Here is a 230,686-nt window from a genome sequence, read left to right as displayed (position 1 = left end):
GACTTCTCGGGGTGGAACTGCGTGGCCCACAGGGCACCGTTCTCGACGGCCGCCACGAACGGCTTGCCGTGCGTGGTCCAGGTGACGAGCGGGGCGCGCATGGCCGGGTTCGCGGTCTCCATGGACCAGTCGTGCACGGCGTAGGAGTGCACGAAGTAGAACCGGGCGTCAGGATCGACGTCCTTGAACAGTTCCGTGCCGGCCGGGGCCTCGACCGTGTTCCACCCCATGTGCGGGACGATCTCGGCCTGGAGCGGCTCGACCGAGCCGGGCCACTCGTCGAGGCCCTCGGTCTCGACACCGTGCTCGATGCCGCGCGCGAACAGGATCTGCATGCCGACGCAGATACCCATGACCGGGCGGCCGCCGGAGAGGCGCCGGTCGATGATCCAGTCGCCGCGGGCCTCCTTGAGGCCCTGCATGCACGCGGCGAAGGCGCCGACGCCCGGGACGAGCAGTCCGTCGGCGTTCATGGCCTTGTCGAAGTCACGCGTTATCTCGACCTCGGCGCCGGTGCGGGCGAGGGCGCGCTCGGCGGACCGGACGTTCCCGAAGCCGTAGTCGAAGACGACCACGCGTTTTGCCGGGGTACTCAATTCCACACCTCCAGCCGGAGGACGCCCGCCACGAGACACATCGCGGCACCGATGGAAAGCAGCGTGATGAGGCTCTTGGGCATCTGCTGCTTGACGAAGGAGTAGATGCCGCCGAGAAGGAAGAGCCCGACCAAGATCAGGACAGTGGAGAGACCGTTCATGGCTTTACTGCACCCTTCCGTTCGCTTCTCCGCCCGCGCGGCGCAGAGGTGCGGCTTTCGCGGTCGTCTGCGGACCGGTGGCCGCGCGTGCGTCGCTCACAGTGCGCCCTTCGTCGACGGAAGGATGCCGGCCGCGCGCGGGTCACGCTCCGAGGCGTAACGCAGCGCCCGTGCCAGGGCCTTGAACTGGCACTCCACGATGTGGTGCGCGTTGCGCCCGTACGGCACGTGGACGTGCAGGGCGATCTGCGCCTGGGCGACGAAGGACTCGAGGATGTGCCGGGTCATCGTCGTGTCGTACTCGCCGATCATCGGCGCCATCTTCTCGGGCTCGGTGTGCACGAGGTACGGGCGGCCGGAGAGGTCGACCGTGACCTGGGCGAGCGACTCGTCCAGCGGGACCGTGCAGTTGCCGAAGCGGTAGATGCCCACCTTGTCGCCGAGCGCCTGCTTGAAGGCGGCGCCGAGCGCGAGGGCGGTGTCCTCGATGGTGTGGTGCGAGTCGATGTGCAGGTCGCCGTCGGTCTTCACGGTCAGGTCGAACAGACCGTGGCGGCCGAGCTGGTCGAGCATGTGGTCGTAGAAGCCGACGCCGGTCTTGATGTCGGTCTTCCCGGTGCCGTCGAGGTCGATCTCGACGAGGACCGAGGTCTCCTTGGTCGTCCGTTCCACGCGTCCTAGGCGGCTCATGCGCTCTGCTCCTTCTTCAGTTCACGTACCGCGTCGAGGAACGCGTCGTTCTCTTCGGGGGTGCCCGCGGTGACCCGCAGCCAGCCCGGTACTCCGTTGTCCCGGACCAGGACGCCCCGGTCGAGGATCTTCTGCCAGACCTTGTGCGCGTCCTCGAAGCGCCCGAACTGCACGAAGTTCGCGTCGGACTCGGTGACCTCGTAGCCCATGGACCGCAGCTCGGCGACCAGCCGGTCCCGCTCCGCCTTCAGCTGCTCGACGTACTTCAGCAGCGTGTCGGTGTGCTCCAGGGCCGCCAGCGCGGTCGCCTGCGCGACGGCCGACAGGTGGTACGGCAGCCGTACGAGCTGGACCGCGTCCACGACCGCCGGGTGCGCGGCGAGATAGCCGAGGCGCAGACCCGCCGCGCCGAACGCCTTCGACATCGTGCGCGAGACGACGAGATTCGGCCGTCCTTCGAGCAGCGGCAGCAGCGAGTCGCCGTGGCTGAACTCGATGTACGCCTCGTCCACGACCACCATCGACGGCTTGGCCGCCTGCGCGGCCTCGTACAGCGCGAGGACCGTCTCGCGCGGGACCGCGTTGCCCGTGGGGTTGTTGGGGGTCGTGATGAAGACGACGTCCGGCCGGTTCTCGGCGATGGCCTTCTCGGCGGCGGCGAGGTCGATCGTGAAGTCCTCGTTCCGCGGGCCCGAGATCCAGCCCGTGCCGGTGCCGCGCGCGATGAGCGCGTGCATCGAGTACGACGGCTCGAAGCCGATCGCCGTGCGGCCCGGTCCGCCGAAGGTCTGCAGCAGCTGCTGGATGACCTCGTTGGAGCCGTTGGCGGCCCAGACGTTGGCGAGGCCCACCTCGTGGCCGGAGGTGTCCGTCAGGTACTTGGCGAGCTGCGTGCGCAGCTCGACGGCGTCCCGGTCCGGGTAGCGGTTGAGGTCCCGGGCCGCCTCGCGCACCCGCTCGGTGATCCGCTCGACCAGCGGCTCGGGCAGCGGGTACGGGTTCTCGTTGGTGTTCAGCCGTACGGGGACGTCCAGCTGGGGCGCGCCGTAGGGGGACTTGCCGCGCAGCTCGTCGCGTACGGGGAGATCGTCGATGCCGGTCACTTGCTCAGTCACTTGCTCTCAGGGACCTTCCATCCGAACCTCGCCTTGACCGCCGCGCCGTGCGCGGGCAGGTCCTCCGCCTCCGCCAGCGTCACCACGTGATGCGCGACCTCGGCCAGCGCGTCCTTCGTGTAGTCGACGATGTGGATGCCGCGCAGGAAGGACTGGACGGACAGGCCCGAGGAGTGGCAGGCGCAGCCGCCGGTGGGCAGGACGTGGTTGGAGCCGGCCGCATAGTCGCCCAGCGAGACCGGCGCCCAGGGGCCGATGAAGATCGCGCCCGCGTTCCTCACCCGGTCGGCGACGGCGGTCGCGTCGGCCGTCTGGATCTCCAGGTGCTCGGCGCCGTAGGCATCGACCACCCGCAGGCCCTCGTCGACGCCGTCGACGAGCACGATCGCGGACTGCTTGCCCTCGAGGGCCGGGACGATCCGGTCGTCGATGTGCTTGGTGGCCGCGACCTGCGGCTCCAGCTCCTTCTCCACCGCGTCCGCCAGTTCGACGGAGTCGGTGACGAGGACGGCGGCCGCGAGCGGGTCGTGCTCGGCCTGGCTGATCAGGTCGGCGGCGACGTGCACCGGGTCGGCCGTGGAGTCCGCGAGGATCGCGATCTCGGTCGGGCCGGCCTCGGCGTCGATGCCGATCTTGCCGGTGTAGTAGCGCTTGGCGGCGGCGACCCAGATGTTGCCGGGGCCGGTGACCATGTTGACGGGCGGGCAGGACTCGGTGCCGTGCGCGAACATCGCGACGGCGGTGGCGCCGCCGGCCGCGTACACCTCGTCGACGCCGAGCAGCGCGCACGCGGCGAGGATCGTCGGGTGCGGCAGGCCGCCGAAGTCGGCCTGCGCCGGGGAGGCGAGCGCGATCGACTCGACGCCGGCCTCCTGCGCCGGTACGACGTTCATGACCACGGAGGACGGGTAGACCGACCGGCCGCCGGGGGCGTAGAGCCCCACCCGCTCGACCGGCACCCACTTCTCGGTCACCGAGCCGCCGGGCACGACCTGCGTGGTGTGCGTCGTACGGCGCTGCTCGCGGTGGACGAGCCGGGCGCGGCGGATGGACTCCTCCAGGGCCGCGCGTACCGCCGGGTCGAGCTGCTCCAGCGCGTCGCTGATCGCCTGGGCCGGGACCCGTACGGATTCCAGACGTACACCGTCGAATTTCTCGGCGAAGTCGATCAGCGCCGCGTCGCCACGATGATGCACGGCCTCGCAGATCGGACGCACCTTCTCGAGGGCGGCCTGAACGTCGAAGTCGGCTCGGGGCAGCAGGTCGCGCAGGGCGGGACCCTCGGGGAGGGCGTCGCCGCGCAGATCGATTCGGGAGATCACATGGCCAATTCTCTCAGACCCGCACTGGCGCCCGGACGTCTGTATCAGTGTCTGATACGCAGTGTCCGCGTCCCCTGATGCAGATGATCCGCGGTCGGCGACCACGTACGGCGGTATCCGGTGGCCACAGCCTCCCCGCGCGCCACACGAAATCGCCACTCCGTGCGTTCAGCAGGTCACTCAGCGGGCATGACCGGTTGTACGAACCCACGAGTAGGTGTGGCGTGGGGCATACGGGGAGGAAGAAGAGACGTGGTCGACACCGCGGGCACGGGCGAGCCGCCCGAGGGGCTGACAGAGGTCGAGAGCGGGATGTGGCAGGCGTTCCGCAGCGGTACGGCGTACGACCTCAGCAGCGGCGACCGGGCGGTGGACGATCCGCACGGCGGGCACTCATGGGGCCCGGAGCGCAGTGTGCGGGCGCGCATCGTGTGCTGGCTGCTGCTCGACGGGCCGCCCGCGCTGGCCGGCCGGGTCTCCGCGCTGAAGCTCGTCGGGGTGCGGATCACGGACCTCCTCGATCTCGCGGGCGGCACGGTCGTCCCGTACGTCGAGCTGAAGGCGTGCCGGTTCGAGAAGGAGATCCTGCTGCCGGAGGCCCGGTTCACCACGGTCCGGCTGGTCGACTGCTCGATTCCCCGGCTGGAGGCGGCCCGCGTGCACACGGAGGGCGATCTGCATCTGCCGCGGTGCCGGTTCCTGGGCGGGATACGGCTCACGGACGCCCACATCGGCACGGACCTGCTGCTCAACCAGGCGGTCGTGCACCAGGACAGGCGCGGGCGCTCGATCATGGCGGACGGGCTGGCCGTGGGCCAGGACCTGCAGGCCGAGATGTTGCAGGCGCACGGCGAGGTGAGCCTGCGCGGCGCGAAGGTCGGCGTCTCGCTGAGCCTGCGCGGCAGCCGTCTGGCCAACCCCGAGGGCCGCCGGGCGCTGAACGCCCCCCAGCTGACCGTGGAGCGCACGCTCTACCTGACCCCGGCGGGTCTCGGCAATCCGGTGCTGACCAGCGGCACGACGCCGGCACGCGGCACCCGGGTCCAGCACTTCGAATGCCTGGGCGGGATCCGGCTGGACGACGGGCGGTTCGGCGACGCCGTCGACCTGGAGCAGGCGCAGTTCGTCATGGAGGACGACCAGGAGCTGTCGCTGCGCCGCATACAGACGCCCGAGCTGCGCTTCCTCGGCCGGCGGCCGGAGCGCGGGCGGGTGGTGCTGTCGGGGGCGCGGATCGTCAACCTCGTGGACATGGCGGCGAGTTGGCCCGGCCCCGGCGGCCTCGCGATGGGCGGCTTCGCGTACGAGAACCTGGTGCCGCGCCGCAGCTTCCCGCTCGCCCGCAGGCTGGACTGGGTGGCCGCGGCCACCCCCGAGTACAGCCCTGAGCCGTACGAGCGGCTGGCGGCCGTGCTGCGCAACAGCGGTGAGGACGCCGACGCCCGGGAGGTGCTGCTCGCCAAGCAGCGCCGCCGCCGCGAGACGCTGCCGCTCGCGGGGAAGCTGTGGGGATACGTGCAGGACTGGGCGGTCGCCTACGGGTACCGCCCGGGCCGGGCCGCCGTGTGGATGACCGTGCTGTGGGCGGTGAGCGCCGTGGCGTTCTCGCACGCCGACCACCCGCCCCTCAAGGGCGGCGGGGAGCATCCCGATTGGAACGCCTCGCTGTTCGCGCTGGATCTGCTGCTGCCCGTCATCGACCTCGGCCAGGACGGCTACTGGCGACTGCACGGCGTCTGGCAGTGGGCCGCGGCCGGGCTGATCCTCGCGGGCTGGATCCTGGCGACGACCGTGGCGGCGGGAGCGACGCGACTGCTGCGCAGAAGCTGAACCTTTACCTGGCACACAGGCAACCATGGTCCCCTGTCAGCCGTCTTTTCACCGCAACCATCAATCGAGAAACCCCGACGGCGAGCGACCAGGTCCGCGAGAGCGGGGCGCGCTCAGGCGCAAAGGAGGGTGTGCCCGCCATGGCCCTGCTGAGTGCCCTGCTCCGCGCCGCCCGGATGGCCCGGCACACCCCGCGTCTCGCCGCCGGTCTGCCCCCGGACGACGAGGTGCTCCTCGACGCGCCCGACGACCGCCTCGCGCCCGCCCTCGTCGCCGCGGGGCGGGGCGAGTACGACCTGGCCGCCAAGGTCCTCGCCGCCACCCGCGAGTCCGCCGAGTGGGAGAACCGCGACCGGTACGTGATGCGTCTCGCGGGCTTCACGCAGTCCCGCCCGGAGTGGTTCGCGTACTGGCAGTTCGCCGCCCCGCACGACCCGGACGCCCTGCTGGTGAAGGCGCAGCTGGCCGTCGTCCGCGGCTGGGAGTCCCCGGCCCGCGCCGAGCTGCTGCGCGAGGTGAGCCCGCTGATCGCGGCGGCCGCGGACGGCGACCCCCGCGACCCGGTGCCCTGGCGCATCGCCCTGGACCACGCCCGCGGCACCAACGCGCCGCACACCGTCTTCGAGGAGCTGTGGGCCGAGGCGGTGCGCCGCTCGCCGCACCACTACGGCTGCCATGTGGCGGCCCTCAAGTACCTGTCTGCCGCCTGGTACGGCTCGCACCGCGAGTGCTTCGACTTCGCCGAGCGGGCCGCCCAGGACGCGCTGCCCGGCTCTCTGGTGCAGGCGCTTCCGGTGCGCGCCGCCTTCGCGTATCTGACGAGTGATCCGGCCGGCGGGCCGGCCGGTTTCGCCGGGCTCGTGCCGCGCGAGCGACTCGACGCGGCCGCCGACCTCGCGATCGCCCTGTCGTACGAGTACACGGCCGCCGACCCGTGGCCGGCGGAGGTCCGCAACCTCCTCATCTACGTCCTCGTCCGCCTCGAGCGCTGGGCCGACGCCCTGGAGCAGCTGCGGCTGACCGGGCCGTACGCGACCTCGTTCCCCTGGGACCGGGTCTCGGACGATCCGCTGGGCCAGTTCCTGGAGCTGCGCGACGGCGTCCGCATAGAGGTCGCCTCGGCCACGCCGCTGCGGGCCCGCCGGACGCCCGAGGAGACCGGCCGCCACTGACCTGCGGAGACCATCAGCCTTCGGCGGCCATTAGTCTTTAACGTCGTGACCACCGTCCGGCTCCCGCTCTTCCCATTGAACTCGGTGCTGTTCCCGGGGCTCGTCCTGCCCCTGAACATCTTCGAGGAGCGCTATCGCGCCATGATGCGCGAGCTGCTCAAGACACCCGAAGGCGAACCGCGCAGGTTCGCCGTCGTCGCGATCCGCGACGGCCACGAGGTGGCACCCAGCGCGCCCGGCCTGCCCGACCAGACAGCCCTGCCGGAGCGCGGCCCGGCCGCGGGCTTCGGCGACGACCCGGTGAAGGCGTTCCACGGCGTGGGCTGTATCGCGGACGCGGCGACCATACGGGAGCGCGAGGACGGCACCTTCGAGGTGCTGGCGACCGGCACCACCCGGGTCCGGCTGCGCTCCGTCGACGCCTCCGGGGCGTTTCTGACCGCGGAACTCGAAGAGCTGCCGGAGGAGCCGGGCGACGAGGCCGGCGCCCTGGCCGACGGAGTCCTGCGCGCCTTCCGCACGTACCAGAAGCGGCTGGCCGGGGCGCGCGAGCGGACGCTGTCGACGGGCGCGGAGCTGCCGGACGAGCCGTCGGTCGTCTCCTACCTGGTGGCCGCGGCCACGATGCTGGACACCCCGACGAAGCAGCGGCTGCTGCAGGCACCGGACACGTCGTCGCGGCTGCGTGACGAGTTGAAGCTGCTGCGCGCCGAGACGGCGATCATCCGTCATCTGCCGTCGCTGCCCGCGACCGAGCTGACCCGGGCGCCGACCAGCCTCAACTGACCGACGACACAGATCCCGACTGCCGCAGGGGAGAAGCGAGAAGCCGGATGGCGAAGAAGTCGAAGAAGCAGAACCAGTCCGGGGGCACTCCTGCGACCGTGGCCCTCACCGCCGCGGGCACGTCGTTCACGGTGCATGCCTACGAGCACGACCCGGCGCACCCCTCGTACGGCGAGGAGGCGGCCGAGGCCATGGGGGTGTCGCCGGACCGGGTGTTCAAGACGCTCGTCGCCGACGTCGACGGCGAACTCACGGTCGCCGTCGTGCCGGTCTCCGGATCGCTCGACCTCAAGGCGCTGGCGTCGGCGGTGTCCGGCAAGCGCGCGGCGATGGCCGACCCCGCCGCCGCGGAGCGCACCACCGGCTATGTGCTCGGCGGCATCTCACCCCTCGGCCAGCGCAAGAAGCTGCGTACCGTACTCGACGCGTCCGCGGAGAAGCACGAGACGATCTGCGTCTCGGCGGGCCGCCGAGGCCTGGAGATCGAACTGGCCCCGGCCGACCTGACGACGTTGACGGACGCGGTGGTGGCTCCGATCGGCCGGACGTAAACCGGGCAGGCAGTGCCGCCTCACGCCGGCGGCTGACCCCCGTACGGCCCGGGATACGGCTCGGGGTCGCGCGGCCCGAACAGGGCCGTGAGCCCGAGATGCACGGCCATGGCCGCAACAGGCCAGGCGAGCAGGGCGCCCGTGGCATTCAGCTTCAGCGGCGCGTCGAACGTGACGCCCTTCCCGACCGCCTTGGCATGCGCCACCACGTCCTGAGTCGGCCCGAGCCACACACCGAGCCGCCAGGCCAGCACCGACCCGAGCAGCCCACCCAAAGCGAGGCCGACGACCAGCGGGACGCCGCCACGCCTGCGTATCAGGAAGGCGACGAGCCCGCTGACCGCGCCGAAGGCGAGGGCCAGAAGGGTGAACGTGCCGTCGACGCCGATGGCCTGTTCGCCCTCGGTGTCCTTCAGATACACGGCGCTGGCGTCCGCGACCAGCGGGACGCGCGGTGCCAGCCAGAGCCACAGCAGTCCCAGCAGGACACCGCAGACCGCCACCGCGACCGTGATCACGGCGGCCTGCCGCACTTCGGTCTTCATGCCGGGGCCGTCCTCGTCGTATGCGTACGAGACAGGAGGCACCGCACCGCCTCCGGCAGGCGGGGACTGCCAGGCGTTGTGCGCGGGCGGTTGATGCGGCGGTGGTGTCAGCGGTGCGGTCACCCTGACATCGTGCCAGTCCGCGGCGCGGGACGCGTCACCGGACGGCTGCCCGGCGGTAGGCCATGGTGGCCACGGTCAGTGACACGACGCCGACGGCGGCGCACACGGCGAGGTCGAGGAGCACGGCCGCCCAGTCCGGGTGGGTGCCGAAGGTACGTGCGAAGGCCTCCACGCCGTAGGTGGAGGGCAGCAGGTCACGCGCGTACTGCACGACGGACGGCAGCCGGTCCGGCGGCAGCACGCCGAGCAGCAGCGCCGCGGACATGCCCAGCTGGCCGAGCAGAGTGGCGAGCTCGGGCCGCGGGGCGAGCAGGCCCAGGGCGGCGCCGAGCCCGGCGAGGGCGGCGCCCGCGAGCGGGATCACCGCGACCAGCACCCACAGGTGCGCGAGCGGCAGCTGGAAGAGCGTGCAGCCCACGACGGCCGTGACGATCGTGCCGGGCACGGTGAAGGAGGCGTACGCGGCCGCGGCGCCGAGCACGACGGCGGCGGGCGGCACCGGCAGCGTGGCGTAGTGGTCGAGCCCGCCGTCCGCCCTGAGCTGCCCGAAGTACTGGGCGAGCAGGTTCAGCGCGACGAAGGCGACGACCAGGACGGACGACCCGGCCACGACGGCCCGCGCCTCTCCCCCGCCGTCGACGACACCCCGCATCAGGATCATGATCCCGATGGACTGGAACGTGGCGACGAACAGCAGCGGGATCCGGGCCACCCGCGCCCGGGAGAGCTGCGCCTTGTATACGGCCGAGAGCGAGGGGAGCAGGCGGGCGCGGGGGGCGAGCACGGCGGCACCGTGGACGGCCTCGCCGCCGCCTGTGCCACCACCGCCCGCGTGGACGGGGGCCTCCATGGGCACGGCACTCATCGCACACCACTCCTCACGACTTCACCAGGCCCTGCGCGCTGTTCTCGCTGCCTCCGAGGGCGAGGTAGACGTCCTCCAGGCTCGGTGTGGCGAGCGTGAAGTCGTCGAGGGCCGCGAAGGCGGCGCCGCCGGTGACCGCGGCGACCGCGGCACGGGCCTCGTCCGGGGCCAGGCGCAGCGCCCAGCGGCGGCCGGACTCGACGGCGGAGCCTCGCAGCGCGGCGACCTCCGGCACGTCGAGCGGCGCCTGCTCGCGCCACACGAGCTCCACCCGTACCTCCCCGGCGACCTTCTCCTTCAGCCCGACAGGGGTGTCGCAGGCGATGACGCGGCCGCGGTCGAGGACCGCGACCCGGTCGAGGACCGTTTCGGCCTCGATGACGTTGTGGGTGACGAGCACTACGGTCGCGCCATGCTCGGCACGGCGCCGGTCGACGGCGGTCCACACGGCGCGGCGTGCCACGGGGTCCATGCCGGTCGTCGGCTCGTCGAGAACGAGGAGGGGGCGCTCGCCGACGAGCGCGGCGGCGAAGCAGGCGAGGCGGCGCTGTCCTCCGGAGAGTTTCTTCAGCGGCCGGCCGGCGATCGGGCCGAGGCCGAGCTCGTCCAGTACGGCGTCCCGCTCCGCGCGCGCACGCCGGGCATCGAGTCCGCGCAGGCGCCCGGTGGTCTCGGCGGCGAGCGCCACGGTCAGCTCGTCCAGGGCGGTGGACTCCTGCCCGAGGTAGGCGAGGATCCGCGCCGCGCGCTCGGGATGCCGCACGATGTCGTGCCCGAGGATGCCGATGCTTCCGGCGTCGGGCCGCATCAGTCCGGTCAGCTGGCGTACGAGGGTGGACTTGCCGGCGCCGTTCGGCCCGAGCAGCCCGAAGATCTCACCGCGCCTGATCTCGAGGTCGACGCCGTCGGTGGCCCGCACCTCGGGCGTACCGGGCGCCCCTCGCCGCCCGCGCGTCGCGCGATACGTCTTCACCAGGCCGCGCACGGCGCACACGACATCGATGCCGTGTCCTGACGGTGCGGTGCGCGTATTCACGAAGGACGAGCCTACGTGGTCGAAGGCCCAGCGGTTGCGCCGGGGCCCGTCCCGCCGCCGCCTGTGCCCACCCCCGGGCAACCCCGTACCGGGGCACCCGGAGATCAGTCCCCGGCAGGGGCATGCTCCGCCGCGGTCCGCGCATCCACCTCCCGCCAGAACCCCGCCCGAATCGCATACCGATCATGCTCATCGATCTGGTCGTCCTTATGCGCGAGCAGCCCGAACCGCGCCGCGTACCGCAGCAGCTCCCCGTCGATGCGGTGCGGAATCCGCGGATACATGGTGGACAGCCGCTGCAGATGCCCCTGGTCCGGCAGCCGCTCCATCCAGCGGCGGGCGAAGACCTCCCCCACCTCGTACGGGTCGCCGCCCACCGTCGTGATGTCCTCCTCGCGGTCGGCCCACCCCTGCTCGGCGGTCGTGAGCTGGGCCAGCGTCGGCAGCGAGGCGGCCTCCGCGGGCTCGGCGATGCCGGTGCGGTCGACCCAGCCCTTGTCGGACGACCACCGCAGCGTCGCGCTCGCGGGATGCTGCGCCGCCTGCGTGCCAGGGCCGCGCAGGGCGGCCAGGTCCTTCGGCGTGGGAACCCCCTTGGCGGTCGCGGGGCCGCGTTCGCCCGTCCCGTTGCCCGTAGGGGCAACCGGCGGATGCTGCACACCGGACGGCTCGCCGTCAGGCCGCTCGGCCGCGGCGAGCGCGGACTCGGGCAGCGGCGCGGAGAGGATCGCGGCGATCTCGGGGCGCGGTGCGGGCGGCGTCGCGCAGATCCCGCCGAGCTCCTTGGCCCGTACGGCCTTGGTGATCCAGGCCCGGTCGAGGACGCGCCGCTCGTCGGCCTCGGCGACCAGGTCCTCGGACTGGTTGTAGTCGCTGCCCGCGGCCTGCACGGCCCACAGGTGCACGGCGACCCCGTGCTCCTTGGCCGCCATCATGCCGGGCAGCAGATCGCCGTCGCCGGTCACGAGCACCACATCGGAGCAGGCCCGGTTGCGCGCCAGTTCGGTGAGCTCGGCGTGCATCGCGGCGTCGACGCCCTTCTGCGCCCAGCGGCCGTCGCTGCGGGTCAGGGCGCCGAGCCGGACGGTCACCCGCGACATCACGCGCAGCCTGCGGTGCTCGGGTTGCGGTACGCGGTCGGGGGCTCCGTCGAACCAGTAGATGCGCAGCAGCGGCCGCTCCGTGTCCGACTCGGCGCGTTCGCGCAGCCCCTGGATGAGTGCGGCGTGATCGACGGTGATCCGGGACCGGGACGGTTCCCCGGCGAGGAGACTCGCAGCGGCCCCCAGCAGATATCCGGCGTCCACCAGGACGACGCAGCGGTCCACGCGATCCACCCTCTTTCCCTGGGCATTTCCTCGAGGTTTCCCTCAAGGGTCTTCGGAGGCCCGCAATTACCGACGTACCGACGAGTGCGGGTGTGCTTCGGGTTTCCTTCGAGTCTGCCCGACCATACGGGTGTTAACGGCCCGAACTCGATCTTCGGCGTGGCGTATCGACGGATTGGTTCGCCGCATCCCTTATCACGCACGGTAATTCTCTGAAATGCGCTGCTTGTCATCGTATGTGAATCTGGTCCCGGCCCTGGCCCCTAATCCCCACAGGAGGCATCACCATGGCCAAGAACAAGAACCGCAAGCAGGGTGCCCAGCAGGGTCGCGCTTCGCAGACCGAGCACGCGGCGCAGGAGGCGAAATCGGTCGCGACCGAAGCGCACTCGGAGATACCCCAGGGCAACCCTGCTGATGTTGCCCGTAAGCAGCAGCGTCGCTTCGGCCACAACTGACGCCTTTCCGTAAGGCTCGAGCGGCCGCAGGTACGCCACGAGGGGCGCACCCAAAGGCGGGTGCGCCCCTCTTGCTTGTCTCATTGCTCCTGCTGTCTCATCGCTCCGGCGCCGACGCGCCTCGGCTCAGCCGGCCAGGCAGGACGGGCCGAGCAGCACCTTCAAGTCGCCGAAGAGCGCGGGGTCCGGCTGGACCCGGTGCCGGTCGAGGCGCAGCACGGTCGTCTTACGGGCACCCTGGAGCTTGATCCGCACCTCGCTGTTGCCCTTGTGGTGGCTGAGGATCTCGCCGAGGCGGCTGACCATCGGCGGGGTCACGCGCGTGGTCGGAATGGTGATGACCACCGGGGCGTTGGCGCCCGCGTTGGACAGGTCGGGGACCATCAGCTCCATCGCGACCAGCCGCGGCACGTCCTCTCGCTTGTCGAGCCGGCCCTTGACGAACACCACCGCGTCCTCGACGAGTTGGGTCGACACCAGCTGGTACGTGGCCGGGAAGAACATGCACTCGATGGAGCCCGCCAGGTCCTCCACGGTCGCGATCGCCCACGCGTTGCCCTGCTTGGTCATCTTGCGCTGCAGGCCGGAGATGATGCCGCCGATGGTGACCACGGCACCGTCCGCGTGCTCGCCGCCGGTGAGCTGGGCGATGGCCGCGTCGGTCTTGTCGGACAGGACGTGCTCGATGCCGAAGAGCGGGTGGTCGGAGACATAGAGGCCGAGCATCTCGCGCTCCTGGGCGAGCAGGTACGCCTTGTCCCACTCGTCCTCGGAGAAGGTGACGTCGAGGCCGAACCCCGGCTCGTCGCCGCCCTCGTCCATGCCGCCGAAGAGGTCGAACTGCCCCTCGGCCTCCTTGCGTTTGACCGCCACCACGTTGTCGATCATCGGCTCGTACTGCGCGGTGAGGCCCTTGCGGGTGTGCCCCATCGTGTCGAACGCGCCCGCCTTGATGAGCGATTCGGTGGTGCGCTTGTTGCAGACGACCGCCTCGACCTTGTCGAGGTAGTCGGGGAACGAGGCGTACTTCCCCTTGGCCTTGCGGCAGCGGATGATCGACTCGACCACGTTGGTGCCGACGTTGCGCACCGCGGAGAGGCCGAAGAGGATCACGTCGTCGCCCTGCGCGGCGAAGTTGTGCTCGGACTCGTTCACATCGGGCGGCAGCACCTTGATGCCCATGCGGCGGCACTCGTTGAGATAGACGGCCGACTTGTCCTTGTCGTCCTTGACGGAGGTCAGCAGCGCGGCCATGTACTCGGCCGGGTAGTTCGCCTTCAGGTACGCGGTCCAGTACGAGACCAGTCCGTACGCCGCGGAGTGCGCCTTGTTGAAGGCGTAGCCGGCGAAGGGGACCAGCACGTCCCACAGGGCCTGGATGGCCTCGTCGCTGTAGCCGTTCTTCTGGGCGCCGGCCTGGAAGATGGTGAAGTTCTTGGCCAGTTCGTCGGGCTTCTTCTTGCCCATCACGCGGCGCAGGATGTCGGCCTCGCCGAGCGAGTAGCCGGCGATGATCTGGGCGGCCTTCTGCACCTGCTCCTGGTAGACGATCAGGCCGTAGGTGACGGCCAGGACCTCCTCGAGGGGCTCCTCCAGCTCCTTGTGGATCGGGGTGATCTCCTGGAGCTTGTTCTTGCGCAGGGCATAGTTGGTGTGCGAGTCCATGCCCATCGGGCCCGGACGGTAGAGCGCGGAGACGGCGGAGATGTCCTCGAAGTTGTCGGGCTTCATCAGGCGCAGCAGCGAGCGCATGGGGCCGCCGTCGAACTGGAAGACGCCGAGGGTGTCGCCGCGCTGGAGCAGCTCGAACGTCGTCGGATCGTCGAGCGGAAGGCTCAGCAGATCGATGTCGATGTCCTTGTTGGACTTCACCATCTTGACGGCGTCGTCCATGATCGTGAGGTTCCGCAGGCCCAGGAAGTCCATCTTCAGCAGGCCCAGCGACTCACAGCTCGGGTAGTCCCACTGTGTGATCGTCACGCCGTCCGTGTGCCGCACCCACACGGGGACATGGTCGGTAATGGTCTCGCTGGACATGATCACGCCGGCCGCGTGCACACCCATCTGCCGGACCAGGCCCTCGACGCCCTTGGCGGTGTCGATGACCTTCTTCACATCCGGCTCGTTCTCGTACATCCCGCGGATCTCGCCCGCCTCGCTGTAGCGCGGGTGCGAGGGGTCGGTGATGCCGTTGAGGTCGATGCCCTTGCCGAGGACGTCGGCGGGCATCGCCTTGGTGAGACGGTCGCCCATGGCGTACGGGTAGCCCAGCACGCGTGCGGAGTCCTTGATCGCGTTCTTGGCCTTGATCTTGCCGTAGGTGCCGATCATGGCGACCTTGTCGGCGCCGTACTTCTCGGTCACATACCTGATGACTTCGACGCGCCGACGCTCGTCGAAGTCGATGTCGACGTCGGGCATGGAGACGCGCTCGGGGTTCAGGAACCGCTCGAAGATCAGGCCGTGCGGGATCGGGTCGAGGTCGGTGATGCCCATGGCGTAGGCGACGATCGAACCGGCCGCGGAACCTCGCCCGGGGCCGACGGCGATGCCCTGGTTCTTCGCCCACATGATGAAGTCGGCAACCACGAGGAAGTAGCCCGGGAACCCCATCTGGATGATGACGTCCATCTCGTACTCGACCTGCTTCTGGCGGTCCTCGGGGATGCCGCCGGGGAAGCGGCGCTCCATGCCGCGGCGGACCTCCTCCTTGAACCAGGTGACCTCGGTGTAGCCCTCGGGGATGTCGAACTTCGGCATGAGGTTCTTGGCCTCGAACATGCCGGTGGTGTCGATCTGTTCGGCCACCAGGAGCGTGTTGCGGCAGCCCTCCTGCCAGGCGTCCGAGGAGTCGATGGCGTACATCTCGTCCGTGGACTTCAGGTAGTAGCCGGTGCCGTCGAACTTGAAGCGGTCCGGGTCCGAGAGGTTCTTGCCGGTCTGGATGCACAGCAGGGCGTCGTGGGCGCCCGCCTCGTGCGCGTACGTGTAGTGCGAGTCGTTGGTGACCAGCGGCGGGATGCCGAGCTTCTTGCCGATGTCCAGGAGGCCGTCGCGGACCCGGTGCTCGATGTCGATGCCGTGGTCCATCAGCTCCAGGAAGTAGCGGTCCTTGCCGAAGATGTCCTGGTAGTCGGCGGCCGCCTTCAGTGCCTCGTCGTACTGGCCGAGGCGCAGCCGGGTCTGCAGCTCACCGGAGGGGCAGCCGGTGGAGGCGATCAGGCCCTGGGACCACTGGGCGATGGTCTCCTTGTCCATCCGGGGCCACTTCTGCAGCCAGCCCTCGGCGTACGCGTCGGAGGAGAGGCGGAAGAGGTTGTGCAGGCCCGTCGCGTCGGCCGCCCAGATCGTCTTGTGCGTGTAGCCGCCGGAACCGGAGACGTCGTCCCGCTTCTGGTGCGGCTGGCCCCACTGGATCTTGCGCTTGTTGCGCCGCGACTCGGGGGCGACATATGCCTCGATCCCGATGATCGGGGTGACTCCGGCCTTCTTCGCGGAGTGGAAGAAGTCGTACGCTCCGTGGAGGTTGCCGTGGTCGGACATGGCGATGTGCGTCATGCCCATCTCGTTGCACGCGTTGAACATGTCCTTGAGCCGCGCCGCACCGTCCAGCAGCGAGTACTGGGTGTGCACGTGCAGGTGCGTGAACGGCGGCTTCGACACGGTCTGGCCTCCAGGGGCAAGGATCGACGACAGTCGGGGACAGCCTCGAAGTCTATGCCCGGGCACCGACAGGCGAGGGCACTCCACGGACCCCGGCGGCGCGCTCGCGCGGCGCGGGCGGAGTACCGAGCGCTCCCGGCGTGGCACGCGCGCGTACCACCTCCGGACACACACCGGCCACGCCCGCGTACCGCCGCAGTGACCAAAGGCCGGGCACTGACGCGTACTGTCGTCCGTTGGAAGGGGACGGAACGCCGTCCCAGACACCACGCACACCAGCCGTACCAGGAGGCACCCAGCGATGTCGGTCCCGCAGCCCAGCGCCGAGCAGCGCGGCGACGAGATCCTTGCCGTCTTCGAGACCGCCTTCGGCGAGCTGCTGGCCGCCGATCCCGCGGCGTTCCGCGTGAAGTTCCGGAAGATGGCGGCGTCCGCCTTCGCCTTCTACCGGGGCACGGCCGGCCTCTTCTACCACGACCTGGAGGCCGAGCGGCACGGCGGACCGTACCTGGACGACCGCACCGCGCGCGTGTGGATCCACGGCGATCTGCACGCGGAGAACTTCGGCACCTACATGGACTCCACGGGCCGCCTGATCTTCAACGTCAACGACTTCGACGAGGCCTATGTGGGCCCGTTCACCTGGGACCTCAAGCGCCTGGCCGCATCGCTGGCGCTGATCGGGTACGCGAAGGCGCTGAGCGACGAGCAGATCACCGAGCTGGTGCGGGTCTTCGCGGCGGCGTACCGCGAGCGCATCCGCGCTCTGGCGACCGGCGCCAAGAGCGACGAGGTGCCGCCGTTCACGCTGGACACCGCCGAGGGCCCGCTCCTCGACGCGCTGCGCGACGCCCGCTCTCTGACGCGGTTCGGGCTGCTCGACTCGATGACCGAGATCCGTGACTTCGAGCGCCGCTTCGCGCCGGGCGGCGGCTCCATCGAGCTGGACGCGGCCACCCGCTACAAGGTCCTCGCGGCCTTCGACGGCTACCTGGAGACGCTGCCGGAAACCTCGCTGGCCCGCCCCGACTCGTACCGCGTGAAGGACGTCGTCGGCCGCCGCGGCATCGGCATCGGCTCCGCGGGCCTGCCGTCGTACAACATCCTGCTCGAGGGCCACAGCGACGCCCTCGAGAACGACGTGGTGATCTACATCAAGCAGGCCCAGACCCCGGCCGTGTCCCGGCACATCACCGACGCGGCGATCCGGGACTACTTCCAGCACGAGGGCCACCGCACGGTGATCTCGCAGCGCGCCCTGCAGGCGCACGCCGACCCGTGGCTCGGCTGGACCGAGCTGGACGGCTCGGGGCAACTGGTCGCCGAGGTCTCGCCGTACGCGGTCGACCTGGACTGGGGTGACATCGACGACCCGGAGGAGATCGCCGCCGTGGTCGCCGACCTGGGCCGGGCCACCGCCACCATGCACTCGGCCGCCGACGACCAGTCCGGCGAGTCACTGGTCCCCTTCTCCACGGAGCGCGCCATCGACGCCGCGATCGCGGCCGACGAGGACGGCTTCGGCGAGCTGCTCGTGGAGTTCGCGCACAGCTACGGGGCACGCGCGCGTGCGGACCACCAGATCTTCGTGGACCTGTTCCGCAACGGGCGGATTCCGGGGCTGTAGCCGTCCCTGCAGTCGTCTCCGCAGTCGCCTCTGCAGCCGTCGGGATTCTCACAGGGACTCTTTAGGGGTCGCTTATCAGTTCCCATGGCACACTCCTCGGCGATACTGCATTCCATGGGGGCGACCCTGGCACCCAGCCCGAAAGAGAATTCGTGGGCATATCCGAGACAGCACCCAGAGCCGTGCGCGCGGCGGTCTTCACGACACTCGTCGTGATGCTCTCCGTCGCGTCGCACGTCCTGCTGTCCCGGACCCCTCTGCCGCTGGCCACCATCGCCGTCATCGCCGCCGCCGTCTTCGCCGTCGCCTATGCGCTCGCGGGCCGCGAGCGCGGGTACGGGCGGATCGCCGCGCTGCTGATCCCGCTGGAGCTGACCGCCGACACGGTGTTCACCGCGGGCCAGCATGTCTGCTACGGCATGGCAGGCGGCCCGGTCGCGGGCCCGCTGCGCTCGGTCGGCATCGACGTACTGTGCGGCGGCGGCGCTGTGGGCACCCCGCTGGCGCAGGTGGCGGGCGGGGACACCGGCCGGGCCGCGGCGCTGCTGGCGCACGCCGACCCGGCCACCGCGTGGCTGCTGCTCGGCGCCCACGTCGGCGTCGGTCTGCTCGCTGCCGCGTGGCTGCGGCGCGGCGAGCGGGCGCTCGCGCAGCTGCTGCGGGCGGTGGCGGCGTCGACGTTCCGGCCACTGCTGATCGCGGTCGCCGCCGTGACGGCGCGTCCGGCACCGGCGCGCCACCGGGCTCGGCCCGCGCGCCGGGTGCGTAGCGCACGCACGCGCCTGCTGGTGCACTCCGTGGGACGACGCGGACCGCCGCGCTCGCCTGCCTTCGCCTGACCAGAGCGGTCAAGAGCAGAGCGGCAGGTCCCCTCGGTCCCCGCGTACGACACGACGTACGCAGTCACGCCATCACGTCAGAACGTCATGAACACGGAGAAACACCCACCATGAGCAAGAGGAACAGCCAGCAGGCGAAGACGGCGGCCCGCGAGCGGCTGCGCGAGGAGCGCGAGCGGCAGGCCAAGAAGGCCAAGGTGAAGCGGCAGCTCATCGTCGCCGGCTCGGCCGTCGGCGTCCTCGCGATAGCCGCCGGCGCCGGCTACTTCATCGTGCAGGCCAACAAGCCCTCCTACTGGGAGGCCGCAAAGGACGACAAGCTGGTCAAGCCGGCGAACACGTCCGGCACGAACGGCACGACCGTGATCATCGGCAAGGACACGGCGACGAAGACCCTCAAGCTGTACGAGGACCCGCGCTGCCCCGTATGCGCCAGCTTCGAGCAGACCGTCGGCTCGACGGTGCGCAAGGACGTCGAGGACGGCAAGTACAAGATCCAGTACATAGGCGCCACGTTCCTCGACCGCAACCTCCAGGGCGAGGGCTCGAAGAACGCGCTCAGCGCGCTCGGCGCCGCCCTCAACGTGAGCCCGGAAGCCTTCCTGGACTACAAGAGCGCGCTCTACTCGGCGAAGTACCACCCCGAGGAGACCGAGGACAAGTTCAAGGACGACTCCTACCTGATCAAGGTCGCGAACACCGTGCCCGCCCTCAAGAACAACACGGCGTTCCAGAAGGACGTGAAGGACGGCACCTTCGACAAGTGGGCGCTGGACGAGTCGGAGCTGTTCGACAAGAACAAGGACGGGGTCACGGGAACGCCGGGCCTGGTGATGGACGGCAAGAAGCTCACGGGCTCCGACGGCCAGAACGCGCCGATGACCGTCGCCGACTTCAACACGGCGATCGACAACGCGCTCAAGGCCTGATCGGCCGGCCCTCTGCGGCCGGACCTCTGCGGCCGCACTCGGGCGGAAATCCGGTTGCCGGCCCGGTTGGTGAGCGAAATACGCCGTAAGCACGGCGGAAGAGCGGGCGAACTTTTCGAGTTCGCCCGCTCTGCGTTCGTACCGGTCAGTAATCTGATCGGCCGTGACCAGACGACTCAGCTCTCCGGATTCCCCCAACTCCCGCGCCCCGCGCCGCCGTACGGTCGTCAAGGCTGCGGCCGCCACGGCCGCGCTCGCCCCGTTCGTCGCGGCCCCTCAGGCCCAGGCCGCGGACGGTCCCGCGTTTCTGCACGGCGTGGCCTCCGGCGACCCGCTGCCCGACGGCGTCCTGCTGTGGACCCGGGTGACCCCCGTTCCCGAGGCCGTGCCCGGATCCGGCGAGGGCCCGGACACCGAGGTGAGCTGGGAGATAGCCGAGGACAAGGGGTTCACCACGGTGGTAGGCCGGGGCGCGACCATCGCGAAGGCCGGCTCCGACCACACAGTCAAGGCCGATGTAAGGGGCTTGCACCCTGCAAGCGTCTATTACTTCCGCTTCAGCGCGGGCGACGCCGTCTCCCCCGTGGGCCGTACGCGCACCGCACCCGCGTACGACGCCGACGCGTCCGGCGTCCGGTTCGGGGTGGTGTCCTGCGCCAACTGGGAGGCGGGCTGGTTCTCCGCGTACCGCCATCTCGCGGGCCGCGCCGACCTGGACGCGGTGCTGCATCTCGGCGACTACATCTACGAGTACAAGACGGGCGAGTACCCGGCGGCCGAGTACACCGTCCGCACGCACGAGCCGCAGCACGAGATCATCACGCTCGCCGACTACCGCACCCGGCACGGGAAGTACAAGACCGACCCCGATCTGCAGTCCCTGCACGCCGCGCACACCGTCATCGCGATCTGGGACGACCACGAGTTCGCCAACGACGCCTGGTCGGGCGGCGCCGAGAACCACACGCCGGACACCGAGGGCGACTGGGCCGTACGGCAGGCCGCCGCCAAGCAGGCGTACTTCGAGTGGATGCCGGTGCGCCCCTCCACGGCGGGCACCGTCTACCGCAGGCTCCGCTACGGCAAGCTGGCCGATCTCCATCTGCTCGACCTGCGCTCGTTCCGCTCCGAGCAGTCGACGATCGGCAACGGCGACGTGGACGACCCGGACCGTACGATCACCGGCCGCGCCCAGCTCGACTGGCTGAAGTCGGGCCTGGCGGCGTCGGACGCCTCCTGGAGGCTGGTCGGCACATCGGTGATGATCTCGCCCGTCGCCTTCGGCGCGCTGCCGGCCGATCTGCTCGGCCCGCTGGCGGAGCTGCTCGGCCTGCCCAAGGAGGGCCTCGCGATCAACGTCGACCAGTGGGACGGCTACACGGACGACCGCAGGGAGCTCATCGCGCATCTGCGGGACAACGGCATCACCAACACCGTCTTCCTGACCGGCGACATCCACATGGCATGGGCGAACGACCTGCCGGTGAAGGCGTCGACGTACCCCCTGTCCGCGTCCGCGGCCACGGAGTTCGTGGTGACCTCCGTGACCTCCGACAACCTCGACGACATCCTGCATGTCGCCCCGAACACGGTGTCGCTGGTAGCGGAGGCCGCGATCAAGGCGGCCAACCGCCATGTGAAGTGGCTGGACATGGACGCCCATGGCTACGGAGTCCTCGACGTCACCTCCGACCGCTCCCAGATGGACTACTACGTGATCTCCGACCGCACCGATCCCAAGGCGACCGCGTCCTGGGAGCGTTCGTACCGCACGCTCAGCGGTACGCAGAAGGTGGAGCGGGTCTACGCGCCGGTGTTCTGATCGCCGGGGCCGCTTCTGTCGACCTGCCGACCGATCAGATCCGGCCAAGACCACGTCTGTTAAGGACAGGTCACACCGCTACGGCGGGTGGTGCGCTCCGTGTTCCGAATGCGGACACACCACCCGCCCCGGTTACGCCGATCGTTACGCGCACATCTCAAACTACGGGACGAGGTCGGAGTTTTCTCCCCGTAGATCCGATTCGCCCGCCGAGCGATTGGGCCAGATCGATCCTCTGCGCTCCTGGCATGAGCACGTAATCTCCCCCGGACGGCGAGGAAGACCTCCTCGCCCGCGTCCGCGAGGAGTCAGTCACCATGCGTGCTCTTGCCCATATATCGCCGCGTCTGCGCAGGCGCTTCATCGGTACGGCAGTCATGGCCGGAACCCTGGCCCTGGCCCCGCTCTCCACCGCCACGGGGACGGCTGCCGCCGCCAAGGCGCCCTCCGCCGCCGAGAAGTGCGCCGCCGACACCCAGGCCACCGCCCGCAAAGCCAATACGCCGGAAGGCAAGCAGGCCGACGAGCCCAACGAGATCACCGCAGCCAAGGCCAAGGCCATGGACGCGGATCTGCAGCAGAGACTCGAGAAACTGCGCGCGGAGGGCAGTTTCTCCGCCGCAGCGGTCACCACGATCCCGGTGTACTTCCACGTCATCCACGACGGCACCACCGGCAAGCTCACCGCGACCGACATCAGCAGTCAGATCGACGTGCTGAACGCGGCGTACGGCGGACAGGGCACCGGAAACACCGACTCGAGCTTCCAGTTCACGCTGGCCGGCACCGACTACACCGACAACGCCGCCTGGTACAACGGCATCACACCCGGCTCCACCGCCGAGTCGGCCATGAAGTCCGCGCTCCGCGAGGGCGGCGCGAACGCGCTCAACTTCTACACGGCCAACCTGGGCGACGACCTGCTGGGCTGGGCCACCTTCCCGTCCTCGTACAAGTCGCAGCCGTCCGACGACGGTGTGGTCGTGCTCGACACCTCACTGCCCGGCGGCTCGGCCACCAACTACAACGAGGGCGACACCGCAACCCACGAGATCGGCCACTGGCTGGGGCTCTACCACACGTTCCAGGGCGGCTGTAACGGCAAGGGCGACTACGTGTCGGACACCCCTGCCGAGGCGAGCGCGGCCTTCCAGTGCCCGACCGGGCGCGACACCTGCGCCAAGGCGACGGGCGTCGACCCGATCCACAACTTCATGGACTACACCTACGACTCCTGCATGTACCAGTTCACCGCGGGCCAGGTGCAGCGGATGCAGGACAGCTGGGCGGCGTACCGCGCGGCGGGCTGACGAGGGCTGACGCGCGGGCGGGCGGCGCCGGAACCCGGTGACCCGGGGAACGGCTACAGGGTCTCCAGGAACCCCAGCGCCGTCCGCCACGTGGCCTCCGCGGCCTCCGCGTCGTAGTCCGGCAGGCCGGGGTCGGTGTAGAGGTGGCCGGCCCCGGCGTATCGGTAGACCTCGACATCGGCGCCGGTCCTGCGCATCTGCAGGTACCAGGCGCTCAGCCAGTCGTCCGGCTCGAACGGGTCGGGCTCGGCGACGTGCAGCTGGACGGGCAGCTCGTCCACGTGCGCGTTCTCGGCGATGTCGGACGTGCCGTGCAGAAGCAGCAGGCCGCGCGCCTTCTCGTCACCGAGGGCCAGCGTCTGGGCGAGCGCGGCGCCGAGCGAGAACCCCGCGTACACCAGGCCCCGCTCCGAGTAGGGCGCGGCGGCCAGCACGGCGCGCTTCAACAGCTCGTCCTTGCCGATCTCGTCCTTGAAGTCCCTGGCCTCCTCGACGTCGTCGAAGGTGCGGCCCTCGAACAGATCGGGCGTCCACACCTCGTGCCCGGCCTCGCGCAGCCGGTCCGCCGCCGCGCGCACCGCGGGCCGGAGCCCGTACGTCGAGTGAAACAGCATGATGTTCATGGGGCCCATGGTGCCAGCCCCCGCGGCATGTTCAGGGAGCGCCGGAACTGGTTACGTTCGAAGGCATGGAGAACGTACTGCGTCCCCTGATCGTCGTCGGTGGCTCGGTCGTGCTCACACTGCTCGTCGGATGGGCGGTGGACCGGCTGCTGCGCCGTGCCGACGACCGGCACAACGAGACCCCCCTGTGGGGGCTGCTGCGCCGCTGCCGCCTTCCGCTCCAGGTCGTGCTCTGCACGGGGCTGTTGCGGGGGTCGTACGAGCAGGCGGGCATCGCCGAGGACCACGCGGCGGCGATCGGCCGTGTCCTGTCCCTGGTGCTCATCGGCTCCACCGCCTGGCTGGTGATCCGTATCGCGGCGGCGGTGGTCGAGTCCTCGTACGCCCGGTACGCCGCGGCGCGCCGCGACCCCGCGCGGGTCCGCAGGGTGCGTACGCAGGTGACGCTCATCCAGAGAGTCGTCTCCGCCGTGGTCGGCGTGGTGGCGGCCGCCGCGATGCTGCTGACGTTCCCGGCGATGCGGACGGCGGGTGCCTCGCTGCTCGCCTCGGCGGGCATCCTCGGCATCGTCGCCGGTATCGCCGCACAGTCCACGCTGGGCAACCTCTTCGCGGGGCTGCAGATCGCGTTCGGCGACATGGTGCGGCTCGGGGACACGGTCGTCGTGGACGGCGAGTGGGGCACGGTCGACGAGATCACGCTGACGTTCCTGACCGTACGGACCTGGGACGAGCGGCGGATCACGATGCCGGTGTCGTACTTCACGAGCAAGCCGTTCGAGAACTGGTCGCGCGGCGGCGTCCAGATGACGGGCACCGTCTTCTTCCATCTGGACCACCGTGCTCCGGTGCACACGATGCGCGAGAAGCTCGGGGACATCGTGCGCGAATGCCCCGCGTGGGACGGCCGCGACTGGGGCCTGGCGGTGACGGAGACCACGCCCAGCACGATGGTGGTACGGGCGCTGGTCACGGCGAAGGACGCGGACGACGTCTGGACGGTGCGGGTGACGGTGCGCGAACAGCTCATCCGCTGGCTTGCGGAGGAACACCCGTACGCACTGCCACGCATCATCACCGCCCAGGCCTCAACTCCACCGGCGGTCCCACGCCAGGTACGCATGCCGGAGACCGCGCCCACGGACGGGGTGACACCGCGAACGGGGCGGGGGTGAGCGCCCTGGTTCAGTGCCCGTGCTCCGCACCCCCGTTGACCTGAACCACCTGCGCAGTGACATGCCCGGCGGAAACCGACGCGAGCCAGTGAAGCGTCGCGGCGACGTCCCCCGGCGTACCGGCCCGCCCCGTGGACGTCTCGGCGATCAACTGCTGCCGGCGCTCCTCGGTCATGCGGTCTCCGAAGAACTCGGTGTCCTCGATGTATCCGGGAGCCACGACGTTGACCGTGATCCCCCGTGGCCCGAGCCTGCGGGCCAGATCGAAGGCGTACGGATGGAGGGCGGCCTTGGACGCCGCGTAGGCGCCGGAGCCCGAGCCCCGGTACGCCGCGATGGAGCTGAGGAACAGCACCCGCCCGCCGGGCGATGCGAGCCGGTCGCTCAGCGCCTCGGTGAGCAGCGCGGCGGTGAGCGTGTTCAGCCGGAAGGCCACGGTCCAGGCGTGCGCGACGGCGGTCAGCGGATCGTCGGCCTCGGTCTCGGCCTCGGGCCCCGGTTCGAGCAGGCCGCTGCCGCCCGCGCTGTGGATCAGCACGTCGACGGTGCCGAGCTCTGCCGCCACGAACGCCGCGACCCCACGCACGTCTTCGACCTCGGCGAGGTCCGCGGCATACGTCAGCGCGCCCGGCACCCCGGCCTTCTCGAGCACCTCGGCGCGGCGCCCGAGCAGCAGCACCTGGTCCCCGTCCGACGCGAAGGCCTGCGCCGCCGCGAGCCCGATGCCCGTACCGCCACCGCTGATCACCACGTTCCGAGTCATGCGACGACGTTACCTCGCGGTTCCTGCTCGTCTCGCGCCCCGACGGGCCAAGTGGACACGCTTGTCAGAGAGTTCACACGGCTGCCGTCCCCGCGGGCGTCGTCTCATCTCAGACTGCGCACGTCCAGATGCCGCAGCACACGGTCGACGATCTCCGGGTCGGAACCCGGTTCGCTGCGCGCGGAGAGCACCTCGTGGCGTGCGGCGGAGAGCATCTCGCCCTGGATGCGCCGGATCTTCTTGATCCGCTCCACGCGGTGGGCCAGTGCCTCCCGCCGTTCCTCGTCCCCGATGTCGGGGCTGACCCTCAGTCCGATGTCGAGCGCGCGGCGCAGGAGCTGCTCGGTCACGTCCTCCGGCAGCTCCTCGACGTCCTGGATCTCCTTCAGCCGCTGCCGGGCCGCCTGGGAGGCGCGCACCGCGAGCTCCTTCTCAAGAGCCTTCTCGGATTCGGTGTCCGCCTGCACGCCGAGCTTCCTGACCAGCCAGGGCAGGCTGAGCCCCTGCAGGACGAGGGTCGCCATGATGACGCCGAACGCGATGAAGACGATCTCGCCGCGGTCCGGGAAGGGCGAACCGGCGTTCGTCTTCTCCGGAATGGCGAGGGCCAGCGCGACGGAGGCCACGCCCCGCATTCCGGCCCACCACATGACGACCGTCTCCCGCAGGCTGAGGGGGATGTCCTCGTCGTCGCGGCGGCGCGCGTGCAGCTGCGAGGTGAGCCAGGTCGCCGGCAGCAGCCACAGCAGTCGTACGAGGATCACGACGCCGACGATCGCCGCGGCCCAGCCGAGCATCTCGCCCCAGCGGCCGGACGCGGTGCCGATGGCGATGTGCAGCTCCAGCCCGACCAGGCCGAACGCCAGCCCGGTGACCAGGGTGTCGACGACGTTCCAGAAGGTGCGCCCGCTGAGGCGGGTCAGCACGTCGTCGGCGTCCAGTGCGTACTCGGCGAGGAACAGGGCCGTGGTGAGGACGGCGAGGACGCCGGAGCCATGCCACTCCTCGGCCAGGACGTAGGAGACGTAGGGCACCATCAGGGTCAGGCCGACCTGGAGCGTGGCGTCGCCGAGGAAGCCCAGGAGCTTGTTGGCCGCCCAGCCGAGCGCAAGGCCGACCGCGACGGCGACGACGGCGGACCGCACCAGCTCGAAGGCGGCGTGCGGCAGCGAGAACGAGCCGCTGACGGCGGCGCTGATGGCGACGTGGTAGAGCACGATGGCCGTCACGTCGTTGAACAGGCCCTCGCCCTCCAGGATCGACACCATGCGGCGCGGCAGGCCGAGCTGGCCTGCGACGGCGGTCGCCGCGACCGGGTCGGGCGGGGCGACGAGCGCGCCGAGGGCGACGGCGGCCGCGATGGGCAGCCCCGGCACGATGGTGTGGGCGACGGCGGCGACCGCCGCCGTGGTCACGAACACGAGGGCCACGGCCAGCAGGAAGATCGGTCGTTTGTTGGCGGCGAACTGCCGCCAGGAGGTGCGCTGCGCCGAGGCGTAGAGCAACGGCGGCAGCAGGGCGGGGAGGATCAGTTCCGGTGGGACGTTGACGTTCGGCAGCGGCAGAAGTGCCAAAACGATTCCGCCGAGTGTCATCAGTACGGGCGCGGGAAGCCCGATCCGGTCCGCCAACGGCACGCTCACCACGGCCCCGAGCAACAGCACGAACAGCAGGACCAACTGATCCACGGAACCGCTCCGACCGCTCTCGACGACGAGGGATCAAGCGTGCCATGCGATCATCGCCGGAACCGGGCTGCGCCACCGGGGGTATTTCAGCCCATCTGTATCCGTCCGTCCGGCGGTCCGTATCAGTCAGTCCGGCGATCCGTATCAGCCCGTCCGGCGGCCCGTATCAGCCCGTCCGGCGTTTGAGGACGAGCCCGAAGGGCGATCTCGGGGGTCCAGGGGGCGGAGCCCCCGGGGGGCGTGGGGGCTTGCCCCCACAAACAGGGCGGGTGGGTGGGCAAGAACCCCCGCCGGAGGCGGACCCCCACCGACGCCTAGAGAACCCTCCGCATCGCCCGATGCGGAATCCCCGCATCGGGAAACTCGGCCCCGTACGCCGCGTACCCCAACCGCTCGTAGAAGCCCAGCGCATGCGTCTGCGCATGCAGGTCCACGGCCGTCAGCCCGCGCTCCCGCGCCGCGTCCTCGATGGCGCGCACCAGGGCCACCCCGACACCGAGACCACGCGCGGCCTTGGACACCGCGAGCCGCCCGAGGGAGCCCACCGCCGGATCACCACCGGTCTTGGCGGCCGCCGCCTCGCCGTAAAGCAGGCGCCCCGTGCCGAGCGGAACCCCGTCGTCGCGCACGGCGAGCACATGCACGGCATCGGCGTCGTACGCGTCGTACTCGAGGTCCTGTGGGACACCCTGCTCGACGACGAAGACCTCCTTGCGCACCGCGAAGCACGCCTCGCGGTCGGCCGCGTCCTCGGCCACCCGCACCACGTACGACGGAAGGGACGGAAGGCTCATGCGTACGTCTCCGCCCGCACCTGGTCCAGCGCATGCTGCAGATCGTCCGGGTAGGCGCTCTCGAACTCGGCCCACTCGCCGCTGCCGGGGTGGTCGAAGCCGAGCCGCACCGCGTGCAGCCACTGCCGGGTCAGGCGGAGCCGCTTGGCGAGCGTCGGGTCGGCGCCGTACGTCAGGTCCCCGACGCACGGGTGGCGGTGCGCCGACATGTGCACGCGGATCTGGTGCGTGCGGCCGGTCTCCAGCTTGACGTCGAGCAGCGAGGCCGCGCGGAACGCCTCGATCAGGTCGTAGTGCGTGACGGACGGCTTGCCGTCGGCCGTCACGGCCCACTTGTAGTCGTGGGTGGGGTGGCGCCCGATGGGTGCGTCGATGGTGCCGCTCGTCGGGTCGGGGTGGCCCTGCACCAGCGTGTGGTAGCGCTTGTCGACCGTGCGCTCCTTGAACTGGCGCTTCAGCGACGTGTACGCGCGCTCCGACTTGGCGACGACCATCAGCCCGGACGTGCCCACGTCCAGCCGGTGCACGATGCCCTGGCGCTCGGCGGCGCCGGACGTCGAGATGCGGTACCCCGCGGCGGCGAGACCGCCGATCACCGTCGGGCCGCTCCAGCCGGGGCTCGGGTGCGCGGCCACGCCCACCGGCTTGACGATCACGACCACGTCATCGTCGTCGTGCACGATCTCCATGCCCTCGACGGGCTCCGCCACGACCTGCACCGGCGCGGGCGCCTGCGGCATCTCGACCTCGAGCCAGGCACCACCGCGCACCCGCTCGGACTTGCCGACCGCCGCACCGTCGACCAGCACCTTGCCTGCCGCCGCCAGCTCGGCGGCCTTCGTACGGGAGAAGCCGAACATGCGGGAGATGGCGGCGTCGACGCGCTCGCCCTCCAGGCCGTCGGGCACGGGCAGGGTACGGATCTCGGGAATCGTGCTCACCCGTCGAGTATGCCGGACGGGTCCGGCACCCCCGCACGCGAGCCCGGAACGCTCCAGGCCCGGAGCGGTCCGGGGGCTCGCGTCAGTCGGTGGCCCGGATCAGCGCTTCCGTGGCCCGGATCAGTCCTTGTGGACGGTTCCGTCGGGGTCGAGCCCGCGGAACGACAGCAGCACGATCAGGATGCCGCCGCACACGATCGCCGAGTCCGCGAGGTTGAACACCGCGAAACCCTTCGGCGCGATGAAGTCGACGACCGCGCCCTCGAAGACACCCGGCGAACGGAACAGCCGGTCGGTGAGGTTGCCGAGCGCACCGCCGAGCAGCAGGCCGAGCGCGATCGCCCACGGCAGGCTGTAGAGCTTGCGGGCGAGACGTGCGATCACGATGATCACGGCGGCCGCGATGACCGTGAAGATCACGGTGAAGGCCTCGCCGATCCCGAACGCGGCTCCCGCGTTCCGGACCGCCTCGAGCCTGAGCCAGTCGCCGACGATCTCCACCGGCTCGTGGTGCTCCAGCTTCGCTACCACGATCATCTTGCTGACGAGGTCGAGGACATAGGCGAAGGCGGCCACCGCGATGAGCACGAGCATCTTGCGCTTGCCCTTAGGCCGCTCCTCGGCGGACGGCACCGTGCTCTCCTCGGCACCGCCCTGCCGCTCCGGCACCGCACCGGCGGCCGATGACCGCGGCGCGGCCGCGGCCTCATCGCCGTCGGACGGCTCCGACGGCACGGCCCCTGCCGCCTCTGGGGTATCCGGCGTACCGATGATGCGCTCCGCCTCTGCCACGTGAGTCCCTCAACTAGGTGCCTGACTGAGGACGAGAGTACGACACCCGGGTGCGGCCTCACGTGCTCAGGAGCCGCTTGACCGTACGAAGACGGGAAGCGGCACGGGCGACCTGGCCGCTCGCTACCGCCGCTCCTGCTTCTGCTTGCACTCCACGCACAGCGTGGCGCGCGGAAACGCCTGCATACGGGCCTTGCCGATAGGGTTGCCGCAGTTCTCGCAGAGCCCGTACGTCCCGGCCTCGATGCGCTGCAGGGCGTGCTCGGTCTGGACAAGCATCTCGCGGGCGTTGGCGGCGAGCGCCATCTCGTGCTCGCGAGTGATGTTCTTCGCGCCGGTGTCGGCCTGGTCGTCGCCCGCGCCGTCCCCGGAATCACGCATCAGGCCGACGAGCGACGCCTCGGACGACTCGATCTCGTCACGCAGCCGCGTCGCCTCGCTGAGCAGCTCGCCACGGGCCTCCTCGACTTCTTCCGTGGTCCAGGGGTCCTCCCCGGGCCGTACCGGGAGCTCGCCCGGCTCCACGCCGCGCGCCTTGGGCACCGCGGTGGCCTGTGCCGCTTCCGTAGCCGTGTCCGGAGTCTTCTTCGCAACCACCGTCGTGACTCCCGTCGTCGTCGCGGCCTCAGCCGCGTCCTCGGCCGCGGACGCGGCCGTCCTCTTGGCCGTGCTCTTGCTCGCCGAGGCCTTTACGGGCCTGTGCTTACCTGCCGCCGCCGCACCTTCCGCAGCGGGCTCTTGAGCGACCTCTTGTACGGCTTGTACGGGCGCCTGGCCGACCGCGGCCTCATCGGCCACCGCCTTCTCGGCCGCCGGCTCCGCGTCCGCCGTCGTGACCGCGGCTTCCTCGACTGTTGCCTCCTCGGCCCGCGCCCTGTCGGACGGCCCCTTGTCGGAAGGCGCCTCTTTGGCCGGCGTCCTCTTCCTGCCCGGTGTCCTTCTGGCAGAAGCCTCCGCCGTGACCGTCTTCCTGGCCGCCGTCCTCGCCGGTACGACGGTCTTGGCCGACGCACGCTTGGCAGGAGCCTTCGTCGCGGGTGCCCTCTTGGCCGTGGTCTTCTTCGCCGCGCTCTTCTTCACTGTGGTCTTGGCGGTCGTGGCCTTAGTGGTCGTGACCTTCGTGGCCGTGGTCTTCTTCGCCGCGGATTTCTTGACCGCGGATTTCTTGGCCGTGGTCTTCTTGGCCGCGTCCTTCTTGGCCGCGGCGGTCCCGGTCGCGACCTGACGCACGGACACCTTCTTCGCCGGCGCCTTCACCACAGCCGCCTTCTTCGCAGGAGCCTTCTTCGCAGGGGCCCTCTTCGCCGCGGCCTTCTTCGCGGGCGCCTCCGCCGTCTTCCTTGCTGCCGTCTTCTTGGCCGCCGCCGTCTTGGCCGCCGCCGTCCTCTTGGCAACCGCCTTCTTGGCCGGCGCCTTCGCCGAGACCGCCGTCTTTGCCGCGCCCTTTTCTGCCGCCGCCTTCCTGGCCGCGGTCTCGCCCGCGACCGCCTTCTTGGCCGCTCCCCTTCCTGCCGCCGCCTTCCTGGCCGGTGTCTCCGCCACTGTCGCCTTCTTCGCGGCCGCCCTCTTCGTGGGCCCCTTCACTGCGGCCGCCTTCTTCGCAGGGGCCGCCTTGGCCGCCGCCCCCCTTTTCGCCGGCGCCTCCACAGCGACGGTCCCCGCAGCCGCCGTCTTCGCCGTGGCCGCCTTCTTGACCGTCTTCGCCGTGGCCGCCTTCTTGGCCGTCTTCGCCGCGGACGCCTTCTTGGCTGTCGTCCGCGCCGTCGTCGCCTTCGCAGGTGTGCCCTTCGCGGGCGCGCCCGTCGCCGACACCTTCCGGCCCCCGGCCTCCCCACCGGTTACGGCCGCCTTCCTGGCAGGCGCCTCCTTGACCTGCGCCTGCGTCTCTTCGCCGACCTCGAACTCCTGGGCTGTCCCGGCCTCCCCGGCCGTGGTCTTCACACCCATGGTGCTCATGGTCTTCCTGGCGACATCGAGCGCCGCACGGAAGATCCACATGCCGGCCGTGCTCTTCTTGCCGCTGACGTCCTTGGCCACCGCGCCGTCCGCACTACCAGTGGATCTGACGGACGCCGAGTGCTGTACGGCGGTCTTCCTCGCCACCATGGCCGCGGCCCCTTCACATATTGTGATCTTGCTCGCGAATCGTGCTGGGACGATAAATCGACTCTGGTCCCGCGGCAACGGGGCACGCCGCCCGATTCGCCCGCCCCGCGGGTCCGCGCGGCAAGCCTGCATGCGTTGTGCCCAGCTCGCCGCCAGGTATTCCGCCGAGCAGGTCGAGCCGGAATCCGCTGCCCCGCGGACGGCCGGGGATGGCCATTTGGCCCAGAGCCGCGCCCGCCTGGCCCCGCCCGCCGCCCCGGTCCCCTGGAAAACCGGTCTGCCCCGCCTCCGTGGGCGCCGTACACTGGGCGGAGCGAAAAGCGTGGATGGGGACGAGTAGCGACGTACGCAGCCATGAGCGACCCGGGGACGGTGCGAGCCCGGGGGCGAGCGCGACGTGAAGATCACCCCGGAGCCGCCGGAAGAACGCCGAAGCCTCGCGGCACGCGAGCGGACGCAAGTAGACCCGGCATCGCGACCCCAATGAGGGGGCTCATCGGCGCACACACAAGCGCCGAGGGGCCAAGGAGGGTGGTACCGCGGGAGCGCGACAAGGCTCTCGTCCCTCCGACGGAAGACAGCAGTCCGTTGGAGGAGCTCATTCGATGACGCCGCCCCAGTACCGCCCGGTACCCGCTCAGGTAGACCTGCCCGCCCTCGAGCATGCCGTTCTCGACTTCTGGCGCGAGCAGAAGATCTTCGCCAAGAGCCTGGAGCAGTCCGAGGGCCGCCCCGAGTGGGTGTTCTACGAGGGCCCGCCCACCGCCAACGGCATGCCCGGCGCCCACCACATCGAGGCCCGCGTCTTCAAGGACGTCTTCCCCCGCTTCCGCACCATGCGCGGCTACCACGTGGCCCGCAAGGCCGGCTGGGACTGCCATGGCCTCCCGGTCGAGCTGGCCGTCGAGAAGGAGCTCGGCTTCAGCGGCAAGCAGGACATCGAGGCGTACGGCATCGCCGAGTTCAACGCCAAGTGCCGCGAGTCCGTGACCCGCCACACCGACGCCTTCACCGAGCTCACCAACCGGATGGGCTACTGGGTCGACCTCGACGACGCGTACTGGACGATGGACCCCGAGTACGTGGAGTCCGTCTGGTGGTCGCTGAAGGAGATCTTCAACAAGGGCCTGCTGGTCCAGGACCACCGCGTCGCCCCCTGGTGCCCGCGCTGCGGCACGGGCCTGTCGGACCACGAGCTGGCACAGGGCTACGAGACGGTCGTGGACCCCTCGGTCTACGTCCGCTTCCCGCTCACCTCCGGCCCGCTGGCGGGCGAGGCCGCGCTGCTGGTCTGGACGACCACGCCCTGGACGCTCGTCTCGAACACCGCGGTCGCCGCACACCCCGAGGTGACGTACGTCGTCGCCACGAACGGCGAGGAGAAGCTCGTCGTCGCCGAGCCGCTCGTCGGCAAGGCGCTCGGCGAGGGCTGGGAGACCACCGGCCAGACCTTCACCGGCGCGGAGATGGAGCGCTGGACGTACCAGCGTCCGTTCGAGCTGGTGGAGTTCCCGGCTCCGGCCCACTTCGTGGTCAACGCCGAATACGTGACGACCGAGGACGGCACGGGTCTGGTCCACCAGTCCCCCGCCTTCGGTGAGGACGACCTCAAGGTCTGCCGCTCCTACGGCCTGCCCGTCGTCAACCCGGTCCGCCCCGACGGTACCTTCGAGGAGAGCGTCCCGCTGGTCGGCGGCGTCTTCTTCAAGAAGGCCGACGAGGCCCTCACCAAGGACCTGCACGAGCGCGGCCTGCTGCTCAAGCACGTCCCGTACGAGCACAGCTACCCGCACTGCTGGCGCTGCCACACGGCGCTCCTGTACTACGCGCAGCCGTCCTGGTACATCCGCACGACGGCCGTCAAGGACCGCCTGCTCGAGGAGAACGAGAAGACCAACTGGTTCCCGGACTCGGTCAAGCACGGCCGGTACGGCGACTGGCTGAACAACAACATCGACTGGGCGCTGTCCCGCAACCGCTACTGGGGCACCCCGCTGCCCATCTGGCGCTGTGAGGAGGGTCACCTCACCTGCGTCGGCTCGCGCGCGGAGCTCACCGAGCTGACCGGTACCGACCAGTCGGGCCTCGACCCGCACCGGCCGTACATCGACGAGGTCACGTTCCCCTGCCCGCAGGACGGCTGCGGCCTGACGGCGAACCGCGTCCCGGAGGTCATCGACGCCTGGTACGACTCGGGCTCGATGCCGTTCGCGCAGTGGGGCTACCCGTACAAGAACAAGGATCTCTTCGAGAGCCGCTACCCGGCGCAGTTCATCTCGGAGGCCATCGACCAGACGCGAGGGTGGTTCTACACCCTCATGGCGGTCGGCACGCTGGTCTTCGACAAGTCGTCGTACGAGAACGTGGTGTGCCTCGGCCACATCCTCGCCGAGGACGGCCGCAAGATGTCCAAGCACCTGGGCAACATCCTGCAGCCGATCCCGCTGATGGACCAGCACGGCGCGGACGCGGTCCGCTGGTTCATGGCGGCCGGCGGCTCCCCGTGGGCGGCGCGCCGTGTCGGCCACGGCACGATCCAGGAGGTCGTTCGCAAGACGCTCCTCACGTACTGGAACACGGTCGCCTTCCAGGCGCTCTACGCCCGTACGTCGAACTGGGCGCCGTCCGCGTCCGACCCGGCCCCGGCCGACCGCCCGCTCCTGGACCGCTGGCTGCTGTCCGAGCTGCACGCGCTCACCGACCAGGTCACGCAGGCACTCGAGGCGTACGACACGCAGCGCGCCGGCAAGCTGCTTTCGGCGTTCGTCGACGACCTGTCGAACTGGTACGTACGCCGGTCCCGGCGCCGCTTCTGGCAAGGCGACACGGCGGCGCTGCGCACCCTGCACGAGGTCGTCGAGACGGTCACGCGCCTGATGGCCCCGCTGACCCCGTTCATCACGGAGCGGGTGTGGCAGGACCTGGTCGCGCCGGTGACGCCGGGCGCGCCCGAGTCGGTGCACCTCTCCTCGTGGCCGGAGGCGGACCTGTCCGCGATCGACCCCGAGCTGTCGAAGCAGATGGTGCTGGTGCGACGCCTGGTGGAGCTGGGCCGGGCGACGCGTGCCGAGTCGGGTGTGAAGACCCGTCAGCCGCTGTCCCGCGCGCTGGTCGCGGCGGCGGGCTTCGAGGTGCTCTCGGACGAGCTGCGCGCCCAGATCGCCGAGGAGCTCAACGTCTCGGCGCTGGCCTCGCTCTCGGAGGTCGGGGGCTCGCTGGTCGACACCACGGCCAAGGCGAACTTCCGTGCGCTGGGCAAGCGCTTCGGCAAGGGCGTGCAGGCGGTCGCAAAGGCCGTCGCCGACGCCGACGCGGCGGCGCTGTCCCTGGCACTGCGCGAGGGAACGGCGTCGGTGGAGGTCGACGGCGAGACGGTGACGCTGGCCCCGGACGAGGTGATCATCACCGAGACGCCTCGCGAGGGCTGGTCGGTGGCCTCGGACGCCGGTGCCACGGTCGCCCTCGACCTGGAGATCACGGAGGAGCTGCGGCGGGCGGGTCTCGCGCGTGACGCGATCCGGCTGATCCAGGAGGCCCGCAAGAACAGCGGCCTGGACGTCGCGGACCGCATCGCCCTGCGCTGGACGGCCACGGAGCCGGCGGTCGCCACAGCCCTGTCCGAGCACGCCCCGCTCATCGCGGACGAGGTCCTCTCGACGGACTTCGCCCAGGGCGAGGCCGACGACAGCTACGGCGCCGCGTTCACGGACGAGCCGCTGTCCCTGACGTTCCGCCTCCGCAAGGCATAGGCCCCCGGCGGGCCACCGAAGGACCCGTTGCCCAAAGTATCTTGGGCAACGGGTCCTTCGGCGTTTTGTGCACGGGTACAGATGCGCGTCCGACCGCTGTCTGCTGTCGGCAGGCGTTCCGCAAGGCTGGGGGCACCTCCCAGCGGTAGCTGGGGGAGGGTGGGCACAGCCCCACGACGGCGGGCACGGGGACGATGTGCCTCCGCCGGGGCGACTTGGTTGACCTGCGTCGTTCCGGCGCCCGACAACGGGTGCCGTGCCCACCCTCCCCCATAGCCTGAACGGCATGGGGGCACCCCCATCGCCCCAGCGGCACGACTGCCCACGGCGGTACGGAGCGGCACGCGTGCCCACGGCGGTGGGAAACGACGGGGCGCCAGCCGACAGAAGCGCACGCCAAAGGGCCGGGCCCCCGGAAAATCCGGGGGCCCGGCCCTTGGAAGGCGTGCCGACGCCTACGGCGCGATCACGCGCCCGTCAGTTGTCGTCCTCGTCGATGAGGAACCCACGCATCGGCGAAGGAGCCTGCTGCATCGGCGACGGCCCCTGCGGCCGCACCGGCGCCATCGGCTGCGTCATCGCGGGCGACATCTGCTGCTGACCACCGTAGGAGGGGGCGGCCGGAGACGGGTTGCCACCCATCGTCTGGTTGCCGCCGTACGACGGGGCGCTCGCACCGGCCGGTGCCATGGACGGCGCGGGGGACGGCGGCAGAGAGGCCGTCGCCGGGGTCCGCGGCGGAGCCAGCGAGTCGTCCGCCTGGGTCTCGAGCTGACGCAGCTGCGACTCCAGGTAGGACTTCAGACGCGTGCGGTACTCCCGCTCGAAGCCGCGCAGGTCCTCGACCTTGCGCTCCAGCGTCGCGCGAGCGGACTCGAGGGAGCCCATCGCCACGCGGTGCTTCTCCTGGGCGTCCCGCTCAAGGGCGTCGGCCTTGGCGCGAGCGTCGCGCTCGAGGCCCTCGGCACGGCTGCGCGCCTCGCCGACGATCTTGTTGGCCTCGGAGCGGGCCTCCGCGATCGCCTGGTCGGCGGTCTGCTGCGCAAGAGACAGGACGCGCGCGGCGCTGTCGCCGCCGGGGCCCTGACCGGGGCCGGGCAGCTGGGGTCCGTGACCACCCATGGGACCGCCCATGGGGCCGCCCATCTGTCCCTGGCCCATCGGAGCCTGACCCAACTGACCCTGACCCATCGGGCCCTGACCCATCGGGCCCTGACCCATCGGGCCCTGACCCATCGGACCGGGACCCTGGGGACCAGGGCCATGGCCGGGACCTGCAGGCAGCTGAGGTGCGCCACCGGGCAGCTGGGGCGGTCCGCCCATCTGGTGCTGCTGCGGGGGCACCGGCTGCGGTCCGGATATGGCAGCGGGTACCGGGGCGCCGGGACGATCCTGCTGCTCGGGCGGTTTCCGCATGGCCTGCTGCTGGCTCTGGGCGGCGGCCCGCGTGGCCGCGGCCAGCTTGGCGCGCAGGTCCTCGTTCTCGCGGAGCAGGCGGGTCAGCTCGGCTTCGACCTCGTCGAGGAAGGCATCGACCTCGTCCTCGTCATAGCCTTCTCGGAGGCGGACGGTCGTGAACTGCTTGTTCCGCACGTCCTCGGGGGTCAACGGCATCTCTTCACCTCAACGTAGTCGTCGGCATTCGGCAAGACCGTATCGTTCACAGCCGGCTCACGATGGAGATCAGGATGTAGACGATGATCATCAGGACGAAGAAGGACAGGTCGAGCGCCACGCCCCCGAGACGCAGCGGCGGGATGAACCGCCGCAGAAGCTTCAGCGGTGGATCGGTGACAGTGTAGGTGGCCTCCAGAACGACCACCATCGCCTTGCCGGGTTGCCACGAGCGGGCGAACTGGAAGACGTAGTCCATGACCAACCGGAAAATCAGCACGATGAGGAAACACATCAGCGCGATGTAGAGCACATCCAAGACCACGCTCATGACCGTGCTTCCCTCTCCCCTGTTCCAAGCCTTGTGCCGGCCTACGTCTCAGCTCTGGTTGAAGAACCCGCCCTCTGCGATGCGGGCCTTGTCCTCCGCCGTGACATCGACGTTAGCAGGCGACAACAAGAACACCTTCTGTGTCACGCGCTCGATACTGCCATGAAGACCGAAGACCAGACCTGCGGCAAAGTCGACAAGTCGCTTCGCGTCCGTGTCGTCCATCTCCGTCAGATTCATGATCACCGGGGTGCCCTCACGGAAGTGTTCCCCGATGGTACGGGCCTCGTTATAGGTCCTCGGGTGCAGCGTGGTGATGCGGTAGGGCTCCCTCTCGGACACAACCTTGGGCATGATCACCGGCGCGTTCTTCTCCAGGCTCTGACGTTCAGGTGTGATGGATGACACGGGGGCAATTCTTGCTGGACGTCCGGTTTCTGCTGGAATCGCCAGCGGTTCCCGCTGTGCCGGAGGTTGTACTACTCGTACTGGTTCTTCCCTTTGGGGCTGGTGCGACTGATGCGACGGCTCGTGCCGCCGACGGTCGCGCTCGGGCTCCGGGTCCAGTTCGGGCTCGAAGTCGTCGTCAGGGTCGAAGCCCCGGCCGTCGTACCCATCGTCCTCCACGAGGCCGAGGTAGACCGCCATCTTGCGCATCGCGCCGGCCATGCTCTGAATCCTCCGCTCTGTGGTGGATCGGCGTGGTGGATCGGCTGACGCCAACCAAGTGCCCGCGATCCACGGGTCCGCCCCGCTATCAGCAGGAATGACCATATTTTCTGCTGTGGTCCGACTTCTTGGCGACGTTACCCGAGCCTGGGTCGGACTCCGAGTACCGCAGTGCCGACGCGCACATGTGTCGCCCCTGCAGCCACGGCCTGTTCGAGGTCCGCACTCATCCCTGCTGACACCATGTTCGCAGCAGGATGGTTCCGGCGCACGAGGGTTGCCAATTCCATCAGCCGGTCGAAGGCGGCGCGTTCGCGACCCGCGTACGGTCCGGTGAGCGGCGCGACGGTCATGAGCCCGTCGAGCCGGAGCCCGGGAGCGCTCGCGACGAGGTCGGCCAACTCTTCGATTCCGCCCGGCCCCACGCCCCCGCGTTCGCCCCGGCCGCTCTCGTCGGCGTCGAGTGCGACCTGAATGAGGCAGCCGACCTCGCGCTCCGCCCGCACGGCCTCCTTCGAAAGCGCCGAGACGAGTCGGGAACGGTCGACGGACTGCACAACATCGGCATAACCGACCACAGAACGGACCTTGTTGGTCTGCAACTGACCGACAAAGTGCCATGTAAGAGGCAGATCCGAGCAGGCGGCGGCCTTCGGTGCGGCGTCCTGGTCGCGGTTCTCCGCCACGTGCCGCACACCGAGTTCCGACAGGATCCGCACATCGCCGGCCGGATAGGTCTTGGTGACCGCGATCAGGGTCACTTCTTCTCGCTTGCGGCCCGCCGCCGCACAAGCAGCGGCGATACGCGCCTCGACTCTCTCGAGATTCGCAGCGAGTTGAGCTTTACGATCCGTCATGCCCTATCAGTCCAGCCAGACATAGCCCGCGAGCCGCCCGGTGGTGCGGTCGCGGCGGTACGAGAAGTGGTCGCCCGACTCGAGCGTGCACACCGGCGCCTGCTCCCGGTCGCGCACCCCGAGCCGCTCGAGCTGCGCATGCACACCGGCGGCCACGTCGACCGCGGGAGTGCCCCAACTCGTCTCGGCGTACGCCGCCGGTTCGACGGCCGCGACCTCGGCACGCATCGCGTCGGGCACTTCGTAGCAGCGCCCGCAGACCGTGGGGCCGGTACGGACGGTGATCCGGTGCGGCTCGGCGCCGAGCCTCACCATCGCCGCGACGGTGGCGGGGACGACCCCGGCCACCATGCCCGGGCGTCCGGCGTGAGCGGCGGCCGCGATTCCGGCGACCGGGTCGGCCAGCAGGACCGGGACGCAGTCCGCGGTGAGCACGGCGAGGGCGAGGCCCCGCCGGGCGGTGACGATCGCGTCGACCGATGCGACCGCCGGGTTCGCGGCGGTGCCCCACGGCCCGTCGACCACGGCGACGTCGGCCCCGTGCACCTGGTTCATCCACACCACACCAGCAGGATCGATGCCGAGCGACTTGGCCGCCAGTTCCCGGTTGGTGCGTACGGCCTCGGGGTCGTCTCCGACCGCTCCGCCGAGATTGAGCTCCTCGTACGGAACGGCGCTCACCCCGCCCCACCTGTCGGTGAAGGCGAAGTGGGCGCCGCCCACGATGTCGTGCTGTCCTATCACTTCAGCGTGTCCGGCCCGTCACTTCAGGAAGTCCGGTACGTCCAGCTCCTCGGCCGCACTGTCCGAGTACGTCCGGGACGGCGGCACCGGCGGCGGCAGCTCCGCGGTCGGGACCGGCTCGGGCTCGACGGGGGCGGCGTCCTCGCGGGGGGTGACGCTGCCGAGTCCGCCGAAGGCCGGGCGGGTCTCGGAGGGGCGGGCCGGCGCGGGCTCGTCGCGCTTGGCGGTGGAGGCGCCGAGGACGTTGTCCCGCTTGTTCGGGGGCTGGCCGCCGTCGAAGCCGGCGGCGATCACGGTCACCCGGACCTCGTCGCCGAGGGCGTCGTCGATCACCGCACCGAAGATGATGTTGGCCTCGGGGTGGGCGGCCTCGCTCACCAGCTGGGCGGCCTCGTTGATCTCGAAGAGGCCGAGGTCCGAGCCGCCGGAGATGGAGAGCAGCACGCCGCGGGCGCCGTCGATGGACGCCTCGAGCAGCGGCGAGGAGATGGCCATCTCGGCCGCGGCCACCGCGCGGTCGTCGCCGCGGGCCGAGCCGATGCCCATGAGCGCGGAACCGGCCTCGGACATCACGGACTTGACGTCGGCGAAGTCGAGGTTGATCAGGCCGGGCGTGGTGATGAGGTCGGTGATGCCCTGGACACCGGAGAGCAGGACCTGGTCCGCCGACTTGAAGGCGTCGAGGACGGAGACCTGGCGGTCCGAGATGGACAGCAGCCGGTCGTTGGGGATGACGATGAGGGTGTCGACCTCTTCGCGGAGCTCCGCGATGCCGTCCTCGGCCTGGTTGGCGCGGCGGCGGCCCTCGAAGGTGAACGGGCGCGTGACGACGCCGATGGTGAGGGCGCCGAGGGAGCGAGCGATGTTGGCCACGACGGGTGCGCCGCCGGTGCCGGTGCCGCCGCCTTCACCGGCCGTCACGAAGACCATGTCGGCCCCCTTGAGGACCTCCTCGATCTCCTCGCGGTGGTCCTCGGCGGCCTTGCGACCGACGGCCGGGTTGGCTCCGGCGCCGAGTCCGCGGGTGAGTTCACGGCCGACGTCGAGCTTGACGTCGGCGTCGCTCATCAACAGAGCTTGCGCGTCGGTGTTGATGGCAATGAACTCGACGCCCTTGAGACCGACCTCGATCATCCGGTTGATGGCATTGACACCACCGCCGCCGACACCGATGACTTTGATGACTGCGAGGTAGTTCTGCGGTGCTGCCACGTCGAAGGCCTCTCGCCTCGAGTTACGTGTCGTCGCCTCGCGGGTGCTGCTGCGATCCGACGACTGATGCCGAATGGGACGGTCCGAACGCCGACCCGAACCCTAAGCCTGAAGTTTAGGGTTACCAGTGTGTCTGTTTGCTGGACTCTTCCGAACAGGACACTAAGTCGACAAGTGGCGCACGTTCAACGAACACGCCGAACCTCCCGTTTTTCTTTTCACCCTATGTGATCACCCATAGCGATGAACAACCAGGGTGCTGGCCTGCGACGACGTCCGTCAACTCCCTGACGCCGCAGGTGCGGTGGGAACGCTGACATCGAAGTGCCGCGCGCCCGGGGCTGCTTTCATCAGGGCGGAGAGTGTGGCAGCCTTCGCGCGACCCCTCTCACTGCTGCCCCAGGCGACGGTACGATCGCCGCTCAACTCCAGCGAGATGGAGTCGTAGGTACGGACCTTGACGACGTGGGTGTCGCGGGCCACCGCCGCCGGCAGGTCACCGGCGACCCGTACCGCTTCCCGCACGAGACGGTCCGGTCCGAAGCGCTGTCTGCTCGCCGACTGATCCGCCGTCAATTCCAGCATCGGGATGCCCTTGGGGGCGCTGCCGACGGTAGCGAATCGGACGCCTTCGGCATCCACTTCGACGAACTTTTCACCCTTTTTGATAAGAATTACCGGCTTCCGCTCGGTCACTTTGAGCGCGATTCCGTGCGGCCAGGATCGGACCACATCAACCGAGTCAATTCGGGGCAATTTCTGGCGCAACCGAACCTCAATGGCATCGGTGTCGACGGAAATCAACGGCGAACCGACCGGAACACCGGCCGCCGCGCGCACCTCCCCGGGCGTCAGCACCTGCGTGCCCGAGGTCGTGACCTTCTCGACACGCAGCCACTGCGAGCCGTAGAGCACCCAGACAGCCGCCGCACCCAGCAGGGCGGCGACGGCGAGCAGCAGGATCAGGACGCGGAGGCGTCGTACCCGGAGCGGCGGCCGGCCGCCGGGCCCCGGCGGCCGGGGAGGGCCGGACGCCGACGGCTGCCGTTCACCGTGCTGCTCGGCGGTCGTCGCTCCGGCCACACTCCCCTGCCTTCTCTCACATACGCACGTGCCCTAGTGGCGCGAGGCGATCGCCTCGTACACCATGCCGACCAGCAGCTCGTCGGCGTCCCGGCGGCCGAACTCCGAAGCGGCGCGGGACATCTCGTACAACCGGTGCGGGTCCGCCAGCACCGGCAGGACGTTGCCCTGCACCCACTCGGGCGTGAGCTCGGCGTCGTCGACGAGGAGCCCGCCGCCCGCCTTGACCACCGGCTGGGCGTTCAGCCGCTGCTCTCCGTTGCCGATGGGCAGCGGTACGTATGCGGCCGGCAGTCCGACGGCGGACAGTTCGGCGACGGTCATCGCGCCCGCGCGGCAGAGCATCATGTCGGCCGCGGCGTACGCGAGGTCCATCCGGTCCACGTACGGTACCGGGATATACGGCGGCATTCCCGGCATGTTGTCGACGCGCGGCAGTTCGTTCTTGGGGCCGACCACGTGGAGGACCTGGATGCCGGACTGCTGGAGGAACGGGGCGACGCGCTGGACGACCTCGTTGAGGTGGCGGGCGCCCTGCGAGCCGCCGGAGACGAGCAGCGTCGGCAGGTTCGGGTCGAGCCCGAAGGCGGCACGGGCCTCGGGGCGGGCGTTGGCGCGGTCGAGCGTGGCGATGGAACGCCGCAGCGGGATGCCGACGTACCTGGCGCCGCGCAGCTTGCTGTCCGGGGTGGACACGGCGACCTGGGCCGCGTACCGCGAGCCGATCTTGTTGGCGAGGCCCGGGCGGGCGTTGGCCTCGTGCACCACGATCGGCACGCCGAGCCGCTTGGCCGCCAGATAGCCGGGCAGCGCCACATAGCCACCGAAGCCGACGACCGCGTCCGCCTTGGTGCGCTCCAGGATCTGCTCCGCCGCCTTGATCGTGCCGCGCAGCCGTCCCGGGACGGTGATCAGCTCGGGTGTGGGCTTGCGGGGCAGCGGGACGGCGGGGATCAGCGCGAGTTCGTAGCCCCGCTCCGGTACGAGACGGGTCTCGAGTCCGCGCTCCGTGCCGAGGGCCGTGATCCCCACGGTCGGGTCCTGCCTGCGCAGGGCGTCCGCGAGGGCGAGCGCGGGCTCGATGTGGCCGGCGGTCCCCCCACCGGCGAGTACGACATGCACCGAAATTCACCGCTCTCCGGACGGGCGCGCTGGGGCGCGCCGTCGCATCGTGTTCCATCTCCGAGGCCCCCGACCACTCTCGGAGCCTCTCACCGCAGCCCGCTTTCTACCAAAGACAGGTTGCCGCATCGCAAGCGCTGCCCGTGCAGCGGGTTCCTCGCGTGCGAAGGCGATCAGCAGCCCGACGGCGAACATGGTCGGCAGCAGGGCGGACCCACCGTAGGAGAACAGCGGGAGCGGGACTCCGGCGATCGGCAGCAGGCCGAGCACCGCACCGACGTTGACCACGGCCTGAACCGTGATCCAGGTGGTCACACCTCCCGCGGCGTACCTCACGAAGGGGTCCTCCGTGTATCCGGCCACGCGAATACCCGCATAGCCTAGAGCCGCGAAGAGTGCGATCACCGACAGCGTCCCTGCCAGACCGAGCTCCTCCCCGGTGACGGCGAAGATGAAGTCGGTGTGCGCTTCGGGCAGTTGACCCCATTTTTCCACACTCGCGCCGAGGCCGGAACCGAAGAGTCCGCCGGAGGCCAGGGCGTAGATGCCGTGGACGGCCTGCCAGCACTGGTCGCCGGGTCCCGGTTGGGTCGCGCCGATGCAGGCGAGCCGGGCCATACGGTTGGAGCTGGTCCAGATGAGGATCAGCCCGATCACGGCCGCGATGCCGAGGACTCCGGCGAAGAGCCGGGTCGGCGCCCCGGCCAGCCACAGCAGCCCGAAGAGGATCGCTGTGAGGATGATCGCCGTACCCATGTCGCCGCCCAGCATGATCAGCCCGAGCACCAGAAAGGCCACCGGAACCAGCGGCACCAGCATGTGCTTCCACTGGGTCAGCAGCCGCTTGTCCTGTTTGCGGGCCAGCAGGTCGGCCCCCCACAGCACGAGCGCCAGCTTGCCGAACTCGCTGGGCTGCAACTGGAAGGGCCCGCCCAGCGAGATCCAGTTCTGGTTGCCGTTGACCGCCATCCCTATCCCCGGAACCTGCACGAGGACCATCAGGAAGACCGAACCGGCCAGCATCGGATACGCCAGCGCGCGGTGCAGCTTGACCGGCATCCGCGCGGCGATCAGCATCAGCAGCCCGCCGATCGTGGCGGCCACGAACTGCTTCCGGAAGAAGTACGACGCGGGCAGCGACAACTGCAGCGCCTTGATCATCGACGCCGAGTAGACCATCACAAGCCCGAGCACGGTGATCAGCAGACTGCTGCCGAGGATCACGTAGTACGCGGTGAGCGGCCGATCCCAGGCCCGCCGGGCCTGAGTCTGAAGCCGCCGGAGGGGGGTCTCACGTGAGGGGCGCGGAGAGGCGGGGCGTACGGGGGCCCGACCGGAGCTACTGGACACCGGCAGCACCCCGACCGCTGTGGGAGAACGTCCCGCTGGGGGTCCCCCCAGACCCTTCAGGCACTGGGGGAGGGAAGGGCTGACACAGCGCCGTGCCACCGGCGGAAAGCCGCCGACGAAACACCAGCCACGCAGGCGTCATGCGTCCTCCCAATGGTCCGGCGCCCCCGTGGCGAACGCGGACCGACACCGCTCAGGGCGCCCCCGGCGCCATCGCGCGAACCGCCTCCGCGAACGCCTCACCACGCTTGTTGTAATTGGTGAACATATCCATCGACGCACAGGCCGGAGCCATCAGCACCGTGTCCCCCGGCGCGGCGAGCCGCGCCGCCTCCCGTACCGCCGCGGTCATCGCCCCAGTGTCCGTCCGGTCGAGGTCGACCACGGGCACCTCGGGCGCGTGTCGCGCGAGCGCCTCGCGGATCAGGGCGCGGTCCTTGCCGATCAGTACGGCACCCCGCAGCCGCTTCGCGGACTTGGCGACGAGTTCGTCGAAGGTCGCGCCCTTGGCGAGCCCGCCGGCGATCCACACGATCGACTCGTACGCGGCCAACGAGGCTTCCGCGGCATGGGTGTTGGTGGCCTTGGAGTCGTCGATGTAGGCGACGCCGTCCACGTCCGCGACGTGCGCGATACGGTGCGCGTCGGGCTTGAAGGCCCGCAGCCCGTCCCGTACGGCGGCCGGCTCGACGCCGAAGGCGCGCGCCAGGGCGGCGGCGGCCAGCGCGTTGGCGATGTTGTGCGGGGCCGGCGGGTTGACGTCGGAGACCTGGGCGAGCTCCTGAGCCTGCTTGTGCCGGTCCTCGACGAAGGCGCGGTCGATCAGGATGTCGTCCACGACGCCGAGTTGGGACGGGCCCGGCGTGCCGAGCGTGAAGCCGATCGCCCGGCAGCCCTCCTCGACGTCGGCCTCGCGCACCAGGTCCTCGGTGGCCTTGTCGGCGACGTTGTAGACGCAGGCGACGCGATTGCCCTCGTAGATACGGCCCTTGTCGGCGGCGTACGCCTCCATGGAGCCGTGCCAGTCGAGGTGGTCCGGGGCCAGGTTCAGCACGGCCGCGGAGTGGGCGCGCAGGGACGGCGCCCAGTGCAGCTGGTAGCTGGAGAGCTCGACCGCGAGTACGTCGTACTTCTCGTCGCCGAGCACGGCGTCCAGCAGGGAGACCCCGATGTTGCCGACGGCGGCCGTGCGCAGCCCCGCCGCCTCGAGGATCGAGGCGAGCATCTGGACGGTCGTGGTCTTGCCGTTGGTGCCGGTGACCGCGAGCCAGGGGGCCGCGTCGGGGCCGCGCAGGCGCCAGGCCAGCTCGACGTCGCCCCAGACGGGCACGCTCGCCTCGGCGGCCGCGGCGAACAGCGGCTTGTCCGGCTTCCAGCCGGGTGCCGTGACGACGAGTTCCGTGCCCTCCGGCAGGGTCGCGCCGTCACCGAGGCGGACTGTGATGCCCTCGGCCTCCAGTTCGGCCGCCTGCGCCCGGGAGCGCTCGTCGTCGCCGTCGTTGACGACGGTGACGACCGCGCCGAGGCCGCGCAGGGCCCTGGCCGCCGGGACGCCGGAGACGCCGAGCCCGGCGACGGTGACGTGCTTGCCCTGCCAGTCGGTCACTTGTCGGCCGCCCATCCCGCGTAGAAGATGCCCAGTCCGACGATCACGCAGATGCCCTGGATGATCCAGAAACGGACCACCACAAGGACCTCGGACCACCCCTTGAGCTCGAAGTGGTGCTGGAGCGGGGCCATCCGGAAGACGCGCTTGCCGGTCAGGCGGAACGAGCCTACCTGGATGACGACCGACATGGTGATCAGGACGAAGAGGCCGCCGAGGAGCGCGAGGAGCAGCTCGGTGCGGGAGCAGATCGCGAGGCCCGCGAGCGCGCCGCCGAGGGCCAGCGAACCGGTGTCGCCCATGAAGATCTTGGCGGGCGACGTGTTCCACCACAGGAAGCCGAGGCAGGCGCCCATCAGCGCGGATGAGACCACGGCGAGGTCGAGCGGATCTCGTACCTCGTAGCAGGCGGCCGGGTTGGTCAGGGTCACCGCGTTGGCGCAGGACTCCTGCCACTGCCACACGCCGATGAACGTGTACGCGCCGAAGACCAGCACGGAGGCGCCGGTGGCGAGGCCGTCGAGACCGTCGGTGAGGTTCACGCCGTTCGACATCGCGAGGATCATGAACAGCGCCCAGATCACGAACAGCACCGGGCCGATGGTCCAGCCGAAGTCCTGCACGAAGGAGAGCTTGGTGGAGGCCGGGGTGTTGCCGCGGGCGTCGGCGAACTGCAGGGCCAGCACGGCGAAGGCGATGCCGACGGTCAGCTGGCCGGCCATCTTCGCCTTGGCCCGCAGACCGAGCGAACGCCTCTTGACGATCTTGATGTAGTCGTCGAGGAAGCCGACCAGGCCCATGCCGCCCATCAGGCCGAGCACCAGCAGCCCGGAGAAGGTCGGCGGCTTGCCCGTGATCACCTTCGACAGGAAGTACGCGGCGATCGTCGCCAGGATGAAGGCGATGCCGCCCATGGTCGGCGTACCGCGCTTGCTGTGGTGCTCTTTCGGGCCGTCGTCGCGGATGTACTGCCCGTAGCCCTTGCGCGCGAGGAGCTTGATCAGCAGCGGCGTGCCGATCAGGGTCAGGAAGAGGCCAATGACTCCTGCGAACAGGATCTGCTTCATCATCGGGCGGCAACCTCACCCTCGGCGGCGGCCGTGTCCTGTTCGAGCAGCGCCATTGCAACCCGCTCCAGGCCCACCGACCTGGAGGCCTTCACGAGTACGACATCGCCCGGGCGCAGCTCGCTGCGCAGCAGGTCGACGGCCGCCTGTGCGTCGGACACGTGCACCGACTCCTCACCCCACGAACCCTCGTTGTATGCGCCCATCTGCAGCCAGGCGGCTTCCCTGCCACCGACCGCGACGAGCTTGCCCACGTTCAGCCGGACGGCGAGCCGTCCGACCGCGTCGTGTTCGGCGAGCGCCTCGTCACCGAGCTCGGCCATCTGGCCGAGCACCGCCCACGTGCGGCCCCCCTTGGCCCGTGCGGCCTCGCCCATCGCGGCGAGCGCCCGCAGGGCGGCCCGCATGGACTCGGGGTTGGCGTTGTAGGCGTCGTTGACGATGGTCACGCCGTCCGGGCGCTCCGTGACCTCCATGCGCCAGCGGGAGAGGGAGCCCGCCTCGGAGAGCGCGAGGGCGATCTCTTCCGCGGACATGCCCAGCTCATGGGCGACGGCGGCCGCGGCGAGCGCGTTCGACACGTGGTGCTCACCGTACAGGCGCATGGTCACGTCGCTGCACCCGGAGGGTGTGAGAAGCCTGAACGAGGGTTGTCCGGCCTCTGTGAGCCGGACGTTTTCGGCGCGTACGTCCGCGTCGTCCGACTCTCCGAAGAGGATCACTCGCGCTTTCGTACGCGAGGCCATCGCGCGTACGAGGTGGTCGTCGGCGTTGAGGACGGCCGCGCCGTCCTCCGGGAGGGACTCGACGAGCTCGCCCTTGGCCTCGGCGATCTGCTCGCGGCCGCCGAACTCGCCGATGTGGGCGGTGCCGACGTTGAGCACGACCCCGATCTTCGGCGGGGTCAGGCCCGCGAGGTAGCGGATGTGGCCGACGCCGCGGGCGCCCATCTCCAGGACGAGGTAGCGGGTCTCCTCGGTGGCGCTGAGCGCGGTGAGCGGCAGCCCGATCTCGTTGTTGAGGGAGCCGGGCGTGAAGACCGTCGGGGCCTTGCTCCGGAGCACCTGGGCGATGAGGTCCTTGGTGCTGGTCTTGCCCGCGGAGCCGGTGAGGGCGACGAGGGTGGCGCCCAGCCGCTGGACCACGGCCCGGGCGAGGGCGCCGAGCGCGGCCTGCACGTCGTCGACGACGACGGCGGGGACGCCGACCGGCCGGGACGCCAGCACGGCGACCGCGCCCGCGGCGACCACGTCGGCCGCGAAGTCGTGGCCGTCGACGCGCTCGCCGGCGAAGGCGACGAAGAGGCTGCCGGGCTCCACCTCGCGGGAGTCCCGGACCACCGGTCCGGTGACGGTCACGGACGGATCCGGTATGTCGTGGGTCTGCCCGCCGACGATTTCAGCGATCTCGGCGAGGGAGAGGGCGATCACAACTTCATCCCTGGGTGTTCTGGATAGCTTCGCGAAGCACCTGGCGGTCGTCGAAGGGGCGGACCACTCCGGCGATGTCCTGGCCCTGTTCGTGGCCCTTGCCGGCCACCAGCACGGTGTCGCCGGGGCGCGCCAGGGCGACGGCGGCGGCGATGGCGGCGGCCCGGTCCTCGAAGACCTGGACCTCGCCTCGTTCGTGGGCCGGCACCTCGGCGGCGCCGGCGAGCATGGTGGCCAGGATGGCGAGGGGGTCCTCGGAGCGGGGGTTGTCGGAGGTCAGTACGGCGGTGTCGGCGAGGCGGGCCGCGGCGGCGCCCATCGGCGCACGTTTGGTCTTGTCCCGGTCGCCGCCGCAGCCGAGCACGACGTGCAGTCTGCCTTCGGTGATCTTACGCAGGGCGCGCAGGACGGACTCGACGGCATCGGTCTTGTGGGCGTAGTCCACGACCGCGAGGTAGGGCTGGCCGACGTCGACGCGCTCCAGACGGCCGGGGACGCCCGGTACGGCGGCGATCCCGTTGGCCGCGTCCTGCGGGTCGAGTCCGGCGACGGCGAGGGCGACGACCGCGGCGAGCGTGTTGGCGACGTTGAAGGGGCCCGGCAGCGGCGACTTCGCGGTGACGCGCTCGCCGCGGGGGCCGACGGCGGTGAAGTGGGAGTCCATGGGGCCCACCACGACGTCCTCGGCGCGCCAGTCGGCGTCGGGGTGGCCTTCGGCGGAGAAGGTGACGACCGGTACGGACGCCTCCTTGGCCAGCCTGCGGCCGTATTCGTCGTCGACGTTGACGACGCCCTGTTTGCTGCGTTTCGGCGTGAACAGCTGTGCCTTGGCCCGGAAGTAGTCCTCCATGTCGGAGTGGAACTCCATGTGCTCCGGGCTGAGGTTCGTGAAGACCGCGACGTCGAAGACGCAGCCGTCGACCCGGCCGAGGACCAGCGCATGGCTGGAGACCTCCATCGCGAGCGACTGCACGCCGCGCTCGCGCATGACGGCGAACAGCGCCTGGAGGTCGGTGGCCTCGGGCGTGGTGCGCTCGGACTTGATCCGCTCGTCGCCGATACGGGTCTCGACCGTGCCGATGAGTCCGGGCGTGCCGTCGGCGACGGCGAGTCCGCCGCGGATCAGATACGCGGTCGTGGTCTTGCCCGACGTACCGGTGATGCCGATCTGCAGCAGGTCGCGGCCCGGGTGGCCGTAGACGGTCGCCGCCAGTTCGCCCATGCGGCCGCGCGGGTCGTCGACGACGAGGACCGGCAGGCCGGTGGCGGCGGCGCGTTCGGCGCCCGACGGGTCGGTGAGGATCGCCGCGGCGCCGAGTCCCGCGGCCTGCGCGGCGAAGTCGGCGCCGTGGAGGCGGGCGCCGGGCAGCGCGGCGTAGAGGTCGCCCGGTCGCACCGCGCGGGAGTCGTGCGTGATCCCGCTGACCTCCGCGCTGCCGGGGGCGCCGACGCCCAGCTGATCGGCGAGCTCCGCGAGCGGCGTGGCGGAGACCTGGACCGGTCGTGGCGGCCCTGGATATGTCACAGGAGCGCCCTTCTGGGTGGATTGGTACTGATCAGCATGTGGCACGGCGGTGAGCGTACCGGGCGGGGACCCGCCGGAGAAAAACGAGGGGTGCCTGCGCACCGCGCAGTCGGGCATGGGTGGTGGTGGGCTGGGGGCACCTCCTGGGGGCACCTCCCGGACGAAGTCTGGGGGAGATAGCTGGGGGAGGGCGGGCGAGGTCGGCGGGGTGCGCTGGTCCCCGGAGTCGGGGGTGATGGTTCTCACGGGCGGTTCCTCGTCGCTCTCAGGGCTTGAACTCGACGGGCAGCCGTGCCGGCTCCGCTCCGGTGGGCGGCACCTGGAGTGTCTTCAGCGCGAACTCCATCACCGTCTTGTAGATGGGCCCGCAGATCTGGCCGCCGAAATAGCTGCCCTTCGTGGCGTTCTGGATGGCGCAGTAGACGGTGATGCGCGGCTTGTCGGCGGGCGCGAAGCCCGCGAACGACGAGGTGTAGCCGCGGTACTTGCCGGTGGCCGGGTCGACGCGGTTGGCGGTTCCGGTCTTGCCCGCGACCCGGTAGCCCGGGATGCGGGCCCTGACGCCGGTGCCCTGCTCGTCGTCGACGACGGACTCGAGCATCTGCGACAGGGTCTTCGCGGTCTTCTCGCTGATGACGCGGGTCTTCTTGGGCCCCGGCGCGGGGGTGAAGCGCCCGTCGGCTCCCGTCGTGCCGCGCACCAGGGTGGGCTCGACGCGTACGCCGCCGTTGGCGATCGTCGAGTAGACGGAGGCGGCCTGCAGCGCGTTGATCGAGACGCCCTGGCCGAAGGGGATCGTGTACTGCTGCGACGTCGACCAGGAGTCGGGCGGCGCGAGGATGCCGGCCGTCTCGCCGGGGAAGCCGAGTCCGGTGGCGCTGCCGATGCCGAACTTGCGCAGGTAGGAGTAGAGGACCTGGTTGGCCTCGGCCTGCGTCTTGCCGAGCTGGCCTGCGGCGAGGATGGTGCCGATGTTGCTGGACTTGGCGAGGACGCCGTTGAGCGTCAGATACCAGGTCGCGTGGTCCACGTCGTCCTGGAACAGCCGGTCACCGCGGTGCAGCCGGTTCGGGACCGTCACATGGGTGTCGGGGGTCGCGACGTTCTCCTGGAGGACTGCCGCCATGGTCATGACCTTGGCGGTGGAGCCGGGCTCGTAGGCGTCCTGGAGTGCCGCGTTGCCCATGTCCGTGGCGTTGGCCTGCGAGAGGTCGTTCGGGTCGAAGCCGGGGGCGTTGGCCATGGCCAGGACCTCGCCGGTCCTGGCGTCCTGGACGATCACATAGCCGCGGTCGGCCTTCGACTTCTTCACCTGCTCGGTGATGGCGTTCTGCGCCGCCCACTGGATGTCGCGGTCGATGGTGAGCTCGACCTGCGACCCGGGCACGGCGGGCACCTCGCTGCTGCCGGCCGTGGGCACCTGCTGGCCGCCCGACTGGGCGTAGGTGATCTTGCCGTTCGTGCCGGCCAGCTCCTTGTCGAGCTGCTGCTCCAGGCCCCCCGCGCCCTTGCCCTCGGCGTTGACCCAGCCCAGTATCCCGGCGGCGAGATCGCCGTTCGGGTAGACGCGCTTGCTGCTCGGGTCCTGGAAGACGCCCGCGAGGACGTTGACGGTCTTGCCGTCCTTCTGCGCCTCCTCCGAGAGCGCGCTCTTCAGGTCCTTGATCTGCTTCCAGACCTGGGGGGTCTGCCGGGCGGCCAGCCGGACGTAGCGGGTGTCCGGGGTCCGGAGCTTCGCGGCCAGGCCGGCCTGGTCCTGGTCGAGGATGGGCGCGAGCAGCGCGGCCGCCCGCTCGGGCGCGTCCGTGATCTTCGTCTGCTTCCGCGTGAACATCGTGGGGTCGGCCGTGATGTCGTACGCGTCCACGCTGGTCGCCAGTTCGACGCCGTCGCGGTCGGTGATCCCGCCGCGCTCGGCGGTCAGGGTGTGACTGAGGTACCGGTTCTTCTCGGCCATGGCGGCGTACGCGCTCGCGTCGACAGCCTGCACCTGGAGCAGCCGTACCACGAAGGCCAGCATGACGAGGGTGAGCCCGAGGCTGACCATGCGCAGCCGGGGGCGGGGGCTGCCGAGGCGGATGGTGCGGGGCCCGGACGCGCGGGAGCGGGGCCTCGGCGCGCCCGACTGGTACTGGCGGGCGGCGGGGCGCGCTCCGGGGCCCGGGCGCCGTGGGGTGCCGGGACGCGGGGACCTGGCGGGTCCTGGTACCCGGCGCCGCGGAGGTTCCCTGTCCGTCATGTCCGTCACCTGCCCGAGGCCGCGGGCGAGGGCTTCGGGGACGCGGCGGGGACCGGGGCCGTGCCGGCGAGCGGTGTCCCGGTGGCCGAGGGCTTGGCCGTGGTCGCGGAAGAGGCGGTTCCGGAAGGCTTGGCGGATGCCGCCCCGGCCGGCTTCCCGGAGACGGCGGGTGACGGCGACACCGTGTTGCCCTCCACGGCCTCCGGCGGTGTCGCGGCCGGCAGGCGCCAGCCGGACGGGGTGGCGGCCGCCCCCGGTACGCCCCTGACGGTGCCGTCGGGGTTCAGGAACGCGGGATCGCCGCCGGGCACCATGCCGAGCTCGAGCGCGCGGCGCTGCAGGGCCTCCGGAGCGGAATAGGCGTCCACGTCCCGCTGGAGGGCCTGCTCCTCGTCGGTGAGGGCGGTGGTGTCCTTCTTGAGGTCGTTCAGCCGGAAGGACCCCGCGTTGAGCGCGGAGTTCAGCATCAGCAGCGTGATCAGCCCGCCGCCCAGCAGCACCACGACCAGCAGGACGAACGGGGTGCGGGCGGCCTGACTGGGGCCCGTCGGCAGCAGCCGCGCGAGCCGCGCGGCCCTCCCCCTCAGCTCCGGTCTCCTGTTGTTCATTCGCCCCTCCCCCGGCGTACGGATCCGCGTACGGGCGGCCTCCGCGCCGTACCGCGGACGCCACTCATTCAGCTTCCTCGCGGATCCGCTGTGCGCCGCGCAGCCGCGCCGGGGCGGCCCTGCGGTTCTGCGCGACCTCTTCCTCGGTGGGCAGTTCCGCGCCGCGCGTGAGCAGTTTGAGCCGCGGCTGGTAGCGCTCGGGCACCACGGGCAGGCCGGGCGGCGCGGTGCTGGCGGCCCCCGCCGCGAACACCTGCTTGACCAGCCGGTCCTCCAGCGAGTGGTACGACAGGACGGCGATACGGCCGCCGACGGCAAGCGCCCCCACAGCGGCGGGAATGGCCTGCTCCAGGACGGAGAGCTCTCCGTTGACCTCGATACGCAGGGCCTGGAAGGTGCGCTTGGCGGGGTTGCCGCCAGTGCGCTTGGCGGCCTGCGGCAGGGCGTCGCGGATGAGCTCGACGAGCCGGGCGCTGTTGGTGAAGGGCTCCTTGTCCCGCTCCCGCACGATGGCGGAGACGATCCGCTTGGCCTGCTTCTCCTCGCCGTAACTGCGCAGGATCCGCACCAGCTCACCGGGGGGATAGGTGTTGAGCACCTCGGCCGCGCTGATGCCGGTCGACTGGTCCATCCGCATGTCGAGCGGGGCGTCCTGGGCGTACGCGAAACCGCGGTCCGCCTCGTCGAGCTGCATGGAGGAGACGCCGAGGTCGAACAGGACGCCCTGGACGCGCGGGATGCCGAGCCTCGCGAGTACGTCGGGCAGCTCGTCGTAGACGGCGTGCACCAGCGTGGCCCGGTCGCCATAGGGCGCGAGCCGCTCGCCGGACAGGCGCAGCGCCTCCTTGTCCCGGTCGAGGCCGATGAGCCGGGCCGAGGGGAAGCGGGTGAGCAGCGCCTCGCTGTGTCCGCCGAGGCCGAGGGTGCAGTCGACGACGACCGGCGCCTCGGCGTCCGGCTGCTCGAGGGCCGGGGCCAGCAGGTCCAGGCACCGGTGGAGCATCACAGGGACGTGGCGGGTGTCGTTGGTGTTCATGCGTTGCTCCGCGCGGGCCGGCGGTCGTCGGAGGCGCCCCTTGTTCTGGTTCGCTCGCTGCGCTCGCTCACGGCGCGCCCTCTCAGGTCCGGCGCGGCCGCCGCACGCACCGCCGGGCCCCGCCCTCCCCCAGCCGACGCTGGCGGGTGTCCCCGGAAGGGGAGCGGGCCGGCACCGGGAAGGTGGCGTCAGCCGACCGGGAGCGGGAGGAGGCCGAGCCGCACGTACGCGCCGCGCACACGGGGAGATGCACCGGTGGTGGCCGGGCGTCTCCGGGATGGAAGTCCAGCAGGGAGAGCCTCTCGCCTCCCGCTTCGCGTCACTTTAGTCCACCGTGTCTCGCGGTCAATCAACCGGCCTGCGCGTCGCGATCCGGGGTCCGGCGGACATGGGGACGATCGTATGAATCAGACGAAGTCACCCGTCCGGCCGCACTGGAGCCGGACTTGTGGGGTACGTCACAACAACGTTCATTGGCGTTCTTTGTCGCCCCTCACATCAAGCTTGATCCGCTCGTGACCAGTACCTTCATAGACATGACGACTTCTGCATCCGTACCCACAGAGCCCCAAGGCGCCATACGCGGCGGCGGCACCGTCACGGACCGGCTCGTCGAGGCGAACGAGAGCTACGCCGCCGCCTTCACCGATCCGGGCATGGACGCCCGGCCCGTCCTGCGCGTCGCCGTCGTGGCGTGCATGGACGCGCGGCTCGACCTGCACGCCGCGCTCGGCCTCGAGCTCGGCGACTGCCACACCATCCGCAACGCCGGCGGTGTGGTCACCGACGACGTGATCCGCTCGCTGACCATCAGCCAGCGTGCGCTCGGCACGCGCAGCGTCGTCCTCATCCACCACACCGGCTGCGGCCTGGAGAGCCTCACCGAGGAGTTCCGGCACGACCTGGAGATGGAGGTCGGACAGCGTCCCGCCTGGGCGGTGGAGGCGTTCCGGGACGTCGACCAGGACGTCCGGCAGTCGATGCAGCGGGTGCGCACGTCCCCCTTCCTGCTGCACACCGACGACATACGCGGATTCGTCTTCGACGTGCACACGGGTCTGCTGCGCGAGATCGACCCCGCCTGACCGCTCTCACGCCCGCACGTGCCCGGCCCGGGGGTCGGGCGCGTCCGACGCACACATCGGCCGCGCCCGCTCCATAAACAGCCTCAAGCCCCGACATAACGCCGCCAGTTGTCCACAGTCGAGTGACACGAACCGGTAACGGCAACAAGAATGCCCTTGTGGCACCGCGCGGAACTTTTCGCGTGTGGTGTCCGTGTTTCGGGGTGGGCCGGTCCGCATCGCAGCGTCGGCCCTGGAATGGTCCCCCGCTCCCCAGGAGCGCGGGATAGGGCCGAGGAGGGCCGGGTGACGACCTATGACGATCGAGCGAGCCTCACAGATCTGACCACCACAGCGGAGCGTGTCCGCAAGTCGGTCGAGGGTGTGATCGAGGGCAAGCCCGAGGTCGTACGGCTTTCGCTGACCGTGCTGCTCGCCGAGGGGCATCTGCTCATCGAGGATGTGCCGGGCGTCGGCAAGACCATGCTGGCCAAGGCGCTCGCGCGGTCCATCGACTGCTCGGTGCGCCGCATCCAGTTCACGCCCGACCTGCTGCCGTCGGACATCACCGGCGTGTCCATCTGGGACCAGCAGCGGCGTGACTTCGAGTTCAAGCCCGGCGCGATCTTCGCGCAGATCGTGATCGGCGACGAGATCAACCGCGCCTCGCCGAAGACGCAGTCGGCGCTCCTCGAGTCGATGGAGGAGCGCCAGGTCACCATCGACGGGCAAACGTACGAGCTGCCGAGCCCCTTCATGGTGGTGGCCACGCAGAACCCGGTCGAGATGGAGGGCACGTACCCGCTGCCCGAGGCGCAGCGCGACCGCTTCATGGCCCGGGTGTCGATCGGCTATCCCAGCCCCGAGGCCGAGCTGCAGATGCTCGACGTGCACGGCGGCGTCTCACCGCTCGACGACCTCCAGCCGGTGGCGCACGCGCACGACATCGTGAAGCTCATCGACGCGGTGCGCCAGGTGCACGTGGCCGAGGCGGTGCGGCGGTACGCGGTGGACCTGGTCGCCGCGACCCGCAACCACCCGGACCTCAGACTCGGCGCGTCGCCGCGCGCGACGCTCCATCTGCTGCGGGCGGCGAAGGCGGCCGCGGCGCTCGGCGGCCGCGAGTTCGCCCTGCCGGACGACGTGCAGGCGCTGGCCGTGGCCGTCCTCGCCCACCGCCTGCTGCCGACGGCCCAGGCTCAGCTGAACCGGCGCACGTCGGAGCAGGTCGTCCTCGAGATCCTGCAGCGCACCCCCGTACCCGCCGCGGCGCCCCAGCCGGGCGCCGGCTTCGCCACCGGCCGTGGCCAGGGCTCCCCGGTCTACGGCCAGCAGCCGCCCGGCGCCCGGAGGCTGTGATGACGGCCGGGGGGCTGCCCGCGGCGGCACCCGACGAGGGCGGCGACAAGGGCGGCCTGCGCTCGGCACTCGCCGGACTGACCACGCGCGGGCGCTCCTTCCTGGCCGCGGGCGTCGCCGCCGCGATCTGCGCGTACGTCCTCGGCCAGGCCGATCTGCTCCGGGTCGGTCTGCTCCTCGCCGTACTGCCGCTGGTCTGCACGTTCGTGCTCTACCGCACCCGCTACCGGGTCGCGGGCAGCCGGCGACTCTCCCCCGGGCGGGTGCCCGCGGGGTCCGAGGCCCGCGTCCAGCTGCGGATGGACAACGTCTCGCGGCTGCCGACCGGTCTGCTGATGCTGCAGGACCGGGTGCCGTACGTGCTCGGGCCGCGGCCCCGGTTCGTACTGGAGCGCGTGGAGGCGGGCGGCCGTCGCGAGGTGTCGTACCGCGTCCGCTCGGACCTGCGCGGCCGCTACCCGCTGGGCCCGCTCCAGCTGCGGCTGACGGACCCCTTCGGGATGTGCGAGCTGACCCGCTCCTTCTCCACGTACGACACGCTGACCGTGATCCCGCGTGTGGAGCCGCTGCCGCCGGTGAAGCTGACCGGCGACGCCAAGGGATACGGGGACGGGCGGCAGCGCGCACTCGCGCTGGCCGGCGAGGACGACGTCATACCGCGCGGCTACCGCTACGGCGACGACCTGCGCCGCGTCCACTGGCGGTTGACCGCGCGGTACGGCGAGCTGATGGTGCGCCGCGAGGAGCAGCCGCGGCGGGCCCGCTGCACGGTGCTGCTCGACACCCGCGGCCTGGCCTTCCAGGGCGCGGGCCCCGACTCGGCCTTCGAGTGGGCGGTGTCCGGCGCCGCGTCCGTCCTTGTGCACATGCTCGAACGGGGCTTCTCGGTCCGGCTGCTGACGGACACCGGCGCCTCGGTGCCCGGGGAAGGCTCCGACGGCTTCGCGGGCACCGCCCAGGAGTCGGCGGACGCGGCGGGCCTGATGATGGACACCCTCGCGGTGATCGACCACTCGGACGGAGCGGGGCTCTCCCGGGCCTACGACGTGCTGCGCGGCGGGAACGAAGGGCTGCTGATCGCCTTCCTAGGCGATCTGGACGAGGAGCAGGCGACGGTGGCCGCGAAGATGCGCCGTCGCAGCGGTGCCGCGATCGCCTTCGTCCTGCACGGCGCGGCATGGGCCCCGGGCTCGGGCGGCACGCCGTCCGCCACCCAGGGCGAGGAGCGGCTGCGGCTGCTGCGCGAGGCGGGCTGGACGGCGCTGGCGGCCGCACCGGGCGCGACCGTCGCCGACCTGTGGCGCCAGGCGGACCAGCACCACGCCTCGTCGGCGTCCGCGCCGTCGGGGATCACGACAGGGGGATGGTCATGACCGGCCGAAGGCACCCGGGCGGCACGCTCCGGCCGCCGGTCGACGAACGGCGCACGTGCACGGCACCACGGGCCGCTGCAGCCACCGTGAGCAGGACGGCCGTGCCCGGCCGGCCCCTGCCCACCGGCCCCGAGGCCGGTGGTCTGCGGCTCGACGGCCCGGTCCGGTCAGCCGCGGCCGCCGCCTGCGGAACCGCGGGGAGACAGTCATGAGCGGGCAGGCGCGGCTGACGTTGTGTGCGACCGCGGCCACGCTGCTGGCCGCGTGCTCGCTGCTGCCGCTGGTCGGACGTTCGACGTGGATCGTGCAGGTCGCGATCCTGCTGGCGGTCCAGGCCGCGGTGGGCGCGCTGGCGCGGCGGGTCCCGCTGGCCCGGCCGCTGACGGTGGCGGCCCAGGCGCTGGTGACGCTCCTGCTGCTGACCCTGGTCTTCGCGCGCGGGCAGGCGGTCGCCGGTGTGCTCCCCGGGCCGGACGTGTTCCGGGAGTTCGGCCTGCTGCTGCAGGACGGCGCCGAGGATGTCGGGACGTACTCGATACCGGCGCCGCTGTCGGACGGCATCCGGCTGATGATCGTCGGCGGAGTCCTGGTGATCGGCCTCGCCGTGGACGCACTCGCGGTGACGTTCCGCAGCGCGGCCCCGGCCGGCCTGCCGCTGCTCGCGCTGTACTCGGTCGCCGCCGGCCTGTCGAACGGCGGCGCGGGATGGGTGTGGTTCCTGCTGGCGGCCGCGGGCTATCTGATGCTGCTCCTGGCGGAGGGCCGGGACCGGCTCTCGCAGTGGGGCCGGATCTTCGGCGGTCCGCCGCGCCCGGGCCGGCTCCCCGGCAGGCCGGAGAGCCCGGCCGGTCCGGTCTCCCCGGTCCGTACGGGACGGCGCATCGGCGCCCTGGCCCTGGGCATCGCACTCGTGGTTCCGCTCGCCCTGCCCGCGCTGGACGGCGGCCTGCTGGACGGTGCCGCCACCGGCGCCGGTGCGGGCTCGGGCGGCGGGGGCACGATCTCGGCGGTGAACCCGCTGGTGTCGCTGCAGAACAGCCTCAACCAGCCCGAGAACCGCGAGGTCATGTCGTACCGCACGAACAGCGACGACACACAGGACCTGTATCTGCGGATCGTCTCCCTCGACGAGTTCGACGGCACGGCGTGGAAGCCCTCCGTACGGAGCATCCAGGGCGTGCCGGACACGTTCCCGAACCCGCAGGGCCTCAGCGGCTCCGTCAGCAGGACCGAGGTCAGGACGAACATCAAGGCGGCCGACTGGTACGCACAGGACTGGCTGCCGATGCCGTATCCGGCGAGCCAGGTCAAGATCGAGGGCCGCTGGCGGTACGAGCCTATGGGCCGCACGCTCGTCGGTGACCGCGGGCAGACCACACGCGGCGCGGACTACGACGTGACGAGCCTGATCGTGCAGCCGACGGCCGAGCAGCTGGCCACGGCGCCGGAGCCGCCGTCGGACCTGAAGCGCGAGTTCACCAAGGTGCCGGACTCGCTGCCTCCGGTGGTGGCGACCACGGCCCGCAGGATCACCCGGGGCGCGACAAACGACTACGAGCGCGCGGTGAAGCTGCAGGACTGGTTCGCCTACGAGGGCGGCTTCACCTACGACACGCAGGTGCAGGCGGGCAGCGGTTCGGCGGCGATCGCCCGCTTCCTGCAGCAGAAAGAGGGCTTCTGCGTCCACTTCTCGTTCGCGATGGCGGCGATGGCGCGGACCCTCGGGATCCCGGCCCGGGTGGCGGTGGGCTTCACCCCCGGATCACCGCAGGCCGACGGCTCGATGTCGGTGGGCCTGCGGGATGCGCACGCCTGGCCCGAGCTGTACTTCGAGGGCGTGGGCTGGACCCGCTTCGAGCCGACGCCGAACCGCGGCACGGTGCCCGACTACACCCGCTCGGACACCCCGGCCGGCGATCCGAGCAACCCCGCGGCGACCCAGCCGAGCGCGTCGACCGCGCCGTCCGCTCAGCCCTCGGCCTCCGAGAGCTGCCCGGTGCAGGAGAGGAAGCAGGGCGGCTGCGCCAGCACGGCCCCGCAGGCGACGAACGCCTCCGACGGCGGCGGCCCGCCGTGGGGCCTCATCGGGGGCGTGACCCTGGCCGTACTGGCCGTGTTCGCGGTGCCCCTGCTGCCGATGCTGTGGCGGCTGCGGGTCCGTACGCTCCGGCTCGGTTCTCCCGGCCGCACCGAGGCGGACGCCGCCACCCGCACACTCGCGGCATGGCTGGAGGCGACCGACACCGCGTGGGACCACGGCATCCCACCGGACGACTCCCAGACCCCGCGCAAGGCGGCCGCCCGGATCGTCCGGCTCGGGCAGCTCGATCCGGAGGCGGCGGAGTCGGTCCACCGGCTGGCGGCCGGGGTGGAGCAGGTCCTCTACGCTCCGCGTCCGCAGCCCCCGGCGGGCCTGGCCGACGACGTACGACGCCTGAGGGACGGCCTGACCACCAAGGCGAGCCGGGCCAGGCGCCTGCGAGCGGTGTTCGCCCCGCGCTCAGCCGTCCGGGTGCTGTGGGCCCTCTCCGAGCGCTGGACGACACTCCGAGTGGGCTGGACGGACCGGTGGGCGGCGCACCGGCCGGCCATTCGGCACCCGCGCGCGTCCCGGCAGGAGGGTTGACCACCACGCAAAGGCCCTGAGGAGACCCTGAAGGCCCGGAGCTTGCGAGCTCCGGGCCTTCAGCGTGTGCAGCCTGTTCGCCGCCGGCCCATCCTGTACGCCGCCAGCCCATCCTGTGCACCGGCAAACCCCCGGCTGTACGCCAAAGGGGTGCCCACCCGAAGGTGGTCACCCCTCACGTACGTCCGTCGTATCGAAACCGCTGGGCACCGCTCGGCACCGGCCCGAAAAGGGCAGGTGCCGGAAGGCGGTGGAACTCAGTGGCCCTGTTCGTCGCGGCGGCGCTGCCAGCGCTCTTCGATGCGGTCCATCATGGACCGCCGCTGCCTGCCCTGACGGCGCGTCGGTCCTGCTCCGCCCGGCGCTCCGGGAGCGTGCTCACCAGGCTTCGGCGCCTTGCGCCAGCCCGTGACAGCGAGCACTGCGCAGCCCAGCATGACGAGGAATCCCACCACGCTGATCCAGATCTGCTGTGCGACCATTCCGGCCATGAGGAGCGCGATACCCACCAGGAAGCCCGCGACCGCCTGATAGACCCGTCGCCGGGTGTACGTACGCAGCCCGCTTCCCTCAAGCGCTGTCGCGAACTTGGGATCTTCGGCGTACAGCGCTCGCTCCATTTGCTCGAGCATTCGCTGCTCGTGCTCCGAGAGCGGCACGGAGTCCTCCTCATCGTGCAGTCGCCGGGGCGACCGGGGGGTCCCCTTCAGGATAGGCAGGGAATCGCCCCCGTGAAACCCGCCCCTCTACGCCAATTCGCCATCCTGGACCGCCATGGCGCGTCGGCTCGCTGAAGCGTGCATTCCCCAGCGGCCGACTGCTCATGCCGGAACCGTCTCCCTCGATCATACGGCCCGAGACGCCCGATCGGGTGGCCTGTGGCGTACTCCATCTGCGGCTGCGCTGCTGATCAGCGGCGCGTGCGCCACGGCGGGCTCAGATCTCGTCGCGCTCCTGCTTCTCACCGAGCACATGGAGCTGGGTTGCGACGGAGTGGAAGGAGGGCAGTTCGGCGGCGGCCGCCTCGAGCTTGAGCAGTGCCTCGAGGGCGCCCGGCTCGGTGTCGACCAGGACGCCCGGCACCAGGTCGGCGAAGACCCGCACACCGTGCACCGCGCCGACGTGCACGCCCGCGTCCGAGACCAGTTCGGTGAGCTGCTCGGCGGTGAACCGGCGGGGGACGGGGTCGCCTTCGCCCCACCGCCCGGCCGGGTCGGTGAGCGCGTGCCGGGCCTCCTTGAAGTGGCCGGCGAGCGCACGGGCGAGGACGGCGCCGCCGAGGCCCGCGGCGAGCAGGCTCAGCACGCCGGAGGGGCGGAGCGCCTCGACCGCGTTGCGCACCCCTTCGGCCGGGTCGTCCACGTACTCGAGGACTCCGTGGCAGAGCACGACGTCGTAGCCACCGCGCTCGGCGACGTCGAACAGGCCGTGGGCGTCGCCCTGGACGCCGTGCACCCGGTCTGCGACGCCGGCCTCGGCTGCCCGGCGCTCCAGCGCGAAGAGCGCGTTCGGGCTGGGGTCGACGACCGTGACACGGTGGCCCAGGCGGGCCACCGGCACCGCGAAGTTGCCGCTGCCGCCCCCGGTGTCGAGGACGTCCAGCGACTCCCGTCCCGTGGCTTTCACCCGGGCCTCGAGGGCGTCCTTCAGGACCTCCCAGACCACGGCGGTACGGAGAGAGGCGCGGGGGCGCATCGGGTCCGACACGGCAGTTGACTCCTCGGCGCGGCACCGCCTCGTGTGCGGCGGAGCGATGGGCGTGCCTTCCCCGCCCGGTCGGGCGCAGGAAGGGTGCAGGTGCAGGCGCCTCCACCTTATTGCCTTCGGCCCGGTGCCCCGTCATGTGTCCGGTGGCGCCCGCGTCGTCCGTACCGGCTGCCGGTTCCTCTGCACCAGCTGCCCGCCTCCGCGCGCCGGGGATGGATCCGGCGCCTCAGCCCGCGTCCGGGACCTCGTCGGCCGCGCCGTCCGGCCTGGGCTGGGGCAGGACGGGTTGCAGCACCAGCATCCGCTCGACCAGGCGCAGGAACATGGCCACGTCGCGGAGCAGGTCGTCGGCGTCACGCCGACTGGCCGCGCCCCGTATGCCCGCTTCGGCGCGGGCCCGGCGCTCGGCGCCGGAAGCGAACAGGGCGCTCCACTCGGTGAGTTCGGGCGCGATCTCGGGGAGCACTTCCCAGGCGCTCCGGATCCTGGCGCGGCGTCGCACCGTCGGCTCCGGGCGGCCGCGCACGGCGAGGACTGCGGCCGCGGTGCGCAGGGCCGCGAGGTGGGCGGTCGCATAGCGCTCGTTCGGGGTCTCGAGCAGGGCCGCCTCGTCGAGTCCCGCGCGGGCCTGGGCGAGCAGGTCGAGCGCGGCGGGCGGGGCTGTGGCCCGGCGCAGCACGGGGTGCACGTCGCTCGCCGGGCCTGTCAGTGAGGGGGCAGGGCCGGATGCGCGGCGCCGGCCTGCGGCGGCTGCGGACGAACTGGCCATGACGAACCTCCTGTCGTCTGTGTGACGGCACAGCGGCCGTATGTGCTCATCGTGGAGTACGCCACTGACAATCGGCTCTGACCTGTGGCTTTGCTTCGAAGGCAGGTTCGGGTCTAGTTTTTGCACTGACCGGTCAGTTCAAAAAAGGACAGTGGGGGGAACGGTGGACGGTCCGCACGGACTCGCCGTCAGCGCCCAGGGGCTCGGGCTCCGGGGACCGCGCGGCTGGGCGTTCCGGGGTGTCGACATCGACGCGGAGCCGGGGGCGCTGATCGCGGTCGAGGGCCCGTCCGGCTCCGGCCGCACCAGCCTGCTGCTCACCCTCACCGGGCGCATGAAGCCGACCGAGGGACGGGCGTCCGTCGGACGGTTCCGGCTGCCGAAGCACATGGCGGCGGTGCGGCGCATCAGTGCGCTCGGCCCGGTACCGGGAGTCACCGACCTCGACCCCGCCCTGACCGTCGCGGAGCACTTGAGCGAACGAGCCCTGCTGCAGCGCCGATACGACGGATCGCTGCGCGTGCTGCTGCGACCGCGTGCGGAGCGGACTGCCGCGGCGCGGCTGCAGATCGAGTCGGCGCTCTCCGCCGCCGGTCTCGACACGCCGGCTCTGCCCAAGGGCCGGCGCACGGCCGTACGGGATCTGGAGCGGCTGGAGGCGCTGAGGCTGTCGGTGGCGCTCGCGCTGATCGGCCGGCCGGGCGTGCTGGGCGTCGACGACACGGATCTGAAGCTCTCGGACGCGGAACGCGCCGACGCCTGGGCGCTGCTGCGGTCGATCGCCGAGGCGGGGACCACGGTGGTGGCGGTGTGCAGCGAGGCACCCGATGACGTGCTGACCGTGTCCACGGCACACCGTACGGAGGACCCGGGCGCGGCCGCGGGCACGGACGAGGACGAGAACGACAACGAGGACGAGAAGGAGACGGCGGATGCGCTCGCCGAAGCTGGCCGCGCTTGAGCTCAGGCGCTTCCGCAGGGGGAGACTCCCACGCGCGGCGCTCGCGTCGCTGCTGCTGCTGCCCCTGCTGTACGGCGCGTTGTATCTGTGGTCGTTCTGGGATCCGTACGGCCGGCTGGACCGGATACCGGTGGCGCTCGTCAACGAGGACGAAGGGGCGGCCGTCTCCGGCAAGAAGGTCGCGGCGGGCGACGAGATCTCCGGAAAGCTGCTGGACAGCGAGGTCTTCCAGTGGCACGAGGTGAGTGCCGCCGAGGCCCGCGAGGGTGTGGAGGACGGGACGTACTACCTGTCGCTGACGATGCCCTCCGACTTCAGCAGGCGCATCGCCTCCAGCGCGGACACCAGTACAGGCACTGGCACTGGCACCGCCTCCGGCCCGGAGACCGGGGTGCTCCAGGTACGTACGAACGACGCGAACAACTACATCGTCGGGCAGATCTCCCGGACGGTGTTCTCGGAGGTGCGCTCGGCGGCCTCCACCAGTGCCTCGCGGTCGTTTCTCGACGGGATCTTCATCTCGTTCTCGGACATCCATGACGCGACCGAGAAGGCCGCAGAGGGAGCCGACGACCTCGAAAGCGGCATCGGCAAGGCCAAGAAGGGCGCGAAGGATCTCGCGGACGGGCTCAAGGACGCCAAGGACGGCAGCTCCAGGCTGGCCAAGGGCATCAAGAAGCTCGACACGGGCGCGGGCGATCTCGAGGACGGCTCGAAGCAGGTCGCGGCGGGCACCCAGAAGCTCGCCGACAAGGTCGGCACGGCGGCGGACCAGGTCCGCCCGTTTCTCAAGCGCAATGGACAGACCATCGCGGACACCGCGCGGATCGTCGCGGACTCGGCAGGCGTGGTCCGCGGCCACCTGGACACGTTCGTCAAGGCAGCACCGCTCGCCGAAGCGGGCACCCGTGACGCATCCGCAACCCTGGACGCCGTCTACGCGAGGCGCTGCGAGAAGGCCCTGATGGCCGACCCGGCCTGTGGGGACCTGAGGAGGGCGAGGGACGCGGCGGCCGACGCGGCGCAGCTCGCCAAGGACGTCAACACGGTGGTGCAGGGCTACGACGGCGACGTCAGCGCCCTCGACAAGGACCTCGCGACGCTGCAGAAGCAGGCGAACGCGCTGGCCAAGGCGGCACCGCACCTCAGCGAGGACCTCGACACGGCCGTGTCCAGGATCAACCAGCTCAACGACGGAGCCGCCCGGGTCGCCGAGGGCGCCGCGGCACTGCACTCCGGCCTGACCACCGCGGCGTCCGGCTCCGCCGATCTCGACACGGGCGTCGGCGAGCTGAAGACGGGCGCGAGCGACCTCGACGGCGGCCTGTTCAAGCTCGCCGACGGCTCCGGAGAACTCGCCGGCGGCCTCCACGACGGCGCCGACCAGATCCCCGACTACGACCAGCAGGACCGCGACCGGCGCACCGCGGTCATGGCCGACCCGGTCCAGCTCGCCTCCCAGTCTCTGCACAAGGCGCCCAACTACGGCACCGGCTTCGCCCCGTACTTCATCCCGCTGTCCCTCTGGGTCGGCGCGATGGTGGCGTACATGCTGATCCAGCCCCTCAACCGGCGCGCGCTCGCCGCGGGCGCCTCCGCGTGGCGCATCACGCTGGCGGGCTGGCTGCCGGTGGCCGCGCTCGGCGTCCTGCAGACGGCCGCCCTGATGTCGGTCCTGCACTGGGGGCTGGGCCTGGAGATGGTACGGGCGGCCGGGACCGTCGGCTTCCTGTGCCTGGTGACGGCGTGCTTCGCCGCGATCGTGCAGTGGCTCAACGCACGCTTCGGGCCGGCCGGGCGCATCCTCGTACTGGCGTTCCTGATGCTGCAGCTGACGTCGGCGGGCGGCACGTACCCCGTGCAGACCAGCCCGCACTTCTTCGGCGCGATCCACCCCTTCCTGCCCATGAGCTACGTCGTCGAGGCGCTCAGAAGGCTCATCACGGGTGGTGGCCTCGGCCCCGTCTGGCAGGCGTGCGCCGTGCTCGCGGCCTTCACCGCCGGTGCCCTCGCACTCACCGCGGTCGCCGCGCGACGGGGGCAGGTCTGGACGCTGGACCGGCTGCACCCGGAGCTGAGCCTGTGACAATCGAGGCCATGGAAAGCAGCAAGGCCATGGGCGGCGGCAGCACAGTGGACGGCAGAAGAGCCCCGGGGGGCGGCGGCACAGCGGCGGACGGCAGCGGGACGCGGCGCCAGGCCACCCGGCAGAAGCTCTACGAGGCGGCCGTGAGCCTGATCGCCGAGCAGGGCTTCTCGGCCACCACCGTGGACGAGATCGCCGAGCGGGCCGGGGTCGCCAAGGGCACGGTCTACTACAACTTCGCGAGCAAGTCCGTCCTCTTCGAGGAACTGCTGCGGCACGGCGTGGGCCTGCTCACCGCCTCCCTGCGGGAGGCGGCAGAGCGGACCGCGCAGGGCGGCGGCAGCAAGGTCGACGCACTGGACGCGATGGTCCGCGCGGGGCTCGTCTTCATCGACCGCTACCCGGCCTTCACCCAGCTGTACGTAGCCGAGCTGTGGCGCACCAACCGCGCCTGGCAGTCCACGCTGATGGTGCTCCGCCAGGAGGCCGTCGCGGTCGTGGAACGCGTGCTGCGCGACGGCGTCGACAACGGCGAGCTGAGCGAGGAGATCGACGTCCCCCTGACGGCGGCGGCGCTGTTCGGGATGGTGCTGGTGGCCGCGCTGGACTGGAAGGCGTTCCAGCCCGAGCGCTCGCTCGACGATGTGCACGCCGCTCTCTCGCGGCTGCTGCAGGGGCGCGTGGCCGGAGGACGCTGAGCGCACGGAAAAGCGCCGGTCCGGCGCGGTCTCATCCCCCTTGAGACCTCACCGGACCGGCGCATCCCCCGTGCTCTCCCCCGTTCCCCCGCGCTTTCCCCCGTCTGTTCCCCCGTGTGTTCCCCCCGGTCCTTGCCCTGCCTTCGCAGGAGAAGCGGCCAAGGGCGCCGCACCGTTCCGCCGCCCCGTGTCGGCGGTACCGGCGCGGGCGCCCCTTTCCGTGCCCCAACTCTTCCGTCTGCGCAGGTCGCGTCCTATCCGCATACTTACTCAACTCGCCGCCTAGGTACGGATACTCAGACATGTGTGCTCACCCCCAGGGGCGAGCCCTGCCGGCTGATGGGCATCGCGTCCGTCTACGTACTCGCCCCAGCACGGGCCGGCACCCTGCGCAGCCGCCGGGCGGGACTGTCCGTGGGGGCCGATAAAGTCCCTGACATGGCACGGATTGCAGTGATCGGCGCCGGCATGGGCGCCATGGCGACTGCTGCCCGGCTGGCCGTCGCGGGCCACCGGGTGGTGGTGTACGAGCGCGCGGCGACGTACGGCGGGGCGCTGGGCCGCGTCGAGCGCGACGGCTTCGCCTTCGACACGGGTCCAGGCCTGCTGCAGCTGCCCGCGGTGTTCCGCGATCTGTTCATCAAGACGGGCAAGGAGCCCCTGGAGAGTTGCGTGGAGCTGTCCCAGGTCGAGCCCGCGGTGCGGCATGTCTTCGCGGACGGCACCGAGGTCTCCCTGCCGAACGCGTCACGCGCGGGTGTCGGCGAGGCGCTGGACGCCGCGCTGGGAGCAAGCGCGGGGGCCCGCTGGGCGGCGTTCATGAACCGGGCCCGTGAGGCCTGGGACCGTTCGCGCCGCCCGCTGCTCGAAGAGCCGCTGTGGCCGAACTGGCAGGTGCTGGCGGACCGCGAGCCGTATCCGGCAGCCGTTCAGCGGCGCCTGCTGCGCAGGGACCGGGTGGCGACGACGCTCACGGAGGTCGCCGACCTGGAGCTCGGCGGCGAGCCGCAGCTGCGCGCGCTGCTGGAGCACTACGCCCTGGCGTACGGCCTGGACCCGCGCACCGCACCCCCGAGCGCGGCCGTCCTGCCGTACATGGAGCAGACGTTCGGCGTCTGGTCCGTGCGCGGCGGCCTGAGAGCGCTGGCCGATGCGGTGTACGAGCGGTGTCTGGCCCGGCGGGTGGAGTTCCGCTTCGGCGCGGAGGTGGTCCGGGTCGTCGGGAAGGACGGCCGCGCGGCGGGCGTGGAGCTGTCGGACCGGTCCACCGAGGACGCCGATTTCGTGGTCGCGGGCGTCGCACCTGAGGTGCTGGACGCCCTCGTGCCCGGGTCCCCGATACGGGCGGCGGGCGAGGTGCCGGCGCAGTCCGGGCTGCCGAGCCGGCTCATGGTGCTGCTCGCCCTGCGAGGCGGCCGCCCCGAGCGCACTGCGCACCGGACGGTGGTGCATGCAGGCGACCGTCAGGACGAGCTCGACAGCCTCTTCGGGCCCCGGCCCGCCCTCGCCGCCTCGCCGACCGTGACGGTGCTGCGCCCCGGCGACCCGGCGCTGGTGCCCGACGCGGAGCACGAGGCGGTGACGCTGACCGTCACGGTCCCGGCGCACGCGGAGGTCTCGGGGGCCGGCGTGGACCGGGTGCTGACGGTCGCCGAGCGGGCCGTCCCCGGCCTGCGGGACCGGCTTCTGTGGCACGAGGTGCGCACCCCGGCCGATGTCGCCGCGGCCACGGGTGCCGACGGCGGTTCCGTCCCCGCGCCCGCGCTCGCCTCGGCCGGCGGCCGCCTGCTGCACCCGTCGAACAGCACACGCATGCCAGGGCTTTACGCGGTGGGCGGCTGGGCGCACCCGGGCGGCGGACTGCCGCACGCGGGCATGTCGGGCGCGCTGGTCGCCGGACTCGTCGTGGAGGGGCCGGAGTTCCGCGGTTCGCAGTGAGCCCGGGTCGCTTCGGGCCCGGGACAGCCGCCGGGAGCGCCGGGGTTCAGTAGCGGTACTGCTGGTTGTAGCCGGTGTCGTAGCCGCCCTGGTCCTGGTGCGGATAGGCCTGCTCCGGCGGGAGTTCACCGCTGTACTGCTGCTGGTCGCCGTCGCGCTGCTGGGGCACCCACACGCCGCCGGGCGGCGTCTCGGTGCCGTATCCGGAAGCCGCGTACGGGTCCTGCGGGTAACCGCCCTGTGCGCCCTGTCCGTACTGCTGCTGGCCGTATGCGTCGTATTGCTGCTGGCCGCCGTACGTGCCCGTCGCGGCGTACGGGTCGGAGTACCCGGTGTACTGCTGCTGACCGCCGTACGTGTCGTACTGCTGCTGGCCGTAACCGGCATAGCCCTCGTAGCCGTAGCCCGCGGTATGCTGCGCGGCCGCGGCGGGCTCGTACGCCGAGGCCGAGCCGCTGTACACGCCGTACTGCCCGGTGTCCTCGGGCATCGGCTGCGGCTCGTACACGTTTGCGTCGTCGCCCTGCCGGTACGTTCCGTCGCCCGGCTGCTGGTACGTTCCGTCGCCGGTGTACGCGTAGGCGAAAGCGCCCTCGTCCGCCTGTGCGGGAGCCGGCGCGTCGGCGTCCGTGTATCCGAAGCCGTGCTCGGCGGGCTCCTCCGCCTCCAGGCCGGACACCTCGAGCGTCGGCTCCTGGCGGGACGGCGGGTCCTCCGTGCGGGACTTGCCGACGACCGGTACGCCCTTGAGCGCCCAGCCGGTCGAGAAGCCGCGGCGGAACGAAAGCGTGACGTATGTCTGTCCGACGGCGAAGGCGATCGCGCCGATGCCGATGACCACCACCGAGGGCATCAGCACACCGAGGACGACCCCGAGGAAGCCGACGAAGGCGAGGAGCCGCCAGCGAAGCCGTGCCTTGTACTGCAGCAGCACCTCGCCGAGCAACCAGAGCGCGACGATGCCGAATGCGATGTAGAGGACCGTCCAGCCCATGTACGCCCCTCTCCCTGCGGCCGCCGCCCCGACGGATGCGGCCGGTCTAGGCCTGTGGGTGGTGCAGGCCCAGATTCTCGTAGATTTCCAGCGTCGCCGTGGAGTTGTTGAGAGTAATGAAGTGCAGTCCCGGGACGCCTTCGCTCAACAGCCTGGCGCAGAACTCCGTTGCGAACTCGATGCCAATGGAGCGTACAGCGGCCGGATCGTCTTTTGCTGTGAGGATCCGCTCTTTCAGAGAGTCCGGGATGACTGCGTTGCTGAGCTGCGGCAGCCGTTCGAGCTGCTTCACGCTGGTGACAGGCATGACCTCCGGGATGATCGGGGTCGTGCAGCCGGCGGCCTCGACCCGGTCCCGCAGACGCAAGTAGGACTCGGGCCGGAAGAACATCTGCGTGATGGCGTAGTCGGCGCCGGCGCGGCACTTGTCGACGAAGTGCTGCACGTCGGTGTCCTCGTCCGCCGAGCGCGGGTGCATCTCGGGGAAGGCGGCGACGCCCACGCAGAAGTCGCCGGACTCCTTGATCAGCCGGACGAGGTCGGCCGCGTAGGTCAGGCCCTGCGGGTGCGGGATCCAGTCGCCCATGGGGTCGCCGGGCGGGTCGCCGCGGACCGCGAGCATGTTCCGGATCCCGGCGTCCGCGTACTGCCCGATGATGTTGCGCAGCTCCGCGATGGAGTGGCTGACCGCGGTGAGGTGGGCGACCGGGGTCAGCGTGGAGTCGGCGGCGATCTGCTCGGTCGCCTTCACGGTGCCGGCGCGCGTGGAGCCGCCCGCACCGTAGGTGACGGAGACGAAACTGGGTGCGACGGCCTCTATGCGGCGCAGCGCGTTCCACAGGTTCCGCTCGCCCTTGGGGGTCTTCGGCGCCCAGAACTCGAACGAGAACGTGGTTTTGCCGGTGGCGAGCATGTCGCGCACGGTGCGTGCGCGATCAGTCCTGGTGGAGGCAGTTCCGAGGGCCATACCGGCAGGTTAGCCAGGCCCCGCCGGTCCCCCAACCGGAGCAGGCCGATTTGACCTTTTTGCCCGACTGTTGTCCACGTATCGGACGGAAGGTGTGATGGTCAGGCCGTCCGTAGCCGCTTCGCGAACTCCGCCGCGGCTTCCGCCGGGTCGTCGGCCTCGGTGATCGCGCGTACGACGACGACGCGGCGGGCACCGGCCTCGAGCACCTCGTCGAGGTTGCTCAGGTCGATCCCGCCGATGGCGAACCACGGCCGGTCGGTGCCGAGCGACGCCGTGTGGCGCACGAGGTCCAGGCCGGGTGCGTGCCGGCCCGGTTTGGTGGGCGTCGGCCAGCACGGGCCCGTGCAGAAGTAGTCCACGCCCTCCTGGACGGCGGCCGCCGCGGCCTCCGACTCGGCGTGCGTCGAGCGGCCGATGAGCACGCGGTCCCCGAGGATCGCGCGGGCCGCGGGGACGGGCAGGTCGCCCTGCCCCAGATGCAGCACGTCGGAGCCGATGGCGTGCGCGACATCCGCACGGTCGTTCACGGCGAGGAGCCTGCCGTGCCGCTGGCACGCGTCGGCGAAGACGGCCAGGTGCTCCAGCTCCTCACCGGCCTCCATGCCCTTGTCGCGCAGCTGCACGATGTCGACACCGTTCTCGAGGACGGCGTCGAGGAACTCCGGGAGGTCCCCCTGGCGCTTGCGCGCGTCGGTGCAGAGGTAGACCCGGGCGTCGGCGAGCTGGGCCCGCAGGGCGGCCTCGGGGGAGGTGGCTGGGTGAGCGGTGTCGTTCATGGCGTGCGTGTCCCCCGTGACGGCGGCGTGTCGGCGTGCGGCGTGGCGGCGATCAGCGTACGGGCCGCGGGCTCCCGGGCCTCGGGCGCGGTGGCCCCGGGCTCGGGCTCGGGAGCCCCCAGGGGTCAGACGGCGAGCGCCTGGGCGCGGCGCTTCACCTCCGTGCCGCGATTCTCACTGAGAGCCTGGGCGGGCGTGCCCGGCAGGCTCGGGTCGGGGGTGAAGAGCCACTCGAGCATCTCTTCGTCGGTGAAGCCGTCGTCCCGCAGGAGCGTCAGGGTGCCGGTCAGGCCCTTGACGACCTTGTCTCCGTCGATGAAGGCGGAGGGCACGTGCAGCGCCCGGTTCTCACCGCGGCGCACCGCGATCAGCTGGCCCTCCTTGACCAGCTGCCGGACACGGGTCACCTCGACACCGAGCATTTCGGCGATGTCGGGGAGAGTGAGCCAGGCGGGGACGAGAGCATCGATGGTTGCGTCAATCTCGGTCACGGGACAAGCCTGCCATCCTCCACTGACACTCGGAAACCGGACGCCTCCCAGCGGGGGCCCGGCGTGCCGGCGGGGGGCGCTTTTGACCGGGGCGTACGGTGCGCCGTCTGCTGCCCGGCGAGGTGGGCGCGTCGCCCGCCTCGCGGGCGCACATGCCGCCACGGCCCCTTACGCCGTCGGGCGTCTGCGGCACAGATGCGGTCGGCGCCTTCACAGCGCAGGGAATCGCCGTGTTCAAGCCGTCGCGGCCTTGAGCGGCCTCGACGGGTCCGCCAGCAGTGCCGCGTCCATTCGGGTCCCCGCCTCGATCAACTTGCGGCCCTGCGCCAGGTCCCGTGGGCGGCCCACCGCCAGGAGCGCGACGAGCCGCTCGTCGCGGAGCCAGCACACCGTCCAGGCGGGCCCGGAGGGGTCGCCGCGCCACACCATCGCGTCCGCGGCGGCATGGTGGCCCGCGTACTGGACGAAACGGCCGAACTGCTCCGACCAGAAGTACGGCACGGGGTCGTACGTCTCGGGGGTCTCCCCGATGATGTTGGCGGCCACCGTGCGCGGCCCCTGCAGGGCGTTGTCCCAGTGGTGGACCATGAGGCGCTCTCCGTACCTTCCCGAAGGGAAGGAGGAGCAGTCGCCGACCGCGTACACGTCGGGCGCCGAGGTCCGCAGACGGTCGTCCGTCACGATCTCGCGGTGACTGCCGAGTACGATCCCCGAGCCCTCGAGCCACCGCGTGGCGGGCCGCGCGCCGATGCCGACGACGACGGCGCCCGCGGGCAGCCGGGTGCCGTCGGCCAGGACGACCGCTCCGGGTTCGATGTGCTCCACGCGCGCGTGGGTGCGCAGTTCCACCCCGGCGTCGGCGTACCACGCCGCCATCGGCGCGGCGACCTCGGCGGGCAGCGCCCCCGCGAGCGGCCGGTCGGCGGCCTCGACCACGGTCACCGCGCAGCCGGCCTCGCGTGCGGCCGTGGCGAACTCCGCGCCGATCCAGCCCGCGCCGACGACCACGATGTCGTGCTGCTCGGCCAGTACGGGCCGCAGCCGCTCGGCGTCGTCCAGGGTGCGCAGCAGATGGACGCCCGGGACGCCCTCCGCGCCGGGGGGCTGAATCGGTTCGGCGCCGGTGGCCACGACCAGCACGTCGTACGGGACGGGCCCCTGCTGTGTGTCCAGCTCGTGGTCGGCCGGCCGCAGCCCGGTGACCTCGCGGCCCAGGTGCAGTTCGAGGCCGAGCGCCTCGAAGTCGATGTCGAAGGCAGAGCCCTCGGCCTTCCCCAGGAGCACGGCCTTGGACAGCGGCGGCCGGTCGTACGGCTGGTGCGGCTCCGCGCCGATCAGCGTGATCTCGCCGCCGAATCCCTGCTCGCGCAGCGCGACAGCGGTCTGGACGCCGGCCATGCCCGCGCCGACGATGACGACGCGGCGCTCCGTCTGCACCTTTGCTGTCCGGCTGCCCGCCGGGGTCTCCTCGATCACGCGATCACCATAATCAACTGACGTTATGTCAGTCAGCGGTCCTGCAGGGCATCCTCTTCGGCCGGCATCTGCTCCACGACGCTCGTCCCGCTGCCGTCCTGCGACTCCCACTCCCAGGTCTCCTCCAGCCGCACCCTGCCGTCCGCCAGCTCGACGACGGCCGACACGCAGTGGCCCGAGGAGGTCGTGCCGTCCCGCTTCAGCTGCACGTACCGGAAGTCGAGGCGGTCGCCTTCACGCGTACCCACCAGATGGCCGCGCACGACATCGCCGCCCGCGTACTCCGCCCAGATCTCACCGTCCTTCTCGTGGTACGCGAACCGGGTCCGCGTACCGACCTGCCCCGGGGCCTGGTCGGCGACCGGAGCGAGGACGAGACCGTCGAGGGACCGAACGGACGGGCGTGCCATGGGTGGAGGCTCCCTTACTGAGGTGCGGAACGAAGAGCTAGGGTGGCCACCGTACTCGCGGGAGCCCGGACGCACCGGGCTGAGAGGGAGGCTGAGACGGCCTCCGACCGTACGAACCTGATCCGGGTCATGCCGGCGAAGGGAGGGGCTCGACGCCCATGCCAGCACGCGATGTGCGCAATTCACCAGAATCAGGCAATCCGCCAGAATCATCCGATACCGGCTCCTCGCCGGACGTCCTTGTGATCGGCGGCGGCATCATCGGGCTCGTCACGGCCTGGCGGGCCGCGCAGCGCGGGCTGTCCACCGCCGTCGTCGACCCCGAGCCGGGGGGCGGGGCCGCCCAGGTGGCCGCGGGCATGCTCGCCGCCGTCACCGAGCTGCACTACGGCGAGCAGACGCTGCTCGGCCTCAACCTCGAGTCCGCGCGCCGCTACCCGGACTTCGCCGCGGAGCTCAGCGAGGCGACCGGACAGGACCTCGGCTACCGCCGGTCGGGCACGCTCGCCGTCGCGCTGGACGCCGACGACCGCGCCCACCTGCGGGAACTGCATGCCCTGCAGCGCCGCTGCGACCTGGAGTCGGAATGGCTCACGGGGCGCGAGTGCCGCCGCCTGGAGCCGATGCTCGCGCCGGGCGTGCGCGGGGGGCTCAGGGTCGACGGCGACCACCAGGTCGATCCGCGGCGCCTCGCCAAGGCGCTCGTGACGGCCTGCGAGCGGGCCGGGGTGGCCTTCCACCGGCTCTGGGCCGAGCGGCTGACGGTGGTACGCGACCGGGCCACCGGAGTCGTCCTCGACGACGGCACCCGGATCGCCGCCGGTCAGGTGGTCCTCGCAGGGGGAAGCCTGAGCGGGGGACTCGGCGGTGTCCCCGACCACGTACTGCCGCCCGTGCGGCCGGTGAAGGGGCAGGTGCTGCGGCTGACGGTGCCGGCGCAGTACGGGCCGTTCCTGAGCCGTACGGTGCGCGCCGTCGTCCGCGGCAGTCAGGTCTACCTCGTGCCGCGCGAGAACGGCGAGCTGGTGGTGGGCGCGACCAGCGAGGAGCTGGGCTGGGACACGACGGTGACCGCCGGCGGCGTGTACGAGCTGCTGCGCGACGCCCACGAGCTGGTGCCCGGCATCACCGAGCTGCCGCTCACCGAGACCCGCGCCGGCCTCAGGCCCGGCTCCCCCGACAACGCGCCGCTGCTCGGCCCGACGGCCCTGCCCGGGCTGCTGCTGGCCACCGGCCACTACCGCAACGGCGTGCTGCTCACACCGGTGACGGGCGACGTGATGGCGCACGCCCTGACGACGGGCGAACTGCCCGAAGAGGCACGCCCTTTCACGCCCGCCCGCTTCGGCCCGCGCATCCCTGTGGCGGAGCCGACGATGCCGGCCACGGAGCCGGCTGTCTTCACGGAGCAGCCCGTATGAGCGGCCCGGTCACCGCACCCATCCGCATCTCGGTCAACGGTGAGCCGCGGGAGGTACCCGCGGGCACCGCACTCGGCCCGCTCGTCGCGACGCTCACCACCGCGCCGTCCGGCGTCGCAGCCGCCCTCAACGAAACCGTCGTCCCGCGCGCGGAGTGGCCCACGACCGCGCTCGCCGAGGGGGACCGCGTCGAGGTCCTCACCGCAGTCCAGGGAGGTTGACCAGACTCATGGCAGACGATCCCTTCGTCATCGGCGGTCTGACTTTCTCATCGCGCCTGATCATGGGCACCGGCGGCGCGCCCAGCCTCGACGTGCTGGAGCGGGCCCTCGTCGCGTCCGGCACGGAGCTGACGACGGTCGCCATGCGCCGCGTCGACCCGGGCGTCCAGGGCTCGGTGCTGTCCGTCCTCGACCGGCTCGGCATCCGCGTACTGCCGAACACGGCGGGCTGCTTCACCGCAGGCGAGGCCGTGCTGACCGCCCGCCTCGCGCGTGAGGCCCTCGGCACCGACCTGGTGAAACTCGAGGTCATCGCCGACGAGCGCACGCTACTGCCCGACCCGGTCGAGCTCCTGGACGCCGCGGAGACGCTCGTCGACGACGGCTTCACCGTCCTGCCGTACACGAACGACGACCCTGTGCTCGCGCGGAAGCTCGAGGACGTCGGCTGCGCGGCGATCATGCCGCTCGGCTCGCCCATCGGGTCGGGCCTCGGCATCCGCAACCCGCACAACTTCCAGCTGATCGTGGAGCACGCACACGTGCCCGTGATCCTGGACGCGGGGGCGGGGACGGCGTCGGACGCGGCGCTGGCGATGGAGCTCGGGTGTGCGGGTGTGATGCTCGCCTCGGCCGTCACCCGCGCCCAGGAGCCGGTACTCATGGCCGAGGCCATGCGGCACGCCGTGGAGGCGGGGCGCCTGGCGCGGCGGGCGGGGCGGATTCCCCGGCGGCACTTCGCCGAGGCGTCTTCTCCCACTGAGGGCCTCGCCAGGCTGGACCCCGAGCGGCCGGCGTTCTAGGCGTGTGGGCAGCGCAACAGTGAGGGTCACAGCTGTGCTGCATTCCCTGCCCGGAATGCCCGCAGCGGATGGGACTGACAGTCCCGGCTCGTAGACTCGCATCCGTGGACACGACCCTTCAGGACCCTCTAGTCGGGCAGATGCTCGACGGCCGGTACCGCATCGACGCCCGTATAGCGGTCGGCGGAATGGCCACGGTCTACCGGGCCGTGGACACCCGCCTCGATCGTGTGCTCGCCGTGAAGGTGATGCACCCGGCGCTGGCCGCCGACGGGTCGTTCGTCGGGCGCTTCATCCGTGAGGCGAAGTCGGTGGCGCGGCTCTCGCACCCCAATGTGGTCGCCGTCTACGACCAGGGCACGGACGGCGCCTACGTCTACCTGGCCATGGAGTACGTCGCCGGCTGCACCCTGCGTGACGTGCTGCGCGAGCGCGGGGCGCTGCAGCCGCGGGCCGCGCTGGACATCCTGGAGCCGGTGCTGGCCGCCCTGGGCGCCGCACACCGCGCCGGGTTCGTGCACCGCGACATGAAGCCGGAGAACGTCCTGATAGGGGACGACGGCCGGGTCAAGGTCGCCGACTTCGGTCTCGTACAGGCCGTGGACACCGTGACCAGCACCACCGGAGCCGTCCTCGGCACCGTCTCGTATCTCGCGCCCGAGCAGATCGAGCACGGCACCGCCGACCCGCGCGTCGACGTCTACGCGTGCGGTGTCGTCCTCTACGAGATGCTGACGGGCGGCAAGCCGCACTCCGGCGATTCCCCGGCCCAGGTGCTCTACCAGCACCTCAACGACGACGTGCCGCCGCCGTCGGCCGCCGTGCCGGGTCTGCCCTTCGCACTCGACGAGCTCGTCGCGTCCGCGACCGCCCGTACGCCCGATGTTCGTCCGCACGACGCGGTGGCACTGCTGGCGGCGGTCCGGGAGGCACGGGCCGGGCTCACCGACGAGCAGCTGGACGCGGTGCCCCCGGGGGCCCGCGGCGGGGGGCAGGACGCGCGCGACATCTCCGGCGACCGTACGAGCGTGATCGCCCGCGGGCTGTCCGTGCCCCGGCCCCTGCCCGTCCATGAGGACAACCCCGGCGAGGCCGTACTCAACCGCACGAGCCGGTTCGAGAGCGCGCCTCCGGCCGCTCCACGGCGGACGCGAAGCGGACGGCGCGGCCTGCTCGCGGTGATCGCCGCAGTGCTGCTGGCGCTGGGGCTCGGTGCCGGCGTCTGGTACATCAACTCCGGCCAGTTCACGAAGGTGCCGCCCCTGCTGACGAAGACGGAGGCCCAGGCCAGGGCGCGGCTCGCGGACGCCGGTCTCGAGGTGACCGGCGTCAAGCACCGGTACAGCGACACCATCACGCGCGGCACCGTCATCGGCAGCGACCCCACGGCCGGTGCGCGCATCCGTCGTCACGACGGCGTGACGCTGATCATCTCGCTGGGCCCGGAGACCGTGAAGGTCCCCGATCTGCAGGGCCTGCCGCTGGCGAAGGCCAAGTCGGAACTGAAGGACGCCGGGCTCGAGCCGGGCATGGTCACCCGGGTGTTCAGCCAGGAGATCGAAAAGGGCTCCGTGATCAGTACGGATCCGGAGACGGGCACCGTGCGCAGGGCCGGCTCGGCCGTCGCGCTGACCGTCAGCAAGGGCAGGCCCGTGGACGTGCCCGACGTCACGGGCGAGTCCGTCGAGGAGGCGACCGCCGACCTGGAGGCCGAGGGCCTGAAGGCCGAGATCGCCTCGGCCCGGGTCAATTCCGAGTTCGACGCGGGCATGGTCGCCACGCAGTCCCCGACCGCGGACCGCCAGGTCGCGCAGGGCGACACGATCACGCTCACGATCTCCAAGGGCCCGGTGATGGTCGAGGTCCCCGACGTGGTCGGCGACAACGTCGACGACGCCCGGCAGAAGCTCGAGGACGCCGGCTTCCAGGTCGAGGAGGACCGCGGACTGTTCGGGCTCTTCGGCGACACGGTCAAGAGCCAGTCGGTGAAGGGTGGCGACAAGGCCCCCAAGGGGTCGACGATCACCGTCAAGATCGGCTGAGGACGGCACGCCCGGGGTCGGCCCCGGGTTTTCCGCAGCCATCCCCTGCCGGAGCGCCCCCGGCCTCGTGACACCCTGAGGGGTGTGACAAGCCAGCAGTCCCGCAATCCCGTCGGCAGCCATGTCCCCGTGGCCGGCGGCCTGTCCACCATCGGTCTGTCGTACGCGCACGAGATCGGCGCCGAGACCGTCCAGGTCTTCGTCGCCAATCCGCGCGGCTGGGCGACACCCGTTGGCAACCCGAGGCAGGACGAGGAGTTCCGTGCGGCCTGCGCCGCCGGGTCGATCCCTGCGTATGTGCACGCCCCGTATCTGATCAACTTCGGTTCGCACACCGAGGCGACCGTCGAGCGGTCCGTGGAGTCGCTGCGGCACTCGCTGCGCCGCGGCCGCGAGATCGGCGCACTGGGCGTTGTCGTGCACACCGGCTCGGCGACCGGCGGCCGGGAGCGCGTGGTGGCGCTCAAGCAGGTGCGCGAGCACATGCTGCCGCTCCTGGACGAGCTGACCCACGACGACGATCCGTACCTCCTGCTGGAGTCCACCGCGGGCCAGGGCGCCTCGCTGTGCTCCCGGACCTGGGACTTCGGCCCGTACTTCGAGGCTCTCGACGCCCACCCGAAGCTCGGGATCTGCCTGGACACCTGCCACATCTTCGCGGCGGGCCACGACCTGACCGGCCCCAGCGGGATGAAGCAGACTCTCGACCTCCTCGTGGACACGGTCGGCGAGGGACGTCTCCGGCTCATCCACGCCAATGACTCCAAGGATGTGGTCGGCGCCCACAAGGACCGTCACGAGAACATCGGCAGCGGCCACATAGGCGAGGACCCGTTCCGCGAACTGTTCAGCCATCCCGCGACGGAGGGCGTGCCGCTGGTCATCGAGACACCGGGCCGCAAGGAGGGCCACGCGGCGGACGTGGCGCGTCTGAAGAAGCTCAGGGACGGCTGACCGGTCCGAGCGCCGGTGAAGGACCGGCGGTGAGTCAGAGCTCGGGGCCGTCCCCGGGCTCCTCCTGGTACGAGTAGCGCTGCTCTCGCCAGGGATCGCCGATGTTGTGGTAGCCGCGCTCCTCCCAGAAGCCGCGCCGGTCGGCGGTCATGTACTCCACGCCGCGGACCCACTTGGGCCCCTTCCAGGCGTACAGATGGGGCACGACGAGCCGCAGCGGAAAGCCGTGCTCGGCGGTGAGGAGCTCACCGTCCTTGTGCGTCGCGAAGATCGTCCGGTCGGACATGAAGTCGGACAGCCGCAGGTTCGAGCTGAAGCCGTACTCGGCCCAGACCATCACATGGGTGACGTTCGGCGCCGGCGGCGCGAGCTCCAGAATGGTCGTCGCCGGGACCCCGCCCCATTCGGCACCGAGCATGCTGAACTTCGTGACGCAGTGCAGATCGGCCACGACCGTCGCGTACGGAAGGGCCGAGAACTCCTCGTGCGTCCAACAGTGCTTGTCCCCGTCGGCGGTGGCGCCGAAGACCCGGAACTCCCAGCGCTCGGGCCGGAACTTGGGTACGGGTCCGTAGTGCGTGACCGGCCAGCCCCTCTGCAGTCGCTGTCCCGGCGGCAGCTCGGACTGCACTGCTTCCCGAGATTCGCGACCCGACGGATGACCCATGCCTCCATCCTGACAGACCCGAGGGAGTGCATTTGACCAGCCTGACGCCCATTCCGGACAACTAACACTAAGCCTGTACTTACTGGACGACCCATCGTGGCGGTGCAAGGATGCGCGCCATCTGCCCAGTCACGCACTTGGAAGGAGCCTCTGCGATGCAGGGCGACCCCGAGGTCATCGAATTCCTCAATGAGCAGCTGACCGGCGAGCTCACGGCGATCAACCAGTACTTCCTGCACGCGAAGATGCAGGAGAACTACGGCTGGACGAAGCTCGCGAAGTACACCCGGGCCGAGTCGTTCGACGAGATGAAGCACGCGGAGGTGCTCACCGACCGGATCATCTTTCTCGAGGGCCTGCCCAACTACCAGCGGCTCTTCCATGTGCGCGTGGGGCAGACCGTCACGGAGATGTTCCAGGCGGACCGGCAGATCGAGGTGGAGGCGATCGACCGCCTGAAGCGCGGGGTCGAGGTGATGCGCTCCAAGGGCGACATCACGTCTGCAAACATCTTCGAGTCGATCCTCGCGGACGAGGAGCACCACATCGACTATCTGGACACGCAGCTGGAGCTGGTCGACAAGCTCGGCGAGGCGCTCTACATCGCGCAGGTCATCGAGCAGCCGGAGAGCTAGAGCGAGACCTGGAACGGGGCCGGGCAGCCCAACGCGGGCGCATCAGCAGAAAGGGTTCTCCGACCCGGGATCCGGTCATCGGAGGGGGGCCATACCCGCAGGCCCGCCTGCTCGGGTCACCTACGCCGCGTCCTCGAGCGGCCGGCCGAGGACCGGCTCCGCGGCCAGCGCGGCGGCGGCGTCGCCCTGTTCCACCAGCTCGCGGCGCGGGCACGCGCCCCGGCCGAGCAGCGCCTGGATGCGGCGCACGCACGAGCCGCAGTCCGTGCCCGCCTTGCAGGCCGACGCTATCTGGCGGGGGGTGCAGGCACCGTCCTCCGCGTGCTTCTTCACCTGCGCCTCGGTCACACCGAAGCAGTTGCAGACGTACACGCGGTTCACCTCCCCGGTGATCTCGGGATCGCTGGTAATGCCGTCCCGATTCCCTCGGTGAGGCTAACCTAACCTTACCCGGGACCCTGAGAGCGCAAAAGCCCCGGAAGCGCCGGTGGGGCGCGGATCACATCATTCGGATCCGCGCCCCACCCTGCGTAGAAGACCGCTTACTGGTCCCGGTACATCTCGGCGACCAGGAAGGCCAGGTCCAGCGACTGGCTGCGGTTGAGCCGCGGGTCGCAGGCCGTCTCGTAGCGCTGGTGCAGATCGTCGACGAAGATCTCGTCGCCGCCGCCCACGCACTCGGTGACGTCGTCGCCGGTCAGCTCCACGTGGATGCCGCCCGGGTGGGTGCCGAGGCCCTTGTGGACCTCGAAGAAGCCCTTGACCTCGTCGAGCACGTCGTCGAAACGGCGCGTCTTGTGGCCGGAGGCCGCCTCGAACGTGTTGCCGTGCATCGGGTCGGTGACCCAGGCGACGGTCGCACCCGACGCGGTGACCTTCTCGACCAGCTCGGGCAGCTTGTCGCGGACCTTGTCGGCGCCCATGCGGACGATGAAGGTCAGCCGGCCCGGCTCGCGGTCGGGGTCGAGACGCTCGATGTACTGCAGCGCCTCCTCGGCCGTCGTGGTCGGGCCGAGCTTGATGCCGATCGGGTTGCGGATCTTCGAGGCGAACTCGATGTGCGCATGGTCGAGCTGACGCGTGCGCTCACCGATCCAGACCATGTGGCCGGAGACGTCGTACAGATGGCCCGTACGGGAGTCGACACGGGTCAGCGCCGACTCGTAGTCGAGCAGCAGCGCCTCGTGCGAGGCGTAGAACTCGACGGTCTTGAACTCCTCCGGGTCCGTGCCGCAGGCCCGCATGAAGTTCAGCGCGTTGTCGATCTCGCGCGCCAGCTGCTCGTAGCGCTGGCCCGACGGGGACGACTTCACGAAGTCCTGGTTCCAGGCGTGCACCTGGCGCAGGTCGGCGTAACCGCCGGTGGTGAAGGCGCGCACCAGGTTCAGCGTCGAGGCGGATGCGTTGTACATCCGCTTCAGCCGCTCGGGGTCCGGGATGCGGGCGGCCTCGGTGAAGTCGAAGCCGTTGACGGAGTCGCCGCGGTACGTCGGCAGCGTCACGCCGTCGCGGGTCTCGGTCGGCTTGGAGCGCGGCTTGGAGTACTGGCCGGCGATCCGGCCGACCTTCACGACCGGCACCGAGGCGGCGTACGTCAGCACGGCGCCCATCTGGAGCAGGGTCTTGAGCTTGTTGCGGATGTGGTCGGCGGACACGCCGTCGAAGGCCTCGGCGCAGTCGCCGCCCTGGAGGAGGAACGCCTCGCCCTTGGCGACGGCTCCCATCCGGGCGCGCAGCTGGTCGCACTCGCCTGCGAAGACGAGCGGCGGATACGACTCGAGCTCCGCGACGACGTCGCGCAGAGCCTCGGCATCGGGGTACTCGGGCTGCTGCGCCGCGGGAAGGTCTCGCCAGGTGTTGCCACCGTCAGCGGTGGACTTAGCGTTCACGGTCACGTCCCCCACATTACGGGGTCGTGTCGGGCGCCCCCGACTCCGCTCAGCAAGTGAGACGGTGTGCGCTCGTTCGACGACACCCCGAAGCGGCGGGAGACGGGGATCCAGCTGCGTGTACGGGGTGCGGTGGGCCCGTCCGCGCGACGCGGCGCGGCGCGCGTGCATCGGGTAGGGTGCCGCTCATGTTCGCGCACACGACCCAGAACTGGTGGTGGACCGCTCACTCGGCGGCCCACTGACTGCGCGTACTCGAAGACTCGCGAAGGCCGCCCGAGGGGCGGCCTTCGGTGTTTCCACGGGCCGTTCCTCCCCACCTGGACCCTAGGGAAGGAACACCGCCGTGGACCTGCACAGACTGCTCGACACCGACTGCCCGCCCTTCGCCCTGCTGCGCCGCCGCACCCCGGGCCGTGACCACGACACCGTCGAGATGCTGCTCGGCCCGGTCCGCGAGGTCGAGCGCCTGGCCGACATCCCCGTGGGCGACCGGCCGTCGCTCGCTCTCGTCCCGTTCCGGCAGATCCACGAGCGCGGCTTCGACGTGACGGACGACGGCACCCCGCTCGCGGTGCTGACCGCCGAGGAGACGTACGAGCTGCCGCTCGCCGAGGCCCTGTTGCGGCTGCCCGCCCATGACGTGCGCGTCGAGGGCGGGGCCTTCGACGTGGCCGACGAGGAGTACGCGGAGATCGTCGACCGGGTGCTGCGCGAGGAGATCGGCCGGGGCGAGGGCGCGAACTTCGTGATCCGCCGGACGTACGAGGGCGAGATCCCGGGCTTCAGCAGGGCCGACGCGCTCGCGCTGTTCCGGCGGCTGCTGGTCGGCGAGCGCGGCGCGTACTGGACGTTCGTCGTGCACACCGGCGACCGGACGCTCGTCGGGGCCAGCCCGGAGGTGCATGTCCGGATGTCCGGCGGCACTGTCGTGATGAACCCGATCAGCGGGACGTACCGGTACCCGGCCGAGGGGCCGACCGCCGAGAGCTTGCTGGAGTTCCTCGCCGACGGCAAGGAGATCGAGGAGCTCTCGATGGTCGTCGACGAGGAGCTCAAGATGATGTGCACGGTCGGCGACATGGGCGGTGTCGTCATCGGGCCGCGGCTGAAGGAGATGGCCCATCTCGCGCACACCGAGTACGAGTTGCGCGGGCGGTCGTCCCTGGATGTGCGCGAGGTCCTGAAGGAGACGATGTTCGCGGCGACCGTCACCGGGTCGCCGGTGCAGAACGCGTGCCGGGTCATCGAGCGCCATGAGGTGGGTGGGCGCGGCTACTACGCGGGCGCCCTCGCCCTGATCGGCCGGGACGCGGGGGGAGCGCAGACCCTCGACTCCCCCATCCTCATCCGCACTGCCGACATCGACCCCGCCGGGCGGCTGCGGGTCCCGGTCGGCGCGACCCTCGTACGCGGCTCCGACCCGATGAGCGAGGTCGCCGAGACGCATGCCAAGGCGGCGGGGGTGCTGACCGCCCTCGGGGTGCGGCCGGGACGGCCGCGCGAGGAGCGGGAGCGGCCGGTGCTGGCGGACGACCCGCGCGTCCAGGCGGCGCTCGACGGCCGCCGGGCCGGTCTCGCGCCGTTCTGGCTGCGGATGCAGGAGAAATCGGCGGCCCTGGAGGGGCACGCGCTGGTCGTGGACGGCGAGGACACCTTCACGGCGATGCTCGCGCATGTGCTGTGCGCGTCGGGCCTGGAGGTGACGGTGCGGCGGTACGACGAGCCGGGGCTGCGCGCCGCGGTGCTCGCCCACGAGGGCCCGCTGGTCCTCGGCCCCGGGCCCGGCGATCCGGGCGACACCGGCGACCCCAAGATGCGGTTCCTGCGGGCGCTCACCGCCGAGGTCATCGGGAGCCACCGGCACGGGCTCCTGGGCGTCTGCCTCGGCCATGAGCTGATCGCCGCCGAGCTGGGCCTTCAGATCGTACGGAAGGAGGTGCCGTACCAGGGCGCGCAGACGGACATCGACCTCTTCGGGCGCCGCGAGACCGTCGGTTTCTACAACAGCTTCGTGGCGGCCTGTGACGACGACGCGGCGCTGGAGCTGTCGGCGCACGGCATCGAGGTCAGCCGGGACACGGCCACGGGCGAGGTGCACGCGCTGCGCGGAAACGGCTTCGCCGGGCTGCAGTTCCACCCCGAGTCGGTGCTGTCGCTGCGCGGGGCGGCGATCGTGCGGGAGCTGATGGGTCAGCTCTTGGGTGCGGACGGCACGAGGACGTTGTCGGAGCGGCGGCCCGCCTTGTAGTCGAGGACGTTCTCGAGCGTGGTCTCGATGATCTGGCCGACGGCGTCCTCCGTGTAGTACGCCTGGTGCGAGCTGACCAGCACGTTCGGGAAGGTCACGAGGCGGGCCAGGGTGTCGTCCGCGACGATCTCCAGGGACTTGTCGAGGAAGAACAGCCCTGCCTCCGCCTCGTAGACATCGAGGCCGATGCCCGTGAAGCGGCCTTTGCGCACCTCGTCGACGAGGGCCCGGGAGTCGATGAGGCCGCCGCGGCTGGAGTTCACCAGGATCACGTCGTCCTTCATGCTCTTCAGGGCCGCCGCGTCGATGAGGTTCCGGGTCGCGGGCAGCAGCGGTACGTGCAGGCTGATCAGGTCGGCCTCGGCGAAGAGCCGCTCCTTCTCGACGTAGTTCATGCCGAGCTCGACGCAGGCGGGGTTCTCGGCGACGTCCCAGCCGAGGAGGTTCATGCCGAAGCCGTGCGCGATCCTTGCGAAGGCCTCGCCGATCTTGCCGGTGCCGAGCACCCCGACGGTGCGGCCGTGCATGTCGCGGCCCATCAGGCCGTCCAGCCGGAAGTCGAAGTCGCGGGTGCGGGTGGAGGCGCGGACGATGCGCCGGTTGATCGCCATCGCCAGCGTCCAGGCGAACTCCGCGACCGAGTACGGCGAGTAGTACGAGACGCGGGCCACGGTCATGCCGAGGCGCTCGGCGACCTCCAGGTCGATGTTGTTGAAGCCGGTGGAGCGCTGGGCGATCATCTGCGTTCCGCCGGCGGCGAGGGTCTGCAGGACGCGGTTGTTCAGATCGGCGTTGACACTCGTCGAGATGATCTCGTGGCCGGCCGCGATGGGGGCGGTGTCCTCGTTGAGGAAGACATCGAGGCACCGGATGTCGTGGTGCCCCGCGAACGCCTTCTCGATCAGCGGCTTCTCATCGGACTGCACCCCGAAAGCAATGATTTCCACGACTTCTCCGGTATTGCTTGGCTATGGGCCGATATCGCGAATATACGGCCCACAGCCCAGGCCTGCCGCGCGAACGGAGAGCGCCCCAGGTCAGCCGAAGAACACTCCGACCTCCTCGTACAGCTTCGGGTCCACCGTCTTCAGCTTGGCCGTCGCCTCCGAGAGCGGGACGCGGACGATGTCCGTGCCGCGCAGGGCGACCATCGTGCCGAAGTCGCCGTCGCGCACGGCGTCGATCGCGTGCAGCCCGAAGCGGGTGGCGAGCCAGCGGTCGAAGGCGCTGGGGGTGCCGCCACGCTGGACGTGGCCCAGCACGGTCGTACGGGCCTCCTTGCCGGTGCGCTGCTCGATCTCCTTCGCCAGCCACTCGCCGACACCCGAGAGCCGCACATGCCCGAAGGAGTCGAGCGAGCCGTCCTTGAGCACCGCGTCGCCGTCCTTGGGCATGGCCCCCTCGGCGACGACCACGATCGGCGCGTACGACGCCTTGAAGCGGGAGGTGACCCAGGCGCAGACCTGGTCGACGTCGAAGCGCTGCTCGGGGATGAGGATCACGTTGGCGCCGCCGGCGAGGCCCGAGTGCAGCGCGATCCAGCCCGCGTGACGGCCCATCACCTCGACGACGAGCACGCGCATGTGGGACTCGGCCGTGGTGTGCAGACGGTCGATCGCCTCGGTGGCGATGCCGACGGCCGTGTCGAAACCGAAGGTGTAGTCGGTGGCGGACAGGTCGTTGTCGATGGTCTTCGGTACGCCGACGCAGTTGATGCCGTACTCGCCGGCGAGGCGCGCCGCGACACCCAGGGTGTCCTCGCCGCCGATCGTGATCAGGGCGTCCACCTCGTACTTCGCGAGGTTCTCCCGGATCCGGCGGATGCCGTTCTCCTCCTTGAGGGGATTGGTGCGCGACGAGCCGAGGATGGTGCCGCCCCGGGGGAGAATGCCGCGCACGGCGGGGATGCCGAGCGGGATGATGTCGCCATCCAGCGGACCGCGCCAGCCGTCGCGGAAGCCGGTGAAGTCGTAGCCGTACTCCTGCACGCCCTTGCGGACGATGCCCCGGATGACGGCGTTGAGCCCGGGGCAGTCGCCGCCCCCGGTCAGTACTCCGACCCGCATGGAAATGTCCCTTCGCTCCGAATTGAGCCGATGCAGGCCACGCTAATGGTGACCCACGTCACTCCGGGACAGGGCGGCGCGTCAATTCCGGTGAATCATCGAGGAGTTGATCGAAAACCTTTCACTCTAACGAGTGTCTTGCGGCACGGGTGCAGGATTACGGGCGGTTGACGGGGGTCAGGCGCCGCCGTCGAGTCCGCGCTCTATCGCGTACCGGACCAGCTCGACGCGGTTGTGGAGCTGGAGCTTGCCGAGCGTGTTCTGTACGTGGTTCTGCACGGTGCGGTGCGATATGACGAGCCGTTCGGCGATCTGCTTGTAGCTGAGGCCCTTGGCGACCAGCCGCAGGACCTCGGTCTCGCGCTCGGTGAGCTGCGGCACCTTGGGCTCGTCCGGCGCGGAGGGCGCGGGCTCGGAGGCGAGGCGGCGGTACTCGCCGAGGACCAGGCCCGCGAGACCGGGCGTGAACACGGCGTCGCCGACCGCCGTGCGGCGCACCGCGTCGATCAGCTCTTCCGTGGAGGCCGACTTCAGCAGATAGCCCGTGGCACCGGACTTGACCGCCTCGAGGACGTCGGCGTGCTCGCCGCTCGCGGACAGGACGAGCACCCGCAGGGCCGGGTCGGCCGCGACGAGTTCCTTGCACACCTGGACGCCGGGCTTGACCGGCAGGTTGAGGTCCAGCACGAGCACATGCGGCTCGACGGCGCGCGCACGGCGCACCGCCTGCTCGCCGTCGCCCGCCGTGGCGACCACCTCGAAGCCGGACTCCGTGAGATCGCGGGCGACGGCGTCCCGCCACATCGGATGGTCGTCGACGACCATCACCTTGAGACGCCCCTGCACCTGCACCGGCGCCGGCTCTTGCTCCCGCTCTCGCGTCGACTCCCCCGCCCGGACAGCCGGTTCGTTCGTCTCGCTCATCGCTGTGCCGCCTTCCCCCGTGAAACCTTCGGAACCTTCAGTTCGACCTCTGTGCCCTGGCCCGGTACCGAGATGAGCTCGGCCGTGCCTCCTATGTCCCGCAGCCGGCCCCGGATCGACTGCGCAACGCCGAGGCGGCCCTCCCCCTCGGCCTGGACAAGCCGTCCCTCGGGGATGCCGGGGCCGTCGTCCCGCACCGTCACGATCACCGCGTCCGGCTCGTCCTCGACCAGGATCCAGGCACGCGCGCCGTCACCGGCGTGGCCCCGGACATTGTCCAGGGCGGCACTGACAGCGGCGGCGACCTCCTTCGCCGCGGCGGGCGCCAGCAGCACCGGGGCGCCCGGCTCCGAGAAGGTCACCCGCGCCCCGGCATGCGGCGCGAGCAGCGACCGCAGATCGCACGGCTCGCCCGGCGCGTCCTCGTCGTCCGGTACCTCCACCACCCGTACGACGGCTCCCTCTGAGGCGTCCTCCGACGCGTGCGACGCCGTCACGAGGCCCCCGGCGACCAGCGCCCGCAGGGCGGCCTCCTGCTCTCCCGCCATGCGGCCGAGCTCCGCGGCCTCCCCGCCGAGCGCCGTGCCGCGGCGCTGCACCATGGCGAGGACCTGCAGCACGCCGTCGTGGATGTCGCGGGCGAGCCGCTCGCGCTCGCGCGTCGCCGCCTCGATCTCCAGGGCGCGGGCGAGCGTGCGCTCGGAGGCGCGGGCGACCTCGACGACGTATCCGATGGCGATGGAGGCGACCCAGACCAGCAGGACGTTGTGGAAGGTGTCCCGGCTCAGCGCGCCGCGCTGGACGATGTTGGCGACGCCGACGAGCGCGGAGGCGACGGCCGCCCAGCGCCAGCCGCCCTTCAGCGCGTACGCGAGGACGGCGCCCGCCGTCCATATGGTCGGCAGTGTCGGCCCCCCGGCCACGATCCGCTCGTGCGCGTCGGCGACCGGTGTGAGCAGGATGCCGGTGAGCGCGATGGCGAGGTCGGCGGCGAGGAACCGCTTGGTGCAGCTGGCGGCGCCCGCGACCCGGGGCAGCGTGGCCAGCGTCCAGACGAGCAGCACCGCGAAGTAGGCGGCGGCCACCCAGGGGCGGACGAACTCGTCGTACGCGGAGACGAAGAGTGCGATCGCGTACACGACCGTCAGGAGGCGGTACGCGGTGAGCGCACGCCACAGCGGCTGCTCGACCGACATCCTCATGACTCGCTCGCGCCTGGCCATGTCTCCCCCACCCCTCGGCTCCCCCGCCGCTGCGACGCCGCTACGAGCCGGCTTGATCCTGCTCCGCCGTGTCCTTGCCGCCGGTCTCCGGCCCCCCACCGGCCTGCGCCTTCGCCTCCGCCTTGGCCGCTTCCCGCTCGGCCTTCGCGGCCTCCGCGATCTGCCTCTTCGCGGCGGTCGCGTAGATGTCGACGTACTCCTGACCGGAGAGCCTCATGATCTCGTACATGACCTCGTCGGTCACCGCGCGGAGCACGAACCGGTCGTGCTCCATGCCGCTGTAGCGGGTGAAGTCCAGCGGCTTGCCGATGCGGATGCCGGGGCGCATCAGCTTCGGGACCACCTTCCCCGGCGGCTGGATCTTCTCGGTGTCGATCATCGCGACCGGGATGACCGGCGCGCCGGTGGCGAGCGCCACGCGCGCGAGGCCGCCCGGCTTTCCGCGGTAGAGGCGCCCGTCGGGCGAGCGGGTGCCCTCGGGATAGATGCCGAACAGCTCACCGCGCTCGATGACCTCGATGCCGCTCCTGACGGCCGCCTCGCCCGCGCCGCGCGCGCCCGAGCGGTCCACCGGCAGCTGCCCGACGCCCTTGAAGAAGGCGGCGGTCAGCCGTCCCTTGACGCCGGGCGTCGTGAAGTACTCGGCCTTGGCGATGAACGTGATCTTCCGGTCGAGGACGGCGGGCAGGAAGAAGGAGTCCGAGAAGGACAGGTGGTTGCTGGCCAGGATGGCGGGGCCCTCGGCGGGAATGTTCTCGAGTCCTTCCACCCAGGGCCTGAAGGCAAGCTTCAGCGGCCCTCCGATGGAGAACTTCAATGCCTCGTAGATCACCCGAGTGCCTCCTGTGTTCCGTGGATCAGACCTTAACCCGTGCGGGGCCGGGGCTCCGCCTGAGAGGACCGGCTCCGCGACGACCAGGATCTGGTCGGTGTCAGTGCGGTCGCGTACGGTGAAGTACGCCTCCGAAGCGGGTCCGCGCACGTGGTCGCCGGACTACTGCCGGGGGTACCCCGTCCGTGCCTCATGAACTGGAGACCGAAGGTGCCGGTCCTTCCTGGAGCCGAGCCGTACCGCCATGAGGGCGGAGAGGTCGGCGTACTCCTCTGCCACGGCTTCACCGGTTCCCCGCAGTCGCTGCGTCCCTGGGCCGAGCACCTCGCCGGTCGCGGGCTGACGGTCTCGCTGCCGCTGCTTCCCGGGCACGGCACGCGCTGGGAGGACATGCAGCTCACCACCTGGCAGGACTGGTACGCGGAGGTGGACCGCGAGCTGCGCGCGCTCCTCGAGCGGTGCGAGCAGGTCTTCGTCGCCGGTCTGTCCATGGGCGGCGCGCTCGCACTGCGGCTCGCGGCCAAGCACGGGGACGCGATCAGCGGCGTCGTCGTGGTCAACCCGGCGAACAAGGTGCACGGCCTCTCGGCGTACGCGCTCCCTGTCGCGCGGCACGTCGTCAGGACGACGAAGGGGATCACCAGCGACATCGCCAAGGAAGGCGGCGAGGAGATCGGCTACGACCGGGTGCCGCTGCACGCCGCGCACTCCCTGCGGATCTTCTTCCGGCTGGTCGACGGCGAGCTTCCGCAGGTCACGCAGCCGTTGCTGCTGCTCCACAGCCCCCAGGACCATGTGGTGCCGCCGGCCGACTCGGCCCGCATCCTCAGCCGGGTGTCCTCCACGGACGTCACGGAGATCCTGCTGGAACAGAGCTACCACGTGGCGACGTTGGACCATGACGCCGACCGGATCTTCGAGGAGAGCCACGCCTTCATCGGGCGGCTCGCGCCCGGCGCCACCGATGGTGCCGAGCGGTCCGGCGAGGGCGAGAAGGCCGGCGGGACCAGGGAGCCGGTCGCGGACAGGGAAGGGACGGCCACCGGTGGCTGAGCAGGACCGACGCGAGCCCGACCGCGACGAGGGCCGCGAGCCGGAGGAGCGGGGCGTGCCCTTCGACGAGGCGGCCGCCTGGGCGGCGATCGTCGCCGCGTACGGCGAGGAGCCGCCGGACCCGCCCGGCGCGAAGCCGTTCAAGTCCGTCGAGGACCTGGCGCTGCTGGAGATCGAGCACAACGGCCAGGGCGCGGCCGGCCCGGACAGGGACACGGACGCCGACGCGGACGACGAGGACCGCCCGGACGCACCGGGCGCATGGGACAAGCGCGGTGGGGCCGACAGGTCCGGCCGGCCCCTGGGCAGCTCGATCTCCTTCGCGCCCGGTGTCGGCCCCCGCGACTACGCGGCGCCGGAGCCGTCCGACGACTTCGACACGGACGACGAGGGGCATTTCGTACCGCCGGAGCCGCCACCCCTGCCCGCGGCCGACACCACGGCCAAGTTCGCCTGGCTTGCCGTCGTCGGCGGCCCGGTGCTGCTGCTCCTCGCGATACTGCTCGGCTGGGACATGACCTGGTGGCTGGCGACGCTGGGCATCGGCGGCTTCCTCGGCGGTTTCGCCACCCTCGTGATGCGGATGCAGGACGACGACGAGGACGACGACGACCCGGGGCGCGGGGCCGTGGTCTGACCCGGGCACGCGCGTCTGCCCCGGCGCTCGTCCGACCCCCGACAAACAAAGCCCGTCCGGAGAACGGAACACCTCCGGGCGGGCTTTCGCATGCGCCCGACGTCCACGCCACCGGAATGGAACCCCATCCGGCCGACCGGCGAAGGAGAGATGAACAAGCCCAAGCCTTCGAGGCGTTCAGACGAACGAAAGGAGCCCCGATGACCGTCGAACCGGGCGTCCGCACCCGCGAGGAGAGTCGCGAGACGAGTGACGCCCGCGTGATCGAGCGGTCCCGGGACGAGCCCGAGCAGTTCGCCGTGCTCTTCGACCGGCACGCCGACGCCGTCCACCGCTATGCGGCCAGGCGGCTCGGCCCCGAGTCCGCGGAGGACCTCATGGCCGAGACCTTCACCACCGCCTTCCAGCAGCGTCACCGGTACGACCACGCGCGGGCGGACGCCCGGCCGTGGCTGTTCGGCATCGCGACCAACCTCATCGGCCGGCACCGCAGGGCCGAGGCACGCCGCTTCAAGGCGCTCGCCCAGATGCCCGCGCCGGTCGCGCACGAGGAGCCGGTCGCCGACCGAGCGGTGGCCCGGGCCGGAGCGGCAGGCGTCCGCCGTGATCTCGCGGCGGTGCTGGCCGGGCTCTCGGCCCGCCACCGCGACGTGGTCCTGCTGGTGGCGTGGGCCGACCTCAACTACGAGGAGGCGGCCGAGGCGCTGGGGGTACCGGTCGGGACGGTCCGGTCACGGCTGCACCGGGCTCGCAGCACATTGCGCGAAGCACTGGGCGGATCCGATCCGACGACTCTCCGAGAGGCAGACGCCCATGAATGAGCCCTTCACGGAACCCTTCCCCGAGCTCGACGCACTGCGCGACTGGGACGCGGGGGCAGCCCCGCTCGACGAGGACACCCGGCATCGGGCGCGTGTGCGGCTGTTCGCCGCGATGCACGCCCAGCAGCCCGCGCCTGCCCGCGGGCCGTGGCGCCGCCCGGCCCTGCGCATCGCCCTGACGGGCACGGTCGCGGCGGCCGTCGCCGCCACCGTCCTGGTCGCCGTGCGCGACGACCAGGACCGGGGATCGACCGCCGCCCCGCCGTCCAGCAGCGCCCCTGCCCTGCAGAACGTGAGCGCGCAGACCGTGCTGAACGGGGCGGCGGCCTACGAGCGCGAGCACGCCGAGACGCCCACCACTCCCCCGCGTGACGACCAGTTCATCTACACCAAGGAGATCATCAAGGAGACGAACGAGGCCACGGGCGGGACCAAGGCCTACGTCGACGAGATCTGGCGGTCGGTGGACGGCTCCAAAGCCTCGTGGATCATGGAGATCGGCAAGGGCTGGTGGTCGAAGCCGTACAAGAGGAAGCCGGGCGACCACGTCGAGTCGGTGAGCGTCTGGCCGCCGCAGCAGTGGTCCCAACTGGAGAAGCTGCCGACCGACCCCGAGAAGCTGATCCTCTCCCTCCTCCACAGGTCCGGTCCGAAGGACAGCAACGACTCGCTCGACGGAATCACCGAGCAGGAGTGGTGGGACATCCACTTCCGGCTCGCCGGGCTGCTCAAGCTGGTCCCGGTGATGCCGGAGGGGCTGCGCCCCGCGGCGTACGAAGCGCTGGGCATGGTGCCGGGAGTGAAGGCCGTGCCGAACCAGAAGGACGCCAGGGGACGGATGGGCGTCGCGATCACCTACGACGACCCGTTCAGCCCGAAGGGCGGCTACGGCAGCTGGTTCATCTTCGATCCGAAGACGTACGAATTCCTGGGCTTCCGCGACACCCGCACCTCGGGTGACGGCAAGAACAAGAAGACGTACACCCAGCTCTCGTACCTGGACAGCTGGGCCGTCGTCGACAAGGCCAAGCAGCGCCCCTGAGCGGGCTGGCCCGAGGGGGGGCCTGGGCGGGGGGCCTAGGCGGGGGGAAGTCTGAGGGCGGCCAGGACCGGCAGATGGTCCGTGGCCGCCCTCAGGTCCCTCTCGTGCACACCAGGGTGACCCACAGGAACCCCGCAACCGAGGATTTCCACGCCGGCCGTCGCAAAGATCGCGTCGATGCGCTGGTACGGATCGGCCGGCGTCGACGAGTACTCGCCGCCCCACGGCTTGGTGGCCCAGCAGTCCCGGAGCTCCCCGGCGAGCCGCCGGAAGGCCGGCCCGTCGGGGCGTTCGTTGATGTCGCCGCCCGCGACGGCGTACGGAACACCCATCCCGGCGAGCCGGTCGAGCAACATCCCGCCCTGCTCGTACCGTTCGTCCTTCTGCAGGCTCAGATGGCAGCTCAGTACGCCGAGCCGGGCGGAGCCCCCGAAGCGTACGACCGCGGTGGCGAAGCCGCGGCGGTGCAGGCCGGGCGTGAGCGGCAGCAGGATGTCCTCGGTCCGCTCGACCGTGGCGCGCAGCGAGCACAGCAGCGCCGGGCCCGCCGCGGTGGCCCCGCCGGACAGGGTCACCAGACCGGATGCGGCCGCGAGCCGGGCCAGCTTCTTGCGCCAGCGGAAGAACCGCGGGGCCTCCTGGACGAGCACGAGGTCGGGCGCGCAGGCGCTGATCACCCGGGCGAGCGCGGCAGTGTCGTCGCGCATCGACCGGACGTTGTAGCTGAGCACCCGGATGACGGCCGAACCGTCGGGCTCGGTACGGGAGTTGGGCAGCTCACTGGCGGGTGGGCTCGTCGGCATGGCGATCAACATACGGCAGGACGGGCCGTCTCCTCATCCGGCGCCATACCCGCCGCCCCGAAACGGCAGCGCCCGCCGCGCCCCATCGGGGCCACGGCGGGCGCTGCCGGACGACACGTGCTGTCACATGATCGGGTCCGGCTCGCGGGCCAGGTCCGCGGCGCCGACCAGTCCGGCCTTGTTGCCGAGCTGGGCGGCGATGACCTCGGCCACGGGCCGCCAGTTGCCGCCGACCAGCCAGCGCTTGTACGACTTGCGGATCGGGTCGAGGACCAGCTCGCCCTCGTCCGAGAGGCCGCCGCCGACGATGAACGCCGACGGGTCGAACAGCGACGCCAGGTCGGCGAGGCCCGCACCGGCCCAGCGGGCCAGCTCGCGGTACGAGTCGACGGCGACGGGGTCGCCCTGACGGGCGGCCATCGAGATGTGCTTGCCCTCGATGCCCTCGGGGGTGCCGTCGCCCATCGAGAGCAGGGTCGTGGCGTTCTCGGGCGTGGCGTTGGCCCGCTGCTTCGCGTACCGCACGAGGGCGGTCCCGGAGGCGTACTGCTCCCAGCAGCCCTGGCTGCCGCAGCCGCACAGCAGGCCGTCGGGCACCATGCGGATGTGCCCGAACTCGGCGGCCACGCCGAAGTGGCCGCGGCGCAGCTTGTTGCCGATGATGATGCCGCCGCCGAGGCCGGTGCCCAGGGTGATGCAGATGACGTTGCGGTGGCCCTTGCCCGCGCCGAACTTGTACTCGCCCCAGGCGGCCGCGTTGGCGTCGTTCTCGACGACGACCGGGAGGCCCACGCGGTCCTCCACCTCGGCCTTCAGCGGCTCCTGCCGCCAGTCGATGTTGGGTGCGAAGTAGACGGTGGAGCGCTGGCGGTTGACGTATCCCGCCGCGCCGATGCCCACGCCGACGATCTCGTGTCCGGCGCGCGCGCCCTCCACGGCGGAGGCGATGGCGTCCACGATGGCGCGCGACGTGGTGGGGGTCGGCACCTTGAAGGTCGAGAGGATGTTGCCTTCCTCATCGACCACGCCGGCCGCGATCTTCGTGCCGCCGATGTCGACGCCGATGGTGAGTCCCATGTGTCCCTCAGTTTTCGGTCGAGCCCCGCTAAGGCCAACCGTACCCCGTGCTGGGGACGCAATCAGTCCAGGTCGATGTGTTCCCCGGGCCCGGGACCGTCGTCCTTCGGGTGAGGCCCGCGGGTCCACCGCCGCTCCTGCGCCTCGACGGCGGAGCGGTAGGCGGCGAGGAGTTCGGATCCGGCGGCCGCCAGGTGGTCGAAGACCTCCGGATTGCGCTCGATCACGGGTTCGACGGCGGCCTTGGCCTGCTGCACGAACTGGTTGACCATCTGCTGCGCCGCGCCGCCCGCGGCCGCGCCGAACAGCGGCGACTGGAGGCCGGAGAGCTTGTCGGCCACGGCGTCGACGAGCTTGCGAAGCTCCTCGGCGGCCGAACCGGACTGCGCCCCGTGCTCAGCGCGGCGGCGCGCCTTCTCGGCCTCGAGGTCCTCGGCGCATGCCTTCGCCCAGGCGTCGGCGTCGAACGGTCCGGCGGCCTGCGCATCCTCGCCCGGGACGTGCGCCTCGTCGGCGGGTCCGGATGCGGGGCGGTCGGTGGCGTCACTCATGAGGACAGACTCCTGCAGGGACCGGGGTTTATGTCTTCGACGTTACCCGAACGGAGGTACGCCGTTCACCGTACTGGGCCACAGATCCGGGTCCGGGGCGAACCGGATGCGCAGCTCGTCGTCGCGCAGCCCCGCCCCCGCGACGGTGCAGCGGCGCAGCGCCGACGGCAGGGGAACGATCCGGCGGAACTGTCCGGCGGTGAGCACGAGTTCGTCGCCCCGCCGGATCAGCTCGAGCTCGTCCCGTACGGCGCCGGGGAGCGGGATGTGCCAGACCAGCACGCCGTCGTCGGCAAGCCGGTCGGCGACGGGCCAGCTCACGCGGGCCGGGGCGGGCGACGGCGGGGGCGCGTCGAGGGTCGCGAGGTCGTCGGTGCCGCGCGGGTCCCGGCCCAGGTGCGCCACTTCACGGACCGTGTACGCCCCGTCCCACTCGGCGAGCACCTTGCGCTGCTGGGCCGCGAGGCCCCCGAGCCAGGGGTCCGCGGACGTCTCGGGCAGTACACGGTTGGCGATCACCACGTCCGTGCGCAGTCCGTGCAGGGCGAGGCCGGTGGCGGCGGTGCGCACGGCGTCCGCGCCCGCGGGTCCCGGCTCGGCGACCATCCGCACCGTCGTGGCCGGATCCTCGATGACGGCCTGGACGCCCGCGAGTTCGAGGTCCCAGCGGACGGCCGTCTCGTACAGCCAGGTGCCGGGCATGGGGACACCGGCGAGGCGGCCCAGTACGGGGCGCAGCGCGCGGGCCGCCTGCCGTTCCGGGGGCAGCAGCCGCCGCAGATAGCGGCGCAGCTGCTCCGGCAGCGCGAGGACGGCGAGGGCCTCCGGGGCCGGGGGGAGGTCCACGACGAGCAGGTCGTACGGGGCCGCGGCCGCGTCGCGCAGGGCGCGCAGCAGGGCGAGTTCGGTGCTGCCGGGGAGCGGTGTGAGCTCCTCCTCGTCGAGGCGGGCGGCGCCCAGCAGGTCCAGCGCCGGTGCGGCGCGGTCCTGGAGGGTGAGCAGATCGTCCCGGAACCCTTCCGCCGGGTCGGGCCGCACTGCCGTGAGGCCCGGCTCGGGCTGGACGGGGTCCGCGCCGGTGGGCATGCCGAGGGCGGCGCCCAGGGTGTCGGTCCGGTCGGCGGAGATCACGAGTGTGCGGGTGCCCTGGCGGGCGGCCTGCAGTGCGGTGGCTGCCGCGAGGGTGGTGCGGCCTGAGCCGCCGGGGCCGGTGAGGAGGACGGTGCGCATGGGCTCCCTAGCGGGGCTGAGGTTCCCGGCGGTTACTTCGACTCGACGCGCTTCTTCAGGCCTGCCAGGGCGCGGTCGATGATGACCTTCTCCGCCTTGCGCTTGATCATGCCGAGCATGGGGATCTTGACGTCGACGGTCAGCTGGTAGGTGACCTCGGTGGCGCCCGCGCCCGCGGGCTTGAGGAGGTACGAGCCGTCCAGGGACCGGAGCATCTGGGACTTGACGAGCGTCCAGCTGACCTCGTCGTCGCCGGTCCAGGTGTACGCCAGCGTCTGGTCGTCCTTGATCGCGCCCGCGTCCATGACGAGGCGCACCTGCTCGGCGCGGCCCCGGTCGTCGGTGGCCAGGACCTCGGCCTCCTTCACCTCGCCCGTCCAGTCCGGGTAGCGGGCGAAGTCCGCGATCACCGCCATGACGTCGGCCGGTGCCGCCTCGATCGTGATGCTCGAGCTGGTGTGTTCCGCCATCGCCGTGGCTCCTCCAGATACGGTCCCGTCAGGGCATATGTCCCGTGCAGCGTGAAGGCTACCGCGCACACGTCCGGGCGCTGTCGGTCACCCCTCCTCGCGGCACGTCCCCGCCCACCCGGGCAACCCCTCACCACTCCAGTGCGAAGGGCCGTCCGGAGCCCGCGAAGTGCCCCACGTTCACACACTCCGTGGCGCCGATGCGCATGCGGCGCGCCAGCGGCTGGTGGACGTGGCCGAAGAGCGAATAGCGGGGCCGGGTGCGGCGGATCGCGTCCAGGAGGGCGTGGCTGCCGCGCTCGAAGCGGCGCGCCACGGTGTCGTAGACGAGCTCGGGGACCTCCGGCGGGATGTGCGTGCACAGCACGTCGACCTCGCCGACGGCCTCGATCTTGGCGGCGTACTCCTCGTCGCTGATCTCGTAGGGCGTGTTCATCGGGGTGCGCAGCCCGCCGCCGACGAAGCCGAAGACCAGCCCTCCGATCTCGACGCGCTCGCCGTCGAGCACCGTGGTGCCCGGACCGGCGTACTCGGGCCAGAGGTCCGGCATGTCGACGTTGCCGTAGGTGGCGTACGTCGGTGTGGGGAAGGCGGCGAACATCTCGGCGTACTGCTTGCGTACCGCCTTCTCGATGGCCGTCGCGCGGTCCGTGCCGACGCCCGCCCACAGCCGGGCGCCGAAGTCGCGGGCCTCCGCGAAGCGGCGGGCGGTGCGCAGCTCGACGATGCGGTCGGCGTTCTCCCGGCCGAAGAGGTCGGGGAAGATGCCGCGGGAGTGGTCGGCGTAGTCGAGGAAGAGGACGAGGTCACCGAGGCAGACCAGCGCGTCGGCACCGTCACCGGCTCTCGCCAGGTCCCGGGCGTTGCCGTGCACATCACTGACCACGTGGATTCTGGTCCTGCTGTGAGCGACGCGTGAAGCTGCCATGGTGATCACCCTAGAGGCGTGGGTCAAACGTGGGTAGAGGCGTCCGACCTGCGGTTTACTTCCCAGTCGGGAATTGCTTGGACTACTGTGCGCGAAGCAACACCATGGACGTGTGACGCAGCGAACATCTGGCCCTGACCCCCTATCGGAGAAGGCGTACCGATCGGTAACGTCCGGGCAGTCCAGTTGTGCTCAGGGTTTCAACTACTGACTCCCGACGAGCACGCCCTGCCCTAGCCTTGGACCGCACCGTCGCATACGCACACCGTCGTGGCGCCAGTGCCCTATGAGGAGCAGCAGTCTTGCGCGAGTTCAGCCTTCCGGCCCTGTACGAGGTCCCTGCGGACGGCAACCTGACCGATATCGTCCGCAGAAACGCCGCACAGCATCCGGACGTCGCCGTCATCGCCCGCAAGGTCGACGGTGTCTGGCAGGACGTCAACGCCGCGACCTTCCTGGCCGAGGTGCAGGCCGCCGCCAAGGGCCTGATCGCCTCCGGCGTGCGGCCGGGCGACCGTGTCGGGCTGATGTCCCGCACGCGCTACGAGTGGACCCTCCTGGACTTCGCGATCTGGAGCGCGGGCGCGGTCACCGTGCCGGTGTACGAGACCAGCTCGCCGGAGCAGGTGCAGTGGATCCTCGGTGACTCGGGCGCGGTCGCCTGCATCGTGGAGCTCGACACGCACGCGGCCGCCGTGGAGTCCGTACGCGACCGCCTGCCCGCCCTCGGCCCCGTCTGGCAGATCGAGGCCGGCGCCGTCGACGTGCTGCGGCGCCAGGGCAAGGACGTCGACGACGCGACCGTCGAGGAGCGCAGCTCGATCGCCAGGGCGGACGACCCGGCGACGATCGTCTACACCTCCGGCACGACGGGCCGCCCGAAGGGCTGCGTGCTGTCGCACCGCAGCTTCTTCGCGGAGTGCGGCAACCTCGTGGAGCGGATGCGGCCGCTGTTCCGCACCGGCGAGTGCTCGGTGCTGCTCTTCCTGCCGCTGGCGCACGTCTTCGGGCGGCTGGTGCAGGTGGCGCCGATGATGGCGCCGATCAAGCTCGGCTGTGTGCCGGACATCAAGAACCTGACCGACGAACTCGCCTCGTTCCGGCCGACGTTGATCCTCGGCGTGCCGCGCGTCTTCGAGAAGGTCTACAACTCGGCGCGCGCCAAGGCGCAGGCGGACGGCAAGGGCAAGATCTTCGACAAGGCCGCGGACACGGCGATCGCGTACAGCCGCGCACTGGACACCCCGTCGGGCCCGTCGCTCGGCCTCAGGATCAAGCACAAGACCTTCGACAAGCTGGTCTACAGCAAGCTGCGGGCCGTGCTCGGCGGGCGCGGCGAGTACGCGATCTCCGGCGGTGCGCCGCTGGGCGAGCGCCTCGGCCACTTCTTCCGCGGTATCGGCTTCACGGTCCTGGAGGGCTACGGCCTGACGGAGTCGTGTGCGGCCACCGCCTTCAACCCCTGGGACCGGGCGAAGATCGGCACGGTCGGGCAGCCGCTGCCGGGCTCCGTCGTGCGGATCGCGGACGACGGCGAGGTGCTGCTGCACGGCGAGCACCTGTTCAAGGAGTACTGGAACAACCCGGGCGCGACCGAGGAGGCGCTGGCCGACGGGTGGTTCCACACGGGCGACATCGGCACGCTCGACGAGGACGGGTACCTGTCCATCACCGGCCGCAAGAAGGAGATCATCGTCACGGCGGGCGGCAAGAACGTGGCGCCCGCGGTGATCGAGGACCGCATCCGGGCGCACGCGCTCGTCGCCGAGTGCATGGTCGTCGGCGACGGCCGCCCGTTCGTGGGCGCGCTCGTCACCATCGACGAGGAGTTCCTGGGCCACTGGGCCGCAGACCACGGCAAGCCGGCCGGCTCCACGGTGGCGTCCCTGTGCGAGGACCCCGACCTCGTCGCGGCCGTCCAGCGCGCCGTGGACGACGGCAACGCGGCCGTCTCCAAGGCCGAGTCGGTACGCAAGTTCCGCATCCTCGCGACCCAGTTCACGGAGGACTCGGGCCATCTCACGCCGTCGCTGAAGCTGAAGCGGAACGTGGTGGCGAAGGACTACGCGGACGAGATCGAGGCGATCTACCGCGGCTAGACATCGCGACAGGGCCCCGCAAGGGGCCCTGTTGCGGTCTAAAGCAGCGCCTCGAGCCGCTCCGCCAGCAGATCCCACCGCCACCGTTCCTCGACCCACTCCCGCCCTCGCTCGCCCATCCGCTTGCGCAGCTCGGCATCGCCGAGCAGGGCGACGATCCGCTCGGCGGAGGCGCCGGGGTCGGCCCCGGGGACGACCCATCCGGTCTCCCCGTCGAGCACCGCGTCCGGCGCTCCGCCGGAGTCCCCGGCGACGACGGGCAGCCCGATCGCGGAAGCCTCCAGGTAAACGATCCCGAGCCCCTCGACATCGAGCCCCCCGCGCCGCGTGCGGCACGGCATGGCGAAGACGTCGCCGGCGCCGTAGTGGGCGGGGAGCTCCGCCCAGGGGACAGCCCCGGTGAAGCGCACGGACCGGGCGACCCCGGTCTCGTCCGCGAGCCGCCGCAGCTCCTTCTCGTACGGCCCACCACCCACGACGAGCAGCACGGCCTCCGGCTCCCTGGCCAGGATCTGCGGCATCGCGCGGATGAGGGTGTCCTGGCCCTTGCGCGGCACGAGGCGCGAGACGCAGACCACGACGGGCCGGTCGGCCAGGCCCAGCCGGGCACGGACCTCGTCGCCGCCCGAGCCGGGGTGGAAGGTCTTCTCGTCGACGCCGGGCGGCAGCTGGACCATGCGCGCGGCCGCCTCGGGAGACAGCGCGGCGGCGATCCGCGAGCGCGTGTACTCGCCGAGGTAGGTCAGGGTGTCCGTGGAGTCGCCGATCCGGCGCAGCAGTCCGCGGGACGCGGGCAGTTGCGCCCACCCGGCCTCGTGACCGTGCGTGGTGGCCACAAGACGCTCGGCCCCGGCGCGGCGCAGCGCGGGCGCCATCAGCCCGAGCGGCGCGGCCGCCCCGAACCACACCGACGTACAGCCGTGCTCCCGCAGCAGCTCCACGGCGCGCCGCTGCACCCGGGGCGTGGGCAGCAACATCGTCGTACGGTCGCGTACGACCGTGAAGGGCTGCTGGGCGTCGAAGGCCGCCGTGGCCTCGACGCCCTCGCGGCTCCGCTTCCAGGTGGAGGCGTAGACGACCAGCCGCTCCGGGTCCAGCCGCAGTGCCATGTTGTGCAGGAATGCCTGGATCCCACCGGGCCTGGGCGGAAAGTCGTTGGTCACGATCAGCGTCTTGTGCATCGTGGCGACAGTACCGAACGGCCGAGCATCATGGCTCTGGCACAGGTAGCCCCGGCATCATGACTGCTCTGGCGCCGAAGAACGCCGGAGAACACGGACGAGGTGGGCATGGCTGGAGCACGTTGGACGCGGATCCCGGCGTATGTCTGGATCCTGACGGCCTGGGGGCTGAGCCGGACGCTCCTTCTGCTCTGCGTCTTCAAGGTGTTCGTCTTCCCCGGCCCCGATGTGACGAGCGACATCTCGGTCATCTACCAGGGCTGGTACGAGGTGCTGCGCACCGGCACCTTCCCGCTCGACGACGTCACCTGGCAGTACCCGCCGGCCGCCGCCCTCGCCGTCCTCTCCCCCGCCCTGCTGCCCTTCCTCGACTACGCGTCGGCCTTCTTCTGGCTGGCCTGCCTGGCCGACGCGGTGGTGCTGGCGCTCCTCCTCTACGCGGGCGGCCGGCCCGGCAAGACGCTGCGCGGCGCCTGGGTGTGGGTCGTGGGGGTGGGCCTGCTCGGGCCCACCGCGTACGCCCGCTACGACCTGATGGTGACGGCCGTCGCGGTCGCTGCCCTGCTGGCGGGCGCGCGGCGGCCCCATGTGATGGGTGCGCTGGCGGGGTTCGGTGCGCTGTTGAAGGTGTGGCCGGTGCTTCTGCTGGTCGGTGCGGTGCGCGAGGCCTCCACCGGCGGCGACGAGCGCCCGAGGTGGCCGCGCGCCTGGTCCGCGGCGGCCGTCGCCGGCGGCCTGATCGGGCTCGTGTTCATCGCCGCCATGCCGGGCGCGCTGGCGTTTCTGACCTTCCAGCGGGACCGCGGCACCGAGATCGAGTCGCTCGGCGCGCTGGTCTTCCACACGGCGCGGCACTTCGGCTGGTCGGGCCAGGTGCTGCTCAACTACGGCTCGGTGGAGTTCCTCGGCCCGTACGTGCAGCTGGTGAGCCTGCTCGCCCAGGCGCTGTCGGTGCTGGCCCTCGGCTGGCTGGTGCTGTGGCGGCTGCGCGCCCGCGTATGGTCGTCGACCACACCGGCGGACGCGGCCTTCGTGGCCGTCCTGCTGTTCACGGTCACCAGCCGGGTCATCAGCCCGCAGTACATGGTGTGGCTGGTGGGTCTCGCCGCCGTGTGCCTGGTCTTCCGCGGCAGCCGGATGACGGTGCCGGCCTGCATGGTGCTGGCCGCGACCCTGGTCACGCTGTTGGAGTTCCCCCTGTGGTTCTCGCACGTGGTGGCCAGCGACACGCTGGGCGTCACCCTGCTCTACGTACGCAACGGCCTGCTGGTCGCCGCCACGGTCACCGGCGCCGTGCGTCTGTGGCGGCACACGGTGTCCCGGCCGCCGGCCCCGGAGCCCCGCCCGCTGCCCGCGCAGACCGCCCGCGACAGCGAGGTGCTCCGGCCTTCCTGACACCACTGCCCCCAGGGCCTCAGGGCACTGGGGGAGGAACCCATGCCCACGACGGGTCACGCGCCCGGTCACGCACCCAGCTGAGCCCGCAGATAGTCACGCCACCGCGCCGTGAATCCCGCCGGCGTGGTGTCGAGGACGTCCCGCAGGGCGTCCTCGACCGCGTCCTGCCGCTGCTTGTGTGCGCCCACGGCACGGTAGAAGGCGTTCAGCCGCTCCTCGCCCCAGTCCCGGGCGATCAACCGGCAGGCCAGCCACCCGCCCTCGTACGCCTCCGCGAGGCGGTCAGCGTCGCCTCCGAAGCCGAAGTCCTCGTCGTCGGGCAGCGCGTCCGGCAGCCGCCCGGCACGCACCGCACGTGCCAGCTCCGGTGCGGCCTGCTCGGCCGTGCGGCCCGTGCCGCGGTAGCCGACCCAGTCTGCGTAGCCCTCGGAGAGCCACAGCGGGGTCGCGGCCGACGTGTGCGCGCGGGTGGCCACATGCGTCGTCTCGTGGGTGAGGACGACCCGGCGGCCGAACGCGCCGAGCACGCCGAACGCCTCGGGGTTGACCATGATCCGGTCCGCCGGCGCCCTGCCCGAGCTGCCGGCCTCGCCCGTCGTGACGGCCGCTATGCCGCGGTACCCGGAGGCGGGTGCGCCGAGCAGCTCGGCCATGCCGTCCAGCGACTTCGGCACCAGGACGACGACGCGCCCCGCCCACCCGTCGCCCCAGGCGTCCTGCACAGCGGGCACGGCACGGTCGGCGAGGGCCGCGTACCGCCGCAGTGCGGCACCTTCCTCGGCGGACCGCCCCACGCCGAGTACGAGGCTGTGCGCGCCCCGTACGACCCGGACGGGACCCTGCTCCCACAGCTGCTCGGCGGTGTCCTTCGCGGGACGGTCGGAGGTGACGTACCACCGGCCGTCGCGGCGCTCGAGGCGGAGGGTGCGGGCCGCGTCCACCGCTCCGCGGTCGTAGCCGTCCAGTCGGTAGCGCAGGTCGACGGCGGCCGTGGCCTGTGAGCCGGAGCGGTCGAAGCGGGTGAGCCGGTACTCCCAGGAGGCCAGCGGGACGTCCGCGAGGTTCTCGAACTCCGCGCGCCCCGCGTCGCCTCGGCCGGTGGCCAGATAAGCCGTCTCGTCCCGGTCCAGCACCGCATCGGCGCGCCGCTCGAGGAGCCGCCGCACGTCGGCGGCGGCCGTGTCGCGCGCCGCGGGCCCGCCGCATCCGGCGAGCCCGGAGACGAGGGCGAGCAGCGCGAACCACAGCACCACCATCCGGGAACCACGCCGTCGACCAGCCATCTGCCCGATCGTACGGGGCGTCATGGGAGGGACCGGACCCGCGTGACGCCGGACGGGAGCTGCTCAGACCCGGGTCACCGAGGAGACGGGCATCATCCCCACGGGGTCGTAGCGCACGGGGGCGCCGGGGTAGGGCGCGTGAATGACCTGGCCGTCGCCCACGTACATCGCGACGTGGCTCGCGTCCGAGCGGTAGACCACGAGGTCGCCGGGCCGGGCCTCGGCCAGGGACACCTGCCGGCCCGCGTACCGCTGCTCCTGCGACGTGCGCGGCAGCGCGACGCCCGCCTGCCGGTACGACCACTGCATGAGGCCCGAACAGTCGAAACCCGAGGGCCCGTTGGCGCCCCACACATAGGGCAGCCCGAGGGCAGAGCGGGCGGCCTCGACGGCTGCCGCGGCCCGCGCCGACGGCGGCAGGGCGGAGCCGGACAGATCCAGCAGCGGGGTCCGCCCGCTGTCGCGCGAGGCCCTGTCGTACATGTCCCGCTCCCCGGCCGGCAGCCCGTTGAGCAGCCGCCTGGCCTCGGCGAGCTTGTGCTCGACGGTGCGCTTGTGGCGGGCCACGTCCTTGCGGCTCTCCTCCAGCTCCGCGAGCCTGCCTGCGGCCTCCGTACGCTCCTGGGCGAGGGCGCGCTGGGCCTCCTGGACGTCCTTGAGCCGGCCGGCCTGCCAGGCCGTCACGCGGTCGAGGGTCGCCGCCTGGTCGAGATAGCCGTCGGGGTCCGCGGAGAGCAGGAGGGCGAGCGCGGGATCGATACCGCCCGACCGGTACTGCGCCCCGGCCAGCTCCCCGAGCGCGCCGCGCATGGTGTTGATGCGCTCCTGCCCGCGGGCGATCCGGTCCTGGGCGTTCTTCACCTGGGCGCGCAGCATGTCCATGCGCTCGTCCGCGGAGTTGTACGCCTCGGTGGCCTGCTCCGCCTGCTCGTACAGCCGGTCCACCTCCGATCCGACGTCCGCCGGGGTCTCCCGGGGCGCGGCGCCGGCCGGTGCGGCGGCGAGGGCCGCCGCCGCGGTGGCGGCTGCGGTGGACAGGACGACGACGGTGGCTCCGCGCCCGCTCCGGTCTAGGCCGGAGTGTGCGCGGCGGCGATGGGACCCCACGGGTGACCGCTCTCCCTTCCGCTGACGGACCCCCGGTGCCGGGGGGACGGCAGACAGTAGCCCGGCGACTACGCGGGGACAAAAGGCCCGAGGTGATTCGAACAACGCGACGCCCCGCCGGAGACGCAGGTCACCGACGGGGCGCGGGATGGGCGGGAGGTGCCGGAATTCCCCCGAACGGGGGCCTGGCCGACTCGGATACGGACGACTGGAAGACCGGCGCGGATGCGGACGGCTCAGATACGGACGCCGAACTGGAACGGCATGTTGCCGATCGACTCGTAGCGGACGGTGGTACCGGTCCTGGGGGCGTGCAGGACCTGGCCGTTGCCCGCGTAGAAGCCGACGTGGTGCCAGTCGCTGTAGAAGATGACCAGGTCGCCGACCTTGAGGTCGCTCTGCGAGTAGATGCGGGTGCCGGCGCTGGCCTGCGCCTGGGACGTGCGCGGTATGGAGACGCCGGCCTGGGCAAAGGCCCAGGAGGTGAGACCCGAGCAGTCGAAGGAGTTGGGGCCGCTGGCGCCGTAGACGTAGGGCGAGCCGATCTTGCTCTGAGCGGCGGAGTAGGCCGCGGCGGCACGGCCGGAGGCCGCCTGGCCGCTGCCGAGGGCGCTGCGTTCGCTGGCGCGGCTGGCGCGCTCCTGCTCGGCGGCCAGGGCCGCCTTCTCGGCGGCGGTGAGGGAGTTGAGCAGCTTCTGCGCCTCGGCGAGCTTGCCCTGGACCTTCTCCTTGTTCTCGCGGAGCTCCTTGCGGGTGGTCGCGAGGTCGGCGAGCTTGTCGGCGGCTTCCTGGCGCTCCTGGGTGAGCGAGCGCTGCTTCTCCTGGATCTTGCGCAGCGCCTCGACCTGCTGGCTGCTCAACTGGTCGAGCGTGGAGGCCTTGTCGAGGTAGTCGTCCGGGTCGGAGGAGAGGAAGAGCTGGACGGCGGGGTCGATCCCGCCCGAGCGGTACTGGGCGCTGGCCAGCGAACCGAGGTCGTCCCGCAGATCGTTGAGCTCGTCCTGCTCGCGGGCGACCTTGTCCTGCAGATCGCCGATCTGCTTCTCGAGCTTCTTCTGCTGCTCCTTGGCCCCGTCGTACTTCTCGGTGGCCTGCTCCGCCTCTTCGTAGAGCTTGTCGACCTTGGCCTTGACCTCGTCCTTGCTCGGCTTGGCGCTCGGCGCCGCGTGGGCGGCCTGCGAGGTGAGCGCCACGGCTGCGGCGGCGGTTGCGGTGAGCACGGTCACACGCGTGCGGCTCGGCTGCTTGGGTCGACGGTGGGACGCCACGAAGGCGAGCTCCTCTTCCTCCAGCCGCCTACCGAACGAGGTGGGCGGTGCCCCTCCGCCGTCGCTCCCGATAAGCGATCACCCGAGCGGAGGTTCGAGGCCAGACCCTAGTGACCTGACTGTGATCAGTTCAAATCATCCTCATAAAAAACTCCGTCACCCAGCGCATTCTTTGCCATGAACTCACGTGCAGTAATGCACGCCTGACACTACGTTGCGTGAAGGTTTCGCTAATTCGGGTATCGCACCCAGAAGTTACATATGGGACATGCGTGACCTACGTCGCCCATGGGAACAGGACTCGCTTATTCCGCTTAGCCGCGCGAAAAGCGCTTCAGGAGCACCGCGGAGGCGACCGGCCGGGCCCCCACCCGCGCGACGCCGTCGGCGACTTCGCGGTCGGTCGAGACGACCACCACGGGCCGGCCCGGCGGCTCGGCGCGCACCAGCTGGCGGATCAGCTCGTCGGCCGTCACGCCCGGCTTGGAGAACAGCACCCGCACCCCGCGCGGCGGCGCGAGCAGCACGGGCGCGGCCAGCTCGGCCCCGTCGAAGACGCAGGTGACCTCGGCACCGCTCTGCGCGGCGAGCTGGGAGAGCTGGCCGAGCAGCCTCAACCGCTGCTTCTCGAGCGGCATCTGGGGATAGCCGGTCTTGGTGACGTTGTAGCCGTCCACGACGAGATGCACCTGGGGCAGCGCGAGGAGCTGGTCGAGGACCGCCGGGTCGCTGTCCGACAGCGCGCGGGCCGCGATGTCCTTGGGGGTCATGCGGCCGGGCTCCACGGCGTCCACGGTCTCGGCAGGCCGTACGGAGACGGGCGGCAGCGCCAGTTCGCGGCGGAGCCCCTGGGCCGCGTCGAGGACGGTGTCGAGCAGCAGCCGTACGCGCATGTCCTCCACGCTGCGGCCCTCGCGGGCCGCCCGGCGGCTCGCCTCCAGCGCCGCCTCGGTCTCCCCGAGCCGCGCCTTGAGCCGCCGCCCCTCGCTCTCCGCCGCCGACAACTGCGCCTGGCTCTCGGCCCGTACGGCCTCGGTCTCGGCGCTCGCCTTGCGCAGCGCGGCCTCGCCGCGCTTGACGTCGCTGAGGGCCGCGCGCAGCTTGCGCTGCAGCGAGTCGGCCTCCTTCTTGGCCGACTCCAGCTCCGTGCGCAGCCGTTCCGTGTCGATCCTGGTCTGGTCGCGGGCCACGGCCAGCTCCTCGCGCAGCCGCTCCAGCTCGGCCCGGTTCTCTTCGTCGGCGCGCTCGGCGTCCGCCCGCTGGGCCTCCTCGCCCGCGGCGGTCACGAGCTTCACCCAGCCCGCCGGGCGCAGCACATAGGCGGCTGCCGCGACGTCCATCGGGTCCGCGGCCGGCGGCGGTGCCCCCGATTCCAGCGCACCGCTGAGTTCGGGCTGGGCCTCGCGCAGCCGTTCCGCGATGCGCTGGCGGAAGATCGGTTCCGCCTCCACGGCCGCGGCCATCGCGTTGCCCGCGAACTTCACGCGCCGGCTCGGCGTGAAGCGTGCGTACTGTCTGAGCTGCGCGGGCAGTTCAGTGAAGGTCAGCCCGCCGAAGCCGTCCGAGACGATCTGGACGACCCGGCGGCGCACGCCGTCGGGCAGCGGGCGGTCGAGCACCTCAGCGGTGCCGTCGGCCGGCTCCCCGCCTGTGGTCTCCACCATCCGTCACACCCCAATTTCTGAGCGGGGCCCTCCCCCACTCTCGACTTCGCTCGAGCGGGGGGACCCCCATCGTCAGGAGCCGGCGCCCGGCCTGTCCACGAGTTCCACCTGGTCCACCGCGTTGCACCAGCGGCAGCGCACCGACTCGATGGTCTCACTGACCACCTCGCGCTCCTCGACGGTCGGTTCCCCGGCCAGATCGAGGTGCACATACTCGACGACCTTCGACGAACGGGTCACGTCGAAGCGCGTGAGATTGCCGCAGAGCGTGCACCGCCAGCGGGTCTGGGCCGTCGGCAAGGGAACCGTCATCGTGCTGTCGCTTCCTTCGAGTTTCAGTATTCAAGGCTCGCCTCCGGAGCGCCTGGGCTCCGTCGGCTCACGGGTGCACCTGTATCCATGGTGCGTCCGTTTGCCTGGTGCGGATGGCACGTAACCCTACGGCCTGCCGGGTACCCCGTGCTCAGGCCCCGGTCGGCGGCGAGGCGGTCCGCACGGCTTGCTCCCGTTACGTCATGCTCTGACCGTGATGCGAAAACGGCGTGGTGGCCTGGGCACGGCGATGCACCGGGCGATGGGGGTACCTCCCATGCCCTTAAGGCAATGGGGGAGGGGCCCGACCGCCCCCGTGACGTACGGCGTGATCGTCCTGTGCTGCCTGGTCTTCGTCACCGGACCGGCCGCCGCGCTGAACCCCGTGTACGGCAGCGGACAGGAGCTGATCGCCGCCCAGGTGGCGTACTTCGAGCGCTGGGGCGTGGTGCCCGCGGAGCTGTTCAGCGGCGCGCCACGGGCCGCTGTCACCCCCGCCACGGCGCTCTTCGTGCACGGCAGCTGGCTGCACCTGCTGGGGAACATGCTCTTCCTCTACGTCTTCGGCGCGATGGCCGAGGAGCGCATGGGCCATGTCGAGTTCGCGCTCTTCTACGTCGGCTGCGGCTATCTGGCGCTACTCGGCTACGCCACCGCCCACGCGGGGTCGCAGCAGACGCTGGTGGGCGCCTCAGGGGCGATCTCCGCGGTCCTCGGCGCCTTCCTGTTCCTGTTCCCCCGGGCCCGCGTCACGAGTCTGTTCCCGTTCCTGTTCTTCCTGCCGCTGCGCTTCCCGGCCTGGGTGGTGCTGCCCTTCTGGGTGGCGCTCCAGTGGCTGGCGATGAGCCGCCCGAGCCAGGGCCCGGGCGTCGCCTATCTGGCCCACCTCGTGGGCTTCTCGCTGGGCTTTCTGTACGCCTGGGCGCGGTACGGGCGGCGCGAGAGGGCGTACGCCACGACCCTGGACGGACAGGGGCAGGAGAGCGAGGGATGACCGGCGGGAGCGCGGCCCGACGCGCCGGGGCCGGACGGATAGAGTGAAACCCCAGCCCACGGCCACCGAGGTCAACCGAGCGCTAAAAAGAGGGAGACAACCAGCCGTGATCACCGCGATCGTGCTCATCAAGACCAGCGTGGACCGGATCCCGGAGATCGCCGAATCCATCGCCGCGCTGGACAACGTCAGCGAGGTCTTCTCGGTGACGGGCACCTACGACCTGATCGCCATGGTCCGGGTCAAGGACCACGACGACTTGGCGGACGTGATCCCCGGCCGGATCAGCAAGATCCCGGGCGTGGAGGGCACGGACACGCATGTCGCGTTCCGTACGTACTCGCAGCACGACCTGGAGGCGGCGTTCGCGATCGGCCTCGACTCGTAGGAACGCCGCCTCGGGCGGATCAGGCGGAGGTGTCCGGGACGCAGCGGCCGTCCTCGGTGCGGTAGGCCCACCGTGCGCCGTCCCGGACGAGCTCCTTGACCGCCCGTACGAACCGCTCGACGTGCTCGTCCGGCGTGCCCGCGCCGAAGCTCACCCGGATGGCGTTGAGCGACTTCTCGCCGGGCGCCGCCTCGGGGGCACCGCACTCACCCTGCGCCTGCGGCTCGCTGCCGAGCAGGGTGCGTACGAGCGGGTGGGCGCAGAACAGCCCGTCCCGCACCCCGATCCCGTACTCGGCGGACAGGGCGGCCGCGAAGTGCGAGCTGTTCCACCCGTCGACGACGAACGAGATGACCCCGACCCGCGGCGCGTCGTCCCCGAACAGCGAGAGCACCCGCACCTCGGGCACGTCGGCCAGTCCCGCACGCACCGCCGAGATCAGCTGCCGCTCCCGCGCGACGAGCGCATCGAACCCGGCCTCGGTGAGCGCCTTGCAGGCCGAGGCGATGGCGTAGGCACCGATGACGTTGGGCGAACCGGCCTCGTGGCGCGCGACGGTGGTGTGCCACTCGACGTCGACCCCACCGTCCTCGCGGCGCCCGACCTTGCGGCTGGCGCCGCCACCCGCCAGATACGGCTCGGCGTCCTGAAGCCAGTCGGCGCGCCCGGCGAGCACGCCGGACCCGAACGGCGCGTACAGCTTGTGCCCGGAGAAGGCGACCCAGTCGACGTCCAACTCCGTTACGGACACGGCGTGGTGCGGGGCGAGCTGGGCGGCGTCCAGCACGATCCGCGCGCCGTGCGCATGAGCGGCGGCGGCCAGCTCCCGTACGGGCCACAGCTCACCGGTCACGTTGGACGCCCCGGTGACGCAGACCAGCGCAGGACCGTAGGGGTCCCGATCGGCCAGGGCCCGCTCCAGGGTCCTGACGGCCTGCTCCGGCGTACGAGGCGCGTCGAGATACGTGACGCGTGCATCGCGCCACGGCAGCAGGGACGCGTGGTGCTCGGTCTCGAAGACGAAGACCTGGCACCCCTCGGGCAGCGCGGCAGCCAGCAGGTTGAGCGAGTCGGTGGTCGACCGGGTGAAGACGACCTGGTCTCCCTCCCGGCAGCCGAGGAACTCCGCGACGGTGCGACGCGCGTTCTCGAAGAGGTCCGTCGACAGCTGCGACAGGTATCCGGCGCCGCGGTGCACGCTGCCGTAGTACGGCGCGTACGCCGCCACGTCGTCCCAGACCCGCTGCAGTGCCGGGGCGCTCGCCGCGTAGTCGAGGGCGGCGTATGCGACCTCGCCGCCGGTGACGAGCGGCACGAGGACATCACGCCCGAGAACGGGCAGAGGGGCACAAACGGACTGGTCGGCGGCAGCGGTGGAGACAGACATGGCGAACTCCCGTGAGAGGTAAGCGAATTGACTGCGCATGGCGGTACCTCCCATGCCCTTAAGGCAATGGGGGAGGGCATGACGGCTCAAGCGCAGAAAAAGAGTGAAAGGTGAAAAGGGGTACGCGAGAAGGGGCCTGACGCCCTATCGCATTCGCTTGCTCACGAGACAGCTCCTCGAGGACCAGGACCCCAGGAACCTGACAAGGGGTCCGCGCTTGCCGCAGACCTCTTTGCCTGCAGCCAGGTCTTCACCCGGGGCACCCCGCCACGGACGGAGGGTTGCCGGACAGCGGGCCGGGGCCTGGTCGCTGTCACTCATGACCTGCCGAGAACTATGCCAGATGATCGCGCCGGTGCAACCGGTGTCCGCGATGCGGACACCGGTTGCACCGGCTTACGGCGCCCGATGGTGCGCAAAAGTACGACGCGAGGGCACCGCCGTCGTGAACGGTGACGGCAGCCGCAGAAGCTGCCGGCCACCCACCACAGAGGTGGCGCACCGCCCAGCCGGCCGCAGGCTACCCGTTGCTCGCCGCCACCCACCGCTCCAGCACCCGCCGAGCCGCCCCCGAGTCGATCGACTCGGCGGCGCGCTCCATCCCGGCACGGATCTGCTCCGACAGCGAGCCCTCGCCCGGCGAGAAGGCCACCAGGGCCGCCGCCGAATTGAGCAGTACGGCGTCCCGTACTGGCCCGGTCTCGCCGGCCAGCAGCCGGCGGGCCACATCGGCGTTGTGGGACGCGTCGCCGCCCCGCAGCGCCTCGACCGGTACCAGCTCGATCCCGACGTCCCGCGGGTCGAAGCTCTCCTCGCGCACCGCACCGTCCCGCACGACCCACACCCGCGACGTCGAGGTCGTCGTCAGCTCGTCGAGCCCGTCGTCGCCGCGGAACACCAGCGCGGACGAGCCGCGCTCGGCCAGGACGCCGGCCATGAGCCCCGCCATGCGGGTGTCGAAGCAGCCGATCGCGGAGGCGGTGACCCGGGCGGGGTTGGTCAGCGGGCCGAGGATGTTGAACGAGGTCGCAATGCCCAGATCCCGCCGGACCGCACCGACGAACCGCATCGAGGGGTGGAACTTGGCCGCGAAACAGAAGGTGATCCCGGCCTCCTCGACCACCTGTGCCACCCGCGAGGGCGCCAGGTCCAGGTTGATGCCGAGCTTCTCCAGCACGTCGGACGAGCCGCTCGCCGAGGACGCGGCCCGGTTGCCGTGCTTGATGACCTTGGCCCCGGTCCCCGCGATCACGATGGCGGACATCGTGGAGATGTTGACCGTCTTGGCCCGGTCGCCGCCCGTACCGACGATGTCGACGGCGGGCCCGGGGATGTCCAGCGGCTGCGCGTGCGCGTACATCGCCTCGACGAGACCGGTGATCTCCTCGACGGTCTCTCCCTTGGCCCGCAGCGCCACCATGAAGCCCGCGATCTGGGCGTCCGAGGCCTCGCCGCTCATGATGCGGTCCATCGCCCACGCCGTGTCACCGGAGCTCAGGTCCTGCCCGGCGAGGAGTGCGCTCAGTACCTCGGGCCAGGAACGGCCCGCCGCGGTGTTGCCTCCTGCGGGGGTCACAGCGCTCATATGCCGCTCCTGGAGTTCTGCCCGGGCGGCCGCTGGTACGCGCGGAGATCCCGGCGGCACATCCCGCCCAGGGCCCCGCACGAGGCCCGCCCCGGGTCTCGTATACGTATAGGACCCACCCTATCCAGGCCCGGACACGGCAAAGAGCCCCGTCCAAGCAATGGACGGGGCTCCTACCGTGGCGACCCTCAGGTCAGAGCTCTGTGATCAGTGGTGGCCGTGGCCGCTCGTGATCTCCTTGAACTCCTCTACGGTCGGCTTGGGGATCTGCTGATCCTCGCCGTAGTAGTTGTTCGAGAGCTTGGCCCGGAGCTTCTCCGTGGCCGGGATCTTGCGCTCCACGCCGTGCTCGTCGACGGCCGGGCCGATCTCGACGGGCTCGTACTGGTCGTGCGCGGTGAGGGTGTGCAGCTGCTCCTGGCTGAGCGGCTCGTGGATCTCGATGAACTCACCGTGCGGCAGGCGCTTGATGATGCCGGACTCGCGTCCGTGCAGCACCTTGTCCCGGTCGCGGCGCTGCAGGCCGAGGCAGATCCGCTTGGTGACGATGAACGCGATGACCGGTGCGACGAAGAACGCGATCCGGACGAACCAGGTGACGGCGTTGATCGACAGGTGGAAGTGCGTGGCGAACAGGTCGTTGCCACCACCGATCAGCATCACGCAGTACCAGGTGATCCACGCGACGCCGACGGCCGTACGGGTCGGGGCGTTGCGCGGGCGGTCCAGGATGTGGTGCTCGCGCTTGTCGCCGGTGACCCAGGACTCGATGAACGGGTAGACCGCGATCGCGGCAAGCACCAGCGGGAAGATCATCAGCGGCACGAAGACGCCCAGGACGAGCGTGTGGCCCCAGAGGTTGATCTCCCAGCCCGGCATGGCACGGATGAGGCCCTCGGAGAAGCCCATGTACCAGTCGGGCTGCGCACCGGTGGACACCTGGTCCGGACGGTACGGGCCCATGGCCCAGATCGGGTTGATCTGCACCAGCGCCGCGATGGCCGCGATGACACCGAAGACCAGGAAGAAGAAGCCTCCGGCCTTGGCCATGTAGACCGGCAGCAGCGGCATGCCCACGACGTTGTTGTTGGTCCGTCCGGGGCCCGCGAACTGCGTGTGCTTGTGGTAGAAGACCAGGATCAGGTGGGCCACCACGAGGCCGAGCATGATGCCCGGCAGCAGCAGGATGTGGACCGAGTAGAAGCGGGCCACGAAGTCGCCGCCGGGGAACTCGCCGCCGAACAGGAAGAACGACAGGTACGTGCCGACGATCGGCACGGACAGGATCGCGCCCTCCATGAAGCGGACACCGGTGCCGGAGAGCAGGTCGTCCGGCAGCGAGTAACCGGTGAAGCCGGTGAACATGCCGAGGACGAACAGCAGGAAGCCGAACACCCAGTTGATCTCACGCGGCTTGCGGAACGCGCCCGTGAAGAAGACGCGCATCATGTGCACGAACATGCCCGCGAGGAAGACCAGCGCCGCCCAGTGGTGGATCTGCCGGATGAGCAGACCGCCGCGGACGTCGAAGCTGATGTGCATCGTCGAGTTGAAGGCCTCGGACATCAGCTGTCCCTGCAGCGGGACGTAGCTGCCGGTGTACTCCACCTCGTTCATTGACGGGTGGAAGAACAGCGTCAGATACACACCCGTGAGGATGATGATGATGAAGCTGTAGAGGCAGATCTCGCCCAGCATGAAGGACGGGTGGTCCGGGAAGACCTTGCGCAGGTTGGCCTTGGCCAGGGAGTAGATCCCCAGCCGGCCGTCCGCCCAGTCAGCGACGCGCTCGCCGGCCGGTGCCTTGCGACGTGCGTCATTGGTCGTCGTAGTACTCATCCGCGCTCCCAGAAGGCAGGACCGACGGGCTCGTCGAAGTCGCCGAGCGCCTCGAGGTAACCCTCGTCATTCACACCGATCCGCAGCTGCGGCAGCGCGTGGCCGGCCGGGCCGAAGATCACTTGGCCACCGTCGGAGAGGTCGAAGGTGGACTGGTGGCACGGGCAGAGGACGTGGTGCGTCTGCTGCTCGTACAGCGAGATCGGGCAGCCCACGTGGGTGCAGATCTTCGAGTAGGCCAGGATTCCCTGGTGCGACCACTCGAGGGTCTGCTTGCTCTTGATGTTGTCCGGCTGGATCCGGACGAGCATCAGGGCCGCCTTGGCGATCTGCGTCTGGAAGTCGTGGTCGTGCTCCTCCAGACCCTCCGGCTTCGCGAAGGTCAGCGAACCGACGGCGATGTCCGAGGGACGCATCGGCTCGTTGGTGTTCTGGTTGACCAGGAGCTTGCCCTTGGACCACAGCGTGTGGCGGAGCTTGTCCTCGGGCAGCGGGCCCAGGTCGCGCAGCAGCATGACACCGGAGAGCGGTACCAGGGCCAGCGCGCCGAACATGGTGTTGCGGATCAGCTTGCGCCGACCGATCACCGACTCCTCGGCGCCCTTCTTGAAGTCGGCGATGACCTTCGCCTTGACCTCGGCCGGGGCCTCGATCGCGTGACGCTCGTCGATGATCTCCACGTCGGACATCAGGGTGCGGGCCCAGTGGACCGCGCCCGCGCCGATGAGGAACAGCGCGACGCCGAGGGTCAGGCCCAGCGCGAAGTTGAGCGCGCTGATGTGCCCGATCGGCCAGACGTAGATGGCCTTGTCCACCGGGATGGCCACGTACGAGGCGATGAAGCCGATGGTGGCCAGCATGGACAGCACGAACATGAAGGCGACCGTGCGCTCGGAGCGCCTGGCGGCCTGCTCGTCGATGTCCTGGATGCGGTGCTCGTGGGGCGGCAGCCCCGGGTCGGCGAACGGGTTCTCCTCGTCCGCGACCGCTACGGCGGCACCGTGCTCGTCCTGCGCGGTCGGCAGGTTCTCTTCTGGAATGTCTTGGCTACTCATGACTTCTTGGCCTTTGCGGTCCGAGCGGCAACCCAGATGGCGACGGCGACCAGGGCGCCGAGACCGAAGATCCAGCCGAACAGGCCCTCACTGACCGGCCCGAGGCCGCCCAGGTTGAGGCCGCCCTTGTTCACGGTCTGGTCGCTGTTGACCGCGTCGAGGTACGCGATGATGTCCTTCTTGTTCTTCTCGGTCATCGTCGTGTCCGGGAAGGACGGCATGTTCTGCGGGCCGGTCAGCATGGCCTCGTAGATGTGCTTCGGGCTCACGTCCGCCAGGCTCGGCGCGAACTTCCCGTGCGTCAGCGCGCCACCCTCACCGGTGAAGTTGTGGCACTGCGCGCAGTTGGTACGGAAGAGCTCACCACCCCGGGCGATGTCGGCACCGTCGGGGCTGTACTGGTCCGTGGTGGGGATGGCCGGGCCGGCTCCCAGGGATGCGATGTACGCAGCCAGCTGGTCGATCTCGGCCTGGGTGTAGATGGTCTTCTTCTTCGGCACCTGGGCGCCGGGCTGCTGGGCCGGCATACGGCCGGTGCCGACCTGGAAGTCGACCGCGGCGGCACCGACACCCACCAGGCTCGGGCCGTCGGAGGTGCCCTGACCACCCGTCCCGTGGCAGCTGGCGCAGCCCACCGAGTAGAGCTTCTTACCCTCGTCGATGGCGAGGGACTGGGAGGTTTCGTCGGCCTGTGCCTTGTCCGCGGGCGCGAACACGGCGTACAGCCCCCCGGTGGCCGCCAGCGCGAGGAGTAGGACGACGACTGCCGCCAGCGGATGGCGTCGTCGTGCGGAGAGCTTTTTCACGGATTACCCCGGTGTCAGGATTTTCTGCGTCGATGCTTCAGGGATGGATCGGTTGTCGAGAACGATCCGATTACTTGATCAAGTAGATCGTGGCGAAGAGGCCGATCCAGACGACATCGACGAAGTGCCAGTAGTAGGACACGACGATCGCGGCGGTCGCCTGCTCGTGGGTGAACCTCCGGGCCATGTACGTCCTGCCGAGAACCAGCAGGAAGGCGATGAGACCGCCCGTCACGTGAAGGCCGTGGAAGCCGGTGGTCAGGTAGAACACGGAGCCGTACGGGTCGGAGGAGAGCGAGAGCCCGTCCTTCTTGACCAGTTCCGTGTACTCGAAGACCTGACCGCCGATGAAGATCGCACCCATGATGAAGGTGACGATGAACCACATCCGGAGCTTCTTCACGTCACCGCGCTCGGCGGCGAACACGCCGAGCTGGCAGGTGAGGGAGGAGAGCACCAGGATCGTGGTGTTCGTCGCCGAGAACGGAAGGTTCAGCGCGGACGCCATTTCCTTCCAGTGCGCGGGACCGGTCACCGATCGCAGGGTGAAGTACATCGCGAAGAGGGCCGCGAAGAACATCAGCTCGGAACTCAGCCAGATGATGGTTCCGACGCTGGTGAGGTTCGGCCGATTGACCGACGGGTGCGCGTGCCCGGTTTCTACTGTCGTTGCTGTCGCCACGACCGACATTATGTCGGTCGCTTATCCAGCCCTCACGACGGGGGGTGCCGTTCGGAGTGTCCCCCGGGTGTGTGCAGCCCATACGGCCCATTGGAGGGCCCCTCGCGACGGGTGTTGACGGGCGGTTGCAACAGGTGTTGACGGGCGGTGCAAGGGAGTAGCATCCGGCGCAACGGCATACGAAGAGTTCCCGACCAAAGACGCGGAGGAACAATGCAGCCGACGGCCACGGTGCTGGTCTACAGCAACGACGCGAGCACCCGCGAACAGGTCCGGTTGGCGACCGGCCGAAGGCCGGCCGCGGACGTTCCCACCGTCGAGTTCATCGAGTGCGCGACATTTCCCGCCGTCCTGAAGCAGCTGGACCGGGGCGGCATCGACGTGTGCGTGCTGGACGGTGAGGCCGACCCGGCGGGCGGCATGGGCGTGTGCCGCCAGATCAAGGACGAGATCTTCCGGTGTCCGCCGGTGCTGCTGCTGATGGGGCGGCCGCAGGACGCCTGGCTGGCCACCTGGAGCCGCGCGGACGCGGCGGTGACGCTGCCCGTGGAGCCGGTGGAGTTCGCCGAAGCGCTGGCCGGTCTGCTGCGCAGCAGGCGGGCCGTGGGCGCCTGACGGCGCAGGCGGGCCGTTGGGGGCCGCCGGCCCCCGTGGGTCGTGCCCGCGGGGCGTGTCAGGCGCCCTCGGGGGTCATACGCCAGGGCGCAGCCGCGCCATTTCCGCCGGAGTGGCGGCCTCGGCCGTCCCGCCCAGCACGGCGCTTCCCGCGCGCCAGTCCTTCCAGCTGACGTTCCAGTCGCCGAAGCCGTTGCCGAACGGGTCCATCTGGGCGCCGTTGCTGTTGACGACCTTGACGATGTCGCCCTGGTTGAAGGTCCGGAAGAACCAGGCCGCGTTGGCGGTGCTCATGCCGGTACATCCGTGGCTGACGTTGGCCGAGCCCTGGGAGCCCACCGACCAGGGCGCGGCGTGCACGTACTCACCGCTCCAGGTGACGCGCGTCGCGTAGTACACGGGCAGGTCGTACGAGTCCGAGCTGCCCGCCGCGATGCCGACGGTGCTGCTCCGCATACGGACGAGGTAAGACTTTTCGAGCACCACCTTGATGCCGTTGCGGGTCTCGAAACCCGGCTTGCCGGTGGTGACCGGGATGGTGTTGATCACTTTGCCGTTGCGGTAGACCGTCATGGTGTGGGTCGCGGCGTCCGTGACGGCTTCCAGGCGGTCGCCGATGGTCAGTCTCACCGATGTCGACGGGCCTCCCCAGAGGTGGTCGCCGACCTTGATGCCCTCGAGGGCGCTGTGCACGTCGACGATGGTGCCCGGGGCCCAGTACTGCTCGGGCCGGTAGTGCAGCGTCTTGTCGTCGACCCAGTGCCAGGCGCCCTGCACGGCGGGTTGCGCGTCGACTCTGAGGGCGCCCTCCACGACGGCTCTGGCGGCCTTGTCCTTCACGGGGGCGCTGAGTTCCGCGGTGATCGGCTGGCCCACGCCGTACTTTCCCGACTCGGGTCCGAAGGTGACCTGCAGCCGTTTCTTCTGGTCGGCCGGGCCTGTCTCGAAGGTGAGGACCTTGCGGCCGGGTGCGCCCTCACCGTTCTCGGTGCTCACCTGGACCGTGTAGCGGGTGCCTGCGGCAAGGGGGGTGGTGCTGTGCCAACGCGTGCCGTCGGCGGACAGTTCGCCCGGGACGTAGCGCCCTGACGCATCGGTGGCGGTGACGTCGGTGATGCGTCCTGCCCCGCCCTTGGTGGTGATCTCCAGGGGCTTGTCGGGGTCTGCCTTCTGGTTCCCCGATGGGCCGTTGAAGACGATCTGGTCCGCTGCGTCGAACGGCTGTGCTGAGAGCGGGTTGCCGTCGAAACTACAGGAAACGGCGGTGGCGCCGAACGCGACCACCAGCGCGGTGCAGCTTATGACCGAGCGGATTCGCGAAGTGTGGCTCATGGACTCACGCTAGAAAGCTTCGTCATCCGTAGCTCGTCATGTAACCCGTACGGGTGTGTTCGTTGCTGCATACGAGCGAGGCCCGGACACTCCTCACGGTGTGTCCGGGCCCCTCTGCGTTGTGATCGTGTTATTGGTTCTGGTTCTCGCCGCGGTAGTACTCGAAGACCCAGCCCCACAGGCCGAGCATGATGATCGGCGCCGAGAAGAACAGCAGCCACCAGCCGAAGATCACGCCGAGGAAGGCGAGCGAGCCGCCGATGCCCAGCGCGAGCGGCTGCCAGCTGTGCGGGCTGAAGAAGCCCACCTCACCGGCGTCGTCCGCGACGTCGGCCTCCTTGTTGTCCTGCGCACCCGCGTCGACCCGCCGGGCCGTGAAGGCCAGGTAGTAGCCGATCATGATGGACAGGCCGAAGGCCAGGAAGAGCGCCGTCGTACCGGCCGGCTCCTTCGACCACACGCCATAGACGATCGCCATGACGAGGATGAAGAGGCTCAGCCAGATGAACATCTTGCCTTGGATCTTCACTTGCCGGCCTCCTTCTCACCGGAGATGGCGCTGCCACCGTGACCGGCGTGAGCGAGCGGCTCGAGAGCGGCGATCTCGGGGTGGTGCAGGTCGAATGCCGGGGATTCGGAACGGATCCGGGGCAGCGTGAGGAAGTTGTGCCGCGGCGGCGGGCAGGACGTGGCCCACTCGAGCGAGCGGCCGTAGCCCCACGGGTCGTCGACGCCGACCGGCTTGCCGTACTTGGCCGTCTTCCAGACGTTGTAGAAGAACGGCAGGATCGACAGGCCGAGCACGAACGAGCTGATCGTGGAGATGGTGTTCAGCGCGGTGAAGCCGTCGGCGGCGAGGTAGTCCGCGTAACGACGCGGCATGCCCTCGGCGCCCAGCCAGTGCTGGACCAGGAACGTGCCGTGGAAGCCCACGAACAGCGTCCAGAAAGTGATCTTGCCGAGCCGCTCGTCCAGCATCTTGCCGGTGAACTTCGGCCACCAGAAGTGGAAGCCGGCGAACATCGCGAACACCACGGTGCCGAACACCACGTAGTGGAAGTGCGCCACCACGAAGTACGAGTCGGAGACGTGGAAGTCCATCGGCGGCGAGGCCAGGATGACACCGGTCAGACCACCGAAGAGGAAGGTGATCAGGAAGCCGATCGACCAGAGCATCGGTGTCTCGAAGGACAGCGAGCCCTTCCACATCGTGCCGATCCAGTTGAAGAACTTCACACCGGTCGGGACCGCGATGAGGAACGTCATGAAGGAGAAGAACGGCAGGAGCACACCGCCCGTGACGTACATGTGGTGCGCCCACACCGTCACCGAAAGACCCGCGATCGAGATCGTCGCCGCGATCAGACCGATGTAACCGAAGATCGGCTTACGCGAGAAGACCGGGATTACTTCGGAAATGATTCCGAAGAATGGTAGGGCGATGATGTACACCTCTGGATGGCCGAAGAACCAGAAGAGGTGTTGCCACAGTAGTGCGCCGCCGTTGGCCGCGTCGAAGACGTGCGCTCCGAACTTGCGGTCCACCTCGAGCGCGAACAGCGCCGCCGCGAGTACCGGGAAGGCCAGCAGGACCAGGACACCGGTCAGCAGGACGTTCCACACGAAGATCGGCATGCGGAACATGGTCATGCCGGGGGCGCGCATGCAGATGATCGTGGTGATGAAGTTGACCGAGCCGAGGATGGTGCCGAAGCCGGAGAAGGCCAGACCCATGATCCACATGTCGGCGCCGACGCCCGGCGAGCGGACCGCGTCCGACAGCGGCGAGTAGGCGAACCAGCCGAAGTCGGCCGCACCCTGCGGGGTGAGGAAGCCGGCCACCGCGATCAGCGAGCCGAACAGGTAGAGCCAGTAGGCGAACATGTTCAGCCGCGGGAACGCCACGTCAGGGGCGCCGATCTGCAGCGGCATGATCCAGTTCGCGAATCCGGCGAACAGCGGCGTCGCGAACATCAGCAGCATGATCGTGCCGTGCATCGTGAACGCCTGGTTGAACTGCTCGTTCGACATGATCTGCGTGCCGGGACGGGCCAGTTCGGCGCGCATGAAGAGCGCCAGCAGACCGCCGATGCAGAAGAACGCGAACGACGTGGCGAGGTACAGCGTGCCGATCGTCTTGTGGTCGGTGGTCGTCATCCACTTCACCACGACGTTGCCGGGCTGCTTCTTGCGTACCGGCAGCTCGTTCTCGTACGAGTCGGCTGCGGCACCCTGGGGTTCGTTGAGGATGCTCACGTGGTCTTCGTCTCCCGGTTCTTTTCGTGCGCCGTCTGCTCGATGCCGGCCGGGACGTAACCGGTCTGGCCCGCCTTCGCGAGCTCTTCCAGGTGCTTCTGGTAGCGCTCCGGAGAGACGACCTTCACGTTGAAGAGCATCCGGGAGTGGTCGACGCCGCAGAGCTCGGCGCACTTGCCCAGGAAGGTGCCTTCCTGGTTGGGGGTCACCTCGAAGGAGTTGGTGTGGCCCGGGATGACGTCCTGCTTCATGAGGAACGGCACCACCCAGAAGGAGTGGATGACGTCACGCGAGGTGAGGACGAAGCGGACCTTCTCGCCCTTGGGGAGCCACAGGGTGGGGCCGGGGTTGCCCGTCTGGGGGTTCTTCTCGCCCGGCGTGCCGACCTCGTAGACACCGCCGGCGTTGGCCGGGAAAGCCTTCTTGAACTTGTCCGGGATCGCGGCCAGGTTCTCGTCGGTCTTGGCGTCGCCGGTCGAACCCGGCACGTCCTCGATGTAGTTGAAGCCCCAGCTCCACTGGTAGCCCACCACGTTGATGGTGTGGGCGGGCTTGGCGGAGAGCGAGAGAAGCTTCGACTCGTCGCGTGCCGTGAAGTAGAAGAGCACCGAGACGATGATGATCGGGACCACGGTGTACAGCGCCTCGAGGGGCATGTTGTACCGGGTCTGCGGGGGAACCTCGACCTTGGTGCGGCTGCGCCGGTGGAAGAAAGCACTCCACAGGATCAGACCCCAGACCAGCACGCCCGTGGCGAGCGCGGCCGCCCACGAGCCCTGCCAGAGGGAGAGGATCCGCGGAGCCTCTTCCGTGACCGGGGTGGGCATACCAAGGCGGGGGAAGTCCTTGTATGTGCAACCGGTGGCGGTCGCCAGGACCAGGCCCGCAGTCAGTGCCTGCAGCAGCTTCCGCCGCATCGGGCGCCGCGGCGAGCGGTCGGAGCCGTTGGGACTCACGTAGCGCCTTCCCGAGAGTCTCGCCCGCGCTGTTGGCTGCGGCCTTCTCTGCTGGTCGGTCGCCGCCCTGCGTCGGGCAGGGGTTTGGATGTTTATGCGGACCAAACCCTACTGGACGCTTTTTTGGGCCGCGCGGGGAGGGTGCCCAACGCGCCGCCCGACTCCCCGAAGGAGTGGGGTTTGCCGTGGGGAAGCCTGTGTGGGGCCCGGATTCGCGGCGTTCCCGACCCCCGGAATCCCGCGTTCACGGCCCCTGGAATCCCGCGCTCCGGGCGTGCCCTGACGCCTTCTCGGGCCAGGAGTTAGCGTGTTCGCGTGCCCTACTTCGACGTCGCTTCCTCGGCTCCTCTCCACCCTGTCGCCCGCCAGGCGCTGCAGGCCTCACTCGACGAGGGGTGGGCCGATCCCGCCCGGCTCTACCGCGAGGGGCGGCGCGCCAGGATGCTGCTCGACGCGGCGCGCGAGGCGGCCGCCGAGGCGGTCGGATGCCGTCCCGACGAGCTCGTCTTCACCTCGTCCGGTACGCGCGCGGTGCACTCCGGGATCGCGGGGGTGCTGGCCGGACGCCGTCGCGCCGGACGCCACCTCGTCGTGTCAGCCGTCGAACACTCGTCGGTGCTGCATGCCGCCGCGGCACATGAGGGAACGGGCGGGACGGTGACCGAAGTGCCGGTGGACCGCGCCGGTTCCGTCGCGGTGCAGACGTACGCCGATGCCCTGCGCGAGGACACGGCGCTGGCGTGTCTGCAGTCCGCCAACCACGAGGTGGGCACCGAGCAGCCGGTCGCCGAGGTGGCCGAGGTGTGCCGGGCGGCCGGGGTGCCGCTGCTGGTGGACGCGGCGCAGTCGCTGACGTGGGGCCCGGTGGAGGGTGACTGGTCGGTGCTCACCGGCAGTGCCCACAAATGGGGCGGTCCTGCGGGTGTCGGGCTGCTCGCCGTGCGCAAAGGCGTCCGGTTCGCCCCACAAGGGCCCGTGGACGAGCGGGAGTCGGGGCGCGCGGCGGGGTTCGAGAACATCCCGGCGATCGTCGCGGCGGCGGCCGCGCTGCGTGCCGTACGGGCCGAGGCGGCCGCGGAGGCTCCCCGGCTCCGGGAGCTGACGGAGCGGATCCGGGTGCGGGTGCCCGCGCTGGTGCCGGACGTGGAGGTGGTCGGCGATCCGGTGCGCAGGCTGCCGCATCTGCTGACGTTCTCCTGTCTCTATGTCGATGGAGAGACAGTGCTGCACGAGCTGGACCGGGCCGGTTTCTCCGTGTCGTCCGGTTCGTCGTGCACGAGCTCCACGCTGACGCCGAGCCATGTGCTGCGGGCGATGGGGGTGCTGAGCGAGGGCAACGTCCGGGTGTCGCTGCCGCTGGGGACGGCGGAGGAGGACGTGGAGCGGTTCCTTCAGGTGCTGCCCGGGGTCGTCTCCGACGTCCGGCGGAAGCTGGGCGCGCCCGGGGCCCCCGCCCGGGGCACCGGATCGGCGTCCCTGGTCGTCGACTCCCTCGGCAAGCTCTGCCCGATCCCCGTGATCGAGCTGGCCAAGGTGATCGGCGACGTGCCGGTCGGCGGCACGGTCACCGTCCTCGCCGACGACGAGGCGGCCCGCCTGGACATTCCCGCGTGGTGCGAGATGCGGGGGCAGGAGTACGTGGGCGAGGAGCCGGCGGAGCGGGGGGCGGCGTACGTCGTACGCCGCCTGAGCTGAGCCTTGGCCCCGGAGGCGAACCGAGCTCTAAGAAATCAGGTGCGCCTGGACCTCGGCGGCCGCCTCGTGGCCGTACGCCTTGGTGAAGCGGTCCATGAAGTGGCCGCGGCGCAGCTGGTACTCCTGGGTGCCGATCGTCTCGATGACCAGCGTCGCCAGCATGCAGCCCACCTGGGCGGCCCGCTCCAGGCCGACGCCCCAGGCCAGGCCGGAGAGGAAGCCGGCGCGGAACGCGTCGCCGACGCCGGTCGGGTCGGCCTTGATCTCCTCCTCGGGGCAGCCGACCTCGATGGGGTCCTCGCCGTCCCGCTCGATGCGCACGCCGCGCGAGCCGAGCGTGGTGACGCGGTGGCCGACCTTGGACAGGATCTCCGCGTCGGTCCAGCCGGTCTTGGACTCGATGAGCCCCTTCTCGTACTCGTTGGAGAAGAGGTACGCGGCCCCGTCCAGCAGTATCCGGATCTCCTCCCCGTCCATGCGGGAGATCTGCTGCGAGAAGTCGGCGGCGAACGGGATGCCGCGGCTGCGGCACTCCTCGGTGTGACGCAGCATCGCCTCCGGGTCGTCGGCGCCGATCACCACGAGGTCGAGGCCGCCGACCCGGTCGGCGACCGCCTTGAGCTCGATCAGCCGGGCCTCGCTCATCGCGCCCGTGTAGAAGGAGCCGATCTGGTTGTGGTCGGCGTCGGTGGTGCAGATGAAGCGGGCGGTGTGCAGCACCTCGGAGATCCGGACGGAGGCGGTGTCGACGCCGTGCCGGTCGAGCCAGGCCCGGTACTCGTCGAAGTCGGCGCCGGCGGCACCGACCAGGATCGGCTTGGTACCGAGCTGCCCCATGCCGAAGCAGATGTTGGCGCCGACACCGCCACGGCGTACGTCTAGGGCGTCGACCAGGAAGGAGAGGGAGACCGTGTGCAGCTGGTCGGCGACCAGCTGGTCGGCGAAGCGGCCGGGGAAGGTCATCAGATGGTCGGTGGCGATGGAGCCGGTGACTGCGATACGCACGGCGAGGACACGCTCCTGCGGGGATGGGTGGGTGCGCACGAAGCGCTCTGCACGGACTGGTCGGATTGGTTGGTGTGGGGGCACCCCCAGCGGTAGCTGGGGGGGGATGGACGACGGTTTCACGCTACCGGGTCGGCGCACCCACGCTGAAGTGGCAAAACTACCGGATGGTAGGGCTTTGTCGGCGCGGCTCGCGCTGCATACGGTTTCGTTATGACGAACTTCAGGGTCAGGGAATCCGCTCCGCTCGACGGTCCGCTCGACCTGGAAGGCGGGCTCGCCGCGCTGCGCGGCGACTGCGCCCGGATGGTCCCGCACTGGGTCGCGCCCGCCGAGGAGGCTCCCCGGCCCGTGTCGCCGTCCCGCATCCACGGTGTCGTCGTTCCTCCGAAGTCCGCGCGGCTCGTGGACGCGATGCCGGATTACGGCGACTGAGCGACGGCTTACGGCGACCGAGCGACGCCGAGGGAACCGCCCGCTCGTCCGCTGCGTCCCATCGCTGTCCCCCGTGAGGGGGATGCGGACTACGCCCCCTGCCCTGCCCGGACCGGATTCCGGGCGACGGCCGGAGGGGCTCCAGGGACGACAGTGAAGTCGAAGGAGCGATGCGGTGAGCACCGAGCGACCCGACAACGACGCGGCCGTTCCACGTCGGCGGCGTACCCCGCTGGCCGTCGCCTCGGTCGCGGCCGCAGTGCTGCTGGCCGGTGGCGGCGGGGCCTACTTCGCCGCGACGGCGTCGGGCGGTGACGGCGGCAAGGAGTCCGGTGCCCCGTCCGGGAACGGGAGCACTCCGCCTCCGCTCGCCCTGGACGGCTATACGGAGAGCTCCGGCGAGGGCATCGCTCCTGGCGAGCCCGACCCGAACGGCGTGACGTACCGGGCGGCGGGCAGCCTCCCCGACGGGCCGGATTCGGCCGCCGTGTACCGGACGCGGGGTGAGGTCAGCGCGTCCGATGTGACGCGGCTGGCGAAGGCGCTCGGCGTCGAGGGCACCCCGAAGGTGTCGGCCGGGGCCTGGCGGGTGGGTCCGGCGAAGGACGGCTCGGGTCCTTCGCTGCAGGTCACCAAGCAGGCGCCGGGCACCTGGACGTTCACTCGGTACGCCCCCGGCGCGAGCGACGACTGCGAGAGCGCCACGAAGTGCTCCGGTACTGCCGCCACCACGGGGGGCGAGGGCGACGCGGTCAGCGAGCAGGTCGCGCAGAGGGCCGCCGCTCCCGTGCTGAAGGCCCTCGGTCAGGACGACGCCAAGATGGACGCGCGTCAACTCATGGGGGCGGTGCGCGTGGTGAACGCGGACCCGGAGATCGGCGGGCTGCCGACGTACGGCTGGTCGACCGGTATCCAGGTCGGCGCGGACGGCCAGGTGGTGGGCGGCAGCGGCCGGCTGGTGAAGCCGGTGAAGGGCGACACGTACCCGGTGATCAGCGCCCAGGAGACGCTGGGTCTGCTGAACAGGTCGGCGACCGGGGGCGGTCGCGTCGGCATCGGGGGCTGCGCCAGCGCCGTACCGCTGGAGGGACAGGAGACGAAGGACGCGCCCTGTGACAGCACCGCCTCCCCCGCGACGCCCCAGACCGTCGCCGTGCGGGGCGCGACGTTCGGGCTCGCGGTGAACTTCGTGGACGGGCGGCAGACGCTCGTTCCGTCATGGCTGTTCGAGGTGCGGCCGAAGGGGGCCGCTGACAGCTTCACGATCACCTATCCGGCGGTGGACCCCGAGTATCTGAGGGCGCCGGAGACTCCCGGCACGGAGCCGGCCGCCCCCAGTCCGCGGCCGAGCACCCCGGGCGGCGGGGACGAGTCGGGCAGCACCCCGCGGGGCGTGCACATCGAGTCGTACAGCGTGGACGGGCGGTCGCTGACGCTGCTCTTCTGGGGTGGCGTCTGCAGCGACTACTCGGCGTCGGCGAGCGAGAGCGCGAACCAGGTGACCGTGACGGTGACCGAGACGCCGCAGGAGCCGGGCAAGGTCTGCATCATGATCGCCAAGGAGCTCAAGGAGACGGTGACGCTGGAGAAGCCCCTCGGCGACCGGAAGGTCGTGGACGGGACCGGGGGTGGGACAGTGCCGCGGAAGTAGCGGCTCCGGCGCCGCTGGCGGCTCTCGGCGACGCGCAAGGCGGCGGCCCCCTGTTCGGAGGGGCCGCCGCCTTTCGTCATGCGTCGATCCTCTCCGCCTCCGGCCGGAAGCGGTGGGATCAGCCGGCTCAGCTGAAGGAGTCGCCGCAGGCGCAGGAACCCGTCGCGTTCGGGTTGTCGATCGTGAAGCCCTGCTTCTCGATGGTGTCGACGAAGTCGATCGAGGCGCCGCCCAGGTACGGAGCGCTCATCCGGTCGGTGACGACCTTGACGCCGCCGAAGTCCTTGACGACGTCGCCGTCGAGCGAGCGCTCGTCGAAGAAGAGCTGGTAGCGCAGGCCGGAGCAGCCGCCGGGCTGAACGGCGACGCGCAGCGCCAGATCGTCACGGCCTTCCTGGTCGAGCAGGGCCTTGACCTTCGCCGCGGCGGCGTCGGACAGGATGATGCCGTCGCTGACGGTGGTGGTCTCGTCCGATACGGACATCTACATCTCTCCCGGGTTGTACGGAGACTGCTTGCCGACGGTTGCAACCGGCGAGGCCGCGGATTCATTCCGGGCCGAGCGCACTGTCTTCGACTTTTCCTTCGCTTGCTGACCTCATGCTCGCACATGGAATCGCGAAGCGGCACGGGACGTTGTGGACGCTCGGCCGGTGGACCCGGGGCTGTCCAGAGGCAGCCTCCAGGCCCCCTCCGGTAATGCGTCACATCGACGCGATGGCCGTCGTCAAACTGACGTGAACCAGTTATGATAGATAGCGTCATTTCGACGAAAAGGCGAAATCCCGCAGTCTCCGCTTGATCCAACCGAACCAAGCGAGCCGCAGAAAAGAAAGGGTGCGTGTCGTGACCACCGCCCAAACCCGTCAGGAGCTCGACGTCCAGCCGACGCCCCTCGCCCTGCTGCTGCTCGGCCGCGAGGCCGACCCCAGGAGCGAGCGCGGTGTCGAATGCCCCGGCGACCTGCCCCTGCCGTCCGACCCGGACCTGGTGGAGCGCGCCCGGGCTGCCAAGGAGAAGCTCGGCGACAAGGTCTTCGTGCTCGGCCACCACTACCAGCGCGACGAGGTCATCCAGTTCGCGGACGTCACGGGTGACTCCTTCAAGCTGGCCCGCGACGCCGCCGCGCGCCCGGAGGCCGAGTACATCGTCTTCTGCGGTGTGCACTTCATGGCCGAGTCCGCCGACATCCTGACGGGCGACAACCAGAAGGTCGTCCTGCCGGACCTCGCGGCCGGCTGCTCCATGGCCGACATGGCGACGGCCGAGCAGGTCGCGGAGTGCTGGGACGTGCTGACCGAGGCGGGCATCGCCGAGCAGGTCGTGCCCGTCTCGTACATGAACTCGTCGGCCGACATCAAGGCGTTCACCGGCAAGCACGGCGGCACGATCTGTACGTCGTCCAATGCCGAGCGGGCTCTGGAGTGGGCCTTCTCCCAGGGCGAGAAGGTCCTCTTCCTGCCGGACCAGCACCTGGGCCGCAACACCGCCGTGCGCGACCTCGGCATGACGCTCGACGACTGCGTCGTCTACAACCCGCACAAGCCGAACGGCGGGCTCACCGCGGAGCAGCTGCGCGACGCGAAGATGATCCTGTGGCGGGGCCACTGCTCGGTACACGGACGGTTCAGCCTGGACTCCGTGAACGACGTGCGCGAGCGCATCCCCGGCGTGAACGTCCTGGTCCACCCCGAGTGCAAGCACGAGGTCGTCGCGGCCGCCGACTACGTGGGCTCGACGGAGTACATCATCAAGACGCTGGAGGCGGCGCCGGCCGGGTCCAAGTGGGCCATCGGCACGGAGCTGAACCTGGTCCGCCGCCTGGCCAACCGTTTCACGGACGAGGGCAAGGAGATCGTCTTCCTCGACAAGACGGTGTGCTTCTGCTCGACGATGAACCGCATCGACCTGCCGCATCTGGTGTGGGCGCTGGAGTCCCTGGCCGAGGGCAACCTCGTCAACCGGATCGCGGTCGACCGGGAGACGGAGCAGTTCGCCAAGCTGGCGCTCGAGCGGATGCTGGCGCTTCCGTAAACGTCGCTGCATGTACAGCTGCATGTATATGCGTGTGGGGCGGGCTTCCCAAGCCCGCCCCACACGCATTTCTCGATGGCCCCATCGAGGATTCGCCGTTCAGTGCGCCCGCACTAACGGTCAGCTCTCCGCGACGGCCTCCTGTGCTGCGCTGATCATCCGCAGGTGGGCGGCATTCAACTTCCCGAGGTCCACCTTGTGATCAGCGATCATCTTGTCCTGGATCTCGCTCTCCGCCCGGAACCAGGCATCGAGGAGCCGGGTACGGGTTTTGCACGAGTAGTCCGCCTTGGCAGTCGATATCTCTCGGCGGGTGACGCTTTCGCCCTGAAAGGCCTTGTCGCCCATGGCCGCCAGCGGTGAATCGTATGTGTACCCGGCGCTCTTCATGCACGCGGACCAGTCCTTCGTGGCCCGCACCACCCGGGGATCCTTGAGAGAAGACTGGAAGCTGCTGTTCGCGACGGTCCTGGCGGCTTCCGACCCGGCGGGGGACTCGTTCCCCTTCCGCAGACTTTTCACCGCCTCGCCCCGACAGCCGTTCTCGGGAACAGTGGCACCCCGGTACTTCTTCGCCACGCCGCCGGATCCGGTGCCGTACAGAACGAGACGAGTCGTCGCGTCGACGTCCTCCGCACCGCTTTCCGGTGACTCGTCCGCAGGAAGGTGGTAGCCGTAGCGTGCCGCGTCTTTGGCGCTGGATATGCCGTAGCGACGGTCCGAAGAATACGCGGGGACCGATGGCGGCTCAGCGCGGTAGTCGATCCCGAACCTGGCCATGCATTGTTCCGTCAGCTTGCCTTCGGCGGCGTCTATGGCAGCCAACTCCGCATTGCTGAAGCTGTATTTCGCGATGGGGAGTCTGAAGGTGTAGGCGGATTCCGGCACGGCCGATTCGGAACCGGGGGAAGGCGAGGCCGGTTCGGTCACGCTCGGCTCGGTCGGACGTGCCCCCGGGCCGTCGTCTGCGGCGTTCTGCGCGGACGACGAGCAGCCCGACAGCAGAAGAAGGGACGACAGCCCGGCAACTACCGCCACCGACCGGCTGCACAGCGCCGAAAAAACCGACCGAGTCCTCGTTCCCACCCCGAAACCCCTCAGAAAAATCGAGGACCCCGTGCGGAGACAGGAAGAACCCGCCCCCGCACGAGGACCGCAGAATCTGCACCAGCGGCTTCCGGAGCCGCTCAGAACACGTAGCAGTCAGTCCTCGACGAGTTCCACTTGAAAGAGGCGTTCTCGTTGTACGTGTTGTGCAACTGCTTGGTGTACGAGTAGTCGGCGATCTTGTCGCAGGCGCCGCCGTAGTTGCTGTTGTAGAAGATCGTGGCAGCGTAGGCGCTGTCGTTCGTCGCCGAAGCGGCGTTGTTCTTGACGGCCTGCCCCTGCCCGGACCCGGAGCTCAGGAACGTGTAGCCGGCGAAGTCGGCGACATTGCTTCCCCGGAAGGAGGTCGAGGACCCTCCTTGATTGCTGTTGTAGAACAGCACGAGGCAGCTCGAGCCGATGATGCAGCCCGACCCCGCGTCCGCCTGTGCGGCCGGTGCGCCGGCAATCATGGCGGCGGCCACAGCAGGCACCGTAAACGCAGCCGCAGCTCTCTTTCGGAACGCACCCACAAATATCTCCCCAGTACGTGGACGGTGAACTCGTGACCACCGCCGCCTGATCGTCGCCGGAGGTTGTAGTCCTCGCGATCATGCGAAGTCAAGCGATCGGACATTCAGGGCGCGTGATCCAAACACCGAAAAATGGGAGGGCGCCCCTCGTGCAGAGGGGCGCCCTTTTTTCTCGTACAGCCGTCAGACCTGCGCGGGCTCCGGTTCGCCGGACTCCGCGACCGTCGGCTCGGCCGGACCCCCGGCCTTCTTCGCTCGCTTGGCCGCCTTCTTCTTGGCCCTGCGCTCCTTGCGGAGCTCGATCATCGCGTACAGCGTCGGGACCAGCAGCAGGGTCAGCAGCGTCGAGGTGATCAGACCACCGATCACCACCACCGCGAGCGGCTGGGCGATGAAGCCGCCCTCGCCCGTGATGCCGAGCGCCATGGGGAGCAGCGCGAAGATCGTCGCCAGGGCGGTCATCAGGATCGGGCGGAGGCGGTGGCGGCCGCCCTCGATGACCGCCTCGACCGTGCTGTAGCCCTGGGCCCGGTACTGGTTGATCAGGTCGATCAGCACGATCGCGTTGGTGACCACAATGCCGATCAGCATCAGCATGCCGATCATCGCCGGGACGCCCATCGGGGTGCCCGTGACGATCAGCAGGCCGATCGCGCCGGTCGCCGCGAACGGGATGGACACCAGCAGGATCAGCGGCTGGACGAGCGACCGGAACGTCGCGACCAGCAGCATGAAGACGATCGCGATCGCGGCCAGCATCGCCAGGCCCAGCGAGGCGAAGGCGTCGTCCTGGTCCTGCGAGACGCCGCCGATCGACGCCGTGGCGCCGGCGGGCAGCTTGAGCGCGTTGATCTTCGTCTGGAGGTCGGCGCTGACCGCGCCCGTGTTGTCGCCGGTCGGCGTGGCCGTGATCGTCGCGGCGCGCTGGCCGTCGATACGGGTCATCGAGACCGGGCCGTCGACGAGCTTGACGTCCGCGATGTCAGCGAGCTTCACGCCCGGGCCGACCTGCAGCTTCTTCAGCTCGGACAGCGTGTCCGCGGGCTTCGCCGAGCGGATGACGATGTTCCGCTCGGTGTCGTCGAGGACCGCCTTGCCGGTGGTGGTGCCGCGCACCGCCTGGGCGACGGCCTGGCCGAGGGTCGAGTCGTTGAAACCGGCCGCTGCCGCCTTGTCGTTGGCCTTCACCGAGATCCGCGGCACCGACTGGGAGAGGTCGCTGGTGACGTCCGTGACGTCGTCGAGCGTGGCGACCGAGTCGCGGACCTCCTCCGCGGCCTTCCGCAGGACGTCCGCGTCGGCGGCCTTGACCACGACGCTCAGGTCCTGGCTGCCGAAGCCGTCGCCGGCCGAGATGGTCGTCGTGCCGATCCCGGAGAGCTTGCCGAGCCCCTCCTCGATACGGGCCTGGACGTCGTCGTACGACGCCGAGTCCGCCAGCTTGACCTGGTACGACGCCTGGTTGGTGTCCGTACCGCCGCCGAACGCCGCCATGAAGCCGGAGGAGCCGACGGTGACCTGGTAGTCCTCGACGCCCTCGACGCCGTCGAGCATCTTCTCGATCTTCTTCGCGGACGCGTCGGTCTTCGCCAGGCTGGTGCCCGGCTTCAACTCCTGCTTGACCGTGAGGACTTCCTGATCCCCCTGGTCGAAGAAGTTGGTCTTCAGCAGGGGCGCCATGCCGAAGGTGCCGATGAGGATCACGACGGCGATGGCCAGGCTGGTGAGGCGGCGGCGCGTCGCGAAGCGCAGCACGGGGACGTAGAGGCGCTGCAGCCGACTGCGCGCCTCCTTCTCCTCGGCCTTGCGGCGGGCCTCCTCCGGGTCGGCGTCCCGCACGTCCTTGGGGGCCCGCAGGAACCAGTACGACAGGACGGGCACGACCGTCAGCGACACCAGCAGCGAGGCGAGCAGCGCCGCCGTGACCGTCAGCGAGAACGGGCCGAACAGCTGGCCCACCATGCCGCCCGTCAGACCGATGGGCAGGAAGACCGCGACGGTGGTGAGGGTGGAGGACGTGACCGCGCCCGCGACCTCGCGCACGGCCTTGAGGATCGCCTCCTGGCGCTCCTCGCCGTAGCCGAGATGCCGCTTGATGTTCTCCAGGACGACGATCGAGTCGTCGACGACGCGGCCGATGGCGATGGTCAGCGCGCCGAGCGTGAGCATGTTGAGGGACAGGTCGCGCGTCCACAGGACGATGAGCGCGAGGACGACCGACAGCGGGATCGACACCGCGGTGACCAGCGTCGAGCGGATCGACGCCAGGAACACCAGGATGACGAGGACGGCGAAGACCAGACCGAGCGCGCCCTCGGTGGTCAGGCCCTCGATGGACTTGGAGACCGCGGGGCCCTGGTCGCTGGCGACGGTCAGCGTCGCACCGGAGCCGAGGTCCTTGCGGAGGTCCGGCAGCTTGTCCTTGACCGCGTCGGAGATGGCGACCGCGCTGCCGTCGTGGTCCATGGTGACCATGACGGCGAGGCTGGGCTTGCCGTTCGTGCGCGTGATGGAGGTCGCGGCGGAGGGCTCCTGCTGCACGGTGGCGACGTCGCTCAGGCGTACGGGCTTCTTGGCGCCCTGGCCCGTGACCATCAGGTCCTTGATCTGCTGCAGCGAGGTGAAGCCGCCGCCGACCTGGACGGTGCGGTTGGCGCCGTCCTCGTCGAAGGAGCCGGCCGGGACCGTCGCACCGCCGGCCTGCAGGGCCTGGCCGAGCGCCGCCGAGGTCAGACCCGCGCGCGCCAGCTCGGCGTCGTCCGGCGTGACCGTGACCTGGAGGTCCTGGACACCGTCGACCGTGACCTGGCCGACGCCGTCGATGTCGTCGAGGGCCGGTACGACGGTCCTGTCGAGCTGGTCGGCGAGCGCCTGCTGGTCCTTGTCGGAGGTGACGGCGAGGACGACGGTCGGGATGTCGTCCGTGGAACCGGCGACGACCTGCGGGTCGACGTCGTCGGGCAGCTGGGCTCGGGCCCGGTTCACGGCCTGCTGGACGTCGGCGACGAGCTGCTGGGTGCCGTTGCCGTAGTCGAAGGAGGCCATGATCAGGGCGTTGCCCTCGCTGGCCGTGGAGGTGATGCCGGTGACGCCGTCGACGGCCTTGATGGTGTTCTCGAGCGGCTCGACGACCTGCTTCTCGACCACATCCGGAGACGCGCCCTGGTACGGCGCCAGCACGGACACCACGGGCAGTTCGATGGAGGGCAGCAGCTGCTGCTTGAGCTGCGGGATGGCGATGGCACCGAAGACGATCGCGACGATCGACATCAGCCCGATCAGGGCACGTTGAGCGAGGCTGAACCTGGACAGCCAGGACATGGGGACGGTCTCTCTTCTGTGGCTTACGCGGCAGGAGAGGGCGCGACTCGGCGCCCGGTCCTATCACCCTGCGGCATCCCCCGGGCCCGATCCGTCGCCCCCAGGTCCCCATTCCTTATCCGGCGCATACTGCGGTCGCAGTACGCGCCGTACACCCTCGGGTCCAGCTTCGCGCCCCGGCGGTCCCGCACGTCCCAGGACGACCAGGACGTCCGTGGATGACCTCGACATATCCGGGCTCCCCGGATGTCACATCACGTCGTTCTCGGCCGGACCAGACCCGATTCGTAGGCGATGACCACGAGTTGTGCCCGGTCGCGGGCCCCGAGTTTGGCCATGGCGCGGTTGACGTGCGTCTTGACGGTGAGCGGGCTGACCTCGAGCCGTTCGGCGATCTCGTCGTTGGAGTGGCCGCCGGCGACCTGGACCAGCACCTCGCGTTCCCGGCTGGTGAGCGCCTCCAGGCGTTCGGCGTGGACGGGGTCGCCGCCGCCCTGCGTACCGTCGCCCTGCGCCAGGAACCTGGCGATCAGCCCCTTGGTGGCCGCCGGGGACAGCAGGGCCTCTCCTCCGGCCGCGACCCGGATGGCGCTCAGGAGCTCCTGGGGTTCCGCGCCCTTGCCGAGGAAACCGGAGGCGCCGGCGCGCAGCGACTGCACCACGTACTCGTCGACCTCGAACGTCGTCAGCATGACCACCCGCACCTGCGTGAGAGCCGGGTCGGCGCTGATCAGCCGGGTGGCGGCGAGGCCGTCCGTACCCGGCATGCGGATGTCCATCAGCACGACGTCAGCGGACTGCTCCTTGGCCAGCCGGACCGCCTCCGCACCGTCCGACGCCTCGCCGACGACCTCCATGTCGGGCTCGGAGTCGACGAGCACACGGAAGGCGCTGCGCAGCAGTGCCTGGTCGTCGGCGAGCAGCACCCGGATGGTCATACGCGGTTCCCCGTCTGCGTCTCGGTGTGAAGCACTGTCGGTGTCTGCGGCTCTTCCGTGGCCTGGCGCGCACGGCCCTGGACCGGCAGGATCGCATGGACGCGGAAGCCGCCCCCGGGACGGGGTGCCGCGGTGCAGCTGCCGCCGAGCGCGGTGGCCCGCTCGCGCATGCCGAGCAGCCCGTGCCCGCCGCCGTCCTGGGGCGTCTCGTCGTGGCCCGGACCGTCGTCCAGCACGGTGACCTCGAGCTCGGCCCCTACGCGTATGACGCTGACCTCGGCCTTGGCGCCGGTGCCCGCGTGCTTCTGCACATTGGTGAGCGCCTCCTGGATGACGCGGTACGCGGCGAGGTCCACGGCCGCGGGCAGTGCCGTGCCGAGATCGTCGCGGGCCACCTCCACCGGCAGGCCCGCGTGCCGGAAGGTGTCGACGAGTTCGTCGAGGCGATGCAGACCCGGCGCGGGCTCGGTGGGCGCCTCGGGGTCGCCCGTCTGCCGCAGCAGACCCACGGTGGCGCGGAGTTCGCCCAGTGCGGAGCGGCTCGCCTCGCGTACGTGGGCGAGGGCCTCCTTGGCCTGGTCGGGCCGCCGGTCCATGACGTGCGCCGCGACCCCGGCCTGGACGTTGACGAGCGCGATGTGGTGCGCCACCACGTCGTGCAGATCGCGGGCGATGCGCAGCCGCTCCTCCGCGACCCGGCGCCGGGCCTCCTCCTCGCGGGTCCGCTCGGCCCGTTCGGCGCGCTCCCGGATGGCCTGGACGAAGTCGCGGCGGCTGCGGACCGCGTCTCCCGCGGCCGCGGCCATACCGGTCCAGGCGAAGACGGCGATGTTCTCCTGCGCGTACCAGGGCAGCGGGCCCGCGAGCATTCCGGCCGCCGTCAGCACGGTCATGGTGGGCAGGGCGACCCGCCAGGTGGTGGACCGGTCGGTGCAGGCGGCGACGGTGAAGAGCGCGACGACCGCGGACATCGTCACCGGGGTGCGCGGGTCGCCGGTGACCAGCTCCACGAGGGACACGGCACCGGTCACGGCCAGCACGAGCATGGGGCGCGCCCGGCGGAAGACCAGCGCGGCCGCGCCGAGCAGCATCAGGGTGAGGCTGAGCGCGTCGGGCGTGCGGGTGCCCCAGGTGGGGCGGCCGTGGTGGCCGGGGTCGGCGAAGGAGCCGACGATCATGCAGGCGAGGACGGCGGTGGCGAGGATGGCGTCCCAGGCCCGGGGGTGGGCCTGGGGCCAGGCCCTTGCCCCGGTCCAGGGGCCTGGGCTCTGGGGAGTGGTCACGTTCAGCCACGGTACGGGGCCCTGGCGGGCGGCGGAACGGGGGCTTGGGTGCCCTTTCGGTTTCGGGTGCCCCCGTCGTGGGCGAGGTGCGGATGCCCTCGCCCGGTCCGGGCCTACAGCCGAGGTGCTGTGCGTCGTGGGGTTGTGCCCACCCTCCCCCATTGCGTTAAGGGCATGGGAGGTACCCCCAATGCCCCTGCGGAACGATTGCCCACAGCTGGGCTCTAGCCCGGGATCAGGCCGTCGTCGCTCAAGAGCTCCCGGACTTCCTCCAGGGTGGCGTCGGAGGACGGGAGGATCAGTTCCGAGGGTTCCAGAGAGTCGTCCGGGAGGGGGGTGCCCAGTTCGCGGACCTTTTCCAGGAGCGCGTGCAGGGTCTCGCGGAAGCCGGGGCCGTCGCCGCGCTCCATCTCGGAGAGCAGCGCCTCGTCCAGCTTGTTCAGTTCGGCGAAGTGGCTGTCGGCCAGCTTCACCTGCCCCTCCCCCATGATCCGTACGATCATGTCGCCCTCCTCGGACGTGAGCGAGACTCGCGGGGTGGCTACTGCTTGTCGAAGCGCGGGGTGTCCTGCTGCTGGGACTGCTGCTGTCCCTGGCCGGTGCCGCCCTCGATCGCCTGCTGCTGCGAACCCCCGGCCAGCTCGGCCTTCATGCGCTGCAGTTCCAGCTCTACATCCGTACCACCGGAGAGCCGGTCCAGCTCGGCCTGGATGTCGTCCTTGGCCATGCCGGTCGGGTCGTCGAGGGCGCCGGAGGCCAGCAGCTCGTCGATCGCGCCGGCCCGCGCCTGGAGCTGCGCGGTCTTGTCCTCGGCACGCTGGATCGCCAGGCCGACGTCGCCCATCTCCTCGGAGATCCCGGAGAACGCCTCGCCGATCCGGGTCTGCGCCTGGGCCGCGGTGTAGGTGGCCTTGATGGTCTCCTTCTTCGTACGGAAGGCGTCCACCTTCGCCTGCAGCCGCTGGGCCGCAAGGGTGAGCTTCTCCTCCTCACCCGACAGCGTCTGGTGCTGCGTCTCCAGGTCCGTCACCTGCTGCTGGAGAGCAGCGCGGCGGGAGAGCGCTTCGCGGGCCAGGTCCTCGCGACCCAGCGCGAGCGCCTTGCGGCCCTGGTCCTCCAGCTTGGACGACTGGGTCTGGAGCTGGTTGAGCTGCAGCTCCAGGCGCTTGCGCGAGGTCGCCACGTCGGCGACGCCGCGGCGCACCTTCTGCAGCAGCTCAAGCTGCTTCTGGTACGAGTAATCGAGGGTCTCGCGCGGGTCCTCGGCCCGGTCCAGGGCCTTGTTCGCCTTCGCGCGGAAGATCATCCCCATACGCTTCATGACACCGCTCATGGGCTTCGCGCGCCCCCTTCTGACGGACTCCAGCTCCCAGGTCTTCAACAGAACCCACAGTACGGGCCCTGCCTCCATTACCGCACTGTTCGGGGACCGATGCGCTCATCCCCAAGGACGACTGCCGCCGGCTGCCCTCCGGCCCAGGGAGTAGGTGGTGCCTCCCGGGATGCGCCGGAAACCTTCGGCCGCGTACCTTGCATACCCCTTGAGTCTGATCCGCCCCCGCCACAGCCGCGTGATGTCGCCGGTAGAGACGCAGGGTGTTGCCGGATCGTTCCCCACCGGGCTGGGGTCCATGCAGGCGCACCCCGTACCCTTGGATTTTGTGTTCCGTAGCCGTGCCAAGGAAGAGAAGGCCCCCGCCGACAAGGCGCCGGTGACCGACTCCAAGCAGACCCGTGACCCGCAGGCCCCCAAGGGCCGCCCGACGCCCAAGCGCAGCGAGGCCCAAACCCAGCGCCGCAGCGTCGCCAACAGCCAGATGACGCGCAAGGAGGCCTCGAAGCGGCAGCGCGACGAGCGCCGTACGCAGATGGAGCGGCAGCGCCAGGCGCTGGCGAGCGGCGACGAGCGCTATCTGCCCGTCCGCGACAAGGGCCCGGTCCGGCGGTTCGCACGCGACTTCGTGGACTCGCGGTTCAACATCGCGGAGTGGTTCCTGCCGCTCGCGGTGGTCATCCTCGTCCTGAGCATGATCCGTGTGCCGTCGATCCAGAACATCGCGCTGCTGCTGTGGCTGTTCGTGATCATCCTGATCGTCGTCGACTCGATCCTTACCGCGATCCGCCTGAAGAAGCAGCTGAACGCGCGCTTCCCGGACCAGCCGAAGCGAGGGGCCGTCGCGTACGCCCTGATGCGCACGCTCCAGATGCGTCGGCTCCGGCTGCCGAAGCCGCAGGTCAAGCGCGGAGAGCGGCCCTGAGCGCAGAGCCTTATCCGCTGGGGGCGGCCGCCTGGCTGCAGGGGCTCGGGGGCCTGCGCAACGCCGTACGTCAGGAACTGGTGGCACGGCAGCTCGACGAGCAGCTGGCCGGGCGCTTCCCCGTCGGGCAGCGGCTGCGGGTGCTCGACGTCGGCATGGGCCAGGGCACGCAGGCGCTGCGGCTGGCCCGTGCCGGGCACAAGGTGACCGGCCTGGAGCAGGACCCGAAGATGGTCGCCGTGGCGCGCGAGGCGCTGGCCGCGGAGCCTGAGGGCATACGGCAGCGGGTGCGGCTGGTCGAGGGTGACGGCCGGGACACGGGCGTGCACTTCCTGCCGGGCAGCTTCGACGTGGTGCTGTGCCACGGCGTGCTGATGTACGTCGAGCAGCCCGACCCGCTGCTGGCCGGCCTCGCCCGGATGCTGGCCCCGGGCGGGCTGCTGTCACTGCTGGTACGGAACGCCGACGCACTGGCGCTGCGGCCGGGGCGGGCCGGCGACTGGGCCGGGGCGCTGGCCTCCTTCGACACCGACGCCTACACCAACCGGCTGGGGCTGCGGGTGCGGGCCGACCGGCTGAACGCGCTCACCTCGACGCTTGCGGGGATCGGGGCGCCGCTGCACGCCTGGTACGGCGTGCGGGTCTTCACCGACACGGCGGCCGACGACGCCACCGTGCCCGACGACTTCGGCGCGCTCCTCGCCGCGGAGGAGCGCGCCGGGCGCACGGATCCCTATCGCCGGGTGGCGGCGCTGCTTCATCTTTGCGGGGTGCGGGGCGGCTGACCTGCGGTGTGCGCCCCTCCCCGCCCTACGGGCGGGTGGGCACAACCGTGACAGTCGCCGCCACCGGTCAGGCCTGGGCCTCCTCCGCGTGGAGGCTCATCGGGCCGTAGATCAGGGTCGCGTCCTCGAAGAGGGTCACCTGGTCCGCGCCGCCGTCCGCGAGTTCCCGCCAGTGCTCGCCGATCCAGGACTCGGCGTCCCCCTGAGTGGTGAACTCCTCAGGCTGCACGGCCGGCTGGACCTCCGTCCCGTCCGACTTCTCGAAACGCCACGTCCAAGCCACCATGCCAGCCTCCCGAGGGTGAGAAGAGGTGCTTCGGAGCTGCTGAAGCGTCTTGAAGCCTAGCCGGACGCGCAGCAGCGGCAACGGCGCGGGAGGATCTTTCCGTGGAACTGACTCTGCTCGGCACCGGGGGCCCCGAGGGCCTGCCGCGCCCCGGCTGCCCCTGCGCCTCCTGCTCGGCCGCGCTCGGCGAGGCGGCGCGTGCCGCGACCGCGCTGCTCGTCGACGGCACGCTGCTGCTCGACCTCACACCGGGCGCCGCGTTCGCCGCCGCCCGCGCGGGACGCATGCTCGGGGGCGTACGCCAGGTCCTGCTCTCCCATCCGCACGAGGGCCCGGCGGTCGAGGTGCCCGCCGGGCTGCCGCAGCCGGCCCGCGTGCCCGACGGGCGGGAGCTGGCGCTGATGAGCGGCCACCGGGTGCATGCGCTGGCGATGGACGCGCCGGGCACCGGCTACGCGGTGACGGGCCCCGACGGGCAGCGGCTGCTGTATCTGCCGCCGGGGGCCGCGCCCGCGGGCCTCGAGGAAGGGCACACGCCGTACGACATGGTCGTGGCGGACGTGGTCGGCCGGCCGGACGCGCTGGCGCGGCTGCGGGCCGTGGGCGCGGTGTCCGCCACGACCGACGTGATCGCGGTCCATCTGGACCACGACGTGCCGCCGGGCGCGGAGTTGCGGCGCAGGCTGGCCGCCGCGGGGGCGCGGGCCGTGCCGGACGGGACGACGCTCGTGGTCGGCTCCTACGAGGACGTGCCTGACGTGCCGCGCCGCACACTGGTGCTGGGCGGGGCGCGTTCGGGCAAGTCCGTGGAGGCCGAGCGGCGGCTGGAGACCTTCCCCGATGTGCTGTACGTGGCGACGGGCGGCACGCGGGGCGGGGACTCGGAGTGGGCGGAGCGGGTGGCCCTGCACCGCGAGCGGCGCCCCGGCTCGTGGCAGACCGCCGAGACCTGCGATCTCGTGCCTCTGCTGGCGGAGACCGGGCCCCCGCTGCTCATCGACTGTCTGTCGCTGTGGCTGACGTATGCCATGGACGCAGTGAACGCGTGGGACGACGCCGAGTGGGCGGGGGGCGGCGAGCGGGCGCTGCGGGGGCGTGTGCGGGATCTGACGGACGCGGTGCGGCGCACCCGGCGTACCGTCGTGGCCGTCTCGAACGAGGTGGGCTCGGGCATCGTCCCGGCCACCGCGTCGGGCCGCCGGTACCGCGACGAACTGGGCCGTCTGAACGCGGCGTTCGCGGCCGAGTGCGAGCAGATGCTGCTGGTGGTGGCGGGGCAGGCGCTGGTGCTGCGCGGCTGACCTCCTTGCGACTGCGGGCCTACCGTTGTGCCCACGACGGCGGGTGCCCGTCCTCGTTCCGGCGGGCGATCACCCGGTACGCGTTCGCGAAGCGCGTGCGGCTCGCCAGCGGCGCGAGGACGTGGTCGGCGGCGCGGGCGGCGCCGACGAGCGGGCTGGCAGCCCAGCTCAGGGCGGCGCGCACGGTCCGCTGCAGATCGCTCGGCGGGCGGCTGCGCCACGGCTGGTCGGCCGCGGGCAGACACTGGTCGAGGGCGAGCGCGACCCCCGTACCGAGGTCGAGCGGAACATGCGCGTCACGGCGGTCGACGGCGGCCACGGTGTAGCCGAGGCCCTCCAGTCCCCGCAGCAGATTCCCGAGCGGAATCAGATGCAGGTGCTGCGGCTGGACGTACGACGCCCACCACCGGCCCAGCAGCCGGGCGTAGCGGCTGTCCGGGTCGACCGCCTCGATCAGCAGGTGCCCGCCGGGCCGCAACACGCGGCGGGCGGCGGCGAGTTCCTCGCGCGGGTCGGCGGCGTGCTCCAAGTGGTGGAGCATGCTCAGTACGTCGTAGCGGCCCGCGAGCCGCGGCGCGAGTTCCGCCAGGGAGCCGCGGTGGCCCTCCTCGATGCGCCCGGCCCGGACGGCCTCGTGGACGGCCGCGCCTTCGTCGAGTCCGTCGAAGGCCGTGTACGGGTGGACGTCCCGGGCGGCCTCCGGGAAACGGGCGTGCCCCGTGCCGATGTCGAGCCAGCTCTCGGGCTCGCCGAAGGGCAGCATCGCCCGGGCGGTCCCCCGGTACCGCTTCGCGTCGCACCGGGCGCCGAGCACCGGCCCGTCGTGGGCGTCCCGGCCGTAGAAAGCCCGGCCTTCGGGGGTGAGTCGGGGGTTCTGGAAGGCGTGGGAGCAGTCCAGGCACTCCTCGAGGACGAAGGTACCGGGCTTGTGCTGGACCAGATCGGTGGTGCGCAGCCGGACGCGCAGCCGCTCCGAGCCGCACCAGGGGCAGTCGGTGCGGCGCGGCTCGTGGAACCGGTCGGTGCCCTGGGCGAGTTCACGCAGACACGCGGGACGCCGCCGGGCGACGGCCTGCCGGCCGGAGGCCTGCTGGACGGCCTGCTGGATGAAGGGCATGGCTACTCCGTGCATCGCCCGCGGTCCGGTCGAGTGAGTAAGCGAGTAATACGACAATTCCGTACAAGTCGGAACGTAGGGGATCACTGGCGGCGCCGCAACGACGCGGACCGAAGGGGTGGGACACATGGCGTAACCCGTGACCCGCGCCACGGCAGGGACGGCGCCCGGTTCTATGGCAGCCCGTCAGCAGCCCGGTTCGACCCCTGCCGGTACTGTTCGGCGAATGAGCTCGCTGAATCTCGACGACTTCACCGATCTGATCGAGCGCCCCGACGGTGGCGTGCGCCGCGATGCCGAAGAGCGCAGGGAGCGGCTGGTCGTGCCGCCCGGGGCGCTCGGCCGCCTGGACGAGCTGGGCGAGTGGCTGGCGGCAGCGCAGTCCAGCGTGCCGGTCAGGCCCATCGAGCAGCCGCGCGTGGTGCTGTTCGCCGGCGACCACGGGATCGCCGAGCTGGGCGTCTCCGCCCGGCCGGCCGGGAGCGCGGCCGAGCTGGTGCGGGCCGCGCTCGCGGGCGAGAGCACGGTCTCGGTGCTGGCCCGCCGGCTGGGCGTGCCCGTACGGATCGTCGACATGGCACTGGACTGCGACCCGGGCTCCCTGCCCGACGACGTCGTACGCCACCGGGTGCGGCGCGGGTCCGGGCGTATCGACATCGAGGACGCCTTGAGCCTCGAGGAGGCGGAGGCCGCGTTCCGTGCGGGTATGGCCGTGGCCGACGAGGAGGCCGACTCCGGCACGGACCTGGTCGTCCTCGGTGATCTGAGCGTCGGCGGCACGACGGCCGCGTCGACGCTGATCGCCGCGCTGTGCGGCACGGACGCCTCCGTGGTGACCGGCAGGGGCGGGCGCCATATCGACGACCTGGCCTGGATGCGCAAGTGCGCGGCCGTACGGGATGCGCTGCGGCGGGCCCGCCCGGTGCTCGGCGACCAGCTGCGGCTGCTGGCCGCGGTGGGCGGCGCGGACCTTGCGGCCACCACAGGCTTCCTGCTGCAGAGCGCCGTGCGGCATACGCCGGTGATTCTCGACGGGGTCGTCTCGGCGGCGTGTGCGCTGGTGGCGCAGCGGGTCGCGTTCCGTGCGCCCGACTGGTGGCTCGCGGGCCAGGCCAGCGGGGAGCCCGCCCAGGCGAAGGCCCTGGACCGGATGGCCATCGAGCCTCTTCTGGACCACGGTGTCGCGGTCGGCGAGGGGGCGGGGGCGCTGCTGGCGCTGCCGCTCGTGCAGGCCGCGGCGGCGTTGGCAGCGGAGCTGCCTGAGGCCGACGCCAAGGCCGAGTAGGGCTCGCGGCCTTACCGCTGTGGGCAGTCGTTCCGCTGGGGCGATGAGGGTACCTCCCATGCCCTTAAGGCAATGGGGGAGGGTGGGCACAGCCCCCACGACGGCGGGTGCCTCTAATTGGTGCGGTGCGCCCTCGGACGGCGCACCGCTCAACGGCGTTCCGCCGCCCCGTCCCCGTCCGGCCTGCCGCCGAGCCAGTCCTCGAATCGGCGGCTGGGCCCGCCCCAGCGGCGGTCGTGGCGGTAGGCACGCAGACCCGCCCTCGCCCGGGCGCGGGGACGGCGGGCGTAGAACCTCTTTGCCCAGGGCGAGCCGGGCCGGGCCAGCCGGACCGCACCGAACAGCGCGACCAGCGGCACCACCGCGCCGATGATCGCCACCCGGGGCTTGCCCTTGCCGAGGGCGACGAGGGCGAGGAAGAAGTTCATGGCGGTGTTCATGAGGACGATGGCGCGGTTCTGCCGCTCCTCGGGCGACAGGTCGTTGACGCCGAACGGCAGGAAGCCGCTGAGCACCAGCGCCACCAGGGCCGTCGTGAGCACGACGACCTCGACGCTCATCCGGCCCTTCTCGCTCCAGTAGACGTCGTCGAGATGGAGGATCAGCGCGAACTCGTCGAGGACGAGGCCCGCGCCCATGCCGAAGAGCACCGCCGACAGCAGGGCGCCGACGTCGTGCGCGCCCGTGGCCACGGCGCCGAAGCCGCCGATGACGGTCAGTACGACGCCGGGGACCACGTGATGGATGTGCACTTTCCCCGTACTGACGTTGCGGAAAGGGCCCTTGCCCGCCCGGATCAGCCGCGTGATGACCCGGACGGCCAGAAAGGTCCCCACGAACGAGAGCAGCGCGAGCAGCAGCGGCAACTTGCCGGGCTCGACGATGTTCCGGAACCACCAGTGCCCCATATGTGCAATTTAGTGGGTTCTGTATGGAGCGCGAGGGAGCCGAGCCCGCGAAGTACCGCCGCACGCGCCCGGTTAACCTGCGCCAATGTCCGAGACCCCGTCCTCTTCCGATCCCGGCCCGGCAGGCCTCCGCTTCGCCTTCGGCACCCTGACCGCGCTCCCCGTCCACGTCCCCCGGTGGGACCGTGAGGCCGCCCGCGCCGGGATGCTCTGCGCTCCCGTAGCCGGCCTGGTCATAGGCCTGTTCGCCGCGGCCGTCGGCGGCGCCCTGCTGCTCCTCGGCTCGGGCCCGCTGCTCGCCGCCGTGGCCACCGCCGCCGTACCCGCCGTGCTCACCCGAGGCCTGCATCTCGACGGGCTCGCGGACACCGCGGACGGGCTGGGCAGCGGCAGACCCGCCGAGGACGCGTTGCGGATCATGAAGCAGTCCGACATCGGCCCGTTCGGCGTCATCACGCTGCTCTTCGTGCTGCTCGGCCAGGTGGCGGTGCTCTTCCAGGCGTACGACGTCTCGTGGGCGCGCGGCGCGGTGGCGGCCGCCGTCTCGGCGACCGCCGCCCGGCTCGCCCTCACGCTGGCCGCCCGCACGGGCGTGCCCGCGGCCCGCCCGGAGGGGCTGGGTGCCGCGGTGGCGGGGACGGTGCCCACGCGCGGGGCGCTTCTCGTGGCGGCCGCCGTCGTCTGCGCGGCCGCGGGGGCCGGCGGGCTGCTCGGGGCGCCCGACGTGGTCCGGGGCGCCGCGGCGGTGCTGGTCGCGTGCGCGGCCGCCGAACTGCTGCTGCGTCACTGCACGCGCCGTCTGGGCGGAGTGACGGGTGACGTCTTCGGCGCGCTGGCGGAGACCGCGGCGACGGCCGCGCTGCTGGTGTTCGCTCTGGGGTGACGGCGGGCCGGCCGGAGAACGCACTCCCTGCGGGAGCCCGTCCCCCCGTCACCGCGGCCCCCGCGTCCCCCACGAGGCCTGCCTGCGAAAATGAAGCTGCCGGAACAGCGAACCCCTCCCCCGGGCCGGACGCCCCGCACCGTGTGTCGCTCAGACCCCACCGGCATCGGTCGTGTGGATGACGCAGGCACCACAGCCGGATGAACGCACGCGGGCATGAGCGAACGGCGAACCCGCGCGTAGGCTCACTTCCGGCACTCTTCCGGCCCGGCACAGACCACGCGACCCCGGGGACACTTCCCCGGCACCGCTTGCGCCGAGCCCGGTCGAACCACCCCTCTCGACCTCACACAACGGAAGCGAGACATCACCACCGTGACTGCTCTGACTCTCAGCACCGCGGCCGCGTCCGGCCTGCGTGCCGACGCGATCGTCGTCGGTGTCGCAAAGGGCGCAAAGGGCCCGGTCGTCGCACCCGGCGCCGAGGCCGTCGACAAGGCGTACGACGGCAAGCTCGCGTCCGTCCTGGAGACCCTCGGCGCCTCCGGCGGCGAGGGTGAGGTGACGAAGCTGCCCGCACCCTCCGGTTTCAAGGCGCCGGTCGTGGTCGCGGTCGGCCTCGGCGCGGTCCCGGACAACGGCGACGAAGGCCAGAAGGGCGACGCGTACGCCCCGGAGGCGCTGCGCCGCGCCGCGGGCGCCGCAGCCCGCGCGCTGGCCGGTTCGAAGAAGGCCGCGTTCGCGCTGCCCCTCGATGACGCCGAGGACGTCGCCGCCGTCGCCGAGGGCGCCCTGCTCGGCGCGTACGCCTTCGACGCGTACAAGGAGAACGGCAGGAACGCGAAGAACGGCAAGGCCCCGCTCGCCGAGGTCGCGCTGCTCGGCGCCAAGCCCCGCGACAAGGCCCACAAGGCGGCGGCCGAGCGCGCCACGGCCGTGACCGAGGAGCTCAACCGCGCCCGCGACCTGATCAACACGCCGCCGAACGACCTCAACCCCGAGGCCTTCGCCGCCGTCGCCACGGCCGCGGCCAAGGAGCACGGCATCAAGGTGCAGGTGCTCGACGAGAAGGCGCTCACCAAGGGCGGCTACGGCGGCATCCTCGGCGTCGGCGCCGGTTCCGCGTCCCCGCCGCGCCTGGTCAAGCTCTCGTACACGCACCCCGAGGCGAACAAGCACCTCGCCTACGTCGGCAAGGGCATCACCTACGACTCGGGCGGCATCTCGCTCAAGCCGGCCGGCCACAACGAGACGATGAAGTGCGACATGAGCGGTGCCGCCGCGGTCTTCGCCGCGGTCGTCGCCGCCGCCCGCCTCGGTCTCGAGGTCAACGTCACCGGCTGGCTGGCGCTCGCCGAGAACATGCCGTCCGGCTCCGCGACCCGCCCGGGCGACGTGCTGCGCATGTACAGCGGCAAGACGGTCGAGGTGCTCAACACCGACGCCGAGGGCCGGCTCGTGCTGGCCGACGCGATCGCCAAGGCCTCCGAGGAGAAGCCCGACGCGATCGTCGACGTGGCGACCCTGACCGGTGCGATGGTCCTGGCGCTCGGCAGCCGCACCTTCGGCGTCATGTCCAACGACGACGCCTTCCGTACGGCTCTGCACGAGACGGCGGAGGAGGCCGGCGAGGCGTCCTGGCCGATGCCGCTCCCCTCGGACCTGCGCAAGGGCATGGACTCCGCGACGGCCGACATCGCCAACATGGGCGAGCGGATGGGCGGCGGCCTGGTCGCCGGCCTGTTCCTGAAGGAGTTCGTGGGCGAGGGCATCACCTGGGCGCACCTCGACATCGCGGGTCCGGCCTTCAACGAGCAGGGCCCCTTCGGCTACACGCCGAAGGGCGGCACCGGCTCCGCGGTCCGCACGCTGGTGCGGCTTGCGGAGCGCACGGCCGCGGGCGACCTGGGCTGACGCCGCGCACCTGGCGCGCGTCCCGCCTGGTCCGGGACGCGCGTCAGGGGTTTGCCCTGTGCGGCCACTGTGAGGGGCGCCGTGCGTCGTGGGCCGTGCCCACCCGTTCCGCCCTGCGGAACGCCTGCCCACAGCGGTGCGGCGCGGCAGGATGAGCCATCTCACACACAGGCCCGGCGTCCCGACTGTGCCGGAAGGGTGCGAAGATGGGTTCTCGGCAGGACAGGGCCCCACACAGGGCCGAAGAAAGAGCGGCCGAACACCAGCCGACCGGCCGGTCGACCCCCGGTGAAGGGGACCGGCGTACGGCGCACATGCATGGAGGACGTGACGTGGCGAACGACGCCAGCACCGTTTTCGACCTAGTGATCCTCGGCGGTGGTAGCGGCGGTTACGCCGCGGCTCTGCGCGCCTCTCAGCTGGGCCTTGACGTCGCCCTGATCGAGAAGGACAAGCTCGGCGGCACCTGCCTGCACCGCGGCTGCATCCCGACCAAGGCCCTGCTGCACGCCGGCGAGATCGCCGACCAGGCGCGCGAGGCCGACCAGTTCGGTGTCAAGGCGACCTTCGAGGGCATCGACATCGCGGGCGTCCACAAGTACAAGGACGACGTGATCTCGGGCCTCTACAAGGGTCTGCAGGGCCTGGTCGCCTCCCGCAAGGTGACCTACATCGAGGGTGAGGGCCGCCTGTCGTCCGCCACCTCCGTGGACGTGAACGGCCAGCGCATCCAGGGCCGCCACATCCTGCTGGCGACCGGCTCCGTGCCGAAGTCGCTGCCCGGTCTGGAGATCGACGGCAACCGCATCATCTCCTCGGACCACGGGCTGGTGCTGGACCGCGTCCCGCAGTCCGCGATCATCCTGGGCGGCGGCGTCATCGGCGTCGAGTTCGCCTCGGCGTGGAAGTCCTTCGGCACCGACGTGACGATCGTCGAGGGCCTGAAGCACCTCGTCCCGGTCGAGGACGAGAACAGCTCGAAGCTTCTTGAGCGCGCCTTCCGCAAGCGCGGCATCAAGTTCAACCTCGGCACCTTCTTCCAGAAGGCCGAGTACACGCAGGACGGCGTCCGCGTGACCCTCGCCGACGGCAAGACCTTCGAGGCCGAGGTGCTGCTGGTCGCCATCGGCCGCGGCCCGGTCTCGCAGGGCCTGGGCTACGAGGAGGTCGGCGTCGCGATGGACCGCGGCTACGTCCTCGTCGACGAGTACATGCAGACCAACATCCCCACCATCTCCGCCGTGGGCGACCTCGTCCCGACGCTGCAGCTCGCGCACGTCGGCTTCGCCGAGGGCATCCTGGTGGCGGAGCGTCTGGCCGGCCTCAAGGCCGTGCCGATCGACTACGACGGTGTGCCCCGGGTGACGTACTGCCACCCCGAGGTCGCCTCCGTGGGCATCACCGAGGCCAAGGCCAAGGAGATCTACGGCGCGGACAAGGTCGTCGCTCTGAAGTACAACCTCGCGGGCAACGGCAAGAGCAAGATCCTGAAGACCGCGGGCGAGATCAAGCTCGTCCAGGTCAAGGACGGTGCCGTGGTCGGCGTCCACATGGTCGGCGACCGCATGGGCGAGCAGGTCGGCGAGGCTCAGCTGGTCTACAACTGGGAGGCGCTGCCCGCCGAGGTCGCGCAGCTCATCCACGCCCACCCGACGCAGAGCGAGGCGCTCGGCGAGGCCCACCTGGCCCTCGCGGGCAAGCCGCTCCACTCGCACGACTGACCTTCGGTCACTTCAGTCGCCTCATCAGGGCGCGACGAGCACAGACTTCCGCAATTTCGTTAGGAGCAACCGAAACCATGGCGGTTTCCGTATCCCTTCCGGCGCTCGGCGAGAGCGTCACCGAGGGCACTGTCACCCGCTGGCTGAAGGCCGAGGGCGAGCGCGTCGAGCTCGACGAGCCGCTGCTCGAGGTGTCGACCGACAAGGTCGACACCGAGATCCCGTCGCCCGCCGCCGGTGTGCTGGCCTCCATCAAGGTCGCCGAGGACGAGACGGTCGAGGTCGGCGCCGAGCTGGCCGTCATCGACGACGGCACGGGCGCGCCCGCGGCCGCCCCCGCTCCGGCCGCCGTCGAGGCCCCGGCCCCGGCCGCTCCGGCCCCGGTCGCCGAGGCCCCCGCCCCGGCTCCGGCCGCCCCGGCCGCGCCTGCCGCTCCGGCCGGTGGCGCCGCCCAGGGCACCGACGTCGTCCTGCCCGCGCTGGGCGAGTCGGTCACCGAGGGCACCGTCACCCGCTGGCTCAAGGAGGTCGGCGAGACGGTCGAGGTCGACGAGCCGCTGCTCGAGGTCTCCACCGACAAGGTCGACACCGAGATCCCGGCCCCGACGTCCGGCGTTCTCCTGGAGATCGTCGTCGCTGAGGACGAGACCGCCGAGGTCGGCGCCAAGCTCGCCGTCATCGGCGCCCCGGGTGCCGCCCCGGCCGCCGTCCCGGCCCCGGCTCCCGCGCCTGCCGCTCCGGCCGCCCCCGTGGCGCCCGCTGCTCCGGCCGCCCCGGCCGCTGCCGCCCCGGCTCCCGTCCAGCCCGCTGCTCCGGCCGCCCCGGCCGCTGCCGCCCCGGCTCCCGTCCAGCCCGCTGCCCCGGCTCCCGCCCCGGCCGCTCCGGCTCCGGTCACCCCGGCCGCGGTCCCGGCTCCGACGGCGCCGGTGGACGAGGGCGCGTACGTGACCCCGCTGGTGCGCAAGCTCGCCGCCGAGCACGGCGTCGACCTGGCCACCGTCAAGGGCACCGGCGTCGGCGGCCGTATCCGCAAGCAGGACGTCATCGCCGCCGCCGAGGCCGCGAAGGCCGCCGCCGCTGCCCCGGCTCCGGCCGCCGCGGCTCCGGTGGCCGCGAAGAAGGCCCCGGCCCTCGAGGTGTCCCCGCTGCGCGGCCAGACGGTCAAGATGACCCGCATGCGCAAGGTCATCGGCGACAACATGATGAAGGCGCTGCACACGCAGGCCCAGCTGACCTCGGTCGTCGAGGTCGACGTCACCAAGCTGATGCGGCTGCGCGCCGCGGCGAAGGACTCCTTCGCCGCCCGCGAGGGCGTGAAGCTCTCCCCGATGCCGTTCTACGTCAAGGCGGCGGCCCAGGCGCTGAAGGCCCACCCGGTCATCAACGCCCGGATCAACGAGGACGAGGGCACCATCACGTACTTCGACTCGGAGAACATCGGCATCGCCGTGGACTCCGAGAAGGGCCTGATGACGCCGGTCATCAAGGGTGCGGGCGACCTGAACATCGCCGGTATCGCCAAGAAGACCGCCGAGCTGGCCTCCGCCGTGCGCGCCAACAAGATCACGCCGGACGACCTCGCCGGCGCGACCTTCACGATCAGCAACACCGGCTCGCGCGGTGCGCTGTTCGACACGGTCATCGTGCCGCCGAACCAGGTCGCGATCCTGGGCATCGGCGCCACCGTCAAGCGTCCGGCCGTCATCGAGACCGCCGAGGGCACCGTCATCGGCGTCCGCGACATGACGTACCTGTCGCTGTCCTACGACCACCGTCTGGTGGACGGCGCGGACGCCGCCCGCTACCTGACCGCGGTCAAGGCGATCCTGGAGGCCGGCGAGTTCGAGGTCGAGCTCGGCCTGTAGGAACCGGCCTGTAGGAACCGGTCAAAACCGGTCGAGGCCTGTAAGCCTCGCCACACCTGCGGGAACGCCCCCGCCCGGAGCATTTCCGGGCGGGGGCGTCGCCGTATTGTCTAGACGTCAGCCGTCATCAGACGTCAGCCGTCGCCAGACTGGAGCACCGCATGACCGCGCCCGTCGTCCACTCGCTGCGCGAACAGATCCGCGAGCACATCGTGGAGGGGATCGTGAGCGGGCGCTGGAAGCCGGGCGAGCGGATCGTGGAGCGGCGCATCGCCACCGAGCTCGCGGTGAGCCAGACGCCCGTACGGGAGGCGCTGCGCGAGCTGGAGACCCTGCGACTGATCGAGTCGGCGCCCAACAAGGGCGTCCGCGTGCGGAATCTCACGGCCGCCGATCTGGAGGAGAGCTACCCCGTGCGGGCCGGCCTCGAGGCGATCGCCGCGGAGCTGGCGGCCGAGCGGCTCGCCGAGGACTGCTCCGCGCTGGAACCGCACGTCGCGGCGCTCTACGACGCGGACCGGGTCTCCGACGGGACGGCGCAGGTGCGGCACACGGTCGCGTTCCACCGGGAGATGGTGCGGGCGGCCGGGAACTCCGTGCTGCTGCACACCTGGGAGGGGCTGGGCATCGAGGTCTTCACGGCCCTGTCCATCCGCTGGCTGGGCACGGTCCAGCAGTCGTACGCCGAGGAGCACGAGGCCCTGATCGAGGCCTTCCGCCGCCGGGACCCGCGGATCGCGGACCTGGTAAAGGCCCACGTCCTGGGCTGCGCCCCGCGCGCGTAGCCCGCGGCGCCGCGCCCTGTACCCCTGGCCCACAGCGGAGCACCTTGCCGCTCAGAAGTCGCCGCCCACCTGCGAAAACAAGGCACCCGGTGCCTGCCGCCAAGGCACCCCGTGCCGACTTTCGTCCTCCAGGCAAGAAATACCACCCCGGGCTTTGATCGATCATCGATCAGGGGCTTACAGTCTTCGACGGGCTCTCACCAGAGCCCTACGCCCTGTCCTGCCAAAGACCAAGGGCACCCCCGAACCCTTACCGACAAGGGAACCCCCTTCGACTACGGAAGGCGGCGCAATGACCGACCCCACCGCAATCCAGCCGAGCGAGCTCGACCAGCTCCCGGACCGCGACCCGGAGGAGACCGCCGAATGGCAGGCCTCCCTGGACGCCGTCGCCAGGGAAGCGGGCCCGCACCGTGCCGCGTACCTGATGCGGCGCACCCTGGAACGCGCTGAGGGCGCCGGCCTGGCGCTGCCCAAGCTGCTCGAGACCGACTACGTCAACACCATCCCCACCGCCACCGAGCCCACCGTGGACGGCGACGAGGAGATGGAGGCCCGGATCACGGCGTGGAACCGCTGGAACGCGGCCGCGATGGTGACCCGCGGTTCGAAATACGGCGTCGGCGGCCACATCGCCACCTTCGCCTCGGCCGCCTGGCTCTACGAGACGGGCTTCAACCACTTCTTCCGCGGCAAGGAGGGTGACGGCTCCGGCGACCAGCTCTACATCCAGGGCCACGCGTCCCCCGGCATCTACGCCCGCGCCTTCCTCGACGGCCGCCTGGCCGAGGAGCAGCTCGACAACTTCCGCCGCGAGGCCGGCGGCAACGGCCTGCCCTCGTACCCGCACCCGCGCCGCCTCCCCTGGCTCTGGGAGTTCCCGACCGTCTCCATGGGCCTCGGCCCGCTCTCCGCGATCTACCAGGCGCGCTTCAACCGCTACCTGACCAACCGCGGCATCAAGGACGTCTCCGCCTCGCACGTGTGGGCGTTCCTCGGCGACGGCGAGATGGACGAGCCCGAGTCGACCGCGGCACTCGCGCTGGCCGCCCGCGAGGGTCTGGACAACCTGACCTTCGTCATCAACTGCAACCTGCAGCGCCTCGACGGCCCGGTCCGCGCGAACTTCAAGATCGTGCAGGAGCTGGAGGCCCAGTTCCGCGGCGCCGGCTGGAACGTCGTCAAGACCCTGTGGGGCAACGCCTGGGACGAGCTCTTCCAGCTCGACACCACCGGCGCCCTGGTCCGCCGTCTGCGCGAGGTCCCGGACGCCCAGGTCCAGACGTACCAGACCCGTGACGCCGCCTACATCCGCCAGGACTTCTTCGGCAAGGACCCGGCGCTCGTCGAGATGGCGAAGCTGCTGTCCGACGACAAGATCCTCGAGTGCTTCCACCTGTCCCGCGGCGGCCACGAGCCCCGCAAGGTCTACGCGGCGTACAAGGCGGCCCTGGCGCACAAGGGCGCGCCGACCGTCATCCTCGCCCAGACCGTCAAGGGCTTCACGCTCGGTGAGGGCTTCGCGTCCAAGAACGCCAACCACCAGATGAAGAAGCTGACGGTGGACGAGTTCAAGACGATGCGGGACCTGCTCGGCCTGCCCATCGCCGACAGCGCCTTCGAGGGCGGCCAGGTGCCCTACGGCCACCCCGGCGCCGACTCCCCCGAGGTCCGCTACCTCCAGGAGCGCCGCGCGGCCCTCGGCGGCCCGGCCCCGGCCCGCCGCGTCCACCCGGTCGCGCCGCTGCCCGTCCCGGCCGACAAGGCCTTCGCGGCCTTCGACAAGGGCTCCGGCAGCCAGTCCGTCGCCACCACCATGGCCTTCGTACGCCTGGTCAAGGACCTGATCCGCGACAAGGAGACGGGCAGGCGCTGGGTGCCGATCGTCCCCGACGAGGCGCGCACCTTCGGCATGGAGAGCCTCTTCCCGTCCCTCGGCATCTACTCGCCGAAGGGCCAGACGTACGAGCCGGTCGACCGCGACCAGCTGATGTACTACAAGGAGGCCAAGGACGGCCAGATCCTCAACGAGGGCATCACCGAGGCCGGTTCCATGGCGGACTTCATCGCCGCCGCCACGTCGTACGCGACGCACGGCGAGACGATGATCCCCTTCTACATCTTCTACTCGATGTTCGGCTGGCAGCGGACCGCCGACCAGATGTGGCAGCTCGGCGACCAGCTCGGCAAGGGCTTCCTCGTCGGCGCCACGGCCGGCCGTACGACGCTGACGGGCGAGGGCCTGCAGCACGCCGACGGCCACTCGCCGGTGATCGCCGCGACGAACCCGGCGGCCCTGACGTACGACCCGGCGTTCGCGTACGAGATCGGCGCGATCGTCAAGGAGGGTCTGCGCCGGATGTACGGCGAGGCCAAGCCGGGCGAGGACCAGGACGTCTTCTACTACCTGACCGTCTACAACGAGCCGATGCCGCAGCCCGCGAAGCCCGCGGGTGTCGACGAGGGCATCGTGCGCGGCCTCTACCGCTTCAACACGGCCGAGTCGGCCGGGCTGACGGTGCCCGCCAACGCGCCCCGCATCCAGCTGCTCGGCTCGGGCACCGCGATCCACTGGGCGCTCAAGGCGCAGAAGCTGCTCGCCGAGGAGTGGGGCGTGGCCGCCGACGTGTGGTCCGCGACCTCCTGGGGCGAGCTGCGCCGCGACGCGCTGGAGGCCGACGAGGCGCTGCTGCGCGGCGAGGAGCGCGTGCCGTACGTCCGCCAGGCGCTGCAGGGCGCCGAGGGCCCGGTCCTCGCGGTCAGCGACTACATGCGCCAGGTCCCGGACCAGATCGCGCAGTGGGTCGAGCAGGACTACTCCTCGCTGGGCGCGGACGGCTTCGGCCTCTCCGACACCCGCGACGCCGCCCGCCGCCACTTCGGCGTCGACGCCGAGTCGGTCGTCGCCGCGGCGCTCGCGCAGCTCGCCCGCCGCGGTGAGGTGCCGGCGGCTTCGGTGAAGGAAGCCCGCGAGAAGTACGGCCTGTAGCCGCCCCTCGCTCCCCAGACGACGCGCCCCCGGCCCCCGGTCCTCCCCCCGGCCCGGGGGCGCCGTCATGTCCGGCCGTGCCCGCGCGGCGGCGTGCGCGGCATCATGAGGGTCATGCGTGCCGCCCGCCTCATCAAGATGGTGCTGCTGCTCCAGTCCCGCCCGTCCATGACGGCCGCCGAGCTGGCCCGCGAGCTGGAGGTCTCCGAGCGGACCGTCACACGGGACGCGCAGGCGCTCTCCGAGGCGGGCGTCCCGGTGTACGCGGACCGGGGCCGTACCGGCGGATACCGGCTCATCGGCGGCTACCGCACCCGGCTGACGGGCCTCGCCCGCAGCGAGGCGGAGGCCCTCTTCCTCTCCGGGGTGCCGGGCGCCCTGCGCGAGATGGGCCTGGAGGACGCGGCGTCGGCGGCCCGGCTGAAGGTGTCCGCCGCCCTGCTGCCGTCCCTGAGCGACGCCTCGCGTACGGCGGCGCAGCGGTTCCATCTGGACGCGCCCGCGTGGTTCCAGGAACCGAAGGCACCCGAACTGCTGCCGGCGGTCGCGGACGCGGTGTGGGACGACCGGCGGATCACGGCCCGCTACCGGCGCCGGGACGCCCAGGTGGAGCGGGAGCTGGAGCCGTACGGGCTCGTCCTCAAGGCGGGCGTCTGGTACCTGTGCGCCCGCGCCACCGGAGGTTCCGGTTCGTTCCGCGTCTACCGCATCGACCGGTTCAACGCGGTGACACCGGCCGATGAACGCTTCGAACGCGACGAGACCTTCGACCTGCCCGCCTTCTGGGAGGAGCGGGCGGCGCAGTTCGCCCGCTCGATCCTGCGCTCGAAGGTCGTCGTACGGCTCTCCGAGGCCGGTGCCCGGCGGCTGCCGGGCGTCACCGACGCCACCGCCGCCCGAGAGGCCCTGGAGGCCGCCGGCGAACCGGACGGGCAGGGCAGGATCACCGTCACCCTGCCCGTCGAGTCGGACGAGGTCGCCCACAGCCAACTCCTGGCTCTGGGGCCCGAGGCGGAGGTGCTGGAGCCCACCGGTCTGCGCGAACGGTTCGCCGAGGCGGCGGCCCGGATGCACCAGCTGTACGAGTAGTCCCCTACCGGTAGTCCTCCGCCGGAGCGTCCTTCCCGCCGAAGACGACCTCCTCGAAGTACGCCCACGCGTTCGGCCGGGAGCCGTCGGCGTCCGTGAAGCCGTACTCCGCGGCGAGCTGGCCGCTGGACAGCGACCGCCCGTTCCACCGCTGCCTGTCCGGGTCCGCGGCCAGCGCCACGACGGCCCGGCCGACATAGGCGGGAGACTCGGCGATCGCGAACTCCGGGACCTTCGCGATCGCGTCGCGCCAGGTCTCCTCGGTGACGCCGAACGTGTCGAGCATCTGCTCGGAGCGCAGGAATCCCGGAGTGAGGGAGACCGCCGTACCGCCGTGGTCCTTCAGCTCCTCGCCGAGGCAGAACGCCATCCGGATGGGGGCGTTCTTGGCGAGGTCGTAGTAGAAGTTCTCGCGATAGCGGCTGTTGGACCCGGCGGTGCCGTCGGTGACCTCGACGACCAGTCCGCCGGGGTTCCGCACCAGGAGAGGCAGGGTCAGGCTGCTGGTGACGATGTGCGTACGGACGCCGAGTTCGAGCATCCGCATGCCCTTGCCGAGGTCGTACTCCCACATCTTCGGCTTGGTCTCGAGGACTTCGCCCACCAGGTGCTCGCCGCCCCACACGTCGTTGACGAGGATGTCGAGGCGCCCCTGCTCCCGGTCGATGCGCTCGACGAGCACGCGCACCTGGTCCGGCTCGAGGTGATCGGTGGGTACGGCGATCCCGGCGCCGGAGGTGCCGGCGGCTGCGTCGACGAGCTCGGCGGTCTCCTCGATGGTCTCGGTGGTGCGGCCGACCTCGCTGACCTTCTCCCTGGTGGTACGGCCCGTCACGTACACGGTGGCCCCGGCGCGCCCGAGCTCCACCGCCATGGCGCGCCCGGCACCGCGCGTGGCGCCCGCGACCAGAGCGATCTTTCCCCCGAGTGGCTGTGCGTTCTCCATAGGACTCTCCATACGACGAGCGTCCCGCGTAAACCCGACATCTTCTGTCCGGCTTTCTGAAGCACTTCGCGCGCCGGGCTTGTCGTACTACGCGCCTGCCTTTCTGCGCCCATTGCGCACATAACGGAACAGCTGCATCTGTCCCACTCCGCGTGCATCGCCCATCCCCAGGACCGATGCTTGTGGCGTGATGGACGAGACGGAGTTCTGGGAGATCGTGGACAGCACCCGCGAGGCCGCCGAGGGCGACCCCGAGGACCACGCCGAGTTGCTCGTCGAGAGGCTGCTGAAGTCCGATCCGGACTCCGTACTCGACTTCGCCCGGCACTTCGAGTCCCGCTACAACCGCGCGTACCGCTGGGATCTGTGGGGCGCCGCCTGGGTACTGCTCGACGGGGCGAGCGACGACGCCTTCGACTTCTTCCGCTGCTGGCTGATCGGCCAGGGCCGCGAGATCTTCGAAGGTGCGATGCACGACCCCGACTCGCTCGCCGCCCTCCTCGACGAGTTCGACGAGGAGATCGACGGGGACGGCGAGGAACTCGGCTACGCGGCGGACGAGGCGTACGAGGAACTCACCGGAACCGTCGCTCCCGACCTCGGCATCCCATCGGCACCGCCGGAGCCCGAGGGCACGCCGATCGACTTCGAGAACGAGACGGCGCTGTCGGTGCGGTATCCGAAGCTGTGGGAGCGGTTCGGGTCGTAGGCCCGGTCGTCGGACTCGCGCCTACGCCGCAGCCCGGCTCCACCTCGCGGCCCCCGGCGCACCCGTCGCGCGCGGCTCGGTGAAGTGGTGCGGCGGAGCGGCGTTGGCCCGGTCGAGGGCGGAGGCGGTGGCGGCGGTCGGTCCCACGACGACAGACGCGGCGACACAAAGAACCGTCCACGGCTTGCGGAGCACCGCGCCCGCCCAGGACTGCTGCGCCTGGGGGCCGTCGGCCTTCGTGTGCTTGTTCATGATCCCCACCTCCGGTTCGTTGCGTTCACGCTAGGAGGCGGGCCTCGGAGGAACCTGTGCGCCCGATACACCGTGCCTGTGCACGGTGGCCCTAGGGCTCCGGCTCCGGCTCCGGCTCCGGCGCGAAGACGAGCATCGTCGCGTCGTCCTGGACGCTTCCGGCGAACCGGACCAAGTCCTTCCACACCACGTCGGTCGTCATGGCCAGATCGTCCTCGCTGAGTACGGGCAGCCGGTCGGCGAGCGGATAGAAGGCACCGGAACCGTCGCGTGACTCGGTGACCCCGTCGGTGACGACGAACAGCCGGTCGCCCGGTTCCAGCGGGACGACGAGCTCCTCGGGCGAGCCGGCCGCGATGCCGAGGCCCAGCGGCAGTCCGGCAGGCACCCGGAGCTCGGTCGCCGTACGGCCGCGCAGCAGCAGCGGGCGGGGATGGCCGCAGGAGACGATGCGCACGGCACGGGCGCCGCCGGTGAATTCCAGCAGTACGGCCGTCGCGAAGAGCTCCGCGTTTCTCACCCCGGCCGAGTCCACGACGAGCCTGCGGTCGAGCCGGTCCGCGACCCCCGCCAGCTGTGGCTGGTCGAGCGCGGCCTCCCGGAACGCGCCGAGCAGGGCGGCGACGGTGCCGACGGCGGCAAGGCCGTGCCCCTGCACATCGCCCACCAGCGCCCGTACGCCGTAGGGACCGTCACGCACCTCGAACAGGTCTCCGCCGACCAGGGCCCCGCGATGGGCCGCCCGATACAGGCCCGCACAGCGCACGTGCCCCACGCGCTCGGGCAGCGGCGGCAGCAAGGCGAACTGGACCGCCTCGGCGACCGCGCTCACATTGATCAGCTGGGCGTCGCGCCGGCTGCGCACCCAGGCGATGACCACGCTGAGCAGGGCGATGAAGGAGACCGTCACCAGATCGATCTCGCCCGGTTGACCGAGGTCCGGCCACGGAAGGTCGAGCAGGCCGAGGACGATGACGCCGAGCAGAGCCGTGGCCGCTGGCCCGTACGACAGCGCGGCCAGCGGCGGGATCGCGGCGAGCAGGAAACCGACGTCGAACCTGCGCGAGGTGGCGAGACCCGCGGCGGTGAGCCCGACGATCAGTACGAGGGGCAGCAGCCGGAACCACCGGGGCGGCGGAGCCCCGCGCAACCAGGCGCGCTCATCATCGTCCCGGCGCCGAGACGCGGCCCCGTTCATCACCGCACTCCCTCCGGCCGCCCCGTCGCTTTCCGGCCGTTTCTTTCACGCTCCTACGCCGGGGGCGCGGACGCACGCCGGGCCGTGCCGTTCCGAGTGGCGGATGGCGGGTGGCGGGTGGCGGGTGGCCTAAAGGCTGCGTCCCATCAGCACGTCGTCCACGTACTCCCCGGCGAGATAGAACTCGCCCGGCTGCACTCCCTCGACCACGAACCCCTCGGATTCGTAGAGCTTGCGGGCGGGGGTGTTGTGACCGAGGACGCGCAGGCTGATACGGCGGGCGCCCTGGCGGCGGGCCTCGTCCACGGCCGCCCGGACCAGCGCACGGCCCACGCCCAGACCGCGCGCCTCGTCGGCGACGGCGAGCCCCTGGATCTGCCGCACATGCGCGTTCGACGGCAGCGGGATCGCAAGGGCCAGCCGGACGTAGCCCACGATCCGGCCGCCGTTCTCGGCGACGAGGTGGTCGCGGGGCCCGAAGCGTTCATTGAAGAAGGGGTCGTACGGAGGCTGTTCCCTGGGTCTGACGGCATGCAGGGTCGACCAGGCCGCACGATCGAGGCGCCCGAGCGCCTCTTCGTCCTCGGGCAGCGCGAAACGTATGTACGGGACGGGCATGAGGGCCACTGTACGGCCGGTTCGACCGGCCTGATCGGTTCCGCACCGGTGCCCAGCGCTCGCTCTCCCCGGCCCCGCCCCTGTACGACGCGGGGGTACCCGCCGTCGTGGGTTGTGTCCACCATCGGCTGATGCTCGCCCCGAACTCCGGCATTCCGCGGCCCTGTTGGGGGCATGAGGTCTCCACCAGCCGCCCAACTCGGGGAGGGGCACGTGCTAGAGCCGGTGAAGACTGCGGACGTCGTCATCGTGGGAGCCGGAGTCGCGGGACTCGCGGCCGCGCACCACCTGACCAGGGCCGGTGTAACCACCGTCGTCCTGGAGGCCGCCCCTTACGCGGGCGGCCGAATGTCGACAGAGAAGGTCGACGGCTTCCGACTCGACCGTATCGGCCAGTTGCTGTTCACCTCGTATCCCGAACTGCGCAGCACTCCGGGACTCGACGCACTCGCCCTCCGCCCGTTCTCCTCCGGGGTCCTGGTGTACAGCGACGGCCGCCATCACCGCGCCGGGCAACCGGCGATACCCAGGGGCACAAAGGGCGCAAGGGGCGGCGCAAGGAGTAGCGCAAGGAGCGCACTCATCGCAGCACGCACGCTCGCAAGCGCCCCCCGAACCCCCCGCTCTCCCCGCACCCCTCGCGCTCCCCTCACCGCACGCCCGGCACCCCCGCTCGGCGGCGCCCTCGACCAGGCCCGCCTCGCCGCGGCCCTGGGACGCCTCGCCGCCACCCCGGCGGAGCGGTTGCTGACCCGCCCCGAACACCCCACCGCCGAGGCCCTCGCCACCCGCGGCCTGCCGTCCCGCACCGTCGACGGCTTTCTGCGCCCCCTGCTCTCGGCCCTGCTCGGCGACCCCGGTCTGACGACGTCGAGCCGGTGCGCGGACCTGGCGCTGCACGCCTTCGCCCGCGGTCGCCTGTGCCTGCCGGAGGGCGGCGCCGACATGCTTCCGGAGCTGCTGGCGGCCACGCTGCCACCGGGCACGGTACAGACCGGCGTACGCGTCACGGAGGTGTCCACCACCTCCGTGAGGACGGCGGGCCACGGCGAATTCCCGTGCCGTTCCGTACTCGTGGCGACCGGCGCCCGCACCGCGGCAGAGCTGCTGCCGGGGCTGCGGGTACCGTCCTTCCACCCGGTGACAGTGGTGCACCACGCCACGTCGGAACCGCCGCTGGCCGAGCCGGCGCTGCTGCTCGACGCGGACCGCCGCGGCCCCGTCGCGTACACGGCCGTGGTCAGCCAGGTCGACCCGTCACGCGCCCCGGCGGGCCGCACCCTCGTCTCGTCGACCGTCCTCGGCCCGCCCCCGCCCGGCCTGGACTCCCTGGTGCGCGCGCACTTGGCCGAGCTGTACGGAACGTCGACCTCCGGCTGGGAGACGCTGGCCGTCCACCACGATCCGGAGGCCGTGCCCGCGATGCCCGCACCGCACGATCTGCACCGCCCGGTGCGCCTGCTGGCCGGCCTGTACGTGTGCGGCGATCACCGGGACACGAGCACGGTGCAGGGGGCGCTTCACTCGGGCCGCCGCGCCGCACACGCCCTGGCCGCCGATCTCGGCGTGGACGTGCCGACGGCCGTGGACCCCGTGCCCACGGCCGCCTGAACCCCACCCACGCTGAGCAACCCGGCGCCGCCTGCGCTCACCCCAGCGCGGCGACCTTGTCCCGATATCCCCGGACCGGCGCGGCGTCCCGGTACGGCTCGAGGCGCCGCTCGAAGTCGCGTACATACTCGACGGCCCGTACCGACCGCATCTCCGCGGCCTGGCCCGCGGCCTCCGCGCCCAGCCTGCAGGCCTGGTCCAGTTCGCCGAGGCCGAGCCGCGCGGAGGCCAGAACCACGCGGCACAGCAGACGGCTGCGCGCGAAACCGTGCGGGCGCAGCTGCAGCGAGCGCTCGGCGTGCTGCGCCGCGGCCCGGTACTGCTGGAGGTCGCGGTGGCAGTGCCCGAACTCGTCCGCGAGCTGCGCCTCGTCGAAGCTGCGCGCCCAATGCGGCACGTCGTCCCCGGGACGCGCGGCGTCGAGCGCGCGCTCGGCCCGCGCGAGCGAGGCCGTGCACGCCCGCACCTCGCCGAGCACGGCGTGCCCACGCGCCTCGACGGCGTGCAGGAGCGCCTGTACGACGGGCGGGGCGGTCGTGCCGACACCCTGCTGGGCGACCCTCGCCAGCTGTACGGCCTCGCGCCCGTGCCCCAGATAGACCGCCTGGCGGCTCATGGTGACCAGTACGTACGAGCCGTACGCCCGGTCCCCCGCGGCCTGGGACAGCCTCAGTGCCTGCACGAAGTACCGCTGGGCCAGGCCGTGCGCCGCAATGTCGAACGACGTCCAGCCGGCGAGGCAGGTCAGGTCGGCCGCGGCGGCGAAGAGACGGCGGCCCGTCTGCTCGCCGTACGTCCCGCGCAGCATCGGCTCGACCTCGTGCTCCAGATACCGGACGAGCGCCTGCCGTGCGTGCCCGCCGCCGTAGGCGTGGTCGAGCGTGCGGAACAGCTCGCCGACGGAGCGCAGTGCCGCGATATCGCCGCTGCTCACCCGCTGCCCGGACGCGCGCTCGGATCCCGCGCTCCCCCGGCCGGCGGCGGGATGCACGGGCCGCGGCCCCCCGGGCCTGCCCTGTGCGGGCACGAGTCCGACGGCCGGGAGCTGGTCGCCGCGGCCCACGCGGTCGTCGGCGCGGCCGATCAGCCAGTCCCGGCTGGGCACGACGAGCCCGGCCGGAGTGAAGGCGATCTTGCGGAGCTCCGCATGGCTGCCCGAGTCCTTGCGCCACAGCCCGCTGACGATGTCGACGGCCTCTTCGGGGGTCGCCGCGAACTCCAGGCCCGCGTAGACCGGTGCGCAGGCGTCGAGCCCGAGGTCCTGTGCGCTCAGCCGCCGTCCGAGGCGCCGGGTGAAGACCTCGGCGATCAGCGCGGGTGTGGTGCCCCTGGGCTGCTGGCCGCGCAGCCAGCGGGTCACCGATGTCTTGTCGTACCGGAGGTCGAGCCCGTGTTCCAGACCGAGCTGGTCGACGCGGCGGGCCAGGCCGGCGTTGGAGAACCCTGCCTCTGCGATGAGCGCGGCTAGCTGGCGGTTCGGGGTGCGCTGCGGAGGTCGTTCCGTCATCTGCTGTGCGGTCTCCTGCCTTCCGGGCCGCGGTACATCCCTCATGACTTCACACAAGGAACCCTCATGACATGGCAGAGGGAACTGGCGTGAATTTAGCGGTCGGCGGGGCCCCTCTTCCCGGCCACGACCTGCATTCATCCGATCGTGTGAGGATTTCCTGGAGGGCCTGACGGCGAGCGGCCGGAGGGGCAGCCGAGTGCCCGCGCCGAGGGCGGCCGCGAACCGGCGGAGGACCGGCCCGGACCCCCTGCCGTACATGCCCGTACAGTGGCTGGGGGCATATGTGCATGGTGAAGGTTTTAGGAGGCACTTGCCGTGAATGAACTGCGGTTCGTCCGCATGGGATTCGGTGCGGACGCCGTCGACTACCAAGAGGCCTGGGACGAGCAGCGCCGCGTGCACGCCGCCCGTTTCGCGGACGAGATTCCGGACACCTGTCTGCTGCTCGAGCATCCGCCGGTGTACACGGCCGGTCGGCGCACGGCGGACAGCGAGCGCCCCCTCGACGGCACCCCCGTCATCGATGTGGACCGCGGCGGCAAGATCACCTGGCACGGGCCGGGCCAGCTGGTGGGCTATCCGATTCTGAAGCTGCCCCGCCCCGTCGACGTCGTCGCCCACGTACGCCGCATCGAGGAGGCCCTGATCCGTACGTGCGCGGAGTTCGGCCTGGAGACCACCCGGGTCGAAGGTCGCAGCGGCGTGTGGGTGCTCGGCGAGCCCCGACAAGAGGCAGCGCAGCGCCCGGCGTTCGGCGGGCTGTCGCTCGACTTCGACCCGCGGCTGCAGGACGAGGAGTTCGACCCCCGGCTGAACGGCCCGGAGTACGCCCCCTCCAACGCCGGCCAGCGCCGCGAGGACCGCAAGGTCGCCGCCATCGGCATCCGGGTCGCCAAGGGCGTGACCATGCACGGCTTCGCGCTGAACGTGAACCCGGACAACACCTGGTTCGACCGCATCGTGCCCTGTGGCATCCGCGACGCGGGTGTGGCCTCGCTGGCGGACGAGCTGGGTCGGGACATCACCATCGCGGACGTCCTGCCGGTGGCCGAAAAGCATCTGCTCGACATCCTGGAGAACGCGGAGCCGAAGCCGCGCGAGATCGAGCGGACCCCGGCCTAGCCGGCGGTCCCGCGCCCGGGAATGCACCCCCGCACTCGGAGGTTGCCCGGAGGCAAGGGCGTGCACAGCACGGGCGTACGCTGGTGTGCGCCGACGAATCGAAGCCGCGCAACGGAGAGAGGGGCGCCCGACGTGTCCGCAGTCGCACCCGACGGACGCAAGATGCTGCGCCTGGAGGTCCGCAACAGCCAGACCCCCATCGAGCGCAAGCCCGAGTGGATCAAGACACGGGCGAAGATGGGCCCCGAGTACAACGCCCTGCAGAAACTCGTGAAGAGCGAGGGCCTGCACACGGTCTGCCAGGAGGCGGGCTGTCCGAACATCTACGAGTGCTGGGAAGACCGCGAGGCGACCTTCCTCATCGGCGGCGACCAGTGCACCCGGCGCTGCGACTTCTGCCAGATCGACACCGGCAAGCCCGAGGCGCTCGACCGTGACGAGCCGCGCCGCGTCGGCGAGTCCGTCGTCACGATGGACCTGAACTACGCCACGATCACCGGCGTCGCGCGCGACGACCTGGAGGACGGCGGCGCCTGGCTGTACGCCGAGACCGTGCGTCAGATCCACCAGCAGACCGCGGGCCGCGAGGGCGGGCACACCAAGGTCGAGCTGCTCGCGCCCGACTTCAATGCCGTTCCTGAACTGCTCCAGCAGGTCTTCGAGTCCCGCCCCGAGGTCTTCGCGCACAACGTCGAGACGGTGCCGCGGATCTTCAAGCGCATCCGTCCGGGCTTCCGCTACGAGCGTTCCCTGAAGGTCATCACCGAGGCCCGTGACTTCGGCCTGGTGACCAAGTCCAACCTGATCCTCGGCATGGGCGAGACCCGTGAGGAAATCAGCGAGGCGCTGCGGCAGCTGCACGACGCGGGCTGCGAGCTGGTCACCATCACGCAGTACCTGCGCCCGTCCGTGCGCCACCACCCCGTGGAGCGCTGGGTCAAGCCGCAGGAGTTCGTGGAGCTGAAGGAGGAGGCCGAGGAGATCGGCTTCTCCGGTGTGATGTCCGGCCCGCTGGTCCGCTCCTCTTACCGCGCCGGCCGGCTGTACCAGATGGCGATCGAGAGGCGAGGCGCGTACGTGGCGTCGCAGGCGGTCTGAGGCAAGCCGCAAGCCGTCCAGCGCAAGCGGAAGGCGGCGGTCGCCTGACACTGGATCAGGCTGACTGTGTGAATCTGAGCACAAGAAACTACCGGCCGGTAGCGGCCGATTCGACGCGGTCCCGGGAGTCCCCGCAGATGAGGGGCACAACCGGGGCCGCGTCGGCGTTTCACCCCAACGCATCCGGGTTTCATTCGTGTTTGACCGGTCGGTCATGCCCTGGTAACACCAATCAGTGACTCTGGGTCTACACAACGTGCACCGCACAACCCGTCGCCCGTGCACCCGGGCCCTCAGCACTCGCTTCCACGCCGCTACCGAGGGGGATCCACATCATGCAGGCCGCGCCCCTACGCGCCACCGCCATTCCGTCGTTCACCGGTGCTCTGCGCGCCGTCGAGTCGCTGCTCATGAGCGGCGGACAGCGCACCGCCCGCCGCAACGCCTGGACCTCGGTGCTCGAGGACCGGCGCCGGGCCAAGGACCGGGTCGAGGCCCAGCGCGTGCTCGATGAGGCCGTGGCAGCCCGCACGTCGTAGGCACTTCCTGGGCCACGTAGACTTCAGGACATGGCGAGGAAGGAAACTGCAGCGGACGCTGCGAACCCCGGGCGACTCAAGCAGATCGCCCTGACCTACAAGATGACCCGCAAGGCCGACAAGAAGATCGGTCTTGTTCTCGCGGCTGTGGGAATCGTCACCTTCGGTGTCTTCCTCGCGATCGGCTTCCTGATCGGTCATCCCATCTATCTCGGCATCCTGGGCTTCCTGCTCGCCTTCCTGGCGACAGCGATCGTCTTCGGACGCCGGGCCGAGCGTGCCGCCTTCGGGCAGATGGAGGGCCAGCCGGGCGCGGCCGCCGCGGTGCTGGACAACATCGGACGCGGCTGGACGACGACCCCGGCGGTGGCCATGAACCGCAGCCAGGACGTCGTGCACCGGGCCGTCGGCAAGGCCGGCATCGTCCTGGTCGCCGAGGGCAACCCGAACCGTGTGAAGAGCCTCCTGGCCGCCGAGAAGAAGAAGATGGCCCGCATCGTCGCGGACGTGCCGGTGCACGACGTGATCGTGGGTACCGGCGAGGGCCAGGTCGAGCTGAAGAAGCTCCGCACGACACTGCTGAAGTTCCCGCGCGTCCTCACCGGCCCGCAGGTCACCACGACGAACGACCGGCTGCGCGCGATGGGCGACCTGATGAGCAACATGCCGCTGCCGAAGGGCCCCATGCCCAAGGGCATGCGGATGCCGCGCGGCGGCCCGAAGGCGCGCTGACACTGCCGCCGTTCCCACTACGACGACGGGGCGCCCGGAACCACTCGGTTCCGGGCGCCCCGTCGTCGTACCGGGCCGGGCGCGGCTTCGTCGGGGCGGGGTGAGCCTCAGAAGCCTCGTCGGGTGAGTCTCAGAACCGGACCTGGACCGCGCGGGCCAGGCGGTCGTGCAGGCCGCGGCTGTCGCGGTCCCAGATCAGGGCGGGGATCGCCAGGCACAGCAGGACGCTGCGCGCCAGGACCCGCCCGACGCCCAGCCGGCCGCCGTCCACGCCCACGACGCGCAGCCGGAAGAAACGCTTACCCGGTGTGAAGCCCAGAGTGCCGAGGGTGAGCACGTTCAGTACGAAGAGGATCAGCAGGGCCCAGGAGCTGGTGGACTGGTCATAGCTGCCAGTGATCAGACTGGATGCAATCAGCACGCACAGCCCCCAGTCGACGACGATCGCGCCGACACGCCGGCCGAGCGGCGCCACCGAGCCCGGCCCCTGCTTCGGCAGACCGAGCTGCTCACCCCGGTAGCCGAAGTCGACGCCCATGTCCTCGGCCGCCTGGCGCGGTCCCGAGAGCCACGATCCGATTACTTCCCTGTTGTTCACCCGTCCACGGTACTGCGCCCCTATATGCGCTCCGGCTGCCGGGGTGGTAGAGAGGGAGGAGACGACAGGGGCGGTTAACTTCGACGAAACAAATGGGTCACGCCAGAGAAACTCGACCTCCCTATGGTCGGGTGCAGCGTGTGCCACCGCACTGGCCCACGACCGAGCTACAACCCCCGCGTCCCCTGTCCGGGCCGGGATAGGAGGAGCTGGATGTTCCAGAACGCCGACGAGGCAAAGAAGTTCATCGCAGACGAGGACGTCAAGTTCATCGACGTCCGGTTCTGCGACCTTCCGGGCGTGATGCAGCACTTCACGGTGCCGGCGGAGGCGTTCGACCCCACCGAGGAGCTTGCGTTCGACGGCTCGTCGATCCGCGGCTTCCAGGCCATCCACGAGTCGGACATGGCGCTGCGCGCGGACCTGTCCACCGCTCGCCTGGACCCGTTCCGCAAGGACAAGCACCTCAACATCAACTTCTTCATCCACGACCCGATCACGGGCGAGCAGTACAGCCGTGACCCGCGCAACGTGGCGAAGAAGGCCGAGGCCTACCTCGCGTCGACCGGCATCGCCGACACCGCGTACTTCGGCCCCGAGGCCGAGTTCTACGTCTTCGACTCCGTGCGCTTCGCCACCGAGTCGAACCAGGCCTTCTACCACATCGACTCCGAGGCCGGCGCCTGGAACACCGGCGCCCTCGAGGACAACCGTGGTTACAAGGTCCGCTACAAGGGCGGTTACTTCCCGGCCCCGCCGGTCGACCACTTCGCCGACCTGCGCGCCGAGATCTCCCTCGAGCTGAACAAGGCCGGCCTGCAGGTCGAGCGCCAGCACCACGAGGTGGGCACCGCCGGCCAGGCCGAGATCAACTACAAGTTCAACACGCTGCTGGCCGCGGCCGACGACCTGATGCTCTTCAAGTACATCGTGAAGAACGTCGCCTGGCGCAACGGCAAGACCGCGACCTTCATGCCGAAGCCGATCTTCGGTGACAACGGCTCGGGCATGCACGTCCACCAGTCCCTGTGGAACGGCGGCGAGCCGCTGTTCTACGACGAGCAGGGCTACGCGGGCCTCTCGGACACCGCCCGCTACTACATCGGCGGCATCCTGAAGCACGCCCCGTCGCTGCTGGCCTTCACCAACCCGACGGTGAACTCGTACCACCGCCTGGTCCCCGGCTTCGAGGCCCCGGTCAACCTGGTCTACTCGCAGCGCAACCGCTCCGCGGCCATGCGTATCCCGATCACGGGCTCGAACCCGAAGGCCAAGCGCGTCGAGTTCCGCGCCCCGGACCCGTCCTCGAACCCGTACCTGGCGTTCTCGGCGCTGCTCCTCGCGGGCCTCGACGGCGTCAAGAACAAGATCGAGCCGGCCGAGCCGATCGACAAGGACCTCTACGAGCTCGCTCCCGAGGAGCACGCGGGCGTCCCGCAGGTCCCGACCTCGCTGCCCGCCGTCCTCGACGCGCTCGAGGAGGACAACGAGTACCTGCAGGCCGGCGGTGTCTTCACCTCCGACCTGATCGAGACCTGGATCGACTACAAGCGCGCCAACGAGATCGCCCCGATCCAGCTGCGGCCGCACCCGCACGAGTTCGAGCTGTACTTCGACATCTAAGATCGCCGCAGGTCAGAGCGGGTTTCCGCGCTCCTGAGCCGATCGAAAGGCCGTGGGCCGCGCCCCTCCTCCGGGAGGGGCGCGGCCCACGGCTTTTGCACTTCAGCCGCGCAGCCGGTCGAAACGGAACGGTGCCAGGCCATCGGGCCGCCTCCCCGTGAGGATGTAGTCGGCGAGCCCCCGGCCGGTGACCGGGCCCAGCGTGACGCCGAGCATGCCGTGGCCCGTGGCCGCGTAGGCGTTGGTGTGGCCGGGGACGCGGTCGATGAGGGGGAGGCCGTCCGGGAGGAAGGGGCGGCCGCCTACCCAGGGGTCGCGGATCAGGGTGACGAGGTCGTCGGGGTCGTCGAACCAGTGGCCCAGGTAGTGGCGGCTCGCGCGGGCGACGGCGACGATGCGGCGCCAGTCGAGGCGGTTGTTGTTGCCGCTCAGTTCCATCGTGCCGGCGATCCGGGTGGTGCCGCCGATCGGTGAGGCGACGGCCCTGCGCTCGCCGAAGTACAGGGTGTGCCCGGGTGCCGGGTCGAGGTCCACGGAGAAGCTGTAGCCCTTGCCCGCCTGGAGGGGCAGGCGGTGGCCCAGGTCGTACAGGAGGTGCGGGGAGCGCATTCCGGCTGCGATGACGACGGCGGAGCAGGGGATGTCGCCTTGTGCGGTGCGCAGTGCCGTGACCCGGTCTCCGTGGGTGCGGAAACCGGTCGCCTCCGCGTTCTCGTGGATCTTCACGCCGGAGGCCGTGAGCGCCTCGCCCAGGGCGCGCGCGAACGCCTCCGGGTCGACCACGCCTTCCCCGCGGACGAGGTAGGCGGCCCGTATCCCCGGTGACAGCGCGGCGTCCAGCCGGTGCGCCCCGGGGCCCGTGGTGACGTCGTCCGGCAGCTCGTAGCGGCCGTCCGCCATCTCGCGCTGGAGCGCCAGGTGGTGGCGTGCTTCGGCCGGCGACAGGAACGCGTGCACCATGCCGGGGCGGTGCAGCGTCGTGGCGATCCCCGCCTCGTGCAGGCCGTCGAACAACTCGAAGGTGCCGCGGTTGAGTTCGGCGATCGCCGCGTAGCCGCGCCGGAACGCGGACGGCGTGCTGCTGCGCCAGAACCGCCACAGCCAGCGTACGAACGCCGGGTCCGGCAGGGGCCGGAGGTAGAGAGGCGAATCAGGGCGGCCCAGCGAGCGCAGGGCGTAGCGGATGACTCCCGGGGCCGGGACGGGGGTCGAGTGGCTCAGGCACACCCATCCTGCATTGCCCCGGGATGCCCCCGATCCCACGGCGCGTCGTTCCACGACCTCCACGGATACGCCGGACGCGGCAAGGTAGTACGCCGTGCACAGGCCGACCACGCCGCCTCCGACGACCACAACCGGACCGCTGCCCAAAGCTGTCGTCTCCCCGCTCTCCTGGGTCATGACGTGGATCCGTACGACGCGAGGAACTCCCGTGTCCGGGCCTGACCCGGGCTGCCCAGGACCTCGTCCGGGCTGCCCTCCTCCACGATCCGGCCGCCGTCGACGAAGACGACGTGGTCGGACACCTCGCGGGCGAACGGCAGTTCATGGGTGACGAGCAGCATCGTCATGCCGTCCGCGGCGAGTTCGCGCATCACGCTCAGTACCTCCCGGGTGGCCTCCGGGTCCAGAGACGAGGTGGGCTCGTCGAACAGGAGCACCTCGGGCCTCAGGGCGAGGGCCCTGGCGATGGCGACACGTTGCTGTTCGCCGCCGGAGAGCTGGTCGGGCTGGGCGAGGGCGCGGTGGGCGACGCCGACGCGGCGCAGCAGCGCGACGGCCCGCTCCAGCGCCTCCTGTTCGGGGACGCCGGCCTTGCGCTGGGCCAGTGCGACGTTCTCGACGGCCGTGAGGTGCGGGAAGAGGTTGAACCGCTGAAAGACCATGCCGACGGTGCGGCGCAGCCGGGGCAGGTCGCGGCAGACCGTGCGGGCGCCGCTGTGCACCACCTCGCCGGCGATCTCGACCGTGCCCCGGTCGGGCCGTTCCAGCAGGTTGACGCAGCGCATCAGGGTCGACTTCCCGCCGCCGCTCTGCCCGATGATGCTGACGATCCGCCCGCGGTGCACCTTCAGGTGTACGTCGTCCAGCACGAGCCGTCCGTCGAAGGACTTGCTCAGCCCGGTGATCCGTACGACGGCCTCCGGGGACGCCTGCGCCATGGCCTTCGATGCGATGACCGGTTCGGTCATGCCGACGCCTCCTTCAGGTCGGCGACTGCAGTGGGCTCGGCGGCGAGCAGGGCGCGGGCCGCCCGCAGCCGCCGTCGTCGCCATGGGGACAGGGGGACTCCCGCTCGTACCTTCCGTTCGAGGAGCAGCAGGAGTTGGGACAGGGGGTAGCAGAGGGCGAAGTAGACGGCGGAGATGACGAGGTACACCTCGAGGGCGCGGAACGTGGCCGACGTGATCAGCCGGCCCTCGCTCATGAGCTCGGCGGCCGAGACGGTGACGAGCAGTGAGGTGGATTTCAGCAGGTCGACCAGCATGGTGTTGGTGCCGGGTAGCGCCAGCCTGAGGGCCTGCGGCAGGACGACGTGGCCGAAGATGCCCGTCCTGCCGAGGCCGAGCGCCTCGCCCGCCTCCGTCTGCCCGGCGTGCACGCCGCTGATCGCGGAGCGGAAGATCTCGGACAGGTAGGCAGCGTAGAAGACGACCAGGCTGAGGCAGCCGGCCGTGAACACGTCCAGCCGGAGGCCGGCCGAGGCCAGGCCGAAGTAGGTGAGGAAGATGATGGCGAGGAGCGGGACGTTCTTGAACACCTCGGTGTAGACGGCGGCGATCGCGCGCGCCGGCCAGTTCCTGCTCAGCCGCAGCAGCGCCACGGCGAGGCCGAGGACCACCGCGCCGGCGAAGCTCACGACCGTGTAGGCGAGGGTGCGGCCGAGGGCGTCGATCAGGTCCGGCCGGTAGTCGGACCAGGGGACTTGGAAGAGCCCTGACATGTCACGACCTCACTTCGCGATGGACGGCGGCGTCCAGTTCTCGGGCCGGTCCACGCCCCTGCGGGCGGTGGCGACATCGGCGGCGGGCTTCAGGAACTGCTCCGGATCGCCGCCGTACTTCTTGACGAGCTTCGCCATCTCGCCGTTCGCGTACATGGCGTCGATCTGCGCGGAGATGGCCTTCTCCAGCCTGGTGGCCTTCTTGGGCAGGTAGAAGCCCGTCTGGTACGGCTGGAAGTACTGGTAGGCGGGCTTGGCCTTGACCTCCGCGGCGGTCGGAGTCGTCAGGTACTCGGTCTTGATCTTCAGGTCCGGGCGTTCCTTCTGCGCCGCGATGATGATCAGCGGGTCCAGGAAGCCGACGTCGATGCGGCCCGCCCCGAGGTCGTCGAAGACGCCGTTGGCGTCGGGGTAGGCGTGCAGCTCGGCGCCGGGCACGGCCTGGATCGACTTGACCCAGACGTAGCCCTCGACGGTGCCCAGCTGCAGGCCCTTCAGATCGTCGACGGTCTTGTACGTCTTGCCGGAACGGACGGCCATCGCGGGCGGCGAGTAGTAGGGCGGATCGGTGAACAGCCCCTGTTTCTGCCGGTCGGCGCTCCAGGCGACACCGCCGATGGTGATGTCGACGCGGCGGGACTGCACGCCGGCGAGCATGCCCGCGAAGTCCGTCACCTGCGGCTCGATCCGCAGGCCCAGCTTGTCGGCCGCGTACTTGAGGATCTCGCCGTCCAGGCCGACGATCTTGTCGCCCTGGACGCTGGTGTAGGGCGCGTACGGCTGTACGGCCACCTTCAGCACACCCGGCGTGAGCGTGCCCAGCGCGGCGGTCTTGGCGGACACGTTCTTCGGGTCGCCGCCGCCGCCCGAACTGCAGGCGGCGGCCGCCGGGAGGAGGAGCATCGCGGACAAGGCCGCGATGAGCGAACGCACACGGGTCATCGGCTTGGGCCTTCCGTATCGGGGCGGGGGAACCCGCTGTCGGGGCTGGAGAAAACCCGCTCACGGGCCGAGGGACCCGCCGGTCACCGCGCTGTGCCGGCGGCGGGCTGTGCCGGTGCCCAAACGGTAGAGACGGACCATCCGCCCGTCATCGGTCACTTCGTACGAATCTGTGGCCGAGAAAGCGCCGTCCGCTGTACGGTGCGTCCCACTCGGTGCCCCCTCGACGGGAGAAACGCCCATGCAGAGCCCGTCACTCGCGCTGAGCCCGTCACTCGCCCAGGAGATCGCCGGGGACACCTCCGCGGTCATCGGTTTCAACGTGCTGATCACCGATGCGGACGGCGTGGTCATCGGCAGCGGCGACACCAGCCGGGTCGGGTCCTTCCACGAGGCGTCCGTCGAGGTGATACGCACTCAGGAGCCCGCGACGCACAACGCGTCGCAGGCCCAGCAGCTCAGGGGGGTACGCCCTGGGGTGACGCTCCCGCTGGTCACGGACGGGCAGGCGGTGGGGACGGTGGGCATCACGGGTACGCCGGCCCAGGTGCGCCGCTTCGGGCTGCTGGTGAAGCGCCAGACGGAGATCCTGCTCCGCGAGTCGGTGATGCTGCGCTCCCGGCTCCTGGCGGAGCGGGCGGCCGAGAAGCTGCTCGCCGACATCGCCTCGTACGACCCGCAGGTCGTGGAGGGCGACTTCCTGCTGTTCCGGGCCGCGGAGCTGGGCTTCGATCTGCGTCTGCAGCGGGTCGCGGTGGCCTTGGAGGTGACCGTGCCCGATGCGGGCGGGGACGCGCGACAAGGTGGTTCTGCAGAGGCCGGCCCCGCCCAGGCCGCCCCTGCTCGTATCGCCCCATCGCCGGCCGGCCCGACCCGGGACATGGCGCTGATCCGCTCGGAGCTGCTCCGCACCGTGCGCGAGGTGTTCGCCGACCCCCAGGACATCGTCGCGAGCACGGCTCCCGGCTGGATCGGCGTGCTGCACCGGTTTCCCGCCCGGCAGCCGGGGGAAGCGGTGGCGGGCCTGGTGGCCGACTGCCGCCGGGTCACCGACCTCATCGCCGCCCAGGACGGCCTGACCGCCCGCGCGGGCATCGGCGAACCGGCCACCTCCGTCGGCGGCCTGCGGGACTCCTACCAGGACGCCTGCGACGCGCTCCGTCTCGGCGCCCGGGTCAGCGGCAGCTGTCGCGGCCAGGCGGCGGCAACCTCCGTGCACCTCATCACCGATCTGCGGGTCCACCAGGTCCTCGCCGGCGTCGGCCACCCCGCCCGCCGGCGCCTGCTGGAGCTGACCGCGGCGGGTCTGCGTGCCCAGTCCGACTGGCCGGTGCTCCGCGACACGGTCATCGCCTGGTGCGAGAGCGGGTTCAATCTCGTACGGGCGTCGGCGGCCCTGCACATCCACCGCAACACGGTCGTCTACCGCATGAACAAGATCGAGGAGATCACCGGCCGCTCCCTGCGCGAACACCGGACCACCATGGCCCTCTATCTCGCGTGCCTCGCCGACCAGCTCGACGGCGGTCGTCGGGGGGTCGCGGGACCGGCCGGACCGGTCGGACCGGTGGGAGAGCGTAAGTCGCCGTCTTCACCGGCTCATTGACACCTGTCCGTCACAGAATGAAACTCTAGCCTCACGCTGAATGACGTTCACCTTGCGATTCCAGTGCACGAGCCGCTCACTCACAGGGACGGACATGTCTGCTTCTGGTACGCCCGGTTCATCGAATCTGACACCAAGTCAACGCCGGGGGTGGCGGCGGTCCAGACGCGCCGCCGCCGCGCTGAGCGCCTTCGCGGCGTTAGCCGCCGGCCTCGCCGTCGCCCCGGGGGCGCAGGCCGCATCGGGCGGGCGGGAGGTGTCCCGCCCCGCCTACCTCGACCCGGCGAAGCCCGTCGAGAAGCGCGTCGCCGACCTGCTCGCACGGATGACGTTGGAAGAGAAGATCGGCCAGATGACTCAGGCCGAGCGGGCCGCCGTCACCGACGACCCGGCGCGGATCGCCGAGTGGGGCCTCGGCTCGGTGCTGTCCGGCGGCGGCTCCACACCGGCGGAGAACACCCCGGCCGCCTGGGTCGAGATGGTCAACGAGTTCCAGGAACAGGCGCTCGGCACCCGGCTGGGGATCCCGGTCATCTACGGGATCGACGCGGTGCACGGCCACGGCAACGTCACCGGCGCCACCCTCTTCCCGCACAACATCGGCATGGGCGCCACCCGTGACCCGCAACTCGCAGAAGAGGAAGGCGAGGTGACCGCGGCTGAGTTGCGGGCCACCGGCATCCCCTGGGACTTCGCGCCGTGCCTGTGCGTCACCCGGGACGAGCGGTGGGGCCGCAGCTATGAGAGCTTCGGCGAGGATCCGGCTCTGGTGAAGACCATGGAGACCGGGATCGAGGGCCTGCAGGGCCCGACGCCCGACCACATCGGCTCCGACCGTGTGCTCGCCACGGCCAAGCACTTCGCCGGGGACGGCGACACGACGTACGACTCCGCCACCGCCGCCGCGAACGAGAGCAAGCCCTCGTACGAGCAGAAATACACGATCGACCAAGGCGTCACGGTCACCAGCCGGGAGCACTTCAACAGCGTCGACCTCGCCCCGTACGGGCCCGCCGTCAGGACGTACGAGGTGGGCTCCGTCATGCCGTCCTTCTCCAGCGTGGACTGGACCGAGGACGGCATCGGCAACCCGGTGAAGATGCACGCCAGCAAGGAACTCCTCACCGGCGTGCTGAAGCAGAAGACGGGATTCAAGGGCTTCGTCGTCTCCGACTGGGAGGGCATCCACCAGATCCCCGACCCGTCCGACCCGTCCAACACCGGTCTGACCGCCTACAAGGTCCGTACGGCCGTCAATGCGGGCGTGGACATGTTCATGGAGCCCTACACGGCTCCGGAGTTCGAGCAGTTGCTGCTCGGCGAGGTCGAGGCGGGCCGGGTCAGCCGGGCGCGGATCGACGACGCGGTCTCACGCATCCTGCGGGAGAAGTTCGCCCTCGGCCTGTTCGAGCACCCCTACGCCTCGGCCGGCAAGGCCGACGAGGTGGGCAGCGCCGAGCACCGCGCCGTGGCCCGTGAGGCGGTCGCCAAGTCGCAGGTGCTGCTGAAGAACAGCGGCGATCTGCTGCCCCTCAGCCCGAAGTCGAGGATCTACGTGGCCGGGCGCAACGCCGACGACGTCGGGAACCAGGCCGGCGGCTGGACCAGCACCTGGCAGGGGGTGTCGGGCGACGGTGTGACCGGCACGTCGATCCTGGACGGGATACGGCAGGTCGCCCCGGGCGCCGCCGTCACCTACAGCGAGGACGCCTCCGCGCCCACCGCCGGGTCCGATGTCGGTGTCGTCGTGGTCGGCGAGACTCCGTACGCCGAGGGATACGGCGATGTCGGCGGGCCGGAGTGCGGGTGGTGCAGCACCCCGCAGCAGGAGTCGAAGTCGCTGTCGCTCCAGGCCCAGGACAAGGCGGTCGTGGACAAGGTCTGCTCGGCCGTGGAGAAGTGCGTCGTGCTGGTGGTGTCAGGCCGGCCGCAGATCATCACGGACCAGCTGGGCAAGATCGACGCGCTCGTCGCCTCCTGGCTGCCCGGCAGCGAGGGGGCGGGCGTCGCGGACGTGCTGTTCGGCAAGCGGCCCTTCACCGGGCGGCTGCCGGTGAGCTGGCCGAGGAGCGCCGACCAGGTGCCCGTCAACGTGGGTGACGACGAGTACCGGCCGCTCTATCCCTTCGGCTGGGGGCTGCGGACCCAGGCCAAGGCCGGGGGCGGCAAGGTCGCGAGCCGGGCGGCGCTGGACTCCGCCCGCTCCAAGGGCGATGTGGGACTGGTCGACGAGATCGTCTCCGGCGCCCGTGACGCGGCACAGGCCAGCGTGGTGGCCGGCGGCGCCCCCGGCGACTGGGCCCGGCTCATCGCGGACGCCGACCATGCGTTGCTCGCCGGGGACCCGGTGACGGCGTACACGTTGCTGAGGCGTGCCGCCTCGTAGGGGCTGGTGCGCCAGGCCGTTGCCCGCCGCCGGGGACCGAGACCCGCGTCCCCGGCGGCGGGCAGCGCGTCAACCCTGGACGCCGACGCCCTGTCCTCTCAGCGTCACCTCGCTGGGCCCGTTGAACGGGGCGAGCGACAGCACCGTCCTGGGCGTCCGCAGCCCGTCGTTCTCCGTGAACAGCTTCCGTACCGTGCCGAAGGGCGCGTGGTCGTACGTCACCAGGGCGGCCTGGTCGTACAGCTCCCTGATCTCGTCCGTCATGTCCCCGTCGCCGCCGGCTCCCGTGCCCCACACATCCCACAGCAGCGTCTCGACCTTGCTCAGCGCCGCCAGGTCGAGCCGGATGTTGCCCGCCACGAACCACTCCCCCACCAGCGGCCCGTCCGGAAGGGGGAGTCCGAAGGTCTTCGGGTCCGCTTCGCCCGCGCGAATCGACCGCCATGCCGCGCCCGCGACCAGGAAGCGGTCGCGGGGCACGTCCATGGGATCGAAGTCGATGTTGTGGGCGTCGATGACCAGCGCGTCGGCGAGTTCCGCGTCGGCGAGCAGCCAGCCCCGTTCGTCGTCCCAGTACTCGGTGACCACATGGTCGAAGTGGAAGCCGTCCGAGCCGAAGTAGTCGGCGAACCCGGACCTGATGCGTGCCGGAATCCCCGCGTGCCGCAGGAACGAGCAGTGCAGCAGGGAGAAGTCGCGGCAGATGCCGACGAAGCGGTCGCCGAGCTCGCGGCGCTGCGTCAGCGGGGCGCCGTTCCGCTCGGTGATGATGCGGAGGATGTCGTCGATGTAGCGGGTCTCGGCGTCGTTGTGCAGGCGGTCCTGCGGGATGTCGTAGCGGTAGAGCTCGCCCTCAACGCGGTGGACCAGCAGGTCACGGGCGATACGGGCGAGCTGCGCGGGATCGGTCGGCAGGTCGGCGTAGAGCGGGGCGAGGTCACCTGGATCGGAGAACGCGCTCTGGGTGGCGTAGAAGGCGGCGGCGTCCGGTTCGAGGCGTGCGGACGGCATGGAGGAACCCCCGAAGACATATCGGCCACTTGTTCGATTGCTGGGCCGGTGGCCCTCACGGTGCCAAAATTCGGCGGCTGATGTCCAGACTTCCTGCGTCCTGCCCCACACCGAACGTCAGTTCCCGCCAAACGGCTTGCCGCCGTCGCCGCTCCTAGACTGGATACGTGGCCCGGCCCAACGAAGAGGTCGAGGCGCTCCTCAAGGAGTACGCGGACCTCATCGCGATCACCCACGGAGACGCGTTCAAGGCACGCGTCTACGAGAAGGCGGCCCGTGCGATCGGCGGGCATCCGAGAGATGCCTCCCAGCTGGACGCCGCCGCGCTGCGCGACATCCCCGGAGTCGGCAAGTCGATCGCCGAGAAGGTCGTCGAGTACTTCCGCACGGGCCGGATCACGGCGGTGGAGGAGACCCGGGCCAAGATCCCCGCCGGGGTACGGGAGCTCATCACGATCCCGACGCTCGGCCCCAAGAAGGCCATGGCGCTCTACGAGGACCTGCACATTGCGTCCGTCGGAGAGCTGGCCGACGCCATCCAGGCCGAGAAGCTGCGCGATCTGAAGGGCTTCGGCGAGAAGACCGAGCAGAACATCCTGCACGGCATCGCCCTGCTGCAGCAGGCGGGCGACCGCATCCTGCTGAGCATGGCGATGGAGCAGGCCGAGGAGGTCGTGGCCCAGCTCTCCCAGGTGACCGGCTGCCAGAGCTGCACCTACGCGGGCTCCCTGCGCCGGATGAAGGAGACCATCGGCGACATCGACATCCTTGTGGCCGCCGGTCGTTCGGCGCCGTTCATGGCCGCGCTCAGCGAGCTTCCGTCCACCGCCGAGGTCATCGCCCACGGCGAGAAGAAGACCTCGATCCGCACCACGAAGGGGCTCCAGATCGATCTGCGGGTGCTGCCGCCCGACTCGTGGGGCGCCGGTCTGCAGTACTTCACCGGCTCCAAGGCGCACAACATCCGCACCCGTACGATCGCCGTCCGCCAGGGGCTGAAGCTCTCCGAGTACGGCCTGTTCGAGACGGAGAGCGGCAAGAGCGTCGCCTCCCGGTCCGAGGAGGACGTGTACGCGAGGCTCGGCCTGCCGTGGATCCCGCCCACGCTGCGCGAGGACCGGGGCGAGGTCCAGGCGGGGCTGCGCGGCGAGCTGCCCGAGCTGGTGACGGAGCAGGACATCCGCGGTGACCTGCACACCCACACCGACCTCACCGACGGCCTCGCCCCGCTGGAGGAGATGGTCGAGGCCGCCGCCGGGCGCGGCTACGCGTACTACGCGATCACCGACCACGCCCCCAACCTGTACATGCAGCGGATGACCGACGAGAAGATCCTCGCCCAGCGCGAGCAGGTGCGGCAGCTCGACGGAAAGCACCACCGCATGCGGCTGCTGCACGGCACCGAGCTCAACATCGGCCCCGAGGGCGAACTGGACTGGCCCGACGACTTCCTCGCGGGTTTCGACCTCTGCGTGGCCTCGGTGCACTCGCACTTCAATCTGAGCCGGAAGGACATGACCCGCCGCCTCGTGCGCGCCTGCGAGAACCCGCACGTCAACGTCATCGGCCACCCGACGACGCGGCTGATCGGCAAACGCCCCGGCATCGACGCGGACCTCGACGAGGTGTTCGCCACCTGCGCCCGCACCGGCACCGCGCTGGAGGTCAACTCCCAGCCCGACCGCCTGGACCTGTGCGACGAGGACATCCTGCGCGCCAAGGAGTACGGCGCGAAGTTCGTGATCGACACCGACGCGCACTCCGTCCTCCACCTGGCGTTCCTGCGCTACGGGGTCGGTACGGCACAGCGCGGCTGGCTCACCAAGGACGACGTGATCAACACCTGGCCGCTGGGGCGGCTGCGCAGGTTCCTGGGCGGCGGACGGGCGGCTTGAGACAGGGCGTACGCACGGAACGTGGCCGCCTACCACCGAAGCGTGAGCGTCCCGTCCGGCTCACGGTCCACACGCAGGCCGAACTCCTCACTGATCCGGTCGAGTACCGCCCGCAGCCACTCCGAGTCCTTGCCCGAAGCGTGCTGCAGCCGCATCCGCCGGGCCTGCAGGGGCACCATCCGCACGGTCGCGGGCCTGCCGGTCGCCCGCTCCAGCGAGATCAGGAAGAGCAGGCGCAGGTCGTCCCGGTAGCGCTCGTAGCCGCTGATGCCCTCGTAGTCGTCGACGAAGTCGCCGCAGCCGTAGAGAACGAGCTTCCCGCGGTACATCTCCAGCGGGCGCGGGTGATGGGACGAGTGCCCGTGCACGAGGTCGACACCGCCGTCGACGAGCGCGTGCGCGAAGCGCGCTTCGCCGGCCGAGACCTCGTAGCCCCAGTTGGGACCCCAGTGGACCGAGGCGACCGCGATGTCCCCGGGTCGCTTGATCTGCCGCACGCGGCTGGTGATGGCGTCCGCGGCGGCCTCCGACGGCTCGGCCACCAGGTCCACGCCGGATCTGCCCTCGCCCGCGGCCCAGCTCCGCGGGATGCCGCTGGACGGCATACCGAAGGAGAAGACCAGGGCGCGGCCGCCCCCGGCCAGCGGGACGACGGCGGGCCGCCGGGCCTCTCCCGCGTCCCGCCCGGCACCGGCCGTCAGCAGCGCCGCGCCCGCGAGGCCGGTGAGCGTCTCCTCCAGACCGCGGCGTCCGAAGTCCAGTACGTGGTTGTTGGCCAAGGCGCACACGTCGGGGCGGGCGGCGGCCAGGCAGGGCAGGTTCTCCGGGCTCATCCGGTAGTGGACGCCCTTGCCGGGGGCGAACGTGCCGTCCCGCGTGACGCTGGTCTCCAGATTGACCAACCGGACGTCCGGAGCGGCCTCTTCGAGCACCGTAAGGGCGTCGCCCCAGGGCCAGGAGAAGTCGACAGGGCCGGGAATCGGACCGTTCTGCTCCACCGCCAGCTCGACATAGGCGCGGGCGTCACGGATGTAGCTCTCCCGCAGCACGGGGTCTCCGGGATACGGAAGGATCTGGTCGACGCCGCGACCGAGCATCACGTCGCCGCAGAGGAACAGGGTGACCAGGCCGTCCCCATGCGTCCCAGGCATTCTCCCAGGCTAGGCCCATCGCCGGGAGATCACAGGCCGTGACGCGGCAGGTCCCGCACCCCCTCGCGAGCTCACGCTCCGGGGGCACGGGACCTTGTCGGGCGGTGCGTCAAGGCCGGATCACCGGCGCATCGACGACGGACACCGGTGGATCAGCGGCTGTACCGCATCAGCGCACGCACCATGTGGCACGTGGTGTCCGACGGCGGGTGGATTCCGATGAGCTGCGCCGTGCTCCGGATCCTCTGGTTGTGCGCCTGGTTGGGCAGGTAGACGCCCGCGTCGAGCAGGGCGATGGCGAGGCGCATGGCCTTCAGCCGGCGGTTGTGCGTGATGTACCACTCCCGCGGGCGTCCGGCGGGCAGCTTCTTCCTCTGGAGCGGGACGTACGGAAGGTCGATCGGCAGGGTCGTCTGCATGAGTGCGGCAGCGGGCACGGGCATCCTCCTGTCGCGGTCGGGGCCCCTGGCGGGCACCCTCGAACACTTCTTCAATTCTACTGGTCGGCACTGACAAAAGCCGCTGGCCAGACGGGATTTGACGGGCCGTCCGGACGCTGTTTCGGGAGGTGCCGATGAGGCTCGCGTACCGTGTGCGGCATGGAGATCTGGATCAATCCGGCCTGTTCGAAGTGCCGCAGCGCGCTCACGCTGCTCGACGCGGAGGGTGCCGACTACACGGTGCGCCGCTACCTCGAGGACGTACCGACCGAGGACGAGATCCGCGAGGTGCTCGGCCGGCTCGGCCTCGAGCCCTGGGACATCACCCGCACCACGGAGGAGATCGCCAAGGAGCTGAACCTCAAGGACCGCGAGGCCTGGCCGCGGGACGCGTCCGGCCGCGACCAGTGGATCAAGGCGCTGGCGGAGCACCCGAAGCTCATCCAGCGCCCGATCATCACGGCCGACGACGGTACGGCGGTGGTGGCGCGGACCGAGGAGGCGGTACGGGACGCGCTGTCCCGCTAGTTGCGCCACGGCGCTCGCCGACAACCAGAAGTTCGCCGACGGCCGGCGCGCCGAGCCGTCCGGTTCGCCCGAACAAGTCGCCTTTCAGGCAAGCCGTACGGCTGCCGTACGGACTGGCCGGTACGGACCGCCGCCCATCGCATACGAGCGGTCGGCGGCTCCGGCCGATCCGGCTCACAGCAGGCGCATACACCGTCGCGAGGTGACTCACCGCACCGCACAGATCACAGATGAACCCGGTAACACGGGGTTCACAATCGGGCAACGACCGGGAAATCGCTGGTTGACAGGCTGCCGATTAACACCGCAGCACCCGCAACCCGAGATGCCTGCGCCGTAGAAGACCCGCATGAATGAGGATGTGGCCCGTGACGTTCAAGGCTGAGTACATCTGGATCGACGGCACCGAGCCGACGGCCAAGCTTCGTTCCAAGACGAAGATCCTGGCGGACGGTGCCGAGCTGCCCATCTGGGGCTTCGACGGATCCAGCACGAACCAGGCCGAGGGCCACGCGTCGGACTGCGTCCTCAAGCCGGTCTTCTCCTGCCCGGACCCGATCCGCGGCGGTGACGACGTCCTGGTCCTGTGCGAGGTCCTCAACATCGACTTCACGCCGCACCCGTCCAACACGCGCGCCGCACTGCGCGAGGTCGAGGAGAAGTTCGCCTCGCAGGAGCCGATCTTCGGCATCGAGCAGGAGTACACCTTCTTCAAGGACGGCTACCCGCTCGGCTTCCCGAAGGGCGGCTTCCCGGCCCCGCAGGGCGGCTACTACTGCGGTGTCGGCTCGGACGAGATCTTCGGCCGTGACGTCGTCGAGGCCCACCTCGAGAACTGCCTGAAGGCGGGCCTGGGCATCTCCGGCATCAACGCCGAGGTCATGCCGGGCCAGTGGGAGTTCCAGGTCGGCCCGCTGTCGCCGCTGGAGGTCTCCGACCAGCTGTGGATCGCCCGCTGGCTGCTGTACCGCACCGCCGAGGACTTCGGTGTCTCCGCCACCCTCGACCCCAAGCCGGTCAAGGGCGACTGGAACGGCGCCGGCGCGCACACCAACTTCTCCACGAAGGCGATGCGCGAGGGCTACGACGCGATCATCACCGCGTGCGAGTCGCTCGGCGAGGGCTCCAAGCCGCTCGACCACGTCAAGAACTACGGCGCCGGCATCGACGACCGCCTGACCGGTCTGCACGAGACCGCCCCGTGGGACAAGTACAGCTACGGCGTCTCCAACCGCGGCGCCTCGGTCCGTATCCCGTGGCAGGTCGAGAAGGACGGCAAGGGCTACATCGAGGACCGCCGTCCGAACGCGAACGTCGACCCGTACGTGGTGACGCGTCTGATCGTCGACACGTGCTGCTCGGCTCTGGAGAAGGCTGGCCAGGTCTGATCCACGGCTCCAGCGCTTCCGGAAGGGGCACCCGCCGAAGTCGGCAGGTGCCCCTTTCTTTTTCCGTTTCCCGGCGGGCGGTTGTGTACAGGGATTCCGTATCAAAGGACGAGAAGCCGGGCCGGAGAGCTGCTGCGCTCACCTGTCGTCTGCTTCAATGGGGACATGGACGGCTTCCAGAACACCTCGACGGGTCGTGGCGACCTCGAGCCCTTCTGGCCTTCCCGTCAGCACCACGACTTCGACCGGGTGTGTTGTCCCGCGTGAACGCGCGGGCCCTCTAAAGCCGTTCACCCCGGCCTTCGGCCAGCGCGCACGACGTACGTCCCTCGACGACTGCGGCCGTGAACTCGCAGTCCTCGATCAGGCAATCGACGACTTCTCGCGCGAAAGAGCTGACCTCTCATGGCGAACACCCGTACCTTCTCCGCTGCCAACGCATCCGCCGCGACCGCCGCTCCGGCCGCCTCACCCCACCCCGCCCGCCACCGACTGCGCGCCGTCGACCGGGACGAGGTCGTGGATATGGCCGACTTCCTGCCGCCGGGCGCCACATGGCTGCCCGCACCTCAGCACACCCTGCCCACGCTGCCGGGCCGCCCGCCGATGATCGGCTACCTGGTGCTCGTACCCGCCGACCAGCAGGGCGTCCTGCCGTTCGCGGTGCCGGAGGGCCAGGACGGCCGGCTCGCCCAGTTCGGCCGCCTCGGCCCGCTCCTCGACGCGCAGCCCGCGACGGCCGTCACGCAGGACCCGCACGGCCTGCACCAGCCGTACGAGTCAGAGGAGTCGGACGACGCTTCGCACGACTCGCGTGAGTCGAACCAGTCGTCCGCGCGGAGCGACGAGCTCGTACGGATCGACACCGCCCAGCGCACCGCCGAGGTCGACGGGCGGCCGCTCGACCTGACGTATCTCGAGTTCGAGCTGCTCGCCCATCTCGTCGCGCACCCGCACCGGGTGCACACCCGCGACCAGTTGGTGACCACTGTGTGGGGTTACGGGCACGTGGGTGACGGCCGCACCGTGGACGTCCACATCGCGCGGCTGCGGCGCAAGCTGGGTGCCGAGCACCGCCAGGCGATCCAGACGGTGCGGCGCGTCGGCTACAAGTACACGCCGCCCACGGCCGGTTGAGGCCGCTGCTCTGGTCGCCTGTCCCCCGGTCGCGCCCCGCGGATTCGCCCCTCAGCTGAATGGTTCCCCTGCGGGCGGAATCCGCTGTCCCGGGGCGGGCGCGGGGGCAGAGTCACCGGCATGAGACTTCTGATGCTGGGTGGTACGGAGTTCGCGGGGCGCGCCGTCACGGAAGCGGCGCTGGCGCGGGGCTGGGAGGTGACCCTCTTCAATCGCGGTCGCCACGCGCCGCCCGCCGGGGTGCGCGCCCTGCGCGGCGACCGCACAGCGCCCGGCGGGCTCGCGGCGCTCGCGGACGGCGAGTGGGACGTGGTGGTCGACACCTGGTCGGCCGCGCCGAGCGCGGTGCGGGATGCGGCAGCCCTGCTGGCGGACCGGGCCGGGGCCTATGTCTATGTGTCGAGCTGCTCGGTGTACGCGTGGCCGCCGGCGGCGGGGTACGCCGAGGACGCTCCGCTGGCGAACGGCTCGCCGGACGCGGCACAGACCGACTACGTGCAGGACAAGCGGGGCGGCGAGCTGGCCGCGGTGGCGGCCTTCGGCGAGGACCGGTCGCTGCTGGTCCGCTCCGGGCTGATCCTCGGCCCGTACGAGAACATCGGCCGTCTCCCCTGGTGGCTGAGCCGGATCGCCCGCGGCGGCCCTGTGCTCGCGCCCGGTCCGCGCTCGCTGCCGCTGCAGTACGTCGACGTCCGGGACCTCGCCGAATGGATCCTCGACGCGGCGAAGGGCGGGCTGAGCGGCCCGTACAACCTGACGAGCCCGCAGGGGCACACCACGATGGGCGAACTCCTCGACACCTGCATACGCGTCACGGGGGCCGCGGCGGAGCTGCGGTGGACGGATCCCGAAGTGATCCTCGGCGCCGGGATCGAGCCGTGGACGCAGTTGCCGGTCTGGGTTCCGCCGGGCAGCGAGGGCCATGACGCGCTGCACGGCATTGGCGTCTCCAAGGCAGTCGGTGCGGGTCTGCGGTGCCGCGGCGTCGCGGAGACGGTCGGTGACACGTGGGAGTGGTTGCGGTCGGTCGGGGGGACGGTGCCGCAGCGGCCGGGCCGGCCCGTGGTGGGGCTGGATCCCGTAGTGGAGGCGAAGGTACTGGGTGGCTGACGCTCGTTGAGGTGTTGCCCGTCGGCGGGGTGCCGCTGTGCCCACCCTCCCCCGTTGCCTTGACCTCACGCTTTCACGCGGTGGGCTGTCCGACCGGTGATCACGACAGCAGAAAGTGCCCCTGACCAGCGAGGATGAGGATTGCTGAGGTCCTTGTTCCCGCCACCGTCGGAGGCACTTTCCAGGTGAAGAAGCCTATCGGTCCTACCCGCGTGTCCACGTCGAGGGCGGCGGTCGCGGGGTGGTTTCGCAGGCCGGTGCGGGTGCCGGCGTCACGCGGCTGCCGGGGCAGCGGGTCGCCTTCCACGGCGATCTGCGCCGCCCCGGCGGCTTCGCCGAGTACGCCCTGGTCGAGGACGGCCGGTTGGATCCGCTGGTCGCCAGGACCCTGCCCCTTGAGGAGGTGCCCGCGGTGCTGGACGAGCTGAGCGGCCGTTATGTGCGGGGCAGGCTCGTGTACGTCGCCGGCTGAACCGGCTCACGTCACGCAGACAGCACGTCCTGGGAGAGGTATAGCGGCATGGAGTCCTCCCACAGGCTGTCCGTCAGCATCTTCTTGTCCGAGCCGTCCGCGTTCATGCGGAAGATCTGGCCGTAGGGCTGGAAGGTGTTGTCGTACAGGGCCGCTTCGCCGCGGAAGCCGTACTCACCGCTGCTGTAGAGGATGCATCCGTCGTGGTTCCAGACGGCGTGGCCTTCGTTCGCGCCGCTGCTGGTGAGCACGCTCAGGCCGGTGCCGTCGGGGCGGATGGTGCAGACGTCGAAGTTGGTGGCGCTGGTCTTGCGAGTGAAGAGGATGAGTGTGCCGTCCGGGGACCAGTCGGGCAGGTTGTCGTACTCGGTGGTGAGCACCGTCGTCTCCCCCGTCGTCAGGTCGAGGATGCGCAGGCCCTTGTCCGTCTCGCCCCACACGCGGTAGACGATCCGGTCGCCGTCGGCCGAGTAGCTGGGGAAGCCGGCGTTGGTCGTGCCGTCCGTCAGGACTTCCCAGGCCGAGCCGTCGCTGCTGACCCGGGCCACCACGGCCGTCATCTCCGCGCGTTCCTGGAACCAGCCGCCCAGGCCGAACGCGATCCACTCGCCGTCCGGGGACCAGGCCGGCCGGAAGGCTCCGGCGAGGCCCTTGGCGACCAGTACCGGGTCGAGGCCCTTGCCGGTCGTGTCGAACACGACCTTCTGGTCGGAGCCGTCGGGGCGCATCGTGACAATGGAGGAGTTGCCGAGCTGCTTGTTCGTCATCGCGAGGCGTCCCTGCTGGGACAGGACCGGGAAGACGTCGGTGGAGCGGTAGTCCCAGTCGGCGTCCCAGCTGTAGAGCTCGGTGTCGAGGGGACGCGGGGTGAAGCTGACCTTCTCGTAGATCACCGACTGTCCGTCCGGGGTCCACACCGGTGAGCGCAGTGCCCGCTTGAGGGCCGGCAGGGTGCCGGAAACGTAGGCGAGTCCTTCGTCGGCGCCGCCCTTGATGAGGTAGCCGATCTCAGTGGCGTTCACGTACTGGGGCGCGACCTTCAGGTACGGGCCGGTGGTGTGCTCGGTCCGTGCGCCGGTCGTGACGTCGACCGAGACGATCTGGGACTCGGCGATGCCGATGCCTTCGGGGCGGTGGGCGAGCCAGGTGCCTTCGGTGGTGATCTCGTAGAAGACGATCCGGCTGCCGTCCGGGGACCAGCTCGGCGAGCCGAGGCAGTAACCCTCCTTGGTGGCGACCTGGCGGAAGCCGGTGCCGTCCGGGCGGATGACGTAGATGCTGAGTTCTTGGGTGTGTTCCCAGCCGCGGCCGTCGTTGTGACCGCGCCAGGTGGTGTTGCGGTCACTGGAGAAGGCGATCCACTGGCCGTCGGGCGACCAGGCCGGGTGGAAGTGGCCGTCCGGGCTGGCCGGATCGCCTGCCACCGTGACGCTGTTGGTCAGGTTCTTCAGCGCGTTGGTGCTCAGGTCGAGGACCCAGATGTGTGCCTTGTGGTCGCCGCGGGTGGAGACGAAGGCGACCTTGGTGCCGTCGGGTGACAGGACGCCGCTGTCGTCCATGGCCGAACTGGCAGCCAGGGCCTTGATGTTGGTGCCGGTGATGTCGGCCTGGTAAAGGGATGCGTTGCCGTCGCCCACGCGTTCCGAGGTGAAGATCACCGACGAGCCGTCCGCCGAGGGGGCGGCGTGGTAGTCAAAGCCCGGACTCGCCAGCAGTTTTCGTTCGTTCGCGCCGTCGATGTCGCTGATGTAGAGGTCCGACGAGGAGGGGCCGATCCGGTTCATCAGCATCACGCCCTTCTTGCCGTCGGCCGCCGCCGCCACGGCGAACGCCTTGGGCATGAGGGCGGTGCCGACGACGGCCGCGCCGGCCGCCAGAAATGCTCTGCGTCTTATGTCAGTTGCCATCGCGATACCACTTCTTCCTTCGGGTTCTTTTCGGGTTCGTTCTCTTAAGGTGGCCGAAGAGCCGTCAAGCGGTGAGTCAAGCGCCGGGCTGTGGACGGGGAGGTGTCCGCAGCCCGGCGGTGTCTCAGCTGTGGTCCTGCGCCAGGCTGCGGCGCGGGGTCAGTCCGAGGCGCTTGAGGGCGTACGTGTCGAGGGCGGTCAGCACGCCGTTGAGCGTGAGAGTGAGTGCGACGAGGATGATCAGGCCGGCGAACTCGCCGGCGGCATCCAGATTCTGCGCCGCGGTGAACAGCTCGTGGCCCACACCCTCGGTCGAGGCGATGAACTCACCACCGATGACACCGAGGATGGCCAGCGGTCCGCCCGTCTTGAGTGCGGCGAAGAACGGCGCGGCGAGTGTCGGGATCGTGACGTAGCCCAGAACGTGATGCTTGCGCCCGCCCATCACCTGGACGACCTCGACGAGTTCGCGCTCCCGCAATCGCAGGCCGAGATAGATGTTGTAGAAGACCACGAAGGCGACACCTGTCATGGCGATGGTGATCTTCGACCAGGAGCCGATGCCGAAGAACAGCAGGAACAGCGGGGCGAGCGCGATCTTCGGGATGCCGTTGAGGGCGGCGACGAGCGGTTCGAGGACCCGCCCCAGGAGCGGGAACGAGCCAAGGACCAGGCCCATCACCGTTCCGACGGCCACGCCGAGGCCGAAGCCGGCCAGCACCTCGATGGCGGTCACCTCGATGTTGGTCCATCCGGACCGGGAGCCGAGCATCCCGGTGAGTGCGTCGAACACGTCGGTGGGCTTGCTGACTGCGTACTCGGGCACGACGGGGCCGCTCATCACCTGCCACAGGACGACGGCGACCACGATGACCAGGATGCGCAGCGCGATGACGGTGGCCGTGCCGCGCCAGCGGGCGGGTGCCTTCGCGGCAGGTGGTGCCGCGGTTCCGGTCACGGCCTTGTCGGTGACGGTTGCCATGGTCTGCTCCTTGCGGTCGGGGCGGCCGGGGTCACGGCAGGTAGGTGTTGGTCCAGTCGTCGGTGGTGACGGCCGGGTCCGGTACCGCGCCGATGTCCTTGACGAAGGCGACGGTCTTCTTCCAGCCGGCCTCGTCCTGCTTGGCGCTCTTGGGCCAGTCCACCTGTGCGACGGAGGCGCTCAGCACGCTGTCGGGCAGGCCCGGGAGCGTCTTGCGGGCCGCGTCCAGTACGGCCTTGTCATCGGACTTGTGCGTGCTGAGGTAGGCGGTCGCCTGCTGGACCGCGGTGGCGAATCCCTTCATGGTCTTGGCGTTGGCCTTGGCGAAGCTCTTCTTCACCACGACGGCCTGGCCGTATCCGGCGTCCTCGAAGGACCACTGGGGCACCTTGACCGGGTCGGCGACCACGATGCCGTCGCCCTCGTGCTGGACCTGCAGCGGGATCGGCTCGGAGGTGATGAACCAGTCGACCTCCCCCTTGACGAGGGCGGCCTTGTCGGCGGCCGGGCTCGGCAGCGAGACCCACTTCGGCTTGGCCGGGTCGACACCGTGGGCCTTGAGGAAGATGCCCGCCTCGGCCTTGGTGTTGGCGGAACTGGCACCGGCCGTCGAGTCGGCCAGGGCCTTGGCCACCTGGTCCGCCGGGGTGTCGGCGGTCAGCTGGTGCTTCTTCGCGAAGGCGGTGCTGACGACGATGCCGAGGGGGTTGCCCCCGCCGTTCGTGGCGATCGACAGCTCCGGCAGGCCCTTGGCAAGGGCGGCCACGAAGCTGGTCGGGCTGGAGTTGAGGACCTGCACCGAACCCGACTGCAGGGCCGAGGTGGCCGTCGACGCGGTCAGCGTCACGTACTTGATCTTGATGTTCTGCTTGTCGAAGTAGCCGTTCTCCTCGGCCACCCGTATGGACAGGTCGAAGATGTTGCCGCTCACGCCGACCGAGAGGGTCGTCTTGCCGTCCGAGCCGACCGAGGCCGACCCTTGGTCGCCGCAGCCGCTGAGCAGCGCGGCGCCGAGTATCGCGGCGGCGCTCAGGGCGAGGAGGCGTGGATGTGTCTGGTATCGCATGGGAACTCCTTTGTTCACCAGGCCTGTTGGGTACGGAAGAAGCGGAGCCAGAAATCGGTGCGTGCCGGGTCCGCGACGTGCAGGGGCCGGAAGTTCGCGCCGATCTCCATGACGGAGCCGGCGTCCGGCGAGAAGGCGGGCCAAGGGGGCAGGCCGGTGCCGTTGGGATCGCCCGTGGCGACGAAGTTGGTCCAGTAGGAGGAGAGGACGCGCGCGATCTCGTGGTCCTCCTCGGTCCACGCGTCGATGCCGATCGCGGGGTTCCCGAAGACGTAGTCGATCTCGGAACCGTGGCCGGCTCCGCGCGGTCCGGCGCCCCGCGAGCGGTGGGTCCAGAAGTAGGTGTACAGGCTGCGGGTGGTGTGGCGGCTGCAGTCGACGCCCCACAGGTAGGTGGAGAGGCGGGAGTTGTCGCGCGCCGCGCTGCTGCTCGCCCGCGCCGCCTCGTCGTCGGTGGCGGCCGGGTACAGGCGCAGGAACTCCTCGGCGAGCGGGCCGAACTTCCGCCGCGCCGCGGCGACATGCTGGTCGAGCGTCACGTGGACGGGCGGTGATCCGGGCCGGACCGTCCGTCGTCCGGTGCGCAGCGCGGCGACCATCGACTCGGGGACGGCGCCGCTTTCGTCGAGGTTGTTGCCGGTGAGGTAGTCGACGTCGTTCTGCAGGCCCTTGGTGTACGTCGCGTCGTAGCCGGCGGGGATCACCCAGCCGTCGACGACGGGACGCAGCAGCGGCGGCCCCGCGGCGCCGCCGGTCTCGACGCTCGTGTCGACGGGGTGGTGGCCGTCGATCAGCTTGTGCCAGTGCAGCGCGCGCAGTTCAGCGATGCTTCGCGCGCCGTGCTCGCGCACGTACTGGCTGCCCGCGCTCTCGGCGTCCACGGGCAGGCGGTAGGAGGTGGACAGGTAGCGCAGCTCGGGGTCGCGGGCGTACCGGGCGTGGCTCTGGGCGATCGCCCGGTGGAACAGTCCCTCGGCGAGCGGCGACATGGCCAGGAAGTTGACCAGTCCGGCGCCCGCGGACTGGCCGGCGATGGTGACGCGGTCGGGGTCGCCGCCGAAGTGCGCGATGTTGTCGCGCACCCAGCGCAGGGCGGCGACGCAGTCGAGCAGCCCGTAGTTGCCGGACGACCCGTGTCCCGACTCGTCGCTCAGCTCGGGTGTGGCCAGGAAACCGAAGGCGCCCAGACGGTAGTTGAAGGTGACGACGAGGATGCCGCGGCGTGCCAGGTTCTCGCCGTCGTAGCGGGGGTGCGCCCCGGTGCCTTCGCGGAAGCCGCCGCCGTAGATCCAGACGAGGACCGGGCGCCGCTCCTCGCGGTGGGCCGCTCCCGTCCAGATGTTCAGGCTCAGGCAGTCCTCGCTCATGGGCACGTCGACGCCGGTCGCGGCAGCCTCGGTCGGTGCCTGCGGGCACATCGGGCCGAACCGGTCTGCCCGCCGGGTGCCCTCCCACCGCAGCGGTGGCTGCGGAGGGCGCCAGCGCAGGTCGCCGACGGGCGGGGCGGCGTAGGGGATGCCGCGAAAGACGGTGACGGAGCGGTCCCGGCAGGGGACGCCCTCGACGGGTCCCGCTTCGGTGTCCGCGGTGGGGCGGCGCATTCGGTCCTTTCCGCCCCACCAGCCGGTCAGGCCACCGGCGGCTGTGGGGGCTTGTCGAGCAGCAGCGCCCGGCGGGCGGAGCCGACGTGATGGCGCATCGTCGCCGTCGCCGCGTCGGGGTTGCGCGTGACGATGGCCAGGAAGATGGCCTGGTGCTCCTCCAGCGACCCGGACCTGGGGTGCTGCGCGGAGAGATTGCGGAACTGGCGCATCACCAGCGGATACAGCAGCGTGTCGTAGGCGCGGGCCAGGGTCTGTTGGTGCGCGGCGTCCTTGATCTGCTGGTGGAAGCGCCGGTTGCCGCGCGAGTAGGCGTCCTGGTCGCCGCGCGACTGCGCCTCCTCCATGTCCTTGAGGGTGCGGCGCAGTTCCTCGACCTCGTCGGCCGTGGCCCGCTCGGCCGCCTTGCTGGCCAGCGCTGCCTCCAGGATCTCGCGGGCCTCCAGGATGTCCGCCGCCTCCTCGACCGAGAAGCTCCTGGTGCGCACCCCGCGATTGACCTCGCTGGTGACGTAGCCCTCCTGCGTCAGCCGCGCCAGCGCGGTGCGCATGGTGCTGCGCGACACGTCGAACATCCGGGTCAGGTCCGCCTCGGTCAGCCGTGTGCCGGGGGCGATGCTCCCCGACAGCAGCAGGGAGCGCAGCCCCTCGTAGGCCTGGCCGTAGCGCGTGCCCGACGCCTTCGCCCCGGATTCGGCACCGCCGCTGTAGCTGTCCGAGCTGCTCACCTTGACCGCCTTTACGTTCCGTGGAGATGAGGACCGAGGCGGGAACAGTAGCCGACGGCATGGAGGTCAGCTCCCTATCCGTCCAGGGACGCGTACAGGCGCCTGGCCGTGCCCGCGAAGATCTCCTGCCGGTCCCGCTCCGGCAGGTCCGCGAGGACCTCCTGGGCGAGGGCGAGGAGTTCGGGCAGGGACTGCTCGGCCGCCGGACAGTTCGACCCCCAGGCGATCCGCCCCGCTCCGAACGCCTCGACGACCGGCCCGAGGAAGTCACCGGCTCGCGCTCCGGCGTCCTGCAGCCGTTCGAGGTTGCGATGGGTGAGCTTGAGGTGCAGGCCCGGATGCACACCGAGCTCCGCCACCTCGGCGCCGGCGCGGGCGGGCGAGGCGGCGATGTCGGGGTAGCCGATGTGGTCGAGCAGCACCGTCACGCCCGGGAACCGCTCCAGGAGTTCCACCAGCTGCCTGGTGGCGGGCCCGAGGCGCATCTGGAGGCACACCGGCAGGTTCAGCTCCGCGGCCTGCTCCCAGAAGGGATAGGTCTCCGGCGCGGCGAACCACTCGCCCTGCGTGGGCACCGTGCTGCCGCTGGTGAACAGGCGCACCCCGGCAAGCCCGCCATCGCCGACCGCGGCCTTGAGCGAGGCGGCAGCGTCCGGCCGCAGCGGGTCGACGGTGCCCACGGCGACGAAGCGCTCCGGCAGGCGGCGGCAGCTGTCGAGGACGTACGAATTGTCGTAGCCGTAGTTCGTGGTGGCCTGGACGAGGACGGCCTGGTCGATACCCGTCTCGTCCATGCGGCTGACCATGCCCTCGGCGGTCACCGGCCGGGTCGCGGCCCACTGCGACTGCTTGCCGCCGATCGGGGCCGGGGGGTAACTCGTCAGGTCCTCGGAGATGATGTGGCAGTGTGCGTCGACGACGTCCACGATGGGTGCTCCCTTGTCTCTTCCGTGCCTTCGGTGTCTTCGGTGTGCGCCGGCTCAGGCGTCCGGGTAGTCACCCGCGGCGAACAGCGATTCCGCGTCGGTGGGGAAGCCCGGATCGAGCAACCCCTGGTCCACGGAGAAGCGCACCATCGCGCTCAGGCTGGGCTCGTTGACCGTGATGCCGTACGGGACGGGGTCGCTTCCGATCTGACGTCCCTGGCGGGCGAGTCGGGGCACCGCCGACCAGTCGGGGTGGGCGTCGAGGTGCCGGCGCTTGCTGTCCGCGAACGCCGCGTACAGAGCGGTGGGCAGGTTCGGGTCGCGCTCCACGAGTTCGCAGCGCACCGCGATCAGTGAGTGCAGCGGGTACACACCGGTCCGCAGGTACCAGTCCGCGGCGAGCGTGCCGGCCTCGGGGAAGAGGGGGTACGGGCTGTCGTCGGCCCCGGGCTCCGGGTCGGCCGCCGCCGTCCAGCCGGCCCGGGGCGAACCCGCGCGGCCGGTCCCGGCGTTGCCGGTCAGGGCGGCGTCGATCTCCCCGGCGCGCAGCAGTTCGCCCAGCGAGCGGCCGTCGGTGACCCGCTCGACATTGGCCGGGGCCCGGCCCTCGATGTGGTCGTCGTCGTCCACCACCCAGGTGATCTTGTCGATGTCCACGCCGTACTCTTCGCGCAGGACGCCCCGTACCCACACGCCGGTGCTCACCGAGTAGGCGCGCACGCCGACGCGGCGGCCTTCCAGGTCCCGTGGCACGCGGATGCCGGACCGGGCGGCGCACTGGACGTCGCCGTGGTGGAAGCGCCGGTTGAGGAAGACCGGCACCGCGGTCAGCGGTATGCCTTCCTGGCGTGCCATCAGGTAGGAGACCGGCGCCAGTTCGCACACGTCGAACTCCAGGTCCCGGATCATCCGCCGGTAGGCGCCGATGACCGGCTTGACCTCCACCGGCTCGACCAGGTAACCGTCCATCGTGACGTCGCCGTCCAACAGCGGTTGCCCGTGCGGGAATTCACCGAGAACCGTCGTGAGCTTGTCCATGCTGTGCTTCACCATCTTCTGTGTCGCTGCTGTAAGGGGTCCGGCGGTGGGCCGCGGCCTCAGCCGCCGAGGCGGGCCGGCGGCACACCGAGCGCGGCGCAGGACCGCTCGACGAGTTCGTCGTAGTCCACCGCTCGCACAATCACGCCCTGCTCCAGTGCGTAGGCGGCCGCCTTGGTGAAGGCGCCGCGCAGGGCGTCGAAGCCCACGGGGTGCAGGGGCACAGGACCGGGGTCGGCCGTGGCGGTGAGCACGGACCGCATCGCGTCGTACGCGGCGAGGATCGCGGCGGAGTGCTCCGCGGCGGCCCGCTCGGACACGCCGACCACATGGTTGACCGGGATGAACCCCTGGTCCTTCGCCCACTGTTCGGCGGTCTCGCGGGCGTTCTCGACGGCGGTGCGGATGCGGTCGTCGGAGGGCAGCCCGTTGCCCATGATCCCGAAGTCGATCCGGCCTTCGAGGAAGTCCGCCTGCAGCTTCGCCGCCTGGGGAGCCCGCTTCACCCAGGACGGGTCGTCGGCGCCATCCACGTGGCTGCCCTCGTACGTCGTCCAGTCGGCCTTGCGCAGGTCGATGCCGTACTGCTCGGTGAGGAAGCCGCGCATCCACACCCCGGTGGTCTGGCTCCAGGAGCGGACTCCGACGCTGTGTCCCTCGACGTCGGCGACCGACAGCTCGCCGAGGGTCACCAGGGTCTGGTGCTGGTGGCGTCCCAGGGTGGTGACCGGCAGCAGCAGCACCGGCTTGCCGTGGGCGACGGCCTGCAGAACGGTGGCGATCGCCACCTCGCACAGGTCCGCCTCCGACGCGTTCACGAAACCGCGCGAGGCCTTGTGCACCGGGCTGATGTCGAGCCGCTCCGGTTCCGTGCCCGCTTCGCGGACGGCTGACACCGCGGCGGCCGCGAGATCGTCACGGCCGAGCACCAACTTCATTTCTCTCTCCTTGTGAGTGGGGGGGGTGGCCGGACAGGGGCCGATGGAGCGCTTCAGGCCTGCCGGTCGGGGTGCGCGGTCGGCGGCGTGTGGTGCCGCTCGTGGTGCCGACGCAGCAGGTCGACGCCGTAGTCACCGGCGTTGGGGGTGCGGACGATGGTGTGGATGTGCCGACGCGACGGGTAGTCGTTACCGAAGATCACGCCGGGCATGTGCTCGAACTCGACGAGGATCACCGGGCTGTGGAACCGGTAGTAGAAGGTGCCGTCGGGGTCCCCGGCCCAGGCGAAGTGGGTGTCGCCCTCGTGGGCCAGCACCTCTTCCCTGCGCACCCGGGCATGGTGGTCGCCGGCCCGGTTCACGTACACGTCGAGGAGTCGGCGCGCGGTGTCCCGCTGGCCGGGGGACATCCGGGTCAGCGGCAGCCCTTGGTAGTTGAGCTCGAAGTTGTCCCGGAAGGCCCCGACGAACAGCTCCGCGGGCAGCGTGTCCGCGATGACGGCCCGCTCTCGTTGCCGGGGATCAAGGTCGGTGAAGAGTTCGTGGCCGAGTGCCTCCTCCTGCCGGAAGGCGACGGTCCCGGCGTACTTCCCGGACCCGGCGATCACCGGTTCGGCACCGAGGAAGGAGGGGGTGAGGACCATCTGGTCCCCGACGAACACGCAGTTGACGTTGACGTGGTGCCCGTCGAGCTGCCAGCCCCACGGGCCGCCGTTCTCGGGCTCTCCGTAGAGGGAGAACCAGTACAGCCACTCGTTGAGCCCGTCCTCGTTGCCGCTCAGCTCGCCGATGGTGCGGTTGAGGTGCATCAGGTCGACCATCTGGCCGTACCCGTCCGCGCTGAGGCTCTCCCGGATGACGGTCATGGCCTGCTGCCGCTGGGCGTCGTCGAGTTCCTCCAGGCAGATGCCGTGGCGCAGGAAGTAGCGGGCGCCGTTGTTCCAGTGCCGCCAGCTCACGTCGTCCATGGGGAACCGGCCCTCGGCGAGCTGCTCCTGCGTCAGACCCGCCAGGTAGTCCTCCGCGGCCCGGTACACCGTGCGGACGTCCGCGCCGGTGCTGCGCAGCGGGAACAGTCCCGGCTGGATGCCGCTTGACGTGCTCACTCCCCGGTAGGGCTCGTCCGCCGCCTTCACCCGCCAGGCGACCTTTTCGAGCAGGTCGGGCGTCCAGACCTCCGGCTTGCGCGTGGGCGCGTTGCCCCGCTTTCGCAGCGCTACCATCCCTGCTCCTTGTCGAAGAGGGCCGCCTTCTCCTCGATCGCCGCGACATCCACCGGTTCCCCGATGAGGCCCTGCTCCAGGGCGTACTGCCCGGCGATCTCCAGGCAGGCGGCGAGCGAGTCTCTCCAACCGGCTGCCACCGCGCGTCCGGCCGGTGAGTCGTCGCGCTTCCCCGCGGTCAACGTGATCGCCTCCTTCAGCGCCCGGTACACGGCGAGTACGTCGTCGGGCCGGGTCCGCAGGACGTCGTCCCGCACCACCAGCAGGTGGTTCGCCGGGACCGTCCCATGTCGTTCGATCCATGCCTGTCCGGCGTCCTCCGCATCGGCCACGAGCGGGACGAGTCCCGCGCCCTGCCCGCCGATCGCCTTGGGGCCGAGCACCGCCGCCGAGACGTCCCCGGCGCGCAGCAGGTCCGCGACCCGCTCGGTGTTCGACCGTTCCACGTAGGCCGGGTTCCGGTACTGGGCGACATGGGGGTCCTCGGTGGTCACCCAGGTGACGTCCGAGGACTCGACGCCGTACTCCTCGCGCAGCCACCCCCGGACCCACAGGCCGGTGGTCTGGCCGTACGAGCGCACACCCACACGCCGGCCGACGAGCCCGCGGGGGCTGAGCTCCTGCCCCTCGGGCAGCCGGGTCAGGGAGCGGTGGTGGGTGCTTCCCACCAGCACCACCGGCAGCAGTGTCACGGGCACCCCTACGTCCCGGGCCTGGAGGTACGTGGCCATCGGCATCTCGCACATGTCGTAGGCCAGTTCACGCACCATGCGGGCGAAGGCCGGCGGCAGCGGAGAGAACTCCAGGTAGTGGCAGTCCACCCCGTCGGCGGCGACGCTTCCGTCCTTCAGCGGCCGTGTGTGGGGGTGATCGCCCAGCACCACACTCAGCGGTGTCGTCCCCGGGGTCCCGCTCACACGTCCTCCCCGTACTGGATGCGGCGGTACGGGGTGCTCAGCACCGCGCGGGTGATACGCACGTCGATGACGGTCGGGCGGGGTTCGCGCACGTATTCCGCCAGTGCGTCGCGCAGTTCCTGTGCCGTACGGACCGTGGCCCCGCCGCCTCCGAGCGCCTGGGCGACCGGGCCCAGTTCGGGCGTGGAGATGGTCGCGAGGTCCGGGTCGAGGCCCTTCGCCTTCGCCTTGTGGTACTCGGCGCCGAGGCCCTGGTCGTTCATCACGACGACGAGGAGGGGCACGTCGTAGCGGCACGCGGTCTCGAACTCGGACAGGTGCATGAGGAAGCTGGCGTCGCCCTCCACCACGAAGCCGGGCTTGTTGCCCTGCGCGATCAGCTGGCCGAGGGCGATCAGCGGAGCCTGACCGATCGCGCCGAACATTCCGTAGTTGGAGAGCACGTCACGGGAGCGCTGGAAGAGCATGGTGCCGAAGTCGGTCTGATGCCCGCTGCCCAGCACCAGGCCCATCTCGCCGGGGAGTTCGTGGTCGAGGATCCAGATCGCCTCGCGCGGGTCGAGCCGTCCGGGCTCGCGCACGTACTCCGGCTGCTGAAGCCGGGCGGTCAGGTGCTCCTTGACCTGGTCGGTGTGGAAGCCCGCGAGACGGACGGACCGCTCTGTCAGCACCCGGGTCAGTTCGGTGAGGGCGGTGACCGCGTCCGCCTGCAGGTAACAGTCCGCGGTCCTGCCGTTGCCCATCACCAGGTGCGGGGCGGTGTCGATCTGGATGTACTTCGCCTCGGGATAGAGGTAGCCGCTCTCGATGGTGTAGTGGTTCAGGCTGGCGCCCACCGCGATGACGCAGTCGGCTTCCTGGAGCAGCTCCATCGACGCCTTGTCGCCGAACAGGCCCGACAGGCCGACGTGGAAGTCGGTGCGGTCGCACAGCCAGTTCTTCGCCTGGAGCGTGGTGGCCAGCAGGGCGCCGGTGCGCTCCTGCAGGGCGAGGATCTCTTCGCCGGCCTCCGCTCCCCGCGCTCCCCGCCCCGCGATGATCACCACGCGCTTGGCGTCCTGGATCAGGTCGCAGGCGGCCCCGAGCCGGGCCGGATCGGGCAGCAGCCGGGGCTTCTCGATCAGGGCGGTTGACGGTACGTAGTCCTCGTCGTAGTCGTCGAGTTCGGCCACCTGCACGTCGAGCGGTGCGCTGATCATGACCGGCCTGGACTCGGTACGCGCCAGGTAGAAGGCGCGCCGCACGGCTTCCTGCGCGTTCTCCGGCCGGGTGACATGGATGAACTCGCACTCGATCGCGGCGGCGAAGCGCCGCTGGTCGAGGTACTGGGTGGCGCCCTCGTCGCCCAGCGGGGTCTCCCCGCAGAAGGCGACCAGCGGCGTACGCGCCCGGCTCGCCACGATCATCGAGGTCGCCAGCTGCGAGACACCGGGACCGCTGGTCGTGGTGACCACGCCCGGCTGTCCGGCGCCGCGGGCCCAGCCGTCCGCCATGCCTAGGCCGGAGCCCTCGTGCCGCACCTCGTACAGGCGCACGCCGCGGTCGGCGAGCGCGGCCATCCAGTGCATGTTGGCGTCGCCCATCATGCCGAAGACATCGCTGGTGCCTTCCCGGACGAACGCCTCGGCCAGTGCTTCGTAGACCTTCACTTCCGGGACTCCTTCACGTTCGCCGCGGCCGTCGCCCGCGCTTTCAGGACGCCGTCGAGCCGTGAGAAGACCCGCAGCGCGTTACCCCCGTAGACCGCCTGCCGGTCTGCGTCGCTCAGGCTGTCGATGGAGTCGAGGGTGTACTTGGTGTCGTCGAACCGCCGCCCGGTCTCCGGGTCCACGCTGCGGACGGCGCCGATCATCTCCGAGGCGAACAGGACGTTCCGGGCCGGGATGATGTCGAGCAGCAGCTCCATGCCGCGCTTGTGGTATACGCAGGTGTCGAAGGAGACGTTGCGCAGGACCGACTCCTCCAGCGGCGGCCGGCCGCGGTCCTGCATCATGCCGCGGTAGCGGCCCCAGTGGTACGGAACGGCTCCGCCGCCGTGCGGCAGGATCAGCTTGAGCGTCGGGAAGTCCGTGAAGAGGTCCGACTCGCACAGCTGCATGAACGCCGCGGTGTCACCGGCGAGATAGTGGGCGCAGGTGCCCTGCAGCGCGGGGTTCCTCGACATCGCGACGTGCACCATCGCGGGGACGTCGAGCTCGGCCATCTTCTCGTAGAGGGGGTAGTAGACCCGGTCCGTCAGCGGCGGGGCCTGGTAGTAGCCGTCCGACGGGTCGGGGTTGAGCAGACAGCCGACGAAGCCCAACTCCCCGACGCAGCGCTCCAGTTCGGTGACCGAGTTGCGAACGGAGGCGGCGAGGGCGTCGCCCGGGGACTGCGGGAGCTGGCACACCCCGACGAACCGCTCGGGGAAGAGACCGCACACCCGGGCGATCAGGTCGTTGCTGACGCGGGACCAGTCGAGGCTGGTGTGTTCGTCGCCGTAGTGGTGGGCCATCTTGCCCGCGCCCGGCGAGAAGAGCGTGAGGTCGGTGCCGCGCTCGATCTGCAGCTTCAGCTGGCCCTGCTCGATGGCAGTGCGGATCTCGTCGTCGGTGATGTGGAGTTCGGCGGGCGACACACGTGTGCCGGATTCCTCGAACGCCCGGATCTGCCGCTGGCGCCACTCACCCAGCGCGGGCGGCGCCGTGGTGAAGTGGCCATGACTGTCGATGATCATGAATTGCTCCGAAGCTCGCGTTGCGGTGGCCGCGTGGTGTGCACCCGGCTCGGGGGTGCGCCGTCAGACGCGGCCGGTCAGCTCCCGGGCCTTGTCCAGGCCGGGGTAGGTGCGCACCGGTGCCGACATCAGGAACCGGTAGCCGTCGTCGAGTACCTGCTTGACGTTGTCGGCCGTCACATGGGGGTGGCCGACGGCGACCCCGCGTTCGCTGCAGATGTCGAGGATCCGCCGCTTGCATGCGAGGACGCGCGGGTGCTCGTACTGGCGGGGGAAGCCCAACTCCTGGCTCATGTCGCCCTCGCCGATGAGGATCAGCCCGATCCCCGGTACCTGGTCGAGGATGTCCGGCAGGTTCTGGATGCCGAGCTGGTCCTCGATCATGAGGCCCACGAGGATCTCGCCGTCCGGGGCGAGCGGCCAGACGTCGGCCCGGGCGTAGTACTCGATGTTGGAGATGCCCCAGTAGCGTGTCGCCGCGTGCGGGCCGTCGCCGCGCAGACCCGCGGGCTCGTACAGCGGGGCCTCGGGCAGCCGCGGGTAACGGCAGGCGACCACGGCGTTACGGGCCTCCTCCACCGTGGAGATGTGCGGCCAGATGATGCCGAACGCGCCGAGGTCGAGGGCCTGCTTGGCGTGCCACTGCGCCTTCTCCGCGCCGTTGGCGGGGATGCGCACCAACGGGGTCACGGCCGGGGCGAGGCTGTCGGCGCCGAAGATCTGCCGCCGGCTGAGCAGGTACTGGAAGCTGTCCCGGAGCGCGTTGACATCCCAGGGCTTGTGCTCCATCTCGAACACCACCGCGTCGTAGTGCGTGGTGCTGAGCTCGATCGCGGCCGCCGGGTCGGCCGCCGAGAAGGTCGCGAAGACGTGCTGTCCCGCGTCGAGGGCGCCGATCACCTTGTTGAGCCTGGACGTTGTCACGGACGGCCTCCTCGACCGAGTGCTTCAGGGGACGTGTTCGCGGAACCGGGTGCCACCTGCGGCGGCTGCCCCTGGCGCCTGGCGCGCCGCCCCGCCCACCACGCACGCAGCCGGGCGAACAGGCCGGTCGGCCGGGGCGCGGCCGTGAGCGGCTCGAGTGGCCCGACACACTTCTGGACCAGCTGGTCGGAGAACTCCTCCGTCATCCGCGAGATCACCGCGCCCGCGCCCGACTCGATCAACTTGGCCAGTTTGCCGTTGAGTTGGACCTCGCCGTCGACCGCGACCCTCGACGTGTCCGGGGTCTGCCCCGCGATGACCCGGAAGGTGGCCTCGGCGCTGAAGCGGGTGGCACCCTGCCCGTCCTTGCCCCGGGCCGTCAGCCGGCCCTCGTGTCCGGACTCGTCCAGGTCCAGGGCGACGCGGGCACCGAACGTGACTCTGATGCCGCCGAACCGGACGACGAGTGTCCCGTCGAAGGATCCGTCGTCGTGCGACGGGCCGAGTTCGGCCCCGCCGATGCACGACACGACGTCCTGGGGGTTGGAGATGACTTCCCAGACACGTCCGGGCGGACTGGGTACGGCGATCTCTTCCGTGATCGATAGCAACGCTGTGAACCTCACTCGGCGGCAGCAGGACGGCATGCCGAAGCCGGGCATGGCGGCACACACTGCGTGGCGGCTGGTGGCGCGGATGGAATGCACCGGGCGTCGGGCCCGGGAGCCCGCTCGCGCGGCAGGCTCGAAGAGAGCGACGGTACGGCCTGCTCAGGCGGCTTCCTGCTGCTCGGAGGCGAAGAGGCCCCAGAGGTCGTTGTAGAGCTCGGAGAACTCGCGGGTCTCGACGAGGGAACCGATGCTGCGTGGGCGCTGGAAGGGAACCTGGATGACACGACGGATCGTGCCCGGCCCGCGCGACATCACGATGACCTCGTCGGCCAGGTAGATGGCCTCGTTGAGGTCGTGCGTGACGAAGATCAGGGTCCCGTTCTGCTCCTGCCAGATGTTGAGCAGCTCCTGCTGGAGCTTGAGCCGGGTGATGGCGTCGAGCGGCCCGAACGGCTCGTCCATCAGCACGATGGACGGGTTGTAGATCAGCGCCCGCGCGATCGCGCAGCGCTTCTGCATACCGCCGGACAGCTCCCGGGGGAAGTGGTCCTCGAAGCCGGTCAGGCCGACCAACTTGACCCAGTGGGCGATACGCTCCTCGCGCTCCTCCTTGGGAACCTTGCGGAACTTGAGCGCCAGGCCGATGTTGGCCCGGACACTCAGCCAGGGCAGCAGATGGGACTGCTGAGTCACGTACGCCGCATCGGAGTTGACGGCGGTGACCAGTTCGCCGGCGTAGTGGACCTGCCCCTGCGTGGGCGTGAGCAGTCCGGCGGCCAGGTTGAGAATGGTGCTCTTTCCGCACCCGCTGGGCCCGATCACGGCGACGACCTTGCCGCGATCGACCTTGAACGACACGTCCTCGATCGCCGGCCTGTGCGTACCGGGGAACTGCAGAGTGACGTGCTCGAGACGCAGTGCCTCCGGGTGGGAACTGCGCTGTGTGGTCGACATATCTGTCTCCTCGGCCTCCCCCTCGCGACGAGATGAAGCGGGGGCCGTGCGCTCGCGCCTGTGGCGGCGTTCATGGATGGCGGTGCAGTGAACTGCTCAACTGCATGACAGTGGTGCGACTGATGCTCTGGGTTACGCAATCTCCGGCGGCACTTCCCGCCGTCGAGATTGTCCGACAACCAGCAATGTGAACGTAACACTGTCACCTGGGTGGCACAAGAAGTGTGCAGGAAGAACCTGCTCTTCGCGGATACAGCGATTCAACCCGCCGAAAAATTGTCGGACAATTATGGCGACGTCGGTACAGCACAGTCCCGAAGTGGACGGCACGGCGGGGCAGTTGGGGGCGCGCCGGGGACGGGTGCAACACGAGGAGATGGCCAACGCCGCACAGAGCCGAAGCGCCGACTGAGTCAGCGGCGCCGGGACGCGCGACCGACCAGCGACAGGGCCAGCACGGCGAGGCCGCTACCGGCCGCGGCCAGCCCTCCGACGAACAGCGCGCTACGGGCTCCCCACGCCGCGCCGATGAATCCGACGGTCGGCCCGCCGACGACGGTGCCCCCCAGCCAGCCGATCGACCAGATCGACAGCACCCGCCCGCGCATCCGCGGCGCGGCCGCCAGTTGTATCAAGGTCTTGGCGGACGAGTTGAACGTGATCGAGGCGGAGCCGACGAACACGAGAACGACCAGTGCCACGGGGAGGGTCGGCGCCAGGGCAGCGGCGCAGATCAAGGCTCCCCAGACCACCGCCGACACCGACAGCGACCGCGTACCCAGCCGACGGCGACGCACCGCGGCCAGTCCGCCGAGCACCCCGCCCACGCTCATGACGGCCATCGCCGTGCCGTAGCCCGCCGGCCCCGCCCGGAACGCCGACGTGGTCAGCAGCGGCAGGCTCACCGGGAACTCCCAGGTGAGGATGCCCGTCACGTACACCATGACCATCGGGTACAGCAGCTCGGGTGTGCGGCGGACGTAGGCGAGACCGGCGCGGATCTGCCCCTTCGCGCATACCTCGCGCTCGGCCGGATACATCTCCGCCGTCCGCAGCCTGAGCAGACCGACGATGACGGCCAGGAACGAGACGGTGTCCAGGGCGAAACACGGGGTCACCCCCAGGGCTGCGATCACGGCCCCGGCGATGCCGGGTCCAGCCAGCTTGGCCGTGTTGATGAAGGTGGAGTTGATCGCGATGGCGTTGCTCAGGTGGTCCGCGTCGACGAGTTCGCCGATCAGTTTCTGACGCGCGGGGTTGTCGAAGACGTTCGTGAGGCCGAGCGCCACCATGAAGACGATGAGCAGCGGCAACGTCACGAGGTGGGTCCAGGACAGCACGGTGAGCAGGGCGGCCTGGACGGCGAAGCAGATCTGGGTGAGGAGCAGCAGCCGGCGGATGTCGTGGCGGTCGACCACGAGGCCGCCCCAGGCTCCGAGGAGGAGGATCGGTAGGTACCGGGCGCCGGTCACGATGCCCAGCACGGTCCCGCTGTGGGTGAGTTCGAGGGTCAGCCAGCCGACAGCGATGTTCTGCATCCAGTTGCCGACCACGGACGTGAACTGCCCGACCGCGAACCGCCGGTAGTTCCTGATCCTGAGCGAGGCGAAACTGCCCGGCCGCCCCGGCTCCTCGCCGGCGCACGGCACGGGGCGAAGCTCGTCGGGAATCAACCGGCGTTCGCGCCAAGGACCTTCTCCGCTTCGGAGAGGAGGCTCGACAGGCTGTCGTGGTCATGGAGTGTCGAGGTGGGAAGCCACTTCAGGCGCGCCTGGCAGACGGCTTGCAACACAGGGGTTCCTCTCGTGCGCGAACAGTCGGTGCTTGTGCTCTTCAGTGCTGTGACATGGCTCGTGGCGGGCGCGTCTGGCGTGGATGCACCGGTCCCCTCGCTCGCCGGTCCGGGACAAGATTGTCCGACAAGCGATGACAGGGAACGTAACAGCGCCCAACCAGGCCTCACAAGCCCCATGGACAACACGGCATTTGATGGGCCAGGCGGCTCAACCGCCGCCTCTTGTCCGACAATCCAGGTCGTGACCTGCGGCGGGGACGCGCTCGGTGTGGCGTGCTGCACGACCTCAGGATGACGCGAAGTCGTCATGGCGCCGGCCAGTGGAGCGGGAAACCTTATGTTGCGCTGCGTGCCGCCTGGGAATACGTCCCGCGCTCTGGACGCGCGACCCCTCCTGCCCCAGACTGAGGCCCCACGTGGCGAGTTGGCGTCTGGCGTACGCAGCACCTGCCGGTCCCCCGACCTGTTCTCCTCCCGAGCAGCGAAGGGCCGCATCCACCATGCAGAATCCCGAGCACGCCCCCACGACAACCTCACGCACCACACCCTCGGCGCGGCCGTCCCGCAGACACGTGCTGGGCTCGATCGCCGCGTCCACCGCTGCCGCGGCCGTACCGACACTGGGCTTCGCTCCGGCGGCGAAGGCCTCGACCGGCCGGGGGCCCGAGCCCGTCTACATCGGCACATGGCAGGGCACCCAGGTCAACGCGGCCTGGTTCGATCCCGACCACGGCACCCTGACACCACTCGGCACCGCGGCCCAGGTCAACTCCAGCTGGCAGACGCCGCACCCGACCGAGCCGATCCTCTACGTCGGCAGCGGCGACGCGGGCGGCACCGTCTCCGCCTTCCGCAGTGACAGGACCAGTGGCGCCCTGAGCTTGATCAACCGGGTGGTGACGGACAGCGCCGCCACACCCGGCGGGCTGTCCTACATCGGCATCGACCCGCCCTCCCGCACCCTCCTGGCAGCGAACTTCGCGGCGGGCTTCACCGCGTCACTGCCCCTGCGTCACGACGGTTCCCTCGGCCCCTTGGTGTCCACGGTGGCCGACACCGGATCCGGCCCCAACCCACGCCAGCAGAGCCCGCGCCCGCACCACGTGGCCGTCGCCCCGAACGGCCGGTTCGCCCTGGTCGCGGACTTCGGCGCCGACCGCGTCTTCGTCCACCGCTTCGACCGCGACACCCGCGGTCTGTCCGCGGACCCGAGGGCCGAACAACGCGCCTACGCCACGCCCCCCGGCTCGGGCCCCCGCCGCATCCAGTTCCACCCCGATGGCCGCCACCTCTACCTTCTCAACGAGCTGACCGCCGACCTCCACGTCCTCGACTGGAACCCCCGGCGCGAGACACCCCTCGAGCTCCGCCAGAGCCTGTCGACCGACTCCCCCGACTTCACCGGCACCAAGAGCGGCGCCGAACTGGCCGTGAGCGGGGACGGACGCTTCCTGTACACCTCGAACCGCGGCGAGAACACCCTCGTCGTCTTCGCCACCGACCCCACCACCGGCAGACTCACCCTCATTCAGCGCGTCCCGTGCGGCGGCGTGTCCCCGTGGAGCTTCTCCCTGCACCGCAGCGGGAGATGGCTCCTGGTCGCGAACCGGCTCAGCAACACGGTCGACCTCTTCAGCATCGACCGGCACACCGGCAAGCTGACCGGTACCGGCACGTCCATACCCGTACCGGGCCCCGACTGCGTGACGTTCCTTCCCCGGGCCTCCCACGCTTACTGATGGAATGAACCGTACAGGCCGTAATCGCCGTCGCTCCTGAGGTAGTTCACCTGGAGGACTGCCGCGGAAGTACCGGTCGGCGGCCTGCCGCGCACGAGGGTGGATCGCGGCGGCCGATGGAGTTCCCACTCACCACAAAGGGTCCGTCAGCAAGCTGACGGACCATCATGACTGAATTCTGTGAAGGCTGAACACCCCTGGGTCGTCGTCCGTATGGAACGGAGCCGCTTCACTCCTGTCGGGCGCCTCGATGCCCCGCAAGGAAGTCAGAGGAGTTCCATGGGACGCTCATCGCGAAAACGCCGCTCCACCGCCGCCCGCCGTGCGATCGCCGCCTCGGCGGCCCTCGTTCTGGGCGGCGGCGGACTGATCGCGGCGAATTTCTACGCCTCGGCGCACGAGGAGAACTCGGCACCGAGCAGCCAGAGCCAGACCACCGCCGCGCAGGTGGCCACCATCGACTGCCCGGACGTCGGCAACGAACTGGCCGACGTCCCGGACGGTGCGCGCGAGGGCGTCGACGGCGAACTGGCCAACCTCGACCGCCAGATCACGGAGGCCTACAACCGCCTCGCCACGACCCGCGATGCGGCCTCCAGGGACCCGAACTTCGTCCAGAACGCCATTCTCGGTCCGCTCAAGGACAAGCGGGCGGCGGTCATCGACCGTCTTGAACTGATCATCGGCCGGGTGGGCGGCACTCCGCCGGGCAACCTGGACTCCCTCGCGCCCTGTACGGGGCGCGCGGCGGACCAGCCCCAGACCGACGACGGGCAGACGGGCGACGGCCAGAACCAGGACGGGAACGGCCAGAACCAGGACAGCGGAAACCAAGGGGACGGTCAGAACCAGGGCGACGGTAACCAGGGCAACGGTCAGAACCAGGGCGACGGCAACCAGGGCGACGGTCAGAACCAGGGCGGCGGCCAGAACCAGGGCAACGGCGGTCAGGCCGGAAACGGACCCGTCGCCGACGACTTCGTCGACATCACCACCGTCCAGCCCAATGTCCAAAAGCCCCGGCGGGGCCAGAACGCGTCGCGGGGTTCGTTCACCAGTTCCTGCGGCACCAACGAGAACGGCAAGTTCAACACCGACAACGTGATCGTGGCGCCCGGCGTCAGCAACGGCGCCCACCACCTCCACGACTACGTCGGCAACCAGGCGAACGACGCCTTCGCCGACAACGACGCGTTCGCGAACGCCGAGACCAGCTGTGCCAACCAGGGCGACAAGTCCTCGTACTACTGGCCGGTGCTGCGCGTGCAGGACGGCACGAACGAGTTCGACGCGAACGCCGACGGCGGCGGCAAGGAAGGGAACGTCGGCCGCGTCCTGCGTGCCGAACAGGCCCAGATCAAGTTCGTCGGCAACGCGCGGGGCAAGGTCGTCGCCATGCCGAAGTTCCTGCGGATCATCACCGGTGACGCCAAGGCCCTCACCAACGGCGACGCGAACGCCAACGCCTCGTGGAGCTGCACCGGATTCGAGGACCGCCGGCTGACGGACAAGTACCCGCTGTGCCCCGACGGCAGCAAGGTCGTGCGGACCTTCGACTTCCAGAGCTGCTGGGACGGCCAGAACATCGACAGCGCCAACCACCGTACGCACGTGGCCTTCGCGGACCCGGCCACCGGGGCCTGCCCGGCGAACTTCAAGGCGATCCCGCAGCTGACGATGCGCCTCGTGTACGACGTGCGGCGGCCGGTGATCGAGAACGGGCAGGTGCAGAACCCGTTCGCCGTGGACGGCTTCCCCGAGCAGCTGCACAAGCCGATCACCGACCACGACGACTTCATCAACGTCTTCGACGAGAACCTGATGAACAAGATGGTCGAGTGCATCAACGGCGGCCGGCGCTGCCGCTGATCCGGCACGTGCTGCCGTCCGGCGGCGGGCGGGTTCCCCGGGTCCCCGCCCGCCGCACCCCCACGATTCGCGGTCAGCCCATGTCCATGCCCATGTGGTGACCGGAGTGCCCGCCTTCGCCGTCCCCGCCACCGGTGCTCCCCATGTCGTGCGAGGCGCCGGTCTCCACGGTCCCCCCGAGCCGGCCGCGCAGCGCCGTGACCACCTTGGGCTCGCCGACGGCCACCCACTTGCGGCCGACGAGATACGAACCCCCGTAGTCCTTGGCCTGGTTGAGCCATTCGCGCTGGCCCCGGTCGGTCGCGAACGTGGCGAGGACGAACCGGCCGTCGCTGTTCCGGCAGATCGCCTGGCGCAGCTCGTCCGCGTCCGTCTGGATGTCCGGCTTGCAGCCCACCTCGCCGGCCAGGTGCTCCAGGCTTCCCGTCGCCGCCTTCGGGGCGCCGTCCGCGTCGCCGCTCCCGCTGCAGCCGGTCAGCGCCAGCAGCGCCACGGCTGCGGCAGCCGCAAGCCTCTCCCGCGTGCGCCTCATTCGTTCCCTCCGGTTCCGTCCGGCCTTCGGCCTCTCGTCGAGAGGTCCCGCCTTCGATACGGCTCCCGCACGCCGCGCGCTCAATCGGCGGCTGCGTCCGGAGCACGCAGGGCGGACAGTTCCGGTTCAGTCAACAGTGAGCGGGTCGTCCCGAGCGCATCATTCCGGTGAATCCGCGAGCGCGCACGTGCGAGTGTGAGCCCGTGACCGCAGAACCGATGAAGCCGGCAACCCCCGACACCGTGAACACGACTCACGACACCGTACGCGCGACCCAGGACACCGTCAGCGCGACCTCCGCCCCGGCGAGCGCGGCTGCCGCTCCCGCGAGCGCGGACTGGGAGCGGCGCACCGCGGCAGCCTGGGCGCGGCTCGACGAGCTGGACGAGGCGCAGTTCCGCGACCTGATCGACGAACTCGTCGCCGAACTGCCCCCGGACAGCGCGATCGGCCCCTTCGAGCAGGCCTGCGCCTTCGACTCGACCGGGCACTCCGACAAGGCCGTACCGCTCTACCGGGAGGCCCTGGAGCGCGGTCTCCCCGGCCTCCGCAGGCGCCGCGCCAAGATCCAGCTGTCCAGCTCGCTGCGGAACACCGGCCGGCCGGAGGACGGCGTACGGCTGCTCACGCCCGAACTCGACGCCGAGCCGGACGAGCTGGACGACGCCGTGCGCGCGGTCCTGGCGCTCTGTCTCGCGGATCTCGGGCGGGAGCGCGAGGGGCTCGCGCTCGTGCTCGGCGCGCTGGCCCCCCATCTGCCCCGCTACCAGCGGTCGATGGCGAACTACGCGCGGCTGCTGGTGGAACCGGAGAGCGCCGCCTGACGGAGGGCCCGCCGCAGCGCATGCGACACGCCCGGGTGAACCCACCGAGGTGACCATCCGATGATTCGCTCGTTTTGCTGAACGTGCAGTCACAGGACGTCGTCACCCTCCCCGAACAGGCCCGCGGCCAGGCCGTCGCGGTGGAGCAGGCCGAGGCCGCGCTCGTCGAGCACTATGCGCGGCTTGTGCGGCTCGCCTATCTGGTGCTGCCGCCGAGCCCGGGCCGCACCCGCCGGGTGCTGAGGGCCCACGCGGTCGCCCAGCGCGCGCTGCCCCGGGGAAGCGCCGCCGAGGCGCCGGACTCCTTCGCGGTGTCCCCCGGTGCCCTGCGGGCCTGGGAGGCGGCCCCGTCGGCGGCACGGTCCGGCGCGGGCGCGGCCCCGGGCCGCAACGGCGATCCGGGGTACGCGTATGTGAGGCTCCAGGTGCTGCGCACCGCGCTCAGGGCCGGACGCCCGTTCAGCCTGCGGACCTGGCCCCGGCACGCGCAGCTGCCGCCGCTGCTGCCGCAGGTGTGGGGGCTGCGACTGTTCCCCCGGTCGGGCGGCGCCGCCGAACTCGCCCTCGACCAGCGGTTGTCGGCGCTCTCCGCACCCGCGCGTGCCGCCTATGTGCTGCGCGGACTCGAGCGGCTCACGGACGCCGACGTGGTCCCGCTGCTCGCCTCCGCCGGGGTCCCGGACCCCGGCGAGGCCCTCCGGGAGGCCGACGGTCTCGAGGCGAGGTACGAACTGCTGGAGTCCCCCGAGTTCGACCCGTGCTCCCTGCAGGCCCGGCCGACCGACCTCGTGCGCCGCAGGCACCACATGAAGGCGGCCGCCGCAGCCGCGGCCGCGGTGGTCGTCTGTGCGGCGCTGCTCGCGATGCCGGGCAGCGGCTGGGGCCCGAACGGAGCGGCGGCTCCCCCGTACGCACAGAACCCGGCCGCCCAGGCCGCCCTCGACCCCGCCGAGCTCACCAAGGTCGCGCCCACGGCCTGGAAGGAGTCCGCACGCACGGACTTCTCGGTGTGGCCCGCGCGCGGCAACCTCACCGGCGACCGGGCGCTGCTCCGGCGCGCCCTCGCCGTATGGGCGCGGCCGGGCCCGTCCGTGCAGGTGTCCGCGACGCCCGGCACCGCTGCGGGCGCCCCACCGGGCCCCGCGCAGCTGCTGTACGCGGGCGAGGTGGACGAGGCGCGGGTCGTGCTGCTGTACGACGGCCTGCGCATCGCGCGGTACGCCGAGCCGAAGGACGGCACGAGCGGTGCCGCACTGGACTTCGCCCGCGTCGACGGGGCGACCGCGGAGGAGGCGAGCGCCGTGGTGGTCGACAGATCCGACGGCAACGTCCGCTATCTGACTGCGCCTTGGGTGACCGCGACGTCCGTGCGCGACCTGCTGCGGCCCGACGCGAAGCCGACGGAGCTGGGCCGCTCCCCGGACGGCGTCACGGATCCGCTCCCCGGTCCCGCGCGGGCCGGCGCCTGCCGCTCGTGGAACGTCCTCCAGGTACGGCAGGACGCATCGACACGGCTGATGACCGACCTCGGCGAGCTCGTACCCGCGCATCTCACCGCCGGCCGCCCCGAGACACCGCGCGAGGCGACGGGCCCGCTGTCGCTCGCCGGCTGGGCGCGTACCGCCTGCTCGCTCACCGCGGTGCGCTCCCACGGCGTGCGGTCCGTGAACCTGTGGCAGTACGCCCGGCAGCAACTGCCCGAGTCAGACGGCTCCGCGACATGGATGTGCACCCGGGCCGAGACCTGGCGTGGCACCGGCAGCCGCGTCCTCGCCGACTTCGTGGAGCCCGGCCGTGCGGCCGGGGCTGTCGCGGCCAAGGCCGAGGACTCCTCCGCCTGCGGCGCACGCGAACCGCACGTCCTGGCGGGCGTGCTGTGGAAGTCGCAGTCCGGCGCGTGGTATCTGCTGGCCGCGGGAAGCACGCAGGTGGTGTCCATCCGGGCCACGGGAGCGGTGAGCGGCAGCGCCCGGGGCCATGTGCTGTCCGTACGGACGAAGCAGGGAGTGCAGGCGGGCCTGAAAGGACAGCTCGCGGACGGAACAGTCATCTCGGTGCTGCGCTAGCGCCCTGGGCTGCACCTGCCCGTCGTCTGTCTCAGAAGCCCGTCCCCCTACCTGCCTCAGAAGCCCGCGGTGAACAACTCGTGCCTGAATCATGGTGAGTCGTAGCGGATCCCGTGACGACATGAAGGTGCCCGGTCGCTAGGGTGTTCGTATGACAACCGGGGAGCGCCGCAGAATGGGAGTCGAGGAGCGGCGGCAACAGCTGATCGGGGTCGCACTCGAACTGTTCAGTCAGCGCTCGCCCGACGATGTCTCGATCGACGAAATAGCGTCGGCGGCAGGCATCTCACGCCCGCTCGTCTACCACTACTTCACCGGCAAACTCAGCCTCTACGAGGCGGCGTTGAAGCGGGCCGCCGAGGATCTCGCCGACCGCTTCACGGAACCCCACGAAGGTCCCCTCGGGACACGGCTGCACAAGGTCATGGGCCGCTTCTTCGACTTCGTCGACGAGCACGGACCCGGCTTCTCCGCACTGATGCGCGGCGGCCCGGCGGTCCCCGCGGGCGGAGCCTGCCCGGTGGACGAGGTGTCGACGACCAACGCACTCATCGACTCGGTGCGACAGGTGGCGTACGAGCAGATCCTCGAGCATCTCGGGATCAGCGAGCCGCCCGCCCGCCTCGAACTCGTCGTGCGCTCCTGGATCTCGCTCGCCGAGGCGACCGCACTGATCTGGCTCGACGGCCGCCGCATCCCGCGCGCCGAACTGGAGATGCAGCTCGTGCACGACTTCGCCGCGCTGACCGCGGTGAGCGCCGCGCACGACGCTGACATGGCGGACGTGCTGCGGCGCATGCTGGCGGACGAACCGGCCGACAGCCCGTTCGGCGATCTGGTCGGCCGGCTGACCGCGCTGGCGCCTCAGGGTTCCTGAGTCACCCCTCCTCGTACTTACGGTAGGAGTCGTCGAGGTCCCGCACCTCGGCGGAGACATGCAGCGCCAGGCCCTCGGCCGGCTTCAGGAACTGCCGTACGAGGTCGAGGGCTCCCTCCGTGAGCCTCGTCTTGGTCTCCTCCGTGCGGCCCGCGAGGAGGCCGAGAGTGATGTGCACGACGGCGTGGCCGTCCGCCTCGTCACCGACCACGGTCTCGTCGGCCGGGCGGAAGACGACCTTGCAGTTCTCGATCTTGGCGGCCGCCACCTCCACGACGAACGGATTCAGGGCGAGCGCGAAACCCCGCCGGTCGAAGGTGTCGGTCAGCTGTGCGGAATGGTCAACGGTGATCTGTGGCATGGGGACATCCTCGCGCATCCCGTCTCGAAGGCGGCAGGAAGGGGCGGGCCCGCACGGACCCGCCCCTTCCGCTTCTGTCCTTACCTCGCCGTGAACACCGCGACCGTCCGCCCCGGTACCGTGAAGGTCCCCGAGCCCGTCTCGTACGCGGCCTTCTTGACGACGTCGTCCGCGCCCGCGGCCTGCACGGGATGCAGCGCGTACTCCTTCCCCGCGAGCTCACCGATGCGCTGGGTCTGGCGCTCCGGAGTGGCGTTGAAGACGACGACCAGGTCACCGAGGCGCATCGTGATGACGCCCGGCGTCTCGTCCTTCCCGGACAGCGGGAAGGAGAGCTTCGACTGCACCTCGCCGGCCGTGGAGAGCCCGAAGGCGTCCTCGCTCGTACGGATCTTCAGCAGGTCCTGGTACGCGGCCGACGCGCCGTTGATCTGGGCGCAGCCCACCTTGAGCGTGGAGGCCGTGAGCAGCGGCTGGGCGTAGGGCCACTTGGCCTTGTTGTCGGCCGCGGGCGGCAGTCCCCGTCCGAAGCCGTTGCCGTCGGCGCAGTCCCAGTGGATGGCGTTGAACCAGTCGCCGCTTTCGTACGAGTTGCGGTCCAGGGACTTGGAACGCAGCAGGTCCGAGCCGGCCTGGGACAGGGCCGGGCCCTGCGACAGGGCGGCCGTCGCCATGGCGAGCACCTGCATGCGCGCCCGGTCGTCGGCGCTCACGGACGACGGGAGCTTGTAGGCGAGCGCGTCGTACAGCGACTCGTTGTCGTGCGCGTCGACGTACGCGAGGGCGTCGCCGGGCGCCTGCGCGTATCCGGCGGGAGCGCCGTTGTAGTCGACCTCGGAGCCCTTGACCTCCTTGCCGCTGGAGTCGGTGAACGTGTAGCCGGCGAGGTTGCCGGAGAGCCCGACCTTGATGAGGTCCTGGTAGTGCAGCAGGCGGGCCTTCTGCTCGGCCTCGGTGCCGTTGGCCTTGGAGGAGTTGGGCTCGGTGTAGAGGCCGGACGCGAAGCCCTGGACGCCGGGGTCCTCGTCGAACGGGCCGCCGCCGCGGACGGCGTCCCGGGCCCGGTCCGAGAAGGTCGCGATGCCCGTGCCCGCCATGTTCTTCTGCGTGGCCTGCTCGAAGCGGGCGTCGTCGGCGACCTCGCCGAAGTTCCAGCCCTCGCCGTAGAGGATGATCTTCTTGCCGTCGACGCCGTCCTTCTCCAGCGTCAGCGCGTCGAGGGCCTTCCTGACCGCCAGGATGTTGGCCTTCGGGTGGTGCCCCATCAGGTCGAAGCGGAACCCGTCGACCTTGTACTCCTTCGCCCAGGTGACGACCGAGTCGACGACGAGCTTGCCCATCATGGTGTTCTCGGTCGCGGTGTTCGCGCAGCACGTGGAGTTCGCCACGGACCCGTCGGCGAGCAGCCGCTGGTAGTAGCCGGGGACGATCCGGTCCAGGACGGAGGTCTTCGCCTGTCCGCTGGCGGCGGTGTGGTTGTAGACGACGTCCATGACGACCCGCAGGCCGTCCTCGTTCAGCGCCTTGACCATCTTCCGGAACTCGACCGTGCGCCCGGTCCCGTCCGGATCGGTCGCGTACGAGCCCTCGGGCACCGTGTAGTGGTACGGGTCGTAGCCCCAGTTGTACGCGTCCTTGGCGGCGATCTTCGCCACGCACTCCTGCTGCTTCTCGGAGTCCGCGGGATAGGAGGCGAGATCGCAGTCGGTCGTCGCCTGGTCGGACTTCTTCTCGGGGATCGTGGCGATGTCGAAGGCCGGCAGGAGATGCACGTACGACGTGCCGGCCTCGGCGAGCTTGCGCAGGTGCTGGGAGCCCTTGCTGTCCTTGTCGGTGAAGGCGAGATACGTCCCCGGGTGCTCCGAGGTGCTGTCCGCGACGGAGAAGTCGCGGATGTGCAGCTCCTGGATCTGCGCGTCCTTCAGCGCGACGGCCTTCGGCTTCTTCAGGGCCGACCAGCCGGACGGGGCGAGGGACGGGTCGTCGAGGTCGGCGACCAGGCTCTGCTCGGAGTCGGCGGTGAGCGCCACGGAGTAGGGGTCGGTGACCTTGTTCGTGACGATCTTCTGGACGGTGGGCGCCCAGACGTCGACGACGTACCGGTACGGCTTGCCCTTCCAGGACTTCGGCCCGGTGACCGACCACACGCCGGTCGAGGCGTCCCGCTGCATGGGCACGGAGGTGCCGTCCAGCTCGAGCGCGACGTTCTGCGCGGTGGGCGCCCACACGGAGAGCGTCGGCTTCCCGTCATGGAACACCGGCCCGAGGTCCGCCTTCGTCGCCCCGGCGTCGGCGTACAGGTCGTCGAGCACACCCGCGATCTGCACGCCCGTCGCCGCGAGCACCGCACCGTTCGCGGCCCGCTGCGAGGCGACGATCTGGCCGCGCAGCGCCTCGCGCACCCGGTCGCGGTCACGCGGGTCGACGGACCAGGCGGTGTAGTCCTTCAGATGCGGGAACTTCGCCTTCTGGGCGTCGGTGAGCGTGGTCTTCTCCAGCCGCAGCCAGCGCTCGTCCGTGCTGGTCAGCGCCCCGTCCTCGGCGGTGATGGAGCCGGTGCGGGAGTACAGCAGCTGGGTGGAGGCGGCCGCCTCGCTGCCGTTCCAGGCGACGGTGTCCCGGTCGATCCACACCGCCTTGGATGTGGTCAGGTCGAGCGCGGCCGAGGTGCCCTCTGCCTGCGGCAGCAGGTACTTCTCCTGGCCGTTCAACAGCCACACCTCATGGCCGTTCGCCGTGAGGTCGAGCGACTGGTCGGCAGGCAGGTCCTTCTCGTCGCCCTTGTGGACGATGTAGCTGAGGCTGGTGGCACCCTCGGCGAGCGGCACCTCGAAGACAGCGCCATAGGCATCAGTCTTCACCGGCTGCAGCGGCTTCGACCAGTCGGTGGGGTTCGCGGCGCCGGTCCACACGTGCAGGCCCCAGCCGTCGTAGTCGCCGTCGGCACGGTGGTAGTGCAGGACCGCCTTGGTCTTGTCCTGCGCCGGGTAATCGGACTCCGGGCGCTCGGTCCGTACGGCCTCCTTGCCCTGCTCGACCCAGACCTCGCCGGTCTTGGTCACGTCGATCGAGCGGTCGGCGGCGACGTCCTTGTTGCCGTCCTTGTCGATGACGAGGAAACCCACGTTCGACGCGCCGGCCTTCAGCTTCACCCAGGCGAAGGCGCCGTACGCGTCGCGGCCGGTGAAGCCGTGGCCCTCGGGCCAGGTGGTCGCCTCGCCGTCGGCGATGTCGCCCCAGGCGTAGAGGCGCCAGTCGGTGTAGTCCCCGTCCTCACGCTTGTAGTGGACGATCGCGTAGTCCCGCGAAGATGCCGTCGGGATCTCCTCGGTGGGCGGGGTGCCGGTCGTACTGGTGGCCGTGGCGCTGGAGGTCCGGCCCGCCGAGTCGACGACGACGGCCTTGTAGCGCAGGGCGGTCCCGGCAGGCAGGTCCTTGTCGATGGCCTGCGTGACCTTGTACGGGGCGTGGTCGGCGGAGCCGAGCGTCTGCCACTTGCCGTCGCCGGTCTGGGCGGCGAAGACGACGCGGTCGAGCTGTCCCCCGTCGACGTCGGCGGAGATCTCGACGGTGCCGGTGGCGCCGTCGGCCGGGGCCTTCAGGGTGATCGACGGCTTGGTGGCGGGGGCGGCGAGCCTGCCCGCCGCCTTGAAGACGACCGAAGACCGGGCCGGGACGGTGACCGTGATCTTCCTGTCGCCGTCGCTGGTCACCGAGGCGTCGGTGCCGTAGACCCCGCGGAAGGTCATCTCCGCCGAGCCGGTCTCGAAGGTCTCCGTCTTCGCCTCGGCGGCGTTGTTCACGGCGACCACGTACTCGGTGCCGCTCTTGGCGTCCGTACGCGAGAAGGCGTACACGCCCGCGCCGTCGGCCGCGTACCGCTCCGTCTGGACGCCGTCCGCGAGCGCCGGGTTGTCCTTGCGCAGCTCGGAGAGAGCGGCGATCACCTTGTAGAGCGGTGCACTCGTGTCGTACGCGTCGCTCGCGTGCGTACGGTCGGTGCCCAGCTCGTCGTCGTCGAGGTAGTCCTCGACCTGGGAGGCGAACATCGTCTGGCGGGCGTCCTTGTCGCCGCCCGCGCCCGTGAAACCCTGCTCGTCGCCGTAGTAGACGACGGGGTTGCCGCGGCTGAGGAACATCAGCTCGTTGGCGAGCTTGTCCTTCTTCACCAGCTCGGCGTCGCTCGCGCCGGGGTCGTCCTGCTTCAGGAAGGTCCCGATGCGGCCCATGTCGTGGTTGCCGAGGAAGGTGACCTGCTCGTACGCGTTGGCCTTGTCCGTCGCGTACTTGTAGTCGTCACCGAAGACGGCGGCCAGCTTCTTCGCGCTTCCGCCCTGGGACGCATACGCGCGGGCCGCGTCCTGGAAGGGGAAGTCGAGGGTCGAGTCGAGGCGGCCCTGCGTGACGTACGGCGATGTGACGGAGGTGTCCGCGGAGTACACCTCGCCGAACATGAAGAAGTCGTCGCGCCCCTGCTGAGCTGCGTATTTGTCGAGAGCCGTGGCCCACTGGGTCCAGAACTCCATGTCGACGTGCTTCACGGTGTCGATCCGGAAGCCGTCGACGTCGAAGTCCCTGACCCATCGCTCGTAGATCTTCTCCATCCCCGCGACGACCTCGGGACGCTCGGTCCACAGGTCGTCCAGGCCGGAGAAGTCGCCGTACGTGGAGTTCTCGCCCGCGAAGGTCGAGTCACCGCGGTTGTGGTACATCGACGTGTCGTTGAGCCACGAGGGCACCTTGACGTTCTTCTTGGCGTCCGCCACGACGGGGGTGCGGGGGAAGGAGCCGGTGCCGACCTGGGGGAAGTCCTTTGTCCCCGCCGCGTAGTCCGCGTCGTCGAAGGGCTCGCCGTCCTTCGTCAGATACGGGAAAGCGCCCTTGGAGAGGTAGCCGTAGGACTTCTCCTTGTAGTCGACGACGTCGGCGGTGTGGTTCGTGATGACGTCGAAGAAGACCTTCATGCCCTTGGCGTGGGCCTTGGAGATCAGGGTCTCGAGGTCCTTGTTGGTGCCGAAGTGCGGGTCGACCTGGGTGAAGTCGGTGATCCAGTAGCCGTGATAGCCGGCCGAGGCGTCCTTCCCCTCGCCCTGCACGGGCTGGTTCTTGAAGATCGGCGCCATCCAGATCGCGGTGGTGCCGAGACCCTTGATGTAGTCGAGCTTCTTGGTGAGGCCCTTGAGGTCGCCGCCCTGGTAGAAGCCCTTGTCCGTCGGGTCGTAGCCCGTCGCCAGCCGCGAACCGGTCAGTCCGCCGCGGTCGTTGGCGGTGTCGCCGTTGGCGAAGCGGTCCGGCAGGACGAAGTAGAACTGCTCACGCGTGAGGTCGTGGCGGGCGGGCTCGGCGGCGAGCCGCGCGTCGGAGGGCGGTGACGGTACCGCCGCGGCCGCGGTCGGCACGGCGGGCACCAGCGCGGCGCACAGGGCCGCCGCGACGGCGGCCGCGGTTCTTCGCGCAAGACGCGGACGCGGCCAGGAAGGGCGTATCAAGGCGGGAACTCCCTTGGAGGTGCGAGGGTTACGAGAGACGGCCGCCCGGCGCAGGCGGGGCAGGAGGCGCCGGGCGGCCGGGACCAGGGGCGGCAGCGGGCGAGCCCGCAGAGGGTCAGCAGGCGGTCAGCAGCTCGATTTGCCGACGTACAGGGCGAGGGCCGTGTTGCTGCCGAGCGTCGCCGTGAACTGCCCCGAGCTGTTCACCGTGACAAGTGCGTTGCTCTGCACGTCGCAGTACGTGCCCGCGGGCAGCGAGGTCTGGTAGGTCCGGGTCAGTGACGAGGACTCGTGGTTGATGGCCACGAAGCCCTTGCTGCCGCGGCCGAACGCGATGGCGTCGTTGCCGTTGTCCCACCAGTTCGTGACGGACTCACCGCGGGTGGTGTTGCGGAAGGCCACCATGGACTGGATCTCGGGCCAGGCGTGCTGGCACTTCCAGCCGTCCTGCCAGCAGGCGTTGACCGTGCCGTCGCCCGGCGGACCGGCGTCCGTGGAGGACCACTCGTAGCCGGAGTTGATGTCCGGCGCGCCGTACGGCCAGGCGAGCATGAAGACGTTCGCGAGGGTGTAGTTGGCGCCGTCCTTGTAGTTGAGCGTGGAGCCGTTGCGCTCGGTGTCGTGGTTGTCGACGAAGACGCCCGCGACGCCGCTGCTCATGTAGCCCCAGCCCTCGCCGTAGTTCTTGAGGTAGGCGAGGTTCTCGCTGTTGAAGACCCGCTTGAGGTCGTACGCGTAGCGGAACTCCTGGACGTCGCCGTTGCCGGTGTACTCGGTGGGCTGCACGGCCTCACCGGACCCGTAGATGACCTCCTGCTTCCAGTACGCGGACGGGTTGTTGAGCCGGGACTTGATGTTCGCGAGGTCGTCCGCGGGGATGTGCTTGGCGGCGTCGATGCGGAAGCCGTCGGCGCCGTAGCCGAGCAGCGTGTTCATGTACCCGGCGATGGCCGAGCGGACGTACTCCTCGCCGGTGTCCAGATCGGCGAGCCCGACGAGCTCGCAGTGCTGGACGTTCCACCGGTCCTGGTAGTTGGAGACCTGCGCGGTGCAGTCGTCGAAGTCGTACGACGAGTACAGGCCCGGGTAGTCGTACTTGGTGTAGGAGGAGCCGCCGGTGCCGGTGCCGCTGCCCGCGGACATGTGGTTGATGACGGTGTCGACGACGACCTTCACGCCCGCGTTGTGGCAGGTGGTGATCATGTCCTTGAAGTCGGTGGCGTCACCGAGCCGCCCGGCGATCTTGTAGCTGACCGGCTGGTACGAGGTCCACCACTGAGAGCCCTGGATGTGCTCGGCGGGCGGGGAGACCTGGACGAAGCCGTAGCCGGCCGGGCCGAGCCGGTTCGTGCACTCCTTCGCGACGGAGTCGAAGTCCCACTCGAAGAGCACCGCGGTGACGTCCTTGGTGCCGGGTGGTGAGGCCTGCGCGGTGGCGCCGGGGACGGCGACCGCGACCGTCGCGGCCGCCACGAGGGCGAGCGCGCCGGAGAGGGTTCTGCTGGCCATGTCGGGTTCCTTCTGCGTGTACGTGGGGGGCGACACGCCCTCGGACGAGGGCGACACGAAATACCCGTAGGACAGTTGAAGGTTCTTGCTGCAAGTCATCAGAAACTTGCAGTGAGGCAGACGGTATGAGCCGGGGCGTTCGGGGTCAACCCTTTGGACATGCTCTCGTCACATATACGAAATCGCCCCGGAGCGGCGGTGATTGGTACCGCCGATGACCTGCCATGACCCGCCGAAAGCGCACCCAAGGCACACCAGAGGCCTGCCACCGGACCAGGCGGCAGGCCCCTGAAAGACCGCAGCAATCTCTTGCAAGCGGACTACACGACGCTGACGGTCAGCCGGTCGTCCACCACACCGTGGTGTCCGCCGGCAGCTGCGCCTCGCCGTCCACGACGGTGACGTCGCCGCTGGCGAGCAGGACGCGGCCGTACGCCGGCACGCGCACGGTCTCGCCCGTGGTGTTCGCGGTGCAGAAGAACTCGCCGCGGCGGAAGGCCAGGACGCCCGCGGGCGCGTCCAGCCAGGTGACCGAGTCCCCGGCGCCGAGGTCGCGCTGCTCGCGGCGCACGGCGAGCGCGCTGCGGTAGAGCTCCAGGGTGGAGCCCGGGACCCCGGTCTGCGCCTCCACGCTCAGCTCGCCCCACTCGGCGGGCTGCGGCAGCCAGCTGCCGCCGTCGCCGAAGCCGTACGAGGAGCCGGTGCGGGTCCACGGGATCGGCACCCGGCAGCCGTCGCGGAAGCCGTCCTGGCCCGCGCCCCGGAAGTACGCGGGGTCCTGGCGCACCTCGTCCGGCAGGTCCACGACGTCCGGCAGGCCGAGCTCCTCGCCCTGGTAGATGTACGCGGAGCCGGGCAGCGCCAGCATCAGCAGGGTGGCCGCGCGGGCCCGCCGCAGGCCGAGCTCGCGGTCGCCGGCGAGGCGTATCTGGGTGCCGAGGCCCGGCGGGTTGGCGAACCGCGTGGCGTGCCGGGTGACGTCGTGGTTGGACAGCACCCAGGTGGTGGGCGCGCCGACCGGGCGCATGGAGTCGAGGGAGCGGTCGATGACCTCCCGCAGCTCTCCGGCGTCCCAGGAGGTGCTCAGGTACTGGAAGTTGAACGCCTGGTGCAGCTCGTCGGGGCGGACGTAGTTGGCGGTGCGCTCGATGGTCGGCGTCCACGCCTCGGCGACGAAGATCCTCTCGCCCGCGTACTCGTCGAGGATCTTGCGCCAGCTGCGGTAGATGTCGTGCACGCCGTCCTGGTCGAAGAACGGCATGGCGTCGTTGCCGAGCAGCTTCAGCTGGTCGTGCGAGCCGAGGTCGGGGAGCCCCTCGGCCTTCACCAGGCCGTGCGCCACGTCGATACGGAAGCCGTCGACGCCCATGTCGAGCCAGAAGCGCAGGATCGAGCGGAACTCGTCGCCGACCGCCGGGTGCTCCCAGTTGAAGTCCGGCTGCTCGGGCGCGAAGAGATGCAGGTACCACTCGCCGGGGGTGCCGTCCGGCTCCGTGACCCGGGTCCAGGCCGGGCCGCCGAAGATCGACTCCCAGTCGTTCGGCGGCAGTTCGCCGCTCTCGCCCTTGCCGGGGCGGAAGTGATACCGCTCCCGCAGCGGCGAGCCCGGCCCCTCCTGCAGCGCGCGCTTGAACCACTCGTGCTGGTCCGACGAGTGGTTGGGCACGAGGTCGACGATGATCCGCAAGTCCAGGGCGTGGGCGTCGCGGATCAGCGCGTCGGCGTCCAGGAGGTTGCCGAACATGGGGTCCACGGCCCGGTAGTCGGCGACGTCGTAGCCGGCGTCGGCCTGCGGCGAGGCGTAGAACGGGCTGAGCCACACGGCGTCGATGCCCAGGTCGCGCAGGTACGGAAGTCTGGAACGCACGCCCTCCAGGTCGCCCATGCCGTCGCCGTTGCTGTCGGCGAAGCTGCGCGGATACACCTGGTAGATCACCGCGTCGCACCACCAGCCGGGGGTCGGCGCGGTGGCGAGAGCGGAGCTCTGCGGCTGCTCTGCAGTGTGCTGGCTCATGACGTCCTTGCTGCGTAAAGGGTTACGAATACGTAAAGCGGTACGAAAACGGTGGCGCACGGAAGTTACGGACTCGGGGCACTCATGCGTATTCCGTGTGTGCGGCGGCTCAGCCCTTGGTGCCGCCTGCGGTGAGGCCCGTCACCAGGTTCTTCTGGACGAGGTAGAAGAGGGCGGCGATCGGGACGGCGATCATGACCGCGGCGGCGGCCATGTAGTGGCGCTGCGCGTCGTGTTCGCTGATGAAGCTCTGCAGGCCCACGGCGAAGGTGTACTTCGTGTCGTCCAGCAGGAAGGTGGACGCGAAGGCGACCTCGCCCCATGCGGTGATGCAGGTGTAGAAGGCGGCCACCGCGAGGCCCGGGCGGGCCAGCGGCAGGATCAGCCGCGCGAACGTGCCGAAGGGTGAGAGCCCGTCGACGCGGCCGGCCTCGTCGATCTCGACGGGGATGGTGTCGAAGTAGCCCTTGAGCAGCCATGCGCAGTACGGCACGGCCGTGGAGCAGTAGATGAGGATGAGGCCGCCGTAGCTGTCGATGAGGCCCAGCTCCGAGAGGATCTCGTACATGGGGACGATCAGGACGGCGATCGGGAACATCTGCGTGACCAGCAGGACCCACATGAACTTCCGGTAGCCGGGGAAGCGCATGCGGGAGACCGCGTAGCCGGTGGTGGCGGCGAACAGCACGCCGATCACCGTCGTGCCGAGCGAGACGATGAGCGTGCTGCCGAGCCACTTGAAGAAGTTGGTGTGCTGCAGCACGAAGGAGTAGTTGGACAGGGTCGCCGTGTCGAGGATCCGCCCCGGGTGCAGGTAGTCGTCCTTGTCGGGGCCGAGCGACAGGAAGATCAGCCACGCGATCGGGAACAGCGCGATCAGGCTCGCGACGGTCAGCAGACCGTGCGTGACGACGGAGGCGGCGGTGCTGCGCGTGCCGCGCCGCCGTGCCCGGCGCGCCGGCACCGCCGTGGCCTTGTCCGCCGCTACGGCCGTGGTGTCGAGGGTCGTGGTGCTCATGGGGACTCCTGCCTCAGACGAGCTGCTCATTGCGGGCCAGCCAGCGGCGGTAGACGGAGGTGAAGACGATCAGGATGGACAGCAGCAGCACGCCGTACGTGGCGGACTCCGCGTACTCGCGCGGCTGCTGGCCGAAGCCCAGCTGATAGGCCCAGGTGACGAGGATGTCGGCGTCCGGGGCGGTGCCGCCGAACAGCAGGAAGATGATGGCGAACTGGTTGAAGGTCCAGATGACGCCGAGCAGCACGACGGTGGAGCTGACGGAGCGCAGGCCCGGCAGCGTGACGTAGCGGAAGCGCTGCCAGGGGCTCGCGCCGTCCATCTCGGCGGCCTCGTACAGGGACGCGTCGATCGACTGCAGGCCGCCGAGCAGCGAGACCATCATGAACGGCACACCGCACCAGGTGTTGACCATGATCGCGGCGAAGCGCTGGAAGAAGGTGTCCTCGAGCCACTGCGGCTGGGGCAGATGCAGCGAGCCCAGAACGGAGTTGATGACGCCGGAGTCGGCGAGCATGAACCGCCAGGAGAAGACGGTGACGAAGGTGGGCACCGCCCAGGGCAGGACCAGCAGCATCCGGTAGACGGTGCGGCCGCGCATCTTCTGGTTGAGCAGCAGGGCGAGGCCGAGGCCGATGACGTAGTGGAAGGTGACGCAGAGCGCCGTCCACACGACGGTCCAGATGAAGTGGGACCAGAACCGGTCGTACGAGGTCGGGCCCCAGAGGATGTCGGCGTAGTTGTCGAAGCCGATGAACTTGTACGTGGCGTCGATGTGGTTGACGCCGATGGTGCGCGCCGCGTTGAGGCTGTCGGCATCGGTGAACGTGAGGTAGAAGCCCCGCACCAGGGGATAGAGCACCAGCACGCCGAGCACGACGGCGACGGGGGTGATCATCGCGTATGCGTACCAGTACCTCTGGTACGAGCGCTTCAGGCGCTGCAGCGGGCCGGTGCGCGGCCCGCGGTCACCGCGGCTCTTGGTGGCCGCGCTCTCGACGGCGACTGTCATGGTTCGACACCTTCTGAGGGAGATCTGCTCGCTGACTGCCCGGGGCTACCGGGTGTGGCCCGGGGACTGCCGGGTGTGGCCCGGTTCGGCTGAGGGCGTGCCGGTGGCCGCCGGATCCCGCCCGCCCCCTCGACGGGCGGGATCCGGCGGCCACTGAAGGTCACTTGCTGAAGTCGGGCACCAGCTTGGCGATCGCGGTCTCCGCGTTGTCCAGGCCCTTGTCCAGCGACTCCTTGCCGCCGGCGATCTTGATCAGCTCGGTGTCGAGCGGGCCCCACAGGGAGCTGTACTCGGGCAGCTCGGGGCGCGGCTGGGCGGCGGAGAGCACCGTCTGGAAGCCGGCGATGCCGGGGTCGGCCTTGACCGCGGCCGTGTAGGCGTCGTCACGCGTCGGCAGCGTGGAGTTCTTCAGGGCGACCTGCTCCTGCGACTTCGCCGACGTCATGTACTTCACGAACTTCAGCGAGGCCTCCTGGTGGGCCTTGTCCGAGCCCGCGTACACGGAGAGGTTGTGGCCGCCGGTCGGGGCGCCCGCCTTGCCCGTGGAGCCGGCCGGGACGGTCGCGATGCCGAGGTTGGACTTGTCCTTGAAGGCCGAGCCCTTGTAGAAGTTCGTGATCTCCCAGGGGCCCTGGATGATCGCGGCGACCTTGCCGTTCACGAAGGCGTCCTGGATGTGGGCGTACGCGTCGGCGGTGGTGTCGGCCTTGTGCAGGCCCTTGCCGTCGTACAGGCTCAGCCAGGTCTTGTAGGCCTTGACCGCGGCGTCGCTCTTGACCGTGATCTTCTTGGCGGCGACGTCGACGGTGTCGGTGCCCTCGCCGTAGAGGAAGGACTGGGCGTAGTACGACTGCGTGGTGCCCCAGTAGCCGTCGACACCCGACTTCGACTTGATCTTGGCGGCGTCGGCCTTCAGGTCGTCCCAGGTGGCGGGCGCCTCGGTGATGCCGGCCTTCTCGAAGAGCTCCTTGTTGTAGACCAGCGCGAGGGTGTCGGTGACCAGCGGGACGCCGTAGGTCTTGCCCTCGTACTGGGCCTGCTTGATGAGGTTCGGCTGGAACTTGTCCTTGTCGGCGAGGGCCTCGGTGCCGTCGAGCGGCAGCAGGTAGCTCTTCTTGGCGAACGCGGGGGTCCAGCCGACCTCGGACCGCAGGACGTCCGGGGCGCCCTTGGAACCGGCGGCGGTGTCGAACTTGTTCTGCGCCTGGTCGAACTGGACGTTGACGTACTTGACCTTGATGTCCGGGTTGGCCTTCTCGAACTGCGTGATCAGGGCCTTGTACGTCGGGGCCTCGTTGGTGGCGTTGGACGTGTCCCACCAGGTGATGGTGACGGGGCCGTCCGACTTGTCGCTGCCGCTGTCGCTTCCGCCGCAGGCCGTCGCCGCGAGGGCGAGGGACGCCACGAGCGCGGTGGCCGCTATGCCACGCCGCATGAGATCTCCTTGAGGGTGAATGCCCGTGTGGTGGGGGATGCGGTCCCGCCCGCTCCCCTGGCCGACTTGCCGACTGCTCCGTTGCGGCCGCCGGGCGACGAGAACGTAACAGCGTTGCAAGCGTTGCGAAAGACCTTGCAGCAAAAAACTGCAAGATCCCTGGACCGGTTACCGCTTCGTAACTTCCGCGTGGCGCCCACGAGATCGGGTCCGCCCAGTTGACAGGGGGGTGACACCGGCCCATCCGCGACTGTGCAAGACTCTGCAAGCCCTTGCCAGGACCGTCCGATACGGGAATCATCGCCCCGTCCGGTCCTTGCAGAGGTCGCCCACCGGTCACCGCACCCGACGGCCGCCACCGGACACCCCTCCGGACAGCGCGCAGCCGCCGGTCACCACACCCCCACCGGTCACCCACCAGGAACACGAGGGAGCACGATGACGCAGCAGCCCCGAGCGGGCGGTCCAAGTGCCCGGATACGGCGTCCGGTTGGTGGGCAGCCCGACATCCGACCGGTAGGGTCCACTCCCGTGACCGCACGGCTCGCCGACATCGCAGCCCAGGCGGGGGTCAGCGAGGCGACCGTGAGCCGTGTCCTCAACGGAAAACCAGGCGTCGCCGCGACCACCCGCCAGTCCGTCCTCGCCGCGCTCGACGTCCTCGGCTACGAGCGGCCCGTCCGGCTGCGGCAGCGCAGCGCCGGCCTCGTCGGCCTGATCACGCCCGAGCTGGAGAACCCGATCTTCCCGGCGCTGGCCCAGGTCATCGGCCAGGCCCTGACCCGCCAGGGATACACGCCCGTACTGGCGACACAGACGCCGGGCGGCTCCACCGAGGACGAGCTCACCGAGATGCTGGTGGACCGCGGCGTCTCGGGCATCATCTACGTCTCCGGCCTCCACGCCGACACCACCGCCGACATGCAGCGCTACGAGCAGCTGCGCGCCCAGGGCGTCCCCTTCGTCCTCGTCGACGGGTTCTCCCCGAAGGTGCAGGCGCCCTTCATCTCGCCCGACGACCGGGCCGCGATGCAGCTCGCCGTCACCCACCTCGTCTCACTCGGGCACACCCGGATCGGGCTCGCGCTGGGCCCGAAGCGTTTCGTGCCCGTGCAGCGGAAGATCGAGGGCTTCGTCCGCACCATGCAGGACCTCCTCGGCCTCAGCGCCGAGGACGTCGAGGAGCGACTCGTCCAGCACTCGCTGTACACGCTGGAGGGCGGCCAGGCCGCGACCTCCGCACTCATAGCCCGGGACTGCACGGCCATCGTCTGCGCGAGCGACATGATGGCGCTCGGCGCCATACGGGCGGCGCGCCAGCACGGCCTGGAGGTACCGGACGACATCTCGGTGGTCGGCTTCGACGACTCGCCGCTCATCGCCTTCACCGACCCGCCGCTGACGACCATCCGAAAGCCTGTCCCAGCGATGGGCCAGGCGGCGGTGCGGACCCTCCTCGAAGAGATCGGCGGTACGCCCGCTCCGCACAGCGAGTTCGTCTTCATGCCGGAGCTGGTGGTGCGCGGCTCGACCGCCTCTGCGCCCGGAGAACGCGCCCGCCCGTAAGGCCGCCGGTCCACCCGCAACAACCGCAGTAGCCCCTACGTCACTCGCTCATCCGTACGGCGTAGAGAATGCGAACGGAACTCGACGAGAGGATGATCGGTCGGGGGGTCGGTTCTGGCACACTCTGTCCCTATGGGTGAGACGACCGTGACGACTCTGGAAGGCCGCCGGACGGCCGCTCCATCACCTGTCGCGGGCGAGGCCGACGGCCGTTCGGAGCAGGGCTTCCCGCGCCGGGCGCGAGCAGCCCGGCGTCCACGGCTCTGGTTCGAGATCCTGCTGATCGCGGTGAGTTACTGGACGTACTCACTGGTCCGCAACGCCGTACCGGAGCAGAAGGCGCAGGCGCTGCGCAACGCCGACTGGATCTGGAGCGTGGAACACCGCCTCGGGATCGCTGTCGAGCAGGCCGTCAACCACGCCGTGAACACGGTGACATGGCTGATCGTCGGCATGAACTACTACTACGCCACACTGCACTTCGTGGTGACCCTGGGAGTGCTGGTGTGGCTCTACCGCAGCCACCCGGGCCGCTATGCGGCGGCGCGCACCGCCCTGTTCGCGACTACCGGTGTCGCCCTGGTCGGCTACTACCTGTACCCTCTGGCGCCGCCCCGGCTGATGAACGGCGGCCACTTCGTGGACACGGTGCTGGTCCACCACACGTGGGGCTCGATGGCGTCCGGCGACCTGAAGAACATGTCGAACCAGTACGCCGCGATGCCGTCGATGCACATCGGCTGGTCCGTCTGGTGCGGCCTGACCATCTTCGCCCTGGCCAAGGTCCCCTGGGCCCGCGTCCTCGGCCTGCTCTACCCGGTCGGCACCCTGCTCGTCATCGTCGCCACAGCCAACCACTTCCTGCTGGACGCGGCGGGCGGCATGACATGCCTGGCCTTCGGCTACAGCGTGGCACGCCTGTGGTACGGGGCGTTCCCGCACGCGCTGCCGCGCCGGGTACACCACCGCACCACCGACTCCCAGCCACTGCCCACGGGCGTGACCGCGAACCAGCCCTGAGCACCGCACCGGCCCGCAGCTGACGACGGCCCGCAGATGCGTACGAGGGGGCACCGCCCACCCAAATCCCCGCCGCAACGGCGAGCAACCACAACGCCGGATCCCGGCGGTGCCGAACCGACCTCGACCGCCCGTACAACCGCCTCCGCAGGAAGACAACCGACCCGGCGGGGGCAGCACCCGCCCCAGAAGCCCCCACGCAGCTCCGCGAACCGCGGAACTGCGCTACGCCCCGTAGAAGAACTCCTCCACCACACCCCGAGCCCGACGCGTAAGCCGCCGATAGTCGTCGAGCATGTCCCCCACATGCCCGGGCCCGTACCCGAGGTACCGCCCGACCGCGGCGAGCTCCCGGCCGTCCGAAGGGAACGTGTCGCCCGCGCGGCCCCGGACGAGCATGACGGCATTGCGGACACGCGTCGCAAGGACCCACGCGTCGTCGAGGATCGCGGCGTACTCGCCGGAGATCAGCTCGGCCGCGCACGCCGCGGCCAGCGCCTCGCGGGTGCGCGTGGTGCGCAGCCCCGGCTCCGCCCACCCGTGTCGCAGCTGCAGCAGCTGCACCGTCCACTCGACGTCGGACAGCCCGCCGCGGCCGAGCTTGGTGTGCAGCGTCCGGTCGGCGCCGCGCGGCAGCCGTTCCGACTCCATACGGGCCTTCAGCCGCCGGATCTCCCGCACGGCGTCCTCGCCGAGCCCCTCGGCGGGGTACCGCAGCGGGTCGATCAGCTCGATGAAACGCCGTCCCAGGTCCTCGTCGCCGGCCACGGGTTCGGCCCGCAGCAGGGCCTGCGACTCCCACACCAGCGACCAGCGGCGGTAGTACGCCTCGTACGACTTCAGGGTGCGCACGAGCGGCCCGGACTTGCCCTCGGGGCGCAGGTCGGCGTCGATGAGCAGCGGCGGGTCCAGGCTGGGCAGCTGGAGGAGCCGCCGCATCTCGGCGACCACGGTGTTCGCGGCCTCCGCGGCCTCCTGCTCGTCGACGCCGTCGCGCGGCTCGTGCACGAAGATCACGTCGGCGTCCGAGCCGTAGCCCAGTTCGTGACCGCCGAAGCGGCCCATGCCGATGACGGCGAAACGCGTGGGCAGCGTGTCGCCCCAGCCCTCCCGTACGACCGCCCGCAGCGCACCGGCGATCGTCGCGGCCGTCAGGTCGGAGACGGCGTTGCCGACCCGGTCCACCAGCGCCCCGGCGTCGGCCTCGGCGGGGCTCTCCTCCGTGCCGTACGAGGCGACGATGTCGGCGGCCGCGGTACGGAACAGCTCGCGCCGCCGTACGCCGCGGGCCGCCGTGACGGCCTGCTCGCCGTCGTCGGCGCGGCCGACCGCGGCGAGGATCTCCTGCTCCAGGTGGCTCCCCTCGCGGGGTTCGAGCCCGGTGGGGTCGCCGAGCAGGGCGACGGCCTCGGGGGCGCGCATGAGCAGGTCGGGGGCGAGGCGCCCGGCGGACAGCACCCGCGCGAGGTTCTGGGCGGCGGCGCCCTCGTCGCGCAGCAGCCGCAGATACCAGGGTGTCTTACCGAGCGCGTCCGAGACCTTGCGGAAGCCCAGCAGGCCCGCGTCCGGGTCGGCGGAGTCGGCGAACCAGCCGAGCAGCACCGGCAGCAGCGTGCGCTGGATGGCCGCCTTGCGTGTCACACCGGAGGCGAGGGCCTCCAGGTGGCGCAGGGCCGCGGCGGGGTCGGCGTAGCCGAGGGCGACCAGCCGTTCCCGAGCCGCGTCGGCGCTCAGCCCGGTCTCGCCGGGGGCGAGTTGGGCGACGGCGTCGAGCAGCGGCCGGTAGAAGAGCTTCTCGTGCAGCCGGCGTACGACGGAGCTGTGCCGCCGCCAGGCCCGGCCCAGCTCGGTGACCGGATCGGTCCGCATGCCCAGGGAGCGGCCGATGCGCCGCAGATCGGCCTCGTTCTCCGGCACGAGGTGGGTGCGGCGCAGCCGGTGGAGCTGGATGCGGTGCTCCATCGAGCGGAGGAAACGGTACGCCTCGTCGAGCTGCGCGGCGTCGGCGCGGCCGACGTAGCCTCCCGCGGCCAGGGCCTTGAGCGCGTCCAGCGTCGTGCCGCTGCGCAAGCCGGTGTCGGACCGTCCGTGCACCAGTTGCAGCAGCTGCACGGCGAACTCGACGTCCCGCAGCCCACCGGGCCCGAGCTTCAGCTCCCGCTCGATCTCGGCGGCCGGGATGTTGGCGACCACCCGCCGCCGCATCTTCTGCACGTCGGGGACGAAGTTCTCCCGCTCGGCCGCCTGCCAGACGAGGGGCGAGAGCGTGGCGACGTACTCCTCGCCGAGCTCGAGGTCCCCGGCAACCGGGCGTGCCTTGAGCAGCGCCTGGAACTCCCAGGTCTTGGCCCAGCGCTGGTAGTACGCGAGGTGCGACGAGAGCGTCCGGACGAGCGGTCCGTTCCTGCCCTCGGGCCGCAGATTGGCGTCGACGGGCCAGATGGTCCCTTCGACGGTCGTCTCGGAGCAGATCCGCATCAGGTGCGAGGCGAGCCGGGCCGCGGCCTGCAGCGCCTTGCGCTCGTCCGCGCCCTCGGCGGCCTCGCCGACGAAGATGACGTCCACGTCGGAGACGTAGTTGAGCTCGTGGCCGCCGCACTTGCCCATCGCGATGACCGCGAGCCGGCACAGCGCCGCGTCCTCGGGCGCCGCGGCGCACGCGATGGCGAGAGCCGCGCGCAGCGTCGCCGTCGCCAGGTCGGCGAGTTCGGCGGCCGTCTGCGCGACATCGGTCGTCCCGCACACGTCGCGCGCGGCGATCGACAGCAGGCAGCGCCGGTAGGCGACGCGCAGCGACACGGGGTCGACGGCCTCGGCGAGCCCCCGTTCGAACTCCGCGACGCCGGGGTGCAGATCCTCCGGCTCGTAGTTGACGAGGGCGTGCCAGTCCCGCGGGTGCCGCGCCAAATGATCGCCGAGCGCCTCGGAGGCGCCGAGCACCCCGAGCAGCCGGTCGCGCAGCGGCTTCGCCGCTATGAGCGTGTCGATCAGCTCCCGCCGGGCCGTGCGATCGGACTGCGCCTCCAGCAGCCGGACGAGTCCGAGCAGCGCCTGATCGGGGTCGGCGGTCGCGCCGAGGGCGTCGAGCAGTACGGGATCGGCGCGGACGGGCGACAGTTCGGCGCTGTCGAGCAGCCGCTCGGCTGCGGACGGGTCGGTGAAGCCGTGCCGCAGCAGCCGTGTGAAAGTACTGCTCCTCCGCCCCTGCGGCACATTCATCGCGCGGTCTCCCGTTCGATCAAGGTCATCGCCTTGAGCCTAACCGCAGCACCGCGCGGAAGCGCCGGTGCGCTGCCGCGCAATCTCGGCGCGTGTGCGCCGCGCACCTCCCCGGGCGGCGCGTACCTTCCCGACCCCGTGCGGCGCGAGCACCCCCGTATCCCTGGGGTGTCGGCCAGAAGATCCAGGTAGTGGCCGAAAAGTGACTCTTGTTGAACGGTCAACGGGCTTCGGATAATCCAACATGCGACTGACGGAACGTTTCTGCAGAGATGCCGGACATGTTCCCGTCAATCGCATTCACCCCCCATGAAGAGGAAGCTCGTTGGACGTCATGCCGCTTTGCTCCAGGAGACCTCCGGCCGCGGATTCCGCCGCCCTCCTGCCCGCCTCTGTCGGACTTCGGCCGCTGGCGGAGCATGTCTCCCCCAGACCCGTCGGCCGCGGAACCCCCGCCGTGAAGTCGCCGCCTCCCATGAGCCGTATGCCGGACTGATACTCACCGCACGGCGAGCCGCCCGGGCATCGGGCAAGGATCGCACGGCGTACGGAGTATCGAACGGCGTACCGGGATAGCGCGGCGTACGCGGACAAGGCACTGCACCCCAGGGCTGCTCGAGGCGAGTCGACGGGTACTGACGGCTGAGCCGGCCCGGCCTCCTCGGCCGGATCGGCCTCGTGGCGCCCGGCTGTGCCGCATGTGGTGCGGGCAGATCGTCCGCCACATCGGCACATCGGGC

General features: G+C 70.6%; 196 protein-coding genes and 2 riboswitches (1 of these 198 only partly in view). Of the genes, 74 read left to right on the top strand and 122 right to left on the bottom strand.

Features of this window, described 5'->3' with window-relative positions:
- The 5 genes from hisH to hisD form a co-directional block, all read right to left on the bottom strand.
- On the bottom strand, window positions 1-602 hold the 5' portion of the coding sequence (hisH, locus tag ACWD4J_RS02065) for an imidazole glycerol phosphate synthase subunit HisH (RefSeq protein ID WP_451393317.1). 49 nt of this gene lie to the left of the window's left edge; 602 of the gene's 651 nt are visible here — the first part of the coding sequence; it begins with the start codon at window positions 600-602; its stop codon lies off the left edge, out of view.
- A complete protein-coding gene (locus tag ACWD4J_RS02060) occupies window positions 593-757 on the bottom strand; it encodes a hypothetical protein (protein ID WP_451393316.1) in 165 nt (54 codons plus the stop codon). Before ACWD4J_RS02060 ends, hisH begins: the two co-directional genes overlap by 10 nt.
- Before the next feature lie 96 nt (window positions 758-853).
- A complete protein-coding gene (hisB, locus tag ACWD4J_RS02055; protein ID WP_451393315.1) occupies window positions 854-1,447 on the bottom strand; it encodes an imidazoleglycerol-phosphate dehydratase HisB in 594 nt (197 codons plus the stop codon).
- On the bottom strand, window positions 1,444-2,550 hold the full coding sequence (locus tag ACWD4J_RS02050; RefSeq protein WP_451393604.1) for a histidinol-phosphate transaminase: 1,107 nt from the start codon (window positions 2,548-2,550) through the stop codon (window positions 1,444-1,446). Before ACWD4J_RS02050 ends, hisB begins: the two co-directional genes overlap by 4 nt.
- An 8-nt stretch (window positions 2,551-2,558) precedes the next feature.
- On the bottom strand, window positions 2,559-3,884 hold the full coding sequence (gene hisD / locus ACWD4J_RS02045) for a histidinol dehydrogenase (RefSeq protein ID WP_451393314.1): 1,326 nt from the start codon (window positions 3,882-3,884) through the stop codon (window positions 2,559-2,561).
- Window positions 3,885-4,196: 312 nt separating this feature from the next.
- Between hisD and ACWD4J_RS02040 the strand changes: the two genes are divergently transcribed.
- The 4 genes from ACWD4J_RS02040 (at window position 4,197) to ybaK (ending at window position 8,223) form a co-directional block, all read left to right on the top strand.
- Complete coding sequence (locus ACWD4J_RS02040; RefSeq protein WP_451393603.1) at window positions 4,197-5,714, top strand: oxidoreductase; 1,518 nt, start codon at window positions 4,197-4,199, stop codon at window positions 5,712-5,714.
- Between the two features lie 140 nt (window positions 5,715-5,854).
- Window positions 5,855-6,886 (top strand): hypothetical protein, encoded by a 1,032-nt coding sequence (locus ACWD4J_RS02035; RefSeq protein ID WP_451393313.1) that lies wholly within the window; start codon window positions 5,855-5,857, stop codon window positions 6,884-6,886.
- Window positions 6,887-6,931: 45 nt separating this feature from the next.
- Complete coding sequence (locus ACWD4J_RS02030) at window positions 6,932-7,672, top strand: LON peptidase substrate-binding domain-containing protein (RefSeq protein WP_451393312.1); 741 nt, start codon at window positions 6,932-6,934, stop codon at window positions 7,670-7,672.
- Window positions 7,673-7,719: 47 nt separating this feature from the next.
- Entirely contained in the window at window positions 7,720-8,223 is a 504-nt protein-coding gene (ybaK, locus tag ACWD4J_RS02025) for a Cys-tRNA(Pro) deacylase (protein WP_451393311.1), read from the top strand.
- Between the two features lie 20 nt (window positions 8,224-8,243).
- On the opposite strand, the gene ACWD4J_RS02020 is transcribed toward ybaK, so the two are convergent.
- The 4 genes from ACWD4J_RS02020 to ACWD4J_RS02005 form a co-directional block, all read right to left on the bottom strand.
- Window positions 8,244-8,891, bottom strand: a complete 648-nt coding sequence (locus ACWD4J_RS02020) for an AAA family ATPase (RefSeq protein WP_451393310.1) — start codon at window positions 8,889-8,891, stop codon at window positions 8,244-8,246.
- 34 nt (window positions 8,892-8,925) lie between these two features.
- Window positions 8,926-9,756 carry an ABC transporter permease gene (locus tag ACWD4J_RS02015; protein ID WP_451393309.1) on the bottom strand — a complete coding sequence of 277 codons (831 nt, stop codon included), beginning with the start codon at window positions 9,754-9,756 and terminating at the stop codon, window positions 8,926-8,928.
- Between the two features lie 13 nt (window positions 9,757-9,769).
- Window positions 9,770-10,750, bottom strand: coding sequence for an ABC transporter ATP-binding protein (locus ACWD4J_RS02010; protein ID WP_451393602.1), 981 nt, complete (start codon window positions 10,748-10,750; stop codon window positions 9,770-9,772).
- 146 nt (window positions 10,751-10,896) lie between these two features.
- Complete coding sequence (locus ACWD4J_RS02005; RefSeq protein WP_451393601.1) at window positions 10,897-12,120, bottom strand: NYN domain-containing protein; 1,224 nt, start codon at window positions 12,118-12,120, stop codon at window positions 10,897-10,899.
- 287 nt (window positions 12,121-12,407) lie between these two features.
- Between ACWD4J_RS02005 and ACWD4J_RS02000 the strand changes: the two genes are divergently transcribed.
- Window positions 12,408-12,578: a hypothetical protein gene (locus ACWD4J_RS02000; protein WP_451393308.1), complete on the top strand. Its 171-nt coding sequence runs from the start codon at window positions 12,408-12,410 to the stop codon at window positions 12,576-12,578.
- A gap of 126 nt (window positions 12,579-12,704) precedes the next feature.
- On the opposite strand, the gene dnaE is transcribed toward ACWD4J_RS02000, so the two are convergent.
- A complete protein-coding gene (dnaE, locus tag ACWD4J_RS01995) occupies window positions 12,705-16,241 on the bottom strand; it encodes a DNA polymerase III subunit alpha (RefSeq protein ID WP_451393307.1) in 3,537 nt (1,178 codons plus the stop codon).
- Window positions 16,242-16,542: 301 nt separating this feature from the next.
- Between dnaE and ACWD4J_RS01990 the strand changes: the two genes are divergently transcribed.
- The 5 genes from ACWD4J_RS01990 (at window position 16,543) to ACWD4J_RS01970 (ending at window position 22,768) form a co-directional block, all read left to right on the top strand.
- Entirely contained in the window at window positions 16,543-17,868 is a 1,326-nt protein-coding gene (locus tag ACWD4J_RS01990; RefSeq protein WP_451393306.1) for a DUF2252 domain-containing protein, read from the top strand.
- Window positions 17,869-18,020: 152 nt separating this feature from the next.
- Window positions 18,021-18,707, top strand: a complete 687-nt coding sequence (locus tag ACWD4J_RS01985) for a hypothetical protein (protein ID WP_451393305.1) — start codon at window positions 18,021-18,023, stop codon at window positions 18,705-18,707.
- Window positions 18,708-18,817: 110 nt separating this feature from the next.
- Entirely contained in the window at window positions 18,818-19,636 is an 819-nt protein-coding gene (locus tag ACWD4J_RS01980) for a thioredoxin domain-containing protein (RefSeq protein ID WP_451393304.1), read from the top strand.
- A 163-nt stretch (window positions 19,637-19,799) separates the two neighbouring features.
- The gene (locus ACWD4J_RS01975) at window positions 19,800-21,458 is read left to right on the top strand and encodes an alkaline phosphatase D family protein (RefSeq protein ID WP_451393303.1); all 1,659 of its coding nucleotides are present in this window, start codon (window positions 19,800-19,802) and stop codon (window positions 21,456-21,458) included.
- A 317-nt stretch (window positions 21,459-21,775) separates the two neighbouring features.
- Window positions 21,776-22,768 (top strand): zinc metalloprotease, encoded by a 993-nt coding sequence (locus tag ACWD4J_RS01970; RefSeq protein WP_451393302.1) that lies wholly within the window; start codon window positions 21,776-21,778, stop codon window positions 22,766-22,768.
- Window positions 22,769-22,821: 53 nt separating this feature from the next.
- Here the strand turns inward: ACWD4J_RS01970 and ACWD4J_RS01965 are convergent, their stop codons facing one another.
- Entirely contained in the window at window positions 22,822-23,391 is a 570-nt protein-coding gene (locus ACWD4J_RS01965) for a dienelactone hydrolase family protein (RefSeq protein WP_451393301.1), read from the bottom strand.
- Window positions 23,392-23,456: 65 nt separating this feature from the next.
- Between ACWD4J_RS01965 and ACWD4J_RS01960 the strand changes: the two genes are divergently transcribed.
- A complete protein-coding gene (locus ACWD4J_RS01960; protein ID WP_451393300.1) occupies window positions 23,457-24,566 on the top strand; it encodes a mechanosensitive ion channel family protein in 1,110 nt (369 codons plus the stop codon).
- A gap of 10 nt (window positions 24,567-24,576) precedes the next feature.
- Here the strand turns inward: ACWD4J_RS01960 and ACWD4J_RS01955 are convergent, their stop codons facing one another.
- From ACWD4J_RS01955 to ACWD4J_RS01930, 6 genes are all read right to left on the bottom strand, one after another.
- Complete coding sequence (locus ACWD4J_RS01955) at window positions 24,577-25,329, bottom strand: SDR family NAD(P)-dependent oxidoreductase (RefSeq protein WP_451393299.1); 753 nt, start codon at window positions 25,327-25,329, stop codon at window positions 24,577-24,579.
- A 104-nt stretch (window positions 25,330-25,433) separates the two neighbouring features.
- Window positions 25,434-27,017 (bottom strand): Na+/H+ antiporter, encoded by a 1,584-nt coding sequence (locus tag ACWD4J_RS01950; protein WP_451393298.1) that lies wholly within the window; start codon window positions 27,015-27,017, stop codon window positions 25,434-25,436.
- Window positions 27,018-27,331: 314 nt separating this feature from the next.
- Complete coding sequence (locus ACWD4J_RS01945) at window positions 27,332-27,811, bottom strand: GNAT family N-acetyltransferase (protein ID WP_451393297.1); 480 nt, start codon at window positions 27,809-27,811, stop codon at window positions 27,332-27,334.
- Window positions 27,808-28,752 (bottom strand): RluA family pseudouridine synthase, encoded by a 945-nt coding sequence (locus ACWD4J_RS01940; protein ID WP_451393296.1) that lies wholly within the window; start codon window positions 28,750-28,752, stop codon window positions 27,808-27,810. Before ACWD4J_RS01940 ends, ACWD4J_RS01945 begins: the two co-directional genes overlap by 4 nt.
- Before the next feature lie 120 nt (window positions 28,753-28,872).
- The gene (gene lspA, locus ACWD4J_RS01935; RefSeq protein ID WP_451393295.1) at window positions 28,873-29,544 is read right to left on the bottom strand and encodes a signal peptidase II; all 672 of its coding nucleotides are present in this window, start codon (window positions 29,542-29,544) and stop codon (window positions 28,873-28,875) included.
- 123 nt (window positions 29,545-29,667) lie between these two features.
- Entirely contained in the window at window positions 29,668-31,728 is a 2,061-nt protein-coding gene (locus ACWD4J_RS01930; RefSeq protein ID WP_451393294.1) for a TraR/DksA C4-type zinc finger protein, read from the bottom strand.
- A 527-nt stretch (window positions 31,729-32,255) separates the two neighbouring features.
- Here ACWD4J_RS01930 and ileS point away from each other — a divergent pair.
- Window positions 32,256-35,399 carry an isoleucine--tRNA ligase gene (gene ileS, locus ACWD4J_RS01925; RefSeq protein WP_451393293.1) on the top strand — a complete coding sequence of 1,048 codons (3,144 nt, stop codon included), beginning with the start codon at window positions 32,256-32,258 and terminating at the stop codon, window positions 35,397-35,399.
- Between the two features lie 477 nt (window positions 35,400-35,876).
- On the opposite strand, the gene ACWD4J_RS01920 is transcribed toward ileS, so the two are convergent.
- The 16 genes from ACWD4J_RS01920 to rsmH all read right to left on the bottom strand — a co-directional run bounded on the left by ACWD4J_RS01920 (window position 35,877) and on the right by rsmH (window position 53,892).
- Window positions 35,877-37,013, bottom strand: a complete 1,137-nt coding sequence (locus tag ACWD4J_RS01920; protein ID WP_451393292.1) for a DivIVA domain-containing protein — start codon at window positions 37,011-37,013, stop codon at window positions 35,877-35,879.
- A gap of 46 nt (window positions 37,014-37,059) precedes the next feature.
- A complete protein-coding gene (locus tag ACWD4J_RS01915; RefSeq protein WP_181659576.1) occupies window positions 37,060-37,344 on the bottom strand; it encodes a YggT family protein in 285 nt (94 codons plus the stop codon).
- A 48-nt stretch (window positions 37,345-37,392) separates the two neighbouring features.
- Window positions 37,393-38,013, bottom strand: coding sequence for a cell division protein SepF (locus tag ACWD4J_RS01910; RefSeq protein ID WP_351296770.1), 621 nt, complete (start codon window positions 38,011-38,013; stop codon window positions 37,393-37,395).
- Between the two features lie 137 nt (window positions 38,014-38,150).
- The gene (locus tag ACWD4J_RS01905; RefSeq protein ID WP_451393291.1) at window positions 38,151-38,870 is read right to left on the bottom strand and encodes a YggS family pyridoxal phosphate-dependent enzyme; all 720 of its coding nucleotides are present in this window, start codon (window positions 38,868-38,870) and stop codon (window positions 38,151-38,153) included.
- A gap of 6 nt (window positions 38,871-38,876) precedes the next feature.
- On the bottom strand, window positions 38,877-39,614 hold the full coding sequence (gene pgeF / locus ACWD4J_RS01900) for a peptidoglycan editing factor PgeF (RefSeq protein WP_451393290.1): 738 nt from the start codon (window positions 39,612-39,614) through the stop codon (window positions 38,877-38,879).
- An 18-nt stretch (window positions 39,615-39,632) separates the two neighbouring features.
- Entirely contained in the window at window positions 39,633-40,826 is a 1,194-nt protein-coding gene (gene ftsZ / locus ACWD4J_RS01895; RefSeq protein ID WP_451393289.1) for a cell division protein FtsZ, read from the bottom strand.
- A gap of 279 nt (window positions 40,827-41,105) precedes the next feature.
- Window positions 41,106-41,909 carry a cell division protein FtsQ/DivIB gene (locus ACWD4J_RS01890; protein WP_451393288.1) on the bottom strand — a complete coding sequence of 268 codons (804 nt, stop codon included), beginning with the start codon at window positions 41,907-41,909 and terminating at the stop codon, window positions 41,106-41,108.
- Window positions 41,910-41,942: 33 nt separating this feature from the next.
- Window positions 41,943-43,031, bottom strand: a complete 1,089-nt coding sequence (gene murG, locus ACWD4J_RS01885; protein WP_451393287.1) for an undecaprenyldiphospho-muramoylpentapeptide beta-N-acetylglucosaminyltransferase — start codon at window positions 43,029-43,031, stop codon at window positions 41,943-41,945.
- A 6-nt stretch (window positions 43,032-43,037) separates the two neighbouring features.
- Window positions 43,038-44,381: a putative lipid II flippase FtsW gene (gene ftsW, locus ACWD4J_RS01880; RefSeq protein ID WP_451393286.1), complete on the bottom strand. Its 1,344-nt coding sequence runs from the start codon at window positions 44,379-44,381 to the stop codon at window positions 43,038-43,040.
- 193 nt (window positions 44,382-44,574) lie between these two features.
- On the bottom strand, window positions 44,575-46,002 hold the full coding sequence (gene murD, locus ACWD4J_RS01875; RefSeq protein WP_451393285.1) for a UDP-N-acetylmuramoyl-L-alanine--D-glutamate ligase: 1,428 nt from the start codon (window positions 46,000-46,002) through the stop codon (window positions 44,575-44,577).
- A complete protein-coding gene (gene mraY, locus ACWD4J_RS01870; RefSeq protein WP_451393284.1) occupies window positions 45,984-47,057 on the bottom strand; it encodes a phospho-N-acetylmuramoyl-pentapeptide-transferase in 1,074 nt (357 codons plus the stop codon). Before mraY ends, murD begins: the two co-directional genes overlap by 19 nt.
- Complete coding sequence (locus ACWD4J_RS01865) at window positions 47,054-48,484, bottom strand: UDP-N-acetylmuramoyl-tripeptide--D-alanyl-D-alanine ligase (RefSeq protein WP_451393283.1); 1,431 nt, start codon at window positions 48,482-48,484, stop codon at window positions 47,054-47,056. Before ACWD4J_RS01865 ends, mraY begins: the two co-directional genes overlap by 4 nt.
- A 4-nt stretch (window positions 48,485-48,488) precedes the next feature.
- Window positions 48,489-50,009 carry a UDP-N-acetylmuramoyl-L-alanyl-D-glutamate--2,6-diaminopimelate ligase gene (locus ACWD4J_RS01860; protein ID WP_451393282.1) on the bottom strand — a complete coding sequence of 507 codons (1,521 nt, stop codon included), beginning with the start codon at window positions 50,007-50,009 and terminating at the stop codon, window positions 48,489-48,491.
- 265 nt (window positions 50,010-50,274) lie between these two features.
- The gene (locus ACWD4J_RS01855; protein ID WP_451393281.1) at window positions 50,275-52,248 is read right to left on the bottom strand and encodes a penicillin-binding transpeptidase domain-containing protein; all 1,974 of its coding nucleotides are present in this window, start codon (window positions 52,246-52,248) and stop codon (window positions 50,275-50,277) included.
- Window positions 52,249-52,253: 5 nt separating this feature from the next.
- Window positions 52,254-52,856, bottom strand: a complete 603-nt coding sequence (locus tag ACWD4J_RS01850; RefSeq protein WP_451393280.1) for a septum formation initiator family protein — start codon at window positions 52,854-52,856, stop codon at window positions 52,254-52,256.
- Window positions 52,857-52,920: 64 nt separating this feature from the next.
- Window positions 52,921-53,892 carry a 16S rRNA (cytosine(1402)-N(4))-methyltransferase RsmH gene (gene rsmH / locus ACWD4J_RS01845; RefSeq protein ID WP_451393279.1) on the bottom strand — a complete coding sequence of 324 codons (972 nt, stop codon included), beginning with the start codon at window positions 53,890-53,892 and terminating at the stop codon, window positions 52,921-52,923.
- 536 nt (window positions 53,893-54,428) lie between these two features.
- Here rsmH and ACWD4J_RS01840 point away from each other — a divergent pair.
- The 4 genes from ACWD4J_RS01840 to ACWD4J_RS01825 all read left to right on the top strand — a co-directional run bounded on the left by ACWD4J_RS01840 (window position 54,429) and on the right by ACWD4J_RS01825 (window position 60,314).
- Window positions 54,429-54,977 (top strand): beta-class carbonic anhydrase, encoded by a 549-nt coding sequence (locus tag ACWD4J_RS01840; RefSeq protein ID WP_451393278.1) that lies wholly within the window; start codon window positions 54,429-54,431, stop codon window positions 54,975-54,977.
- 285 nt (window positions 54,978-55,262) lie between these two features.
- Window positions 55,263-56,315: an AAA family ATPase gene (locus tag ACWD4J_RS01835; protein WP_451393277.1), complete on the top strand. Its 1,053-nt coding sequence runs from the start codon at window positions 55,263-55,265 to the stop codon at window positions 56,313-56,315.
- The gene (locus tag ACWD4J_RS01830; protein ID WP_451393276.1) at window positions 56,315-57,688 is read left to right on the top strand and encodes a DUF58 domain-containing protein; all 1,374 of its coding nucleotides are present in this window, start codon (window positions 56,315-56,317) and stop codon (window positions 57,686-57,688) included. Before ACWD4J_RS01835 ends, ACWD4J_RS01830 begins: the two co-directional genes overlap by 1 nt.
- A gap of 208 nt (window positions 57,689-57,896) precedes the next feature.
- A complete protein-coding gene (locus ACWD4J_RS01825; protein WP_451393275.1) occupies window positions 57,897-60,314 on the top strand; it encodes a transglutaminase TgpA family protein in 2,418 nt (805 codons plus the stop codon).
- Window positions 60,315-60,571: 257 nt separating this feature from the next.
- Here the strand turns inward: ACWD4J_RS01825 and ACWD4J_RS01820 are convergent, their stop codons facing one another.
- The 3 genes from ACWD4J_RS01820 to ACWD4J_RS01810 all read right to left on the bottom strand — a co-directional run bounded on the left by ACWD4J_RS01820 (window position 60,572) and on the right by ACWD4J_RS01810 (window position 62,790).
- Entirely contained in the window at window positions 60,572-60,973 is a 402-nt protein-coding gene (locus tag ACWD4J_RS01820) for a DUF3040 domain-containing protein (RefSeq protein WP_451393274.1), read from the bottom strand.
- Between the two features lie 277 nt (window positions 60,974-61,250).
- Complete coding sequence (locus tag ACWD4J_RS01815; protein ID WP_451393273.1) at window positions 61,251-62,021, bottom strand: methyltransferase; 771 nt, start codon at window positions 62,019-62,021, stop codon at window positions 61,251-61,253.
- Between the two features lie 226 nt (window positions 62,022-62,247).
- Window positions 62,248-62,790 (bottom strand): SAV_6107 family HEPN domain-containing protein, encoded by a 543-nt coding sequence (locus ACWD4J_RS01810; protein ID WP_451393272.1) that lies wholly within the window; start codon window positions 62,788-62,790, stop codon window positions 62,248-62,250.
- 163 nt (window positions 62,791-62,953) lie between these two features.
- On the opposite strand from ACWD4J_RS01810, the gene ACWD4J_RS01805 reads away from it, so the two are divergent.
- The 4 genes from ACWD4J_RS01805 (at window position 62,954) to ACWD4J_RS01790 (ending at window position 68,473) form a co-directional block, all read left to right on the top strand.
- A complete protein-coding gene (locus ACWD4J_RS01805; RefSeq protein ID WP_451393271.1) occupies window positions 62,954-63,751 on the top strand; it encodes an ATP-binding cassette domain-containing protein in 798 nt (265 codons plus the stop codon).
- Complete coding sequence (locus tag ACWD4J_RS01800; RefSeq protein ID WP_451393270.1) at window positions 63,723-65,837, top strand: YhgE/Pip family protein; 2,115 nt, start codon at window positions 63,723-63,725, stop codon at window positions 65,835-65,837. The genes ACWD4J_RS01805 and ACWD4J_RS01800 overlap by 29 nt, the downstream gene beginning before the upstream one ends.
- Before the next feature lie 29 nt (window positions 65,838-65,866).
- Complete coding sequence (locus tag ACWD4J_RS01795) at window positions 65,867-66,535, top strand: TetR/AcrR family transcriptional regulator (RefSeq protein WP_451393600.1); 669 nt, start codon at window positions 65,867-65,869, stop codon at window positions 66,533-66,535.
- A 438-nt stretch (window positions 66,536-66,973) separates the two neighbouring features.
- Window positions 66,974-68,473, top strand: coding sequence for a phytoene desaturase family protein (locus tag ACWD4J_RS01790; RefSeq protein WP_451393269.1), 1,500 nt, complete (start codon window positions 66,974-66,976; stop codon window positions 68,471-68,473).
- Between the two features lie 46 nt (window positions 68,474-68,519).
- On the opposite strand, the gene ACWD4J_RS01785 is transcribed toward ACWD4J_RS01790, so the two are convergent.
- The 6 genes from ACWD4J_RS01785 to ACWD4J_RS01760 form a co-directional block, all read right to left on the bottom strand.
- Window positions 68,520-69,467, bottom strand: coding sequence for an SCO2102 family sporulation regulator (locus ACWD4J_RS01785; protein ID WP_451393268.1), 948 nt, complete (start codon window positions 69,465-69,467; stop codon window positions 68,520-68,522).
- A gap of 46 nt (window positions 69,468-69,513) precedes the next feature.
- Window positions 69,514-70,434 carry a methylenetetrahydrofolate reductase [NAD(P)H] gene (metF, locus tag ACWD4J_RS01780; RefSeq protein ID WP_451393267.1) on the bottom strand — a complete coding sequence of 307 codons (921 nt, stop codon included), beginning with the start codon at window positions 70,432-70,434 and terminating at the stop codon, window positions 69,514-69,516.
- A gap of 101 nt (window positions 70,435-70,535) precedes the next feature.
- Window positions 70,536-71,213, bottom strand: a complete 678-nt coding sequence (gene thiE, locus ACWD4J_RS01775; RefSeq protein WP_451393266.1) for a thiamine phosphate synthase — start codon at window positions 71,211-71,213, stop codon at window positions 70,536-70,538.
- Between the two features lie 125 nt (window positions 71,214-71,338).
- Window positions 71,339-71,704 carry an Rv2175c family DNA-binding protein gene (locus ACWD4J_RS01770; RefSeq protein WP_451393265.1) on the bottom strand — a complete coding sequence of 122 codons (366 nt, stop codon included), beginning with the start codon at window positions 71,702-71,704 and terminating at the stop codon, window positions 71,339-71,341.
- 234 nt (window positions 71,705-71,938) lie between these two features.
- Window positions 71,939-73,102: an NAD(P)/FAD-dependent oxidoreductase gene (locus ACWD4J_RS01765; protein WP_451393599.1), complete on the bottom strand. Its 1,164-nt coding sequence runs from the start codon at window positions 73,100-73,102 to the stop codon at window positions 71,939-71,941.
- Between the two features lie 110 nt (window positions 73,103-73,212).
- Window positions 73,213-73,590: a hypothetical protein gene (locus ACWD4J_RS01760; protein ID WP_451393264.1), complete on the bottom strand. Its 378-nt coding sequence runs from the start codon at window positions 73,588-73,590 to the stop codon at window positions 73,213-73,215.
- Between the two features lie 47 nt (window positions 73,591-73,637).
- Window positions 73,638-73,751, top strand: a riboswitch (TPP riboswitch).
- On the opposite strand from ACWD4J_RS01760, the gene thiO reads away from it, so the two are divergent.
- From thiO to ACWD4J_RS01735, 5 genes are all read left to right on the top strand, one after another.
- Window positions 73,749-75,011, top strand: coding sequence for a glycine oxidase ThiO (thiO, locus tag ACWD4J_RS01755; RefSeq protein ID WP_451393263.1), 1,263 nt, complete (start codon window positions 73,749-73,751; stop codon window positions 75,009-75,011). Its footprint overlaps the riboswitch before it by 3 nt.
- Window positions 75,008-75,232, top strand: coding sequence for a sulfur carrier protein ThiS (thiS, locus tag ACWD4J_RS01750; protein ID WP_451393262.1), 225 nt, complete (start codon window positions 75,008-75,010; stop codon window positions 75,230-75,232). Before thiO ends, thiS begins: the two co-directional genes overlap by 4 nt.
- An 8-nt stretch (window positions 75,233-75,240) precedes the next feature.
- Window positions 75,241-76,035: a thiazole synthase gene (locus ACWD4J_RS01745; protein WP_451393261.1), complete on the top strand. Its 795-nt coding sequence runs from the start codon at window positions 75,241-75,243 to the stop codon at window positions 76,033-76,035.
- Window positions 76,036-76,139: 104 nt separating this feature from the next.
- Window positions 76,140-78,077, top strand: a complete 1,938-nt coding sequence (gene pknB / locus ACWD4J_RS01740) for a Stk1 family PASTA domain-containing Ser/Thr kinase (protein WP_451393260.1) — start codon at window positions 76,140-76,142, stop codon at window positions 78,075-78,077.
- 84 nt (window positions 78,078-78,161) lie between these two features.
- Window positions 78,162-79,031: a deoxyribonuclease IV gene (locus ACWD4J_RS01735; protein WP_451393259.1), complete on the top strand. Its 870-nt coding sequence runs from the start codon at window positions 78,162-78,164 to the stop codon at window positions 79,029-79,031.
- Window positions 79,032-79,065: 34 nt separating this feature from the next.
- Here ACWD4J_RS01735 and ACWD4J_RS01730 read toward each other — a convergent pair whose 3' ends face one another.
- Window positions 79,066-79,698, bottom strand: coding sequence for a sulfite oxidase-like oxidoreductase (locus tag ACWD4J_RS01730; protein WP_451393258.1), 633 nt, complete (start codon window positions 79,696-79,698; stop codon window positions 79,066-79,068).
- 155 nt (window positions 79,699-79,853) lie between these two features.
- On the opposite strand from ACWD4J_RS01730, the gene bfr reads away from it, so the two are divergent.
- Entirely contained in the window at window positions 79,854-80,333 is a 480-nt protein-coding gene (gene bfr, locus ACWD4J_RS01725; protein ID WP_451393257.1) for a bacterioferritin, read from the top strand.
- Between the two features lie 120 nt (window positions 80,334-80,453).
- Here the strand turns inward: bfr and ACWD4J_RS01720 are convergent, their stop codons facing one another.
- Complete coding sequence (locus tag ACWD4J_RS01720; protein ID WP_451393256.1) at window positions 80,454-80,714, bottom strand: (2Fe-2S)-binding protein; 261 nt, start codon at window positions 80,712-80,714, stop codon at window positions 80,454-80,456.
- 161 nt (window positions 80,715-80,875) lie between these two features.
- The gene (locus ACWD4J_RS01715; protein ID WP_451393255.1) at window positions 80,876-82,228 is read right to left on the bottom strand and encodes a class II 3-deoxy-7-phosphoheptulonate synthase; all 1,353 of its coding nucleotides are present in this window, start codon (window positions 82,226-82,228) and stop codon (window positions 80,876-80,878) included.
- A 182-nt stretch (window positions 82,229-82,410) separates the two neighbouring features.
- Between ACWD4J_RS01715 and ACWD4J_RS01710 the strand changes: the two genes are divergently transcribed.
- A complete protein-coding gene (locus ACWD4J_RS01710) occupies window positions 82,411-82,467 on the top strand; it encodes a trp operon leader peptide (RefSeq protein ID WP_451393598.1) in 57 nt (18 codons plus the stop codon).
- Window positions 82,468-82,568: 101 nt separating this feature from the next.
- Window positions 82,569-84,473, top strand: a complete 1,905-nt coding sequence (locus ACWD4J_RS01705) for an anthranilate synthase family protein (RefSeq protein WP_451393254.1) — start codon at window positions 82,569-82,571, stop codon at window positions 84,471-84,473.
- On the opposite strand, the gene ACWD4J_RS01700 is transcribed toward ACWD4J_RS01705, so the two are convergent.
- The 5 genes from ACWD4J_RS01700 to ACWD4J_RS01680 form a co-directional block, all read right to left on the bottom strand.
- Window positions 84,416-85,420, bottom strand: coding sequence for a 2-hydroxyacid dehydrogenase (locus tag ACWD4J_RS01700; RefSeq protein ID WP_451393253.1), 1,005 nt, complete (start codon window positions 85,418-85,420; stop codon window positions 84,416-84,418). The genes ACWD4J_RS01705 and ACWD4J_RS01700 overlap by 58 nt on opposite strands.
- 90 nt (window positions 85,421-85,510) lie before the next feature.
- On the bottom strand, window positions 85,511-86,539 hold the full coding sequence (locus ACWD4J_RS01695) for a 6-phosphofructokinase (protein WP_451393252.1): 1,029 nt from the start codon (window positions 86,537-86,539) through the stop codon (window positions 85,511-85,513).
- A 177-nt stretch (window positions 86,540-86,716) separates the two neighbouring features.
- Window positions 86,717-87,364, bottom strand: a complete 648-nt coding sequence (locus tag ACWD4J_RS01690; RefSeq protein WP_451393597.1) for a response regulator — start codon at window positions 87,362-87,364, stop codon at window positions 86,717-86,719.
- 95 nt (window positions 87,365-87,459) lie between these two features.
- The gene (macS, locus tag ACWD4J_RS01685) at window positions 87,460-88,686 is read right to left on the bottom strand and encodes a MacS family sensor histidine kinase (protein ID WP_451393251.1); all 1,227 of its coding nucleotides are present in this window, start codon (window positions 88,684-88,686) and stop codon (window positions 87,460-87,462) included.
- Between the two features lie 40 nt (window positions 88,687-88,726).
- Entirely contained in the window at window positions 88,727-89,518 is a 792-nt protein-coding gene (locus ACWD4J_RS01680; RefSeq protein WP_451393250.1) for a lysophospholipid acyltransferase family protein, read from the bottom strand.
- A 210-nt stretch (window positions 89,519-89,728) separates the two neighbouring features.
- Here ACWD4J_RS01680 and ACWD4J_RS01675 point away from each other — a divergent pair, with 210 nt between their 5' ends.
- The 4 genes from ACWD4J_RS01675 to ACWD4J_RS01660 all read left to right on the top strand — a co-directional run bounded on the left by ACWD4J_RS01675 (window position 89,729) and on the right by ACWD4J_RS01660 (window position 93,071).
- Window positions 89,729-90,571, top strand: coding sequence for an alpha/beta hydrolase (locus ACWD4J_RS01675; protein ID WP_451393249.1), 843 nt, complete (start codon window positions 89,729-89,731; stop codon window positions 90,569-90,571).
- The gene (locus ACWD4J_RS01670; RefSeq protein ID WP_451393248.1) at window positions 90,564-91,208 is read left to right on the top strand and encodes a hypothetical protein; all 645 of its coding nucleotides are present in this window, start codon (window positions 90,564-90,566) and stop codon (window positions 91,206-91,208) included. Before ACWD4J_RS01675 ends, ACWD4J_RS01670 begins: the two co-directional genes overlap by 8 nt.
- A gap of 200 nt (window positions 91,209-91,408) precedes the next feature.
- Window positions 91,409-92,029: an RNA polymerase sigma factor gene (locus ACWD4J_RS01665; protein ID WP_451393247.1), complete on the top strand. Its 621-nt coding sequence runs from the start codon at window positions 91,409-91,411 to the stop codon at window positions 92,027-92,029.
- Entirely contained in the window at window positions 92,022-93,071 is a 1,050-nt protein-coding gene (locus ACWD4J_RS01660) for a CU044_5270 family protein (protein WP_451393246.1), read from the top strand. The genes ACWD4J_RS01665 and ACWD4J_RS01660 overlap by 8 nt, the downstream gene beginning before the upstream one ends.
- Before the next feature lie 35 nt (window positions 93,072-93,106).
- Here ACWD4J_RS01660 and ACWD4J_RS01655 read toward each other — a convergent pair whose 3' ends face one another.
- The 6 genes from ACWD4J_RS01655 to ACWD4J_RS01630 form a co-directional block, all read right to left on the bottom strand.
- Entirely contained in the window at window positions 93,107-93,874 is a 768-nt protein-coding gene (locus ACWD4J_RS01655) for an endonuclease/exonuclease/phosphatase family protein (protein ID WP_451393245.1), read from the bottom strand.
- A gap of 123 nt (window positions 93,875-93,997) precedes the next feature.
- Window positions 93,998-94,951 carry an ROK family glucokinase gene (locus ACWD4J_RS01650; RefSeq protein WP_451393244.1) on the bottom strand — a complete coding sequence of 318 codons (954 nt, stop codon included), beginning with the start codon at window positions 94,949-94,951 and terminating at the stop codon, window positions 93,998-94,000.
- A gap of 62 nt (window positions 94,952-95,013) precedes the next feature.
- Complete coding sequence (locus tag ACWD4J_RS01645) at window positions 95,014-95,502, bottom strand: DUF5304 domain-containing protein (protein ID WP_451393243.1); 489 nt, start codon at window positions 95,500-95,502, stop codon at window positions 95,014-95,016.
- 42 nt (window positions 95,503-95,544) lie between these two features.
- Window positions 95,545-96,732: an ArsA family ATPase gene (locus ACWD4J_RS01640; RefSeq protein ID WP_451393242.1), complete on the bottom strand. Its 1,188-nt coding sequence runs from the start codon at window positions 96,730-96,732 to the stop codon at window positions 95,545-95,547.
- A gap of 32 nt (window positions 96,733-96,764) precedes the next feature.
- Entirely contained in the window at window positions 96,765-97,202 is a 438-nt protein-coding gene (locus ACWD4J_RS01635) for an SRPBCC family protein (protein ID WP_451393241.1), read from the bottom strand.
- Between the two features lie 130 nt (window positions 97,203-97,332).
- Window positions 97,333-98,130 carry a metallophosphoesterase family protein gene (locus ACWD4J_RS01630; RefSeq protein ID WP_451393240.1) on the bottom strand — a complete coding sequence of 266 codons (798 nt, stop codon included), beginning with the start codon at window positions 98,128-98,130 and terminating at the stop codon, window positions 97,333-97,335.
- Window positions 98,131-98,432: 302 nt separating this feature from the next.
- Between ACWD4J_RS01630 and ACWD4J_RS01625 the strand changes: the two genes are divergently transcribed.
- Window positions 98,433-100,229: an AMP-dependent synthetase/ligase gene (locus ACWD4J_RS01625; RefSeq protein WP_451393239.1), complete on the top strand. Its 1,797-nt coding sequence runs from the start codon at window positions 98,433-98,435 to the stop codon at window positions 100,227-100,229.
- A 38-nt stretch (window positions 100,230-100,267) separates the two neighbouring features.
- On the opposite strand, the gene ACWD4J_RS01620 is transcribed toward ACWD4J_RS01625, so the two are convergent.
- Window positions 100,268-101,410 (bottom strand): glycosyltransferase family 4 protein, encoded by a 1,143-nt coding sequence (locus ACWD4J_RS01620; RefSeq protein WP_451393238.1) that lies wholly within the window; start codon window positions 101,408-101,410, stop codon window positions 100,268-100,270.
- Window positions 101,411-101,518: 108 nt separating this feature from the next.
- On the opposite strand from ACWD4J_RS01620, the gene ACWD4J_RS01615 reads away from it, so the two are divergent.
- Complete coding sequence (locus ACWD4J_RS01615) at window positions 101,519-102,805, top strand: glycosyltransferase 87 family protein (RefSeq protein ID WP_451393237.1); 1,287 nt, start codon at window positions 101,519-101,521, stop codon at window positions 102,803-102,805.
- Window positions 102,806-102,873: 68 nt separating this feature from the next.
- On the opposite strand, the gene ACWD4J_RS01610 is transcribed toward ACWD4J_RS01615, so the two are convergent.
- From ACWD4J_RS01610 to ACWD4J_RS01590, 5 genes are all read right to left on the bottom strand, one after another.
- On the bottom strand, window positions 102,874-104,091 hold the full coding sequence (locus ACWD4J_RS01610; protein WP_451393236.1) for a hypothetical protein: 1,218 nt from the start codon (window positions 104,089-104,091) through the stop codon (window positions 102,874-102,876).
- A gap of 63 nt (window positions 104,092-104,154) precedes the next feature.
- Window positions 104,155-105,198 (bottom strand): NlpC/P60 family protein, encoded by a 1,044-nt coding sequence (locus ACWD4J_RS01605; RefSeq protein ID WP_451393235.1) that lies wholly within the window; start codon window positions 105,196-105,198, stop codon window positions 104,155-104,157.
- A 236-nt stretch (window positions 105,199-105,434) separates the two neighbouring features.
- Window positions 105,435-106,466, bottom strand: coding sequence for an NlpC/P60 family protein (locus tag ACWD4J_RS01600; RefSeq protein ID WP_451393234.1), 1,032 nt, complete (start codon window positions 106,464-106,466; stop codon window positions 105,435-105,437).
- Window positions 106,467-106,780: 314 nt separating this feature from the next.
- Window positions 106,781-108,130 carry an NYN domain-containing protein gene (locus ACWD4J_RS01595; RefSeq protein ID WP_451393233.1) on the bottom strand — a complete coding sequence of 450 codons (1,350 nt, stop codon included), beginning with the start codon at window positions 108,128-108,130 and terminating at the stop codon, window positions 106,781-106,783.
- Between the two features lie 72 nt (window positions 108,131-108,202).
- The gene (locus ACWD4J_RS01590; protein ID WP_067280259.1) at window positions 108,203-108,442 is read right to left on the bottom strand and encodes a hypothetical protein; all 240 of its coding nucleotides are present in this window, start codon (window positions 108,440-108,442) and stop codon (window positions 108,203-108,205) included.
- Window positions 108,443-108,692: 250 nt separating this feature from the next.
- On the opposite strand from ACWD4J_RS01590, the gene ACWD4J_RS01585 reads away from it, so the two are divergent.
- Together ACWD4J_RS01585 and ACWD4J_RS01580 are read left to right on the top strand one after the other, a co-directional pair.
- Window positions 108,693-109,436 carry a rhomboid family intramembrane serine protease gene (locus ACWD4J_RS01585; RefSeq protein WP_451393596.1) on the top strand — a complete coding sequence of 248 codons (744 nt, stop codon included), beginning with the start codon at window positions 108,693-108,695 and terminating at the stop codon, window positions 109,434-109,436.
- Window positions 109,437-109,542: 106 nt separating this feature from the next.
- Window positions 109,543-109,824, top strand: a complete 282-nt coding sequence (locus ACWD4J_RS01580; protein ID WP_451393232.1) for an Lrp/AsnC family transcriptional regulator — start codon at window positions 109,543-109,545, stop codon at window positions 109,822-109,824.
- 19 nt (window positions 109,825-109,843) lie between these two features.
- Here ACWD4J_RS01580 and ACWD4J_RS01575 read toward each other — a convergent pair whose 3' ends face one another.
- The 6 genes from ACWD4J_RS01575 to ctaE all read right to left on the bottom strand — a co-directional run bounded on the left by ACWD4J_RS01575 (window position 109,844) and on the right by ctaE (window position 117,187).
- The gene (locus ACWD4J_RS01575; RefSeq protein WP_451393231.1) at window positions 109,844-111,211 is read right to left on the bottom strand and encodes an aminotransferase class V-fold PLP-dependent enzyme; all 1,368 of its coding nucleotides are present in this window, start codon (window positions 111,209-111,211) and stop codon (window positions 109,844-109,846) included.
- A gap of 208 nt (window positions 111,212-111,419) precedes the next feature.
- A riboswitch (SAM riboswitch) is annotated at window positions 111,420-111,536 on the bottom strand.
- 195 nt (window positions 111,537-111,731) lie between these two features.
- Window positions 111,732-112,796 (bottom strand): anthranilate phosphoribosyltransferase, encoded by a 1,065-nt coding sequence (gene trpD / locus ACWD4J_RS01570; RefSeq protein WP_451393230.1) that lies wholly within the window; start codon window positions 112,794-112,796, stop codon window positions 111,732-111,734.
- Window positions 112,797-113,003: 207 nt separating this feature from the next.
- On the bottom strand, window positions 113,004-114,635 hold the full coding sequence (gene qcrB, locus ACWD4J_RS01565; protein WP_451393229.1) for a cytochrome bc1 complex cytochrome b subunit: 1,632 nt from the start codon (window positions 114,633-114,635) through the stop codon (window positions 113,004-113,006).
- Complete coding sequence (qcrA, locus tag ACWD4J_RS01560; protein WP_451393228.1) at window positions 114,632-115,690, bottom strand: cytochrome bc1 complex Rieske iron-sulfur subunit; 1,059 nt, start codon at window positions 115,688-115,690, stop codon at window positions 114,632-114,634. Before qcrA ends, qcrB begins: the two co-directional genes overlap by 4 nt.
- Entirely contained in the window at window positions 115,687-116,496 is an 810-nt protein-coding gene (gene qcrC / locus ACWD4J_RS01555) for a cytochrome bc1 complex diheme cytochrome c subunit (RefSeq protein ID WP_451393227.1), read from the bottom strand. The genes qcrA and qcrC overlap by 4 nt, the downstream gene beginning before the upstream one ends.
- Before the next feature lie 70 nt (window positions 116,497-116,566).
- Complete coding sequence (ctaE, locus tag ACWD4J_RS01550) at window positions 116,567-117,187, bottom strand: aa3-type cytochrome oxidase subunit III (RefSeq protein ID WP_451393226.1); 621 nt, start codon at window positions 117,185-117,187, stop codon at window positions 116,567-116,569.
- A 204-nt stretch (window positions 117,188-117,391) separates the two neighbouring features.
- On the opposite strand from ctaE, the gene ACWD4J_RS01545 reads away from it, so the two are divergent.
- Window positions 117,392-117,793 carry a hypothetical protein gene (locus ACWD4J_RS01545; RefSeq protein ID WP_451393225.1) on the top strand — a complete coding sequence of 134 codons (402 nt, stop codon included), beginning with the start codon at window positions 117,392-117,394 and terminating at the stop codon, window positions 117,791-117,793.
- 75 nt (window positions 117,794-117,868) lie between these two features.
- Here ACWD4J_RS01545 and ACWD4J_RS01540 read toward each other — a convergent pair whose 3' ends face one another.
- The 4 genes from ACWD4J_RS01540 to ctaC all read right to left on the bottom strand — a co-directional run bounded on the left by ACWD4J_RS01540 (window position 117,869) and on the right by ctaC (window position 122,337).
- On the bottom strand, window positions 117,869-119,125 hold the full coding sequence (locus tag ACWD4J_RS01540; RefSeq protein ID WP_451393224.1) for an Ig-like domain-containing protein: 1,257 nt from the start codon (window positions 119,123-119,125) through the stop codon (window positions 117,869-117,871).
- A gap of 130 nt (window positions 119,126-119,255) precedes the next feature.
- Window positions 119,256-119,654, bottom strand: a complete 399-nt coding sequence (locus ACWD4J_RS01535) for a cytochrome c oxidase subunit 4 (protein WP_451393223.1) — start codon at window positions 119,652-119,654, stop codon at window positions 119,256-119,258.
- Entirely contained in the window at window positions 119,651-121,381 is a 1,731-nt protein-coding gene (ctaD, locus tag ACWD4J_RS01530; protein ID WP_451393222.1) for an aa3-type cytochrome oxidase subunit I, read from the bottom strand. The genes ACWD4J_RS01535 and ctaD overlap by 4 nt, the downstream gene beginning before the upstream one ends.
- Entirely contained in the window at window positions 121,378-122,337 is a 960-nt protein-coding gene (ctaC, locus tag ACWD4J_RS01525) for an aa3-type cytochrome oxidase subunit II (protein ID WP_451393221.1), read from the bottom strand. Before ctaC ends, ctaD begins: the two co-directional genes overlap by 4 nt.
- Window positions 122,338-122,652: 315 nt before the next feature.
- On the opposite strand from ctaC, the gene ACWD4J_RS01520 reads away from it, so the two are divergent.
- The gene (locus ACWD4J_RS01520; protein ID WP_451393220.1) at window positions 122,653-124,032 is read left to right on the top strand and encodes an aminotransferase class V-fold PLP-dependent enzyme; all 1,380 of its coding nucleotides are present in this window, start codon (window positions 122,653-122,655) and stop codon (window positions 124,030-124,032) included.
- A gap of 27 nt (window positions 124,033-124,059) precedes the next feature.
- Here ACWD4J_RS01520 and ACWD4J_RS01515 read toward each other — a convergent pair whose 3' ends face one another.
- Window positions 124,060-125,037 (bottom strand): carbohydrate kinase family protein, encoded by a 978-nt coding sequence (locus tag ACWD4J_RS01515; protein WP_451393219.1) that lies wholly within the window; start codon window positions 125,035-125,037, stop codon window positions 124,060-124,062.
- A gap of 213 nt (window positions 125,038-125,250) precedes the next feature.
- Between ACWD4J_RS01515 and ACWD4J_RS01510 the strand changes: the two genes are divergently transcribed.
- Together ACWD4J_RS01510 and ACWD4J_RS01505 are read left to right on the top strand one after the other, a co-directional pair.
- Window positions 125,251-125,472 (top strand): hypothetical protein, encoded by a 222-nt coding sequence (locus tag ACWD4J_RS01510; protein WP_451393218.1) that lies wholly within the window; start codon window positions 125,251-125,253, stop codon window positions 125,470-125,472.
- 175 nt (window positions 125,473-125,647) lie between these two features.
- A complete protein-coding gene (locus ACWD4J_RS01505; RefSeq protein ID WP_451393217.1) occupies window positions 125,648-127,123 on the top strand; it encodes a hypothetical protein in 1,476 nt (491 codons plus the stop codon).
- A gap of 127 nt (window positions 127,124-127,250) precedes the next feature.
- On the opposite strand, the gene ACWD4J_RS01500 is transcribed toward ACWD4J_RS01505, so the two are convergent.
- A complete protein-coding gene (locus ACWD4J_RS01500; protein WP_028805207.1) occupies window positions 127,251-127,607 on the bottom strand; it encodes an iron-sulfur cluster assembly accessory protein in 357 nt (118 codons plus the stop codon).
- 353 nt (window positions 127,608-127,960) lie between these two features.
- On the opposite strand from ACWD4J_RS01500, the gene nadA reads away from it, so the two are divergent.
- Window positions 127,961-129,157: a quinolinate synthase NadA gene (gene nadA, locus ACWD4J_RS01495; protein ID WP_451393216.1), complete on the top strand. Its 1,197-nt coding sequence runs from the start codon at window positions 127,961-127,963 to the stop codon at window positions 129,155-129,157.
- A 120-nt stretch (window positions 129,158-129,277) separates the two neighbouring features.
- Here nadA and ACWD4J_RS01490 read toward each other — a convergent pair whose 3' ends face one another.
- The 7 genes from ACWD4J_RS01490 to ACWD4J_RS01460 form a co-directional block, all read right to left on the bottom strand.
- Complete coding sequence (locus ACWD4J_RS01490; RefSeq protein WP_451393215.1) at window positions 129,278-130,195, bottom strand: hypothetical protein; 918 nt, start codon at window positions 130,193-130,195, stop codon at window positions 129,278-129,280.
- Between the two features lie 149 nt (window positions 130,196-130,344).
- Window positions 130,345-130,728 carry a peptidase inhibitor family I36 protein gene (locus ACWD4J_RS01485; RefSeq protein WP_451393214.1) on the bottom strand — a complete coding sequence of 128 codons (384 nt, stop codon included), beginning with the start codon at window positions 130,726-130,728 and terminating at the stop codon, window positions 130,345-130,347.
- A gap of 231 nt (window positions 130,729-130,959) precedes the next feature.
- The gene (locus ACWD4J_RS01480) at window positions 130,960-134,097 is read right to left on the bottom strand and encodes an efflux RND transporter permease subunit (RefSeq protein ID WP_451393213.1); all 3,138 of its coding nucleotides are present in this window, start codon (window positions 134,095-134,097) and stop codon (window positions 130,960-130,962) included.
- Window positions 134,098-134,351: 254 nt separating this feature from the next.
- Window positions 134,352-135,035: a response regulator gene (locus ACWD4J_RS01475; protein ID WP_451393212.1), complete on the bottom strand. Its 684-nt coding sequence runs from the start codon at window positions 135,033-135,035 to the stop codon at window positions 134,352-134,354.
- Window positions 135,032-136,318 carry a sensor histidine kinase gene (locus ACWD4J_RS01470; RefSeq protein WP_451393211.1) on the bottom strand — a complete coding sequence of 429 codons (1,287 nt, stop codon included), beginning with the start codon at window positions 136,316-136,318 and terminating at the stop codon, window positions 135,032-135,034. Before ACWD4J_RS01470 ends, ACWD4J_RS01475 begins: the two co-directional genes overlap by 4 nt.
- A gap of 224 nt (window positions 136,319-136,542) precedes the next feature.
- Window positions 136,543-136,821 (bottom strand): PspA-associated protein PspAA, encoded by a 279-nt coding sequence (pspAA, locus tag ACWD4J_RS01465; protein ID WP_451393210.1) that lies wholly within the window; start codon window positions 136,819-136,821, stop codon window positions 136,543-136,545.
- A gap of 38 nt (window positions 136,822-136,859) precedes the next feature.
- The gene (locus ACWD4J_RS01460) at window positions 136,860-137,651 is read right to left on the bottom strand and encodes a PspA/IM30 family protein (RefSeq protein ID WP_451393209.1); all 792 of its coding nucleotides are present in this window, start codon (window positions 137,649-137,651) and stop codon (window positions 136,860-136,862) included.
- A gap of 298 nt (window positions 137,652-137,949) precedes the next feature.
- Between ACWD4J_RS01460 and ACWD4J_RS01455 the strand changes: the two genes are divergently transcribed.
- Together ACWD4J_RS01455 and ACWD4J_RS01450 are read left to right on the top strand one after the other, a co-directional pair.
- On the top strand, window positions 137,950-138,576 hold the full coding sequence (locus tag ACWD4J_RS01455) for a DUF3043 domain-containing protein (RefSeq protein WP_451393595.1): 627 nt from the start codon (window positions 137,950-137,952) through the stop codon (window positions 138,574-138,576).
- An 80-nt stretch (window positions 138,577-138,656) separates the two neighbouring features.
- The gene (locus tag ACWD4J_RS01450; RefSeq protein ID WP_451393208.1) at window positions 138,657-139,361 is read left to right on the top strand and encodes a class I SAM-dependent methyltransferase; all 705 of its coding nucleotides are present in this window, start codon (window positions 138,657-138,659) and stop codon (window positions 139,359-139,361) included.
- Window positions 139,362-139,428: 67 nt separating this feature from the next.
- Here ACWD4J_RS01450 and ACWD4J_RS01445 read toward each other — a convergent pair whose 3' ends face one another.
- Window positions 139,429-139,647 carry a hypothetical protein gene (locus tag ACWD4J_RS01445; RefSeq protein WP_451393207.1) on the bottom strand — a complete coding sequence of 73 codons (219 nt, stop codon included), beginning with the start codon at window positions 139,645-139,647 and terminating at the stop codon, window positions 139,429-139,431.
- A gap of 101 nt (window positions 139,648-139,748) precedes the next feature.
- Here ACWD4J_RS01445 and ACWD4J_RS01440 point away from each other — a divergent pair, with 101 nt between their 5' ends.
- On the top strand, window positions 139,749-140,948 hold the full coding sequence (locus ACWD4J_RS01440) for a bifunctional adenosylcobinamide kinase/adenosylcobinamide-phosphate guanylyltransferase (protein ID WP_451393206.1): 1,200 nt from the start codon (window positions 139,749-139,751) through the stop codon (window positions 140,946-140,948).
- Window positions 140,949-140,967: 19 nt separating this feature from the next.
- Here ACWD4J_RS01440 and ACWD4J_RS01435 read toward each other — a convergent pair whose 3' ends face one another.
- Complete coding sequence (locus tag ACWD4J_RS01435) at window positions 140,968-142,065, bottom strand: methyltransferase domain-containing protein (protein ID WP_451393205.1); 1,098 nt, start codon at window positions 142,063-142,065, stop codon at window positions 140,968-140,970.
- A gap of 226 nt (window positions 142,066-142,291) precedes the next feature.
- Here ACWD4J_RS01435 and cobT point away from each other — a divergent pair, with 226 nt between their 5' ends.
- Window positions 142,292-143,350: a nicotinate-nucleotide--dimethylbenzimidazole phosphoribosyltransferase gene (cobT, locus tag ACWD4J_RS01430; RefSeq protein WP_451393204.1), complete on the top strand. Its 1,059-nt coding sequence runs from the start codon at window positions 142,292-142,294 to the stop codon at window positions 143,348-143,350.
- 149 nt (window positions 143,351-143,499) lie between these two features.
- On the opposite strand, the gene ACWD4J_RS01425 is transcribed toward cobT, so the two are convergent.
- On the bottom strand, window positions 143,500-144,258 hold the full coding sequence (locus ACWD4J_RS01425; protein WP_451393203.1) for a hypothetical protein: 759 nt from the start codon (window positions 144,256-144,258) through the stop codon (window positions 143,500-143,502).
- Window positions 144,259-144,343: 85 nt separating this feature from the next.
- Here ACWD4J_RS01425 and ACWD4J_RS01420 point away from each other — a divergent pair, with 85 nt between their 5' ends.
- The 7 genes from ACWD4J_RS01420 (at window position 144,344) to ACWD4J_RS01390 (ending at window position 155,504) form a co-directional block, all read left to right on the top strand.
- Window positions 144,344-145,141, top strand: a complete 798-nt coding sequence (locus tag ACWD4J_RS01420) for an adenosylcobinamide-GDP ribazoletransferase (protein ID WP_451393202.1) — start codon at window positions 144,344-144,346, stop codon at window positions 145,139-145,141.
- Window positions 145,142-145,516: 375 nt separating this feature from the next.
- The gene (locus ACWD4J_RS01415) at window positions 145,517-147,055 is read left to right on the top strand and encodes a leucyl aminopeptidase (protein ID WP_451393201.1); all 1,539 of its coding nucleotides are present in this window, start codon (window positions 145,517-145,519) and stop codon (window positions 147,053-147,055) included.
- 332 nt (window positions 147,056-147,387) lie between these two features.
- Window positions 147,388-148,776: a dihydrolipoyl dehydrogenase gene (gene lpdA / locus ACWD4J_RS01410; RefSeq protein WP_451393200.1), complete on the top strand. Its 1,389-nt coding sequence runs from the start codon at window positions 147,388-147,390 to the stop codon at window positions 148,774-148,776.
- A gap of 77 nt (window positions 148,777-148,853) precedes the next feature.
- Entirely contained in the window at window positions 148,854-150,641 is a 1,788-nt protein-coding gene (gene sucB / locus ACWD4J_RS01405; RefSeq protein WP_451393199.1) for a 2-oxoglutarate dehydrogenase, E2 component, dihydrolipoamide succinyltransferase, read from the top strand.
- Window positions 150,642-150,802: 161 nt separating this feature from the next.
- Window positions 150,803-151,426: a GntR family transcriptional regulator gene (locus ACWD4J_RS01400; RefSeq protein WP_451393198.1), complete on the top strand. Its 624-nt coding sequence runs from the start codon at window positions 150,803-150,805 to the stop codon at window positions 151,424-151,426.
- A 292-nt stretch (window positions 151,427-151,718) separates the two neighbouring features.
- Window positions 151,719-154,415, top strand: coding sequence for a pyruvate dehydrogenase (acetyl-transferring), homodimeric type (gene aceE / locus ACWD4J_RS01395; protein WP_451393197.1), 2,697 nt, complete (start codon window positions 151,719-151,721; stop codon window positions 154,413-154,415).
- A gap of 114 nt (window positions 154,416-154,529) precedes the next feature.
- Complete coding sequence (locus tag ACWD4J_RS01390; protein ID WP_451393196.1) at window positions 154,530-155,504, top strand: helix-turn-helix transcriptional regulator; 975 nt, start codon at window positions 154,530-154,532, stop codon at window positions 155,502-155,504.
- 4 nt (window positions 155,505-155,508) lie between these two features.
- Here ACWD4J_RS01390 and ACWD4J_RS01385 read toward each other — a convergent pair whose 3' ends face one another.
- A complete protein-coding gene (locus tag ACWD4J_RS01385) occupies window positions 155,509-156,450 on the bottom strand; it encodes an SDR family oxidoreductase (protein WP_451393195.1) in 942 nt (313 codons plus the stop codon).
- Between the two features lie 190 nt (window positions 156,451-156,640).
- Between ACWD4J_RS01385 and ACWD4J_RS01380 the strand changes: the two genes are divergently transcribed.
- Window positions 156,641-157,159 (top strand): DUF4240 domain-containing protein, encoded by a 519-nt coding sequence (locus ACWD4J_RS01380; RefSeq protein WP_451393594.1) that lies wholly within the window; start codon window positions 156,641-156,643, stop codon window positions 157,157-157,159.
- 21 nt (window positions 157,160-157,180) lie between these two features.
- Here the strand turns inward: ACWD4J_RS01380 and ACWD4J_RS01375 are convergent, their stop codons facing one another.
- The 3 genes from ACWD4J_RS01375 to ACWD4J_RS01365 all read right to left on the bottom strand — a co-directional run bounded on the left by ACWD4J_RS01375 (window position 157,181) and on the right by ACWD4J_RS01365 (window position 159,227).
- A complete protein-coding gene (locus ACWD4J_RS01375; RefSeq protein ID WP_451393194.1) occupies window positions 157,181-157,411 on the bottom strand; it encodes a hypothetical protein in 231 nt (76 codons plus the stop codon).
- A 91-nt stretch (window positions 157,412-157,502) separates the two neighbouring features.
- Window positions 157,503-158,609, bottom strand: coding sequence for a PP2C family protein-serine/threonine phosphatase (locus tag ACWD4J_RS01370; RefSeq protein ID WP_451393193.1), 1,107 nt, complete (start codon window positions 158,607-158,609; stop codon window positions 157,503-157,505).
- Between the two features lie 129 nt (window positions 158,610-158,738).
- On the bottom strand, window positions 158,739-159,227 hold the full coding sequence (locus ACWD4J_RS01365; protein ID WP_451393192.1) for an N-acetyltransferase family protein: 489 nt from the start codon (window positions 159,225-159,227) through the stop codon (window positions 158,739-158,741).
- A gap of 213 nt (window positions 159,228-159,440) precedes the next feature.
- Here ACWD4J_RS01365 and ACWD4J_RS01360 point away from each other — a divergent pair, with 213 nt between their 5' ends.
- Window positions 159,441-160,838 (top strand): NAD(P)/FAD-dependent oxidoreductase, encoded by a 1,398-nt coding sequence (locus ACWD4J_RS01360; RefSeq protein WP_451393191.1) that lies wholly within the window; start codon window positions 159,441-159,443, stop codon window positions 160,836-160,838.
- A gap of 37 nt (window positions 160,839-160,875) precedes the next feature.
- Here the strand turns inward: ACWD4J_RS01360 and ACWD4J_RS01355 are convergent, their stop codons facing one another.
- A complete protein-coding gene (locus ACWD4J_RS01355) occupies window positions 160,876-162,345 on the bottom strand; it encodes a regulator (RefSeq protein ID WP_451393190.1) in 1,470 nt (489 codons plus the stop codon).
- Window positions 162,346-162,663: 318 nt separating this feature from the next.
- On the opposite strand from ACWD4J_RS01355, the gene lipB reads away from it, so the two are divergent.
- From lipB to ACWD4J_RS01335, 4 genes are all read left to right on the top strand, one after another.
- Window positions 162,664-163,470, top strand: coding sequence for a lipoyl(octanoyl) transferase LipB (gene lipB, locus ACWD4J_RS01350; RefSeq protein WP_451393189.1), 807 nt, complete (start codon window positions 162,664-162,666; stop codon window positions 163,468-163,470).
- 132 nt (window positions 163,471-163,602) lie between these two features.
- Window positions 163,603-164,568, top strand: a complete 966-nt coding sequence (gene lipA, locus ACWD4J_RS01345; protein ID WP_451393188.1) for a lipoyl synthase — start codon at window positions 163,603-163,605, stop codon at window positions 164,566-164,568.
- A 335-nt stretch (window positions 164,569-164,903) separates the two neighbouring features.
- A complete protein-coding gene (locus tag ACWD4J_RS01340; RefSeq protein WP_451393187.1) occupies window positions 164,904-165,107 on the top strand; it encodes an SCO2195 family GlnR-regulated protein in 204 nt (67 codons plus the stop codon).
- Window positions 165,108-165,137: 30 nt separating this feature from the next.
- Window positions 165,138-165,839, top strand: a complete 702-nt coding sequence (locus tag ACWD4J_RS01335) for a DUF4191 domain-containing protein (RefSeq protein WP_451393186.1) — start codon at window positions 165,138-165,140, stop codon at window positions 165,837-165,839.
- A 130-nt stretch (window positions 165,840-165,969) separates the two neighbouring features.
- Here the strand turns inward: ACWD4J_RS01335 and ACWD4J_RS01330 are convergent, their stop codons facing one another.
- Window positions 165,970-166,377, bottom strand: a complete 408-nt coding sequence (locus ACWD4J_RS01330; RefSeq protein ID WP_451393593.1) for an RDD family protein — start codon at window positions 166,375-166,377, stop codon at window positions 165,970-165,972.
- A 273-nt stretch (window positions 166,378-166,650) separates the two neighbouring features.
- Between ACWD4J_RS01330 and glnA the strand changes: the two genes are divergently transcribed.
- A complete protein-coding gene (glnA, locus tag ACWD4J_RS01325) occupies window positions 166,651-168,060 on the top strand; it encodes a type I glutamate--ammonia ligase (RefSeq protein WP_451393185.1) in 1,410 nt (469 codons plus the stop codon).
- 102 nt (window positions 168,061-168,162) lie between these two features.
- Here the strand turns inward: glnA and ACWD4J_RS01320 are convergent, their stop codons facing one another.
- The 4 genes from ACWD4J_RS01320 to ACWD4J_RS01305 are packed head-to-tail and all read right to left on the bottom strand — an operon-like array spanning window position 168,163 to window position 171,946.
- On the bottom strand, window positions 168,163-169,461 hold the full coding sequence (locus ACWD4J_RS01320; protein ID WP_451393184.1) for an NAD(P)/FAD-dependent oxidoreductase: 1,299 nt from the start codon (window positions 169,459-169,461) through the stop codon (window positions 168,163-168,165).
- Window positions 169,458-170,252 (bottom strand): amino acid ABC transporter ATP-binding protein, encoded by a 795-nt coding sequence (locus ACWD4J_RS01315; RefSeq protein ID WP_451393183.1) that lies wholly within the window; start codon window positions 170,250-170,252, stop codon window positions 169,458-169,460. The genes ACWD4J_RS01320 and ACWD4J_RS01315 overlap by 4 nt, the downstream gene beginning before the upstream one ends.
- A complete protein-coding gene (locus ACWD4J_RS01310; RefSeq protein WP_451393182.1) occupies window positions 170,249-171,004 on the bottom strand; it encodes an amino acid ABC transporter permease in 756 nt (251 codons plus the stop codon). Before ACWD4J_RS01310 ends, ACWD4J_RS01315 begins: the two co-directional genes overlap by 4 nt.
- A 9-nt stretch (window positions 171,005-171,013) precedes the next feature.
- Window positions 171,014-171,946, bottom strand: coding sequence for a substrate-binding periplasmic protein (locus ACWD4J_RS01305; protein WP_451393181.1), 933 nt, complete (start codon window positions 171,944-171,946; stop codon window positions 171,014-171,016).
- A 241-nt stretch (window positions 171,947-172,187) separates the two neighbouring features.
- Between ACWD4J_RS01305 and ACWD4J_RS01300 the strand changes: the two genes are divergently transcribed.
- Window positions 172,188-173,552 (top strand): CdaR family transcriptional regulator, encoded by a 1,365-nt coding sequence (locus ACWD4J_RS01300; protein ID WP_451393180.1) that lies wholly within the window; start codon window positions 172,188-172,190, stop codon window positions 173,550-173,552.
- Between the two features lie 256 nt (window positions 173,553-173,808).
- Entirely contained in the window at window positions 173,809-175,938 is a 2,130-nt protein-coding gene (locus ACWD4J_RS01295; protein WP_451393179.1) for a glycoside hydrolase family 3 protein, read from the top strand.
- A gap of 69 nt (window positions 175,939-176,007) precedes the next feature.
- Here ACWD4J_RS01295 and ACWD4J_RS01290 read toward each other — a convergent pair whose 3' ends face one another.
- Complete coding sequence (locus ACWD4J_RS01290; RefSeq protein WP_451393178.1) at window positions 176,008-176,949, bottom strand: transglutaminase-like domain-containing protein; 942 nt, start codon at window positions 176,947-176,949, stop codon at window positions 176,008-176,010.
- Between the two features lie 167 nt (window positions 176,950-177,116).
- Here ACWD4J_RS01290 and polX point away from each other — a divergent pair, with 167 nt between their 5' ends.
- Entirely contained in the window at window positions 177,117-178,844 is a 1,728-nt protein-coding gene (polX, locus tag ACWD4J_RS01285) for a DNA polymerase/3'-5' exonuclease PolX (RefSeq protein WP_451393177.1), read from the top strand.
- Window positions 178,845-178,873: 29 nt separating this feature from the next.
- On the opposite strand, the gene ACWD4J_RS01280 is transcribed toward polX, so the two are convergent.
- Window positions 178,874-179,995, bottom strand: a complete 1,122-nt coding sequence (locus tag ACWD4J_RS01280; protein ID WP_451393176.1) for a CapA family protein — start codon at window positions 179,993-179,995, stop codon at window positions 178,874-178,876.
- A gap of 152 nt (window positions 179,996-180,147) precedes the next feature.
- A complete protein-coding gene (locus ACWD4J_RS01275) occupies window positions 180,148-180,432 on the bottom strand; it encodes a hypothetical protein (RefSeq protein ID WP_451393175.1) in 285 nt (94 codons plus the stop codon).
- 162 nt (window positions 180,433-180,594) lie between these two features.
- Here ACWD4J_RS01275 and ACWD4J_RS01270 point away from each other — a divergent pair, with 162 nt between their 5' ends.
- From ACWD4J_RS01270 to ACWD4J_RS01250, 5 genes are all read left to right on the top strand, one after another.
- On the top strand, window positions 180,595-180,963 hold the full coding sequence (locus ACWD4J_RS01270) for an arsenate reductase family protein (protein ID WP_451393174.1): 369 nt from the start codon (window positions 180,595-180,597) through the stop codon (window positions 180,961-180,963).
- 368 nt (window positions 180,964-181,331) lie between these two features.
- The gene (gene glnII, locus ACWD4J_RS01265) at window positions 181,332-182,351 is read left to right on the top strand and encodes a glutamine synthetase (protein ID WP_451393173.1); all 1,020 of its coding nucleotides are present in this window, start codon (window positions 181,332-181,334) and stop codon (window positions 182,349-182,351) included.
- A 405-nt stretch (window positions 182,352-182,756) separates the two neighbouring features.
- Window positions 182,757-183,488 carry a winged helix-turn-helix domain-containing protein gene (locus ACWD4J_RS01260; protein ID WP_451393172.1) on the top strand — a complete coding sequence of 244 codons (732 nt, stop codon included), beginning with the start codon at window positions 182,757-182,759 and terminating at the stop codon, window positions 183,486-183,488.
- Between the two features lie 120 nt (window positions 183,489-183,608).
- On the top strand, window positions 183,609-184,598 hold the full coding sequence (locus ACWD4J_RS01255) for an NAD-dependent epimerase/dehydratase family protein (protein ID WP_451393171.1): 990 nt from the start codon (window positions 183,609-183,611) through the stop codon (window positions 184,596-184,598).
- Window positions 184,599-184,839: 241 nt separating this feature from the next.
- Entirely contained in the window at window positions 184,840-185,070 is a 231-nt protein-coding gene (locus ACWD4J_RS01250; protein ID WP_451393170.1) for a hypothetical protein, read from the top strand.
- Window positions 185,071-185,081: 11 nt separating this feature from the next.
- Here ACWD4J_RS01250 and ACWD4J_RS01245 read toward each other — a convergent pair whose 3' ends face one another.
- The 16 genes from ACWD4J_RS01245 to ACWD4J_RS01170 form a co-directional block, all read right to left on the bottom strand.
- Entirely contained in the window at window positions 185,082-186,977 is a 1,896-nt protein-coding gene (locus ACWD4J_RS01245; protein WP_451393169.1) for a TolB family protein, read from the bottom strand.
- Window positions 186,978-187,101: 124 nt separating this feature from the next.
- The gene (locus tag ACWD4J_RS01240; RefSeq protein WP_451393168.1) at window positions 187,102-187,959 is read right to left on the bottom strand and encodes an ABC transporter permease; all 858 of its coding nucleotides are present in this window, start codon (window positions 187,957-187,959) and stop codon (window positions 187,102-187,104) included.
- Between the two features lie 31 nt (window positions 187,960-187,990).
- Window positions 187,991-189,025, bottom strand: coding sequence for an ABC transporter substrate-binding protein (locus tag ACWD4J_RS01235; RefSeq protein ID WP_451393167.1), 1,035 nt, complete (start codon window positions 189,023-189,025; stop codon window positions 187,991-187,993).
- A gap of 14 nt (window positions 189,026-189,039) precedes the next feature.
- Complete coding sequence (locus ACWD4J_RS01230) at window positions 189,040-190,626, bottom strand: carboxylesterase/lipase family protein (protein ID WP_451393166.1); 1,587 nt, start codon at window positions 190,624-190,626, stop codon at window positions 189,040-189,042.
- Between the two features lie 26 nt (window positions 190,627-190,652).
- Complete coding sequence (locus ACWD4J_RS01225) at window positions 190,653-191,354, bottom strand: GntR family transcriptional regulator (RefSeq protein ID WP_451393165.1); 702 nt, start codon at window positions 191,352-191,354, stop codon at window positions 190,653-190,655.
- 74 nt (window positions 191,355-191,428) lie between these two features.
- Window positions 191,429-192,280, bottom strand: coding sequence for an amidohydrolase family protein (locus ACWD4J_RS01220; RefSeq protein WP_451393164.1), 852 nt, complete (start codon window positions 192,278-192,280; stop codon window positions 191,429-191,431).
- Window positions 192,281-192,334: 54 nt separating this feature from the next.
- The gene (locus ACWD4J_RS01215) at window positions 192,335-193,318 is read right to left on the bottom strand and encodes an ABC transporter substrate-binding protein (protein WP_451393163.1); all 984 of its coding nucleotides are present in this window, start codon (window positions 193,316-193,318) and stop codon (window positions 192,335-192,337) included.
- A 59-nt stretch (window positions 193,319-193,377) separates the two neighbouring features.
- On the bottom strand, window positions 193,378-194,256 hold the full coding sequence (locus tag ACWD4J_RS01210) for a hypothetical protein (protein WP_451393162.1): 879 nt from the start codon (window positions 194,254-194,256) through the stop codon (window positions 193,378-193,380).
- A 53-nt stretch (window positions 194,257-194,309) separates the two neighbouring features.
- Window positions 194,310-195,479, bottom strand: coding sequence for a DUF3500 domain-containing protein (locus ACWD4J_RS01205; RefSeq protein WP_451393161.1), 1,170 nt, complete (start codon window positions 195,477-195,479; stop codon window positions 194,310-194,312).
- Window positions 195,473-196,396 (bottom strand): hypothetical protein, encoded by a 924-nt coding sequence (locus ACWD4J_RS01200; protein ID WP_451393160.1) that lies wholly within the window; start codon window positions 196,394-196,396, stop codon window positions 195,473-195,475. The genes ACWD4J_RS01205 and ACWD4J_RS01200 overlap by 7 nt, the downstream gene beginning before the upstream one ends.
- Complete coding sequence (locus ACWD4J_RS01195) at window positions 196,393-198,045, bottom strand: thiamine pyrophosphate-binding protein (protein ID WP_451393159.1); 1,653 nt, start codon at window positions 198,043-198,045, stop codon at window positions 196,393-196,395. The genes ACWD4J_RS01200 and ACWD4J_RS01195 overlap by 4 nt, the downstream gene beginning before the upstream one ends.
- Complete coding sequence (locus tag ACWD4J_RS01190) at window positions 198,042-199,112, bottom strand: amidohydrolase family protein (protein ID WP_451393158.1); 1,071 nt, start codon at window positions 199,110-199,112, stop codon at window positions 198,042-198,044. Before ACWD4J_RS01190 ends, ACWD4J_RS01195 begins: the two co-directional genes overlap by 4 nt.
- Window positions 199,113-199,175: 63 nt before the next feature.
- Window positions 199,176-200,036: an HpcH/HpaI aldolase family protein gene (locus tag ACWD4J_RS01185; RefSeq protein WP_451393157.1), complete on the bottom strand. Its 861-nt coding sequence runs from the start codon at window positions 200,034-200,036 to the stop codon at window positions 199,176-199,178.
- On the bottom strand, window positions 200,033-200,647 hold the full coding sequence (locus tag ACWD4J_RS01180; protein ID WP_451393156.1) for an SRPBCC family protein: 615 nt from the start codon (window positions 200,645-200,647) through the stop codon (window positions 200,033-200,035). Before ACWD4J_RS01180 ends, ACWD4J_RS01185 begins: the two co-directional genes overlap by 4 nt.
- A 159-nt stretch (window positions 200,648-200,806) precedes the next feature.
- Window positions 200,807-201,601 carry an ABC transporter ATP-binding protein gene (locus ACWD4J_RS01175; protein WP_451393155.1) on the bottom strand — a complete coding sequence of 265 codons (795 nt, stop codon included), beginning with the start codon at window positions 201,599-201,601 and terminating at the stop codon, window positions 200,807-200,809.
- Window positions 201,602-202,014: 413 nt separating this feature from the next.
- Window positions 202,015-203,250 (bottom strand): MFS transporter, encoded by a 1,236-nt coding sequence (locus ACWD4J_RS01170; protein WP_451393154.1) that lies wholly within the window; start codon window positions 203,248-203,250, stop codon window positions 202,015-202,017.
- A 646-nt stretch (window positions 203,251-203,896) separates the two neighbouring features.
- Between ACWD4J_RS01170 and ACWD4J_RS01165 the strand changes: the two genes are divergently transcribed.
- Together ACWD4J_RS01165 and ACWD4J_RS01160 are read left to right on the top strand one after the other, a co-directional pair.
- Complete coding sequence (locus ACWD4J_RS01165; RefSeq protein ID WP_451393153.1) at window positions 203,897-205,135, top strand: lactonase family protein; 1,239 nt, start codon at window positions 203,897-203,899, stop codon at window positions 205,133-205,135.
- Window positions 205,136-205,414: 279 nt separating this feature from the next.
- Window positions 205,415-207,004: a DUF1996 domain-containing protein gene (locus tag ACWD4J_RS01160; RefSeq protein WP_451393152.1), complete on the top strand. Its 1,590-nt coding sequence runs from the start codon at window positions 205,415-205,417 to the stop codon at window positions 207,002-207,004.
- Between the two features lie 73 nt (window positions 207,005-207,077).
- Here the strand turns inward: ACWD4J_RS01160 and ACWD4J_RS01155 are convergent, their stop codons facing one another.
- The gene (locus ACWD4J_RS01155) at window positions 207,078-207,536 is read right to left on the bottom strand and encodes a hypothetical protein (protein WP_451393151.1); all 459 of its coding nucleotides are present in this window, start codon (window positions 207,534-207,536) and stop codon (window positions 207,078-207,080) included.
- A gap of 203 nt (window positions 207,537-207,739) precedes the next feature.
- On the opposite strand from ACWD4J_RS01155, the gene ACWD4J_RS01150 reads away from it, so the two are divergent.
- From ACWD4J_RS01150 to ACWD4J_RS01140, 3 genes are all read left to right on the top strand, one after another.
- Window positions 207,740-208,360, top strand: coding sequence for a tetratricopeptide repeat protein (locus tag ACWD4J_RS01150; protein WP_451393150.1), 621 nt, complete (start codon window positions 207,740-207,742; stop codon window positions 208,358-208,360).
- A gap of 83 nt (window positions 208,361-208,443) precedes the next feature.
- The gene (locus tag ACWD4J_RS01145) at window positions 208,444-210,426 is read left to right on the top strand and encodes a hypothetical protein (protein ID WP_451393149.1); all 1,983 of its coding nucleotides are present in this window, start codon (window positions 208,444-208,446) and stop codon (window positions 210,424-210,426) included.
- Between the two features lie 151 nt (window positions 210,427-210,577).
- Entirely contained in the window at window positions 210,578-211,303 is a 726-nt protein-coding gene (locus ACWD4J_RS01140; RefSeq protein WP_451393148.1) for a TetR/AcrR family transcriptional regulator, read from the top strand.
- 1 nt (window position 211,304) lies between these two features.
- On the opposite strand, the gene ACWD4J_RS01135 is transcribed toward ACWD4J_RS01140, so the two are convergent.
- The 7 genes from ACWD4J_RS01135 to ACWD4J_RS01105 all read right to left on the bottom strand — a co-directional run bounded on the left by ACWD4J_RS01135 (window position 211,305) and on the right by ACWD4J_RS01105 (window position 224,141).
- Complete coding sequence (locus tag ACWD4J_RS01135; RefSeq protein WP_451393147.1) at window positions 211,305-211,664, bottom strand: 5-carboxymethyl-2-hydroxymuconate Delta-isomerase; 360 nt, start codon at window positions 211,662-211,664, stop codon at window positions 211,305-211,307.
- A gap of 80 nt (window positions 211,665-211,744) precedes the next feature.
- Window positions 211,745-217,150: a pullulanase-type alpha-1,6-glucosidase gene (gene pulA, locus ACWD4J_RS01130; protein WP_451393592.1), complete on the bottom strand. Its 5,406-nt coding sequence runs from the start codon at window positions 217,148-217,150 to the stop codon at window positions 211,745-211,747.
- A gap of 129 nt (window positions 217,151-217,279) precedes the next feature.
- Window positions 217,280-218,662 (bottom strand): alpha-amylase, encoded by a 1,383-nt coding sequence (locus ACWD4J_RS01125; RefSeq protein ID WP_451393146.1) that lies wholly within the window; start codon window positions 218,660-218,662, stop codon window positions 217,280-217,282.
- 337 nt (window positions 218,663-218,999) lie between these two features.
- The gene (locus ACWD4J_RS01120; RefSeq protein ID WP_451393145.1) at window positions 219,000-220,676 is read right to left on the bottom strand and encodes a glycoside hydrolase family 13 protein; all 1,677 of its coding nucleotides are present in this window, start codon (window positions 220,674-220,676) and stop codon (window positions 219,000-219,002) included.
- 109 nt (window positions 220,677-220,785) lie between these two features.
- Window positions 220,786-221,694: a sugar ABC transporter permease gene (locus ACWD4J_RS01115; protein ID WP_451393144.1), complete on the bottom strand. Its 909-nt coding sequence runs from the start codon at window positions 221,692-221,694 to the stop codon at window positions 220,786-220,788.
- Window positions 221,695-221,707: 13 nt separating this feature from the next.
- A complete protein-coding gene (locus tag ACWD4J_RS01110) occupies window positions 221,708-222,706 on the bottom strand; it encodes a carbohydrate ABC transporter permease (RefSeq protein WP_451393143.1) in 999 nt (332 codons plus the stop codon).
- Between the two features lie 160 nt (window positions 222,707-222,866).
- Window positions 222,867-224,141, bottom strand: coding sequence for an extracellular solute-binding protein (locus tag ACWD4J_RS01105; RefSeq protein ID WP_451393142.1), 1,275 nt, complete (start codon window positions 224,139-224,141; stop codon window positions 222,867-222,869).
- 531 nt (window positions 224,142-224,672) lie between these two features.
- Between ACWD4J_RS01105 and ACWD4J_RS01100 the strand changes: the two genes are divergently transcribed.
- A complete protein-coding gene (locus ACWD4J_RS01100; protein ID WP_451393141.1) occupies window positions 224,673-225,707 on the top strand; it encodes a LacI family DNA-binding transcriptional regulator in 1,035 nt (344 codons plus the stop codon).
- A 132-nt stretch (window positions 225,708-225,839) separates the two neighbouring features.
- The gene (locus tag ACWD4J_RS01095; RefSeq protein WP_451393140.1) at window positions 225,840-226,727 is read left to right on the top strand and encodes a phosphatase PAP2 family protein; all 888 of its coding nucleotides are present in this window, start codon (window positions 225,840-225,842) and stop codon (window positions 226,725-226,727) included.
- A 225-nt stretch (window positions 226,728-226,952) separates the two neighbouring features.
- Here the strand turns inward: ACWD4J_RS01095 and ACWD4J_RS01090 are convergent, their stop codons facing one another.
- Window positions 226,953-229,946, bottom strand: a complete 2,994-nt coding sequence (locus tag ACWD4J_RS01090) for a bifunctional [glutamine synthetase] adenylyltransferase/[glutamine synthetase]-adenylyl-L-tyrosine phosphorylase (RefSeq protein WP_451393139.1) — start codon at window positions 229,944-229,946, stop codon at window positions 226,953-226,955.
- Between the last annotated feature and the right edge of the window lie 740 nt (window positions 229,947-230,686).

The sequence above is a fragment of the Streptomyces sp. NPDC002577 genome, from assembly GCF_053594815.1.
This window is presented reverse-complemented; position numbering and strand designations above follow the sequence as displayed.

Bases quoted from the DNA above. Each gene is read 5' to 3' on its own strand.
- ACWD4J_RS02060 (WP_451393316.1), bottom strand. From the start codon at position 757: ATGAACGGTCTCTCCACTGTCCTGATCTTGGTCGGGCTCTTCCTTCTC.
- hisB (WP_451393315.1), bottom strand. From the start codon at position 1,447: ATGAGCCGCCTAGGACGCGTGGAACGGACGACCAAGGAGACCTCGGTC.
- ACWD4J_RS02040 (WP_451393603.1), top strand. From the start codon at position 4,197: ATGTGGCAGGCGTTCCGCAGCGGTACGGCGTACGACCTCAGCAGCGGC.
- ACWD4J_RS02035 (WP_451393313.1), top strand. From the start codon at position 5,855: ATGGCCCTGCTGAGTGCCCTGCTCCGCGCCGCCCGGATGGCCCGGCAC.
- ybaK (WP_451393311.1), top strand. From the start codon at position 7,720: ATGGCGAAGAAGTCGAAGAAGCAGAACCAGTCCGGGGGCACTCCTGCG.
- ACWD4J_RS02015 (WP_451393309.1), bottom strand. From the start codon at position 9,756: ATGAGTGCCGTGCCCATGGAGGCCCCCGTCCACGCGGGCGGTGGTGGC.
- ACWD4J_RS02000 (WP_451393308.1), top strand. From the start codon at position 12,408: ATGGCCAAGAACAAGAACCGCAAGCAGGGTGCCCAGCAGGGTCGCGCT.
- ACWD4J_RS01990 (WP_451393306.1), top strand. From the start codon at position 16,543: ATGTCGGTCCCGCAGCCCAGCGCCGAGCAGCGCGGCGACGAGATCCTT.
- ACWD4J_RS01980 (WP_451393304.1), top strand. From the start codon at position 18,818: ATGAGCAAGAGGAACAGCCAGCAGGCGAAGACGGCGGCCCGCGAGCGG.
- ACWD4J_RS01970 (WP_451393302.1), top strand. From the start codon at position 21,776: ATGCGTGCTCTTGCCCATATATCGCCGCGTCTGCGCAGGCGCTTCATC.
- ACWD4J_RS01965 (WP_451393301.1), bottom strand. From the start codon at position 23,391: ATGAACATCATGCTGTTTCACTCGACGTACGGGCTCCGGCCCGCGGTG.
- ACWD4J_RS01960 (WP_451393300.1), top strand. From the start codon at position 23,457: ATGGAGAACGTACTGCGTCCCCTGATCGTCGTCGGTGGCTCGGTCGTG.
- ACWD4J_RS01955 (WP_451393299.1), bottom strand. From the start codon at position 25,329: ATGACTCGGAACGTGGTGATCAGCGGTGGCGGTACGGGCATCGGGCTC.
- ACWD4J_RS01945 (WP_451393297.1), bottom strand. From the start codon at position 27,811: ATGAGCCTTCCGTCCCTTCCGTCGTACGTGGTGCGGGTGGCCGAGGAC.
- ileS (WP_451393293.1), top strand. From the start codon at position 32,256: ATGACGCCGCCCCAGTACCGCCCGGTACCCGCTCAGGTAGACCTGCCC.
- ACWD4J_RS01920 (WP_451393292.1), bottom strand. From the start codon at position 37,013: ATGCCGTTGACCCCCGAGGACGTGCGGAACAAGCAGTTCACGACCGTC.
- ACWD4J_RS01915 (WP_181659576.1), bottom strand. From the start codon at position 37,344: ATGAGCGTGGTCTTGGATGTGCTCTACATCGCGCTGATGTGTTTCCTC.
- ACWD4J_RS01910 (WP_351296770.1), bottom strand. From the start codon at position 38,013: ATGGCCGGCGCGATGCGCAAGATGGCGGTCTACCTCGGCCTCGTGGAG.
- ACWD4J_RS01905 (WP_451393291.1), bottom strand. From the start codon at position 38,870: ATGACGGATCGTAAAGCTCAACTCGCTGCGAATCTCGAGAGAGTCGAG.
- murD (WP_451393285.1), bottom strand. From the start codon at position 46,002: ATGGGCGGCCGACAAGTGACCGACTGGCAGGGCAAGCACGTCACCGTC.
- mraY (WP_451393284.1), bottom strand. From the start codon at position 47,057: ATGATGAAGCAGATCCTGTTCGCAGGAGTCATTGGCCTCTTCCTGACC.
- ACWD4J_RS01855 (WP_451393281.1), bottom strand. From the start codon at position 52,248: ATGACGGACAGGGAACCTCCGCGGCGCCGGGTACCAGGACCCGCCAGG.
- ACWD4J_RS01850 (WP_451393280.1), bottom strand. From the start codon at position 52,856: ATGAACAACAGGAGACCGGAGCTGAGGGGGAGGGCCGCGCGGCTCGCG.
- rsmH (WP_451393279.1), bottom strand. From the start codon at position 53,892: ATGAACACCAACGACACCCGCCACGTCCCTGTGATGCTCCACCGGTGC.
- ACWD4J_RS01840 (WP_451393278.1), top strand. From the start codon at position 54,429: ATGACGACTTCTGCATCCGTACCCACAGAGCCCCAAGGCGCCATACGC.
- ACWD4J_RS01830 (WP_451393276.1), top strand. From the start codon at position 56,315: ATGACGGCCGGGGGGCTGCCCGCGGCGGCACCCGACGAGGGCGGCGAC.
- ACWD4J_RS01825 (WP_451393275.1), top strand. From the start codon at position 57,897: ATGAGCGGGCAGGCGCGGCTGACGTTGTGTGCGACCGCGGCCACGCTG.
- ACWD4J_RS01810 (WP_451393272.1), bottom strand. From the start codon at position 62,790: ATGGCCAGTTCGTCCGCAGCCGCCGCAGGCCGGCGCCGCGCATCCGGC.
- ACWD4J_RS01800 (WP_451393270.1), top strand. From the start codon at position 63,723: ATGCGCTCGCCGAAGCTGGCCGCGCTTGAGCTCAGGCGCTTCCGCAGG.
- ACWD4J_RS01795 (WP_451393600.1), top strand. From the start codon at position 65,867: ATGGGCGGCGGCAGCACAGTGGACGGCAGAAGAGCCCCGGGGGGCGGC.
- ACWD4J_RS01790 (WP_451393269.1), top strand. From the start codon at position 66,974: ATGGCACGGATTGCAGTGATCGGCGCCGGCATGGGCGCCATGGCGACT.
- ACWD4J_RS01785 (WP_451393268.1), bottom strand. From the start codon at position 69,467: ATGGGCTGGACGGTCCTCTACATCGCATTCGGCATCGTCGCGCTCTGG.
- metF (WP_451393267.1), bottom strand. From the start codon at position 70,434: ATGGCCCTCGGAACTGCCTCCACCAGGACTGATCGCGCACGCACCGTG.
- thiE (WP_451393266.1), bottom strand. From the start codon at position 71,213: ATGAACGACACCGCTCACCCAGCCACCTCCCCCGAGGCCGCCCTGCGG.
- ACWD4J_RS01765 (WP_451393599.1), bottom strand. From the start codon at position 73,102: ATGGCCGGCGTCCAGACCGCTGTCGCGCTGCGCGAGCAGGGATTCGGC.
- ACWD4J_RS01760 (WP_451393264.1), bottom strand. From the start codon at position 73,590: ATGGCACGCCCGTCCGTTCGGTCCCTCGACGGTCTCGTCCTCGCTCCG.
- thiO (WP_451393263.1), top strand. From the start codon at position 73,749: ATGCCAGCACGCGATGTGCGCAATTCACCAGAATCAGGCAATCCGCCA.
- thiS (WP_451393262.1), top strand. From the start codon at position 75,008: ATGAGCGGCCCGGTCACCGCACCCATCCGCATCTCGGTCAACGGTGAG.
- ACWD4J_RS01745 (WP_451393261.1), top strand. From the start codon at position 75,241: ATGGCAGACGATCCCTTCGTCATCGGCGGTCTGACTTTCTCATCGCGC.
- ACWD4J_RS01730 (WP_451393258.1), bottom strand. From the start codon at position 79,698: ATGGGTCATCCGTCGGGTCGCGAATCTCGGGAAGCAGTGCAGTCCGAG.
- bfr (WP_451393257.1), top strand. From the start codon at position 79,854: ATGCAGGGCGACCCCGAGGTCATCGAATTCCTCAATGAGCAGCTGACC.
- ACWD4J_RS01695 (WP_451393252.1), bottom strand. From the start codon at position 86,539: ATGCGGGTCGGAGTACTGACCGGGGGCGGCGACTGCCCCGGGCTCAAC.
- ACWD4J_RS01690 (WP_451393597.1), bottom strand. From the start codon at position 87,364: ATGGTCGTCGACGACCATCCGATGTGGCGGGACGCCGTCGCCCGCGAT.
- macS (WP_451393251.1), bottom strand. From the start codon at position 88,686: ATGGCCAGGCGCGAGCGAGTCATGAGGATGTCGGTCGAGCAGCCGCTG.
- ACWD4J_RS01665 (WP_451393247.1), top strand. From the start codon at position 91,409: ATGACCGTCGAACCGGGCGTCCGCACCCGCGAGGAGAGTCGCGAGACG.
- ACWD4J_RS01660 (WP_451393246.1), top strand. From the start codon at position 92,022: ATGAATGAGCCCTTCACGGAACCCTTCCCCGAGCTCGACGCACTGCGC.
- ACWD4J_RS01655 (WP_451393245.1), bottom strand. From the start codon at position 93,874: ATGCCGACGAGCCCACCCGCCAGTGAGCTGCCCAACTCCCGTACCGAG.
- ACWD4J_RS01650 (WP_451393244.1), bottom strand. From the start codon at position 94,951: ATGGGACTCACCATCGGCGTCGACATCGGCGGCACGAAGATCGCGGCC.
- ACWD4J_RS01645 (WP_451393243.1), bottom strand. From the start codon at position 95,502: ATGAGTGACGCCACCGACCGCCCCGCATCCGGACCCGCCGACGAGGCG.
- ACWD4J_RS01640 (WP_451393242.1), bottom strand. From the start codon at position 96,732: ATGCGCACCGTCCTCCTCACCGGCCCCGGCGGCTCAGGCCGCACCACC.
- ACWD4J_RS01635 (WP_451393241.1), bottom strand. From the start codon at position 97,202: ATGGCGGAACACACCAGCTCGAGCATCACGATCGAGGCGGCACCGGCC.
- ACWD4J_RS01630 (WP_451393240.1), bottom strand. From the start codon at position 98,130: ATGGCAGCTTCACGCGTCGCTCACAGCAGGACCAGAATCCACGTGGTC.
- ACWD4J_RS01620 (WP_451393238.1), bottom strand. From the start codon at position 101,410: ATGCACAAGACGCTGATCGTGACCAACGACTTTCCGCCCAGGCCCGGT.
- ACWD4J_RS01615 (WP_451393237.1), top strand. From the start codon at position 101,519: ATGGCTGGAGCACGTTGGACGCGGATCCCGGCGTATGTCTGGATCCTG.
- ACWD4J_RS01610 (WP_451393236.1), bottom strand. From the start codon at position 104,091: ATGGCTGGTCGACGGCGTGGTTCCCGGATGGTGGTGCTGTGGTTCGCG.
- ACWD4J_RS01595 (WP_451393233.1), bottom strand. From the start codon at position 108,130: ATGGTGGAGACCACAGGCGGGGAGCCGGCCGACGGCACCGCTGAGGTG.
- ACWD4J_RS01590 (WP_067280259.1), bottom strand. From the start codon at position 108,442: ATGACGGTTCCCTTGCCGACGGCCCAGACCCGCTGGCGGTGCACGCTC.
- ACWD4J_RS01585 (WP_451393596.1), top strand. From the start codon at position 108,693: ATGCACCGGGCGATGGGGGTACCTCCCATGCCCTTAAGGCAATGGGGG.
- ACWD4J_RS01575 (WP_451393231.1), bottom strand. From the start codon at position 111,211: ATGTCTGTCTCCACCGCTGCCGCCGACCAGTCCGTTTGTGCCCCTCTG.
- trpD (WP_451393230.1), bottom strand. From the start codon at position 112,796: ATGAGCGCTGTGACCCCCGCAGGAGGCAACACCGCGGCGGGCCGTTCC.
- qcrB (WP_451393229.1), bottom strand. From the start codon at position 114,635: ATGAGTACTACGACGACCAATGACGCACGTCGCAAGGCACCGGCCGGC.
- qcrA (WP_451393228.1), bottom strand. From the start codon at position 115,690: ATGAGTAGCCAAGACATTCCAGAAGAGAACCTGCCGACCGCGCAGGAC.
- ctaE (WP_451393226.1), bottom strand. From the start codon at position 117,187: ATGTCGGTCGTGGCGACAGCAACGACAGTAGAAACCGGGCACGCGCAC.
- ACWD4J_RS01545 (WP_451393225.1), top strand. From the start codon at position 117,392: ATGCAGCCGACGGCCACGGTGCTGGTCTACAGCAACGACGCGAGCACC.
- ACWD4J_RS01540 (WP_451393224.1), bottom strand. From the start codon at position 119,125: ATGAGCCACACTTCGCGAATCCGCTCGGTCATAAGCTGCACCGCGCTG.
- ACWD4J_RS01510 (WP_451393218.1), top strand. From the start codon at position 125,251: ATGACGAACTTCAGGGTCAGGGAATCCGCTCCGCTCGACGGTCCGCTC.
- ACWD4J_RS01500 (WP_028805207.1), bottom strand. From the start codon at position 127,607: ATGTCCGTATCGGACGAGACCACCACCGTCAGCGACGGCATCATCCTG.
- ACWD4J_RS01480 (WP_451393213.1), bottom strand. From the start codon at position 134,097: ATGTCCTGGCTGTCCAGGTTCAGCCTCGCTCAACGTGCCCTGATCGGG.
- ACWD4J_RS01475 (WP_451393212.1), bottom strand. From the start codon at position 135,035: ATGACCATCCGGGTGCTGCTCGCCGACGACCAGGCACTGCTGCGCAGC.
- pspAA (WP_451393210.1), bottom strand. From the start codon at position 136,821: ATGATCGTACGGATCATGGGGGAGGGGCAGGTGAAGCTGGCCGACAGC.
- ACWD4J_RS01460 (WP_451393209.1), bottom strand. From the start codon at position 137,651: ATGAGCGGTGTCATGAAGCGTATGGGGATGATCTTCCGCGCGAAGGCG.
- ACWD4J_RS01455 (WP_451393595.1), top strand. From the start codon at position 137,950: ATGCAGGCGCACCCCGTACCCTTGGATTTTGTGTTCCGTAGCCGTGCC.
- ACWD4J_RS01445 (WP_451393207.1), bottom strand. From the start codon at position 139,647: ATGGTGGCTTGGACGTGGCGTTTCGAGAAGTCGGACGGGACGGAGGTC.
- ACWD4J_RS01435 (WP_451393205.1), bottom strand. From the start codon at position 142,065: ATGCCCTTCATCCAGCAGGCCGTCCAGCAGGCCTCCGGCCGGCAGGCC.
- cobT (WP_451393204.1), top strand. From the start codon at position 142,292: ATGAGCTCGCTGAATCTCGACGACTTCACCGATCTGATCGAGCGCCCC.
- ACWD4J_RS01425 (WP_451393203.1), bottom strand. From the start codon at position 144,258: ATGGGGCACTGGTGGTTCCGGAACATCGTCGAGCCCGGCAAGTTGCCG.
- ACWD4J_RS01420 (WP_451393202.1), top strand. From the start codon at position 144,344: ATGTCCGAGACCCCGTCCTCTTCCGATCCCGGCCCGGCAGGCCTCCGC.
- sucB (WP_451393199.1), top strand. From the start codon at position 148,854: ATGGCGGTTTCCGTATCCCTTCCGGCGCTCGGCGAGAGCGTCACCGAG.
- ACWD4J_RS01400 (WP_451393198.1), top strand. From the start codon at position 150,803: ATGACCGCGCCCGTCGTCCACTCGCTGCGCGAACAGATCCGCGAGCAC.
- aceE (WP_451393197.1), top strand. From the start codon at position 151,719: ATGACCGACCCCACCGCAATCCAGCCGAGCGAGCTCGACCAGCTCCCG.
- ACWD4J_RS01390 (WP_451393196.1), top strand. From the start codon at position 154,530: ATGCGTGCCGCCCGCCTCATCAAGATGGTGCTGCTGCTCCAGTCCCGC.
- ACWD4J_RS01385 (WP_451393195.1), bottom strand. From the start codon at position 156,450: ATGGAGAACGCACAGCCACTCGGGGGAAAGATCGCTCTGGTCGCGGGC.
- ACWD4J_RS01380 (WP_451393594.1), top strand. From the start codon at position 156,641: ATGGACGAGACGGAGTTCTGGGAGATCGTGGACAGCACCCGCGAGGCC.
- ACWD4J_RS01375 (WP_451393194.1), bottom strand. From the start codon at position 157,411: ATGAACAAGCACACGAAGGCCGACGGCCCCCAGGCGCAGCAGTCCTGG.
- ACWD4J_RS01370 (WP_451393193.1), bottom strand. From the start codon at position 158,609: ATGAACGGGGCCGCGTCTCGGCGCCGGGACGATGATGAGCGCGCCTGG.
- ACWD4J_RS01365 (WP_451393192.1), bottom strand. From the start codon at position 159,227: ATGCCCGTCCCGTACATACGTTTCGCGCTGCCCGAGGACGAAGAGGCG.
- ACWD4J_RS01355 (WP_451393190.1), bottom strand. From the start codon at position 162,345: ATGACGGAACGACCTCCGCAGCGCACCCCGAACCGCCAGCTAGCCGCG.
- ACWD4J_RS01340 (WP_451393187.1), top strand. From the start codon at position 164,904: ATGCAGGCCGCGCCCCTACGCGCCACCGCCATTCCGTCGTTCACCGGT.
- ACWD4J_RS01335 (WP_451393186.1), top strand. From the start codon at position 165,138: ATGGCGAGGAAGGAAACTGCAGCGGACGCTGCGAACCCCGGGCGACTC.
- ACWD4J_RS01330 (WP_451393593.1), bottom strand. From the start codon at position 166,377: ATGGGCGTCGACTTCGGCTACCGGGGTGAGCAGCTCGGTCTGCCGAAG.
- glnA (WP_451393185.1), top strand. From the start codon at position 166,651: ATGTTCCAGAACGCCGACGAGGCAAAGAAGTTCATCGCAGACGAGGAC.
- ACWD4J_RS01320 (WP_451393184.1), bottom strand. From the start codon at position 169,461: ATGACCCAGGAGAGCGGGGAGACGACAGCTTTGGGCAGCGGTCCGGTT.
- ACWD4J_RS01315 (WP_451393183.1), bottom strand. From the start codon at position 170,252: ATGACCGAACCGGTCATCGCATCGAAGGCCATGGCGCAGGCGTCCCCG.
- ACWD4J_RS01310 (WP_451393182.1), bottom strand. From the start codon at position 171,004: ATGTCAGGGCTCTTCCAAGTCCCCTGGTCCGACTACCGGCCGGACCTG.
- ACWD4J_RS01305 (WP_451393181.1), bottom strand. From the start codon at position 171,946: ATGACCCGTGTGCGTTCGCTCATCGCGGCCTTGTCCGCGATGCTCCTC.
- ACWD4J_RS01300 (WP_451393180.1), top strand. From the start codon at position 172,188: ATGCAGAGCCCGTCACTCGCGCTGAGCCCGTCACTCGCCCAGGAGATC.
- ACWD4J_RS01290 (WP_451393178.1), bottom strand. From the start codon at position 176,949: ATGCCGTCCGCACGCCTCGAACCGGACGCCGCCGCCTTCTACGCCACC.
- ACWD4J_RS01280 (WP_451393176.1), bottom strand. From the start codon at position 179,995: ATGCCTGGGACGCATGGGGACGGCCTGGTCACCCTGTTCCTCTGCGGC.
- ACWD4J_RS01270 (WP_451393174.1), top strand. From the start codon at position 180,595: ATGGAGATCTGGATCAATCCGGCCTGTTCGAAGTGCCGCAGCGCGCTC.
- ACWD4J_RS01260 (WP_451393172.1), top strand. From the start codon at position 182,757: ATGGCGAACACCCGTACCTTCTCCGCTGCCAACGCATCCGCCGCGACC.
- ACWD4J_RS01255 (WP_451393171.1), top strand. From the start codon at position 183,609: ATGAGACTTCTGATGCTGGGTGGTACGGAGTTCGCGGGGCGCGCCGTC.
- ACWD4J_RS01245 (WP_451393169.1), bottom strand. From the start codon at position 186,977: ATGGCAACTGACATAAGACGCAGAGCATTTCTGGCGGCCGGCGCGGCC.
- ACWD4J_RS01240 (WP_451393168.1), bottom strand. From the start codon at position 187,959: ATGGCAACCGTCACCGACAAGGCCGTGACCGGAACCGCGGCACCACCT.
- ACWD4J_RS01235 (WP_451393167.1), bottom strand. From the start codon at position 189,025: ATGCGATACCAGACACATCCACGCCTCCTCGCCCTGAGCGCCGCCGCG.
- ACWD4J_RS01230 (WP_451393166.1), bottom strand. From the start codon at position 190,626: ATGCGCCGCCCCACCGCGGACACCGAAGCGGGACCCGTCGAGGGCGTC.
- ACWD4J_RS01215 (WP_451393163.1), bottom strand. From the start codon at position 193,318: ATGGACAAGCTCACGACGGTTCTCGGTGAATTCCCGCACGGGCAACCG.
- ACWD4J_RS01210 (WP_451393162.1), bottom strand. From the start codon at position 194,256: ATGAAGTTGGTGCTCGGCCGTGACGATCTCGCGGCCGCCGCGGTGTCA.
- ACWD4J_RS01205 (WP_451393161.1), bottom strand. From the start codon at position 195,479: ATGGTAGCGCTGCGAAAGCGGGGCAACGCGCCCACGCGCAAGCCGGAG.
- ACWD4J_RS01190 (WP_451393158.1), bottom strand. From the start codon at position 199,112: ATGATCATCGACAGTCATGGCCACTTCACCACGGCGCCGCCCGCGCTG.
- ACWD4J_RS01175 (WP_451393155.1), bottom strand. From the start codon at position 201,601: ATGTCGACCACACAGCGCAGTTCCCACCCGGAGGCACTGCGTCTCGAG.
- ACWD4J_RS01165 (WP_451393153.1), top strand. From the start codon at position 203,897: ATGCAGAATCCCGAGCACGCCCCCACGACAACCTCACGCACCACACCC.
- ACWD4J_RS01160 (WP_451393152.1), top strand. From the start codon at position 205,415: ATGGGACGCTCATCGCGAAAACGCCGCTCCACCGCCGCCCGCCGTGCG.
- ACWD4J_RS01155 (WP_451393151.1), bottom strand. From the start codon at position 207,536: ATGAGGCGCACGCGGGAGAGGCTTGCGGCTGCCGCAGCCGTGGCGCTG.
- ACWD4J_RS01140 (WP_451393148.1), top strand. From the start codon at position 210,578: ATGACAACCGGGGAGCGCCGCAGAATGGGAGTCGAGGAGCGGCGGCAA.
- ACWD4J_RS01135 (WP_451393147.1), bottom strand. From the start codon at position 211,664: ATGCCACAGATCACCGTTGACCATTCCGCACAGCTGACCGACACCTTC.
- ACWD4J_RS01125 (WP_451393146.1), bottom strand. From the start codon at position 218,662: ATGGCCAGCAGAACCCTCTCCGGCGCGCTCGCCCTCGTGGCGGCCGCG.
- ACWD4J_RS01120 (WP_451393145.1), bottom strand. From the start codon at position 220,676: ATGAGCCAGCACACTGCAGAGCAGCCGCAGAGCTCCGCTCTCGCCACC.
- ACWD4J_RS01115 (WP_451393144.1), bottom strand. From the start codon at position 221,694: ATGAGCACCACGACCCTCGACACCACGGCCGTAGCGGCGGACAAGGCC.
- ACWD4J_RS01110 (WP_451393143.1), bottom strand. From the start codon at position 222,706: ATGACAGTCGCCGTCGAGAGCGCGGCCACCAAGAGCCGCGGTGACCGC.
- ACWD4J_RS01105 (WP_451393142.1), bottom strand. From the start codon at position 224,141: ATGCGGCGTGGCATAGCGGCCACCGCGCTCGTGGCGTCCCTCGCCCTC.
- ACWD4J_RS01095 (WP_451393140.1), top strand. From the start codon at position 225,840: ATGGGTGAGACGACCGTGACGACTCTGGAAGGCCGCCGGACGGCCGCT.
- ACWD4J_RS01090 (WP_451393139.1), bottom strand. From the start codon at position 229,946: ATGAATGTGCCGCAGGGGCGGAGGAGCAGTACTTTCACACGGCTGCTG.